Origin of the sequence: Shewanella atlantica (assembly GCF_003966265.1) — a bacterium.
GTDB lineage: Bacteria > Pseudomonadota > Gammaproteobacteria > Enterobacterales > Shewanellaceae > Shewanella > Shewanella atlantica.
Genome location: NZ_RXNV01000001.1, coordinates 1 through 230,686 on the forward strand (window position 1 = coordinate 1; position 230,686 = coordinate 230,686).

176 protein-coding genes, 1 rRNA gene, 3 pseudogenes and 1 other annotated feature (1 of these 181 cut by a window edge) are annotated in these 230,686 nt (G+C 45.8%); of the genes and pseudogenes, 85 read left to right on the forward strand and 95 right to left on the reverse strand.

Annotated features, from left to right (window positions below; genetic code table 11):
- Together EKG39_RS00005 and gmhB are read right to left on the reverse strand one after the other, a co-directional pair.
- Positions 1-110 (reverse strand): 16S ribosomal RNA (locus EKG39_RS00005); the annotation flags it as partial.
- Positions 111-918: 808 nt separating this feature from the next.
- Complete coding sequence (gene gmhB, locus EKG39_RS00010) at positions 919-1,470, reverse strand: D-glycero-beta-D-manno-heptose 1,7-bisphosphate 7-phosphatase (protein ID WP_185817490.1); 552 nt, start codon at positions 1,468-1,470, stop codon at positions 919-921.
- Between the two features lie 310 nt (positions 1,471-1,780).
- Between gmhB and EKG39_RS00015 the strand changes: the two genes are divergently transcribed.
- Complete coding sequence (locus EKG39_RS00015) at positions 1,781-3,094, forward strand: aminopeptidase P N-terminal domain-containing protein (RefSeq protein ID WP_126503055.1); 1,314 nt, start codon at positions 1,781-1,783, stop codon at positions 3,092-3,094.
- A 146-nt stretch (positions 3,095-3,240) separates the two neighbouring features.
- Here EKG39_RS00015 and EKG39_RS00020 read toward each other — a convergent pair whose 3' ends face one another.
- Both EKG39_RS00020 and EKG39_RS00025 read right to left on the reverse strand, forming a co-directional pair.
- The gene (locus tag EKG39_RS00020) at positions 3,241-4,608 is read right to left on the reverse strand and encodes a GAF domain-containing sensor histidine kinase (protein WP_126503056.1); all 1,368 of its coding nucleotides are present in this window, start codon (positions 4,606-4,608) and stop codon (positions 3,241-3,243) included.
- Between the two features lie 9 nt (positions 4,609-4,617).
- Positions 4,618-6,150, reverse strand: a complete 1,533-nt coding sequence (locus tag EKG39_RS00025; protein ID WP_126503057.1) for an HD domain-containing phosphohydrolase — start codon at positions 6,148-6,150, stop codon at positions 4,618-4,620.
- Between the two features lie 351 nt (positions 6,151-6,501).
- Here EKG39_RS00025 and EKG39_RS00030 point away from each other — a divergent pair, with 351 nt between their 5' ends.
- A complete protein-coding gene (locus EKG39_RS00030) occupies positions 6,502-7,740 on the forward strand; it encodes an APC family permease (protein WP_126503058.1) in 1,239 nt (412 codons plus the stop codon).
- 390 nt (positions 7,741-8,130) lie between these two features.
- Here EKG39_RS00030 and EKG39_RS00040 read toward each other — a convergent pair whose 3' ends face one another.
- Positions 8,131-8,490, reverse strand: a complete 360-nt coding sequence (locus EKG39_RS00040; RefSeq protein WP_126503062.1) for a nuclear transport factor 2 family protein — start codon at positions 8,488-8,490, stop codon at positions 8,131-8,133.
- A gap of 119 nt (positions 8,491-8,609) precedes the next feature.
- Entirely contained in the window at positions 8,610-10,352 is a 1,743-nt protein-coding gene (locus tag EKG39_RS00045) for a choline/carnitine O-acyltransferase (protein WP_126504673.1), read from the reverse strand.
- Between the two features lie 956 nt (positions 10,353-11,308).
- On the opposite strand from EKG39_RS00045, the gene EKG39_RS00050 reads away from it, so the two are divergent.
- From EKG39_RS00050 to EKG39_RS00060, 3 genes are all read left to right on the forward strand, one after another.
- Positions 11,309-12,526: a BCCT family transporter gene (locus EKG39_RS00050; protein ID WP_126503064.1), complete on the forward strand. Its 1,218-nt coding sequence runs from the start codon at positions 11,309-11,311 to the stop codon at positions 12,524-12,526.
- A 244-nt stretch (positions 12,527-12,770) separates the two neighbouring features.
- A complete protein-coding gene (locus EKG39_RS00055) occupies positions 12,771-13,253 on the forward strand; it encodes a MarR family winged helix-turn-helix transcriptional regulator (RefSeq protein WP_126503066.1) in 483 nt (160 codons plus the stop codon).
- 382 nt (positions 13,254-13,635) lie between these two features.
- Positions 13,636-15,183 (forward strand): phospholipase D family protein, encoded by a 1,548-nt coding sequence (locus EKG39_RS00060; protein ID WP_185817491.1) that lies wholly within the window; start codon positions 13,636-13,638, stop codon positions 15,181-15,183.
- An 11-nt stretch (positions 15,184-15,194) separates the two neighbouring features.
- Here EKG39_RS00060 and EKG39_RS23860 read toward each other — a convergent pair.
- Positions 15,195-15,320 (reverse strand): annotated as a pseudogene (locus tag EKG39_RS23860) (HD domain-containing protein); the annotation flags it as partial.
- Positions 15,321-15,486: 166 nt separating this feature from the next.
- Here EKG39_RS23860 and EKG39_RS00070 point away from each other — a divergent pair.
- Positions 15,487-16,827 carry an HD domain-containing protein gene (locus EKG39_RS00070; protein WP_126503070.1) on the forward strand — a complete coding sequence of 447 codons (1,341 nt, stop codon included), beginning with the start codon at positions 15,487-15,489 and terminating at the stop codon, positions 16,825-16,827.
- Between the two features lie 154 nt (positions 16,828-16,981).
- On the opposite strand, the gene EKG39_RS00075 is transcribed toward EKG39_RS00070, so the two are convergent.
- Together EKG39_RS00075 and EKG39_RS00080 are read right to left on the reverse strand one after the other, a co-directional pair.
- Positions 16,982-17,326, reverse strand: coding sequence for a DUF5329 family protein (locus tag EKG39_RS00075; protein ID WP_126503072.1), 345 nt, complete (start codon positions 17,324-17,326; stop codon positions 16,982-16,984).
- Positions 17,327-17,720: 394 nt separating this feature from the next.
- The gene (locus tag EKG39_RS00080; RefSeq protein ID WP_126503074.1) at positions 17,721-18,671 is read right to left on the reverse strand and encodes a SphA family protein; all 951 of its coding nucleotides are present in this window, start codon (positions 18,669-18,671) and stop codon (positions 17,721-17,723) included.
- 805 nt (positions 18,672-19,476) lie between these two features.
- Here EKG39_RS00080 and EKG39_RS23540 point away from each other — a divergent pair.
- Positions 19,477-19,827, forward strand: coding sequence for a hypothetical protein (locus EKG39_RS23540; RefSeq protein WP_246028378.1), 351 nt, complete (start codon positions 19,477-19,479; stop codon positions 19,825-19,827).
- Between the two features lie 66 nt (positions 19,828-19,893).
- Complete coding sequence (locus EKG39_RS23545) at positions 19,894-20,301, forward strand: hypothetical protein (protein WP_246028379.1); 408 nt, start codon at positions 19,894-19,896, stop codon at positions 20,299-20,301.
- A gap of 458 nt (positions 20,302-20,759) precedes the next feature.
- Here the strand turns inward: EKG39_RS23545 and EKG39_RS00095 are convergent, their stop codons facing one another.
- From EKG39_RS00095 to EKG39_RS00105, 3 genes are all read right to left on the reverse strand, one after another.
- Positions 20,760-21,095 (reverse strand): hypothetical protein, encoded by a 336-nt coding sequence (locus EKG39_RS00095; RefSeq protein ID WP_126503076.1) that lies wholly within the window; start codon positions 21,093-21,095, stop codon positions 20,760-20,762.
- Between the two features lie 528 nt (positions 21,096-21,623).
- Positions 21,624-22,892, reverse strand: a complete 1,269-nt coding sequence (locus tag EKG39_RS00100; protein WP_126503078.1) for an NAD(P)/FAD-dependent oxidoreductase — start codon at positions 22,890-22,892, stop codon at positions 21,624-21,626.
- A gap of 214 nt (positions 22,893-23,106) precedes the next feature.
- Entirely contained in the window at positions 23,107-24,147 is a 1,041-nt protein-coding gene (locus EKG39_RS00105) for a proline racemase family protein (RefSeq protein ID WP_126503080.1), read from the reverse strand.
- Positions 24,148-24,329: 182 nt separating this feature from the next.
- Here EKG39_RS00105 and dapA point away from each other — a divergent pair, with 182 nt between their 5' ends.
- From dapA to EKG39_RS00130, 5 genes are all read left to right on the forward strand, one after another.
- Entirely contained in the window at positions 24,330-25,244 is a 915-nt protein-coding gene (dapA, locus tag EKG39_RS00110) for a 4-hydroxy-tetrahydrodipicolinate synthase (RefSeq protein WP_126503082.1), read from the forward strand.
- 158 nt (positions 25,245-25,402) lie between these two features.
- Positions 25,403-26,404: a 4-hydroxyproline epimerase gene (locus tag EKG39_RS00115; protein ID WP_126503084.1), complete on the forward strand. Its 1,002-nt coding sequence runs from the start codon at positions 25,403-25,405 to the stop codon at positions 26,402-26,404.
- Positions 26,405-26,457: 53 nt separating this feature from the next.
- Entirely contained in the window at positions 26,458-28,023 is a 1,566-nt protein-coding gene (locus EKG39_RS00120) for an aldehyde dehydrogenase (NADP(+)) (RefSeq protein WP_126503086.1), read from the forward strand.
- A gap of 128 nt (positions 28,024-28,151) precedes the next feature.
- Positions 28,152-28,823 carry a GntR family transcriptional regulator gene (locus tag EKG39_RS00125; protein WP_126503088.1) on the forward strand — a complete coding sequence of 224 codons (672 nt, stop codon included), beginning with the start codon at positions 28,152-28,154 and terminating at the stop codon, positions 28,821-28,823.
- 95 nt (positions 28,824-28,918) lie between these two features.
- Entirely contained in the window at positions 28,919-29,983 is a 1,065-nt protein-coding gene (locus EKG39_RS00130) for a ketoacyl-ACP synthase III (RefSeq protein WP_126503090.1), read from the forward strand.
- Positions 29,984-30,065: 82 nt separating this feature from the next.
- Here the strand turns inward: EKG39_RS00130 and EKG39_RS23285 are convergent, their stop codons facing one another.
- The 4 genes from EKG39_RS23285 to EKG39_RS00150 form a co-directional block, all read right to left on the reverse strand.
- A complete protein-coding gene (locus EKG39_RS23285; RefSeq protein WP_185817492.1) occupies positions 30,066-30,239 on the reverse strand; it encodes a hypothetical protein in 174 nt (57 codons plus the stop codon).
- Positions 30,240-30,846: 607 nt separating this feature from the next.
- The gene (gene pntB, locus EKG39_RS00140; RefSeq protein ID WP_126503092.1) at positions 30,847-32,247 is read right to left on the reverse strand and encodes a Re/Si-specific NAD(P)(+) transhydrogenase subunit beta; all 1,401 of its coding nucleotides are present in this window, start codon (positions 32,245-32,247) and stop codon (positions 30,847-30,849) included.
- Positions 32,248-32,261: 14 nt separating this feature from the next.
- Entirely contained in the window at positions 32,262-33,806 is a 1,545-nt protein-coding gene (locus EKG39_RS00145; protein ID WP_126503094.1) for a Re/Si-specific NAD(P)(+) transhydrogenase subunit alpha, read from the reverse strand.
- A 483-nt stretch (positions 33,807-34,289) separates the two neighbouring features.
- Positions 34,290-34,868 carry a lecithin retinol acyltransferase family protein gene (locus EKG39_RS00150; protein WP_126503096.1) on the reverse strand — a complete coding sequence of 193 codons (579 nt, stop codon included), beginning with the start codon at positions 34,866-34,868 and terminating at the stop codon, positions 34,290-34,292.
- A 196-nt stretch (positions 34,869-35,064) separates the two neighbouring features.
- Between EKG39_RS00150 and EKG39_RS00155 the strand changes: the two genes are divergently transcribed.
- Together EKG39_RS00155 and EKG39_RS00160 are read left to right on the forward strand one after the other, a co-directional pair.
- Complete coding sequence (locus tag EKG39_RS00155) at positions 35,065-35,598, forward strand: heme NO-binding domain-containing protein (RefSeq protein WP_126503098.1); 534 nt, start codon at positions 35,065-35,067, stop codon at positions 35,596-35,598.
- Positions 35,599-35,710: 112 nt separating this feature from the next.
- Positions 35,711-37,462, forward strand: coding sequence for an ATP-binding protein (locus EKG39_RS00160; RefSeq protein WP_126503100.1), 1,752 nt, complete (start codon positions 35,711-35,713; stop codon positions 37,460-37,462).
- Here EKG39_RS00160 and EKG39_RS00165 read toward each other — a convergent pair.
- From EKG39_RS00165 to EKG39_RS00255, 18 genes and pseudogenes are all read right to left on the reverse strand, one after another.
- On the reverse strand, positions 37,454-37,576 hold the full coding sequence (locus tag EKG39_RS00165) for a hypothetical protein (protein WP_425470105.1): 123 nt from the start codon (positions 37,574-37,576) through the stop codon (positions 37,454-37,456). The two genes, EKG39_RS00160 and EKG39_RS00165, sit on opposite strands and share 9 nt — an antisense overlap.
- A 149-nt stretch (positions 37,577-37,725) precedes the next feature.
- Complete coding sequence (locus EKG39_RS00175) at positions 37,726-38,406, reverse strand: exonuclease domain-containing protein (RefSeq protein ID WP_185817520.1); 681 nt, start codon at positions 38,404-38,406, stop codon at positions 37,726-37,728.
- Positions 38,407-38,412: 6 nt separating this feature from the next.
- Positions 38,413-40,257: a DUF294 nucleotidyltransferase-like domain-containing protein gene (locus EKG39_RS00180; RefSeq protein ID WP_126503104.1), complete on the reverse strand. Its 1,845-nt coding sequence runs from the start codon at positions 40,255-40,257 to the stop codon at positions 38,413-38,415.
- 205 nt (positions 40,258-40,462) lie between these two features.
- On the reverse strand, positions 40,463-41,011 hold the full coding sequence (locus EKG39_RS00185; protein ID WP_126503105.1) for a CDP-alcohol phosphatidyltransferase family protein: 549 nt from the start codon (positions 41,009-41,011) through the stop codon (positions 40,463-40,465).
- Positions 41,012-41,225: 214 nt separating this feature from the next.
- Positions 41,226-42,056, reverse strand: a complete 831-nt coding sequence (locus EKG39_RS00190) for a tetratricopeptide repeat protein (protein ID WP_126503107.1) — start codon at positions 42,054-42,056, stop codon at positions 41,226-41,228.
- Between the two features lie 2 nt (positions 42,057-42,058).
- Positions 42,059-45,484, reverse strand: coding sequence for a DNRLRE domain-containing protein (locus EKG39_RS00195; protein ID WP_126503109.1), 3,426 nt, complete (start codon positions 45,482-45,484; stop codon positions 42,059-42,061).
- A gap of 199 nt (positions 45,485-45,683) precedes the next feature.
- Positions 45,684-45,941: pseudogene (locus tag EKG39_RS00200) on the reverse strand (cation acetate symporter); the annotation flags it as partial.
- 100 nt (positions 45,942-46,041) lie between these two features.
- Positions 46,042-46,299, reverse strand: a pseudogene (locus tag EKG39_RS00205) (cation acetate symporter); the annotation flags it as partial.
- A gap of 100 nt (positions 46,300-46,399) precedes the next feature.
- Complete coding sequence (locus EKG39_RS00210; protein WP_126503111.1) at positions 46,400-48,118, reverse strand: sodium:solute symporter family protein; 1,719 nt, start codon at positions 48,116-48,118, stop codon at positions 46,400-46,402.
- Between the two features lie 27 nt (positions 48,119-48,145).
- Positions 48,146-48,412: a DUF4212 domain-containing protein gene (locus EKG39_RS00215; protein WP_012142092.1), complete on the reverse strand. Its 267-nt coding sequence runs from the start codon at positions 48,410-48,412 to the stop codon at positions 48,146-48,148.
- A gap of 686 nt (positions 48,413-49,098) precedes the next feature.
- Positions 49,099-49,527 (reverse strand): Mor transcription activator family protein, encoded by a 429-nt coding sequence (locus tag EKG39_RS00220; protein ID WP_126504675.1) that lies wholly within the window; start codon positions 49,525-49,527, stop codon positions 49,099-49,101.
- Positions 49,528-49,798: 271 nt separating this feature from the next.
- Positions 49,799-50,377, reverse strand: coding sequence for a thiol:disulfide interchange protein DsbA/DsbL (locus EKG39_RS00225; RefSeq protein ID WP_246028407.1), 579 nt, complete (start codon positions 50,375-50,377; stop codon positions 49,799-49,801).
- Positions 50,378-50,475: 98 nt separating this feature from the next.
- Complete coding sequence (locus EKG39_RS00230) at positions 50,476-51,348, reverse strand: Rossmann-fold NAD(P)-binding domain-containing protein (protein WP_126503115.1); 873 nt, start codon at positions 51,346-51,348, stop codon at positions 50,476-50,478.
- 63 nt (positions 51,349-51,411) lie between these two features.
- Positions 51,412-52,620, reverse strand: a complete 1,209-nt coding sequence (locus tag EKG39_RS00235) for an HD-GYP domain-containing protein (protein ID WP_126503117.1) — start codon at positions 52,618-52,620, stop codon at positions 51,412-51,414.
- 698 nt (positions 52,621-53,318) lie between these two features.
- Positions 53,319-53,804: a DUF2919 domain-containing protein gene (locus tag EKG39_RS00240; RefSeq protein ID WP_126503119.1), complete on the reverse strand. Its 486-nt coding sequence runs from the start codon at positions 53,802-53,804 to the stop codon at positions 53,319-53,321.
- A gap of 260 nt (positions 53,805-54,064) precedes the next feature.
- Positions 54,065-56,077, reverse strand: a complete 2,013-nt coding sequence (ligA, locus tag EKG39_RS00245) for an NAD-dependent DNA ligase LigA (RefSeq protein WP_126503121.1) — start codon at positions 56,075-56,077, stop codon at positions 54,065-54,067.
- Between the two features lie 89 nt (positions 56,078-56,166).
- Positions 56,167-57,180: a cell division protein ZipA gene (gene zipA / locus EKG39_RS00250; RefSeq protein WP_126503123.1), complete on the reverse strand. Its 1,014-nt coding sequence runs from the start codon at positions 57,178-57,180 to the stop codon at positions 56,167-56,169.
- 23 nt (positions 57,181-57,203) lie between these two features.
- Positions 57,204-60,614 (reverse strand): chromosome segregation protein SMC, encoded by a 3,411-nt coding sequence (locus EKG39_RS00255; protein WP_126503125.1) that lies wholly within the window; start codon positions 60,612-60,614, stop codon positions 57,204-57,206.
- A 204-nt stretch (positions 60,615-60,818) separates the two neighbouring features.
- Here EKG39_RS00255 and cysZ point away from each other — a divergent pair, with 204 nt between their 5' ends.
- Entirely contained in the window at positions 60,819-61,592 is a 774-nt protein-coding gene (gene cysZ, locus EKG39_RS00260; protein WP_126503127.1) for a sulfate transporter CysZ, read from the forward strand.
- A gap of 158 nt (positions 61,593-61,750) precedes the next feature.
- Here cysZ and EKG39_RS23865 read toward each other — a convergent pair whose 3' ends face one another.
- Complete coding sequence (locus EKG39_RS23865) at positions 61,751-61,948, reverse strand: DUF2798 domain-containing protein (RefSeq protein WP_425470128.1); 198 nt, start codon at positions 61,946-61,948, stop codon at positions 61,751-61,753.
- Between EKG39_RS23865 and EKG39_RS23560 the strand changes: the two genes are divergently transcribed.
- The 5 genes from EKG39_RS23560 (at position 61,869) to EKG39_RS00285 (ending at position 70,403) form a co-directional block, all read left to right on the forward strand.
- A complete protein-coding gene (locus EKG39_RS23560) occupies positions 61,869-62,033 on the forward strand; it encodes a hypothetical protein (RefSeq protein ID WP_246028380.1) in 165 nt (54 codons plus the stop codon). The two genes, EKG39_RS23865 and EKG39_RS23560, sit on opposite strands and share 80 nt — an antisense overlap.
- A 50-nt stretch (positions 62,034-62,083) precedes the next feature.
- On the forward strand, positions 62,084-62,983 hold the full coding sequence (locus tag EKG39_RS00270) for a LysR family transcriptional regulator (protein WP_126503131.1): 900 nt from the start codon (positions 62,084-62,086) through the stop codon (positions 62,981-62,983).
- Positions 62,984-63,410: 427 nt separating this feature from the next.
- Positions 63,411-64,514: an efflux RND transporter periplasmic adaptor subunit gene (locus EKG39_RS00275; protein ID WP_185817493.1), complete on the forward strand. Its 1,104-nt coding sequence runs from the start codon at positions 63,411-63,413 to the stop codon at positions 64,512-64,514.
- Positions 64,514-67,708, forward strand: coding sequence for an efflux RND transporter permease subunit (locus EKG39_RS00280; protein WP_126503135.1), 3,195 nt, complete (start codon positions 64,514-64,516; stop codon positions 67,706-67,708). The genes EKG39_RS00275 and EKG39_RS00280 overlap by 1 nt, the downstream gene beginning before the upstream one ends.
- A gap of 298 nt (positions 67,709-68,006) precedes the next feature.
- A complete protein-coding gene (locus tag EKG39_RS00285) occupies positions 68,007-70,403 on the forward strand; it encodes a carbohydrate binding family 9 domain-containing protein (RefSeq protein WP_246028381.1) in 2,397 nt (798 codons plus the stop codon).
- 163 nt (positions 70,404-70,566) lie between these two features.
- On the opposite strand, the gene EKG39_RS00290 is transcribed toward EKG39_RS00285, so the two are convergent.
- The 4 genes from EKG39_RS00290 to EKG39_RS00300 form a co-directional block, all read right to left on the reverse strand.
- Positions 70,567-71,289 carry a helix-turn-helix transcriptional regulator gene (locus tag EKG39_RS00290; protein ID WP_126503137.1) on the reverse strand — a complete coding sequence of 241 codons (723 nt, stop codon included), beginning with the start codon at positions 71,287-71,289 and terminating at the stop codon, positions 70,567-70,569.
- Positions 71,290-71,363: 74 nt separating this feature from the next.
- On the reverse strand, positions 71,364-71,540 hold the full coding sequence (locus EKG39_RS23290) for a hypothetical protein (RefSeq protein ID WP_185817494.1): 177 nt from the start codon (positions 71,538-71,540) through the stop codon (positions 71,364-71,366).
- A 78-nt stretch (positions 71,541-71,618) separates the two neighbouring features.
- Entirely contained in the window at positions 71,619-71,897 is a 279-nt protein-coding gene (locus EKG39_RS00295) for a tetrachloroethene dehalogenase (RefSeq protein ID WP_185817495.1), read from the reverse strand.
- Positions 71,898-71,909: 12 nt separating this feature from the next.
- Entirely contained in the window at positions 71,910-73,328 is a 1,419-nt protein-coding gene (locus EKG39_RS00300) for a reductive dehalogenase (RefSeq protein ID WP_126503139.1), read from the reverse strand.
- Positions 73,329-74,015: 687 nt separating this feature from the next.
- Between EKG39_RS00300 and EKG39_RS00305 the strand changes: the two genes are divergently transcribed.
- Positions 74,016-74,960 carry a SphA family protein gene (locus tag EKG39_RS00305; RefSeq protein ID WP_246028382.1) on the forward strand — a complete coding sequence of 315 codons (945 nt, stop codon included), beginning with the start codon at positions 74,016-74,018 and terminating at the stop codon, positions 74,958-74,960.
- Positions 74,961-75,075: 115 nt separating this feature from the next.
- On the opposite strand, the gene EKG39_RS00310 is transcribed toward EKG39_RS00305, so the two are convergent.
- Positions 75,076-75,984, reverse strand: coding sequence for a LysR family transcriptional regulator (locus EKG39_RS00310; protein ID WP_126503141.1), 909 nt, complete (start codon positions 75,982-75,984; stop codon positions 75,076-75,078).
- A gap of 554 nt (positions 75,985-76,538) precedes the next feature.
- Between EKG39_RS00310 and EKG39_RS00315 the strand changes: the two genes are divergently transcribed.
- Complete coding sequence (locus EKG39_RS00315) at positions 76,539-77,993, forward strand: hypothetical protein (protein ID WP_126503143.1); 1,455 nt, start codon at positions 76,539-76,541, stop codon at positions 77,991-77,993.
- Between the two features lie 75 nt (positions 77,994-78,068).
- Here the strand turns inward: EKG39_RS00315 and EKG39_RS00320 are convergent, their stop codons facing one another.
- Together EKG39_RS00320 and EKG39_RS23295 are read right to left on the reverse strand one after the other, a co-directional pair.
- Positions 78,069-78,419 (reverse strand): DoxX family protein, encoded by a 351-nt coding sequence (locus EKG39_RS00320; protein ID WP_126503145.1) that lies wholly within the window; start codon positions 78,417-78,419, stop codon positions 78,069-78,071.
- Positions 78,419-78,583: a hypothetical protein gene (locus tag EKG39_RS23295; protein WP_185817496.1), complete on the reverse strand. Its 165-nt coding sequence runs from the start codon at positions 78,581-78,583 to the stop codon at positions 78,419-78,421. The genes EKG39_RS00320 and EKG39_RS23295 overlap by 1 nt, the downstream gene beginning before the upstream one ends.
- Before the next feature lie 98 nt (positions 78,584-78,681).
- On the opposite strand from EKG39_RS23295, the gene EKG39_RS00325 reads away from it, so the two are divergent.
- Complete coding sequence (locus EKG39_RS00325) at positions 78,682-79,596, forward strand: LysR family transcriptional regulator (protein ID WP_126503147.1); 915 nt, start codon at positions 78,682-78,684, stop codon at positions 79,594-79,596.
- A 129-nt stretch (positions 79,597-79,725) separates the two neighbouring features.
- Here EKG39_RS00325 and EKG39_RS00330 read toward each other — a convergent pair whose 3' ends face one another.
- Together EKG39_RS00330 and EKG39_RS00335 are read right to left on the reverse strand one after the other, a co-directional pair.
- Entirely contained in the window at positions 79,726-80,997 is a 1,272-nt protein-coding gene (locus tag EKG39_RS00330; protein WP_126503148.1) for a response regulator, read from the reverse strand.
- A 336-nt stretch (positions 80,998-81,333) separates the two neighbouring features.
- On the reverse strand, positions 81,334-82,578 hold the full coding sequence (locus EKG39_RS00335) for an RDD family protein (protein ID WP_126503150.1): 1,245 nt from the start codon (positions 82,576-82,578) through the stop codon (positions 81,334-81,336).
- A 292-nt stretch (positions 82,579-82,870) separates the two neighbouring features.
- Between EKG39_RS00335 and cysK the strand changes: the two genes are divergently transcribed.
- The gene (gene cysK, locus EKG39_RS00340; protein ID WP_126503152.1) at positions 82,871-83,839 is read left to right on the forward strand and encodes a cysteine synthase A; all 969 of its coding nucleotides are present in this window, start codon (positions 82,871-82,873) and stop codon (positions 83,837-83,839) included.
- A gap of 102 nt (positions 83,840-83,941) precedes the next feature.
- Here the strand turns inward: cysK and EKG39_RS00345 are convergent, their stop codons facing one another.
- Positions 83,942-84,604, reverse strand: a complete 663-nt coding sequence (locus EKG39_RS00345) for a TetR/AcrR family transcriptional regulator (RefSeq protein WP_126503154.1) — start codon at positions 84,602-84,604, stop codon at positions 83,942-83,944.
- A gap of 273 nt (positions 84,605-84,877) precedes the next feature.
- Between EKG39_RS00345 and EKG39_RS00350 the strand changes: the two genes are divergently transcribed.
- From EKG39_RS00350 to EKG39_RS00365, 4 genes are all read left to right on the forward strand, one after another.
- Entirely contained in the window at positions 84,878-85,309 is a 432-nt protein-coding gene (locus tag EKG39_RS00350) for a CBS domain-containing protein (RefSeq protein WP_126503156.1), read from the forward strand.
- Between the two features lie 547 nt (positions 85,310-85,856).
- Complete coding sequence (locus EKG39_RS00355; protein WP_126503158.1) at positions 85,857-86,930, forward strand: methyltransferase; 1,074 nt, start codon at positions 85,857-85,859, stop codon at positions 86,928-86,930.
- A 116-nt stretch (positions 86,931-87,046) separates the two neighbouring features.
- Positions 87,047-88,015: a TDT family transporter gene (locus EKG39_RS00360; RefSeq protein WP_126503159.1), complete on the forward strand. Its 969-nt coding sequence runs from the start codon at positions 87,047-87,049 to the stop codon at positions 88,013-88,015.
- A gap of 572 nt (positions 88,016-88,587) precedes the next feature.
- Positions 88,588-91,203: a TonB-dependent receptor gene (locus EKG39_RS00365; protein ID WP_126503161.1), complete on the forward strand. Its 2,616-nt coding sequence runs from the start codon at positions 88,588-88,590 to the stop codon at positions 91,201-91,203.
- A gap of 589 nt (positions 91,204-91,792) precedes the next feature.
- On the opposite strand, the gene yfcC is transcribed toward EKG39_RS00365, so the two are convergent.
- Complete coding sequence (gene yfcC / locus EKG39_RS00370; protein WP_126503163.1) at positions 91,793-93,334, reverse strand: putative basic amino acid antiporter YfcC; 1,542 nt, start codon at positions 93,332-93,334, stop codon at positions 91,793-91,795.
- Positions 93,335-93,531: 197 nt separating this feature from the next.
- Positions 93,532-94,983 carry a sodium/pantothenate symporter gene (gene panF, locus EKG39_RS00375; RefSeq protein ID WP_126503164.1) on the reverse strand — a complete coding sequence of 484 codons (1,452 nt, stop codon included), beginning with the start codon at positions 94,981-94,983 and terminating at the stop codon, positions 93,532-93,534.
- A gap of 20 nt (positions 94,984-95,003) precedes the next feature.
- Here panF and EKG39_RS23815 point away from each other — a divergent pair, with 20 nt between their 5' ends.
- Both EKG39_RS23815 and EKG39_RS00385 read left to right on the forward strand, forming a co-directional pair.
- Entirely contained in the window at positions 95,004-95,126 is a 123-nt protein-coding gene (locus EKG39_RS23815; protein WP_342775492.1) for a hypothetical protein, read from the forward strand.
- 564 nt (positions 95,127-95,690) lie between these two features.
- A complete protein-coding gene (locus tag EKG39_RS00385; RefSeq protein ID WP_126503168.1) occupies positions 95,691-96,602 on the forward strand; it encodes a LysR family transcriptional regulator in 912 nt (303 codons plus the stop codon).
- 216 nt (positions 96,603-96,818) lie between these two features.
- On the opposite strand, the gene focA is transcribed toward EKG39_RS00385, so the two are convergent.
- Positions 96,819-98,294: a formate transporter FocA gene (gene focA / locus EKG39_RS00390; protein WP_126503170.1), complete on the reverse strand. Its 1,476-nt coding sequence runs from the start codon at positions 98,292-98,294 to the stop codon at positions 96,819-96,821.
- A 933-nt stretch (positions 98,295-99,227) separates the two neighbouring features.
- Between focA and EKG39_RS00395 the strand changes: the two genes are divergently transcribed.
- From EKG39_RS00395 to pflA, 3 genes are all read left to right on the forward strand, one after another.
- Positions 99,228-100,760, forward strand: a complete 1,533-nt coding sequence (locus tag EKG39_RS00395; RefSeq protein ID WP_126503172.1) for a DUF3360 family protein — start codon at positions 99,228-99,230, stop codon at positions 100,758-100,760.
- Between the two features lie 605 nt (positions 100,761-101,365).
- Positions 101,366-103,648: a formate C-acetyltransferase gene (gene pflB, locus EKG39_RS00400; protein WP_126503174.1), complete on the forward strand. Its 2,283-nt coding sequence runs from the start codon at positions 101,366-101,368 to the stop codon at positions 103,646-103,648.
- A 98-nt stretch (positions 103,649-103,746) separates the two neighbouring features.
- Positions 103,747-104,487: a pyruvate formate lyase 1-activating protein gene (gene pflA, locus EKG39_RS00405; protein WP_126503176.1), complete on the forward strand. Its 741-nt coding sequence runs from the start codon at positions 103,747-103,749 to the stop codon at positions 104,485-104,487.
- Positions 104,488-104,532: 45 nt separating this feature from the next.
- Here pflA and yfbV read toward each other — a convergent pair whose 3' ends face one another.
- On the reverse strand, positions 104,533-104,976 hold the full coding sequence (yfbV, locus tag EKG39_RS00410) for a terminus macrodomain insulation protein YfbV (RefSeq protein ID WP_126503178.1): 444 nt from the start codon (positions 104,974-104,976) through the stop codon (positions 104,533-104,535).
- 194 nt (positions 104,977-105,170) lie between these two features.
- On the opposite strand from yfbV, the gene ackA reads away from it, so the two are divergent.
- From ackA to EKG39_RS00435, 4 genes are all read left to right on the forward strand, one after another.
- The gene (gene ackA, locus EKG39_RS00415; RefSeq protein WP_126503180.1) at positions 105,171-106,370 is read left to right on the forward strand and encodes an acetate kinase; all 1,200 of its coding nucleotides are present in this window, start codon (positions 105,171-105,173) and stop codon (positions 106,368-106,370) included.
- Between the two features lie 93 nt (positions 106,371-106,463).
- The gene (gene pta, locus EKG39_RS00420) at positions 106,464-108,605 is read left to right on the forward strand and encodes a phosphate acetyltransferase (RefSeq protein WP_126503181.1); all 2,142 of its coding nucleotides are present in this window, start codon (positions 106,464-106,466) and stop codon (positions 108,603-108,605) included.
- Between the two features lie 408 nt (positions 108,606-109,013).
- The gene (locus EKG39_RS00425) at positions 109,014-109,445 is read left to right on the forward strand and encodes a hypothetical protein (protein WP_126503183.1); all 432 of its coding nucleotides are present in this window, start codon (positions 109,014-109,016) and stop codon (positions 109,443-109,445) included.
- A gap of 582 nt (positions 109,446-110,027) precedes the next feature.
- Positions 110,028-110,252, forward strand: a complete 225-nt coding sequence (locus EKG39_RS00435; RefSeq protein ID WP_126503185.1) for a hypothetical protein — start codon at positions 110,028-110,030, stop codon at positions 110,250-110,252.
- Positions 110,253-110,680: 428 nt separating this feature from the next.
- Here EKG39_RS00435 and EKG39_RS00445 read toward each other — a convergent pair whose 3' ends face one another.
- Positions 110,681-111,589: a class I SAM-dependent methyltransferase gene (locus EKG39_RS00445; protein ID WP_126503187.1), complete on the reverse strand. Its 909-nt coding sequence runs from the start codon at positions 111,587-111,589 to the stop codon at positions 110,681-110,683.
- Positions 111,590-111,633: 44 nt separating this feature from the next.
- Positions 111,634-112,716: an AI-2E family transporter gene (locus EKG39_RS00450; protein WP_126503189.1), complete on the reverse strand. Its 1,083-nt coding sequence runs from the start codon at positions 112,714-112,716 to the stop codon at positions 111,634-111,636.
- Between the two features lie 244 nt (positions 112,717-112,960).
- On the opposite strand from EKG39_RS00450, the gene EKG39_RS00455 reads away from it, so the two are divergent.
- The gene (locus tag EKG39_RS00455; protein WP_126503191.1) at positions 112,961-113,884 is read left to right on the forward strand and encodes a TIGR01777 family oxidoreductase; all 924 of its coding nucleotides are present in this window, start codon (positions 112,961-112,963) and stop codon (positions 113,882-113,884) included.
- A 72-nt stretch (positions 113,885-113,956) separates the two neighbouring features.
- Here EKG39_RS00455 and EKG39_RS00460 read toward each other — a convergent pair whose 3' ends face one another.
- Entirely contained in the window at positions 113,957-116,428 is a 2,472-nt protein-coding gene (locus EKG39_RS00460; RefSeq protein ID WP_126503193.1) for an ABC transporter permease, read from the reverse strand.
- Positions 116,428-117,180 (reverse strand): ABC transporter ATP-binding protein, encoded by a 753-nt coding sequence (locus tag EKG39_RS00465; protein ID WP_126504679.1) that lies wholly within the window; start codon positions 117,178-117,180, stop codon positions 116,428-116,430. Before EKG39_RS00465 ends, EKG39_RS00460 begins: the two co-directional genes overlap by 1 nt.
- Before the next feature lie 16 nt (positions 117,181-117,196).
- On the opposite strand from EKG39_RS00465, the gene EKG39_RS00470 reads away from it, so the two are divergent.
- The 4 genes from EKG39_RS00470 to EKG39_RS00485 all read left to right on the forward strand — a co-directional run bounded on the left by EKG39_RS00470 (position 117,197) and on the right by EKG39_RS00485 (position 123,343).
- Positions 117,197-117,793: an arylesterase gene (locus tag EKG39_RS00470; RefSeq protein WP_012142043.1), complete on the forward strand. Its 597-nt coding sequence runs from the start codon at positions 117,197-117,199 to the stop codon at positions 117,791-117,793.
- Between the two features lie 90 nt (positions 117,794-117,883).
- Positions 117,884-119,002 carry a DUF481 domain-containing protein gene (locus EKG39_RS00475; RefSeq protein WP_126503195.1) on the forward strand — a complete coding sequence of 373 codons (1,119 nt, stop codon included), beginning with the start codon at positions 117,884-117,886 and terminating at the stop codon, positions 119,000-119,002.
- Between the two features lie 358 nt (positions 119,003-119,360).
- Complete coding sequence (locus EKG39_RS00480; RefSeq protein WP_126503197.1) at positions 119,361-122,012, forward strand: parallel beta-helix domain-containing protein; 2,652 nt, start codon at positions 119,361-119,363, stop codon at positions 122,010-122,012.
- A 137-nt stretch (positions 122,013-122,149) separates the two neighbouring features.
- A complete protein-coding gene (locus tag EKG39_RS00485; RefSeq protein WP_126503199.1) occupies positions 122,150-123,343 on the forward strand; it encodes an SO2930 family diheme c-type cytochrome in 1,194 nt (397 codons plus the stop codon).
- A 75-nt stretch (positions 123,344-123,418) separates the two neighbouring features.
- Here EKG39_RS00485 and EKG39_RS00490 read toward each other — a convergent pair whose 3' ends face one another.
- The 3 genes from EKG39_RS00490 to EKG39_RS00500 form a co-directional block, all read right to left on the reverse strand.
- Entirely contained in the window at positions 123,419-124,453 is a 1,035-nt protein-coding gene (locus EKG39_RS00490) for an AraC family transcriptional regulator (protein ID WP_126503201.1), read from the reverse strand.
- A gap of 131 nt (positions 124,454-124,584) precedes the next feature.
- A complete protein-coding gene (gene sohB / locus EKG39_RS00495; protein ID WP_126503203.1) occupies positions 124,585-125,616 on the reverse strand; it encodes a protease SohB in 1,032 nt (343 codons plus the stop codon).
- Between the two features lie 140 nt (positions 125,617-125,756).
- Positions 125,757-128,243 (reverse strand): VolA/Pla-1 family phospholipase, encoded by a 2,487-nt coding sequence (locus EKG39_RS00500; RefSeq protein ID WP_126503205.1) that lies wholly within the window; start codon positions 128,241-128,243, stop codon positions 125,757-125,759.
- A gap of 261 nt (positions 128,244-128,504) precedes the next feature.
- Between EKG39_RS00500 and EKG39_RS00505 the strand changes: the two genes are divergently transcribed.
- A complete protein-coding gene (locus EKG39_RS00505; RefSeq protein WP_126503207.1) occupies positions 128,505-129,242 on the forward strand; it encodes a YciK family oxidoreductase in 738 nt (245 codons plus the stop codon).
- 212 nt (positions 129,243-129,454) lie between these two features.
- Here EKG39_RS00505 and rluB read toward each other — a convergent pair whose 3' ends face one another.
- The 5 genes from rluB to rnm all read right to left on the reverse strand — a co-directional run bounded on the left by rluB (position 129,455) and on the right by rnm (position 133,537).
- Positions 129,455-130,321 (reverse strand): 23S rRNA pseudouridine(2605) synthase RluB, encoded by an 867-nt coding sequence (gene rluB, locus EKG39_RS00510; protein WP_126503209.1) that lies wholly within the window; start codon positions 130,319-130,321, stop codon positions 129,455-129,457.
- Positions 130,314-130,940, reverse strand: a complete 627-nt coding sequence (gene scpB, locus EKG39_RS00515; protein WP_126504680.1) for an SMC-Scp complex subunit ScpB — start codon at positions 130,938-130,940, stop codon at positions 130,314-130,316. The genes rluB and scpB overlap by 8 nt, the downstream gene beginning before the upstream one ends.
- Positions 130,941-130,958: 18 nt before the next feature.
- Complete coding sequence (locus EKG39_RS00520) at positions 130,959-131,747, reverse strand: segregation and condensation protein A (RefSeq protein ID WP_126503211.1); 789 nt, start codon at positions 131,745-131,747, stop codon at positions 130,959-130,961.
- 126 nt (positions 131,748-131,873) lie between these two features.
- On the reverse strand, positions 131,874-132,494 hold the full coding sequence (locus EKG39_RS00525; RefSeq protein WP_126503213.1) for an L-threonylcarbamoyladenylate synthase: 621 nt from the start codon (positions 132,492-132,494) through the stop codon (positions 131,874-131,876).
- A gap of 185 nt (positions 132,495-132,679) precedes the next feature.
- Entirely contained in the window at positions 132,680-133,537 is an 858-nt protein-coding gene (gene rnm / locus EKG39_RS00530; RefSeq protein WP_126503215.1) for an RNase RNM, read from the reverse strand.
- 268 nt (positions 133,538-133,805) lie between these two features.
- Positions 133,806-133,914 (forward strand) — a sequence feature (Trp leader region).
- A 74-nt stretch (positions 133,915-133,988) separates the two neighbouring features.
- On the opposite strand from rnm, the gene EKG39_RS00535 reads away from it, so the two are divergent.
- The 6 genes from EKG39_RS00535 (at position 133,989) to trpA (ending at position 140,835) form a co-directional block, all read left to right on the forward strand.
- The gene (locus tag EKG39_RS00535) at positions 133,989-135,548 is read left to right on the forward strand and encodes an anthranilate synthase component 1 (RefSeq protein ID WP_126503217.1); all 1,560 of its coding nucleotides are present in this window, start codon (positions 133,989-133,991) and stop codon (positions 135,546-135,548) included.
- Positions 135,545-136,150 (forward strand): aminodeoxychorismate/anthranilate synthase component II, encoded by a 606-nt coding sequence (locus EKG39_RS00540; protein ID WP_126503219.1) that lies wholly within the window; start codon positions 135,545-135,547, stop codon positions 136,148-136,150. The genes EKG39_RS00535 and EKG39_RS00540 overlap by 4 nt, the downstream gene beginning before the upstream one ends.
- Positions 136,147-137,205 (forward strand): anthranilate phosphoribosyltransferase, encoded by a 1,059-nt coding sequence (gene trpD / locus EKG39_RS00545; protein ID WP_126503221.1) that lies wholly within the window; start codon positions 136,147-136,149, stop codon positions 137,203-137,205. The genes EKG39_RS00540 and trpD overlap by 4 nt, the downstream gene beginning before the upstream one ends.
- A gap of 2 nt (positions 137,206-137,207) precedes the next feature.
- Positions 137,208-138,641: a bifunctional indole-3-glycerol-phosphate synthase TrpC/phosphoribosylanthranilate isomerase TrpF gene (trpCF, locus tag EKG39_RS00550; RefSeq protein ID WP_126503223.1), complete on the forward strand. Its 1,434-nt coding sequence runs from the start codon at positions 137,208-137,210 to the stop codon at positions 138,639-138,641.
- A gap of 150 nt (positions 138,642-138,791) precedes the next feature.
- Positions 138,792-140,030, forward strand: coding sequence for a tryptophan synthase subunit beta (trpB, locus tag EKG39_RS00555; protein ID WP_126503225.1), 1,239 nt, complete (start codon positions 138,792-138,794; stop codon positions 140,028-140,030).
- Positions 140,017-140,835 carry a tryptophan synthase subunit alpha gene (gene trpA / locus EKG39_RS00560; protein WP_126503227.1) on the forward strand — a complete coding sequence of 273 codons (819 nt, stop codon included), beginning with the start codon at positions 140,017-140,019 and terminating at the stop codon, positions 140,833-140,835. The genes trpB and trpA overlap by 14 nt, the downstream gene beginning before the upstream one ends.
- Positions 140,836-140,906: 71 nt before the next feature.
- Here trpA and EKG39_RS00565 read toward each other — a convergent pair whose 3' ends face one another.
- From EKG39_RS00565 to EKG39_RS00590, 6 genes are all read right to left on the reverse strand, one after another.
- A complete protein-coding gene (locus tag EKG39_RS00565; protein ID WP_126504681.1) occupies positions 140,907-142,112 on the reverse strand; it encodes a cyclic di-GMP phosphodiesterase in 1,206 nt (401 codons plus the stop codon).
- A gap of 302 nt (positions 142,113-142,414) precedes the next feature.
- The gene (locus EKG39_RS00570) at positions 142,415-143,005 is read right to left on the reverse strand and encodes an ATP-binding cassette domain-containing protein (RefSeq protein ID WP_126503229.1); all 591 of its coding nucleotides are present in this window, start codon (positions 143,003-143,005) and stop codon (positions 142,415-142,417) included.
- A complete protein-coding gene (locus tag EKG39_RS00575; RefSeq protein ID WP_246028383.1) occupies positions 142,989-143,705 on the reverse strand; it encodes an ATP-binding cassette domain-containing protein in 717 nt (238 codons plus the stop codon). Before EKG39_RS00575 ends, EKG39_RS00570 begins: the two co-directional genes overlap by 17 nt.
- Positions 143,692-144,522: an ABC transporter permease gene (locus EKG39_RS00580; protein ID WP_126503233.1), complete on the reverse strand. Its 831-nt coding sequence runs from the start codon at positions 144,520-144,522 to the stop codon at positions 143,692-143,694. Before EKG39_RS00580 ends, EKG39_RS00575 begins: the two co-directional genes overlap by 14 nt.
- The gene (locus tag EKG39_RS00585) at positions 144,519-145,511 is read right to left on the reverse strand and encodes an ABC transporter permease (RefSeq protein WP_126503235.1); all 993 of its coding nucleotides are present in this window, start codon (positions 145,509-145,511) and stop codon (positions 144,519-144,521) included. The genes EKG39_RS00580 and EKG39_RS00585 overlap by 4 nt, the downstream gene beginning before the upstream one ends.
- Positions 145,502-147,040, reverse strand: coding sequence for an ABC transporter substrate-binding protein (locus EKG39_RS00590; RefSeq protein ID WP_126503237.1), 1,539 nt, complete (start codon positions 147,038-147,040; stop codon positions 145,502-145,504). The genes EKG39_RS00585 and EKG39_RS00590 overlap by 10 nt, the downstream gene beginning before the upstream one ends.
- 196 nt (positions 147,041-147,236) lie before the next feature.
- Here EKG39_RS00590 and nikR point away from each other — a divergent pair, with 196 nt between their 5' ends.
- From nikR to EKG39_RS00630, 8 genes are all read left to right on the forward strand, one after another.
- Positions 147,237-147,647, forward strand: a complete 411-nt coding sequence (gene nikR / locus EKG39_RS00595; RefSeq protein WP_126503240.1) for a nickel-responsive transcriptional regulator NikR — start codon at positions 147,237-147,239, stop codon at positions 147,645-147,647.
- Positions 147,648-147,872: 225 nt separating this feature from the next.
- Positions 147,873-149,792, forward strand: coding sequence for a TonB-dependent receptor plug domain-containing protein (locus EKG39_RS00600; RefSeq protein WP_126503241.1), 1,920 nt, complete (start codon positions 147,873-147,875; stop codon positions 149,790-149,792).
- Positions 149,793-150,045: 253 nt separating this feature from the next.
- Positions 150,046-152,118 carry an alpha/beta hydrolase family protein gene (locus EKG39_RS00605; protein WP_126503243.1) on the forward strand — a complete coding sequence of 691 codons (2,073 nt, stop codon included), beginning with the start codon at positions 150,046-150,048 and terminating at the stop codon, positions 152,116-152,118.
- Positions 152,119-152,603: 485 nt separating this feature from the next.
- Positions 152,604-154,133: an ExeA family protein gene (locus EKG39_RS00610; RefSeq protein ID WP_126503245.1), complete on the forward strand. Its 1,530-nt coding sequence runs from the start codon at positions 152,604-152,606 to the stop codon at positions 154,131-154,133.
- Positions 154,134-154,261: 128 nt separating this feature from the next.
- Complete coding sequence (locus tag EKG39_RS00615) at positions 154,262-154,813, forward strand: septation protein A (protein ID WP_126503246.1); 552 nt, start codon at positions 154,262-154,264, stop codon at positions 154,811-154,813.
- A gap of 58 nt (positions 154,814-154,871) precedes the next feature.
- Positions 154,872-155,171: a YciI family protein gene (locus EKG39_RS00620; RefSeq protein ID WP_126503248.1), complete on the forward strand. Its 300-nt coding sequence runs from the start codon at positions 154,872-154,874 to the stop codon at positions 155,169-155,171.
- 36 nt (positions 155,172-155,207) lie between these two features.
- Positions 155,208-156,014: an exodeoxyribonuclease III gene (gene xthA / locus EKG39_RS00625; RefSeq protein WP_126503250.1), complete on the forward strand. Its 807-nt coding sequence runs from the start codon at positions 155,208-155,210 to the stop codon at positions 156,012-156,014.
- A gap of 386 nt (positions 156,015-156,400) precedes the next feature.
- Positions 156,401-158,122, forward strand: a complete 1,722-nt coding sequence (locus EKG39_RS00630) for an AMP-binding protein (protein ID WP_126503252.1) — start codon at positions 156,401-156,403, stop codon at positions 158,120-158,122.
- Between the two features lie 38 nt (positions 158,123-158,160).
- Here EKG39_RS00630 and EKG39_RS00635 read toward each other — a convergent pair whose 3' ends face one another.
- Positions 158,161-159,243, reverse strand: a complete 1,083-nt coding sequence (locus EKG39_RS00635; protein ID WP_126503254.1) for an AraC family transcriptional regulator — start codon at positions 159,241-159,243, stop codon at positions 158,161-158,163.
- Between the two features lie 108 nt (positions 159,244-159,351).
- On the opposite strand from EKG39_RS00635, the gene EKG39_RS00640 reads away from it, so the two are divergent.
- On the forward strand, positions 159,352-161,370 hold the full coding sequence (locus EKG39_RS00640) for an NADPH-dependent 2,4-dienoyl-CoA reductase (protein WP_126503256.1): 2,019 nt from the start codon (positions 159,352-159,354) through the stop codon (positions 161,368-161,370).
- Positions 161,371-161,568: 198 nt separating this feature from the next.
- Here the strand turns inward: EKG39_RS00640 and EKG39_RS00645 are convergent, their stop codons facing one another.
- The 3 genes from EKG39_RS00645 to EKG39_RS00655 all read right to left on the reverse strand — a co-directional run bounded on the left by EKG39_RS00645 (position 161,569) and on the right by EKG39_RS00655 (position 164,882).
- The gene (locus EKG39_RS00645; protein WP_126503258.1) at positions 161,569-163,017 is read right to left on the reverse strand and encodes a methyl-accepting chemotaxis protein; all 1,449 of its coding nucleotides are present in this window, start codon (positions 163,015-163,017) and stop codon (positions 161,569-161,571) included.
- A 316-nt stretch (positions 163,018-163,333) separates the two neighbouring features.
- A complete protein-coding gene (locus tag EKG39_RS00650) occupies positions 163,334-163,846 on the reverse strand; it encodes a DUF1097 domain-containing protein (RefSeq protein ID WP_126503260.1) in 513 nt (170 codons plus the stop codon).
- Positions 163,847-164,237: 391 nt separating this feature from the next.
- Positions 164,238-164,882, reverse strand: coding sequence for an MBL fold metallo-hydrolase (locus tag EKG39_RS00655; RefSeq protein ID WP_126503262.1), 645 nt, complete (start codon positions 164,880-164,882; stop codon positions 164,238-164,240).
- A 266-nt stretch (positions 164,883-165,148) separates the two neighbouring features.
- Here EKG39_RS00655 and EKG39_RS00660 point away from each other — a divergent pair, with 266 nt between their 5' ends.
- Positions 165,149-166,438, forward strand: coding sequence for an alpha/beta fold hydrolase (locus EKG39_RS00660; RefSeq protein ID WP_126503264.1), 1,290 nt, complete (start codon positions 165,149-165,151; stop codon positions 166,436-166,438).
- A gap of 728 nt (positions 166,439-167,166) precedes the next feature.
- Here the strand turns inward: EKG39_RS00660 and EKG39_RS00665 are convergent.
- The 3 genes from EKG39_RS00665 to EKG39_RS00675 all read right to left on the reverse strand — a co-directional run bounded on the left by EKG39_RS00665 (position 167,167) and on the right by EKG39_RS00675 (position 168,947).
- Positions 167,167-167,442: a hypothetical protein gene (locus tag EKG39_RS00665; protein ID WP_126503266.1), complete on the reverse strand. Its 276-nt coding sequence runs from the start codon at positions 167,440-167,442 to the stop codon at positions 167,167-167,169.
- A 167-nt stretch (positions 167,443-167,609) separates the two neighbouring features.
- Positions 167,610-168,464 carry a hypothetical protein gene (locus EKG39_RS00670; RefSeq protein ID WP_126503268.1) on the reverse strand — a complete coding sequence of 285 codons (855 nt, stop codon included), beginning with the start codon at positions 168,462-168,464 and terminating at the stop codon, positions 167,610-167,612.
- A 114-nt stretch (positions 168,465-168,578) separates the two neighbouring features.
- Positions 168,579-168,947, reverse strand: a complete 369-nt coding sequence (locus tag EKG39_RS00675) for a hypothetical protein (protein ID WP_148103044.1) — start codon at positions 168,945-168,947, stop codon at positions 168,579-168,581.
- Positions 168,948-169,637: 690 nt separating this feature from the next.
- Between EKG39_RS00675 and EKG39_RS00680 the strand changes: the two genes are divergently transcribed.
- A complete protein-coding gene (locus EKG39_RS00680; protein ID WP_126503272.1) occupies positions 169,638-169,838 on the forward strand; it encodes a DUF4250 family protein in 201 nt (66 codons plus the stop codon).
- Positions 169,839-169,847: 9 nt separating this feature from the next.
- Here the strand turns inward: EKG39_RS00680 and EKG39_RS00685 are convergent, their stop codons facing one another.
- Positions 169,848-171,893: a DNA topoisomerase III gene (locus EKG39_RS00685; protein WP_126504682.1), complete on the reverse strand. Its 2,046-nt coding sequence runs from the start codon at positions 171,891-171,893 to the stop codon at positions 169,848-169,850.
- A 168-nt stretch (positions 171,894-172,061) separates the two neighbouring features.
- Between EKG39_RS00685 and EKG39_RS00690 the strand changes: the two genes are divergently transcribed.
- Complete coding sequence (locus tag EKG39_RS00690) at positions 172,062-172,328, forward strand: hypothetical protein (RefSeq protein WP_126503274.1); 267 nt, start codon at positions 172,062-172,064, stop codon at positions 172,326-172,328.
- A 43-nt stretch (positions 172,329-172,371) separates the two neighbouring features.
- Here EKG39_RS00690 and EKG39_RS00695 read toward each other — a convergent pair whose 3' ends face one another.
- The 9 genes from EKG39_RS00695 to EKG39_RS00735 form a co-directional block, all read right to left on the reverse strand.
- Positions 172,372-172,848, reverse strand: a complete 477-nt coding sequence (locus EKG39_RS00695; RefSeq protein ID WP_126503276.1) for a two pore domain potassium channel family protein — start codon at positions 172,846-172,848, stop codon at positions 172,372-172,374.
- A gap of 232 nt (positions 172,849-173,080) precedes the next feature.
- On the reverse strand, positions 173,081-174,595 hold the full coding sequence (gene purF, locus EKG39_RS00700; protein WP_126503278.1) for an amidophosphoribosyltransferase: 1,515 nt from the start codon (positions 174,593-174,595) through the stop codon (positions 173,081-173,083).
- Positions 174,596-174,696: 101 nt separating this feature from the next.
- Entirely contained in the window at positions 174,697-175,185 is a 489-nt protein-coding gene (locus tag EKG39_RS00705) for a CvpA family protein (RefSeq protein WP_126503280.1), read from the reverse strand.
- A 113-nt stretch (positions 175,186-175,298) separates the two neighbouring features.
- Positions 175,299-175,901, reverse strand: coding sequence for an SPOR domain-containing protein (locus EKG39_RS00710; protein ID WP_126503282.1), 603 nt, complete (start codon positions 175,899-175,901; stop codon positions 175,299-175,301).
- 25 nt (positions 175,902-175,926) lie between these two features.
- Positions 175,927-177,186, reverse strand: coding sequence for a bifunctional tetrahydrofolate synthase/dihydrofolate synthase (gene folC, locus EKG39_RS00715; RefSeq protein WP_126503284.1), 1,260 nt, complete (start codon positions 177,184-177,186; stop codon positions 175,927-175,929).
- Positions 177,187-177,260: 74 nt separating this feature from the next.
- Entirely contained in the window at positions 177,261-178,046 is a 786-nt protein-coding gene (gene truA, locus EKG39_RS00720; protein ID WP_126503286.1) for a tRNA pseudouridine(38-40) synthase TruA, read from the reverse strand.
- A gap of 136 nt (positions 178,047-178,182) precedes the next feature.
- The gene (locus EKG39_RS00725; protein WP_126503288.1) at positions 178,183-181,158 is read right to left on the reverse strand and encodes a FimV/HubP family polar landmark protein; all 2,976 of its coding nucleotides are present in this window, start codon (positions 181,156-181,158) and stop codon (positions 178,183-178,185) included.
- 213 nt (positions 181,159-181,371) lie between these two features.
- The gene (locus EKG39_RS00730; protein WP_126503290.1) at positions 181,372-182,388 is read right to left on the reverse strand and encodes an aspartate-semialdehyde dehydrogenase; all 1,017 of its coding nucleotides are present in this window, start codon (positions 182,386-182,388) and stop codon (positions 181,372-181,374) included.
- A 2-nt stretch (positions 182,389-182,390) separates the two neighbouring features.
- Positions 182,391-183,554 carry a 4-phosphoerythronate dehydrogenase gene (locus EKG39_RS00735; RefSeq protein ID WP_126503292.1) on the reverse strand — a complete coding sequence of 388 codons (1,164 nt, stop codon included), beginning with the start codon at positions 183,552-183,554 and terminating at the stop codon, positions 182,391-182,393.
- Positions 183,555-183,860: 306 nt separating this feature from the next.
- Between EKG39_RS00735 and EKG39_RS00740 the strand changes: the two genes are divergently transcribed.
- Genes EKG39_RS00740 through EKG39_RS00755 form a run of 4 tightly spaced genes read left to right on the forward strand, consistent with a single transcriptional unit; the run spans position 183,861 to position 190,433 of the window.
- Positions 183,861-187,985 carry a response regulator gene (locus EKG39_RS00740; RefSeq protein ID WP_126503294.1) on the forward strand — a complete coding sequence of 1,375 codons (4,125 nt, stop codon included), beginning with the start codon at positions 183,861-183,863 and terminating at the stop codon, positions 187,983-187,985.
- A 1-nt stretch (position 187,986) separates the two neighbouring features.
- Positions 187,987-188,826 carry a CheR family methyltransferase gene (locus EKG39_RS00745; RefSeq protein ID WP_126503296.1) on the forward strand — a complete coding sequence of 280 codons (840 nt, stop codon included), beginning with the start codon at positions 187,987-187,989 and terminating at the stop codon, positions 188,824-188,826.
- Between the two features lie 3 nt (positions 188,827-188,829).
- Positions 188,830-189,411 (forward strand): chemotaxis protein CheB, encoded by a 582-nt coding sequence (locus EKG39_RS00750; RefSeq protein ID WP_126503298.1) that lies wholly within the window; start codon positions 188,830-188,832, stop codon positions 189,409-189,411.
- Complete coding sequence (locus EKG39_RS00755; RefSeq protein ID WP_246028384.1) at positions 189,411-190,433, forward strand: GGDEF domain-containing response regulator; 1,023 nt, start codon at positions 189,411-189,413, stop codon at positions 190,431-190,433. Before EKG39_RS00750 ends, EKG39_RS00755 begins: the two co-directional genes overlap by 1 nt.
- A 369-nt stretch (positions 190,434-190,802) precedes the next feature.
- On the opposite strand, the gene fabB is transcribed toward EKG39_RS00755, so the two are convergent.
- Complete coding sequence (fabB, locus tag EKG39_RS00760; RefSeq protein ID WP_126503302.1) at positions 190,803-192,014, reverse strand: beta-ketoacyl-ACP synthase I; 1,212 nt, start codon at positions 192,012-192,014, stop codon at positions 190,803-190,805.
- A gap of 170 nt (positions 192,015-192,184) precedes the next feature.
- Between fabB and mnmC1 the strand changes: the two genes are divergently transcribed.
- Complete coding sequence (mnmC1, locus tag EKG39_RS00765) at positions 192,185-194,263, forward strand: FAD-dependent 5-carboxymethylaminomethyl-2-thiouridine(34) oxidoreductase MnmC1 (RefSeq protein ID WP_246028385.1); 2,079 nt, start codon at positions 192,185-192,187, stop codon at positions 194,261-194,263.
- Between the two features lie 98 nt (positions 194,264-194,361).
- Here mnmC1 and EKG39_RS00770 read toward each other — a convergent pair whose 3' ends face one another.
- From EKG39_RS00770 to prmB, 6 genes are all read right to left on the reverse strand, one after another.
- Positions 194,362-194,886 (reverse strand): RNA methyltransferase, encoded by a 525-nt coding sequence (locus EKG39_RS00770; protein WP_126503306.1) that lies wholly within the window; start codon positions 194,884-194,886, stop codon positions 194,362-194,364.
- A 16-nt stretch (positions 194,887-194,902) separates the two neighbouring features.
- Entirely contained in the window at positions 194,903-195,172 is a 270-nt protein-coding gene (locus EKG39_RS00775; RefSeq protein ID WP_126503308.1) for a YfcL family protein, read from the reverse strand.
- Between the two features lie 64 nt (positions 195,173-195,236).
- Positions 195,237-196,361 (reverse strand): ATP-NAD kinase family protein, encoded by a 1,125-nt coding sequence (locus EKG39_RS00780; protein ID WP_126503310.1) that lies wholly within the window; start codon positions 196,359-196,361, stop codon positions 195,237-195,239.
- A 71-nt stretch (positions 196,362-196,432) separates the two neighbouring features.
- A complete protein-coding gene (locus tag EKG39_RS00785; RefSeq protein WP_126503312.1) occupies positions 196,433-197,587 on the reverse strand; it encodes an MFS transporter in 1,155 nt (384 codons plus the stop codon).
- 157 nt (positions 197,588-197,744) lie between these two features.
- Entirely contained in the window at positions 197,745-198,839 is a 1,095-nt protein-coding gene (gene aroC / locus EKG39_RS00790) for a chorismate synthase (protein WP_126503314.1), read from the reverse strand.
- Positions 198,840-199,096: 257 nt separating this feature from the next.
- Positions 199,097-200,041: a 50S ribosomal protein L3 N(5)-glutamine methyltransferase gene (gene prmB / locus EKG39_RS00795; RefSeq protein ID WP_126503316.1), complete on the reverse strand. Its 945-nt coding sequence runs from the start codon at positions 200,039-200,041 to the stop codon at positions 199,097-199,099.
- A gap of 178 nt (positions 200,042-200,219) precedes the next feature.
- Here prmB and smrB point away from each other — a divergent pair, with 178 nt between their 5' ends.
- The gene (gene smrB / locus EKG39_RS00800; RefSeq protein WP_126503317.1) at positions 200,220-200,750 is read left to right on the forward strand and encodes an endonuclease SmrB; all 531 of its coding nucleotides are present in this window, start codon (positions 200,220-200,222) and stop codon (positions 200,748-200,750) included.
- Positions 200,751-201,430: 680 nt separating this feature from the next.
- On the opposite strand, the gene sixA is transcribed toward smrB, so the two are convergent.
- The gene (gene sixA, locus EKG39_RS00805; RefSeq protein WP_126504683.1) at positions 201,431-201,901 is read right to left on the reverse strand and encodes a phosphohistidine phosphatase SixA; all 471 of its coding nucleotides are present in this window, start codon (positions 201,899-201,901) and stop codon (positions 201,431-201,433) included.
- A 289-nt stretch (positions 201,902-202,190) separates the two neighbouring features.
- Between sixA and EKG39_RS00810 the strand changes: the two genes are divergently transcribed.
- The 3 genes from EKG39_RS00810 to EKG39_RS00820 all read left to right on the forward strand — a co-directional run bounded on the left by EKG39_RS00810 (position 202,191) and on the right by EKG39_RS00820 (position 210,394).
- On the forward strand, positions 202,191-204,917 hold the full coding sequence (locus tag EKG39_RS00810; RefSeq protein ID WP_246028408.1) for an insulinase family protein: 2,727 nt from the start codon (positions 202,191-202,193) through the stop codon (positions 204,915-204,917).
- Between the two features lie 475 nt (positions 204,918-205,392).
- Entirely contained in the window at positions 205,393-209,682 is a 4,290-nt protein-coding gene (locus EKG39_RS00815; RefSeq protein WP_425470107.1) for an EAL domain-containing protein, read from the forward strand.
- Between the two features lie 142 nt (positions 209,683-209,824).
- Positions 209,825-210,394: a hypothetical protein gene (locus EKG39_RS00820; protein ID WP_126503323.1), complete on the forward strand. Its 570-nt coding sequence runs from the start codon at positions 209,825-209,827 to the stop codon at positions 210,392-210,394.
- Between the two features lie 273 nt (positions 210,395-210,667).
- Here EKG39_RS00820 and EKG39_RS00825 read toward each other — a convergent pair whose 3' ends face one another.
- The 3 genes from EKG39_RS00825 to fadI all read right to left on the reverse strand — a co-directional run bounded on the left by EKG39_RS00825 (position 210,668) and on the right by fadI (position 214,570).
- Positions 210,668-210,892 carry a hypothetical protein gene (locus EKG39_RS00825; RefSeq protein WP_126503325.1) on the reverse strand — a complete coding sequence of 75 codons (225 nt, stop codon included), beginning with the start codon at positions 210,890-210,892 and terminating at the stop codon, positions 210,668-210,670.
- Positions 210,893-211,106: 214 nt separating this feature from the next.
- Complete coding sequence (fadJ, locus tag EKG39_RS00830) at positions 211,107-213,254, reverse strand: fatty acid oxidation complex subunit alpha FadJ (RefSeq protein ID WP_126503327.1); 2,148 nt, start codon at positions 213,252-213,254, stop codon at positions 211,107-211,109.
- A 5-nt stretch (positions 213,255-213,259) separates the two neighbouring features.
- Entirely contained in the window at positions 213,260-214,570 is a 1,311-nt protein-coding gene (gene fadI, locus EKG39_RS00835; protein ID WP_126503329.1) for an acetyl-CoA C-acyltransferase FadI, read from the reverse strand.
- A 421-nt stretch (positions 214,571-214,991) separates the two neighbouring features.
- On the opposite strand from fadI, the gene EKG39_RS00840 reads away from it, so the two are divergent.
- From EKG39_RS00840 to EKG39_RS00910, 14 genes are all read left to right on the forward strand, one after another.
- A complete protein-coding gene (locus EKG39_RS00840; protein WP_126503331.1) occupies positions 214,992-215,948 on the forward strand; it encodes an AAA family ATPase in 957 nt (318 codons plus the stop codon).
- Positions 215,949-216,878, forward strand: a complete 930-nt coding sequence (locus tag EKG39_RS00845; RefSeq protein WP_126503333.1) for a DUF58 domain-containing protein — start codon at positions 215,949-215,951, stop codon at positions 216,876-216,878.
- On the forward strand, positions 216,878-217,393 hold the full coding sequence (locus EKG39_RS00850; RefSeq protein ID WP_126503335.1) for a DUF4381 domain-containing protein: 516 nt from the start codon (positions 216,878-216,880) through the stop codon (positions 217,391-217,393). The genes EKG39_RS00845 and EKG39_RS00850 overlap by 1 nt, the downstream gene beginning before the upstream one ends.
- The gene (locus EKG39_RS00855) at positions 217,387-218,379 is read left to right on the forward strand and encodes a vWA domain-containing protein (RefSeq protein WP_126503337.1); all 993 of its coding nucleotides are present in this window, start codon (positions 217,387-217,389) and stop codon (positions 218,377-218,379) included. The genes EKG39_RS00850 and EKG39_RS00855 overlap by 7 nt, the downstream gene beginning before the upstream one ends.
- Before the next feature lie 2 nt (positions 218,380-218,381).
- Positions 218,382-220,313, forward strand: a complete 1,932-nt coding sequence (locus tag EKG39_RS00860) for a vWA domain-containing protein (RefSeq protein WP_126503339.1) — start codon at positions 218,382-218,384, stop codon at positions 220,311-220,313.
- Between the two features lie 82 nt (positions 220,314-220,395).
- On the forward strand, positions 220,396-222,030 hold the full coding sequence (locus EKG39_RS00865) for a BatD family protein (RefSeq protein WP_126503341.1): 1,635 nt from the start codon (positions 220,396-220,398) through the stop codon (positions 222,028-222,030).
- 106 nt (positions 222,031-222,136) lie between these two features.
- On the forward strand, positions 222,137-222,700 hold the full coding sequence (locus EKG39_RS00870) for a sigma-70 family RNA polymerase sigma factor (RefSeq protein ID WP_126503343.1): 564 nt from the start codon (positions 222,137-222,139) through the stop codon (positions 222,698-222,700).
- Positions 222,693-223,397: a DUF3379 domain-containing protein gene (locus tag EKG39_RS00875; protein WP_126504684.1), complete on the forward strand. Its 705-nt coding sequence runs from the start codon at positions 222,693-222,695 to the stop codon at positions 223,395-223,397. Before EKG39_RS00870 ends, EKG39_RS00875 begins: the two co-directional genes overlap by 8 nt.
- Positions 223,398-223,547: 150 nt before the next feature.
- Positions 223,548-224,999, forward strand: a complete 1,452-nt coding sequence (gene putP / locus EKG39_RS00880) for a sodium/proline symporter PutP (protein ID WP_126503345.1) — start codon at positions 223,548-223,550, stop codon at positions 224,997-224,999.
- 367 nt (positions 225,000-225,366) lie between these two features.
- Positions 225,367-226,689, forward strand: a complete 1,323-nt coding sequence (locus EKG39_RS00885; protein ID WP_126503347.1) for an OmpP1/FadL family transporter — start codon at positions 225,367-225,369, stop codon at positions 226,687-226,689.
- Between the two features lie 132 nt (positions 226,690-226,821).
- Positions 226,822-227,205, forward strand: coding sequence for a VOC family protein (locus tag EKG39_RS00890; RefSeq protein WP_126503349.1), 384 nt, complete (start codon positions 226,822-226,824; stop codon positions 227,203-227,205).
- A 394-nt stretch (positions 227,206-227,599) separates the two neighbouring features.
- Positions 227,600-228,316 (forward strand): SIMPL domain-containing protein, encoded by a 717-nt coding sequence (locus tag EKG39_RS00900; protein WP_126503351.1) that lies wholly within the window; start codon positions 227,600-227,602, stop codon positions 228,314-228,316.
- Positions 228,317-228,474: 158 nt separating this feature from the next.
- The gene (locus tag EKG39_RS00905; protein ID WP_126503353.1) at positions 228,475-229,518 is read left to right on the forward strand and encodes an efflux RND transporter periplasmic adaptor subunit; all 1,044 of its coding nucleotides are present in this window, start codon (positions 228,475-228,477) and stop codon (positions 229,516-229,518) included.
- A 10-nt stretch (positions 229,519-229,528) separates the two neighbouring features.
- Positions 229,529-230,686, forward strand: partial view of an efflux RND transporter permease subunit gene (locus EKG39_RS00910; RefSeq protein WP_126503355.1) — the start only. Its footprint extends 2,142 nt past the window's final position; the window shows 1,158 of its 3,300 coding nt (coding positions 1-1,158); the start codon lies at positions 229,529-229,531; the stop codon falls past the right edge of the window.

Below are 230,686 nucleotides of genomic sequence, written 5' to 3' on the forward strand. Positions count from 1 at the left end.
GTCCGCCGCTCGACAGCAAAGTAGCAAGCTACTTTCTGTTTCCGCTCGACTTGCATGTGTTAGGCCTGCCGCCAGCGTTCAATCTGAGCCATGATCAAACTCTTCAATTAAAGTTTTTTTGTTCTCATCCTATTAGGGATGAAGAACGGCTCAATGAATTATACTGTTTTTCATCAATCACTCTCTAGAAAGAGAATGTTAATGAAGCTACATATTGCTATGTGTCACTCAGTACCTCTTATAAAAGAGATAATCATTGAGAAAATTTTTGACTACTTCGTGAGAAGTAGTTTCGAATAACTCAACACCTGTGAGTGTCCACACAGATTACTTGATAAATTGTTAAAGAGCGTAGCACCAATTTTTCAGATGCTGCCGTTAGACGCTAGGTCATTGGCTTCGGGATGCGTATTCTACGTATTCCCGCTGTTGCGTCAAGTGCTTTTTTAACATTTATCTTTGACTGACTACTTCTTATACAAGACGCACCAACCAAAACATTAAAACAGACTATCTGCTGGATTTCCCTTAATTGAAAACCCTACCTTCACAGCTCGTGCTCACTCATCTTTATCGACTAAAACCAGTGGATAAGCCAGTAAACATCTGCTCTGCCGTGTCAGTGGTTGCGCATTATAGGGAGTTTAGTTCTCAGCGCAAGCGCTTATTTCAAGAATACTATCGAGTGGACAGTAAACAGGCATAACGGTTAATTTTCACATTATATATGCACATTTAAACCGCATTACTGATGTAGAGGGCAAAAGAAGGTTATCTATATAAGTACTAGCTAAGAGCTCGTACTTATATAGGTAGTTTGGAACAGGCAAGCTAAGCTCTAAAGAGTTAACTCACCTATGCCTCAAACGGTACATACATAGAAAGGTTATAGGCCAGCTTTAAGACCAGTCGGTATAACTAGAGGCTTTTTAAATACGCCGGAACATCGGCAATCGAATCGAGTACCACGCTGGCAGCAGCAATGGCTTCTTCGGTCACCGATTTTCCAGTGCGTACTAATATACGCGTCGGGATCCCTGCCGCTTTGGCTGCTAACATATCATCTCGCTTGTCACCGACCATCACCGAATGCTTCAGCTCAATCTTAAGAAACTTGGCCGCGGTCAACATCATTCCCGGCTTTGGTTTGCGACATTCACAGTCCTGCTTATAGTCGCCTAACCCCTTTTCGGCGTGGTGAGGGCAATAATAGATACCGTCGAGCTCCACTCCTTTATCGACAAAGTTCCAATCCATCCACTCGGTCAAGCTGTGAAACTGATCTTCACTATACATACCACGAGCGATCCCGGACTGATTTGTCACTACAGCTAGTTTGTATCCCATCTCTTTCAGGGAGCGACAGGCATCAAATACACCTTCGACATATTCAAAGTCATCGACCTGATGAACATAACCATGATCGACGTTGATGACACCATCTCTATCTAAAAAAACTGCAGGGCTCACGTGTTTAACTCCATAATCAGATATAAAATTATTATCCCATCCATTTGAGTAAATTGCACCGCGAACTTGCCTATTTTCATTATCTTCAATTGAAATGGATAAAATATACAAATATAGTATAGGAAAATATTTAAATTCACCCACAGATAGCTTTATCAAAACCTGCTTTCGTAGCGACTTTGTGCATTTCACTCGTCACAGATACTGTTCGTTACAAGTACTGTGCGTTACAGGCTGAGTTGTAAAGCCAGTGTATTTTAGCCCTACCTTTAAGCGGGTATCATCGGTGATCTCAAAAGAGCCTGTAATTATGACAAATACCTATCAGATAAGAAGAGAAGCACTGTTGAAGCAACTACCGAAGAATAGCTTAGTCATTCTTTGTGGTTATCAACAAAAGGTCAGAAGCAAAAACATTAAGTATCATTTCAGGCAAGATAACGACTTTCTCTATCTAACTGGCTTCGATGAACCAGATGCCGTTGCTATACTCGCTGCCGATAAAGGTGCTGCTTCAGGTGTTAGCTTTACCTTACTATGCCGCCCTAAAGATCCGACCCAAGAGGTCAGCTTTGGTGAACGTGCCGGTATTGAAGGGGCAATTGCAAACTTCCATGCCGATGATGCCTTCGATATCACCGAGCTTAATGAAGTTGTCTTATCAAAAATAGCCGAGCATCAACATATATACATCAGTGATGAACTCAACCGTTTCTCTACTCAGATCGTGGGCTGGCTAGACCACCAAAGAACGACAACCCCTTTTGATACGGTCAAACAGTACCGTAGCCTTACCCCCCTGGCAAAGTACTTACACCCCATGCGCGTCATCAAGAGCGATGAGGAGATCTCTCATATAAAGGCGGCGGTTGCAGCCTCTATCGATGCACATAAAGCAGTTATGCAAGCCTGCAAACCAGGTATCAATGAAGCGCTGTTATCTGCAACCTTCAATTTTACCCTCTCCCAATTCGGCAGTACCGATGTCGCCTACCCCAATATTGTCGCTGCGGGTAACAATGCCTGCTGTCTTCACTATGAGGAAAACTGCTGCACGGCTGAAGACGGACAGATGTTGTTGATCGATGCCGGAGGTGAGTTAAATCATTACGCATCGGATATTACCCGCAGCTATCCGGTCAATGGTAAATTCACCGAAGCGCAGAAACGCATCTATCAATTGGTATTAACCGCACTCGACTCTGCCATCGCAAAAGTACAGCCCGGTACCCGCTGGAACGAACTTTATGAAACCTGTATGGAGGTGATGGCCAAAGGGTTGTTAGAGCTAGGCTTCTTAAGTGGCAGTATCGAAGAGGTAATGGAAAGCCAGAGTTATAAACGTTTCACGGTACATAAGACCGGCCATTGGCTCGGCATGGATGTACACGATGTCGGCCCCTATCATGACAGTGATGGTCAATGGCGGACACTCGAACCCGGCATGGTATTCACTATTGAGCCGGGAATTTATATCCCATTGGACGCCATAGACGTTCCCAAGGATTACCGGGGGATGGGGATTCGTATCGAAGATGATATTCTTGTCACCAAAATTGGTTATGAAAACCTATCGGCTGGTGTACCTCGCACCATAGATGAGATCCAAACTATGATGGCCTGATGTTTTCCAAAAACGGGAGGCTTATCCGATTTACGCCTCCCCCGTTTAACGCCCGTTCCCGTTATAGCCGAACATTATCGAGTCACTATTTCTGGAGCTATTTCCCCGGGCCCATTGCCAGCTGGTGATAAGAACTTCATAAACACTCAACAAGGTGTTGAAACTTGAGGTTCAGAGCGCGATTGCTCGCATATTTGAGAGGTATCGGCCTTGAACCTATAAACCAGATGCAGCCCTCTTTGACTCGGTTTGATTTTTATCGCGCCATGTAGTCGCTGCACAATAAGGTTATATACAATCGACAAACCCAATCCGGTCCCTCCCTGATCCCGAGCCGTTGTATAAAATGGTTCAAAAAGATGTTCACCGCTGTTACCACAAAGCCCTGAACCATTATCGATAAAATCGACCTCAATTTCATCCGCTGCAATCTGACTTATCTGTATGCTAATGATATTGTCCTGCAAACCGTTAAAACCATGAAGTAAGCTGTTATTCACTAGGTTAGTGATAACTTGTGCATGTAAACCCGGTAATGTCTTAATACAGATTTCCTTCGCACACGAAAGGACAACCTTTACATCTTTGGGGCGACATAACGGCTCCAGCGTGGTTAACAGTTGCTGGTAATAGTCTTTAACATTGATTGTTTCTACTTCAAGATAGTGCTGTTCGGCTGCCATCCGTTTAAAAGATTCAATTAATGTTTTAGCCCTTATTAACGTCTCCCCCTGTAGCCGTAATGCCTGATCTGTTTTGCTCAGATAAAGATTCATATCGTCGACTGACAATTGACCTTGGGTAATTTTTTTATCGAGGCGGCTCAACTCAAGCTCCATCATGCTATGAGTGGTGATAGTTAACCCAAGCGGGGTATTAACTTCATGTGCTACGCCGGCAATCAACTTGCCTAACGCCGCCATTTTATCGGCTTCGACCAACTGCTCCTGAGTCCGCCTTAACTGGGTGATCACCTTCGACAGATCTTCAGTACGCTGCTGAACTTTGAGATCTAAGCTATCATTGAGTCTCTGCAATGACCTTTCATACTCTAGTCGCTCCATCTCAGCAGCGGCACGTCCTGAAAAAATTTGGAATAAGGTGATGACAGACTCTTGTTTAATAATAGGTGTCTTGTATAAGGCAACCATGAGCCCCATCACCTTACCTTTGGAATCATGCAATGGCGTCCCTACATAAGCCTCCAATTCCAGATCAATCAAAATTTGGTCGTCAGGATAAAGTGAACACACATCACTGGGAAAACAACAGACACTATTTCCCGCCACATCCGCACAGGGGGTATCGGCTAAAGAGTAGGTAAAATTTTTGGCTAGCTTACCGTTTTCAACATAGGTGATGGTTTCTGACCTATGCTTCCTCTCATCGATTTGGGCAATAAAAGTAAAATCGGCACCAATGACCTGATCAAGCTTTAGCGTCAGCCTTTCAAAGAAGTCCAGGCCATAAGCATTAGATACACCTTCAATTATGTGCTTAACATGCTTTTCCATCAGTATTTCCTAATCAGGGTAGTCTTGTCTTATCTGCATCAAGGCATCGAAATTTTCTATGGCTTTATCCACTAACAGCGGGTCAAATTTTTTGCCTCTCTGCTCCTTGATATATGCCAGGATCTGTTCACGCGACCAAGCATCCTTATAACTCCGGTTAGAACCCAATGCATCGATCACATCGATAATAGACATAATACGAGCTTCAACCGGAATATTCGTATCACTCAGGCCTTCAGGGTAACCACTACCATCCCAATTTTCATGATGATAGCGCGCCAATCTTGAACCTAATCTGGCTACCGGTAAATTTGACTTATCCAACAGCGTACCGCCCACAGCTGCATGGCTCTTCATCAACTCCCACTCACCTGGATTCAAGGTTCCCTGCTTATGCAAAATATTGTCGGGAATGGCCACCTTGCCAATATCGTGCAGTGGTGCAGCCACTTTCAGCGCTTGAACAAATGAATGAGGCAAACCAAGAGAAACGGCAAGCAGTTCGCACATCAAAGAGACACGCTTTACGTGTAAACCCGTCTCTTTACTGCGAGCCTCGATGGCATCGCCAACGATATAGAGCAGTTCGCGCTGGCTCTTATGAGTCTGTTGTTGCTGAACCAAGCTTTCAAGAGTCAGCGCTATGTTAGTGGCGTACATCTCCATCAAGCCCCTCTTAAAGTGTGTCGGGGCATAATCAAACTCGATATAAAGCACACTCGATGCCTCTGCAGAAGCCTGATAGAAACCAATAAAATGTTCCTGATTAAATTTGTTCTCTTTATTCGTAAATGCTTGCCGGATCTTATCGTTTACATTAACGGGGATGCTATCTAAGCTTTGCGGTGTTTCGCCAAATCGACCGGTGCACGCCAAATATGTCTCTTGGCAGTCATCATAAAAATCGGTTTCCTGCCTGACGATGTAAACAGCTGAACTCTCTAACTTCATTAAGGTTAATAAATTATTGAGAGCCGCAGTGGCAAAGTCGGCTAATTGAGTGACTTTCAGGACATTGGTGGATGATGTGATCAAACGCTGAAAAGCATTTTGGCTTTTTAAGATAGTCTTAATATCACGGAAGCCGCGAATACCAGCATAGACCGAAGTGATCATCTTGGTTGCCGTGAGTTCTGTCTTGGCTTTGTAGTCATTGATGTCGTACTGGCTGATCACCTGCTCTTCGGGCGCTAATCCCGCTTGACCGGTGCGTAAGATAATACGGATACTGATGTTTTTTAACTCTTCCCTGATCCAAGTTACTAACTGTAAACCAGCGTCATCACTTTCCATCACGACATCAACAAAGGTCATCGCGAATGAGACATCAGACTCAAGCAGAGACTTAGCTTGTGCCGCAGAATAGGCACTGTGCAATTGAATCTTCCGACCTAAGACCTCTAGATCAGCCAATATCAATCGGGTCACATCATGGACAGCTTGGTCATCATCGACAATGAGAATATGCCAAACCCGCTTTACAGGCTGCCCGTGAACGGCATCAGAAACTTGAGACGCTGGCTGAAAAACAAATTTATTCATAGATATCCATATCGACAATAATGTATAGCAGAATAAACATTTTTTTTGATGTAAGCAAGCTTAGGGGAAGATTCAAAAAATGATCTAGCTTATTGAATTCAATTGAAATAACAAAAATCTAATTAATGATTTTTGAATTTTATTTAGCTGCATTTGAATCACCGGAACTTGAGAGATTTGAAGGAGAAAACACCCAAAATTAAAGTCATAATATGAGCTTTTGTAGATAATACCCTTTTAGCAGACAACTCCCTTAACACCGCAGCCTTGTATTTCCGATTAGTCTCAATGGTTCACAAAGCTGATGTACTACACTAACAGTAGGGTATTGATAAACAGGCACCTGTTCTAATGGATCGTAAACAGACCAGCCCTAATGAGCTCCCCCTGGCCAGGCGTATCGGCCTACCTTTACTGACTTTATATGGTCTTGGGACCATGCTTGGGGCAGGTATCTATGTTCTGGTGGGAAAAGTGGCCGCCAGTGCTGGCATGCTCACACCTCTTGCTTTCATCGTCGCAGCAATCATCGCTTACTTTACCGCCCTGAGTTACTGTGAGTTGGTTGCTCGCTATCCTATGAGCGCCGGAGAGGCTTGTTATGTGGAGCATGGGTTTAACCGAAAAAAATACGGCATTATAGTCGGCTATCTGGTCATTTTTACCGGAATCGTCTCTTCCGCCACCTTAATCAATGGCTTCGTTGGCTACCTGTCCTACTTTATCGATCTCCCCCGCTACATGATCATCATCTTCATGCTCATGTTATTGGGTCTTGTCGCGGCATGGGGAATAGCAGAATCCCTTTGGCTGGCAGCGGTGTTCACACTTATCGAAGTGTTTGGCTTGCTGTTAGTCATTGTTGTAGCCGGAGGTGCTTTACCAAGCTCAATCCCATGGCAGCAGGCCTTTATTCCCGACAATACTCTGGTATGGGGAGGCGTGTTAAGCGGCGCATTTCTGGCTTTCTATGCCTTTATCGGCTTCGAAGATATGGTGAATATTGCTGAAGAGGTTAAAACCCCCAAACAGACCATGCCCAGAGGAATAATACTGGCACTCATCATCGCAAGCCTGCTCTACATTTTGGTGGCATTTGTCGCTGTTTTTTCACTCCCCCAGAGTGAACTAGCCGCCTCAGACGCGCCGCTCAAAGATATACTCGTGCCCCATCACCCGATGGCCGGCCCCCTGATAAGCGTAATTAGCCTGTTCGCTATTCTCAACGGCCTGTTGGCTCAACTGATCATGGCATCCAGAGTGCTATACGGCATGGCATTTCAGGGGCGAGCTCCGGCTTTTCTCGCAACCGTCGGAAAGAGGACACAGACGCCAATCATTGCCACCATCATCACCACCGCAGTGGTGTTGATCTTCTCCCTTTGGCTACCTCTGGTCACATTGGCCAAGACCACCAGCTTTATTATCTTGATCATATTCGCCCTGATTAACCTTTCTCTATGGCGAATTCAGCGAAGAGAACCAGAAATTGAAGGCCATAAGAAAGGCGGCTGGCCGCTCATCGGTACCATACTCTGTCTGTTTCTAATAAGCGTTCAGAGTTATAACCTTCTTATCGGCGCAGGCTGAACACCTCATTTGTTATTGTTATTGTTATTTAAGAGGCGAAAAACAGATGGGCAAAATGTCTGTTTTATTAAAGTGCTTCAGAAATAGTTTTTCAGTAGAAAGTATCGTTCGGGGCTTGGGGGAAATCCCGTCACGACCTCAAATTCCGCAAGTTCCATTAGCTTACGACCAAGCCAGGTTACTCTGGTCTCTGTATCTACCCAAACCACGACTATTAAGACGTTTTTATAGATCGTCCGCTCCGATAATCTTCGAATGAGATCACCATCCTCGCCACGAGCAACGACAGATAAAGGCCTAGATTTTTCACTCACCATATGTTCAAAATTGTATTCCCGGACACCGGCAACAAGCCGAACGAAGACAGTCGTATCTTCTTCATTAATCCACTCAAAATGCACTTTTCCATTGCTCTGTATCTACGAACCAGCGTTCCTCGTAGATTTTATCACCTTCGAACTTGAACAAGACTGACAGTTGAGAGGCTGCAAGCTTATCGGATTTCCACTCAACTATTGAGACCACTTCAGCTTCCCCTTCAATCTGACGAAGATCGGTGATTTCGAAACCTGGCGGAAGGATCTCCCCAAGGCCATCCAACGCAGAACGAAATGCCTGTCGCCCCTCAAGGAGATCGGCTTGTCCCGGCATGATAAATCTCATTTCATCCACATAATCAGCCACTAAAGCATCGAAATCTCCGGCCCCAACCGCTTCCCAACCACCTTGCACTATATCGGCTAAACTCATGACTTTTACCTCCTATATGATTTTGTACTATCTAATTATAGGAGGTGTTCAGGACTCTATCCGTAAGTCCAAAATAGCTGCTCTTAGGAAAGTATATCTGATGCTAGATACTTGATTAGCTAGCTGCTTCGCATCAAATCAGCCATCTCAAGCAGTGACTGCTCGATATAGAGTTGCATCAACTCGAGTTTGTCCTGCATTGCGCTTCGACTCGTCATATTAAAACAGATGGAGTCATTGCGTTTAAAGTAGCGGATCCCATATCCGTCATCAACAATCGGCCCGTATCCCGCCAGTTCAACACCGTAATCTGACGTCGTGCTGGTACAAACCACGCTGTGATTCAGTGTCTGATATCCTTTATCGGTAAATATTTCCGGTAGCGTATCAATTCCAATGTCACGACCAGCCTCTTTATAGCGATATTTTAACGCCAGAAAATGGGAGTATACCCCCTGACCAAATCTGCACTCGTTTGCCCTTTCGATATGCTTGCGAGCTGCTTTAACGAGTGAATCGATTTTAGACTGAGTACTGCAGTTGGCATCGAGTATATTGTGAATAAATGCTGTCGACTCGGGCGAAACGGTATATAAGACATCGATTCGCCCATCGAGAAAGGTTCTGGTCATCACAGCTTCATAGGCACTATAGCACTTTCCATAAAGCTTATATTCAGCCAGCTGCAGTGCCAGTTGAACGAACGCATCGGGGCTCACGCCAAACTGCTTTATCTGATTTTTGCCAAACTGAGTAAAATTTAAAACCCTGGTCTGGGTATTTGCCGTGTGTTGAATAAACGAATCTGCGGCTGTACGAATTGTCTGTTTCAGCGCATCATCTAAATCAAACTCAATTTCGATGACGTTAGGGGAAATGGCCTGCATTGTCTCAACCCAAACGCTCCTTTCATCGAAAGAAATCTTATCAATAGTGTCATAGATATGTGCAATCAGGCGCAGCATCACAGAGCCATCCACCCCAGTATGTTCGAAATTCACCCCGGTCTTACCATTTTGAAAGACGATAAACTGCAGCGACTTGTCAAAGAAACGATCCCTGCCCTCTCCATGAAGTAACTGTTTTGATACATGGGTTATCTCTTCCGGGCTGCTCTCATCCAGACATAAGACAAAAGCCGCTTCTTCGATAACTGTCATCGCTTTTTTATTGTCAGCCGAGATCTGCAGAAGTTCTGCCCGGCTGTCTGCCCAGGCGTCTCGCTGCATTGTGGTTAGCAAACCTAAGTTTTGCCCTTTACCCGGGCTAGTGAGAATGCATTCCAGATCGTATTCAATCGCCGCTGGAGACCTGATACAACCTGTTGTATCGAGAACATCCAGCTTGTATATGCGCATACTATGCATAAGCACAATATGATTTCTGGATGATGAAACTTTAAACTCATCAGTTCCTGACAGTGCAATTCTTATTGAGGAAAAAAGGTTGTTGTACTGATTCATGCAAAGCGGCATCTCTTTCTGCATATCAGCCGTAAGCTCTTTCTTATCAATCAGAGCGATAAAATTGTAAACGCTGGCAATTAACGCAGCTGCAATATTTGCCTGTGAGCAAGCCTCTTCATCAAGCTTACTTTTCAGGTAATAAAATACATTACTGTTAATCACCAGAGGATCTCGTGATTCCAGATAAAGGTTTCGCCAGACGGGCGCAGACCAGCTCGATTGAGGATGTTGATTATTCCATTCAATCAGCTCATTCTGCAGTTTTTCGCCCTCTCCGCCGGACTGCACAAACTGCTCGAGCACCTCAGTGGTCTTCATTGACTCTTCTTGGGTTAATAACGGCTCAGCCCATTCAATGAGTTTACTGCAGGTTATCTTTAAGTCCGGCACAGGCATTACTGGTAACTTGTTTTTACTGCTAAATGTGTTCCCTAACAATCTTTCGACTCCTTCGTACGAAATAGATATTTTCTGGCGAACTCTCACAAATGAACGTTGGCAAATAACTCCAGAAAAAATCACACATAATTTATGTTTGGGTAATAAGCCGGGTTATTGGTAGTCATTCATTGAGCATAGGGCAAAGCTCAACTTATGAGGCTGCCGGCTGCGTCTATACTTATTTCCAATCAGCATAGTCTGCCGCCGAGGAGAAGGTGAGATTCCCTGTCTTTCCTTCCTTGTTTCAATCAATGCAGTTTGAGTGATTTGCTTGGGATAAAACCTACTGTCGAAATCGAATGTTCAACTACCACCCACAAAATAATTACAGTCAAAATAATTTTAGCTGTAATCACTGAGTAATTTTCGTTTCAACAAAAACAACCAAAACCCTGTTCAAACCCTGTAACCCAGCGCTTTTTGACCCGTATAATACGCTTAACTCGCTTCAATTCCAGTCCAGTTGGTTATTACTCAACACTGATCACGTTCGAGTCAACACTTGATAGTTAGAACACTAATCATTAGAATCGTTATTAATTGATCGTTCAATTAATAACGATTCAAGTGGAAATTGAAATAATTTATGCCAATATTTTCGATGAAATGCGTCTGACAACAGCAGCTTATTGATGAATTAAAGCAGGCATGACTGATAGGGACTTCAGACAAAACACTGTCTCCTTTTAAAACTGCCCACAATTACAATTTCAGGGTACGCGGCCAACCTAAACGAAACAGGTGCATGGCCTGCTCAGTCAGGTTCAATCTTTCAGGGTTTAAGTATCGTCATCACGATACTTAAGGGTTGAGGGAAGAAACTGCCTTTTTAAAATGCATAATCGCATTTTCCAACAACAAAACAACAGGTTAACTATGCTTCCCAATAATATCCACCCAGGGGTTAAATAATGACTACTTGGTTATCAATCGGCATTTTATTTACCTTTGCCGCAATAGCGTTTGTTATTTACCGTTGGGGTAATATGAAGTGTATTGGTGTCACTCCGGTACGTAAATTTACCTTCATCGCCATTCTCTTTACCTCAGGCTTAGATGTCGGATTAATCATGTTCCCGTTAACCGAGTTTGCGGGTTATGCCGATTTGGCAACCAGCCCTGAATATGGTTTTAGTAACCCCTTAGCCATCGAATTTGGTTTTTGGGCTTTCTTCATCTGGGCATTCTACTTTTTAACCTGTTTCTACTTTTGTGTAATTGAACCAAGAGTTAAGTTTTTCGAAATTCCGTTAATTAAGTTTATTAACAACTTAGTCATTATCGGCACCTGTGCCTTTACTGCCTACCTGTTACTCACTAACCTGCCCTGGTATTTACCTGACTTAGGTGACGGTGAAACCATTGTTGGCAGCTTCTACTTAATTGTATTTCTGGTGATTGCTGCGGCCGTGTATTCGAGTACAAATATTCGTTACGTCCGAATTTTAAGCCTGAGCAGCAGTTGGTTATTTTTGGGCTTAATCGCATTAATGTGGGCAGGTGCATTTTTATCTGATAACTCGAGTGTTGGTGAATTTTTCACGACTTTCGCTTTATTAGGCGACTACTTCACCAATCTGCATAACTTTATATTACCGATTAATGATTATCATGAATTTTACCTGTTCTGGTGGTTTGCGTGGAGCATCATGATTGGTCAATTTACCGCACGTTTTGTTGGCGGAATGAGAACCTATCAAGTATTAATCGCAATGATGGTATTCCCCTCTATCCCGATCGCTATCTGGTTCAGCGTACTCTATTACTACAGCGCTAACGCCATCTCGACGGCAGGCTTCTATAATCTGGCGATGGTGATCGTTGGTATCACATTTGTCATCAACTCACTCGATTCATTAGTTCGCCTTTATACCGACAACTTAAATCTGACCGTACAACGGTTCGGTAAAGTGCGTTATATCATCGGCAATATTGCTTTATTAAGCGCACTAACGTTGTTGTTTAAATTAGACTTCCTACAAATTCAGTGGGTTGGCGCATTAGCGATAGGGTTAATTTTAGGATGCTTCGGTTATATCCTATTGACTCATTATCAAAAGGTCGTTGAGATTGAGCGCTCACCAAAGGCGAACAAAATAGACTTTACTAAGATTGAACTCGCAAACTGACAAAGGTTTTAGCCGTTGGGTTACTGTTTTTTAAACTGCCGGGTTAATTTAGGCTTTAATCCGGCAGTTGAAGATAGAGGTAAGAGCAGTACTTTCTGCTTCACAACCCTATAGTTTATAAGAAAATTTTGTACATAGACTGAAAAATCAGAATAATGTCAGGCATTATTCTGATTTTTTTAATTTTGCGCATGAGTCTTATGATAATTTCTGTTATTGTACGCAAAAATTCAGGGGGGGAATTATGGAAAAGTACGACCAACTATTAATTTCACTGCGCCGTGTGATTCGAGCCATCAGCATACACTCTCGGCAGTTAAATAAAGAGTCTGGATTGACCGGTCCGCAGTTAATGGTAATGCGCAAAATTGGTGAACTTGACGCGCCGCTTGCAAAGCAGGTTGCTAAAGAGATCACTCTAAGCCCGGCAACTGTTACAACGATTCTCGACAGACTCGAAAGCCGTAACTTAGTCATCAGAACACGCAGTGAAACTGATAAACGCAAAGTGCACTTATCGTTAAGTGAAGCTGGCCAGACGCTATTAGTCGACTCGCCAAGACCACTTCAAGAGCATTTTATTAAACGCTATCAAAACCTTGAAGAGTGGGAACAAAGCCAGTTGCTTTCAGCCGTAGAGCGTATTGCATCTATGATGGATGCCGACGAGCTAGATGCTGCACCAGTATTATTGGTAGGACAAATTCAAGCCGATGAGTCTTTGTAATAGATATTACAAAGACCGTCTACTTATGCTGCGGGTAATACACCCGCTTCAGTGATTAACTGACTTCTACGCCCCACGCTTACCTATAACTGATAAGATTGACCACTATAATGGTCTACCCCACAAAAATAAGCCCTTCGCATACAACGAGATATGCAATGATAGTATGGGCTTCTGTAATATAAAGCTCCAAGCTGACTACGTTTTTCTTGGTGTGGGCAGCAAAAAACCTCTCTATAGCGTTAAATAAAGCCTGCTTAAGGGGTCTTGAACTGACAATCATGAGTGTCTTGTTTATTTATTAGTTTTGTCTTTTAAACCTTGCTTTTGTCACTATTCGTAGCTTAAATAATATTTAACAATAATTTGTAAGGAAATGATTGTGCTTAAAAATATCATCCTCCTGTTACCCATTATCTTTTTATTTTCCTGTGCTAGTCTGCCGGACAATACCAGCAGTAAAAGTTACGCGATGAGTAAATCTCAAGAAAGTCAATTAACAATGGAACTTGATGAGGAACGTAGGCTGCTCGGCTTAAACAATGATGATGCGTTAATGATGCTGCTTGAAGATGGTGTTGATGCTTTTGTAGCTCGAGTTTCCCTGATTAATGCGGCACAAAAGAGCGTCGATCTGCAATATTATCAATATCATTCTGACTTAAGTGGAAGACTATTAACGGCAGCCTTATGGCAGGCTGCTGAGCGAGGGGTGCGCATACGTTTACTTGTAGATGATATGGATTTAGCCGGCAAGGATATTGATATAGCTAAAGTAAATTCTCACCCAAATTTCGAAGTGCGCATTTTCAATCCGTTTCTACGTGACAAAAAGCGCACTCGGCAATTAATTACAGGCTTTGGTTCAGTAACACGTCGAATGCACAACAAAACATTCACGGTAGACAGCAGCATATCCATTTTAGGCGGGCGTAATGTAGGTGACCAATATTATGGCGCGCACTCAGATGTAGCTTTTGGTGATTTAGACATTGCTTTTACAGGCAGCGTTGTACAAGAGGTTCAAACTTCTTTTGACTTATATTGGAACAGTGAAATCACCTACGGCATCAATTTATTAAATGATTACCAACCATCAAAAAATGACGTGCATGAAGTCAGTCAAATTTTAGAGTCCTTTATAGAGGAGCAGAAAAACTCTCAATATGCACGCGCACTACGTAAAAACGACTTATTAAGTTTAGTAAAAAAAAATAAAGTAAATGAATATATAGGTAATGCAGAAGTCTTATATGATGATCCATTAAAAATTGTCTCTTCACGTGAAAAAACTGAATACCACTTAACTCCCAAATTACGCCCTTACGTGGAAAATGCAAAAGATGAAATCGTAATCGTTTCACCTTACTTTGTGCCAGGGGATGAAGGTGTTGCACTATTTGGCGATCTGGTAAAAAAAGGCGTAAAAGTTAGAGTTTTAACCAACTCGATGAAATCTAATGATGTCACCATAGTACACTCTGGATATTCAAAATATCGACAAGAATTATTATCGCTTGGTGTGGAATTATATGAAGTAGACAGTGCCCGTATAGGTATATTAAAAAAATATACAGATGAAGCAGATTCATCAACCGCATCGAAACTCACCTTACATGCGAAGTATTTTGTCATTGACCGCAAAATTACTTTTATTGGGTCAATGAATCTCGACCCTCGTTCACGCAGTGAAAACACAGAAATTGGTGTAATTGCAGAGTCCAAAAAATTAGGTGCCTTTATTGTTGAAGATTTTGACAGTATCGTTAAAGATGGTGCTTTTACACTATCACTTAAAGAAGGTGAGATTATCTGGACTCAAAAGATTGGAGACGAAATAAAGACCTATGACAATGATCCTTACAGCAGTTGGTGGGATCGCTTCAAAAACGGTTTATTGCAATGGTTACCTGTCGAGTCACAACTTTAAGGTATTAACTGTCATGAAGGTAGCATTCTGTCGAGAGGCATGGCGAATGAGGTATCTGAACTTGTTTCTGCCTCGAACTCTTGCCAAAGCTCCATAAGCTTTTCATCTTGATTTTCAAGTAGAAGAGCAACTATACGCCTTGCAACCTTTGGATTTTGTTATTCTTAAGCATGTTTTTCGGGTGAAATCACGCGAGCTGTTTTCTATTCATTCCCGAAATATAAAGACGACATTGGTAATGCAAAGAAGAGAAATACCCCCTAAAATCTACTTATAATGAATTTTATTTGATTAGGTAGAATAATGAAACTGCTAGTCAAGTCAGCGCAACACTTTGCAACCCAAGCTCACACCCAAATAAACCACTTAAGGAAGTATACAAAACAGCCTTATCAAATGCATTTGAAGAGGGTGGCACAAACCGTATCTGAAATAACAGATGACCCAGAGATCATTGCAGCAGCCTGGTTGCATGATACCGTTGAAGATACCCCAGCAACATTTGAAGATATTGAATTAAATTTTGGTTCTCGGGTTGTACAGTTTGTTTTTGATCTGACTGATGTGAGTCGCCCAAGTGATGGCAGTCGTGCCCTACGTAAAGCAATAGACCGCGAACACCTTAGCCAAGCATCCCCTGCAGCCAAAACTATAAAACTTGCAGATTTACTAGATAATTGCGCCGACATTTGTAAACATGATGAACGATTTGGACGAGTGTTTGTTGTTGAAATGCAGCAATTATTGCCTCATTTAGTTGACGGGGATGAACGTCTTTATCGACGGGCTGAGCGCCTTTGCAGTAAGTGGGCTGAAAAATGGTCCATACCTCCTTCTTCCGGGGCTGCATGGGTAGAGCTCCCTGCTCTCCATGCGACGAGAGATCTATTTTCAAATCGTAAATTACAACGGCTGTTTGGTGAAATGTTTAGCGCACGGGATGTTGCTGAATCTCTCCCTTCTTATGACTGGGATATTTCCGAAAATGAATTGTTGCATCTCCTGAACAACAGCGATATTTCTGTAATAGGTTTAAGGAAGTCAGGGTTTGTTTATGGTTATGTTTTGTTGGATGAAACAAACAAAAAGCCAGCATGTCTTAAACGACGTTTTATGGATGCCCAATTAGTTGATATAGATACCCCTTTATTAAATGTTATTGCCACTCTTGTGCATCATCAGTTTTGTTTTGTTAGCAGTATGGGACAGGTGGCAGGTGTTATTTCCAGAAATGATATTCAAAAACCTGCCGTCCGTATGTGGCTCTTTGGTTTAATCACCTTAACCGAACAATATATGGCCGAGCAGATTAAGCTTATTTGGCCTAATGATAAGTGGTTTAAGTTTACAAGCTCAGCTAGGCTGGCGAAAGCCAAAGAACTTAAAGAAGAGCGAGAACGTAGAGGGCAGAAGTGTGACTTGCTTGATTGTGTCCAGTTATCAGATAAAGCCCTTATTCTTATTGAAGACCCAGGTTATATGGAACTATTTGGTTTTAGTTCAAGGCGAGAAGCCAAAACTGCAATTAAAGAAGTAGAGTCTCTACGCAATAATTTAGCTCACGGACAAGATATTATTTCATATGATTGGCCACAAATTATTAGAATGACATCAAGAGTAAATGAAACACTATCTAATCGTTAAGTTAAATATAGTGAATAACAGGGCTACACAACAGTGATATCATCGATGACGTCAATTTTTAAAGTTATTACCAACTGCAAAAATGACTTAAAGGAAGTCATACAAAAAATCATCCATCATTGTACAACCTGTAAATTAAAATAGTTTCCAAGCACTACTTCTGTGCTCCCCTATAAGCCTCCAACTCTGTTAAAAGCCAATCCCGACTTTTTATTGAAGGTTTTTTGCCACAGTGAACTTTATAAAACTTACCAGTCATCTTACTTTTTGTCGCTGAATACTTTATAAAGTCTTCAGTTGACTTAATATCATCGAAAAAATACTCATACTTTTTATTTATATGTTCAGCCGCTTCAGCCCCATTGTGCATAGTACCATTTCTCTCATATTTGCAGTCCGTCGCAGCCACAAAACTCATAAGATGGTCAATTTCATCTTGAGTTGAGGCAAACAGATTTAAAGAAAATATTGATAACATAATGAATAGTAATTTGTTCATCTTCAGCTCTCCATCTAGGCAATCTTAATCCGCAAAGTAGCCACAATGTATTATCGTACTTTAGCGGGCTGTAAATCGTATTATAGTTTGAATGAAGGCAAACAGTTTGGCGTTGTTGATCAAATACTCTTTTTAAACACAGTTTTCCCAAGGGTTTTTGCGGGTTGTGCTGCTTAGTTCCTAACCGAAACTCTTAATCCTATGACCTTAGAATTAGAGCAAGACCAGATCGGTTTCGACGATAAGCTTCATCATATCGGTGATGAATACGTGCATCATTGTTAGTATTGAGAATGTCCTCAAGGCTCCTAAAGCCGAACATTAAGAATATCCGGCTTCTTTAATATTTAGTTATGGTAACTTCGGAATATTCGCATTTTTTCGTTAATAAAAATCAGTTCATCATATAAGTTATGTTGAGCGAATACATTTCACCTTCAAATCGAGACTCTGCGCTGTATTCTTTGGCGTAATTAAACGCAAGGTTCCATTGATTATTGAACCAATACGCAGCCTGTATGCCCACTCCATGCACTTCTGATTTATTCCCGATATCAGTGCCTAAGAGTTGATTCAAGTTGTTGAGGGTGGACGGCAGGTCATCCCTTTGCATTTGCCACTGACTGTAACCACGGATACCGATTTCAAATTGCGCGGTGAGATATTGGCTCCATCCATACTCGATGGTGAGGTGGTCACCCGGAGTCACGTTGGTCTCATCAACTTCGCTGTGAATTTCATAGGTAGCCGCAAGCATCAAGGCTGACGCCTGATCCATCAGGTAATAATATCCGGCAAGTTGGAACTGAGTTGTCCACATATCTAAAGTCACGCCCTCATTACCCACTGGAGCGTATACGCCGATCCCCAGAGTCACGTCGTAATTCTTATTCAACCAGCTAAGCCAAATTGGTTGAATGTACAGGTCACCCAGTCCATGGTCTTCTTCGTCGTCGAAGTCGTTAGACAGGTAAACGGGGTTGAAGTAAAAGCTGTAACGTGCCCCAAGTACTTCCCTGTCCGTCACCCACAAAAACAATGGTGCGATACCGCCAGAGCTAAGTTCGGCATTGATATCTTTACCTGAGCTTGTGACGAGAGTGTCACTTGTATAGTAAAAGTTGTACTGTTCGTATATAAAACCAGCTTGGTCAGGCACCGTAAGGTCACGGATATTGGCAATTGCCGGGGCATAATGGCCAGCACCTACGATTCCATCCGCAAGTGTAGGGCAGGTAAAACCTGCAGCAAGCAGGCCGAGCAGCAGTTTCCATTTATTACTTTGAGAAGCGCGAAGTCCTGCCTTAATTTCTGTTTCTGCAAACGGCATGTTAATTAAGTTCATACTTTTCCCTCTGCGTATTTAAGTGATTATTTTAGTTTAAGCCATAATGAGGAAAGTATTAGCAAATTGAATATTTAAAGAACATTTAATGGTTTCATCGAGCAATGCCTGGCTCTTAAAAAAGGAAATAGATAAATCTTCCCTCCCTGAGCCCCCCTTACACCTATCTTCTGCATTGGCTTTCCACGCACCTGATAGCCCGCATAAACCAAGAAATATCCATTAGCCGTAGGCGGCACTCTTTAACTCACTTTATAAGCAATAATCTATTGATATAATTCAAGCTCCCCCCCTTTAACAAAGTCGTGATAAAGTCCATCACCCTTAAAAAGCTTTTGCCATTGAGTAACCGCTTCGACATCTGACCAAATTCAAACTGACTAACGCTTTTCTTAATGTTGGCATCACTAATCCCTCTCTATAGCTTTAAATGAAGCCTGGTTGAGAGGGCACAAATCGACAATTATGGATGTCTTGGTTATTTATCCTGGTTATTTTATGTTCTTACTTGTTGAAGTCACTTTATGCAGCCATATTTAACTGTCAGGGCTAGACAATACCGAACCACAATCAAAGGTTTTATCTCAGTGAGTCATTTCTTTCAAGGGTATTTAGCTAGCGGACTAAAGCGTTATATTTTTCTTAAAGTGCGTCTTGAGCCTCGTCAATACTAGCAATTAATGTAAATAGACTTGTGTTTGAGGTAGGTTATGAATGGTTGTTCTTTAAATAATAATTGGTACAAATTTATTTTTCTAGTTCGTTAATTTTGTTTTCTAGCTCTTCTTTTGCCACTGAACCTTTAATGAAACCTGAAAATAACAGCTATTTTTCCGTTACTGGTGGTTCAGGTGTCTCACAAGTTAATGAGACAGATAACCGTGAAGATAATCGACAGCATTTACGCTCATTTGATATCCGCTTTGGGCAACACTTTTCACCTAAATGGAGAATAGACTTAGTTCACGCCAATGAAGGCCATCCTTATAATCATCATCGAGACGGTTTTGCCTTGCAAGCAGCTTATGTCTTTGATGCTTTTGAATCATTTCGTCTTGAAGTGGGCACGGGTCCATATCTCTCTTTTGATACTTACAATGATGCCAATGGCGTTGAATTAAACGAGAAACGTTTGGGTCTCATGAATACTGCTTGATTTATCTTCCCCGTTGATTTTCTAGGGGAAAATGGGCATTTAAAATTTCAATGGAATAACTATGTAATGTCAGCAAGACCCAATGCCAATTCATTTTTATTTGGTGTGGGCTTTGATATTGATAATAGTAAGTTTCAATATCAACCCAACCGTAAGTCATTTTTCAATGAAGCATGGCTATCTATTATTAACGCTAAAAATAACCATGGTGGCCCTGACACTACCGTTGGCGCAAGTATTGATGTAGCAAAACGGCTTGATAGTAATATTGCACTATCCGTGGGCTACATTTATGAGGGAGGATATAACGGCGCGACCGATCACCAAGGTTTCTCGGCTCAACTTTGGAAAGTCGTACCGTTAGCCAGTGGTTTTGAAGGTCGTTTAGGGATTGGCGGTTACTTTGCCAATGATAAAGTTGAAGATAAGCATGGTTATGATCTGAAACGATTATTTACTTTCGGAATTAACTAATACCCTGAGTGGGAAGGTTACAATGGACTATATTTAGGTGGCAGCATTACCCGAGTAGCAGACCGCAAAGGTTATGAAGACGATGCAGATTTATTCCGTTTTAGTCTGGGTAAAAAATTCTGAAATGCTGATTGAGTAATCACTTCGACATCTGACCCATTTCGAATTAAGTCACGCTCAATTCGTAACACCACATGCAAGTGATTACTCCACTACCTGTTAATCATGAAGGCATAAGCACAGGCATCAATCGCAAACACAGACGCGAGTATCAATAATCGGACTTCAACCCAATCTCGCCTATGCTCATAAAATTTACCATTACAATAGTCTACCCACATAAGTAAGCCCTTCGTACACAACAGATATGTAGTGATAGTATGGGCGTCTTAGTTATTTTTGGCGGGCATAAGAACCTCCGACTAAAACTCATCATAAAAGCTTAGCCAACCTAGTTATCACTGACCAAAATTACTTTCTTCGGCAAATTTCATTGCCCCTGCGCACAATTCGAACTTTTGCTCTTTAGTTGAGGAGTCGAATTGTTTAATAAAGCGATCTAACTCGGCGCTGGTTTCTGCCGTCATCATCATTTTATCAATACCCGCTTCTCTATGTTTCGTGGCTGCTTGGCCGACTGCAGAGCCTTCGACCAGCATATTGGTTTCGCTGTAAAAGGTGCTGCACATCATTAAGCTGGCCATACCAATCGCCACCTCTGATTCAAGATACTTTGCTGTCGCCGAACCGATAAACAGACAGCTGAAAACACCGGCAAGTATTGCTTTTTTCATTAACTTTATTCCTTTCTATATGGGATTGTTTGCTCTGTTCTTTCGAGCATTATTTGCTAGAAATCGCTTGCTTTAAATAACTACTGATGATGTTAGCACGACCATTTTTTGGGCGTATGTTACCTTGCGCAGACTTGGGTTGAGCGGGGGATATTTTTAGAACAATTCAGATCTAAAAACTCCTGGCAACTCTCTTTTGGATAAAAAACGAGCTCATTTTGAGTCAGAATAGAAATTTGATGAACCTAAACGAATAAGCCACCCGTTTTAAAGCATCGCCGGGCTCGAAAGAGTGTGCCGAATAGTTATCAATCCAACACAAAAACGCCCTTCTCATCGTGCGACTCACACAATGATAAAAGGGCGGATTCTCCAGGCTTGCTTGAGCTAAGTGAGGCGTCCATAGATATACTCGCGACGAGTTACAGCAGTAACGGTACATATTCTCTGAAAGCCTCAGGTTACAATCTAACTATGAGCTTTATTAACTAATTACCTAATCAACGAAGCAACGAAGCAACGAAGCAACTAATCAAACCTATCTATCCTATAGGGGGTCAGGTCGATATCCGTTTGCTTATCTGTCACCTCCTGAGTGAGTAGCTCGGCAGTGATTGCCGACCAGGTCAGTCCCAGATGTTGATGACCGAATGAGAAAAACACATTCGATTGCTTTTTACTGCGCCCCAGTACCGGCAGGCTATCAGGCAACGAGGGGCGAAATCCCATCCAGCGCTCACCGTCGGACGCTGACGCATTACGAAACAGCTCGGGTAACAGAGCTTTACCGTGGGGGAAGAGGCAATCGGCACGAGCATCCACCGGTGGGGCCTTCAACCCGCCAAACTCTACGGTGCCAGCTAAACGGGTGCCGTCAGCCATAGGCGTGATGATGAACTTTCGCTCATAGGAAGTTACCGTACGGGACAGCTTACTCTTGTGCGGCATCATCAGATGATAACCCCGCTCGGTTTCAAGGGGCACGGAATAACCTAATTGTTTGGCAAAAGGTTTTGACCAGGCGCCGGATGCGATAATAAGCCTGTCTGTATGCCTGCTGTTACCGGAATTCATCTCCAGTGCTATGGTCGAGTTGATTTTAGCGGCTTTTATCTGTAATAACTCATCGGTAACAATCTGCCCACCGATCTGTTCGAACTTGGTTTCCAGTGCCAGGCATAATCGATAGGGGTCTTGTGTGTGCCCTACATGAGCAAAATAGAAACCATGGGTAATATTGTCGCTTAAAGAGGGCTCTAATGCTCTCACCTCGTCGCCGCTGAGAAGTTGTAGCTCAACACCCGCATCGACATAGGCTCGAAACTCTTTTTCCACTTCGGCAAGGGGCGTGCCTTCAAATACCAACAGGCCTCCATTGAGGGTCAGCAAGTGCTCACAACCACAGAACTCGGTCAATGATCTCATGGCATCGATAGCACCCAAGTTCAGCGCCTTAATCGCCGCACTATTATGTGCCCTTCGGCCCGGCAGCATATTATGCAAGAAACGCATAAACCATGGCAGTGCCTTGAAAAAGTAGCGGGGCTGGATCCGAAAGGGTCCGAGCGGATCGAGCAACATACCCGGCAGCTTAAGCAGCATAGCCGGATCGGCCAAGGGGAAGGTATGCTCGGTCGCAAAATGTCCCGCGTTGCCCTTAGAAGCCCCGGCGCCAACCCCCTCTTTGTCAATAACGGTCACATTGAAGCCTGCACGCTGTAGCTGTAATGCGGCCGATAGCCCTACTATCCCCGCCCCTATCACGGTCAGAGATCCAAGCCCATTAGTGTTATTCATCTACTTTTCTCCACAGAATATATACCACAGATTCTTCTGCACATTTTTACCGCAGATCCTTGCCACTCTTTAACAAGCAATTTCACGATAACTCCTTCCACTCTCTTTTACCAAGCGCTGTTTGCACTAACGCTTTGTACCCAATCATTCAAATAAGTTTTCAAATAACTAATTCAGATAAGTCATTCAGCTAACGCTTTGCAGAATCATAGTATTAACGCAGCATAAAGCCATCCTGAAACACGTCATTGGGATCGATAAAAAACTGATGACGGCCGGTGATAAACGAGCGCCCGGAGACCTCGGGGATCACCGCCTGTTTGCCATGAAACTCAGATTTTGACAGGGCGCTGACTAACATTCTGCCATCGACAATACTCTCTATCATCAAAGGTGTGTTCAGCTCGACTTCACCTTTAGCGTGCAGTAACGCCACTCTTCCGGCGACGCCGGTACCGGTCGGCGAGCGATCAACCTCACCGTCGGCAAAGATACAGACATGACGTGAATAGGCTTCAGGGTTGGTCACCCTGTTTGATGTAAATATCGTGCCGTAAAGAAAACTTAAATCCTCTTCGAGCGGATGTACTAAAGGATGAGCAGCCATCACGGCCTGCTTAATCCGTCTGCCGACATCGATAAGCTGAGCGACATTATCCTGTGCGCAACTGATCCCGTGGGCATCGGCGTCGACATAAGCATAATAGGCACCACCGAATCCTATGTCGTAACGCACCTCACCAACGCCCTCTACCATCACGCTGCAGTCGAGCGCCTCGGCCCATGAATCTACATTTTGAAAGCTGGCGTGAATTTCCCCCTCAACGTCCCTATGCGCCTTAGCCGTAATAAGGCCTGCCGGTGTATCGATCTTAATGACCCTAACCTCACTACCCAGCTCAATGGTTCCTGTTTCGCACGCCACTTTAACCAGTGCTAGAATGCCATGACCACACATACTGCTGTAACCTTCGTTATGTAAGAAGAGCACACCAAAATCGGCCCCTTGAGTAATTGGTTTTGTGAGCAGCGCACCATACATGTCGGCATGACCTCTGGGTTCATGCATCAATAGCTTTCGGTATCGGTCCAGATGCTCGGTGACATATTGGCGCATTTCCAGGATGTTACTGCCCTTAAGCTCGGGATAGCCGGAGGTAATGATGCGCAGTGGCTCCCCTTCGGTGTGGGCGTCGAGTGTTATGAATTGTTGACATTTTTCGGTGAATTCCGTGGGCAGATGGTTAATCAACATGTCCTACTCCTTCCTTATCTTTTGTATGCAATATATAGTATTTGGCAACCGTAAATATAATTTAAAATGAAATGGGGTTTTCTTTCCGAAAGAATTGTATACAATATACCATAAGTTTTTGGGAGAATCCAAAATTCGACACGAGTTAATCTGTTTATATAAAGTGCAAAGAGGTCTTAAACATGAAAGTAAATTGGCAAGGTGTATTCCCGGCAATCTCAACACAATTTAACGATGATGGTTCTATCAACTATGAATCGAATGCACGCATGCTCGAAGATCTCATTAACGATGGTATCGACGGCATTATTGCGCTGGGGACGATTGGTGAAAATGCCTCTTTGAGTAGTGAAGAGAAGCGTAAATTTATCAAGCATACCGTTGAAACCGTCAATGGTCGTATTCTGGTACTTTCAGGTTGTACTGAAAATACCGCAGAGCAAGCCGCTCAATATGCACAAGATGTCGAAAAGCTTGGGGTAGATGGGCTTATGCTACTTCCGGCCATGGTCTACCGCGGAACAGACCGTGAAGTTGTCGCTCATTATCAATACGTCGCTCGCTCGACTACACTGCCTATCATGATCTACAACAACCCGGTGGGATATGGCGTCGACATAAACCTGGAGATGACGGCAATTCTTGCACATGAGCAGAACATAGTCGCAATTAAAGAGTCGACTACCGATACCCGCCGCCTGACTGAGCTGCAGAGCCGTTTCGGTGAGCGCTTCAACATCTTGTGTGGCGTGGATGATATTGCCCTTGAAAGTATCTTCCTCGGCGCTACGGGTTGGATATCGGGTCTGACTAACGTCTTCCCCCGTGAATCTGTAACACTTTTCAGGCTGGCTCGTGCAGGCCGTATCGAAGAAGCCCGTGAGATCTACCGCTGGTTTATGCCTCTGCTACGCTTAGACACGATTCCGACTCTGGTTCAGTGCATTAAATTTGCAGAGCAAATCGTCGGTCGCGGCAGTGAAAATGTGCGTATGCCACGCATGACCTTAATTGGTGAAGAGCGTGCATACGTTGAAACACTGATGCAAGAAGCGATGGCGAACCGTATCGATCTGGACAAGTACAACCTGGACTAATTCTTAACCTGATAAATATGACAAAATCAGACTAATTAAAAAATAGCCAAAAGCCTGCTCCCCTCATTGATCTCTGGGTGAATAAACAAGATTAATAATCACCCGATTTCAATGCTTACCCTACATTCAGGGGAGAGGCAAAATGGAGTAAGAGTGAGATGTTAAAAGGTACCTTCTTTTGCGTCGATGCTCATACCTGCGGCAACCCGGTTCGTTTGGTCACCAGTGGCCACCCGAACCTTAAGGGTCGCAATATGAGTGAAAAGCGACAAGACTTTCTCAACCACTATGATTGGATCAGAAAGGCGTTAATGTTTGAACCCAGAGGCCACGATATGATGTCGGGGGCTTTTTTGTATCCTCCCTGCAGTGACAATGCCGACGCCTCCATCCTTTTTATCGAAACAAGTGGTTGCCTGCCCATGTGTGGACACGGCACTATCGGCACCATCACCGCCGCTATCGAATCGGGTCTGTTAACGGCCAGAGAGCCGGGCAAACTTGTCATCGATGTTCCCGCGGGTCAGATTAATATCGAGTATCAGCAGACAGGTGAGAAAGTAGACTGGGTCAAGATATATAACGTCCCCGCTTATCTGGCTCACCGCGATGTGATCTTAGATATTCCGGGACTGGGACCGCTTAAAGTCGATGTATCCTACGGTGGTAACTACTATGTCATCGTCGAACCTCAGACAAACTTCCCCGGTTTAAGGCTGTGGTCTGCTGCCGATATTCTTCGCTGGAGCCCCATCGTTCGCCAGGTTGCTGACGAACAGCTCAGCTGTGTTCACCCGGACGACCCTACCGTCAGCGGTGTCTCTCACGTTTTATGGACGGGAAATACTATCAGTGAAGGGTCCGATGGTGCCAATGCCGTGTTCTATGGCGACAAAGCTATCGACCGCTCCCCTTGCGGCACAGGTACCAGTGCCCGACTCGCGCAGCTTTACGCCAAAGGCGAACTCGAGGTCGGCGACCAATACACCCATGAAAGCATCATCGGCAGTCAATTTATCGGCCGGATAGAGGCCGCTACAACTGTAGGTGACTACATAGGCATCATGCCGAGTATTCAGGGCTGGGCCAGGATCACCGGGAAAAATGCCATCACAGTCGATGACAGCGACCCCTACGCATTCGGATTTCAAGTGGTATAGCAGAGCAGCTTTCAGTCAACCCGACTACTCAAACAGAATCATCAGGAACGATTATGACAGACGCAATAAAGAGAAAAATTACCGGACAACATTTTATCGATGGCAAATGGACCGGTCAGGCCGATGCCTTTAACAGCTTCGACCCTGTCAATAACACTAAGCTCGACTGGCAATTTGCCAACGCCTCAGAGGATGAGGTTGCTCAGGCGGCCACAGCGGCGAATGTGGCCTTCACTCAATATCGCTCGAAGAGTCCGACCCAGAGAGCTGATTTTCTAGAGGCGATTGCCGAAGAGATCCAGGCCGATACCGATGCCATCACCACGGCCGCCCATGCCGAAACAGGCCTTCCTATGGCGCGTCTGCAGGGTGAAACCGGCAGAACATGTACTCAACTAAACATGTTCGCCAATCGTCTGCGTGAACCACTCGAGCCACGCTTCGTCGACTTGGCTAACCCGCAGCGCACCCCACTCCCCAAGGCCGATACCCGATTGAGTGTATTACCTCTGGGCCCTGTCGCAGTATTTGGTGCATCAAACTTTCCATTAGCCTTCTCAACCGCCGGTGGCGATACGGCATCAGCCTTAGCTGCGGGTTGCACCGTTGTAGTTAAGGGCCATCCGGCCCATGCAGCGACGAGTGAACTCGTGACGCGTGCCATCGAAAAGGCTGTCGTTCGCTGTGATATGCCACAAGGAGTATTCAGTCTGCTACAGGGTAGTACGCCCCAGGTTTCAACAGCCTTGGTCACCCATAATGCAATTAAGGCGGTCGGCTTTACCGGATCACTGAAAGTGGGCCGCATCTTGTCTGACTTGTGCGCCGCCAGAGCCGAACCGATTCCGTTTTATGGCGAGCTGGGTTCAACCAATCCGCAGTTCCTGTTACCCGGCATCTTGTCTGCTCAGGCCGAGCAATTAGCTACTACACAGGTTCAATCTATGATGATGGGACACGGTCAATTCTGTACCAGCCCCGGCGTTATCGTGGCGCAAAAGGGAGAAGCGCTTAATCGCTATATCGCGACCATGACAGAAAACCTGGCCCCTCTGCCTGCTGCGGCCATGCTGACACCCGGTATCGCGGCCACCTATCAGGCGCAACTCGAATCATTACTCAACAACCCCGCCGTCACCCTGATAGCACAGGGGCAGTCGGCCGAAGCGGCTCACCATACCCGTCCGAGCGCGATTCGAGTTTCGGCTGATGACTACTTAAGAAACAGCGAACTGCAGCAGGAGATCTTCGGTCCATGCGCCATCCTGGTAGAGTGTGAAAACACTGCACAGATACTGCGTATTGCCAACGCTCTGGAGGGCCAGCTAACGGCGACCATTCATGGCAGTGAGCAAGAGTTGGCCGAGCAGCCAGAATTGATTGAAGCTGTCGCCTACAAGGTCGGGCGTATCATCTTCAACCAGATGCCTACTGGAGTCGAGGTGTGTCACTCAATGAACCACGGCGGTCCGTATCCAGCCAGCACCGATAGCCGCAGTACCTCTGTTGGCAGCGATGCCATGAAGCGCTTCGAGCGGCCAATCTGTTATCAGAATATGCCTCAAGCCCTATTACCCGATGAGCTAAAGAGTGATAATCCTAAGGTGATCAGCTTTTAATCTGACTTAAACTCACTTCGCAGGTATCAAAATAGATAAAGGGAACACTGTTTCCCTTTATTTATACTTGCTTTAACGGTAATCTTAGGCGGACTAAATAGAATAACGAATAGATAGAAACGGAAAATATGAGCCGATCTACACCAATTATCCATAAAACGCGCACGCAAGTCGTTGTAGAGGTCCTAAGGGAAAAAATTCTATCTGGTGATATTGCTGCTGGTGAACCCCTTCGTCAAAGTGCTTTAGCCGATGAGCTCAACGTCAGTCGGATCCCCGTCAGAGAAGCCCTATTACAGTTAGAAGCCGAAGGATTAGTCAAATTTGAAGCTCATAAAGGCGCTACTGCCACAGAGTTATCGGTTGAACAAGTCACCGAGCTCTTCGAACTTCGTGCACTTATTGAAACAGACCTTCTGGCAAAGGCTATTCCTAAGCTGGAAGATGAAGATCTGCTAAAGGCAGAAAAAGTACTCGATGAGCTGGAATCTGCATTTAAGCAAGAAGACGCTGTCAGTACCTGGAGTGAACTCAATACTCGCTTCCACACCTGCTTATATAGCCCGGCAGACCACCCTCATACATTGGAAGTGGTTCATGGCCTGAACACAAATTGTGATCGCTATATCCGTTTACAGCTACTCCTTGCTGGCGGAATACCACAAGCAGAACAAGACCATAGAGAGTTACTCAGTCTTTGCAAGAATAAAGATACCGACAAGGCTGTCGAATTGCTACGAGCGCATATTTTACATGCAGCCAAAGCCATTCGTGAACTCGTCGCCCAACAAGTGGCTTAGATCACTGTTGGTTAGCTTACGACTTGCTAAGCTTAATTAATTACGTTTGATAAGGCAGAGCCAAGGTTCTGCCTTTTTATTTGAGAGAATTACAGATGCAGTACGCCACTATCACAGGTTGGGGAAAATGTGTTCCACCAGCAACCCTGACTAACCATGACCTTTCCACTTTTATTGAAACATCTGATGAATGGATAAAACCACGCACAGGCATCAGCCAGCGTCACATCAGCCATGTTGATACCTCTGAGCTCGCATCTGTAGCGGCGCAGCGTGCACTAGCTGCGGCCGGCATCGATGGCAGCGAGTTGGATATGATCATCCTCGCTACCGCAAGTCCGGATACCTTGATCCCGAATATCGCCTCCACGGTACAGGCCAATGTAGGCGCTTCATGTGCTGCTTTTGATATCAATGCCGCCTGTAGTGGTTTCTTATATGGACTTGGTCTGGGTAGTGCTCAAATTAAGAGTGGCCAATGTAAAAAGGTACTGGTTATCGGTGCCGAGCGTCTCTCTTTCTACCTCGATTGGTCACGCCGTGAAACTGCCGTACTTTTCGGTGATGGCGCAGGCGCAGTTGTACTTGAGGCGACAGACGAAGCTATCGGCATTTTAGGCTACGAGCTTAACAACGATCCTGCCGGTCGCGATATCCTCAAAGCAGGCTTCGGTACTGCAATGGACAGATTCAATGCTGCGTCATTAGACTTCTATATTGAGTTCAATGGTCAGGAGATCTTTAAGCGCGCTATCGCAGGCATGGGTAAGCTGAGTAAGAAAGTACTCGAGAAGTGTGACACTTCTAAAGATGATGTTGATTGGGTTATTCCTCATCAGGCGAACGAGCGTATTATCGATACCCTTATCAGCCGTATGAAGATCCCGAAAGAGAAAGCAATTGTCAACATTGCCAACTACGGCAATACGTCGGCGGCAACGATCCCTATCGCCATCTGTGATGCACTTGAGCAAGGTAAGATTAAGCCTGGTCAGACAATACTCTCTTGTGCATTTGGCGCAGGACTTACCTCTGCTGCGGCATTAATTAAGTGGGGCGATAGAGTCACGCCAATTAATGAGAGCGATGCAGAGCTGCCTCCATGCGATAAAACCGGCATCGAGTTAGTCAGTAAGGCTGTAAAGCACTTCTGCGGCTAATTCCTTAGCTCGTAAGCACAATAAAAAACACCAGCCTAAGTGCTGGTGTTTTTATTTAGTGTTTAGGGCTTGTCTGCTGGCGTCAGTTATAACCACGTACGTAGATAGAGGTCACCTCATCACTGCATAGGGTTTCATTGAAAAGGGTCGCCAATACCGGCTCGTCGCTTTTAATCAGCGCACATTGAACAAACTCACCAATCTGATCGATTAAATGGTTGTTCTGATCATTTTTTAAAATATGCTTATTTTCCATGGTATCGCCTCTTCATAAATGAGTTACGCCCTACTGATACCATCTCATTGATTCAACCAGGTTGATATCACACCAATTTAAACATGAACTTAACTAGACAGATCTTAAAAATTCAGTAAAAACTTCGTGAGTTCAATCAGTAACCGGACAAGTGTCGAAGTTCAATTAAACATCAATACTTCTGAGTTTTAAATATAAATATTTAAAACTTTAGTTTTATTCAGCTAAAACTAATCAGAGTAAGTTTGAAAGCTATTTCAGGAGAAGTCCCGCTTTTTATACCAATCAGTATAAGAAAGTGATCTACTCAGAGTTATTTTTGGCAAACTAATTCAAGGCGAATAGATGATTCAATGGTGATCCCTTGTGAAGCTATTCAACGAGGAAGTAGGCAGCCAAAAACACTCCTGAATGGCGAGTTTTAGCGCTTCTTATGCTGCGTTAACGAGCTTAAACCTAGTTAAACTATGTTCTTCACTCGCTGCCTTGCCTCAGAAGCGCTAAACTCTCGCTGAGCGATCACATCTTTATACTGATTGGTATTAGACAAAAAAATGCCAGTCAATCGACTGGCATTCTTATCTCACTGATGCTTATGGATAAAGCATTAGATACTGGCTAAGATCTTAGACACACTGTCTTTAGCATCGCCAAATAGCATTTCCGTGTTGTCTTTAAAGAAGAGCGGGTTCTGTACACCGGCATAACCAGTCGCCATCGAGCGTTTGAAGACAACTACGTTCTCAGCATTCCACACTTCCAGTACCGGCATCCCCGAAATCGGGCTACCAGGCTCTTTCGCTGCAGGGTTAACCGTGTCATTCGCACCAATAACCAGTACCACATCGGTATCGGCGAAATCATCGTTGATCTCGTCCATCTCCATCACGATATCATATGGCAGTTTAGCTTCGGCCAATAACACGTTCATGTGGCCAGGCAAACGGCCCGCAACAGGGTGAATAGCAAATCGGACATTCACACCACGCTGACGCAGTTTCTGAGTGATCTCTGCAACCGGATACTGAGCCTGCGCAACCGCCATACCATAACCAGGGGCAATGATAACGTTACGTGCATTTTTCAGCATATCGGCGACATCATCGGCCTGCACTTCACGGTGCTCGCCCTGATCAGCAACCCGCTCTAGCACTGTGCCACCTTCGGTACCGAAGCCACCTAAGATAACAGAGATAAATGAGCGGTTCATCGCTTTACACATGATGTAAGAGAGGATTGCACCCGAGCTACCCACTAACGCACCGGTAATGATCAACAGATCGTTACCTAGCATGAAACCTGCAGCCGCTGCCGCCCAACCCGAGTAGGAGTTCAACATAGAGACAACCACAGGCATATCCGCGCCGCCAATAGCCGACACTAAGTTATAGCCAAATACGAAGGCTACCAGCGTCATGATAACCAAGGCTCCAATCGCATCGGTTTGCATGTAGTAGGCACCTAAGATAACCGAAACCGCTATCATGCCCAGGTTCAACCAATGTGCACCAGGCAATGCTTTAGGCGCACTGTTTACCAAGCCACGAAGCTTAGCAAACGCCACCACAGAACCGGTAAAGGTTACCGCACCGATAAAGATACCGAGAAACACTTCAACGTCATGAATGGTTTTGGCCACAGGATCGATTTGACCCGTCACTGCATCCATCAAGGCACCGTGATCCAGTGTGCTCGAGAAGCCCACCAAGACGGCCGCCATACCAACAAAACTGTGTAAGATTGCCACCAGCTCAGGCATTTCGGTCATCTCGACTTTCAGTGCTAAACGCACACCGATAGCCGCACCTATGGCCATTGCACCGGTAACAATCCAGCTGTTACCCTCAATTTGAGTACTGGCAAGGGTCGCAACAATCGCGATAACCATACCGATAATACCCAAGATATTACCGCGTTGAGCGGTTTCCTGCTTACTTAAGCCTGCAAGACTGAAGATAAACAGGACTGCAGCAACCAAATAAGCTGCACTTAATAATCCTATAGACATGTTCGTCAATCCCCTTAGTCTTTACGGAACATTTTCAGCATACGCTGAGTGACGGTGAAACCACCGGCAATGTTAATCGAGGCAATGAGTATCGCAATGCCGGACAAGACCAGCACCGCCGTGCTATCACTGTTCATCTGCACCAGGGCACCGACAACGATGATGCCACTGATCGCGTTGGTTACACTCATAAGAGGGGTATGCAGTGAATGGCTCACATTCCAAACTACGTAGTAACCGACGACACATGACAGCACAAATATGCTGAAGTGCTGTAGGAAATCTGCAGGCGCAGAACTAGCAACTAACCCGAACAGGCCGGCTGCAACAGTAGCAATGGCAGGTTTGATCCAAGGGTTCTTTTTCTTCTCGACCACTTCGACCGGTGCTTCCTCAGCTTTAGCTTGAGGTTGCGCACTAACCTGAATTGCAGGTGGCGGGAAAGTTATCTCACCATCTTTAACCGCAGCTACACCACGGATAACCTCATCATCGAAGTTAATCTCATAGTTGCCGTCTTTCTCAGGCACCATTAACTTAAGCAAGTTGACTAAGTTGGTACCGTATAACTGACTCGCTTGCGTAGGCAGGCGGCGTGAAAGCTCTGTATAACCGATAATGGTGACATCGTTGACTACAGCGACTTCACCGGGAACGGTCAGTTCGCAGTTACCGCCATTGGCCGCAGCCAAGTCGACAATGACACTGCCGGGCTTCATTAAGCCAACCATATCTTCGAGGATAAGCTTAGGCGCAGGCTTGCCCGGGATAAGTGCTGTGGTAATGATAATATCGACATCTTTGGCCTGCTCACGGAACAGCGCCATTTCAGCATCGATAAACTCTTTACTCATCACTTTGGCGTAACCATCACCTGAACCCGATTCCTCTTCGAAATCAAGTTCCAGGAATTCGGCACCCATAGAGTTAATTTGCTCTTTCACCTCAGGGCGAGTATCGAAAGCACGAACGATCGCACCTAAGCTACCGGCAGCACCTAATGCTGAAAGACCGGCAACACCGGCACCGATAATCAATACTTTTGCCGGCGGCACTTTACCCGCGGCAGTGATTTGACCGGTAAAGAAGCGACCAAAATGGTTCGCTGCTTCGATGACGGCGCGATAGCCATCAACGTTTGCTAAAGAGCTACGTGCATCGAGAGACTGGGCACGAGAAATACGTGGCACCATGTCCATTGCGAGCAGGTTAATCCCTTTAGCCTTAAACTTTTCCAGTAGCTCTGGGTTCTGGGCTGGCCATACAAAACTTGCAACTGTCGAACCGGCTTTCATTAAATCGGTTTCGTCAACGCCAGTGTCTGCATTAATACCAGGTGCATTGACCTTTAGTACGAGATCAGCTTGAAACGCTTGTTCGAGGCTAACAACCTCTGCACCCGCTTCTTGATACGCTTCATCTTTGAAGTTAGCCGCCTCTCCGGCACCGCTTTGTACCACAACACTGAAGCCTAATTTCTTAAGCTGTATCACAGTGGCTGGTGTCGCGGCTACCCGGCTCTCCTGCGCGAGGATCTCCCTTGGTATTCCGATTTGCATAGTTATTTCCTGGTGTCGATAGTAATGTTTTCAACTGCTGTTACCGATAAACCTAACCCGGTAATACAATTGCTAATATTTATATTTTCATGACCAAAGCAACTAAATAGGGCGAGTCGCTACCGCTAAAAGTGACTAAGCATTCAGCCAAGCGTGTCATAAAACCTATCAACAATACCAAGATATTTGCGTTATGGGTCAATAATTTTCATTTTTTGAGGCTAAGGTCAATTATTTTTAGGTTCAGGTTTGTTAGTGATGCCCTGTCAATCACCATCTGGTCTTACTTATTAACAATTGTTATCGGTTTCATCTACATGGAGTGAGTATTTATTTGGATTTCTCAGGATAAATCGATTAAGACCAAAGTTATTTCTACCCATTGTTCTCAAAATCAGGTTAATCGGAATAGTTTACCTGGCAGTGGAGTTAATTGAGCCAGGTGACGGCAAGGAATATGCCGGAAGGACAAGAAATTCTGGCTCAGACGCGTGCCTCATCCCAGTAAATTTGTTGTTTGAAATGAACGGCCAGACGAAGGTTCAGATCATTAAAGCTTGGCAGAGACTCCTCGAGCCCGGTTAAACATGACCAGACAAAACGATGGCAGTTATTGTCGAACAGATCATATTCCCGATATTGAAAAATGGCAGATTCTGCACGTTCGAGTACACCGGCATCGATGAGTGGTTGGTGATCATGACTGCAGGCGATATAGATCTTGGTCCCGGTTCTGCCCGCCAGAAAGCGGTCTGTCGAGACGGCGCGGATTAAGCCGTTTCCATGAAGCTCAATAAGAATATGGTCGTCGAGCCAGATCCCGGTATGTTCAATCAAGCCAAAGACGAAACAGCAGATAATGGCGCCGGGTTGCGGTGTAACCTGTTTATGACCCGGATGCCACAGACTCGGCTTTAATGCGACATGTTGACCCTCTTCAGGCATAGACGGCGCCTTCCCCATACGGCGCTTATGCTCCAGCTGATGCCGTTTTTCTCGTCTGTCGGCCAGCATCACAGCACCTAAGGTTGCACCGCCAAGCCAGATTAAGGGTAATGCCATATCAGTCACTCCAGCTCACTTCACTTCCCCTGACAGTAAATCTTTAAATGAAGGCTGTGAATGAGAAAAATGTAAGATTTTTTTACCTGACCTTACTCATTGCGGGCCAACGACCCATTTCATCTCATCACCGAAAAATTGATAAAACAAGCGCTATACACTAGCTTTTACAATACAAGTTAATAATAGGAAGACTATGAAAGGCATTATTTTTTCAGAGTTTATCTCACTCGTTGAAGACAAATTTGGTCTTGAGACATGCCAAAGCATGCTGGATGAAAACGAAGATCCCGGTATCTACACCAGTGTGGGAACTTACGATCATCGGGACCTGATAAAACTAATTAACAGCCTAAGCAAGTTAACCGGTATCTCCTGCGCCGATCTGCAACAGGTATACGGCGAGTCGGTGTTCAACCAGCTATTTAAGAGCATGCCTGAACTCGAGGGAAAATATGACAATACTTTCAGCTTTATTAAGAGTGTCGAAGCATCGATTCATATTGAGGTGAAAAAACTCTACCCTCAGGCGAAACCACCCAGGTTTAGTTTCATATCACAATCCGCCTCCGAACTGGTGATGGACTATCATTCTGCACGTTGTTTATCTCATGTCTGCTTCGGTTTGATTAATGGGTGTGCCAACCATTTCAACCAGACTGTCACTATTGACATGGCGCCACTATCCCAAGATAGCTCGGAAGTGCGTTTCACTATCACCTATGTTTAACCGCTCACTCAGCCCTTACTAAAGTCAGGAGTACAAACAACACGATTATTAAGGTTAGGAGTACTAAATTCAAAATTACTAAGGTTAAGAGTTATCAATAGGGTCATTAAGTATGCCGGAAGATGAAAAGGCGGATTTACATAAACAGATAGCACTACTTACCAAAAAGGTGCACAGAGAGCACCAGACCAAGCTCGCGGCTGAAAAGCTGCTGGAAGAGAAGAGTCGTGAGCTTTACCTTGCCCAAAAAATATTAGAAGACAATCTATTCATCATTAAGAACCGTTCAGAGCAGGACATCGCCCTACTGCATTTGAAGACCCATTTAGAATCGGTGCTACTCGACTTCACCCAGATGTTTCTAAAACAGCACCCATCTGGCGAACATCTCCAGCGGTTGGTCGATGAACTGGCCGACATTGAGCACATTCACTCGTGCAGGTTAAACTTAACCGCATCCGACGGCTCACTCATTAATGGCCGGTTTATCGCAGGAGCCCCCACCAGCTGGCAACATGAAACAACACAGGAAAACTTATGTCACTGGAGCGATGAGGGTCATCAACTCAGCGTGTTCATTAAGGGAGGCACCCGGCACCTGGGGGCATTACAGGTCGAATTGAATACTCCAAAACCCTGGCAAGAGACCATAGAAAAGCAGCTACTCCTGTTTTGCGATATGCTCCACTCTGCCTACCAACGTCAGGCACTATTGAATCGCACTCTGGAGGAGAAGCGCAGAGCCGAGTACTCTGAGCGAACAGCAAGAGATTTTGTGGCCATGATAAACCATGAGCTACGCACCCCACTCAGTGGGTTACTGGGCAGCGCGGATCTGATGCGCGATACCCAAATGACGACCCATCAGCAACAGCTGCTTAAGACGATGCACCAATCCGGTGAACTACTGGAGGTGATAATCAATGATCTGCTCGATATCAGTAAGATGAATGCCGGTATGCTCAAAATCATAGATACAAAATTCAGTCCCGAGCAGCTGTGCTCAATGATCCAGAACATATTTACAACTAAGACCGCAGAGTTAGGCCTGGCTTTTGAACTAACATTCGATGAACACATTCCCGCCCGGTTGCTAGGCGATCCGGACCGCATTAAACAGCTCTTTGTAAACCTGATAGGTAATGCAATCAAATTTACCGATCAGGGCAAGATATCGGTAAAGGTCGATTGGGTGCAGGAGATGTTTCATTTTACGATATCGGACTCCGGCTGCGGGATCCCCAAAGATAAACTGGCACACATCTTTGAACCTTTTTTTCAGGTTAACAATGCCAGCAATCGCCCCCATGAAGGCACAGGATTAGGTTTAGCAATCTGTAAACTTCTGGTCGACGAAATGAAGGGAGAGATAAGCCTCGAAAGCAGCGAAGATGAAGGTACACAGTTCTCGGTCAGGCTACCGCTAAAGGCAACAGACGATACGGAAGATGTCACCGAGGATGAAGAGATGGACGTCACTCTGGAGAGGCTGACCGTATTAGTTGTCGAAGACAGTGAAGTGAACCGATTACTTATCTCCATGATGCTCGATAAGCTAAAGATCAAACCCTATCTCGTCAACAACGGTCAGCAAGCCATTAACTTTTTGGCCGATAAACCTGTCGATATAGTGTTGATGGACTGCAGAATGCCTATCGTCGATGGCTTCGAAGCAACCAGGAGACTAAGGCACTCGGGATATCGTCAACCTATCATAGCGCTGACTGCGGGTACCACGACCCTAGAAATCGATAAGTGTTTCGAGAGTGGCATGGATGAGATCATCAATAAACCATACAAGCTGATAGATATCAAAAGGGTGCTGATCAAATGGTATCAAAGAATCAACCAGCCATCAGGATAGGTGACACAGTTCAGCGACGGTCACCTGATGCAAATCTCCTAAAGCGGCAACCTGAGCGAGCAGGAGTTCACCACAGGCTAAGGCATCGACGAGTGCATTATGGGCCGCATACACGGGTAAACCAGAGTCAGGATAGGTGACACAGTTCAGCGACTGTCACCTGGTGCAAATCTCCTAAAGCTGCAACCTGAGCGAGCAGGAGTTCACCACACGCTAATGCATCGACGAGTGCATTATGGGCCGCATACACGGGTAAACCAGAGTCAGGATAGGTGACACAGTTCAGCGACTGTCACCTGGTGCAAATCTCCTAAAGCTGCAACCTGAGCGAGCAGGAGTTCACCACAGGCTAAGGCATCGACCAAAGCGTTGTGAGCAGCATAAACGGGTAAACCATATCGCGCCCGGCATGCCCCCAACCTTAGCGTCCCCTCTTTCAATACATCTTGTTTGCGAAGTAAACGCTTACGTTCAAGGGCCAAGGTATCGATAGCCAGCAACTTTATCGACTCTCCCGTGACCTGCTTAATTGCCACCTGTAAGAAACCTAGATCCAATGGAGAATGATGAGCGACCAACAATTTTCCTCTGGTACGTTCCAGGAACCATTCAATAGCCGAATCGATAGAGACACCCGCTTGTAGCTGATGATCGACGATACCGTGAATGGTTGCACTCTGGCCGACACTGCCGTTTATCTGAATCAACTTCTGTTCGGCGCGACTGAGTTGCAACTGGCCTTTCTCTATAGGAATTAAGCCGATGCTCAGAATCTGATCGCTATTAGGGTCTAAGCCTGTCATTTCAAGATCGACAGCCATCAAAGATGACTCAGAAAAGATCTGACCAACCGCGGGCATTTGAGAGCGATAATACTGTTTAGTCGAGTCCGAACGGCTCAAAAAAGCTCTCCAGCACAGTTGTGAGCGTAAAGCGAAACCCATCACCACCTAAAAGGTCCTCGTAAATTTAAGCTTTATCCCGGCCTGAGCATCATGCACCACCTTAAACGCGTCCCGTAACTGATGGCGAACCAATGATGAAAGGTTCTGTGGTTTAAGATAATTAGACAAGTCTAACGAGTGAGTGTATTGATAGCCTTGATTAGACAGGCGCATATGGGCAATAAATTCATGGGCATCAGCAAGATTCAATGCATCTTTACGATTGATGATGTTGCTCTCCATTAATGCACGAATACGTTTTGCCGTATTCACCTCTTTTATTCCGGCCGACAGCGCATATACCCGGGCGATATCGTTTATCAGCGCATTGCCCTTGTGTTTCAGATCTATTCCCTTCACCTCACGTCCGTCTCGCTCGAGCACAAACTGTTTGAAAAAACCTAACGGTGGCGACTCCTGCAATGAGTTGTTGGTCATTCCGGCAAGGAAAATATCATTGTCTTTAGTCTCCGCTAACACTTTGTCCTGCAGACTATCGAACAGAGAACTCGGCCCGTAGATAGAACGCATATCGAAGAAAATACTCGCATGCATTAACGCCTTAGGCTCCGGGGTATTAACCCACTTATCGAAGCGCTGTTGCCATTGAGTCAGGGTCAGACGCCACTTAGGGTTTTGCGCCATGATGTCGCCGGGGCAATAGATATAACCACATCGGTCCAGGCCGTTACACACCGCCTTGGTCAAGGTTTCAAAATAACCAGCGGCCTCTTCATCAGGTTCATGAGCGAGCAACAAACCATTGTCCTGATCCGAACACGCCGCCTGATCTTGTCGCCCCTGCGAGCCAAATGCCAACCAGCAGAAGGCCATGGGGGCCTCTCCCAGGATCTGTTGATTTAAGACGATAAGTCGCCGTGTCAGGGCATCGGTCACCGAGGTTAGTACCCGACCTATCTCCTCCGCTCTGGCATCCGCGCTGATAAGATTCTGCAACAAGAGCGGGATCTGCTTACTCACAGCGATCAGGCTTTCAAGATCATTTTGCCGCTCTATCTCACCTATCAAAAGCAGAGGTTGTGAGCTTTGACCACGTAAGATGTCGGTGCTGGTCAATACACCAACCGCTCGGTCATCGTCCACTATCGGCAGATGATGAATACTATGCTCACTCATCAGTAGCATGGCTTCAAATACCAGCGAATTTGATGTCAGGGTTTTGGGCTTTGTCGTCATCGCCTGATGCACGGGCAGGCTTCCCTCTAGCCCTTCGGCTAAAACCCGGTTTCTCAAGTCTCTGTCGGTCAAGATCCCACTGAGCTTGTTGTTATCTATCACTAACACAGATGAGACCCGCGCCGAGCGCATTTTTCGGGCGGCTTCGCTGACTGTCGCATTAAAGTCGATAACCAGAGGGTCACCCGACATTAAGGAGCTGACCCGATTGGTGGTTAACTCCTTGGCCTTGAAACGGGTCTGATGACGCAGGCGTTTAGCGAAGGCGCGGTTAAAGAAGCGATCGAACTCCCTGCTCTCTACACGCAGGTAATCGAAAGTATCGGGATCCAGGTGATACACCAGACCATCTTCGAGGATCCGAACCCTGTTACTCACCTTTTCACCGGATAACAGGGAGGGAAAACCGAAGTAATCTCCCTCGCCTAATCTATCCAGTAACTCACCATCATTATCTCTCACCTCAAATGCGCCGCTGCGTACGATATATAACTGAGGGTGACTCTCATCGAGGGGGACAAACGCGGATAATTTACTGTAGTAGCCAACGCTCAGACTTTTACAGCAACGTTCGAGTGTCGCGAGGTCCAGTGTATCAAAAGGCACCTGCGCCTTGATAAACTCGGTAATGGGTTGAAGTTCACTTGCATCCATAGACTGTCACCAGAAAAAGCGGAAGTAGATACTGATAGTAAAACTATACCTAATTCAAAAAGGTACAGGTATTCGACTTATGGAGCAGTTGGAGAGTTTAATGAAAGCAATAAAGATATGAACAGAAAAAGTTCAGCCAAAATATCCCTGAGAACCTCACTTTCTTATACCATAGATATTTCAGCATCTTCAGCCTGAATACGAGTCAGGTTAAGGATTTTTTGCTCCATACATAGAAATAGTGCCCTCCGCTGATGAAGGCCATCGCGATCAGTGACCACATACCCACTTGAAAACTCTGCGGGGTTAGGAAGGGGGAAACCTTATCGGTTAACAGTATTAACGCAAAGGTAATTTGAACGAAGGTACTCGCCTTTCCCCAGATACTAGGGGTCACCTCATAACTGCCAGACTGCCAGTGATAGAGAAGTGCGCCACACACAATCAAGAAATCCCTTATCACGACTACCATGGCCACCCACCATGGCAATATACCCACTATCGCAAAAGAGACATACACACTGACCAGCAGCACCTTATCGGAAATAGGATCGACAATAGCGCCATAACAACTGACGGCATTTAACTTACGTGCCAGGAAGCCATCGACGCCATCACTGAGCCCGGCAATCAATGCAATCCATAACACGGTGCCATAGTCTTCGTTCAAGATCATCAGACAGATGGGAACAGCCAGAATCAGGCGCAATGTCGTCAACATATTTGGAAGCTGCTTGATTACTGAACTGTCCATAACTTATTAACCATCCTGGATTAAGTTTTCCTATCTTTATTATATCCGCTCCGACTCAAAGTGCTCGTTTAAGCGGTTTAACAATAACGTTTTTTCGATTTAACCTTCCCTTGATACAACCTTTCCGCATTGGCTTATTACAATTTTTTAGTCATATAGATGCGGCTCGGTTCGAGAGTCGCTACCGGTAAAAAGAGCGCAACCTAAGACGAAATCAGTATATCAGTTTACCCTCAAGCCGATTTTTCAATGCTTGTACGGCGGGCATAGATTGACGATGAGCAGGCATAGTACTAATTGTGTTCAATCCGTTTTGATATGCCGTTTGTGCGTCACCATAACGCATCAGCCGATGTAATATCTCTCCCTTTCTGAGCTGCCAACGAGGCAGAGCCTCTACATCATCAGGCAAGAGTTCAATGGCCGCGAGGGCTAACTGAGTCTCGCCCAGCTCCTGATAAGTGTCAACCAGGAGATCTATCAAACTGACCATAGGCCCCAGCCTGTCTATCCCGTCATTGAGTCCGTCAATGGCCTTGCTAATCCCCTCGCTTTCTATCGACTTGGCCATCATCGCACGCTCAATAAACTGATCCGGGGTGGGCCTGTTTAACAGGCTCATAAAAATATCCATCTCATCCACGGCTTGTTCGTACTCTTCCAGCGCACTATATGTTCTGGCCAGATTCAGTCTGGCCGACTTATACCTGGGATCTAACTTTATCACCTTAGAGAGCAAGGTTTTCGCCTCATCCGGCATACCTGACTGCAGTCGCATGCGTCCCATGTAAAACCAGATATCCAGGCGTAATTTATCATCATGGGTGTATTTCAGGGCAGTTTGAAAATCACGCCAGGCTAAGTCCCAATGCCGGTTATCACTGTGAAGTTCTCCCCGCTTGAGATACAGGTGCGCATCATTTGTCTGTGAATTGAGCAAGTAATCATAGTGCTGCACACGCAGGTCTACATCTACGTGCGCCACAGATAAACCGGAGCAAGTCAACGTCAGCAATAAGATCACAGCCTTATAGAGTCCCTTCATGACTAAGGCACCGTTACCGACCCCGAGGTCATCACATCATTGAAGCTATCGCCTGCTCGCTCGATGTTGATAACCGTAAAAGTGAAAACATCGCCGCTTTGAGCCGCCACCTTAGATAACTTCAAACTGACGGAACCGTTTGCGCCCGTTGTCCCCGACACCATCGACGTCGAACCATCGGCTAAGGCCCAGTTACCGCTCACCTTGGCTCCAGATGCGACGCTTCCCGAGTCATCAATCACAGATACCTGAGCCGTAATATCATAGTTACGCCCCTTCTTTTTGAGAGAGAGTGAGACATCATCGGCCTGTAATACCGCAGGCGCTGCTATGGTGGTCGTCACCGCGACCTCTTGTGAGAAGGATGACTCTTCGACACCATCGCTGGCCGTTATGACATAGTAATAACTGGTGTCCGCCACCACCGAACTATCGAGATAATTCGTCACGAGCGATTGAACCAGCGGGATATAGCCGCTGCCGGATACGAGCGAACGGTAGATGTTATAGCTGATCGCGTGAGCCACACCTGTCCAGTTGAGCTCAACCTGACTGCCATTGAAACTGGCACTGACACCCGTTGGTGCACTGAGACCATCACAGGCCGTGGCATCGGAGCGAATACAGTCACTGGTTTCAATATTGTCACTGGCGAGATAGGTGTAACCAGTGAGACTCAAGGAGTTAACGGTGAAGATAAATTCACCGCTGCTGTTTTTGCTTGCGTTACCTGAGTTGAAGCTAACCTTGCCCTCATTTGATGTTACGCCGGACACAGATAATGCCGACATACCTGTCCAACTTCCCTGCACCGCTACGTTACCAATGGCTGAGCCCATATTATCGACGACCGAGACCTCTGCCTGTGCCCTGAGCTTTTTTCGGTTCACAGATCCGATGACCATGGCTATCTGCTCGACATATACCGAGGAGACGATGGCGTTTGTGGTGATATCCAACCCGGAGGTCGGCGTAGATTCATTGTTGGCTCCATCGAAAGCGATCACTTTATAGGTATAGCTTGTTGCCGGGGTTAAACCGCCATCATCGAAACTCGTTATCAACGGTGTCCCTACCATCACATCATCGCGAAGTACCTTATAACCGGCCACAGCCACATTATCGGTTGCCGCATCCCAGCTAATTGATGCACTGTCCGTTGTCACTGAACTCATTTGCAGGTTTTCAACCTGACTCGGTGCTTCGCTATCGCCCTCAGGCTCCGGCAGGGAGTAAACCAGTGTTAACTCGGGGTGGAAACTTGTCGACTCACTCGAATAAAAATCGGCACCATCTGAAGCCGAGGAGTGTGCGATGATAAAGCCGTTATTATTCACCGAGCCATCAACCCAGGACTGTACAATAGCAATTCCTGCCTCATTGAGATCAACCGTGAATAGTCCAGTAGAGGGCGAAATGGCAGAGAGAGAAATCGTTCCACGATCGCTCACGCCCTGTCCACCTGCCGACTCCCAGGCCATGCCCGCTCGATACTGCTGCCAGGTCACTTCATCTTCTACCCAAGGGGAGTAAAGTGGAAAAACACCATAACTGCTGCCCGATGGATTAAATACATCTAAGGTTATCGCCGCCGACTCGATAATGGCATCAACGGGGATTTGACTGATATCCCAGCGAAGCAGACTCGAAAGGTCGACACCGCCGCCATCATCGCCATCGATAAACAAACTCGAACTTGCCCCATAGTTGGTACTGGCATTGAGCTCACTGATATAGGCATCACTTGTACCGGCATAACCGGCGCCCGGACTAACGCCCTCTTGAAATGCTATGGTCATAAGGTTGATATAGGTAAATGTTTGCTCCGTATCGGCGGCTATGAGGTTAAGCGAAATATCTTCGATACCATTGATTGTCAACGTATAAAGTTGAGATGCCGTCAGGGCTGAGGTCGTTAAGGTGACTTCGCGCAGATTTGCACTCAATTGCGCCGAGAGCACTTCTGCGCCGTTATCCAGTTGGTAATTCAAACTATTGTTTGCACTCGCCAAGGTGATATTCTCAGAAAAACTGACCGTCAGGCTCGACGCCATAGTCGCCTTAACTGATACCAACTCAGGTGACAGAATATCCTGGCCCTTAGTGATGGTAAATGCATCCTGAACCGCATTGGTGTTATCGATAAAGGTCGCCGTAAGCTCATTGGCTATCACCTCGACAATGACCGAACCCAACCTATTGATTGAGGCATACATGGCCGGATGGTTCAGCGTTCCGCCCGAGATCTTACCCGAACTTCCCGCAACCACATAGACGGCGCCATTATTGGCCTGCTGGACCTGCACCGTTTTCTCATAACTGCCATCCCCGGTTTTCTTACCATCGCCACCATCGAGTTTCATCACCTCACTGAAACTCGATGAACTGCCATAGTGGCTGTCGATAAGGTATGACCGTTCATAGGAGTGGCTGTGGCCTGACAGAACAAGATCGACACCGTAAGACTCGAGGATAGGCAGCGCATTTTCACGCATCTCTATCAAACGAGATTCTGAATCTGAGTTATGAGAGCCTTTAGTGTAGGGCGGGTGATGCCAATAGGCGATGATCCAGGGCTGACTGGTGGCTTCAAGATCGTTAACCAGCCAGGTCAACATGGCACCGTTACTTGCCCTGCTGGTCTCGTAGGAATCCAGGCAGATAAAGTGGATCTGGCCATAATCGAACGAGTAATACGCTTCGGTTCCCGATGCTACGCCTCCCGCTTCGCCGTTAGTCGGCAGGGTAAAAATATCGTAGTAAGGCCCCTCTTGTGAGGCTGAATCAGCGCTTGCCCCATCGTGGTTACCTAATGTTGCCCAGAGCGGAGATTGCTTTAACAGCTCGGGATAAAGCTCGAACACAGCGGCCTGATACTCACTGTCGGTGCCGGTAGAATAGGCATTGTCTCCCAACATGATCCAAAGATCTGTGTACTCACTGCCGGTTCGGGTCCGGTAGGCATCCCGAACGGCCCGGGCATTATTATCCGCGGTGCCTGAGTCACCGATGATCCAAATCCGGGCGAGCTCCGTGTTACCAATGTCAGGTGAGGTATAGAAGAAATGGCTGCTATCGCCGCCGGCAAGAACGCCGCCCGACTCATCGAGCAGGGCGTAATAGTAACGGGTATCGGGCAGTAAACCCGATATCAGGACACTATGGTCCACCCCATCTGCCCCAAACGCACTGGCATTCAAGTCATTAAGCTCAGTACCGTAAATCACATTCGATGGGCTGGATATATCGGTTCGCCACTTAACCGTCATGCTGTGCTGCGTGCCCAGCTGCAGATAGGGACCACGACTCAGGTTCTCCGCCCGCCCTTCAAATGGTGCAATAACAAGCAGAGAGCAGAGTAAACCACTCAAAAAGAGTCTGTTGGTCGAAGACTTACATGATAAGAATGACAGAAATGAACCAGACATAAACACCACCGTACCTTGCGGCTCTTAGCTATAAACACAAGCAAGAGCCATGAGCGATGTGATAAGTATATGCACTAATACCCCGTCGTGCCTGAGCTTGCACCTGCTTATAGATGTGGTATCGGGAGCTGATGAAGCAAAAAAAGAGCGCCGAGGCACTCTTTTTAATCTGACTTTACATCAAACTTTTAATTGAAGATTAATGATCGTGCGCTTCGCCTGACCCTTTAGGGAAACGAATCGACTCAACCATATCGACAACATTCTGTGGTACCGCAGCAGTGACCTTGCTGACCGCAAGGGCGACAACAAAGTTAACTACCATACCCAGCATACCCATGCCCTCCGGAGAGATACCCAAGAACCAGTTATCGGCATTGTTCATTTCAGGGTTAATAAACTTGAAGAACACGATATATGAAGCGGTAAACAACAGACCCGTTACCATACCGGCCATATTGACCCCTTTGTCAGTCTGAAGCTGAAACCCAATGAACAAAAAAGAGCGCCGAGGCGCTCTTTTTAATCTGACTTTACATCAAACTTTTAATTGAAGATTAATGATCGTGCGCTTCGCCTGATCCTTTAGGGAAACGAATCGACTCAACCATATCGACAACATTCTGTGGTACCGCAGCAGTGACCTTGCTGACCGCAAGGGCGACAACAAAGTTAACTACCATACCCAGCATACCCATGCCCTCCGGAGAGATACCCAAGAACCAGTTATCGGCATTGTTCATTTCAGGGTTAATAAACTTGAAGAACACGATATATGAAGCGGTAAACAACAGACCCGTTACCATACCGGCCATATTGACCCCTTTGTCAGTCTGAAGCTGAAACCCAATGAACAAAAAAGAGCGCCGAGGCGCTCTTTTTAATCTGACTTTACATCAAACTTTTAATTGAAGATTAATGATCGTGCGCTTCGCCTGATCCTTTAGGGAAACGAATCGACTCAACCATATCGACAACATTCTGTGGTACCGCAGCAGTGACCTTGCTTACCGCAAAGGCGACAACAAAGTTAACTACCATACCCAGCATACCCATGCCTTCCGGAGAGATACCCAAGAACCAGTTATCGGCGTTATTCATTTCAGGGTTCACGAACTTGAAGAACACAATATATGAAGCGGTAAACAGCAGACCCGTTACCATACCCGCAATAGCACCCTCTTTGTTAATCGTCTTAGAGAAGATACCCATGATGATTGCCGGGAACAGTGACGATGCCGCTAATCCGAATGCAATCGCAACGACCGCCGCAACGAAGCCTGGAGGATTAATACCGAAGTAACCCGCCATCACAATACCTAAGGCTGCCGCGATACGTGCAAACATCAACTCTTTCTTATCTGAGATATCGGGCATTAAGTTCTTCTTCAACAGGTCGTGAGAGACCGACGTTGAGATAACCAGCAACAGACCCGCTGAGGTTGATAGTGCCGCCGCTAAACCACCCGCTGCGACCAATGCGATAACCCAAGCCGGTAAGTTAGCAATTTCAGGCGTTGCTAATACCATGATATCGCGGTCAATCTTCATCTCACTTTCAGCGCCTTTGGCATAATAGATCTTGCCATCGGCATTCTTATCATCCCACTTAATCAGACCAGTCTTTTCCCAGTTCTTAATCCATTCAGGTGCAGTTTCATACGCAACACCAGTTGATTCAGGACCATTAATCGTCTCAATCATATTTACACGAGAGAACGCCGCTAATGCCGGAATTGTGGTGTACATGATAGCGATAAATACCAGTGCCCAACCCGCAGATACACGTGCATCTTTTACCCTAGGCACAGTGAAGAAACGTACGATAACGTGTGGCAAACCAGCTGTACCAAACATCAAGGCACCAGTGATAAAGAACACGTCAATCATGCTCTTAGAGCCTTCGGTATATTGTGAAAAACCAAGTTCGGTCGATAGGCCATCTAACTTGTCGAGCAGATACACGCCTGTCCCGTTACCCGCAGCATCGATAAGCTCAGCACCGAAGCCGACTTGTGGCAGTATGTGACCCGTCATCATGACAGAGATAAATATTGCAGGAACCATGAAAGCGAAAATAAGTACACAATATTGAGCAACTTGGGTGTAGGTAATGCCCTTCATTCCACCCAGAACGGCATAGAAGAAGACCACCGCCATACCGATATAAACACCGGTTTCTACATCAACTTCGAGGAACCTTGAGAATACAACCCCGACACCACGCATCTGACCCGCAATATAGGTAAAGCAGATGAAGATGGCACAAACAACGGCCACGGTACGGGCTGCCTGAGAGTAGTAACGGTCACCGATAAAGTCTGGCACGGTAAACTTACCAAATTTACGCAGGTACGGCGCCATACAAAGGGCCAATAGTACGTAACCGCCAGTCCAACCCATCAGGTAAACTGAACCATCATAACCAACAAACGAGACGATACCCGCCAGTGAAATAAATGACGCCGCCGACATCCAATCTGCCGCTGTCGCCATTCCGTTCATCACAGGGTGAACACCACCACCTGCCACATAAAATTCTTTCGTCGATCCGGCTCTACTCCAAATCGCGATACCAATATATAGGGCAAACGTCACGCCCACGATTAAATAAGTTAATGTTTGTACATCCATCTCACGGCTCCTTTCTTAGGTTGAATGTTAGTCTTCGTGAACATCATATTTTTTGTCTAATGCGTTGGCCTTGGCCACATAGACAAAAATCAGCGCGACGAACACATACATTGCACCCTGCTGCGCGAACCAGAATCCTAATTTGAATCCCATGAAATGAACTTCATTTAGTACATCGACTAATAAGATGCCGCATCCAAATGATACAGCAGCCCAAATTGCTAATAACCCCAGGACTAAACGCAAATTCTCGCGCCAATACCCTTCAGCCTTTTCGTTACTTTCAAAACTCATAGTGACTCCCCTGTGCTGGTTTTTATATTAAAGTCATAGTTAATCTACCAAGCATCGAGGCAACAACAATCGCGACCTTAGTCTAACGTTGGCGGCAACCCAATTAGGTTTACGGGTGAATACCGATAATTAACAGCAGCTTGCAAGTTGACGCCAGCGTCAACTTGCAACAAAAGTACTCAGCGACCTTAGACTAAGGTAGGAGGAAAATTAGAGGATAATGAACAACATTTTGTCGCACGCCGCCTCAAATGAGAAAACTAACCGACATTATTGGGAGTTGAAATGGCTAATAAACTCGTAACTAAAACGGCTTAAGTTCAAGTCAGATTCGGGATTGATTCGGAGATTGGTTCTGAGATTGATGAGAATAATGATTGGAAATATTAGCGACCATTCATCCCCTTTAAAAGTCATTAAAACTTGGGGGGAGATATACACAGTATATCGATGCTCACCACTCGTTCGAACGGAGCATCCCCTAAAACGGGTCTGGCAGGTAGTCTTGGTGCTGCATGGCGGCATACTCTTCATTGCTTCCAAATTCGAGGCTATTCATAATGAGCTTATCTTGGTGAGCTTATCTTGGTGAGTTTTAGTCTAGCCTGTCGGCCAGCGTACCCGACTCGGTTAAGGTACGGTCAGTTCGCTGACCCTGTTTAAATCTTTGTCCATTTTGCGCTATATCAAATTAACCGTCGCTGCTTTCTCGCCACAAACGCGGCTCGCTGTTCGGCAATGATCTGGTTGACTCTTCGCTCGGTAAGCCCATATTCACGAGATAACTGCTCCAGATTATCACCTTCAAACTCGCGCCAGATACGGATATCACGCAGGACGTCTTTGAGGTGTTCGCCGTTGGGGATATAGAGAACACGGTCACCAAGGTAAATGCTTAATGTGGTGGCTAAGGCTTCGCTGATGGCCAGAGCATTGCGTACCTTTTGTCCCTCTAAGGTTACTCGCATCAGCTCACATAGGCTTTGTAGGGACGGTGGCCAGCGCTTGATAAAATCGGAACGCTCATCGGGTTTGAGTGTTTGCAGGGTTTCCAATACTTGTTCCAGCTCAAAAGTACTGCTATGAATTAAATCCGTTTGCTCTTCATGCATCATCTTATTCACAAGATAGCCCTCCGTTGGCTTGAGTTAAATATAGCTCAACAATCTCGTTATGGCTGGCTAGTTGATCAGGCTGTACATATATAGATTGTCCGCGGTCTTTTAGACGCTGAACCTGCACACCTTTCTGCCAGTTTTCACGCTTTCAAGTAACGCAGATACTCTCATGCCGAGCAGGTATCAGGCCTGAAAAATAGCTAAAAAAATGCCCGCAAAAATGCGGGCTTTACTCTTTAAAGTCAGTCGATAGGTAGAGCAGAGAAGCTTACTCTTTGTCTTCCAGCGACGACAGGTAGCTCACCAGTTCGGCCAACTCCTCCGCCGTACGTTGCTTAGACTTTATCAGGTACCGACCATTAACCAGCAAGGATGGTACACCACGAATTCCGGCCAGCTGAGCCTGAGTGTCGTAATTAGAGAGGGCAAGGCTGGCATCAGCCGAACTCATCGCTTTCTCTACCTTGTCGGGACTGACGCCTTGCTGCACAAAGTAATCTCTTAATTGCTCGGGACGGGTAAATGCCCCCTCCTTCTCATGGATACGTTTAAAAATATTGCCATGGACCTGGGGCGTTATTTTAAACTTTTGAGCCAGGTAGTATGCTTCCTGACTTAAGATCCAACTAGGGCGGCCGGCGCCGATGGGCGTTCTGCTAAACTCCACCTTGTCACCGAGGAGCTCAACCGTTTTTTCGAACAGTGGATCCTGGCGATAGCAATGACCGCAGTTATAGGAGAAAAACTCCCTGACGATAGGAGACTTAGCCTCGGGGATCCCTCTTATTTGCACATAGTCGACTCCTTCGACAAAGCCCTGAGCCTCTACCTTGTTGAACATCATCATATTGGCTGCAACGAAAAGCAGTAATGTGGTTAAAGGCCACTTTAAAAAATTCATCGTCTCTTCCTAAGTTAAAACCTGAGTTAATACCTGAGTTCAGGTTAGTTACATTCACAAAGCATAGCTATAGGGTCGTTATAGCGATATTGAAAGCCTAATTCTTTAGAAATTTTAGTGCCGTCGATGCACTTACCTACCTGCCCGATTTGGGACTCATCGCTGAATGTCGGCGCCTCGAGAGATAAGTCTTTGGCCGCCGTCGAATAGAAGGCTTCCCGGGTCGGGTGTTGATTAGCACAAATATTATAACTGGGAGATAACGCCTTGCCCGATAACAGACAAGCCACGGCGCCGATGCAATCGTCTAAATGCACCAAGTTAACCGGTGACTCCCGGCCCGGTAAATTCTCTTTTCCTGCTAAGAAGCGTCCCGGATGCCTCCCCGGCCCCACTAAACCGGCAAAACGAATAATACAGGCGTTATCACACTCGCTAAACAACTTCTCAGCTGCGAGCAACACCTCGCTCGATGGCGAATGCGGCGCGGCATCGCTTTCTGTCACGGGGCATTCCGACGAAGGATAGACCCCGGTAGTGCTGACAAAGATGAGCCTCATGTATTCATGCTGAGCCATCAGCCTTTTGAGGAAGCTCAAACGTTTCAGGTAAGCACCGGGAGATTTTACAATTGCTGGGGGAATATTGATAATGATGGCATCGGTATGAAGCCCTTGATGCAGCATAGCTAATGTCGACTCATCGAACCCAGGCTCAGACTCTCCAATCACACACCCATTGAATTGCTGCTTATCGAGATCCAGGCCAAAGCCTGAAATACCATCATGATTTAACGCTGCAGCCGCTTCCATTGAGCGCTTACTACCGCTAACGATATAACCCTGTTTAATTAATGCCTTTGCCAGCGGTAATCCAAACCATCCACAACCCACAATACTGACCGATTTAATCTTCAAGGTTACTCTATTCCTAATTTTTTATTTAAGATCATATGTTAACGAAAAAAAAGACGAAAATCTTCACTCTTTCGGCACGCCGCTGAAATAGAAACTTATGCCCATATCGGCCTGCAGAGCCCTCATTGCCCCCTCCGATAGCTCTTCAAGCTTTAATACCTTCTCAACGAATACGCCCTCCTGGTTAAGAAAACGCAGCGCCGGCTCGCTGCCATCGGCATTACAGGCCCACACTTGAGGCTGTTTAACCTCTTTAGTGGTCATCATGACCTTACCTACGGTCTGATCAGAAAGCTCTACGATTGTCCCCGGCGGATAGATACCTAAAATCTTAACCAGAACGGAAATCAGTGATTCAGCGTGCTTACCAGCCCTGTTCTTGAACAGGTAACCCAAGGCGACCTGTGGAGAGCGCAGCTCATCGGTCCAAAGCTGCCTGTCATAGTCGTTGGCCAGACTGACTATCTGAGTCACGATGGGAATTTTATTGCCCTTCAAACCATCGGGGAATCCGGTTCCGTCGATAAACTCATGATGGTGCAGAATAATATTTAACACCATCTCAGGATACAGGCCCGTCTTATGGAGCATATCGTAGCCAAAGTTGGGGTGTTGTTTCATGAAGTTAGCTTCATGTTCGGTCAATGGCCCCTTCTTGCGGCGAATAATATCCGGTACCCTAAGCTTACCGATATCATGATAGAGGCAGCCTAGGGCGATATCTCTCATATCCGACTTAGTAAGCTCCATCGCCTTGGCTATCATCAGGGCAACAACCGCTACCGAGATCCCATGTTGGGTAATGCTCGCATCTGTCTCTCCGGCGCTCACCAAGGCAAGAAACGGCGTTTCGACGTCATGCATGTGTTCGAGCAGATCTTCAACCAGAGCAGCCGAGTTCCGATAGGCGCCTTCAGGATCACTCGCAATCTTGCTAAATGATGAGCGGCTCTCGTTGACACATTTAATAAACCTCTGCTGGCTGAGCCTTAATGACTTTCTAACCAGCATCTTATGATCGACTTCAGGCTTAACCTCTTCGACAACTTCGACTTCGGCCTTTTCCTCATCATCGAGAACAACCAAATCTTCGCCCGAAAGCAAGATCACATAGGGGACACCTAAACTCTTGATTAGCTCAATTTGCGCTTCTTCTTTAATTTCGACACGGTTAAACAGGAAAGGATGATTCTTCCAAGAGAGGGGTAATTTGACTGTGATCCCGATCTGTAGCTTATCTAAGGGTAAATGTATCTGCTCGGCTTTAGCCACCAATGCAACTCCTTTCCTGCATCTGAAATCCCGAATTAATCAGGATATCGTTCCCTATTTCTGTCTCAGTATGAGGTTACGAACAGTATCGTTTGTGAAAACCTACTGAAGTTAATGACATAACTATAGAGCATTAGCAAAAAATCTTAAGTAAAAAATATCAATTTTATTACAAATAACCGCTTTTCCTGCCTAAATAGCCCCAGCTATACCCTAAAAATAGTCCATTGTAGCGATCAAGAGAGCACTGATTGTTATGATTTTGTGAGACTGATGTATTTTCACTGCTGACGGGAAAGCTCAAGACTTCCAGCTAACAGCAAGAATATTAGTGAAAACAGGTTGAATACAGATATATGTTATTCCAACTCGAAAGAGGAAAAGTGGCGATTACCCAGAAATAGATATTGAATACAATATACCACACATATATAGTTAACTTGTTCTTTGATGAGGCATTGCACCCCGTCGATGCCTCTTTGAAGAGTGTTGCTGTCAATTGTCCTTTATTATTAAAAAGGCCACCTACCGCTAAAGTCAGGTGTTTAATTTAATAATTTTGATTGAAATCCTGGATCGAGATACAAGTTCGTTGTCTGTATTACATGATTCTTTGGCGCTGCATTTTGCAGCGCCTTTTTTATCTCACCTTCCGCTGACAGACATTCACTAAACCCACCTAAGCCGCATTAAAAGCGTTAAACCTTACCCGGAAACCCCTCCTCTCTGGGCCAATCGGCGAAGTAATAACTCAGCCTTTTCGACTTGAACAGATAGATCAAACTCCAGAAAAGCAGTAGCGCATCTAAGCCCATGCTCCAGTTATAGAGGTAGTGGGAATTAATCGTTCGCTCAATTAATAAACCTGCATCGATAGCTAACAAGAGCAACAGCACCCATTTCAACTGCCCGAACAACGGCCTCAACCAGAGCGGGGAGCGTTTACGCTCGGCAATGACAACGCCATAAACCAGTAAGGCACCAAACCCGGCTACCAAAGCCATGATGAAATCACTTTTTTGAGGGTAAAACAACGCTACCAGTGCGGCGCGATCGCTGGATTGCGTCAATGACGCGATGAAGATACACCAGCCACGCGCAAGGTAGACCAATATCAGGTAAAGATAGAGGGGAGGTTTGATATGCCCTTTGTCATCGAGCCAGGTGATATTGCTAAAATTCACGAAGTTGCCTTAAATTACCTTTCTACACAGTGATATGGAGCCATAAAAAGATAATTCAATGCTAATATTCAAACTTGGTAAATTGATGGGGCCTTTCCGACTAACATTCCTTGTTTACTCTGGTGCTAATTCAAACTGTTTTAAGCGCTCGGTTTCCGCCTTTATCAATTGAAACAATGCATCGGGATGACATTAATCGGCATCCCGACTTACTTTACTTACATCTTAGGACTTATACTTCAGGACTCACACCTAAGGTACTATTCGCCACTCAACACGGCTAACAGACCATCTTCATCGAGTACCTTAACGCCCAGATCCTGAGCCTTAGTCAATTTAGAGCCTGCCGCCTCTCCCGCCACTAAGCAATCGGTATTCTTAGAGACACTACCGGCAACTTTAGCACCCAGGGCCTGTAACTGAGCTTTAGCATCGTTACGATTTAGCTTAGTTAAGGTACCGGTCAATACCCAGGTCTGCCCCTTCAGAGAGAGCGCGTCCTCAGACACCTCTTCGATCTCCGGCCAGTTAACCCCCGCTTGGATCAGGTTATCTACCACCTCGAGGTTGTGAGGCTGGGCAAAAAAGTAGGTCAGGTGCTGGGCAACAATCGCCCCGACGTCATCCACCTTTATAAACTCTTGTGCATCGGCAGACTTTAACTTATCAAGGTTTTTAAAATAGTTAGCCAGGTTGGCCGCTGTCGCTTCACCCACTTCTCGGATCCCCAAGCCATACAGGAACCGGGCAAATGTGGTTTGCTTAGCGTCTTCGATAGCAGCGACAAGTTTAGTGGCAGACTTCATGCCCATTCTGTCTAGCATGGTCATCGCAGAGGCGGTTAATCTGAAGAGATCGGCAGGACTCGCCACCAGCTCTTTATCGATAAGCTGTTCAACCACTTTATCACCCATGCCATCGATGTTGAGGGCCTTACGGGATGCAAAATGTTTAATGGCTTCTTTACGTTGCGCCTCACAGAACAGACCGCCGGTACATCTAGCGACAGCTTCTCCCTCGGTGCGTTCAACCATGCTGTCACACACAGGGCAGGTCTGAGGAAACAGGATATCACTTGCGCTGTCCGGACGCTTCTCGGCCACGATAGCCACAATTTGAGGGATCACATCTCCGGCGCGTCGGACTATCACGGTATCGCCTACTTTCACACCGAGTCTGGCAATCTCATCGGCATTATGCAGCGTCGCATTTGACACAGTCACGCCACCGACAAACACAGGTTTGAGCCTGGCTACGGGTGTCACCGCGCCGGTTCGTCCAACCTGAAAATCGACGCCTTCGAGCAGGGTCATCTCCTCCTGCGCCGGGAACTTAAATGCCGTTGCCCATCTGGGCGCTTTCGCCACGAAGCCCAACTGCAGCTGATGCTCAATGCTATCGACCTTAATCACCACACCGTCAATTTCATATTCCAGCGCATCACGGCGCTCGAGAATATCGGCATAATAATCGAGTACAGTTTTGACATCACCGCACTGTTTAACTTCGCTGCTCACCGGGAAACCCCAGGACTTAAGCTGCATCAACTGCTCATAATGCCCTTTGCCTAATGGCCAGCTCTCGGGTTCGACAACGCCCAGAGCGTAGGCATAGAAGCCAAGTGCACGGCTGGCAGCTATCTTACTGTCCAGCTGACGCAGGCTACCGGCGGCGGCATTACGCGGGTTAACAAATAGCTTCTCACCCTTAGCTCTGGCTCTGTCGTTGAGTGAGTCAAAGGCCTTTTTCGGCATGATCACTTCGCCTCTGACTTCGAGCAGAGGTGGGAAGTTGCTGCCACGTAACTTAAGCGGAATAGAGCGGATGGTACGCACGTTTTCGGTAATATCTTCACCGACACTACCATCGCCTCGGGTCGCAGCACGCTCATAGACGCCGTCACGATAGAGAATACTCACCGCTAAACCATCGAGTTTAGGCTCACAGCAAAACGTCGGCGTTTCACTGGTCTTATCGCTGATACGTTTATAGAAGGCATCAAACTCATCTTCGCTGAAGACGTTATCCAGACTCAGCATAGGTTTAAGGTGAGTTATCTGATCAAACTTAGCTAACGCCACGCCGCCGACTCTCTGTGTCGGTGAGTCCGGCAGACAAAGCTCAGGGTTTTCTGCTTCAAGCTGCTTTAATCGGTTGATTAAACGATCGTATTCAGCATCCGGTACACTGGGTGCATCATCGACATAGTAGCGGTAGTTGTGCTCATTGAGCACTGAGGTCAGTTGTTTAATCTCTTCTTGAATAGCGTGCATCTTGTTATATCCGAATAAACATGAGAAAGGCCGCGAAGGCGGCCTTTTATAAATAGGTCTTTAATTTTATTGCCTAATAAAATCGGCGGTTAAGAATTCTGTGTGCGAATACGCTGCAGATAGTTTTGTTTAGTGTTTTCACACCAGGCAACACGACCACCATCGAGAAGCTGACCACCCAGGTCATCGGCCAATTGGTGAGCAGAATTCAACATGATAGAGAAATTCATCAAGGGATCTCCATGACAAGGCAGAGTCATAAATAATACGACGCCTTCGGTTGTGAACTGTTCCATATCATCAAGGTTAAACACACCGGGTTTAACCATATTTGCCAATGAAAATAGTGTCTTGCCGGTACCGGCATTATCTTCATGACGATGGAAGATACTCATATCACCAAACTTAAAGTTAAGAGACAATAGAGAGGGCAGCAGTTCTGCACCATTAAGCTCTTCGCCTTCGGCCGCGACCACGTGTAATACCAGTACATCTTGTGGCTCGGGCAAGGTTTCAGGCTCTTGGGCAATAACCTCAGGCTCTGAGATAGACTCTGACACAGGTTCTGCTACTTTAATTGCAGGCTCAGGAGAAGGCTCTGACTCAGGAACACTGGCCTCAAACAATGAACTTTGGCTGGGCGCAGCTTGTTGCCCCAGTCCCAACTCCATCTGATTGATCTCCTCTTGCTGCACGTCGGCAGACAACACAGGTTCCTGTCTCTGACGAGACACTCTCTGTTTAGGCTGATCAGACAGAGAAAAATCATCACTGGTCTCAGCAACAACCTCATCTTCACGAACAGGGCTCTCCATCACTTCCTCAGAAGTCAGAGTCGGCTCTTTCGGCGCAAAAGCGATTTCATCTTCATCGCGTTCGTCATCAGAAATGGGAGACCCTTTTCTTACTCTCACCTGGCCAATACCGTCGGCATCGAATCCCTGGGAGTCTCGAGTCGCAGCCTGATCTTTATAGAAGCCCGTCATGGGGCTCTCTTTTAATGATTTAGGTTGTTGTTTTCTAATGGACCAAAAACCATGCACAAGTACCGCGATAATTGCAATCGCACCTAACACAAACAATACCAGTTGCAAATTTTCCATTGGTTACCCTGTCTTTCCTATGGTTAAACAGCGTCGGCTAGTGCCACCGCTTCATCAATATCTACAGCAACTATGCGTGAAACACCCGGCTCATGCATAGTGACTCCTATCAGTTGGTCAGCCAATTCCATGGTGATCTTGTTATGACTGATATATATAAATTGCACACTTTGAGACATCTCTTTGACCAGCCGACAGAATCTGTCGACGTTAGCATCATCTAAAGGTGCATCGACCTCATCCAACATACAAAAAGGCGCAGGATTCAGTCTGAAAATCGCAAATACCAATGATAAAGCGGTTAACGCTTTTTCTCCACCGGAAAGAAGATGAATAGTGCTATTCTTTTTACCCGGTGGCCTCGCCATAATCGTCACTCCGGTCTCGAGTAAGTCATCATGGGTCAACGCCAGATGTGCACTGCCTCCGCCAAATACTTTTGGAAAGAGTACACCTAAGTCCTGGTTCACTTTATCAAAGGTCTCTTTAAAACGACTCTTTGTCTCTCTGTCTATCTTACGAATCGCCTCTTCGAGGCTGGTCAGTGCAGAAGTGAGATCCGCATCCTGGCTATCTAAATATGACTTTCGCTCACTTTGCTGCTCATATTCCTCGATAGCGGCTAAGTTGATCGCCCCAAGGTGAGTAATACGGGCACGTATTCGCTCTAACTCTCTTTGGCGGGCCTGCGAACTCTTATTCATATCTAAAGACAGTTTAACTTCATCGAGCTTAATCTCTTGCTCATTAAGCTGCATCAATTGGCTGTCTGCCTGACCTTTTAAACCTTCGCGACGTAACTTTAACGTGCTGATAGACTGAGTCAAGTGTTCTATCTTGCCAAGCTGTTGTTTTTTCGTTAATCCTGCGCTATCACTCGCTTCTTGCAGCCGGGTTTGCTCTTGACGCAGTGTCGACAGCTCGGTCTGCTGCAGTTCCTGCTTCGCCAAGGCTTTTGCAAGCTGTTCATTTAACGCACTAAGTTGTCCATCTTCATTGTCAGCATCTTGCTTCGCCAACTGGTTTTCAAGTGCCTGCTTGGCTGAAGTCAGCTCTTCGATACGGGCTTGTTGTTGACTGATAGACTGGGCGTTGAGGGCGATTTTAGTCTTTAATGCCTGCATCACAGAGTTTGACTCATTGAGTTTTGACTGCTGCGAAGCACCCTGCTCTTTTAACGCTTTTATCTGTTCGGCTTTCAGCTGAAGTTGCAGTACTGAATGGTTTTGTTCAGTTTCTGCCGCCTGCAGCTGAGCCAAACCGGCTTCCACTTTTTTACTGAGGGTCGTTTGGGTGCTAAACAGCTCGTCGAGATCCCGTTTATATTGCTGACACTCAAGCTTCAGTCGCTGACTTCTCGCCTCACACTCCTGCGCCCTATGTTTCGCGGCACTTATCTGCGAACTTAAACCCGCAATGGTTAGCCTCAATTGCTGCAGATGTTCATTACCCGATTGCAGCGACAACTTCAAAGGTTCAATAGTGGCGTGTAGCTCATGGCTATGTGATAACAGGTCGCTCAACAGGGCCTCGGAATCGGTAATACTTAACTCAAGTGCATCCTGCTCCCGCTTTAACTGCACCAGAGAACCTGAATCCGTCCCCTTTCTAATCACAAATCCTTTGCCCAGCAGGTAACCGTCGGCGGTGGCGATACGCTCATTATCACCTAACGCTGAGAGCATTGGCTTAGCGGCATCGATACTCTCCGCCCACAGAACATTAGATAGCCAAGGTGATAGATTGGCACTGCAGCTGACAACCGACCAGGTTTGCTGCTCCCATGGGCTAAACCCTTCACGGCCCGCTTCGACGCCGGCCGGAGTCTTAAGCAGTCCATCAAACAGAAGTTCGACGGCTTTCTCCCAACCGGGTTTCACTTCGAGTAGCTGCCACAGGGCTTTTTCGCCCTCGAGTTCGGTCTCATCCGGCAGTAGCTTAGCAACCAGGGCTAAACGGCCCTTCTCTTCGGCGAGAGACTGATTCAGGGCTTCCTGTTTGGCTCTGAGTTTAGCTTGTTCTTGGGTCGCCGAGGTGAGTCTCAATTCTGACTCTTCATTGATCTCTTGCTGAAGATCCGCCTCGGTCACCAACTCCTCGAGTTTTGATGCCTGCACCTGATGGTCTTGACCAAATTGCTCGGCTTCAACTTCTGCGCTCTGTTTTCGGTTGTCTTCTATCTGCTGCTTCTTCTGCTCAACCATCACCTCAAGGTGATTCAGCTTTGAGCGTGAAACCTCATGCTCTAACCGATAACCCGAGACCTGCTCTTTGTGCAGGTTTAAAGATGTTGAAAGCCGCTCCCCTTCGCCTTCGAGCTCATTGAGACGAGCCGTTAAATCATTCGATGATGAGGCCAGACTGTCGACTAAGGGAGTTTGATTTTCAAACTCTAAGCTCAAGGCACCCTTTAAGGTCTCGTCCGACCTCAATTGGGCATTATGGTTATCGAGTTTAGTCACGATCGCCGAGATACGTTGATCGATATGGGCGTCCTGCTGCTGCCTGTGCTTGAGATCTTGCTCGAGTTTTCCTATCTGGTTACCGCATTGGTAAAAATCTTCTACCCGCTTCTGCTCTTCACACTCTAATTCCACCAGTTGCACACTCAACTGGGTTAGCGTTAGTTCACACTTTTCTTTTTCTGCATCAAGCTCGGCCTTATTCAGTTCAAGCTTGTTAACCTCCAGGGTTAACTTTTCGGTTTGATTGGTTAACTCGATATAACGACTGACAGAAAGCTCAGAGTCCAGTGTTCGCTCAGATTGTTTCAACTCGCGATATTGCTTGGCCGCGCTTGCCTGCTCAGCCAACTTCTCCAACTGACGCCCTAACTCGGTGCGAATATCGCCCAGTCTCTCCAGGTTCTCTCTGGTGTGACGGATCCGGTTTTCGGTCTCCCGCCGCCGCTCTTTATAGCGGGAGATCCCTGCCGCCTCCTCGATAAATACTCTCAGCTCCTGAGGTTTAGACTCAATAAGACGAGAGATGGTCCCCTGCTCGATAATCGCGTAGCTTCGAGGCCCCAGGCCCGTCCCCATAAAGAGATCGGTAATATCTTTGCGGCGGCACTTCTGACCGTTGAGAAAATAGGAGGAGTCGCCATCACGCGTCACCTGACGCTTAACCGAGATCTCCTGATAGCTGGCATATTGCCCGGTAAGGCGACCATTCTGGTTCTCAAAAAAGAGCTCGACACCGGCGACCGATACGGGTCTTCGGGCACTGGAGCCGTTGAAGATAACATCGGCCATGGAGTCGCCACGCAGATGTTTAGCCGAGCTTTCACCCAGCACCCAACGCACGGCATCGATGACATTAGATTTACCACAACCATTGGGACCAATGATCGCGCTTAGCGGGTTAAGAAAAGGGATCTTAGTTGAATCGACAAACGACTTAAATCCAGCAAGTTTTATCTGTTTGAGTCTCATGGTGCCAGTTAGGTCGTTTTCAGCAAATGCATTTTGCCGAACAGAGCTTATTTAGAGTTGATTTTCTGGGGCTACTTTACCAAAGCGGGCAGTATTTTGTAACGTTTTTATTCCCCATTGTTTTATATATCTCTTGTCATCGGAAACCGAGTGGAACACAATTCAGATAGTTTTTTCTTATGCCTAATATAGACGTGTCTACTTATGAATCAAACAGCTAAAACATCCCGTAAGAGTGGGATGGACTACTTTCTCTTCGGATTTAGCCTGATAAAACGCAAAGGGCTGAGAAGTTTTGTGTTTATTCCATTGATGGTGAACCTGCTGCTGTTCTCCGGCGTTATCTATTTCGCCATCGGCCAGCTGGAAAATGCCTTCGGATGGATTTCGGCCCAGCTCCCCGATTACCTGAGTTGGCTCAACTTCATCCTATGGCCATTAGCCGTCATCACATTGTTGGTGGTGCTGTCGTTTATCTTCAGCTCGGTGATGAACTGGATAGCCGCCCCCTTTAACGGCCTGCTCGCCGAAAAAGTGGAGCAATACCTGACGGGCAAGGACCTCAACACCGGCACCACCGCCGACCTGATAAAAGATCTGCCACGGATATTCGGCCGGGAATGGAAAAAGCTTAAATACTATCTGCCCAGAGCCATCATCTGTCTTATCCTGTTCTGGGTCCCACTGCTGGGTCAAACCGCAGCCCCGGTTATCTGGTTCCTATTCAGCGCCTGGATGATGGCCATTCAATATTGTGATTACCCCTTCGATAACCACAAGGTGCCCTTCTCTGACATGAAGTTTGCCCTCAATCAGACCAAAGGCACCAGCTTTACCTTCGGCGCCTCTGTCACCCTGTTTTCGATGATTCCGATAGTTAACTTTATCGTCATGCCGGTCGCCATTTGCGGCGCCACGGCCATGTGGGTAGATAAATACCGAGAAGCATACAAGCACCCGGAGATCGCGCCGGAGTAACGTCTGCGGCTGACCTTGTTATTGGTTCCATCAGGCAGATTCAGCTAGCAGGCGATACTAATTCAGGCTTCTACGATGCAGCGTTCGGCGTTGCCGTTTAGTCAGACCTGACTATCAATAACAATTTAGCTAGGTTCAATGATTGTCACAGCGACTATCTACCCCAGGTCATTGTCCTTAGCTAAGATTTGTTCCCCCGGCCTACATAACCATGCTGTAAAAGTTCGGATCTGTGGAAGAACAGTTAAATTAAGACACAGCGCAAATGGCCAGGCAATGACAAAGCTATGCGCCCAAACGGGTGGCCACTCTGCACTAAACCCCATTTTATACCCGGATATCAATCCGGACATCATAGTCGCCATCGTTAAGGATGACAGAAAAGTTGTTAACCAAAACTCTTTCTTCCCCATACTCATATCACCTATTGAATCAAGATAGGAAAAGTGTAAACATAATCATAAATGCAAACAATGCAGAAGAATTGAACCATGAGTTCCATATTTGGAAGTATCGACGATCTATATTTATTCTGTAAGGTGGTTGAGCAAGGCTCACTTCAGAAAGCAGCTGAGGTACTGAACTTACCAAAATCAACAGTTTCCAGACGTCTTACAGCATTGGAAACTCGACTCGGCTTAAGATTGCTGGAAAAAGATGGGCGGGAATTAGCACCAACTGAGGTAGGTAAACTTGCTTTCGAAAGCCTCAGTAGTGGTATTGAGATGCTTGAATCAGGTATTGAAAGTCTTAACGAGCAAACCAGCCAGGTGTTTGGTCGCGTTAAGTTATCCATTCCACATAGCTTTTATCACTCCTTTGTTGCAACGACTATCGACAAATACCTTAAGGCTTATCCCAAAGTTCAACTCGATCTGATATTGAACGACGATCAGGCAAGACCTGAAACGGATCGTGATTTACTCATAACTTTCGACATAGAAAGTATGGATGAGATGATCGCGAGGCCGATATTCACCTCAAAACATGGTTTCTTTGCCAGTCAAGAATATGCTGAACAATGTGGTAAGATCTCCACGCCATCTGACTTAGTGGCACTCGATTGGGTTGCCATAGATAAAAAAAACAAATTACCTTTTTTCCACAATGGTCAACTGTGCGAAGAACATTATATTAAACCCAGGCTGGTAGTAAACGATATGCGGGCTGTAGTCGATGCTGTAAGCCGTGGTTTAGGTGTCGCTTCATTGCCTCACAAACATGCTAAAGAAGCATCAAACTTAGTGCAGTTACTCCCTGAGTACCATCGAAGTGATCGTCAATCATTTCTGGTTTACAAAGCTAGAAAGTACCAACCCAACGCCGTTCGCGTGCTGATTAATGCCTTGCTTGAAGAGAACGAGGGCTGGAACCATCGACACAAAAAATGAAACAAGCAGCCATACAGGGATATCTCGATAAGCCCCCCCCAAGGCTTTCTCTATTATTCATGAAGTGTAAAGAAAGCCTGCTAGGTTTATCTATACTTCAGGTCGCACTCTCATAGATACAGAACCCAAGACTCAACAATTGTTCCACACACAATAACCTCTCCCTACCCAGCTTTGTTAAAGGCACTGCAAGCCATCACGTGAGGAGCTTTACCTCACGGGAACGTTTTCGACATTCATTTCACAACCCACAGGTTAACCTCGTCACCAATAGATGGAAATCTACCACTTTCCCCATGTGCTGGATTCTCCAAGAACAAGAATTAATGAAGATGACAGGTAAAAACCGATGACAAGCAACTGTAACGCAAACGCCAATAACCTACTGAAAAGGGGTAAATTATTTCATAATAACAGACAAAATTTCATGCCAGTTGTTCTTATCTCTATCGCCTCCATGGTCTCTTTCATCATCCATGCAACAGCCCCAACCCCTGCAGTAAGACCTGATGCAAGGCAAGCCATTAATGTCAATACCATGCAGGTCGATGAGCAAATGTTTACGCCAAGTTATAAAGCTTACGGCACTGTGATTGCGAAAAACACTCTGACACTGACAGCTCAGGTTGACGGCCAACTTACCTACCTTGCAAGAAATGTCATCCAAGGTGGACGGTTAGGTGTAGGTGAAAATATCTTTCAACAAGATACGTCAGATTTACAGGCCGTATTAGCACAGCGACAAGCTGAAGTAGAAATTGCTACGGCTAGGCTAGCTTTAGAGTTAGGTGAGCAGCGCATCGCAGAAAAAGACTACCAAATGATGTTGAAAGACTTTGAAGAAAATGAGTGGCAATTAGATCTGGAACTACTCCTGCGAAAACCTCAATTGAGTCAGGCAAAAGCTCAACTCGATATTGCTCATAATGCACTGGATATTGCAAAAAAGGAACTCAGCCGCGCTCAATGGTTAAGTGATAAGCACTATTTTGTTGAATCAAAACAGGTCTCCCAAGGAGACTACCTGATAAAAGGCGATGAGATTGCAAAACTTGTAGAGCTCAACCAACTCAGAGTCCCAATTTATTTACCTAGGGAGCTCGCCTCTGATGTACAAGTCGGCCAGAAAGTCTCACTCTATCAACCCGACACCAAGCGGGCTGTTAACGCACACATCAGTCATATATTTCCAATGCTGGATAACAAAATACACCTTCAAAAAGTATTCGCCGAATATACTCCTTCCCCGGGTGATCCTAGCTCGCTCATTATCGGCGACTTCGTAGAAGCACAACTCTTGTTTCCTCCAATAGCTAATACGCTTAGGGTGCCACTGTCTGCAATAGATAGCGATCATATATGGCTGGTGAGTGCCAATAAGACTCTCAAAAAAAAGCCCGTCAGTATTCTATTTCAAGATGAATCAACTGCTGTGATCCACAATGTATTATCTGACAATGAACAGCTTATAACCAATAAGATGCACTCACCACAAGCTAACCTAAATGTTCACCTTGTGGAGGCTATCTGATGGAAAAGTCTACCGCCCCTTCCCCTTGTGATACAAACACGCAGTCGGGCTCGATTTTCAACCGCCTCATCGGTTGGATGATAGATAATCCGATTGCGGTAAATTTATTTACCGTCGCAATTCTGGTATTAGGGGTCTACTCCTTTACAAGCATAAAACAGGAAACTTCGCCATCGTTCAAAGTCGATGAAATTGAGATCAGAGCCAATTTCCCAGGAGCAACACCAAAAGAGATAGAGCAAGGCATAGTAATGCCTATAGAGCATAGCCTCACCGAAAATACCAACATAGACCGTATATCGGCCACGGCAGTAGAAGGATCGGCCAGGCTCGTGCTTACATTAAATGACGGGGTCAACGCCAATAGCGTTATCGCAGAGGTAAAAAACGATCTCGACGCGATCAATAGCTTCCCCTCAAGTATGGAACCACTGCAAATATCCTTAGTAGAGGAGCTCGATTCACTAGTTGAATTCGGACTGTATGGTAATTTACCTGAGACCGCACTCAGACAAGAAGCTACACGGCTTAAAACCGAGCTCCTCAACCAGTTTGATATAGCAAGAATAGCGCTTGCAGGAGTAAGAGACACTGAAGTTATCATCGAAATAACCCAAGATAGCCTCTACCAATATCAATTAACCTTACCGGAAGTCACCCAGAGAATAGCAGCAGAGGTGACAGATATTTCGGCTGGCAGTATCAGTACCAATGCTGGTGATATTCTTATCCGCACTCTGGGTAGAAAAGAGCAAATTGCCCATTTTCGTAATATCATTATTAATTCCAAATCTGATGGTGCCGAGATCAAATTAGGTGATATAGCCGATATTAGTTATGGCTTTTCTCAGCAAGAGGCCCCTTTTCTAGTAAATGGCCAACCTGGGATCATGCTGGTCGTTTACCAAAGTGACACTTCCAAGCCGATACAGCTCAGTGGTGCAATACAAGATTTCATTAAGCAGTACCAAAGTTCACTGCCTGTAGGCGCTAACCTAACGGTGCTCGATGACCAAGCACAATCCTTTCAAACCCGTATTGACCTGCTATTAAATAACGGCTTAATCGGAATGATTTTGGTCATTATCGCACTGTCTCTTTTTCTGGATATGCGATTAGCATTTTGGGTTTGCCTTGGGATCCCAATTGCCATCATAGGCTCACTCGCATTTATGCCGATGCTTAGCATTCCACTTAATATGGTCACCCTGTTTGCATTCATTATTACCCTGGGGATCTTGGTCGATGATGCAGTGATTGTGGCAGAAAATATCTATCAAAAATTTCAGGATGGTACCGCAATAGAAGCCGCACTAAAGCAAGGTGCAGCAGAGATGGCCGTACCAGTGTGCTTTTCTGTCGCCACAAATATTATTGCCTTTGTCCCCCTGCTATTTGTACCGGGCGAATTAGGTGTAATGTATAAACCGATGACTTTACTGATCTTCGCAATCTTTACCGTCTCCTTAATCGAGGCCCTGTTTATATTACCTTATCACCTGAAGCAACTTGGGAACCCCAGAAAAATGGGGCGCTTGGGGCAAATACAACAGAAAAGTTTTAACGCATTTGAATCACTTAGGGAGATACATTTCAATAAGATGCTTAGAACAAGTTTGCGCCACCCCTGGAGCATTCTGGCTATCTTTGTCTCAGTCACCCTTGTCACTTTTAGTTGGGTGAATTCAGGCAGGGTCGACTCAGGCTTTGTTCCCAAGGTTGAATCTCAGCGTATCGATGCAGAAGTCGAGTTTCCTGCCGGCACAGCATTGGTTGATAAAAAACGTACCATGGGACTAATTGAAGCAGCAGGCATTCGTGCTTTCGCCCGCCTCAGGGAACCTAATAGCTATAAGCACATAATGATGTCAATTCACGCCAACTCAGCATCAACCACTTTCCAAATTGTGGAAGATACCCAACGTAGCTATACAGCCAGGCAGTTTGTTGATACCTGGCGCAGTGAAATCGGTGAGCTTGCCGGAACTAAATCACTTTTCTTCGATTACGAAGTTGGGCCCGGTGGCGGTAAAGAGTTATCAATAGAGCTTGCAGCCAATGACAGTGAAATGCTAAAACAGGCGACATTTGAACTGATGAAAAAGCTGCAGCAAATTGAGGGAGTGACCGACATTGATAGTGGCCTTATCGATGCTCAGCGTGAATATACCCTAAGCGTCACCCCAAGAGGCAGCATGATGGGCTTTAACAGTGACAGTTTGGGTGAACTGGTTCGCAATAGTTTTTATGGAGAAGAGGTCAACAGACAGATTCAAAATAGCGAAGAGTTAAAGATCCGGGTCATGCGCCACCGTAATGAGCAATTTAAAGCTAACGCCTTAGGAGACCTACTCATTACGTCACCAAGTGGCGAGCAAGTACTGCTCAAACAAGTTGCTGATATAATACCTATTTTATCTGCCAGTCGAATAGACAGGATTGACGGTATCGAACAGGTAGAAGTGAGTGCAAGCTTTATTCGCAGCAAGGCAAATGTAGCCTTGATCACTACCCAAATATCGGACTCGATATTACCTGCTTTAATGCAAAAATACCCCGGTGTAAATGCAGAATTAGGTGGCAGTGCACGTACAGAGAGAAAAGTGAGTGCTCAGCTAATGACAGGCATTATACTTGCCTTATTTATCGTATTTTCATTCTTAGCCATATATTTCAAAAGTATGCTTGATGCCATATTAATACTGAGCGTGATCCCTCTGTGTTTAGCGGCTGCCATGCTTGGACACATCATATTAAGCCATAGTTTTAGTGTAATGAGCCTATTTGGCATGATCGCTTTATCAGGTTTGGTGTTAAACGGTTCATTTGTACTTCTTTTGGAAATAAAAAAACACTTGTGTAGCAGAGTCGATATTGAAACGGCGATCATTAACAGTACTATAAGCCGATTCAGGCCTGTGGTTATTACAGCACTTACAACCACTGTAGGGCTAGCACCTATGCTGTTTGAAACATCAACCCAAGCCCAATACCTTATTCCAATGGTCATAAGCCTTAGCTTCGGCACGCTTTTCTCGATAGCGACTATTCTCGTTTTTGCCCCGGCACTGTTTCTTATTTCTGAACGCTGGCACGTGCGATATAGCTCCAAATCAAACGCTTCAGTAATTGAAACTCTAAAAACAGCTGACACTTTATTAATCAATAGAATTTCAACATCAACTGCGAGCTAGCAACTATTTAATCTATTAAACGTGTTAACTAACTAATGATTTCCAGCTGGCACGTTTAATGGTTATAAGTAATACATAGGTTCAATATTTTGCACTTGCCTGAATATCCCTTTCCCCCTCATATCCACGGCGCTTATCTTAAGCTAGTGCTAAATTAATACCTATACCTTTAGACAGCTAAAATTAAACAGCCTTAATCCGAAGGCAGATAACATTTGTAACAAATTCGACTCGCCACCAGCACTACCTTTCTGTCACAATTCACACACAAAAATAACAATAAGAATTTAGCAGTATAATGAAATTCAGCCCTATAAAATTCAAGCTACCCTTTACCACACAATTGTCGAGCCTGTTACTGGCTAGCGCTATCGGCGCTCTCTCGACTTTATCCTCTTTTTCCACTTTTGCAGGCAGTAGTCATCAATTTAGTCTCAGCATTCCAACACTCGAAGGCGGTGCGACTATCGACGGCCAGCTCGATGAGGTGCAGTGGCAAAACGCCGCCATAGCCGAGCTTAAATATGAGACCAGTCCGGGAGAGAATATCGTCGCTCCTGTAGGAACAACGGCTAAGATCTTCTCCACCGGTGAGAGCCTGTTTATCTCTTTTGTTGCCAGCGATCCCGATTCCAGCATCGATGACGATATTATCCGCGCTAATCTCAACGACAGGGACGATACCTGGGGCGACGATTTGGTGGGGATTAAGCTCGATACCTTCAATGACTCCAGGCTGGCTTATCAATTCTTCGTTAACCCCTACGGCGTGCAGACAGACTCCATAGAAAATGAACTCACCGGTGATGAAAGCGACGCCTGGGATGGGATATGGTACACCAGTGCCCGCAAGACAGCGCAAGGTTATCAGGTCGAGATAGAGCTGCCACTGCGGCTGTTTAACTTCGACAGCCAGTTATCACAGCAGACCTGGGGAGTCGAGTTTATCCGCTTCTATCCCAGAGATCAGGTCCGCAGGTTATCGACCCATCAGATAGACAGAAATAACAGTTGCCAGCTCTGCCAGCTCGGTACGGCGACGGGACTTGAGGGCCTAAAGCCCAGTCAGGACCTGCAGTTAACCCCCTCTTTGGTGTTTAATCGAAACAGTCAGCGCGATGCAGAGCCCGGCGCTGATTGGGACAATGACAACTCGGTCGAACCCGGATTGGATATTCGCTGGGGTATCACCCCCAGCACCCTGCTCAGCGCCACCATCAATCCAGACTTTTCCCAGGTTGAAGCCGATGCAGGGCAGCTGGATATCAACAGTACCTTTGCGCTGTTTTACCCTGAGAAGCGCGCCTTCTTTCTGGATAATAAAGACTATTTCGACACTCAGCTGCAGCTACTACATACAAGAAATATCGTCTCACCCGACTATGGTCTGAAACTCACCAGCAAGGTCGATAATCATACCTTCGCGGTGATGGCGAGCAATGACACCAAAACCAACTTTCTGGTTCCGGGTAACCTAAGCTCGGATATCGCCAGTCTCGATGAGGAGAGCATTAATCTTGCCGGCCGATATCGCGCCGATATCAATGATGAACTCTCTATTGGTACCTTAGTCACGGCTAAGCGAAGCGAGCAATATCATAACTACCTCGCCAGCGGCGATCTTAAATATCAGCCTACACCTCAGGACACCTTCACGGCGCAATACGTGTTCTCTGCGACCCAGTATCCTGATGAGCTCTACAGAGAGTTCTGCTCGGGCAGTGATTGTCTGCCGGACAGCAACTGTGAACTCTCAGACTGTGGCATCAATGAGCGGGTGTTGCGCACCAAGCGAGATGATGAACTTCAAGACAGTTTTTACCATCTCAAGTACAAACATGAGCGCCGCAGCTGGTATGCGTTTACTCAGTATGAATCGGCGGGTGATGACTTCAGGGCCGATTTAGGTTTTATCAGTAAGGTAGACGTCAACAAGCTGGTTGCCGGTGGCGGCTATACCTGGTACCCGCAGGACTCATCGATTAGCCGCGTCGAACTGGGCGGCGATTGGGATATCAGCCATAACCAGGCCGGAGAACTGCTGGAGCAGGAGCTGGAAGCTAAAGTCGAATTTGAAGGTTCGATGCAAAGCTACACCGCTTTTGGGATCGTGACCAGAGAGCGTGTGGGCAGGCGGCACGATAGCTCACAGCTTGCCATCGACGGCAATACCCAGCTATTTGATGAAACCAAAGGCTGGGGTTACAGTAAGATCATCCCAAGTAGAGCCCTGACTCTGGATCTGGATCTCAGCTACGGCGATAACATAGACTTTGCCAATGATCAGTTGGGAACAGAGCTGTTCGTTAATCCGGGAGTTGAGTGGAAGCTATCAGATTCGGTATCGCTGGATGTGTCGCATATCTACCGTTCGCTTGATGTCGATGATGGTCGACTCTTCACCGCCAACCTGAGTGATCTGCGCCTGAACTGGCATATTAATCTGCGTAACTTTATCCGCATCTCCAGTATCTACACCCATATCGAGCGCGATCCCTCGCTCTACCTCTATGGCTCACCGGATGCAAAGGAGCAGCAACTGGGCAATGAGGTGCTGTATGGATATAAACTCAATCCCCAGAGTGTATTTTACTTAGGTTATTCAGACGGTTTAAACCGTGATGATGAGATCGATGCATTAACCCGCACCGAGCAGACCTACTTTATGAAGTTAAGTTACGCCTGGTTATTGTAACGCTTGTCAATAAAGCAGCCTTGAGCGATAAAAACTGTCTTGAGCGATAAAACAGCCATGAGCTATATAACAGCCTTGGGCGATAACGCTTCGCCCAGCAATTTCGGAATAGCTTCGGTGTGATTTCGGAACATAGCCGGGAAGTTTCAAGGCTGTTTCTTCTTCAAACTAAGCGGCACTGCCCGGCTCTATAAATGAGTTGGGCTATCGTTCTTGCCCCCAACACCTGTTTTAGCAGGCCGATGTGATAGTCAACGCCCCGCATCGTCAGCTTAAGCTTCTGTGACACATCTTCCCTGTCCTCCCCCGCCGCGAGATAACTCAATACCATGGCCGAAACCGGGGTCACTATATTGTAATCCACTAAGGGATTAATCTTGTCACCATAGTTGATGACGATATTCATCTGCAGCTCCGTCAGGTGTTTTTCAATATCCTCCAGCCGCTCCTGCAGCGCCTCAAGTTGTTCCCGGCTGTCCAGCAACAACATAAAGCGTCCCGACAACTTAGGGGAGAAACGACAAGGTACAGAGATAGTCACCAGGCTCACCACGCCGGATTGTTCGATGAAAAGCTGTAACCTTGATGGCATCTTGCTTGTGGGCCAGATATAGACAGGCCGGGAAAATAGCCGGGAGACCTCATCGGTCATCTTGGTATAGTAGATTACCTTCTTGCGCCATAAACGGAGAGCCTTGGGTGAACTTGCAAATAGCTGCCTGCGTTTTTCAAACAGCTTCATCATTCTACTGCCGTCTTTTATGCGGCAGCGCCAGTCATCCGGGCTGTTGATATCGTAGCAATAGCAGATATCACCCACGCCAAGATAATCCCGGCTTTGTCTAAGCAGATCGGTTAATCCATGTTCCAGTGATACCTGAAGCATAAGCCCCCCTTAACAGCGAATGGTGATGAACTGAATCGATGACGACGCGATAAAAAGTCGTTGTGTATAAAGAATTAGCCGAGCAAGAACTGCCGAATAACATGGCCTGTGATTACGATAACCGAGATCAGAAGCAGCGTGGTGACCATCAGCAGCTTGATACTGCTATTACCTTTCCCGGAAGCTCGTCGACCCGTATCTTGTTCAGGGTCTGGCATCGGCTTTGGTGCTATCAGAGGATGATTAGTCATAAAATACCTCTTTAAAAACGGTCGATTAGCTTTACCCATTAAGGCGGCCAAGTTGCTTATGGCCGCCAACGTTTAACACTAGGCTTTTTTATTTGGCAAAATAAACTTCTGCCAGCTCATAACCAGTAATATCAGCGCCGGAAGGCCAAATGAGATCAAGCCCATTGCACCCGATTGCGGCTCCCCCTCGGCAAACGAGCCCCAGGACCAACCTATGCATATCCAGGCGAAACCAAACGCAGCGAATAAGCCCAAATTTGCTTTCCAATCGAGTTGGTAGCGACCCAGCAGGCTGACGTAAGCCCATATGGCAGCCATCGTACCCATGCCCATCAAGTACCACATTAAACCCATCATTTGCTTTCTTCCTTAGGTGAAATCACCGCTAAATCCACTCTGCCAATATTTCTTAACCGCCTTCTCATCGTTGACATTACCGTAACCGAACAGGATATCGGCCTGAGTCATCATGGCGTGCACGGTGCCGCCGGTGAAGGTGTTGGACGCGTCGATCAGTCTGTGATGCCAGAAATCCGGCTTGTTCCATGGACAGGCTGCCAAGCAGACACCGCAGTCACCACCATTTTCGGACCAGAACTTCAGACACTTCTTGGGATCGCTATAGAACTTACGCACCCCTTTGTTAACATCCCAGGTGTAAAGGGGATCCTCACTGCCGGGATAGGTCGGGCCCGTTGAAGGTTTATCGTCCATGCAGATGGCGCCGGACGGACAGGCTTCGCCACAACGTTTACAGTTTTCACAGAAAGACATGATGCCAAAATCACGTGGCTTGTCGTAAGCGGCTTCATCGAGCTCAAGTTCGGTATAGACCTTACAGATACGCACACGCGGGCCAAGGTTGGGGGCCACTATGGTACCGTTGCGTGCGCCCTCCCCTAAACCTGCAGCAATGGCATAGGCCACCGAGTTACCCATGTCGTTGGTCGCCCCTACGGCCTGGAAGCCCAGCTCTTTCATAAACTTAGCCATAGAACCGGCTAATACACCTATGTTGCTGTAACCCATGGCAGCCGTTGAGGACTGTGGGATCATCGGAGCACAAGCCGTTGCCTCGTAATCCATTCCCACCAGCATGACGATCACGCTCTTAGGCTTAAAAGGAAAGTCCTCTTCCCAGCTCAAGGTCTCTTCTGTGAGCGGGTTATAGAGTGGGTTGTAATCCCAGCGGGGATCGTGACGACACACACCGACCCGTACCGCACCGAAGTTTTTGGCAGCGGTCTTAATGGCGCAGACCTTCTCTACAGAGTCTTTAAAGGGATATTGGTGCCCATGAACGTCGGACTGATCCCAGGTCAGTACTCCCTGATTTGGCACTCCGGCCTGAGATAGAGGGGCCAAATTCATCAAGGTAAACCAAGAAGCGGTTTCCAATGCGTAATCGAGCTGAGTGTAACCCAACTTATCATTGTCGTAGCGTTCGTGAGCCGTCAGGAAATGGTGAAATGCATCAGTCATGCTCATGGGTTTTTCACCCGCCTGGATAGGACCCGCAGACTCCTGGCCGAAATTAAGGTTACGCTCAGGATGCTTTGCCTGTAACGCCGGACTGATACAATAGGTCTGATTTACATTGCGCTGATCCATGGGCTTAAAGTCAGGGCTCACTTCACAGGGAAACGCCTCCAGCTCGACGCCTTCCATCTTATGTTTCAGCCAACTGCCAGCTCCGGCCACGACCCCCACACCGGCGACAGTCCCGGCACCAATTTTTAATAACTGACGCCGACTCTCGTCGACCTCTTGCTTCTCTTGTTCGCTCATGTTTATTCCTACATCTTTGGGTGTTGGTGGAAACCAAAACGGTAAATGTTGAAATAAATTCTATACAGACCACACCTTCTAAAATAGCGATATATTCGAGAAGAACCTTTGCAAAAACTGCAAAATAGAATTTCCATTTGCATGACACTCTTCACACATATAGGTAACAACGAGACGGGGAATAACAAAATATTGGTAAAACAGTAATAGTTTTTGGCAGTTTCATTAATGTAAATGACAAAGAAGCCAACTTAAACTGCAATATCAAAGAACAAATTAATTAAATTAGGGAGTGGTAAATTGACCATCAAAAAATGAGAGAGTATCGTCAGTTTCGATCGAACAAATAGTTAACCATGATTATTATCGTTCTGAAAAATGAGCAACATGAACAAACAATAACAATGTGTAACCCACTGATTATAGAGGAGCGCCACCAGAATAGCATTACAACACAATTGAATCGTACATAACCTTATTCATATAAGGACAAACAGTTTAACTCTTAATTGCAATAACACATCAATTGCAATCGAATTGTCACACTCAATGTTTCACTTATAATATATAAGTTAAAAAGAAAATAACCCACTATGAATAAATATATAGATTAACAGTTTAGCCACCTTATAAACCCATAAGAAAAACACTAATAAAAATATGAACAAATAAATAATCGGAGATTTTATGAATAAAATAAATAACACCAAAATAAAGAGCCTGATGTTATATATGGCCGGTATATCGGGCCTGTTATTAAACAGCGTCACGGCTGTCGCTGCCACCTCGGGCTCACACTATCCCATGGGGGGGGAAGGCGTCGCAGCCGCCACCCTGCCACCACCCGGTATGCATTACCGTATGTACAACACCTGGTATAGCGCCGATACTCTGACAAATAATAGTGGTGACGATACGGGTCTGGATTTTGATCTGAGCGCCTATGCCCAGGTACACAGATTTGTGCATATGACAGAGAAAACAATCCTGGGCGCTAACTGGGGCTATAACGTTCTCATACCTATGGTGAGTAAAGATATCTCGATAAAACCCGTAGGTGTCGATGCCGATACCTCATTCGCTTTAGGAGATGTGATCCTCGAACCCTTGGTACTTAACTGGCCGAGGGAGCGTTTTGACGCAGTTATGGCACTGGCAGTCATTGCTCCCACCGGCGATTACGACGTTCATGACGCCGCCTCGCCCGGCTACGGGTACTGGACTGGTATGTTGACCGCCGGCGGCACTTATTATCTGGACTCAGAGAAATCATGGACATTCAGTGCACTGACCCGCACCTTAGTGCACACAGAGCAGGATGATACTGATGTGCGACCTGGCGCCGAATTTACTATCGAGGGAGGGATAGGCAAGCAGCTGGAATTCAACCACACCTGGTTAGTGCGTCCCGGTATCACCTACTGTGCCACATGGCAGATCAGCGATGACAGCCAGGATGGTCCGGGCACTCTCGCCAGTGAACGCAAACAGGCTTACGGCATAGGTGGTGAGATCAACCTATTCTATCTGCCATGGCTACTGCAAGGTAATTTGCGCTATGTACATGAGTTCGGTGCCAAGAATACTACAGAAGGCTCATCGGCAGTCTTTACCCTGACCAAGTCTTTCTAAAGAGAGCCTTCTAACGACAGCTTTTTAACGAAGGGATTCCTCTATGACATCAGCCTTCAATGGCTGGTGTCATTTTACAGTTTCAAGAGTTCAATATAGGTTAAACCCCAGATCATCAAAGCTGATTTTGTTCCATCTGAGCACACTCATGCTGGAAGAAGTCCAGCGCTAACCGTACTCTGTGGGGCAGGTACTGGCGACAGGAATAGAGTCCCCAGGTGCTGATATCGGTGGAATATTGGCCGTCAAACAGTAACTGCAAGCGGCCGGATTTTAGATACTCACGGCACATCACAGGCGGTACCCAGGCAACACCGAGTCCATCAACCGCAGCCGAGATACACAGTTCATTCATCTCCGACTCCAAGGGCCCCTCGACCTCTAACTTATGAATCTGCTCACCATCGCTCCATAGCCAGATGTTTCCCCCCAGGCCGCCTTTAGGAGAGAGCAAGCAAGGGTAGTCCGCCAGCTGTTCTGGATGAGTCAACTCAGGGTGTTTAGCGATGAAGTCCGGGCTGGCAACGAAGTAACGCCTCAAAGTTAGCAGTTTACGTCCCACCATAGAGCTGTCCGGTGGTGACTCATGGCTGACATACAACACCAGATCCGCCTGTATATCCATCGGATTTTGCATACTCTGATAAGAGATAAATTTCAACTTAAGTTCTGGGAAACGTTGATGAAACTGTCCCAGCGCCCTTCTACAGGTCAGATTGATAAAATCTAAAGGGGCGGCAATGATAATTTCACCCTGGGGTTCTACCTGTAGCTGGCCAACACTCAACTGCAGCGCCTCGACTTCACCTAAAATACGCGAACTTCTCTCCAGAAAATCCACACCAGCTTCGGTCAGTGTCAGGCTTCGCGTAGTACGATCCACCAAACGGGTACCGAGGAATTGTTCTAGTTGAGAGATATTACGACTTATTTTGGAAACAGGAATACTCAGGGCTCTCGATGCCGCACTCAAGCTTTGATATTCGATAACCTTATTAAATAATGCAAGATCTTCGGTTTTCATGGCGACAGTTGATTTACCTGTTATAAATTTATTTAGCTATTATCACCATATGTGACCAGAAATAATATGACCTGACTCAGGCTTTACCCTATTGAAAATATCATTAGGCCAATAACCGGATTTAAGTCACAGGAGCGTGAGACCAATAACAGAAGTCTAAGGCTGAACACTGATTTAAACAGTGCTCTGGAAACAAATTCTGAGCAAGTAGCGTAAAAAATTTATTCATAGAAACAACAAGCACTATTTTTATGAAGCCCTACAGCTTCTTCGACGAACAAAAAACACTTGAATTAGCCAAAAAGTGATTACCTACAGGTGAGATCCGACAAAAATTATATTACCAGTAACAACAAGCACCACCATCTATATATCTTATGACTCACCAACATTATCGACAGACAGCATTATTGATGACGAACTATAAATGACGCTCGAACAAGACCAATACAGATGAATAAACACTAAGCATGGTCTACTTATTCAAAGTTGACATTAAGTTGAATATATAAGAAGTTACACCATAAATTAATGGTTACAAGGATGCATACCAAATGATAAAAACCAGAATCATTCCTTATTTATCCCTTTACCTTACTCTACCGCTTTCTTTTCCAATATTGGCTACCACAGCCCCCTTGGCGACAATCTCAGATTATAAACCGAATTGTATAACACAAACCTTTGCGTCCATTAGGTTAGATGCCAGCAGCACAAACTACGATGCCCTGCAGAAACCAGAGCAGAGCGAAGCCTTTTCAGACGCATTAACGCATCTGCGCCAACTTGCTACTGAGCAGGGAGCAGATACCCTGCTACTTACCAATGTGACTAACCATATACTCAACTTCACTAAGGAAAATACAAGGCCTGGCCCGTCGGATGGGAGAGTGATTAAGGAAACGAGTTTACAAACCCACCTCGAGGCGCAGGCTTTTATCGTCTGTAAGGCCGATAAGACCCTATCGAATATTCGTGCCCCCTTCAGCTCCGATGGCTATAAGGTCAGAACTATTGAGTACAAGTTTACCCTACAAATCCCAAAAACAGAGTCCGCAGCAACACTTGCTCAAGCTATCACTCTACCTTCTGACACTGTCTCCATCGAAGAGGGAGTTTACGGAATAAAACCGGGAATGAGCGCTTCACAAACATCGGAAAGACTGGGGCCTCCCAGCATTGAGATTCAGCTCAAAAACAAAGAGGTTGCCAGGGGATATGGTCGAAGCCTTTGGTTTATATTCAGTGGGGATAGACTCACGCAGATCACCTCCGACTTAAAACTACTCAGTGGCTATGGTCGTAATATGATTGCTTTTAGAGACGGTTTTGACGATACCCCGTGGAAAATATCAGGAGTAGTTGAACATAAAAGTCCTTTCGAAGAGGTCAAACAGGCCCTGGAAACACAAATCACGGCAGAAAAAAATGATGTGTTGCTTATCGAGAAAGATAAGCAACGCCTGAGTCTTCAATTCGAAACTTTTCACCCAAATAGCGCGTCCAACCCCGAGCTGTTATTTACCAATTTCAACCTCGCGTTTATGGAGACACCTAAGACTACCAACCAAGCGTTAGCGCCAGCTGAATTGACTCAACCGCAAAAACAGTGGCTGTATAACCATCTGAATATCGAGCGTAAAAACCGGCCTACCCTAGACGAAGTGATAGCCGCGATCCCTTCGATTAATAAGCTCAATATCTCCAACCATGATGAACAGTGGTGGCTGGCGGGTAACTTTATCCAGTTACATTTTTCTGAACAGCGACTTCAAAAAATCAAGGTCAGTGAATCAATATTTGCAAGACAGAGCGAAGAATCACTGTTAAATACCGTAGAGAAGTTAGGACTGCCTAAAGATAAACAGAGCCTGTTACATGAGTACGGTGACGCCATCGATAATTTCGATAGTGTCGACATTGAGCGTGACACCTTCACACTGCTGGCTACATTCGACTCAGATGAAGAAACAGCTGAAACTTTTGAGTTAGAGATAGACTATTATTGATAAATCAGCCATTTAGTGTGCTGCATGCCTATGGCTGAGACGGAGAGATGTCTAATCAAACTTAATTAATGACACTCACCAGCTTAAAAAGATAACGACGCCAGACAGTATCAGAGTGACCATTGCCGGAACACCATCTTTCCAGGTATCAAAACGCAGATGAAAAAAGATGGCTCCCAGAGATGTCGAAAATAACAATGCAGCCCCCAGTACTCCTGGTGTGCTGCCCTGAAACCAGATGCTTGTCGCCCCAAGCAGCTCGACAACTCCGACCAAGGCCATGATCTGCCGATTTAATCCGTAAGAGTGAAAAAACTCAAGCTGCTTCTCGAAGATCATCTTCTGCCAGCCAAGCAGTTTGATTGAGCCTGCGAAGAGGAAAAAAGCCGAGAGAACACCGATAATCACTGTCACTAAGATATCCATTATTGAGCCTCCTGAATGCGGCCCTGTAGAGCAACAAAGGCTGCCGAACTTGCTTGATGTTCTCCGTTGAGGCAACGCATCGGGGCACAAGCTGTCAGCTCCTTTTGTGTAACTGGTACTGCTATACCCAATCCACTATTGGTGCCTGTGATTAACATATTCATATTGCTCTTTCTACTCTTGATGGGGAAATGTATTGGGGGTTGAAAAAAGCTTAACTTACGCACATTATTATTTAAAATGATTACGCCTAATATGCATTATGAATGAAATTAATTTATTGAAGGTCGATCTCAATCTACTGAAATCTTTACGCGCACTTATCGAAGAGCGTCATGTCGGACGCGCTGCAGAAAAAATGAATGTCACTCAGTCTGCAATGAGCCACACGCTGGCCAGACTCAGAGGAGTATTTGACGATCCGCTTTTTATCAGAAACGCCAAAGGGTTAGAGCCTACAACACGGGCCATTGAACTCTCAGGCAAGCTAAGGTTCATACTCAGCGAGATAGATAACTTACTTGCCCCCAAAACATTTGATTTTTCACAAGTCCACGCCCATTTTCGTGTTCAGACCCACGATTTTATCCTTGCATCTTATCTTTCTAAGGCATTTAAAAAAATCAATAAGGAAGCCCCTAATATTCTAATTGATATAAAAATATTAGATAAAACAGCCTATGAGAAGTTGGATAATGACGAGCTGGAGATGATTATCGGTGCAGGCCTACAGGCCAAGCCCAGGTTTATGCAAAAACGTCTTATGGATGAGAATTTAGTCTGTTTACTCGATAAAGCTAACCCGGTACTGAAAAGCTGGACGACCGAAGCCATTTTTCGTTTCCCTCACATCAAGACCAGCCTACTCGACGAGCTGGACGACCCGGTTAGTCAATATGGAAAAGCAATGGGCTTGCCTAAACGTAAGCTAGGCTTCTTAACCGAGACCCTCAATTTACAACTGCCATTGCTGCCGGGCTCTAATTTAATTGCATTCTTACCCGAGTCTATCGCCAAACAAGGGAGTCAGCTCTATGGCTTGGAAGTAAAGGAGTGTCCATTTACTCTACCTGACCTCACCATTCGCGGAATGTGGCATGAAAGGCATCAAAACGATCCTCTTCATCAATGGGTCCGTGAAAAGATCGATGATGCATTCAACGATTCCACTTCATGAATGCCCTTAATGAAAGCCATTTATTGAATACCTAGGCGCTCGGAAAGTAGAAACCTTTATCTGACGGCAGAACGACAGACGTACCGACGCTCGCCTTGGTAAAGGCGAGCTGAAATGATTTTACCGTCCCTACTCATGCTCAGACTCGATACAGATCAAGTTGCGACCAGCGGCTTTGGCATCATACAGCGCTTTGTCGGCGCGCTGGATAAGGGTATCTAAATTTTCTTCACTTCCCAGGCTCTCATCATCGCTTAGGGATGCGATTCCGGCGCTGAAGGTAATCGCCAACTCTCCCCTACTGGTTGAAATTGGAGTGCTTTCAAGTTGCGAGCGAAACTTATCCATTAAGGCAAAAGACTTCACCTCATTAAGCCCTCTGAATGCGACAATAAACTCCTCGCCGCCAAAGCGGGAAACGGTAAAGTGTTGACCGAATGAACGTTTTAACCGTGCGGCGAACTCCACTAAAACCTCGTCACCCACATCATGACCATAAGTGTCATTCACTTCCTTAAACAGATCGATATCGAGCAGAGCCAGCGTCAAGGCTCCCTTTCTTTGTTTTTTCAGTATGATCAGCTCTTCATACTGATTAAAGAAATAGCGACGGTTGTACACTCCGGTCAGATAATCGAGGTTTGCCTGATCCCAGAGTTTACGGATCATATCCAATGAATCTAAGGTGTTGAGTACACGGCAGTGAAACTCTTCATGCACAAATGGCTTCTGCAGGAAGTCATTTGCCCCATTTTTAATGAAGCGGGCCGACAGACTCTCGTCATCGTCACTGGACAAACCAATAATGGCTAACTCCTCTCGACTGAATTTCTCTCTGACCTTTAAAATAAGACCAAATCCATCCAGGCCCGGCATATTGTAATCCGTGATCAAGAGTTGAATATCCGGCTGTTTTTGTAGGACCTCCCAGGCAGAATTTCCATCATCTGCCTCTACTACCTGATACAGATGCTGTTCGAGTAAGCTTCTGACAAATTTGCGACTTACGACAGAATCATCGGCGACCAACACCTTGACAGCTTGATTACGCTGCAGTCTATCCACCAGCCTCACCACATATTCATAGCTGAAACGGTTTTCTTTTAAAATATAATCGACGATACCCAGCTGTAACAAACGCTTACGTTGCTCAGCATCTAAACTTCCTGTGAGCACTATGCAAGGGATCTGCTTAGAGAGAACTAACTTAACGATCTCGCCTTCCTTTGCATCGGGCAGGTTTAGATCGGTAATCGCTACAAAGTACTCTTTTTGTTCTAACAGTTGTTTAGCACTGGCCAGATCTTCTGCGAAATCCACATCGCAGCCCAGCTCCTGAGCAATAAGATGCTGTAAAATACGGGACACAACTTTACTGTCCTCAACCACTAAAATACGCAATCAATTCTCCTAACTATTACTATGTCCAGATATCAACGAAATTCCTTCACAGGATCTTTGATGCGACAAGGACACTTTCCCTCTTGATGCAAAGAGGATTACTATCAAAACTCTGGCTATCACTCATGCCTATAATGATAGTAAAATTTGGCCATCAGGTAATAACGTAATAATGATTAAATTCCCCTATTTAGGATCCGGTGATAGGACCCGATGACTTACTCAAATTTTTCTACAGCGCTATCTGAATAATATTCCCGACAACGAACTATTAACAATAGAGTGAATATTTGCAATCGACAACATCTGCGGGATTAAGCGCATAGTAACAGCTCGTCACATAGCAGGATCCGCTTTTTCTTTGGTAAATAATGGTTCTATATAGGAAAGTGTCACCATCGACTCATCCTTTTCCTTGGTAAGATCGACCACTACGGTCGCAGAGATCTTATCTTGTATAGCCTGCCTGTTGGCATCCCAATAGATCTGCAAGAAACCCAACAGGCCGGTAGCAAAACCAGCACCATAGCCACCATATCGCCCGAAAGCGTCCCATAGGGAAAGCCCTGTACCATCGAGTTGGATCACCCGAATACGGAATAACTTCTTGCCTAAGGTTTGCCCGTCGAACCAGGCGGTGAACACGGTAAAATAAAATGCTGCCCAGCCAAACCCTAAACCAAGATCATTTAAAATACCTTTAGCCCAGGAGATGAGACTGTACTCTCCGCCGCCATCTTCTTCCTCAAGCTGTTCGAGATGTGACTTCTCCACCTCGGTCTGTTCAGCTGTGCCGACCGATGGGTGGGTTAACGACTCTATAGACCGGGTTTGCTCGGTTGATACTGGCTCCTCGTCTATGAGAGCTTGCTCAGATTCACCCGAATGATTCCCGTTAACTTCACCCTTTTGTTGAGCAGCTTCTTGTTGGACGCCTTGTTCAACACTTGATTCAACATATGGCTCGACTTCTTGTTTGACTTCTTTTTTAATAGTCTGCTCCGGATAGGCTTGGCTGATATCACGCTGCAATTGTGCTTTCTCATCATGGGTTAGCGCCAACTCCTTGATAGCACCGATGAGTATCGCCTTCTGCTCCGCTTCAGCCAGATTGGTCTGTTTAAGTACCTTAATTAATGAACCTAACTCTGTTTGCGCACAAGTGATTTCTTCACACATGCTGAATTGGATGATTTCGGGCAGGTAACCTAGCACCTCGCCAACGGAGGGAGCCGTTATATAACTTTCTGACTCCTGAGTTTCTCCATCAGCTCCGGTAGAAACCAGATTCTCAAACGTCACCCACAGCATCATCACAAACATCGACAGGTACAATCCCCACTTCAACACCTTGCCAATTTCATAGCTTTTTCTCTGTATCAGTAGGGTTAGCCCCACCAGCAGGATAAACACCCAACCCGCCTGCTCAGCCAGGACTGAGATAAGTAATCCATCGACGGCCATAGCCATTCCACGTTTAAGTGGAGAGGCAAGTGGGGTATAGAGAACCTGAGGAGCGATCTCGAATGCGAAGGGAGTCACCATTGTTTTTGGATCTGTCTCTTTGATCGTCTTAGTCATATCAAGCCATTATCTTTTTTTTAATTATTAACAGGTTTATTTACAGACGGAACTACTAACGGTTTTATCCAAAATACTCTATATTCAATTATTAAGCTTTAGGCACATATTTGCGTCAGAATAGTGCTTACAGACAAGAGGTTAACACTTTTGTCACATCCTTAATCCATGGTTTGTTAATAAAAATGAATTCATTAATAACTAAATGGAATAACGAAGAACAAACAATCACTTCTAAAGCCGCTAAAGGCGATTATTATTTACTTACTAAATTGATTGGAGCAAGCAAGCCATGAGCAACATTTTCGAAGATAATTCTTATACCATTGGTAACACCCCTCTTGTTCGTCTAAAGCGCGTTAGTAAAGGTAATGTTTTAGCCAAAGTTGAAGCCAGAAACCCAAGTTTTAGCGTCAAGTGCCGTATCGGTGCCAATATGATTTGGGATGCAGAGAAAAAAGGCCTGCTTACTCCAGACAGAGAGCTAATTGAGCCAACATCCGGTAATACCGGTATCGCCCTGGCTTATGTCGCTGCAGCACGTGGTTACAAGCTAACACTCACCATGCCAAATACCATGAGCCTCGAGCGTCGTAAGCTTCTAAAAGCACTCGGTGCCAACCTGGTACTGACCGAAGGTGCTAAGGGGATGAAAGGCGCTATCGATAAAGCGGAAGAGATCCGTCAATCGGCACCGGAGAAGTATCTGCTTCTACAACAGTTCGATAATCCTGCTAACCCTGAAATCCATGAAAAGACAACAGGACCAGAGATTTGGAACGATACCGACGGTGAAGTAGATGTGGTTGTCGCAGGTGTTGGTACAGGTGGCACGATCACAGGCGTCAGTCGTTACATAAAGAATGCTCAAGGCAAAGCCATCACATCGGTTGCGGTAGAGCCTGCAGACTCGCCGGTAATTCAACAGACATTGTCTGGCCAAGCCCTTCAGCCCGGACCTCACAAAATACAGGGGATCGGTGCAGGATTTATCCCTGGTAACCTGGATCTCGAGATGATTGATCGCGTCGAGGCCGTGACAAATGAAGAGTCTATCGAAATGGCTCAACGCATCATGAAAGAAGAAGGCATTCTGGTTGGTATCTCATCGGGTGCAGCCGTTGTGGCAGCCAACAGAATTGCAGAGTTACCAGAGTTTGAAGGAAAGAATATCGTTGTGATTCTTCCTTCGGCAGCAGAGCGTTATCTCTCTTCAGTACTTTTCCAGGGTGAATTCAGCGACGCTGAGAATATTCAGTAACCCATAGGGTGACTATCTAGTAGCATTATAAAAACCCGAATCAGATTCGGGTTTTTCTTTTTTCGTCTAATTTTTGTAGCTTTAGCTCAAGTCTGCTCAGACTTAAATAGAATGGACAATATTGTGCAACGTCGAAGCCACAACTTGCTCTAATTCAGTATCGTTTGCCTCATCACACTCAATGAGAACGTATTTATATTCCAGGTATTTTATCAAGGCTAATAGTTGATGTGCATCGGCATTGGAGTTCGTCGACCCTAGGAGTTCGAAGAAACGCCCAATCGTAGACAGAAAAGAATCGTCTAAGCGTTTAATGGCATCGGCTAATTGAGTATTTCTCAACGCCTCCTCATGAAAGGCAGCCTCTAATATGCGATTATCACGATGAGAGATCTGCTCACGAATATGCTCACTGATAAACTGGGCTAAATTGCTAACCAGTAATTCACTGTGCTTATCTTCTTTTGCCAACCCATCGATCTCTTTAAGTAACTCAAAACTGCGGCTTTCAAGCCCCTCATTCATCCATAATGTCTTTTCGGCAAAGAATGTTAACGAATCACTGATCAGATCTTTAATATCTTTAAAATAGTATGTTGTCGATGCTAATGGAACATCTGCCTCCTTGGCTACGGCACGATGACGTACACCACGGATCCCCTCCCTCACGATCAACCTTAAGGTTGCTTCAAGTATGACTAATCGTCTGGCTTCTCCATCACTTCGGCTCGTCTGCCGTCCAACATAGGTCAATGGGTGAGTCATAATTAATCCTTTTCGCCGATTGCGTTAACATGTGGCTTCTCCCCCGGTCCACCACAACATCTTTAACAAAATGTAACACTATTATATCCATAAACATGCCTTTTGATTTCATTAGTTTTCGTTTTTTATCCAACAAATGAATAAATCCCGTCTAATCTTATAAATGAAAGCCTAAATAATTAAATGAGTGACATCAATAATCTAAGGTACTGAGCGCAGAAGATGACTGTGGTATGCCGAACAATTATGTGAATATCATTCAAGGAGTGGAATATGGAATCGATAAAAATTTCAGATTACATGAACAGGCGCCCCGTTATTTTTACCGCCAACATGCCGATTGCACAGGCAGTTGAACTATTTTTACAGGCAGGCCAGATTGGCGGTCCCGTTGTAGATGAAAACAAGCATGTGATAGGTTTTATATCTGAGCAGGATTGCCTGATTAAGATGCTGGAAGCCACCTACCTGAATGAAAACCATTATACAGTAAGTGATGTCATGCATGGCGATCCCCTTACCGCACGCCCTGAGGGCTCTGTATTCGATCTTGCCCAAATCATGACCGATGCCAAACCAAAAATCTTCCCGGTTATTGACGACAATGAGCAACTCATAGGCATTATCACCCGCTCAGATGTGCTCAGAGCCATAGATGATCAACTCAAGGCTATGTATAAACAGGGCCACGAACGCTTGGTGTAACCCGTGTAAATTAGGGGAAACTACCGGAATTGCTCTTTGCCACCTAGAGAGGACGAGAAGATCCGCACTGACGCATCTATAAGCAATAAACAGAGCCTCGAGCATCTGGTGTACCCCATGTAAGTTGAGAGAAACTATCCACATAGAACAATCATATTGAAAACTTGCCGGAGGAACTTTCATCACTTTAAAATGAAAGTTCCAGCTTTTCATATATGTAAACCATTGCCCATTCCCCCTTATCGCCAGCCTCTGGAAAGAAGAGCCGTAGGTGAAATAGGCTAAAGGCTCACAAGTTTGAAAAATTACTCCCGTTTCAATGCAAATCTAGCTATTATTTTATTTCATCATGCTATCTTATGCGCGGCTTCCTCATTTGTAGAATTCAATCCGGCTCTTATGACTGGCTTTCCTCTATCGAGATAGTTAGAACCATTAGAAGCCTATGACTATAGACACGGACTCATCACTGAACTTTCATTTTGCAGGGGGTTAGATCTAATCCAGATCTCCTCTACTTATTACCTGGAACGAGCTCAAAATTAATATGTCTTTTTACCAATCCCCGTTAGATGTCACCGCCTTCGATGCAAAGTTTGAAGCACAAAAGATTGCCTTCGCTCCAATCAGCTTTCAAGTTGCCCGCTGCTTACTTAAATTTGGAATACTCGCTCACATCGATGAGGCCGGCGATGAGGGCCGCTCACTTGAGGCTATAGTGGAGAGGAGTCAGCTATCTGAATATGCCTGCAGTGTGCTATTGGATATGGGACTGAGCATGAGACTAATCTGGCAAAATGACACTCATTTCATATTAGATAAGATTGGCCATTTTTTGCTGCAAGATGATATGGCGAAGGTCAACTTAAACTTCGTCCACGATGTCTGCTATCAAGGGCTATTTGAACTTGAGTCTTCATTAAAAGAAGGTAAGCCAAACGGGCTAAAGGTATTCGGTGATTGGGAAACCATCTACCCTACATTAAGTGAGCTACCACAGCAGGTTAAAAAAAGTTGGTTTGAGTTTGACCACTACTATTCAGATCACGCCTTTGGCCAGTTATTACCGCTTATTTTTAAGAGCCAACCTAAACATATTGTCGATGTCGGCGGTAATACAGGTAAGTGGGCATTAGCCTGTACAAGTTACGATCCGGATGTATCTGTAACTATTATGGACCTACCGGGACAACTAAAAGTCGCGCTGAAAAATGCCGAGGAGAAAGGTGTAGGAAACAGAGTTGCGGGATACCGCTGTGACTTGCTAGATGAAGAACAGGCATTCTTCGATTCCGGCGATCTCTATTGGATGAGCCAATTCTTAGACTGCTTCTCTAAAACTCAGATCCTGAGCATCCTCAAACGTACGGCTCAAAGCATGACTGCCAATAGTGAACTGTGCATCCTGGAAACCTACTGGGATCGTCAGCCCTTCGAAGCCGGCGCATTTTGTGTCAATGCAACCTCAATCTATTTTACTGCTATGGCGAATGGAAACAGCCGAATGTATCACTCAAAGGATATGTTAAGCCTTATCTCACAGGCGGGCCTATTTGTAGATGAAGATATCGATGACATAGGTCTGGGCCATACCCTGCTGCGCTGTAAATTAAAACCTTAGCTCTTTCAAGATAGAAGGTTAAATTATATTTACCCAGTGCTTAAATAGAATCAAATTTTATCAACCTCTCTATCCCCTTAACATAAGTGCATAAACTCACTTTAAGGGGAATAGGGATGAAAGCCACTATAACCAAACTCTCAAATCACGTATCTCGTTTACCTACACCTATGGCTGGACTGGCTCTGGCTATCGCCAGTCTCGGCTGGGCATGGGACAGTATGCTGCCCAATATGGATAACCGCGGACAGATGATTGGTGCCGTCCTAGCAAGCGTGTTACTCATGTCTCTGGTGCTAAAATTTGTTATTCACCCAAGGATATTAAAAGATGAACTGTCTCATCCGGTAGTAGGAAGTGTGATCCCAACATTCGCCATGGGACTCATGGTTGTATCTAATGCTTTGGGACAATACTTGCCTGCACAGGGGCGTTATCTATGGCTATTCGCTATCATGATTCATATCCTGTTCTTAGCCATGTTTATCTTCTACCGAGCTATAGATTTCAAGTTGGAACATATGGTACCGAGCTGGTTTGTACCTCCTATCGGTATCATAGTCGCTGCGGTTAGTTTTCCCGGGAGTCAGTATGAATGGGTCGCAAACGCAACACTTAACTTCGGTATGGTCTGTTACCTCATCATGTTGCCTGTCATGTTGTGCAGACTCATCTTTTGTGCACCAATCAGCGATGCTGCCAAACCAACAATTGCTATTATGGCCGCACCTGCAAGTTTATCTTTAGCCGGCTACTTAACCATTAACAGTGATCCATCAATCGTTGTCGTCGCACTGTTACTGAGCATTGCGGTATTGATGACCTGCGTCATCTATCTGGCTTTCTTTCATCTGATGAGGCTCCCTTTTTCACCGGGCTATGCCGCTTTCACATTCCCAATGGTCATAGGTGCAACCGCCTTAATTAAAGCGGCTCATTGGTTAGTTCAAAGCTTCGGAGAGAGTCAATTTACAGATTTAATCGAACAAACCGCAAAGGGAGAGTTACTTATATCAACGGCTGTAGTCTTATATGTTGTATATAGATACTTGTTACATTACAGACCTACGGCGCTAAAAGCTTAACACGCGTATAACGACACATTAAGGAAACAAATTCATAGCATTTTAGTTGGTTAAGTATCCATTGAAATTATAAACGGTCATTTAATCGCTTACATATCAACCAACAAAGAAAATACACTTTTAAATACAACACCCGATCAAGTTCACAAATAACGTGTATTTGTTTCATTGAGGCATTTATTTTAAATTTAATTGTTAATAAGCCTGTTAATAAAACACTATTAATTAACAGCTTTATCTTTTGTAAATCAACGTAAATAATATAAACCTGGTGCAAGAATTGCTCAAGCCAACCAAAACCCCAGCATAAGTCATTGATTAACCTTTTGTTAACCATGACAATTGTTAACTATTTTAACTTAAAATGTTGCAACACTGGTTTCAACCCTCTAACTTTGATGTGTATCCCCTTTATTGCAGATGTTAGTTTTGTGTGCTTATATCTCTCCCTTAGTAATACTTTCCAATAGTTATTAACATGTGTAAAAACTATTACAGTATCTGCTAAATAAAAATAAACAATTGAACATCTAATAATTAAAAACCGATGTAAGTGTCAGGGAGAAAACAAAATGTTGCCGAATTCTAAATTGGCTAAAGCTGTACGTTTTGCACTAATAACTGGGGCAGCTACTGCCGCACTAAGTGCACCAGCAGTATATGCCGCAATTGATGATGAAAAAGTAGAGCGTATTCAAGTTACAGGTTCACGTATTAAACGTACCGATATGGAAGGTTCTTCACCTGTAACAACAATTACTGCTGCAGATATGGAAAAAACGGGTGAAATGTCCGTTGCCGATGTGCTACGTCGCAGCAATTTAAATACATTCGGTTCTTATTCAGAATCATCAGGCAGCTCATGGCAGAGTCAGTCTAATATCTCTCTACGTGGAGCCGGTGCAGACCGAACTCTAGTACTGCTTAACGGTAAGCGTATGCCAGGCTCGCCAACTATGGGTGGCACAGCAGTAAACCTTAACACCATTCCAACCGCAGCTATCGAACGTATCGAAGTACTTTCTGATGGTGCATCTGCAGTCTATGGTTCAGATGCCGTAGCTGGTGTTGTAAACATCATCCTTAAGAAAGATTTTGAAGGACTAGAAGTATCTGGTACCGCTAGTAGCCCTGAGCAAGATGGTGGTGAAGAATGGAAAACTCACGTCATTGGTGGAACAAGCAGCGACAAGGGTAGCCTAACTTTCTCATTCGAGCACCAGAATCGTGAAATTATCTACCAGAGAGATCGCTGGTTCTCAAGTTCAACCAATATCATGGCAGATAAGTACTCCGATACAACAGGTGTATCAGCTTACGCGCGTAACTTCCTTGACATGACTACTTATGCATTTGACCCAATGGCCGCTTGTGATAATGACAAGATGGTTGGTGGTGGTCACGTGTACGACTACGGTGACGGCGATTACATCTGTGGTTATGACTACACCTCAGAAGCGGCTGACCACGCAGCAAGAAAATATACTGCCGGTTATGTTACTGCCGAGTATGAAATTTCTGATGAAATCATGTTTGAAGGTCAAGGTTTATTCTCTCGTAACGAGACATTTGGTCGTTATGCACCAGCCGCAGGTTGGTTTAATGTAGATGCTGGCCAGGTTGATATTCAAAATTACGTTGACGGTGTTAACACAGGTACTAGCAAGAATGAAAATGCTGGCCGTGTATACTACCGCTTTACTGACGTCGGTACCCGCGACTCAAAAACTGTTGATTACAGCACAGACATCCAGGTTGGATTAGTCGGTGAGCACGATGATTTTGGCTGGGATTTCACCTACCACTATAACCTTGCTGAAAACAGTAACTTCGGTAAAGGTTACATCCACCGCCCAACCGTTGAGGCCCTTGTTAAGAGTGGAGAGTTCAACTTCGGTCCAGAAGGTAATAATGCTGACGTAGTGGCAGCTATCAGCCATGACACGCTAAAGCAAGACACAATGGAATTCCAAAGTGTAAATGCTGGTGTTAACTTTGAAGCCATCGATCTTCCTGCTGGTCTTGTAGGCTGGTACTTTGGTACTGAGTTTAGCCAGTACAAGTATGAAGCTAACGTAGATGCTGAATCTGCTGCTGGTGAAGTTATCGGTTCATCTGGTAACGGTTCATCTGGTGACCGTGATGTATTTGCGGTATTCGGTGAAAGTATTATCCCAGTAACAGAAGATTTAGAGTTAAACCTTGCTTTCCGTTTCGATGATTATTCAGATTTCGGCTCAGCAACGACTCCAAAAGTTGCTCTGCGTTATCAGTTAATTGAAGATCTTGTTCTACGTGCATCTTGGGGTCAGGGTTTCCGTGCTCCATCACTGTCTAACTTGTATGCCGCAGACTCATTCAGTGCCGATACAGCAACTGATTATCACTACTGTGAGCAGCAAGGAACACCTGTTGCAGAATGTTCGGCTAAACAGTATGACGTTACTCGTACTGCAAACTCTGAGCTACAGCCTGAAACTTCAGACTTCTATAACTTAGGTGCCATCTGGAATATTACAGATAACTTCAGTTCAAAAGTTGAGTACTACAACCTAAGCATCGATGATGTGATCACATTCGTCTCACTTTCATCTCTACTGAAAGAAGAGCAGAGTGTTGGCTACGGCAACTTAGCCTTGGGTGAAATCAAACGTGCGGGCGATAATCCAAACGGAAAACTACTGTCGGCCACTACGCCACAAGTTAACGGTAATGGTTTCGATACTTCGGGTATTGATTTCAACCTAACATACACAGGGCTAGAGACTGCCGCTGGTGACTTTGGTTCTACTTTCGACCTTACTTACGTTATCTCATACGATGATGAAGAGTACTTCGATGGCCCGGTAAACAATCAAGTTGGCCGTAATGGTATGCCTGAGTATCGTTTCACTTGGGTAATTGACTGGTCATATGGTGATCACTCTGCTTCATTGCTGACTCAATACATCGATGGTCAAGCTGAAAAAACAGATCCAAATACTTATGAGCTGATTGGTAGCCTTCCGTCACAAACTACATTTGACGCAAGCTACACTTACATGGCTTCTTGGAATGGTAAGTTTACCTTCGGTGTTCGTAACATCACTAACGAAGATCCAGTATTAGACTCTGACTTAGAGTATGATTCTTCACTTTATAATCTATATGGACGTACTTACACAGCGTCTTACACACAAAGATTCTAAACTGATATAAATAGCAAAAGCCCAGGATTTCCTGGGCTTTTTTTTGCCTGTTGCATTTCGTTCTGAGATACGTTGTCCATAAAAACCAAACGACAGTGACAATATATAAACTCAGTAACTAGCTCTTATATTATCTATGTTAAAGAGAGTAAAAAGCGAATTGACAGGAATGTTCCAATCTCAAATCCGCAGTTGTTACTGTACCCAAATAGCACTTTCCTCTTCCCTTAATAACTACCGCTTTCAAAAGAAATCTCACCTATTTTTATAAACAAAAGTCTGTACAGTTCAGCAGTTATAGCCCTATACGACTCTTCACAGAGGAAAACAGGCTTTCGCTCCGATGCGTTCTTGTAATAAAAAACGGCATCGTAAGATACCGTTTTTTTATTCAAAAATATTAGGCTTAAACCCACATCCTCAACGCACTATCTATACCAATCGGAATTGACTAAACCCGATATAATGTGCCGCCACAAGCACCACACCAGAAACAACAAACAGGGCTAACATCACCCTCTGTCGCCTTCGAACTTAAAACTTAAAACTTAAAACTTAAAACTTAAAACTTAAAACTTAAAACTTAAAACTAACTAAAACCCATGAAGTGCGCCGTCACAACCACCACACTGGATACGACAAACAGCGCTAACATGAAGCGCCAGATAAACTTAAGCCAATCCCCCCAATCGACCCTGCAGACACCTAAGGTGGCCATGAGTGACGCCGATGTCGGCACCAACACATTGGTGAAACCATCCCCCAATTGAAATGCCAACACGGCGACCTGTCTTGTCACGCCGACGATATCGGCAAGAGGCGCCATCAAGGGCATGGTCAAAGCCGCCTGGCCCGAGCCCGAGGTCACGAAGAAGTTGAACACAGCCTGAAACAGCAACATAAACCAGGCTGACAGAGCATCTGGCAGGTGACCGATAACATTACCGGCACTGTTTAAAATGGTATTAAGCACACTATTTTCACTCGGGCCGCCGCCTCCGAGCAGGATCAATATTCCCGAAGCACAGCCGACTAAAACGGCCGGTTCAAGCATAGTCGCGGCGCCCTGTTTGAAGCTGACCGCCACCTGATTAACCGTCAAACCATTGAGTTTAAACAAGACACCTATTACGCCGATCACAATACCCATGGTAAAAAACTGACTGGCAATTTCAGGAATAAACCAAGCTTGGGCTACAACGCCCCAGATAACCCAAACAACGGTAGCAACTATGGTGAATAGCACCAAAAAGTCACCCAGGTTAAAACGACTATCTAAACTGGCTTTACTCTGGTTTTCGCGAAAAAAAGCATCGCTGTGATAACTGTATGAACGCTCGGGTGTCAGTCTGATTTTATTGGCATAACGCATGGTAAAAATCAGCCCCATCAGGGTAAACCCAGCCCACATAATGACTCTCATTCCAGAACCGGAAAGTACCGGCACACCGGCGATCCCCTGAGCAATTGCGACACTGAAGGGGTTCATCCAGGAGCTGGCAAATCCTATCTGAGTGGCGACATAGGTCACCATCACAGTCGTGATACCGTCGTATCCCAGCCGTATCATCAGCGGGCAGATGATGATGGCGAATGCGATAGCCTCCTCTCCCATGCCGAATACGGCACCACCGAGAGAGAAGAGAATAAAGATTGCCGGAATAAACAGCATCTCATTGCCGCGTGTTTTATCGATAAGCCTCAGGATGCCGTTATCTATGGTACCTGTTGCCATCACGACCCCAAAGGAGCCGCCTATCACTAACATAAACATGATAACGCCGATGGCGCTGCCCCACTTGGAACCGGACACTAACCCTTCGAAGGCAAAGTTAAAGAAACCCGTCCCTCCTCCGCCTTCAAAAAGAGCAACTGGTGCCAGCTTAGGCTCGCCAGCTTCATTTAAGGCGTATGAAAAAGAGGTAGGATCGATAACACTGCGGCTTTTCTCTACGCCATCGGCGATATAGCTGACATCCTGGGTTTGAAACGATCCGGTCGGAACAACATAGGTGAGCAGTGCGGCAGCCAGTGCCACAAAAAAGATGATAACCAGTGTATCCGGCATCTGCCATCGAGCAGCGTCGGTTAGCGTGTTATCGTGAGAAGATGTTGAAGCAGATGTGTCCATGGTGGGCCCATTGTTATTATTATCTGGTCGCAAATATAAACTAATTTGCTGTGGGTTCACAGCCTAAAGCAAGCAATTAGCCAGACCTGTCGACCGCCGATGAGCTCCAGCATAGAGATACTGAATATAGAGGATACAAGATCCCCGAATACCTATGTACAGGGGGATGGAATGAAAGAGTATTAAGCCGATTGGTATTAGTTTACGGTTTGCACAAATAGCTTACGGCGGATTAGCACTGATAATCTATGTGACAACAGCATAATCACGAGGGATACCAACAGGGCCGGGACAATGGGGTGAACACCCCAGATAAACAGAGGATTAAACTGAAAGGCTAAGTAACTGATTAAACCGGAAACCATAGACATGAGTGCACTATGACCTTCTAACTCCTTGAAGAAAACGCCGGCAATAATAGGCCAGAGAAAAACCGCCTGCAGCGCACCGAACGCAGCCAGATTGATCCAGACTATCATCTGTGGGGGCTTGATTGCCCAGTAGGTGGCAATAGCCGTAATAATCAACATCGCAACGCGCGTTAGCAAAACTTGTTTAGCAGGCGGCATTTCAGGACGTATCCTGACGATTCCATCCCTCACAATACTCACAGCAGACTGGAGTAACATCGAATCGACAGAAGACATGACTGCGGCGATGGGTGCGGCCAATAGCACACTCGCCCAAAACGGATGCATTAAACCAGAAATTAATGTTGGCATGATCTCATCGGGCACGGTTAAATCGGGATAAAGCGCTCTACCCAACACGCCGCACACATGAGGAATGAATGTCATCAAAAAACAGATTATCGTCCCCCACACCATCCCTCTCTTTAGTGAAGCTTTATCTTTTACCGCCAACAAACGCACCAGCGTATGGGGTAAGCCCATGGTACCAAAACAGATAAGCACCCAAAATGACAACATCATGGGCCATCCCAGATAATCATTTTCCCCGTGAGGGCTCAGCATATCAGGAGACTGTTTACTTACCTCGCCCATCAACTCAGGTAAAGAGCCCTGGCTCAATACAACCGTCAACAACACGATTAAACCAAGTAACATGATCATTCCCTGAAGCGCATCAGTGATGACCACTGCCCTGAAGCCTCCCGTCAAGGTATAAGCCAGCACAGTGATAACAAATAATCCCAAGCCCAGCTCATAGCTGATACCACTAACCCCGGAGAACATTCTGGCTCCGCCGATAAATTGCACCGAGATCATAGCCACGAAACCTACAACCAGGCTAATTATGGCCAGCCAACTTAACCAGCGATTCTTATAACGATCATCGAGCCATTCAATTAACGTCGAATGCTGTTTCTTCCGCTGACTTAAAAACTTGGGCCCAAGCACGCCTAGGGTCAGAATCGCAACCGGAACCTGAATAAGGGCTAACCACACCCAGCCTAACCCCATTTTATAGGCGGCTCCCGGGCCTCCGATAAATGAGCTGGCACTGGTATAAGTGGCGACTAAAGTGAGTGCTAACATCGGGCCGTTGAGAAACTGCCCCCCGATAAAGAACCGTTTCGCCCTGTCCTGATACAGAGCGCCAGAGGTTTTAGCACCCGCTGCGCTCCACCAACGAGTCACGATGAGGCTCGAGATCAGATAGATAAATACCGGCAATAGGTTAATCATCAATTTTGCCTACGAGGTTGATGAGCAAAATGATCAGCGTCAATGGCGCACCGATGCAAGACAGCCAGAACCAAAGAGGCACGCCATACCAGATTGCATTGGCATCAAATACCAGCGGACCTGCACACCATAAAATGAAATAGAAAAAGGTTAAGATTAACGCAGCTTTGGAAAGTGAAAACATAATGAAAACAGGAAATAATACAGATTGACGATTCTAGTCAAAACAGGATATTCAGGCCAGTCCTAATCACCATAATTGAGAGGGGTCTCCTTATGAGATTCAGACATGAGAAGGGGCATCGAAAGAGTGTACGATAATTAGCACAATTTACCTGCCCGACAATTTTTTTGCTCAACTTATACTAATCGATATGAATCCATAACAGTGATGTGCTCTTTACATCTGACTTTTCAGTGAGCACTCATTATCAAAAAGGCGAATACCTCTTCGCGGAGTTATTTAGAAATTGTTTAAACTTAGTTTTTATTGATAAGCTGAGGAAAAATTAAGATAAATTTAATATTTAACCTCACCAAGCCACGTACAAGTCTAAAAAGAGTGAACCCTCTCTAACTTCTGTAACCGCGCCACCAAGTTTGCTTGTGAAGCCATGAAACAGGCTCTAGAATCAAGACTCAACAATATCAATTTTATTGATAGTTTCATTTTATAAAAATTTCATATAGGAAAGCCAACTCAGCAGATGAAGTATTCACTCAAGCAAATCAGCGTTTTTGATGCCGTAGCCAGCTTAGAGAGCGTTAGTGCCGCCGCCAGAAAACTATCAATGACACAGTCTGCCGTGAGTATGTCGCTGGGGCAGCTGGAAAATTTGCTCGGTCGACCACTTTTTATCCGTCAGGGAAATAGACTGACATTGAGTCACTGGGGAAACTGGCTGCGCCCTAAGGCAAGGCGCTTGCTTCAAGATGCACAACAAATCGAATTAGGCCTTCATGAACAACACCTTATAAGCGGCAGATTCCGATTATGTTCGAGCCAGACAGCGGCAGAGCACCTTTTGCCGGAGCTTATCAGTAGAATTGATACGGATTTCCCAGAACTTCGAATCGATTTAACGGTAGAAAATACCGAAAATGTCGTCGAAGGCCTGTTAAATTATGAGTTCGACCTGGGGATCATCGAAGGCCGTAATGACGACAGCCGGCTGCATCAGGAGCAGTGGATAGACGATCATCTCGTTGTTATCGCGTCACCCCACCATCCTTATGCCAAATATGAAAGCACGAGTCTGTCTCAACTTGAACAGGCAAAGTGGGTATTACGTGAACAAGGTGCCGGAACACGGCGAATTTTTGAGGGTGCCATTCATGGTGTCATCGAAAAGCTCAATGTATGGAAGGAGTATGAGCATGTGCCGTTATTAAAGGCGCTGGTGAAAAACGGATTATACCTGAGCAGCCTCCCATTCCTGGATGTAGAGAAAGATGTGGCTAACGGCGACTTAGTTATCCTAGCTACTCCTCAATTAAATATGCAGCGTCACCTCTCTTTTGTCTGGCGCAATGACTCCGGCGAAAATCCGCTACGTGACTGCCTTATCACCGAGGCACGCCGTTTGAGTCGAAGCCGACAGATTAGAAATCAGGGGTAAAGCACTCAGTGATCTATGCCCACACGCATCTTATATCTTGAGATAGCTGTTGAGCTAGCTGTTGAAATGAAAGTGGTGCCAGATTTAGTGAATAACGAACTGGTGATGCTATCGACCGATTAGAAGTCAAAGCAAAAAAAAAGGGCTGCCTATCGATTAGGCAGCCCTTCGTTCCAGAGAAAATCAGTTACTTCAGTTACATCTTATATCAGTTCATTACATCTTATAGATGTCGCACACCTTCTGTGCAATCGCTTCACGTGTAATAACGCCGCAAAGCACTCCTTTGTCTACTACCGGAAATACACTGGGCTTACTGGCGGAGGCAAAGCGCAGGCGCTCTTCATAACTCTTATAGGTATTACCCGTTAAGATCCCACTGTCGTTAACAGGGAAAAGTTTACTGCGGTCGACCACCATCAACTCAATCAATTCAGATACCGAATCCTGAGGCGATACCGTTAACACTTCCGTTTGCATCAGGTCACTCACCTTATCGGACACCCCTCTGGCAAACTCTTCAGACCATAGGCGACGAAGTAGGTCCTGCTGCGATACGAAACCAAGCAGGCGCTGCTTATCATCTAATACCGCTGCATTGCGACTCTTTTCATCAGTAAGTTGCTTTAAACCAGCATAAACGGATAACTCAGGTGAGATTGTCATTGGTTTAGGATCCATCAGGTCTTGCACACGTAGTTTTTGAATTGTTTTAGGCATTTTTGGTTGTTCTCCAGAACTAGAAACGGAATATAGATGTGTAGGGCTATTAAGTTGCGTAAGGCATTTAGCAAGAGGTTGTTGCTCAGGTTTAGCAGCATGCTCAATTAACCAATAACCTAAACCGACAAACGCCCCTCCGCCGACAATGTTCCCTAAAGTCACGGGAATAAGGTTATTAAAAATAAAGTGTTTGATTGTTAAATCAGAATACTGTCCAGCCGTGACTCCCAATGAAGCGAAGAACTCAGGGGATGCTAAATGTTGAATCGAGATCCCGAGCGGCACCATGAACAGGTTGGCAATACTATGTTCGAATCCACTGCTGACAAACATGGCTACGGGTAGCATGAGAAGTATGGCTTTCGTCAGGGCGTCACGGCTGGCAAATGTCATCCAAACCCCGAGACAAACCAACATGTTACAAAGCACTCCCAGCACAAAAGCCTGTAACCAGCCGTGATGTAATTTATGTTGTGCTATGTTCAATGCATTTAGGCCCCAACGGCCTCCATCGAGTTCATACATGCGAGCCGACATAATGAGTGCAAGCATCAACAAGGCGCCCAGGAGGTTCCCCAGATAGACTCTCAGCCAACATTTAAGCAACTCGCTGGTAGACACTTGCTTCTGCGCCCAGGCCACACTACTCAATACGGTGCTGGTAAACAGCTCTCCACCACAGATCACCACAAGCATTAAGCCCAGACTAAACGCCAAGCCGCCAACCAATCTGACCATTCCCCAAGGACTTGTGCTGCTGCCCGTAGTCACTGTGATATAAAAAACAAAGGCTAAAGCGATGAAAGCACCAGCAAAGGCTGCAAGTCCAAACGACTGCCACACCGCCTTGACGACTTTTGACTGACCGTAGGTCTCTGCCTGTTGGTAGAGAGATAGCATTGGCTTCTTGTTCTCAACACCATTGGCTGTAACAAGGGGGATCGCGCTTACTTTTTGTTGAGACGTCATTTACACACCTGCCCGTGTAAATATTAGTGAGTAGTACTTCCTAACTGGCATAGATCTCTCCTGTTAAATCATTAACCTGCTGTGTAGGGCTAAAACGTTAACGTGAACAGAGAATGAATAAAATTTGATTATTATGATAAGCAGCATCAGTTAAATTGATGATTGAGATTAAATGTTTCAACTTGTTAAAGCTTCACTCTCTGAAGCAAAGACCTTAAGGTAATGATTATTAACCAGTTTATATAGCGCCATTCAATCGCAACTCAACCGCTCTTTTTTTAAGCAGGCCAAACTAACGACGAGCCTGCAAGCCCAGAACTCATCTGAAACAAGCTCAATTGATGGGTTATAAGTTGTTTTGATGGAAAAAGTAGGTGTGCAGTAAATCGTTGAAATATTGAAAATTTAATGACATATCCAGCCGGAAGAGCTAAAGAGTTTTGAGTAAGATCACAACTTACACCCGCTTTTCATAGCCCAACATCACACTTCAGGTACGCATAGTGATCAAGCACAGGGAAACACACCAAAAACCATAGACTTCACAAACTTCAGCCCTGTGTGAACCTGCAATAAGCAATATGCATGCCTAAGCGATGATTATTTAGCGATCACTATATAAGTTGTTAAGTGGGTCCCAATTAGCCTAATCGACTGATTCAAGATTATTGATACTTAATGATGCCCCCGAACAGGTGTGTTAATATCTATGAGGTAAATTGGTCTTACCAATTTAACAGGTTTGTAAGGGACTATAACTGTATGGAAGATAAATTCGAGGGGCATTCGTGTTTATCTCACATTGCAGATGAGTAAACTATGTCGATAAGTCAACTACACTTAATCCGACTGCTTAAGTTCACTCTCAAGGATCACTCAAAGTTGTCATCACATCAGATGAATCACTATGTTCTTCTCGGAGAATGAGAAACTATGTCAGAAACAGTGAAAAACGAAGAAACAGAAGCCTCAAATCAGACCTATAAAGAGCTTCATCGCCCAGCTTCAGAGTTTGAAACTCGTGAAGAGTATCTGGACCACGAACTAAAGATCATGAAACCCAAACGCTGGGGATTAAACCTTCCGGGACGAGATTTCCGTTTTGAATGGGAAGATCTGGTACCAGCTATAGCCGGTACAATCGGCATTACCGTGATGTATTCGGCTGTAATGGCTGCCTGGGCCGCCGGCCTCACGGAAAAATGGGACCACATCAATCTGGGCGCTGAATTTGCGATTCAAGTTGTACGAGTCGAAATGCTGATCCCTGCATTACTGTTCTGTATCATCAGTTCGGGATTTATCAACCCCAGAGCTAACTTAGCCGGTAACCACGGTCCGATGATCCCACTTATCGGTGCCATCGCACTAGCCGGAGCTCATCCGCTGGCTTTAGCCATTTTACTGGGTATCTTTGGACTCCTGCTCAGTTACGTTAAAGGTGGCTCACGACTGGTGAACCTGACCAGTAGTGGGGTAGCAGGCGGTTTGCTGGTCTTCCTGGGCTTTATGGGCGCCAAGAGCCAGATAACTTCTCTATTCGACTGGGCCGGGAGCTTGCAATCTAAACATGCACTCGATTACAGCCTGGGTTATGTAGCATTCTTTATTTTACTCGTTAACGTCATTCTTTATGCTTATCTTGCAAAAGTAGGTAAACGTTGGTTGGCCATTCCTTTATGTTCGATTGCCGCTATTGCGCTAGCATTCGGTCTGGGGGCTGGACTGGATCTACAATTTGTGACCGAGCCTGGTATCCCTAACCTTAACCCGGTTTACTGGTGGGGTTCGACCGAACAAGGCTGGCAACTAGGTTTGCCTAATATGGCTCACTTTATTGCATCACTGCCATTTGCCATTCTGGCCGTGGCCATGTGGTCTCCGGATTTCCTTGGACATCGAATTTTCCAGGAGCTTAACTACCCTAAAGGCACTGACAAAGTACTCATGGACGTCGATGACACAATGACAACCTGTTCACTGCGTCAAATTGTAGGTACAGCTGTAGGTGGCGGTAACATCACCTCTTCATGGGGTACTTACATGATCCCGGCAGCTATCGCTAAGCGTCCAATTCCTGCTGGCGCCATCTTACTCGGTTTACTGTGTATTATCGTTGCTGTAGTAGGCTACCCAATGGATGTCACTGTATGGCGTCCGGTTATGTCTATCGCCCTTCTGGTTGGTGTTTTCCTGCCACTTCTTGAAGCAGGCATGCAGATGGTTAAAGACACTCAAAACAGCCAGGCGGCTGGTATCTGTATCTTTGCCGCATTTGTTGCTAACCCGGTACTGGCTTGGGCATTGACCATGTTATTGGATAATAACGGTCTAATCGGTGACAAAGAGAGAGCCAAAACCCTCTCATTAACCGACCGCTTAATCATCCCCGGCCTTGCCTTCACTATCTGTCTTATTGCAATGCTTGCGGTAGGTATGATTAAAGGAATACCTGCTTTCCTATAACACTTTTGGAAAAGCTTCGGGCGATGATGAATTCCTTCATCATCGTCCTTTTTCTCTTCTATAATTAATATCAGTTTTAGTGATAGTGACGATAAGTGTTCGTTATTTCATCACACACAAAATAGCCAATTTTTTACCAATTCACTCTCTGATTCGAACAGGCAAGGGTCAGAAATCGAACTTTCTGGGGGGTAGGTAGAATTGATTTGCTATGTGATCAGCTTAATAACTGACATTAACTCTGTATGCAAACCCTAACTTGAGCAAAAACTGCTGCCCAGCTAACACTTTTTGAATTAACTGACCAAAACTCGGCCTATTTAAGATGCGGCGAATGTTTGCGTATGTTAATATTACCCTGGTTAATTGGTCTTACCAATTATCTGATAGCCGAAATTCTTTACTAATGACGAGTGTCATCTTAACGGTTATCAACAATCAGATTCTTCCGAAGCTAACAACTTCGGAAAACAGTTCCCATCATCAGGGCGACACCATGAGGGGAGCTTTTTTAAGACTTAGCTATTGGTATATCGCTACCCTTGCTTTTAAAGCTTAAAGTCGATAGCCAATAACCTCTATCTCAACGAGAAGGTATTTGTACGATGACCGAAAAAACTGAACAGTTTGCCAATGCATGGGCAGGTTTCGCTTCTGGCGATTGGAAAACTGAAGTCAACGTTCGTGACTTTATTCAAGCCAACTACACTCCATATGAGGGTGACGAAGCATTCCTAGCTGAAGCAACTCCAGCGACCACCAAGCTTTGGGATAAAGTGATGGTTGGTATCAAGCAGGAAAACAGCACTCACGCTCCTGTTGATTTCGATACAAAGAAAGTATCAACAATTACATCACACGAAGCGGGTTACATCGAGCAAGATCTTGAAACCATCGTCGGCTTGCAAACTGAAGCGCCATTAAAGCGCGCTATGCTTCCAAATGGCGGCATTCGTATGGTTGAAGGTTCTTGTAAAGCCTACGGCCGTGAACTGGACTCAGATGTTAAATACGTCTATTCAGAACTACGTAAGACTCATAACCAAGGTGTATTCGATATTTACACACCTGAAATCATGCGTTGTCGTAAGTCTGGTGTATTGACAGGTTTACCTGATGCTTATGGCCGTGGTCGTATCATCGGTGATTACCGTCGTATCGCCCTTTACGGTATCGATTACCTGATGGCCGATAAGTTCGCTCAATTTGGCTCACTTCAACCTGGCTTCGAAGCCGGTGAAGACTTGTCTTCAACTATGCAACTTCGTGAAGAGATTGCAGAGCAACATCGTGCACTAGGTCAGATGAAACAGATGGCAGCCAGCTATGGTTTCGACATCTCTAAGCCTGCAACTAACGCACAAGAAGCGATTCAGTGGACTTACTTCGGTTATTTAGCTGCAGTTAAGAGCCAAAATGGCGCAGCCATGTCTCTTGGTCGTACTTCAAGCTTCCTCGATATCTTCATCGAACGTGACCTTAAAAATGGCACACTAACCGAAGAACAAGCTCAGGAGATGGTTGACCATTTCGTGATGAAGTTACGTATGGTTCGTTTCCTGCGTACGCCTGAATACGATGAGTTATTCTCTGGTGACCCAATCTGGGCAACAGAATCTATCGCTGGTATGGGTGTTGACGGACGTACTCTGGTTACTAAGTCCAGCTTCCGTTTCTTGCACACTCTATACAACATGGGTGCAAGCCCAGAGCCAAACATCACAGTATTGTGGTCAGAGAAGCTACCATTACCATTTAAAAAGTACTGTGCAAAGGTCTCTATCGACACTAGTTCAATTCAATACGAAAATGATGATTTGATGCGTCCTGACTTCGAGTCAGATGACTATGCAATCGCATGTTGTGTTAGCCCTATGGTTGTAGGTCAGCACATGCAATTCTTCGGTGCTCGAGCTAACCTGGCAAAAACTATGCTTTACGCCATCAACGGCGGCATAGATGAAAAACTTAAGACTCAGATCGGTCCTAAGTTCGATGCTATCACATCTGAAGTTTTAGAATTCGATGATGTTATGGGTCGCCTCGACACCATGATGGATTGGTTAGCAACACAATATGTGACTGCGCTTAACTCTATCCACTACATGCACGACAAGTACTCTTATGAAGCAGCCCTAATGGCACTTCATGACCGTGACGTTCGTCGTACTATGGCTTGTGGTATTGCCGGTCTGTCTATTGCTGCCGATTCACTTTCAGCAATCAAGTTCGCAACCGTTAAACCTGTCCGTGACGAAAACGGTATCGCTGTCGATTTCGACATCGAAGGTGATTACCCTAAATTCGGTAACAACGATGCACGCGTCGATGACTTAGCTACAGAGCTTGTAGAGCGCTTTATGGCTAAGATCCGTAACATGAAGATGTACCGCAACGCGATACCTACTCAGTCAATTCTAACCATCACCTCTAACGTGGTTTATGGTAAGAAGACTGGTACTACACCAGACGGTCGTCCAGCTGGTGCACCATTTGCTCCGGGTGCTAACCCTATGCATGGTCGCGATGAGAAAGGTGCGGTTGCTTCATTAACTTCTGTTGCTAAACTACCATTTGCTCACGCTCAAGATGGTATCTCTTACACTTTCTCTATCGTACCGAATGCGTTAGGTAAAGATGAGAACGGACGTCGCGCTAACTTAGCAGCTCTTATGGACGGTTACTTCGCTCATAATGACAGCCGCGAAGGTGGTCAACACCTCAACGTTAACGTTATGAACCGTGAAATGCTTGAAGATGCAGTGGTTAATCCAGATAAGTACCCACAGCTTACTATTCGAGTATCAGGCTATGCAGTTCGCTTCAATGCATTGACTCCTGAGCAGCAGCAAGACGTTATCACTCGTACCTTTACTCAAGGTATGTAATACCCGATATCTTTATAGATTAAAGGTAAATATTTAACGTGATTAAAGTGGGCTGTACGATAATTTAGTACAGCCCAATTTATAAAGAAGGAATCACAATGACAGTAAAAGGTCGGATCCACTCTCTGGAATCCTTTGGTACCGTAGATGGTCCAGGCATAAGGTTCATCACTTTTATGCAGGGATGTTTGATGCGTTGTCAGTACTGTCACAATAGAGATACATGGGACCTTCACGGTGGCCGTGAAATTGAAGTAGATGAGTTGATGACACAGATTATCAGCTATCGACCATTTCTCGAAGCCAGTGGTGGCGGTGTCACAGCAAGTGGTGGTGAAGCCATATTACAAGCTGAATTTGTCTCTTCCCTTTTCGAAGCCTGTAAGAAAGAGGGCATTCATACCTGTCTTGATACTAACGGCTTTGTCAGAAAGTACACCCCGATAATCGATGAGCTTCTCGATAACACAGATCTTGTGTTACTCGACATAAAACATATCGATGATAAAAGACATATCGACCTAACTAAGGTCAGCAATCACCGCACCCTGCAATTTGCAGAATATCTAAGCAAACGACAACAAAAAACCTGGGTACGTTATGTCGTTGTTGGCGGTTTTACCGATGATATCCCCTCAGCCAAAAGACTAGCAGAGTTCATCAAGCCAATGAAAAATGTGGAGAAAGTAGAACTTCTACCCTACCACGAACTCGGAAAGCACAAATGGGAAGCTATGGGTGAAGAGTATGAGCTTAACGACATATCTCCTCCCAGCAGTGAAACGATGGAAAACATTAAACAAGTATTTATCGATGCAGGCATAAATGCCATTTACTAAATGTTTTAGATAAAAATGTTGTCGAGGGATCACCAACTATAATAATTAAAGTTCTTCCCAATAATGTTCATCTAAACGTTCGAAAGCCGACTTTAAAATTAGCGCCATGTCGAGATAACACGCTCTCGGCCCCAGGGGACGACACTGGATCCCCATGTTCGTTAATTTAGTCGTCAACTGATCGCACCAATCGAGCAAGGTTAACGGCAAAGGATGGCGAGCACGCCAACCAAGCCAGAGCAAACCTTGAATTGGCAGGCTGATAAAAAATAGCGCGATAGTGATAGCTTGGGGCAAAAATGCCCAGCCATGAATATAGAGCTGACTCGATGCGGCTAACAGAGCAAGAAGTGGCATCAAGGGTACGGCTATCTGGGTAGCGCGAATAACGCGATACTCAGGAAAGTAGAAACTAAGTTGTCTGACCATAGGCCAAGTCTTCATATATTGACGACCTTCGCCCAGAGTTTTGAAAACTTTAATGCTCAATTTTACACCTAATTTATTGGGATACTGCTTTTACCATAGCACAAGCTGCAATAGAGCCCCAAGGCCTTGTAGCTGCTAAGTAGGTAGTTCCCAGCTCTGGTATCAGAGCATTTCTAGCGACTTCGACAATAATTGTCAATGAAGTCATTGTTGATCAGTGGCTTTAAGCTCACTACATTGCAAAAGGTTTAAACATGTCAAACAAACTGGTATTGGTACTTAACTGCGGTAGCTCGTCATTAAAATTTGCGATTATCGACGCCCTTACAGGTGATGACCAGATCTCGGGTCTTGCCGAATGCTTCGGTCTGGAAGACTCTCGTATCAAATGGAAAGTCGATGGCAAGAAACAGGAAGCGAGCTTAGGTGCATTCACCGCTCATCGTGAAGCCGTTGAATATATCGTTAACGACATTTTGGGTGCACATCCACAAATTGCCGCAAAAATTCAAGCGATCGGTCACCGTATCGTTCACGGCGGCGAGAAATACACTCAATCGGTCATCATCGATGAATCAGTGATTCACGGCATCGAAGAAAGTGCAGTATTCGCACCTCTTCACAACCCTGCTCACCTAATTGGTATCCGTGCGTCTCAGGCTTCATTCCCAGAACTTCCACAGGTCGCTGTGTTCGATACTGCGTTCCATCAATCTATGCCGGAAAAAGCCTTTATCTATGCCCTTCCTTACAAACTGTACCGCGAACATGGCATACGCCGTTACGGCGCTCATGGTACAAGCCATCTGTTTGTTAGCCGCGAAGCGGCTAAAGCACTGGGCAAAGAAGCCGCTGACACTAATGTCATCTGTGCTCACTTAGGCAACGGTGCATCGGTTACTGCAATCAAAGGCGGAAAGAGTGTCGATACCTCTATGGGTCTAACACCTCTTGAAGGTTTGGTTATGGGTACCCGTTGTGGTGACATGGACCCATCTATCGTCTATCACCTTATCCATAAACTAGGCTACACAGCCGATGAAGTAAATAACCTGATGAACAAGCAAAGTGGTCTGTTAGGTATATCAGAACTCACTAACGATTGCCGTGGCATCGAAGAGGGATATCAGAACGGTCATAAAGGTGCAACATTAGCACTAGAGATCTTCTGCTACCGTCTCGCTAAATATATCGCTTCTTACACTGTACCACTCGGCCGCCTAGATGCGCTTGTGTTTACTGGCGGTATCGGTGAAAACTCAGATCTTATCCGAGAGAAAGTGCTGAATTTACTTGAAATCTTTAACTTTGAAGTCGATGCCGATCGTAACAAAGCGGCACGTTTCGGTAGTGAAGGTCAAATCACCACCGACAATGGCCCAATTGCTATGGTAATCCCAACTAACGAAGAGTGGGTTATCGCAGAAGACGCTATGAGTCTTCTGAGCAAGTAGAGTAAAGAATATGTCGGCCATCGACTGAATGGCCGACAGCAAACAGTTAGGCGTATCAAAGATACGCCTTCAAAGCGTCACAAAGAGGTTTTTATGTCTCGCAACATTATGTTAATTCCTATCGGCACGGGTGTCGGTCTAACTTCTATCAGTTTGGGACTCGTTCGTGCTTTTGAACATCACGGCGTTAAAGTTCGTTTTTTCAAGCCTATTGCACAGCAACGTCCACATGATACCGGGCCAGAGCGTTCGACCACTATCTTAAGTAAGTCACCCACAGTTAACCCACTTGAACCATTTGAGATGGCACATGCTGAGAGTTTAATTCGTGGTGATCAAACCGATACCCTGATGGAGCAGATCATTGCTCGTGTCACTGAATGTGCAGATGAAAGCGAGACGCTTGTCGTAGAGGGACTGGTCCAAACCAGAAACCACCCTTTCTCAAGTGAGATAAACTACGCCATTGCCAAGGCACTCGATGCGGATATCATTTTTGTCGCAACACCTGGTAATGAAAGTGCAACTGCACTGATGCACCGTCTTGAAATTGCTCACAATTCATGGGGCGGAAGCAAGAACAAACGTATTATCGGCGCGATTGTAAATAAGATTGGTGCACCGGTAGATAACGAAGGTCGCGCTCGTCCTGATCTATCTGAAGTATTTGATCATGCAGATATTCAGCGCCCAGATGCAGCGAGTATGTTCCAACTTCCTGGAAAGAGCTCACTTCGTATTCTTGGTAGCGTACCTTACAACTTAGATCTTGTTGCCCCACGTGCATCGGATCTGGCTAAGCACCTTAGTGCAAAAATCATCAACGCCGGCGAAATGAACACACGTCGCCTGCGTAAAGTGACTTTCTGTGCCCGTAGCATTCCAAATATGGTCACCCATATTAAGACAGATTCACTGCTCGTGACCTCCGGCGACCGTTCAGATGTCATCGTATCGGCCTGTCTTGCAGCCATGAACGGCGTTAAAGTTGGCGCACTATTGCTGACAGGAAGTTATGAGCCTGAGCCTGAGATCATGGCTCTATGTGAACAAGCCTTCGAAACGGGTCTGCCTGTATTCTTAATCGATACCAACACATGGCAAACGTCGCTTAATATCCAACGTTTCGACCATGAAGTTCCTGTCGATGATGCCGTACGTATCGAAGAGGTTCAGGAGTACGTAGCCAGTCACATTGACCAAAACTGGATTGCTACCGTCACTAAGAACTCACCTCGAGAGCACCGTTTATCACCACCGGCATTCAGATATAAACTAACTGAATTGGCACGTGAAGCCCGTAAAACAGTCGTATTACCGGAAGGTCATGACCCACGTACGATTGAAGCAGCCAGTATCTGTTCTGACCGTGGTATCGCTAAATGTGTATTACTAGGTAATAGAGAAGAGATTGAACGTATTGCTGTACGTCAGGGTGTTGTGTTGGGTGAAGGCGTTGAGATCATCGACCCGTCATCGGCACGTGAACGCTATGTAGAGCCAATGCTTGAACTGCGTCGCCATAAAGGGCTGACCGAAGTCGTTGCACGCGAGCAGCTCGAAGACAACATGGTACTGGGTACTATGATGTTGGCTCAAAGTGAAGTCGACGGTATTGTATCTGGCGCGGTTAACACGACTGCTCATACAATCCGCCCGCCGCTTCAGTTAATTAAAACGGCACCGGGTTCAAGCTTAGTCTCATCAATCTTCTTTATGTTGATGCCAGATCAGGTTCTTATCTATGGTGACTGTGCGATTAACCCGGATCCAAATGCTGAACAGTTGGCCGATATTGCTATCCAGTCTGCCGAATCTGCCGCAGCCTTCGGTATCGAACCTAAAGTTGCCATGATCAGTTACTCTACCGGTAGTTCAGGTACAGGCTCTGATGTGGATAAGGTACGTGAAGCTACCCGTATAGCCAAAGAGAAACGTCCGGATCTTATTATCGATGGACCGCTACAGTATGACGCAGCAGTCATGCCAAATGTGGCTCAATCTAAAGCACCTAACAGCCCTGTAGCAGGTCAAGCGACAGTATTTGTATTCCCAGACTTGAATACAGGTAATACGACGTATAAAGCTGTTCAACGAAGCGCTGACCTTATTAGTATTGGTCCAATGCTTCAAGGTATGCGTAAACCGGTCAATGACCTCTCTCGTGGTGCCTTGGTTGACGATATTGTCTATACCATAGCGCTCACAGCGATTCAGGCATCTCAAGAGCAATAAAGGCCAGCCTTTATTGGCAGAGAGCCAGACACAAAGCCAATTTCTATCCATCCATGAGAAATTGGCATAAATGTTCCAGACATAAAAAAGCCTGTCATTGACAGGCTTTTTTTTGCGCTAAAATAGTTCAAACCTTAATGGATGCTGAATGAAACACCCAAACAGGTGAATCCGTCACTTTTTAACCAGAGATTTAAACACCTTAAAATCAAAGAGTTAAAAGTTATGCATCTAGTCTTCAACATAGTTGTCCACAGATTTTGTGGATAACCGGTAAAAGTTATTCATTCAGATATGCCTTATTTATCGAGCTAGGTCAAGCATTATAAAATATTTTTACACCTAACCTTACTTGCCAATTCAAATAACAATAGCGATACTGGCTCAAACACATCCCTTGATAGACATATGAGAATAATCGCCCTACTCTGCTTAACTTTTCTTTTCGGCTGTAGCCCTGACTCTTCTAATAGCGAGTCCAAACGAACCCCGGAAGATGTCTCTCTCGGTTTTTTTAATGCTATCTATGTCGATCGTGATGTCGACAAAGCGCTGCAGTTTGTAGATGATCCGATGAAGAAAGTGTTAGCGCATTATCATATTGCTGCATCTGTTCAGCGCCATGTTCTTAACTTGTCCATGACTGAAGTTCAGATGGAGATCGAAGAGATTGACATCGATTTTTTCAGAAAGTTTACCGATGACGTCACCGTTATCGTCAAAATGCAAGGTTTGAAGGGAGGAGAGCCCTGGATAGACGATAGAACCATCAGACTCCACAAGAAGGGGACTAAGTGGGAGATTATCGAGATCTTGCCTGAAAAGGGTAATCTACACTAATCATTCGGTGTAAGCTCATCACCTCTACAAAAGAGATCATAGTTGAAAGGTCAAAAAAAATAGCAACCTAAGGTTGCTATTTTTATCTCAGCCGAGGCTGAACTAACTCTTGAATTGTTGGATTAATCCTTAATCCAAAAACGCTTCTTCATCCATTTCCAGAGGCAAAGATTCGATCACTTCATCTTGTACTTGATAGTATGCGCCTTCGTATTCTTGAATTTCCATAACAACTCCGAATTACTTTTGTAGGGTCTGAGGCATGTCATTTCTTCGATGACACTTTCCTGAGTAGGAAGAGATAGACATTCCACCAACTTCTTGAAGCAAATTATATCAGGCATTTTGCAGGAATTACACAAAACTTTCAGTTTAGTTCGTAAAAAAGCCCTAAACCACATCAAAACAAGCAATAGCAAGCGTTAAAACTGAAAGTCTTTCAGTTTTTTATATGATTGCGGACTAAAAACAGTTTTTTTAACTTCCAAAAGTTCTAGGCTCACCGATTAAAACTGCTAAGACTTAAGGATACCTATCAAAAAAGTCGTTTAATTGCCAGGCATGATATTGGAGGTACTGACTATGAATGCGCTTGTAGAATTTGAGGCACAGAGGCTGACGGATCTGTTTAATCAAGGGGACACCCTGAACATCTACATGTTTATGGATATGATGAACATGCCCATAGATGTTCAGGACAGACTCTTCACAGAAATATCCTCTCTGAGAAATATCGATAAAGGTAAAATTGAAAACATCATAGAGTCACATGGGCAATCCATTATGGATGAGCGACTCAACTACTAATACCAATCGGTATAAGAAAGTGGTCAACTCAGAGTTATTTTTGGCTGCATAATTCAAGGCGAATGAGTGAGGGAATGGTGATCCCTTTTGAACTCATTCAACACGGAAGTAGGCAGCAAAAAACACTCCTGAAAGGCGAGTTTTAGCACTTGTGATACGGCGTTAACGAGCTTAAACGTAGAATAACTATGTTCCTCACTCGTTGCGAGCAACATGGATGTTGCAAATGTCATTTATGCAGGAGCAATTAATGACCTTGCCTCACAAGCGCTAAACTCTCGCTGAATGACCACACCTTTATACCGATTGGTATATACCGACAACCTCTCGCTTTATTATGGCTTGCCATTAACCCTAAAACGAAAATCGCCTGCATTTAAAAATTACAGGCGATATCGAGAGCAAATGTATAAAGCAAGGGGAAAAATTTAGGCTAACTTATACCTAAGCACCTTCAGCGCCTTATTCCTGTCGATGTCTGCAAAAATGGCAGGATTTTCCAGCTGCTCAACGAACACTAAAGTAGGGCTGAACTCTTCCACTTGCAGCTTCAGATACTCAATGCTTAACTCGGGAGCATTAAGGCATAACAGTATCTCTCCGTCCGAGGTCAATAACTCAGGCGCTCGCTTCAGTAGTCGAGAGTAATCTTTAGTTGCAACGAAGCTGCCCTTTTGATTACTCGGTGGATCGGCAATTATCATCTCATAGGGTCCGAGCTTGGTCAGCTTGCCCCATGACTTAAAAATATCATGACCAAGAAAACGGGCTCCCGCCGGAAAATCGTTTAACAGATGGTTCTGCTTGCCTATCGACAAAGCTCCCTTGCTCATATCGATATTGACGACACTGTCGGCGCCGCCTTGCAACGCTGCGACAGAGAAGCCACAGGTATAGGAGAACAGATTAAGCACCTTCTTATCCCGCGAATGCTCCCTCACCCACTGTCGACCATTTTTCATATCGAGAAACAATCCGTGATTTTGGCCTCTCAAAAGGTGGATATAAAATTCAGCACCGTTTTCTTTTACCTTATGCTTCTCGGGTACGCTACCAGCTACCAGCTCGGTAAGCGTCTGCCCACCACTTCGGTATTGAAAGACAAGGTTGAGTTCCTCTTCACCTCTTAGTGCCTGCCAACGTTGCTTAATAGTATCTACCGACAATGCCAACTCATCGGCTTCCAGGGGCTTGAAACTGGTCAGCAGTAATACTGGGGGGAACCAGTCGAGGCACAAGTGTTCGGCTCCGGGATAGAGCCCACCACGGCCATGGAACAGACGATTGGCCTCTTCACCAAACGCTACCTTATTCACTTCATCAAAAAATAACTGCATTACACTCACTTTTCACTCATAAAATCTGGATAGATTAAAGGCTGCTAAGCAGCCTCGGAACTGTCTTTTTCATCTTCGGGGGCTGACGCCCTTACATCATCCACATCATCGGCTAACAGTATCGCCAACCAGCTGCCTCCCTTGCTGGATTCCAATGCTATTTTCACGATCATGGTCAGTGGCACCGACAACAACATGCCTACAGAGCCCAGTAACCAACCCCAAAATATCAATGACAGAAATACGACCAGTGTCGAAAGGCCTAAACCTTTTCCCATATACTTTGGCTCAACTACGTTACCCATGACCGTATTGGTACCCAGATAGAGCAATGCAGTCCCGCCAGCGGCGGCTGGGCCTAATTGAATAAATGCCAACATTACCGAAGGGATCGCAGCGATAATTGAACCGATATTGGGAATATAGTTAAACAGGAAAGCGACCACGCCCCATAAAAGTGCATAATCTACACCAATAATGGCTAACCCCGTGCCGATAATAACGCCAGTCGCTAAACTGACTAAGGTTTTAATCACCATATATTGATTCACTGAATGCAGAAACCTGTCAATTTGTTGCATTCTCATGTCTGGATCATCCAGCGCAAAATGCAATTTCTTGGGCAAGGTTTCAGATTCAAACAACATGAATACGACGGTAAGAATAATTAAAAAAAGATTTGCCATCACACTGCCGACACCAGATAACATGTTGGTCGTCATAGACAGGGCAATGCCAGGATCGAAATAAGCTAAAATCTGCTCTTTGGTGATGATGATATTAAAGGTACGTAGTTTACCGGTGATCCAACCAAACTGCTCAACGAGCTGATCCCGATAGTGGGGAAGTTGAGTTGAAAACTCATTGATAGAACTACCGACAATCTGAGCCAGCCAAAGCCCCATCATTACAATAAACACCATCATTAACATAACCGCTAATGCCCTTGGCACCTTCAGTCTGGTTAAACCTCCAATCATCGGGTTACAGATCACGGCGATGAAGGCTGACAAAACAAAAGGAACCACTATAGGGCTCGCTGCCTTTATCCCGGCCAATATCACGACAACGAAAGCCATGATCGCAAATCCCTTATAAGCGACAGACTGGGTATCAATTCTCGGCATTTTATAAAATCCTTCTTGATGAACTAATATATTGATAGGTTCTGTAGCAACGAATAACCTGAGACTCTAAATTATCCCATGATAACGTAAATAAACATCAAATTAGTTAAAATAGCGTCATATTGAATCAAAAAATGAGCCATTTTAATCTGCTCGAGCCTACGATGTTGGAGCAACTTCAGTTTTCATCAGTTTTTTGAGTCATAATTGTACTAGATCCACCTTTTAACTATCTGGGCATACTATGAATATTTTAATAACCGGAGCAAGTGGTTTTATCGGCCATCAACTCGTCAGAGCATTAGAAAGTAAGCACCAGCTAAGCCTACTTTCAAGGCACCCAGCCCGGGCCAGAGAGAAGTTAGGTAGCCAACATCAATATCTGGCATCCCTCGATAGTTTATCTTCTCTGGATGAATTTGATGCAGTGATTAATTTAGCCGGTGAACCCATAGCGGGTAAACGATGGAGCATTGAACAAAAACAGCTGATCTGTGATAGTCGATGGAATATCACCGCACGTTTATCTGAGCTTATAGCCCGGAGTCAAACCCCGCCTTGGGCCTTCATCAGCGCCTCTGCTATCGGACGTTACGGCCAACAGGGCCCAATTCCCATCGATGAGAGCTATTTTGACGATTCCAAGTCATCCCTGAGCAATGATATTGAATTTACTCAAACCGTTTGCCGGAAATGGGAGAGTTCAGCCTTAAGCGCACAATCCGATAATACGCGGGTCTGCATCGTCGCAATAGGCTTAGTGCTTGGTTTAAGTGGAGGAGCGCTGCCAAAGATGTTACCGGCATTTAAGCTGGGCTTAGGCGGCCCTATCGCCTCAGGCGAGCAAGGGATGAGTTGGATCCACCAGCAAGATCTTATCTCGCTATTTGTCTATTTACTCGAGCATGGTGAATGTCGTGGCGTCTACAACGCCACCTCCCCCAACCCGGTTAGCAACAAGGATTTCTCGACCAGTCTGGGGTCAGCCTTATCCCGACCGGCAATAATTCCTATGCCATCCTTTGTGCTCAATCTCGTACTCGGCGAGATGGCGGAGTTACTGACTCAGGGCCAGTATGTTATTCCTAAACGGGCTCTGGATGATGGTTTCAGCTTTAAATATTCAAAACTAGACGATGCATTTTCAGAGATCTTCTCCCGTAAATAACTCCCCACACAAAAGAGGCTGTCTCTATGAGACAGCCTCTTATCAACACAGCGTACAGCTAATACAATGACCTTACCCGGCTTTTAGCAAGTCTGCACAGGATTTGCTAAGCAGTTGCCTGCAACGCCAGACGCCTAATAAGGCAACGGTCAATGCGCCACACACAGGCGCTATTCCCCACCAAGGCCAATGCATATAGACATTCAACTCAAACACCTGAGTCTTAAGCAGGTAGAGTGTAAACTCGGCAACGATCACCGCCAGAAAACCCGCAACGGTTCCCAGTAACGCAAACTCCAGCCCCGTGGCCATTCTCAGTAGCCAACCCGATGCGCCAAAGGTTCTCAGCACGGCAAGCTCCCTCTGCCTGGTGGCCATTCCTGCCTCAGTTTGGGCTATCATGACCAAACTACTGGCCAGTACCACTAGCACTAATACCAGCGTCAGTGACAAAGAAACCTGATCTACGATCTGCCTGAGCTGTTTAATCATAGTACCGACATCGATAATAGAGACCGTGGGGAACTGTTTAATAATTTCGAGTATTATCCCCTGTTTATTCTCTTCCAGATGAAAGCTTGCCATCGAGGTATGAGAAAATGACGCCAGGGAAGCATGAGTAAAAATCATGAAAAAATTGGGCTGCAGTGTCTCCCAATGAACCGCTCGCAAACTCCCCACATTCACGACTAACCTTTGGTTATCAATAACGTAAGTCAAACTATCGCCAATCTTGATACCTAAGCGTTCGGCAACACCTGACTCAACCGAAACATCGCTCTCATTTAGATTGAACTCACCCTCGAGGATCTCATTATTGGGTGGCAAGGAGTCTCGCCAGGTAAGGTTTAATTCACGAGAGATCCCTAATCGGCCCTTAGCACCTGCTTTTTCCTGTTCGGCCGAAATAAGCTTCTCACCGTTGATCTCGGTTAACCTCCCCCTGATAACGGGATAAATATCGGTTGTCTTTACCGTATTGGCTTTCAGGTAATTACCCAGTTCAGCCTCTTCATCGGGAGAGATGTTAACTAAGAAATAATTGGGCGCATTTTCGGGCAACTGGTTTTGCCATTCACTGAGCAAGTCTTGCCTTAACGCCAGGATAGTCAATAACAGCACAAGTGCACTACTGAAGCCGACGAGTTGAACCGCATTCTGTTTAGCACGACGCCTAAGCCCGGCCAAGGCCAGCTGCAAAGGATTGGTCGTTTTCATCCCTATGCTATGGCCGGCACGGATCATCAAGAAGCCGAGTATACTCAATAACACGCCCAGCAAGAGCACTCCGGCAACCACAGTCAAAGTCAATGGCAGGCTTTTCGAGTAAAGATAGCCTAACAGAGCCATAGCACCAAGGCTAAGAAGCAAGTGCAACCACATTCCCAGCTGTAACCCCTCAAGTTGTCGTTGCAGTACCCGCAATGGCGGGATAGAGAGCAGGCGCATCAGAGGGTAAGCTGAAAACATAAACGCACTGATAAAACCTGTCGCCAAGCCTAACAATATCGGACGAATATAGGGCGGTGAGTAAGCCGCTATCTCTTCGGGGAGGAAGGAGGTAATAAGGCCATCCAGTGCAAAGCCCCCCATCAGGCCCAGAATTACGCCAAACAGGGTCACTAACAGCAGGTGCGTACCGAACAAAACTCGGATCTGTCTGGCCGATGCTCCAAAGGTTTTCAACATGGCCACGACATCATAGTGGCGATGACAATAGCGCTGTGCCGCAATACCAATGGCGGCACAAGCCAATGCTATACCTAACAAACTTGCCAATAGCAAAAATCGCTCGGCGCGTTTCACCGCATCCGCGATGGGAGATTCACCTGATTGTACATCGACCCAACGTTGACTGGAGGTCAGCTTAGGCTTTATATATGACTCAAACTGCTTTAATTGAGACGCGTCGCCAGAAAATTGAGCCAAATATGTCACCCTGCTTCCAGGCTGTATAACCCCGGTAGCTGCAACGTCTTCCAGCCTGATAAGCACGACCGGTGACGAGGCAAACGGGTTAAAACCTGCGTCGGGCAGACGGGATATCTCCTCACTGAGCGTAAACTGCTTATTGCCCAGCTCCAGCGATTCGGGATAAGCCAGTAATCCGCCCAGACGGGTTTCAAACCACAACTGACCGGAACCGGGTAGACCAGTCTGATCGCCTGAGTGAGTCACTGAATCAGAATTAAGCTCAATTTTGCCTTTGAGCGGATACCCCTCTCCCACGGCCCTTACTGTTACGAGCTGAAACTTATCCTCTGCAAACACCATGGAGTTAAACTGCATGCTCGATACATGTGCTAGCCCCAACTCCTCTGCTTTTGCAATAAATGACTCATCAATCTTAACCGGAGAGTTAATGATCCTGTCCGCAGCGATAAACTTTGAGGCCTGCCCATTAATAGCAATCTGTAACCTTTCGCTGACTCTGGCTAAGCCGGTTACGGATAACACGGCTAATGTGATTGCTAAAACGATTAATAGTAGCTGTCCTTGCAGTAGTTCCCGCTTAAATAGCCTCCAGGCTAAGCTTATCTCCATTAGCTCGCCTCCACACTAGCCAGATGACTCTGTGCCGGATTATTCGATAAAGTCTTGTCCTTATCAGGCTCACCTTCAGATTCGGTTATCACGCCGGTATCCATTAACAGCTGACGCTGGCATCGCTTGGCTAATATCAGATCATGGGTGACTAACACTAAAGTTGTCTCACTCTCTCTGTTTAGCTCGAACAACATGTCAGCGACCTTTTCACTATTTACCGCATCTAAATTTCCGGTCGGCTCATCGGCAAATAATACCTTCGGCTCGCATATAAAGGCTCTGGCAATGGCGACTCTTTGCTGTTCACCACCCGACAGTTGATTAGGGAAATGCGTGAGTCGATGGCTTAACCCGACTCTTTCTAACATGGCCTCGGCTTTCTCTTTTGCCTGATGGATACCTGCAAGCTCGGCAGGAAGCATCACGTTTTCCAGCGCATTGAGAGTATCGACCAACATGAAAGACTGAAAAATAAAGCTGACCTTTTGCTTTCTTAAAGCCGCCTTCTTCTCCTCATCCAAAGACTGTAAAGCAACACCATCTAGTATGATCTCTCCACTGGTCGGAGAGTCCAGGGCGGCGAGTAATCCAAGCAAGGTCGACTTGCCCGAGCCTGATGGCCCGAGTATCGCAATACTTTGCCCCTGCTTGACATCCATATTAATGCCGTTGAGGATAGTAAGTTCTCCCTCTTGGGTAGCCACTGACTTAACGAGATTGTTTACTGTGATAGCACTGACTTCTGACATAAAACCCTTCTCTTCCATGCTTAAATCTGCTCTGGGCCTGTTTACCCTGGCGACTGTTTTCTTTTGCACTCAATTATCTGCTGCCCCTATATTAATCCTAGGTGATAGCCTTAGTGCAAGTTATGGTGTCGATGAAGATAAGGGGTGGGTGAACCTTTTAAGAGCTAAACTCCCCGAACATGAGATAATAAATGGCTCGGTCAGCGGTGAAACAACCGCGGGCGGATTGCGTAGACTGCCCGCTCTGCTTGAGTCTGCCAAGCCCGAGTTAATATTAATTGAGCTGGGTGGGAATGACGGATTGCGTGGTTTTACTCCTCAGCAACTGAAAGAAAATCTTACAAAAATAATTACTCTCTCTCAGGCTAAAGATGTCGAAGTGCTCCTGTCTGAGATTATGGTCCCACCAAACTATGGCCCCAGATACGCTTCAATGTTCTCACAGGTGTATAAAGATCTGGCGAACGAACATGAGATCACCCTACTGCCGTTTTTCATGACTCAGATAGCAACAAAACCGGAGTTGATGCAACGAGATGGCATACACCCAAATGCTGAGGCTCAAGGCGATATCGCAGAGTTTATCCTTCCTTGGGTTAAAAATGCACTTTAAGTACAAAACACTATCCATTTGCTTTATAAAGAGTTATCGATAAAATATTGGCAACAAGATTTGAATGATGAACATTCCGGAAAAGGACTCATGAATAATAAGGCAAAAAAGACCATATTATCTAATATGACGTTAGGACTAAGTCTGGCCATAATGTTTACAGCCCAGGCGCAGACTCATATTGCCGAGGCTCCCGTTTCTGACAGGCTTGCTCCGGCCCAACTTCTTCCTCCCGCCGACTCATCCTTCGACTGGCTCCAGCTCACATCCTTCGAACTGCTTAAGGGGGAAATTAAAAACCTTTATGACGATAAGTTAGAATTTGAAAGTGATGAGCTAGATACTGTTTTTGTCGACTGGGAAGACGTTAAGGTACTGCAAAGTCATGATCTTATCAGTGTAGGTTTTACAGATCTAAGTACCAAAACAGGCCTCTTGCGACTTCAAAATGGTAAGGTCTATATCGATGGGGAAGAGTTTGATCGCAGTAAAGTCATGACGCTAATCGCTGGCGAGCAAACTGAATCAAACTATTGGTCGAGTAAAATTTCACTCGGTGCGAACCTGCGCTCAGGAAATACTGACCAGGTCGACTTTAGCGCGATTGCCAATGCACATCGCCGTACAACCGAATCACGCTTTAACCTCGATTACTTAGGCAACTACTCAAAGTCTGAGGGTCTCAATAATATCAATAATCATCGTCTGAACGCCTATTTCGATTGGTACATTTCAAAGCAGTTCTACTTGCGCCCGATATTTGCCGAAATATATCTGGATCCGATAAAAAACATTCAATATAAGAATACGCTCGGTTTCGGTCTGGGTTACGACATTGTGGACACGCCGAAATCAAACTGGAGCCTCACAGGTGGTCCTGCATATACCTTTACCAAGTTCGACAATGTCGCCATCGATGAAAGTGAGGACGATGGCAGTACCGCATTAGTGGTAGATACGGCATTTGATACAGAAATAACCGATGATATCGATTTCAATACCCTTTATAGAGTTCAATACGGTAATGAGAAATCAGGTGGCTACACGCACCACGCCCTTGCAGGTATCTCCATTGAACTCACCGATATGTTTGATCTCGATCTCTCTCTGGTCTGGGATCACACCAACAAGCCTCAAATAGACTCTAGTGGCGCTATACCTAAACAAAACGATTATCAATTCATCGTAGGCTTCGGTATCGATATCTGACCGACGCTACAATCATGAACTGAAAAACCGACCGGCCCGGAACTCCACGGGCTTAAAAATCTCAAAGCCAAAAATATTAAGCCTGCTGATTAAGAGTAACCTGATACCAATCGGTATAACAGCCGTCACTCCCTCAATTTCCTATCAAAAATAATTAAATTAATCAAATTTCAACCACTGTTTACCTTTGCATCTTTCTTATTGATTTATAAGAACAATACACCAACCTCGCGTTTTAATATTCGAAAGCATCAAATGAAGCAATTATGTTACAGGCTTGTTGGCCGGATTTCACATTGCATATATAGTACGTCAGTGCAATCTAAGAAGGGAATAATAAAAATAAGCAGGAGACGCTATGTTTAACAAGAAACCATCATGGTTATTGCCCTCTCTCGTGGCCAGTGCCGTTGCCTTAAGTATCGCCGGCTGTTCATCGGATGACGACGAGCCGATCATCGAAGACGAAACCGACACGGTTGCCCCTATACCCGAGCCGGGACCCAGTTTCCCCGAAGGGGCTATCATGATCCCCGATGGGGAGGATCTCACACTACGGATCCAGGAAGCACTGATAAACGCTCAGAGTAATGATGTCATTGTCTTGCCTAAAGGCAATTTCAAGATAGCTTCTACGCTGCTCTTCGATGGCGATGTGGATGGCGATGGAACTCTGGCAAAAAATATCACCATCATGGGATACGGTATGAATGAGACCGTATTAGACTTTTCAGAATCTGTCACGGGTGATGGTATTTTTGTTCAGAACGCCGTCAACGTCATCATTCAAGACCTCTCGGTCAATGAAGCCAAAAACAACGGTATAAAACTCAAAAATACTAACGGTATCATTCTTCGTCGTCTCGCTACCGTTTGGGAAGGTGAACTCGATGAAGGGAATGGCGCTTACGGCCTCTATCCTGTCGAGTGTGAAAATATCTTAATTGAAGATACTTATGTCCGGGGTAGTGCCGATGCCGGTATCTACGTGGGGCAATCTCAGTATATTGTCGTACGCCGCAATATCGCGAAAGAAAATGTGGCCGGAATTGAAATTGAAAACTCGAAATATGCCGACGTATACGATAACGAAGCGATGGGAAATACCGGTGGTATTTTAGTATTCGATTTGCCAATCAACAACCATAGATATGGCTCAAGTGTTCGAATTTTTAACAACAAAGTTTACGATAACAACACCAAAAACTTTGCCAATGCCTCGGCTAACCCAGCCGGTGTACATATCGTTCCGCCGGGTACCGGCATGATCATTTTATCTACCGATGATGTTGAGATCTTCAATAACGAGATCACCAATCACGACACCATGGGCGTAGCAATAACCAGCTTCTTCATTGCTGAACCGGATATGGGGTCCTTCGTTGCTAACTACGGTCAACCCGGTCAACCTATTGAAGATGGTTGGAGACCTACGCCGCGTAACATCTACCTCCACGATAACGTCATTACCGACTATGGTAAGAAACCCAATGGTTACCTTATCGACGATATCATTAAAGCTTACCTCTTCACCCACGGAAAATTCCCGGGCGTACTCTATGATGGCTTAGGTGAAATGCTATCAAATAACGGCACCGCCGCTTACCTGGGCTTGCAGGAAACTCCATTCGCCGAGGATGGCAGTGATAATGTCTGTTCCAGCGACAATGGGGATGTCTCATTTGGCCGACTTTACGCTAACAACAATACGGATATGAGTATCGCAGATGTCTTGTATGAGCCGACTCAGTCCGACATCATGAAATGTGCTCAGGTGAGCTTACCGGTTCACACGGTCACATTTGGCGATGAGATCTTCGGCTGTGGCGTCGATGACGAGGTAGAAGGTTGTGACGGCGGTAATCTTATCGGAGGTGGTGGCAGCATAGGTGAAGGCGAAGGTGGTCTGGTCGGAGATGGTGACTTAGCCTTGTGTGAAACCAGTGGTGACAACGTCAACTGGCCGGCACTGCTGGGCGCAAACTGTCCAAGCCTTTCCGACTACAACCTGTTTGCCGATGCATCAAACCCAACGGTTGGCGCAAACTCAGGTGGCCTGCCATACGATATGAACACCCAGTTGTTTACCGATTATGCCAGTAAATATCGTTTCGTATTCGTGCCCGAAGGTAAGACGGCAAACTATTCGGCAGAAGAGAGTATGGACTTCCCTGTCGGAACCGTGATCACCAAAACCTTCGCTTTACCCGCAGATACGAGTCAACGGGGTATAGAAAACGAAGATATGATCGAAACTCGATTATTGATCCGCCGTTCGACGGGCTGGACAGCACTGCCTTACATCTTTAATTCTGAAAAATCCGATGCGGTATTGGCCAAAGCGGGTGCGATTCAGGGTAAACAGGTGACTCATAACGGTGAAACCTTTGACTTTGATTATGTCGTTCCAAGCATGAATCAATGTAAGCAATGTCATCAGTTTAAAGCCGATGCCGATAGCCCGGCGGTATTTGTTCCTATCGGTCCTAAGGCTCGTTATCTGAATAAAGATCACACCTATGCCGATGGTACAATGAACCAGTTACTGAAATGGCAGGCTGCGGGGATCCTTAAGGGCGTCCCCGATATCGCCACCATAGACACGGTTCCCACATTCTCAGATGGCGATGAAGCTCAGTTAAGTTCAATGACAGATGAGATGCTGATGAAGACCGCCAAAGGTTATCTTGATATCAACTGTGCCCATTGTCATCGCCCCGAAGGTAATGCCTCTAACACAGGGCTCAAACTCGAGTACTTCAGGGACTACAGCGAAGATGAAGGATTCTCTCATGGTACCTGTAAGTCGCCGGTCGCTTATGGTGGTGGTTCTCTGAGTTATGACGTCGTACCTACGGCGCCCGATCGCTCAATCCTTCACTTCAGGATGGAAACAGTGCTCCCGGGTGACCGTATGCCTGAAATTGGTCGAAGTCTGGCTCATGCAGAGGGTGTTGACCTCATTCATGAATGGATAAAACGCCTGCCTATGGCAAGCTGTTCACAATAAGCGTTTCACAATAGGCTTATAGCAACAAAAAGGCCGGTTTACCCGGCCTTTTTTATTCCTCTCTCTAGTCGTTTACTGCTTATGCTCTCTTTTATTGAGCCTACATCACAAGGCTCTTAGCTCTTCATAGGTGAAGTATGCAAAAACTAATCATTTTACTCTTAGCTCTCTTCCTCATATCGGCGTGCGGTGGTTCAGAAGCAGAGACAGATCCCGGTGTTGAAAGTATTGAGTCGCCCTCGGTCGATACGTCACCACAGCCCGAGACTCCGGTAACGCCAGCATCGCTGTGCGAACAGACAACAAGCAGCATCAACTGGGAAGCACTGATGAATGAGGATTGTGACGACTTAGCCCAATATGGACTCTTTGTCGATCCCCAGACACCAAGCTCAGATCCTGTAGCCCCCGGCATGCCCTACCACCTTTCGACTCAACTTTTCACTAATTATGCCAGCAAGTATAGGTTCATCTTTATACCCGAAGGGAAGCAGGCCACTTTTCATCCCACCGACACCTTTCAATTTCCTATCGGGACAATATTAACAAAAACCTTTTCAATGCCTTTCGATACTCAAGTCACCAACCCGGAAAATGAAGTACTTATTGAAACACGTTTATTGATCCACAGGGAGTCAGGTTGGACAACACTCCCCTACCTCTGGCAAAACGGTGAGGCCAGTTTAATACAAGCGGGAGCCGACATTCCTCATACGTTAAACCATCAGGGACAGGTCGAACGCTTCGATTATCACGTTCCGAGCCGAGCCGAGTGTAAAATTTGTCATCAGGTCAACATAGATAGCACCAGTAATATCAGTCCTATTGGCCTTAAGGCTCATTTGTTGAACCACGACATTGACTTTAATGGCACTACAGTCAATCAATTACAGATGTGGCAGAACCAATCACGCTTAACCGGCCTACCGCAGCTCGATGAGATAGCCCACGCACCGCCACTGTCTGATACGGATGAAAGTCTCACTCAGCGGGTAAAAGGATATATCGATATCAACTGTGCCCATTGTCACCGAGCCGAAGGGTTTGCGAGTATTTCCGGACTGAGACTCGGTTTTCATATCGATCATACCAGCTATCAATATGGGATCTGTAAGCAACCACCGGGCTGGGATGGAGGCCCTAAAGGTTTATCTTACGACATAGTCCCCGGAGATGGTGAACATTCGATTTTACTCTATAGACAAGAATTGAACTCCGCAAAAGACAGGATGCCTCCCATAGGTAGAAGTTTGGTTCACACCGAAGCCATCGAACTGATAAAACAGTGGATAGACTCACTTTCCCCCACCATAGGCAATTGTCAGGCATAAATTAGAGAGCAGCTGCAACGTAAGCATGAAACCAAGGCTGTGGTTCTATCGCAGCCTAAGATTAATCCTATGTGGCTAGCTCTGGTCGGCTTTCTTCTCATTTAAACGCAGGAAATGCCCCGGAGGATGTCCAAGCCAGTGTTTAAAGCTCTGCCTGAAGTGACTCACATCGCCGAACCCCATGATCTCGGCGATATCTTCAATACTCTTCTCTTCGGATAAGATCAAACCGATAGCGGCTTGACAGCGAACCTGATCGACTAACTTCTGATAGCTCGTCCCGGCCTGTGAAATCTTACGTCTCAATGTCCTGTCGCTGATATTTTGATGTATCGCCATCTGCTCCATGTTGGGACAATCAGGAAAGGTTTGCCTTAAGAGCTCGAGCAGAGATTCAATATAGGACGTTTGTTTCACCGATTCCTTATTGATCATTCGCTGGTTAAATTGATAGGTAACGGGAAGGGACAGATAACGATGATCGATTGTCCATTCATTAAATTCGGCGCCAAATTCAATCTCGGCCCCTGTGACCGACGAGAGGTAATCCGCATTGCGCGCTTTTTCTGCCAGGGTAATTTTATCGAATAAAATTGGCTGTCCCGCAAGTCCACTCCCTACGGTCGCCAAACCGCAGACACTATGCTGGAACTGACATGAATAGCGCTTTGGGTCAATCTTGCCGGTATTTAACCAGCGGATCCTTAGCTTCCCGCCCTCATTGCTGACCAAGGTATCGGTAAAGCTCCCCACTCGCTCGGGATGAGAGACCACAAACTGCAGACACTCGCCAATGGTTTTACACTCGGTAAAGAAGCTGAGTAAGAAGTCCAAATCATCTACAGAATATTGGCAACCCACTTTGGCTCCGATTTCGGGGTCTTGAGTATATTGCTGCAGAAACGCCATCGCGAAGTCCGCTTGCCAGACATAGATGAGTTGCAGGTGTTCCAGCTCTTTTATGCCGACACCTATCTGTGAGCACAGTCTCTGTGCTACCTCCTCACCTTGATGCTTTTGCAGGTACCTGAGCAAATTCCGTAATTGATAGGCCGGATAAGATTGATCTCCTACCATCATATTGGGCTTATAACTTTGAGCAAACTTCATTAAGCACCTTTTTTATTATTGTTATCTATTTTGTATAAGAAATGCCTCAATAATAAAAGTGTTTTTTCTCTATTCACCCAATCAGATACAAAAAAGCCTGCAAAATGCAGGCTTATTAGAATCAATTTAAATTAATTCAGTGGCTGATTCTTCTCTGCCATTTTATTGAAGATGGCATTGAAAGATAACGATGCACCATGTGCGATCTTATCAGCAAATTTCTTCTTTAACTGGTAACGAACCTTGATAACGGTTCTCTCTAATGCCAGTTTCATCACCACATCATCACTGGTTGCAATCTCATCAATAAGACCTAAGTCTATCGCTTGCTGACCATACCAATGTTCGCCTGTAGCTACCTTGGCCAGATCGAGCTCCGGACGGTATTGGGCAATAAAGGATTTAAATAGTTTATGGGTCTCCTCAAGCTCCTCTTGGAACTTAGCACGACCTTCATCCGTATTCTCACCAAAAAGGGTTAATGTGCGCTTGAAGTCACCGGCTGTATGCTGCTCATAATCGATATCATGTTTTTTCATCAGACGATTAAAGTTAGGTACCTGAGCCACCACACCGATAGAGCCAACAATGGCAAATGGGGCCGCATAGATTTTATTGGCGACACACGCCATCATATAACCGCCACTGGCTGCGACCTTATCGACACAGATAGTCAAAGGCAGCTCGGCTTGGCGAAGACGGTCGAGCTGGCTCGAAGCTAAACCATAACCGTGAACCATGCCGCCGCCACTCTCAACATTGACGATGACTTCATCACCTGGCTCTGCTATCGCAATGATGGCGCTGATCTCTTCTCTCAGTGATGCGACTTCAGATGCATCGATACTGCCTTTAAAATCGACGACAAACACACGAGGCTCAATCACCTCCTCTTTTTGATTCTTCTGCGCCTTCTCTTTAGCTTTCTCATCAGCCTTGAGTTGCTTCTCATAGGCTTTAAACTGCTTTTTACTGAGTAGCTCCTCTTTAAGATCGTGCTTGAGTGTCTTGAGCTCCTCTGAGACATTCGTCATTCTCAGCTCGCCCTTCTCACTCTTTTGCTTAACGGCTGATGCCAGCACGACAATCACAACGGCAATAATCGACAAAACAACAGTGATTGCCTTGGCAAAAAACAATCCATATTCGTACAAAAATTCCAAAATAGGCTCCGGCTTAATATATTTTTGTTTCTATCAAAAAATTAGGGCTATTCTAACAGCCCTAACCTTAATAACAAATTAACCAATAAAAAACCCGGCTATTGCCGGGTTTTTTATATCGTCCAATGAGTTAAGTTAAATTAACCTGCCGGAACGGCGCAAGGTTGAATCACGCTCTTATCCTGAACCAGGATAGTTGCATCTCCCTTGCCTGCTGTCGAGGCAAAGGTAGCCACCTGTTGCTGCATCTCAACTGTCGCAGCCGCCGAACCTTCAGGTCCTTCAGGGCTGATAATCGAGCTGTGATGACCCTTAGTGAATCGTACTGCACCAGAGCCCGCAGTTGTAGTATCGATGCACTCAAGGCCAAGATTCGCAATCAAGGGCTCAGTACCCGCAGTCGGGAAGCCTTCGACACTGTTTGGCAATACCTGATCAGGCAGATGCTGATCGCCATCCCCCACGACTTCGATTAAGTGAATAGGTAAACCGGTAGCTTTCAACACGGCTGCATGGTTGATTGGATCGGCACTATCGACCGCCGTCTGAACCGCGAAGGCAAAGGTCGGTAGAAATTCAGCATAAACGGCCTGTACAAGCGCCGCGTACTCAGGAGTGTCCGGCTCGTAACCTGCTGTATTAGCTTCATCGACTAATGCCTGGAAAGTATCACTGGCCGTCACATTCTCAAACAACATAGGACCGAAGGTTGCAGAGCCGATAAAGGTACCAGCCAATCCACCGGTTGGTGCCACCAGCGATGCCGCATTAAGCTTATAGACATAGCTTAAGTCGGCGCCGGAATCGGGATGAGTTAAACCGGAACTCGCATAGGTCGCGAAATCGGTACCGACAATGCCGGCAAGGCTCAAGCCCTGTGCACTCATTTTAGTGATATCAAATATCTGAGGCATCTGAGCCTGGGCAAGACCACCTGCAAGGCCGGTTAATGACGCTCTCAAGGCCAGATGATCCAATGTTGCCTGACGGAAATTATCACGCACACTCAAGGTGCTTTCGATATTGATAAAAACTAATGGGTTTCCGTTCTTAAATGCATCAGGTTGACCTATCACGGCGCCATAGGATGGATCAGAAGATGAAACTTCATATATTCCGTCACCGTTAGCATCGAACGAACGTGCGCCATGGAGAGGCATATCGATTGCGATTGTAGCAACCCCCATTGCGGCGTAGGTTCCCGCATAGGCTAAAGCCGTTTCTTTACCACTACCCAAGCCATGCATGGCAAGGTTCGTTGGCCAGCCCGCGACTGGAGGCGTAAAGGGCAAACCTTGAGCGGCATAGAAGCCTGCAAGGCGCTCAGCATTTGGTATAGAGATTAAAACAGGTACGGTCTCGGCGCCGGTAGGTTGTGGGATAGGGTTAAACTTGGTCAGATGCTTAGCCTTATCCGCCGCAGTACCATCATCAAGTAACCAGGTCTTACCGGCCAGAAGCGCCGGATTTGCGATTCCTTCCGCCGGATCAATGTCATAAGCCATTGCTTGAGCGCCATAAGTCTGTTGACTCATGGTACCCGATTCAAGTGCCAGCAATACCGAAACCGGACTATCGCCAAGGGCCTTCCATGAACCGTCGATACCGGCGCACATAACAGAATTACAAGTTCCATAGGTAGGCAGAGTCGCCTGTGCGGTATACACATCGGCTAAGCTCGATACCACATAGGCAGCGCCATCGGCAGGAGTCAAACCAGCGGCCTGGGCCACTGTGATCCCAAGAGGATGCTGAACTGGCACAGAAATAGAGGGTGCAAACGGGTTACCCGGCGTCGGGTCGACCATAAGCAGTTTAGAGGTCTCATATACATCTGCTACCGACTGAGTGGTAAACAGGCCTGAGTAACTGATAGTCGCAGAGTCCACACCGTGAGCGGCCGACATACCTTTTTCGTAACTATTAACTAATGTTTGCAGCATTAGCTGATCGGGAGTTTCGAGGGGTTTAGTCTCAATATCTAATTTAAGCAGTAAATATGTGCCTGATGGCGCGATGCTGCGACCTTCGGAGTCTTGTATCAGATCGGTCGTTGCATAGATATATGACTGATTTGGCTTGAGGGGCTTAAGCGGCACTATGGCTATCGTGTTTCCCGATCCCTTAGAGACAAAATCGACGCCGAATTGAAGTTCAGCACCCACCTTACAAGCGGAAACCGAAGGTGCGGCTTTACACTCAGGATCCATAGATAGCGGGCCACCGACAGTCGCCTCAAACACTCTTACCGCACCGGGTTGAAATACCGAAGCAACATCTAAAGATAATACGGTGCCATCATGATCGGTTGCCGGGTCGACGTTAATAGAGATAGGTGCAGTGGTAGACCAGCCATCGAGTGCGCCAAGTGCCATAGAGGGGTCGGTATAATCACTCGACCCATCGGCTTGTTCACCCGGAATGTTAATGGTGCCATCGAGTGTGCCACTAAAGAGGAGATCGTTTGGCAAGGGAACATCACCAACAGCTGGATCAGGATTAAATAAAATATGAGACTCAGGGATCAGAGGCTCAACCTTATCCGTGAGTTCGTCGACACTATCTTCACTACATCCTGTAAGCCCAAGCGCAGATGCAATAGCAACACCCAAAAGGAGTCTTTTCATCTTTTTTCCCCAAATCTTGTTGTAATAATTTTATTTTCAGCAAAAAATTGGTCACAATAGTCGAAATGTATGACCAAAGAGGACTTTTCTAAGTCCTTACCTAAGCTAAAGTTAACGTAAAAATATTGAGTTAGCTACAATTTTGTCACATTCGACCAACGAATAGACGAACAATAATTAATCATTTGTTTAAAACAAGTGTTCATCACATCAGTGACTCTAGAGGTGGCGGGCTTTTCCGTCGATAGGAAATATTGACTCATGTTGGAATATCAAGCTGCAAAAGATCTACTTATTAACAAAACGATACTCGTTACAGGCGCGGGTGACGGCATTGGGCGCGCTGCTGCGATCAGTTTTGCAGAGCATGGCGCCACGGTAATACTTCTTGGTAAGACAGTTAAGAAACTCGAAGCAGTATACGACGAAATTGAGCAGGCGGGTTACCCGAAACCAGCGATCGTCCCCTTGGATCTGAAAGGCGCTACCGAGCAGAACTACTTGGATATGGCGCAAACTATTGAAGAGCAATTTGGTCACCTGGACGGCTTGCTGCATAACGCAAGCATGTTGGGTGTTTTAGGTCCATTCGAGCATATCAATATGGACTCAGTCAACGAAGTCATGCAGGTCAATGTGATTGCCGAGATAATGATGACTAAAGCGCTGCTACCTGTGATGAAAAAGGCGCCGCAGGCATCTCTGGTATTTACCTCCAGTGGTGTGGGTAGACAAGGCCGAGCATTCTGGGGCGAGTACGCCATCTCTAAATTTGCTACCGAAGGCATGATGCAATCCATCGCCCATGAATATGATGGTTCCAACCTGCGAGTTAACAGCATTAATCCAGGTGCGACTCGTACAGCGATGCGAGCCAACGCATACCCAGCTGAAAACCCACAGACACTGAAAACCGCAGAAGAGATCATGGCCACCTATCTGTATCTGATGGGCAATGACTCTGTTGGCGTCAACGGACAGCAGCTTAACGCACAATAAATGCTTGTTGCCGAAACTACTGGCATCAACTTGCCCTGAACACATTATCTGTTCAGGGCACAAACTATTCTAGCCGCAAAATACCCGCCTCCATCCTTTGCCAGTCATCTTAGGATGACAGGGTGCAGACAAATAGCTCATAGTAAATAACAGGTACAAAAAAAGCCGCATCAGCGGCCTTTCATAGGTAGAACAAACACATCGCGGTTAACTTAACTGCGTTGACGAGTATTCTTACCAGCAGTAGCTTTATGCTTATGTACTGCACGTTTAATCTTAGCGCTCTTCACCTTAGCACGCGCGACGCTATGCTTATCGGTACCCATCAAGGTGCGATTTTCGTTCTCCATACCTGCGGTTTTTCTCAAGTAATTGACCTGTTCCAGCGTCAACTCAATCCAACCACCACGAGGCAGTGATTTAGGCAACTCGATACTACCGTAGCGGATACGAATAAGGCGGCTGACTTGTACTTCTTGAGATTCCCATAAACGACGAACTTCGCGATTACGTCCTTCAGAAAGCGTCACGTGCCACCACTTGTTCATCCCCTCACCACCGGCAGCTTTGACTTTATCAAAGTTTGCAGGACCATCTTCGAGGGTAACTCCCATACGAAGGTGTTGGATACAGGCATCATTCACTTCACCGAAGGTACGCACGGCGTATTCACGCTCAACTTCATTCGATGGGTGCATCAAACGGTTTGCCAACTCACCGTCAGAGGTAAACAGCAATAAGCCAGAGGTATTGATATCCAATCGACCCACTGCAACCCAACGTGAATCACGAGTTTTAGGCAGGCGGTCGAAAACTGTTGGACGACCTTCAGGGTCTTTACGACTACAGATCTCACCTTCCGGTTTATGATAAGCAATCACCCGGCAAACGATATCTTCTTCGGACTTAATTGAGATAGCACGGCCATCAATACGAACTTTCGCATCGGCTTCTATTCTGTCACCAAGACTGGCGATTTCACCATCTATACTAATTCGACCTGCAGCAATCCATGCCTCCATCTCACGACGGGAGCCATGGCCTGCACGGGCCAAGACTTTCTGCAATTTTTCACTCATTAGTAGACTCTTCTATGTTTTGTGTATCTTCAGGCCCAACCTCTTCTTGTGTTTTCTCGAGAGAATTCACATCAGAAAATAGGGCCGCTAGTGACTCAGTATCCGTCAGCGGTGGTAAGTCCGCTATGGTATCTAAGCCAAAGTAGGCTAAAAATTCTGTCGTAGTCGCATAAAGCGCGGGTCTTCCCGGCACCTCTTTATGCCCCACCATTCTTATCCACTGCCTGTCGGCTAAACTTTTTATGGTATGACTACTCACCGCCACACCACGAACAAACTCTATATCGCCACGTGTCACAGGTTGGCGATAGGCTATCACTGCCAAGGTTTCCAATGTTGCACGTGTGTACTTAGGCGCCTTTTCCTGCCATAAGGGTTGAAGAAAAGGACTCAGGGATTCAATCGATTGAAATCGATATCCCCCCGCTACGCTCACTAACTCTATGCCTCTACCTTGGTAGTCTTGCTGCAACTCTTCAATTGCTAATTTAATCTTAGCTCTTGATACATTAAAGTTGACTAAAACCGTCTCTTTCAAACTTTTAATCGAGACCGATTTACCCATAACAAATAGGCTCGCCTCGATAAGTTGTTTAAGCTGATCCGGATTTATCTGCAGCTGTTTTTTCTGACTCAATCAATACGCCTTAACATATATGGTTGAAAATGGTTCACTCTGCCTTAAGTCGACTAAAAGCTCTTTTATCAACTCCATCAAAGCCAAAAAGCTCACAACGACACCACTTCTCCCCTCATTGACATCAAACAGCGCTTCAAACGGGAGGTACTCCTCACCATCAAGCATGGCTAATATTTGACTCATCCGCTCTCGCGTAGACAACACCTCACGCTTCACATGATGATGCTCAGTCGCTTCGATCCTTTTCAGAACAGAACCAAAAGCTCGGGCAATATCGGTCAAAGACACTTGAGGCGGCAGTAATACCGGTTTGATATTATCTGCAGGTGTCGCTTTAGCCTGAAACACATCTCTTTCGAGACGAGGGAGGTCATCCAACCGTTCCTGTGCTTCCTTGATGACTTCATAGGCCTTTAGCTGACGTATCAACTGAGCCCGGGGGTCTTCTTCATCCTCATCTTCTAATTCCGGCCTTGGTAACAATAATCGAGACTTAATCTCGGCTAAGGTTGCAGCCATCACTAAATAATCGGCAGCCAGTTCAACCCTGCTACCCTGAAGAAGATTAATATATTCTAAATATTGCTCGGTCACAGGCCAGATAGGAAGTTCAACCACATCTAGCTTCTGTTTGCGGATCAGATATAAGAGAAGATCTAAGGGGCCTTCGAAAGACTCAAGAAAAACTTCAAGCGCTTCAGGCGGTATAAATAGATCCGCCGGTAATTGCTTTACCGGCTCACCTCTGACAATAGCCAAGGGTAAACTTTTTTGAGTCCCTTGCATCCACTGTCCTCGGCGTATCAATAATTCATATAGGCTAACCCGGATTAAACCACGCAGATTCTGCGTTATGGCTCCAAATCCGCGAAAGCGCGCGATTATACCTTGTTAGGCAGGTAATGCACAGCCTTATATAAAGGGAGTCACATCCCCGGCACCCTCACGCAGCACCTCAATATCCCCTTCGGACATATCAATAACTGTGGTGGGCTTCTCTCCTAAATAACCACCATGAATGATCACATCCACCTGATGCTCCAATATATCGCGAATATGTTCAGGATCCGATTCGGTAAACTCTTCCCCGGGCAAGATAAGACTGGTCGACATCAGAGGGGCATCTAACGCCTCCAGTAGCGCGAGGGCAATAACATTGTCAGGCACCCTGATCCCGATAGTTTTCTTCTTGGGATTTTGCAGGCGCTTAGGTACTTCCTTACTGGCCTTAAAAATAAACGTATAAGGACCCGGGGTATTCTGCTTCAGCACCCGATAGGCTTGATTATCGACTCTGGCATAGGTCGCCAGTTCAGATTGGTCACGGCACATAAGAGAAAAATTATGATCGTTATCAATCTGACGGATGCGTGCAATTTTGCTCATTGCATCCTTCTCACCCAATAAACAGCCCAGCGCATAGCCAGAGTCTGTAGGATAAACTATGACGCCACCATTTTTAATGGCATTCACCGCTTGATTAATTAATCGCGCCTGCGGGTTCTCTTCATGTACGTAAAAAAACTGACTCATCTCACTTCCATCCAATTATCCATTTGGCAAGCTCTACACAAAGAGCTGCATTTAGCCGGGAGCCTCTGCGGTCCACAGAATTCAGGCTCTCCTTGGGCTGTTTATTTTCTCATCATTAACATAAAAAACACTAGGTTGCCTGCTCAAATGAGCAATATTATAACGAGTAATGACATCCAATAATGTTAAGCTTTTACCCAATTATCCATTTGCCAAACCCAATTGACACCTTTAGGTTGGAACATATTTTTTCCCAACTCAGTCCAGCTACCGGGAAAGTGGAAATCACTCCCAAGAGAGGCGAACAATTCATTTTTAAGGCTTAGTGCAATCAGGTTGTTTCTATCTTCCAGCGTTTGCTGACTGACCACCACCTCCATGGCGTCACCATGGGCCTCTTTAAACTCCCTAACCAAACGTTTAACCCACTTAGCCGAGAGTTTATAGCCACTGGGGTGTGCCAAGACAGCAACGCCACCGGCGCGGTGAATGATCTCAATAGCCGTAGCCATATCCGACCAATTATTGGGCACATACCCTGTTTTCCCACGAGCTAAATATTTCTTAAACACATTAGCCATACTGGTGGCATAACCCTTTTCGGCTAGCCATCGAGCGTAATGGCCACGACTCAATGCCGCATCGCCCGCTAAAGCCTTAGCTCCTTCATAAGCGCCTTCTATACCCGCTTTGCCAAGCCGCGCTCCAATCTCTTTCGCTCTCAGCTCACGCAGATTACGTTGATTTTTCAAAAAATCATCGAGTTGAATATCTTCAAGGTTAACATTAAGGCCCACAACATGGATGTCATGGTTATGCCAACGGGTAGAGATCTCAACACCATTGATTAACTTCAGAGGGGTTTCATGACGCGTGTTATAGCTATGCGCTTCGGCTAAACCTGCAATGGTATCGTGATCGGTGATTGCAAACATCTCGACACCATTACCAATAGCTCTTTCGATTAACTCAGAAGGAGTCAGTTGCCCATCGGACGCTGTCGTGTGGCTGTGAAGATCCGCCAATAAAATTTCATCTGTCATTAGCTTATTCTACTTGAGTTTATTACCAAAAGGGGAATAAACATGACTAATCACTTAATTCACTCCCATCTATCCCCAATAAGGCAATAATCTCAATGATAATCATGAATTCTGATCAAAAATGTAAAAATTAACAATATTCAATTGACAGGGTTCACCCGCAAATGCTTTTATATAACCACTTGAGAGACAATCGCTCTCTTTAAGTATTAATTTTACATGATCTTATTGAAGGGTTCGAATGAACACATTTTCACAAGCACAAAGCATTAATTGGTGGTGGCACTTCCCAACTTAGCGGGTGGTGTGAAACTCTGTGCTCATGTAAAAGAGACAAGATTCAACAAGAAGCCCGCATAGATTGCGGGCTTTTTTGTACATGAAATTTAGTACCAAGATTAGCTAAGCAGCCTCTAATGCGATAAAAAACTATTAAAAAGCGAGAGACCAGATGAAGATAGCTCAAGTAAAGACGAGTAAAGAGAGGATCACCTATCATGCCGATCCCCTCCGCTTGTATCAGCATCTTACCCAAGACGCACCACATACTATGCTGCTCGAATCGGCAGAGATAGATAGCAAAGACCATCTTAAAAGCATTGTGATGACACACGCTGCCATGATGATCCGTTGCGATAGTTATCGACTGACCTTCACCGCCTTGAGCGAAAATGGTGTTGAGCTTCTTAGCGGCATTCAACACTTCTTCCATGGGGCAGAGTCGCACTTAGAGGCAGGCATATTAACCCTAACCCTGAGTAAAGAGGCCGCTCAACTCGATGAAGATGCCAGACTAAAATCCACCTCTCCTCTCGATGGTCTCAGGGCATTAATCAAAGAGATAGATTGCGGCGACACCCCCGCTTTTGAAGACCTGTTCTTAGGAGGTGTACTGGCCTATGATCTCATCGATACCGTAGAGCCGCTTCCTCAGGTTCCTCAAGGTGATAACACCTGCCCCGATTATCTGTTTTATCTCGCTGAAACACTCATTTTAATCGATCATCAACAGCAACAAGCCGACATCGTCACCCATCAATTCAACGCAGTTGAACAGCTCCCCTCTTCACAATATTCCACTGTGCTGGAGCAAAGAGTACAATCGCTGCAAACGATGTCATTACAAGAGAGCAAGATTGATGAATTAATCACCCTGGATGCACAGACCCAGGTCAACATCAGCGATGAATCATTTAAAGCAACGGTTAATGAGCTGAAATCGCACATTGTCGCCGGCGACATTTTTCAGGTAGTGCCGTCACGCAGCTTTAGCCTCCCCTGCCCCAGCACAATAGGGGCATATCGCGCGCTGAGACAAACCAACCCAAGTCCCTATATGTTCTATTTCAGGGGTGAGGACTTCACCCTGTTCGGCGCTTCTCCGGAAAGCGCGCTCAAATATGAGGCTCAAACCAATCAAGTGGAGATCTACCCTATTGCCGGGACCCGAAAACGCGGGAAAACGGCCGATGGCGAGATAGATTTCGATCTGGACAGCCGTATAGAGTTAGAGCTTCGCCTGGACAAGAAAGAGTTATCGGAGCACCTCATGCTGGTCGACTTGGCGCGCAATGATGTGGCCAGGATCAGTCAAAGTGGCTCACGTAAAGTGGCCGAGCTGTTAAAGGTCGACCGTTACTCTCATGTCATGCATTTAGTCAGTCGCGTTACCGGCCAACTTAGACACGATCTCGATGCGCTACACGCCTATCAGGCCTGCATGAACATGGGCACACTGACCGGCGCGCCGAAAGTAAGTGCAGCACAGTTGATCCGCGGCGCCGAAAAAGCGCGCCGTGGCAGCTATGGCGGAGCCGTTGGCTACGTTAACGGTCTGGGAGATATGGATACCTGTATCGTCATCCGCTCTGCATTTGTCAAAGATGGTACTGCCTACATTCAGGCAGGAGCCGGCGTCGTATTTGACTCCGACCCACAAGCAGAAGCCGATGAAACCCGTCAAAAAGCGCAGGCCGTTATATCAGCAATCAAACTAGGAGGCGGACAATGAAACTATACTTACTCGATAACTTCGACTCGTTCACCTATAACCTGGTCGACCAATTCAGAAGCCTGGGCTTTGAGGTTGTCATCTACCGTAACGATGTCGATGCAGACTTTATTGCAGGCAAAATTCTCAGCGAAGCAGATAGGGCCGCACTTGTGCTATCCCCCGGACCTGGAGCCCCACATGAAGCGGGTTGCCTGATGGAGCTGGTAGCAAAAGTTGCAGGTAAAGTCCCAATGTTAGGTATCTGCCTGGGCCATCAGGCGATGATTGAACATTTCGGTGGCAAGGTCGAACGCGCGCCACAGGTTGTTCACGGTAAAGCAAGTCCGACATATCATCGAAATGAGGGGGTATTTCAAGGTCTACCATCTCCGCTACCCGTCGCTCGCTATCACAGCCTAGTCGCGACTCAAGTTCCTGACTGCCTCGATGTGATCGCAACAACGGAAGATATGCCCATGGCCATCTCCCATCGACAATACAAAGCGGTCGGTTTTCAGTTCCATCCGGAATCGATACTCACCACCCTTGGCAGTCAGCTGCTGATCCAAACGCTTAATTATCTAACTTGCACTGAAGCAAAAGAGGGAGCCGACGCATGAGCGACAGCACAGATTTACAACCACTCATCGACAAATTGTATCGAGGTGAGAGTGTCTCACGCAGCGAAGCCAAGCAACTGTTCAGCTGCATTATTAATGGTGATATGAGCGAAGCGGCAATGGCAGGCATGTTAGTCGCCATGAAAATGCGCGGCGAAACCATAGATGAGATCTCCGGCGCAGCAGATGCGCTTATATCGGCGGCAAAGGCATTCCCAAGTCCAAGTGAAACGACTCGAAAACAGGGAATCGTCGATATTGTCGGTACCGGAGGCGATGGCCATAACACCATCAATATCTCCACAACGGCAGCCTTCGTTGCAGCCGCATCCGGTGCGAAAGTGGCTAAACATGGCAATCGTAGTGTCTCGAGTAAATCAGGTTCATCTGATCTGCTGGCACAATTTGGTATCGACCTTACCATGGCGCCACAGACCGCCCGCGATTGCTTAGATGAACTCGGTCTCTGCTTCCTGTTCGCACCTCATTACCACGGCGGGGTTCGCCACGCGGTTCCCGTCAGACAGGCACTCAAAACCCGCACCCTGTTCAATGTCCTGGGGCCACTCATCAACCCCGCCCATCCGGACTACATACTGCTCGGCGTTTACAGCGAGGAGTTGGTTCAACCTATTGCAGAAGTACTCAAAGCGCTGGGCATGAAACGCGCCATGGTCGTGCATGGCAGTGGACTGGACGAAGTCGCAGTCCATGGCAATACTTCAGTCTGTGAGCTCACAGACGGCAAGCTGGTACATTACACTTTAACGCCAGAGATACTAGGCGTGCCCAAGGCCAAACTGAAAGAGTTAGAGGGCGGAACACCCGAAGAAAATGCCGAGTTCACCCGCGCAATCTTACAGGGTCAAGGTCAGACGCCGCATACCAACGCGGTCGCGGTTAATGCGGGCTGCGCACTGTACATTTCAGGCGTGTGTGATAGCGTCAAATCGGGTACGTCACTGGCACTGGACACGATAGCCGGCACCAAGGCCTATACACTTCTTGAGCGGCTTGCCAGTGCAAGCGCTAACCAAGCAAAAGTCGGAGCATAACCGTGAGCAGTTCATCCACAACAAAAGAAAGTAACGTGCTAACCAAAATTGTTGATACCAAAGCGGCACACATGGAAGCACTGAAATTACGTTTTCCGGAAGCGATGCTCGAGCCAAAGATCTCCGACCGTAGCCTGTACGAAGCCCTGAAAGCCCCCAATGCCAGATTTATTTTCGAGTGTAAGAAGGCCAGCCCTTCCAAGGGACTCATTCGTGAAAACTTCGACGTCGAAGCGATAGCCGATGTCTACAACGAATATGCCGCCGGGATCTCCGTACTTACCGACGAGAAATTTTTTCAGGGTGATATGGATTATATCCCCAAGGTACGCGCCCGCGTTAAACAGCCAATCTTGTGTAAAGACTTCTTCATCGATACCTATCAGGTTAAGCTCGCCGCACATCAGGGTGCAGATGCCATCTTGTTGATGCTGTCCGTACTCGATGACGAGCAATATCGCATATTGGCCGCTGAGGCCGAAAAATACCAGCTGGATATGCTCACCGAGGTGAGTAACGAGCAGGAACTTGAACGCGCTATCGCCCTGAATGCGGCGATAATCGGCATCAACAATCGAAATTTGCGCGACCTTTCAACTGATTTAGCCACCACCGAAGCTTTGGCGCCCCACATCCCTGCCGACAGAGTCGTCATCAGCGAATCAGGCATCTACAATCAGGCGCAGGTCCGTCGTTTGAGTCCCCTGGTCGATGGCTTCTTAGTGGGCAGCTCTTTGATGGCCGAAGAGGATCTGGATCTTGCCTGCCGCACCCTCACCCTGGGCCATAATAAAGTGTGCGGTCTGACACGTAGCGAAGATATCCAAGCCGTTGCAAACTCGGGGGCTGTCTATGGCGGTTTGATTTTCTACCCAAAATCTCCCCGTGGAATTAGCCTTGAGCGCGCCACCGAGCTCCTCGAGCACCACAGAGCCACCGGACCCGGACTTAATTTCGTTGGTGTCTTCGTTAATGAACAGCCGCAAACCATCGCCAAGATAGCAAACCAGCTCAATCTCTTTGCCGTACAACTCCATGGTGGAGAGTCTGAATATGAGATCGACCAGGTCAGAGCAGCACTGAGCAGCATGACCTGTAATGCACAGATCTGGAAGGCGGTCGCCGTCAATGCCGATGTGGAGAACCAAAGCACAATCACGGTGCCCGCAAACGTGGACCGGGTATTGTTCGACAGTAAGAGCAGTAAATCCGGTGTATCACAGTTTGGCGGCACCGGCCTGACCTTCAACTGGCAGCAGGCACTACCGAATAAACAAGCGGCCATGTTAGCCGGTGGCTTAAGTGCGGAGCTGGCGTTAGAGGCGAGTCAACAAGGCTTTTATGGACTGGACTTTAACTCCGGACTGGAAAGCGCACCGGGCATTAAAGATCACGAAAAAATAGCGACAGCGTTTAGTGCTCTGAGACAGTATTAACATCTGACAGTACTAATATCAAAAATAGAATTTTAAACAGAATTTTTAACTTTAGAAATTATGGTCAACATTAGCTCAAGGAATTGGACTCGACATCAAGGTCGAGTCCAATAACCAGAGGTATTTTGAACCGAAATTAGGAATTATATTATGACCAAGCTCGACCCCTACTTCGGCGAATACGGTGGCATGTATGTCCCGCAGATATTGATGCCGGCCCTCAAGCAACTCGAGACCGCCTTTGTCGAGGCTCAAGAGGATGAAACGTTTAAAGCCGAGTTTAGTGATCTGCTAAAAAATTATGCAGGCCGCCCAACCGCACTGACGCTCACGCGTAATTTGAGCCCGAACCCTCTGGTCAAAATCTACCTAAAACGCGAAGACCTGCTTCACGGCGGCGCACACAAGACCAATCAGGTTTTAGGTCAGGCCCTACTTGCGAAACGTATGGGGAAAAAAGAGATCATTGCCGAAACCGGCGCCGGGCAACACGGTGTAGCCACCGCCCTCGCTTGTGCACTTTTAGACCTGAAATGTAAAGTCTATATGGGCGCAAAAGATGTCGAACGTCAGTCACCTAACGTATTTAGAATGAAGCTTATGGGCGCCGAAGTGATCCCTGTCACCTCGGGTTCTGCTACGTTAAAAGATGCCTGCAATGAAGCGATGCGTGACTGGTCCGGCAGCTACGATAAAGCCCACTACCTATTAGGTACAGCGGCAGGTCCTCACCCGTTCCCGACTATCGTACGCGAATTTCAACGTATGATTGGTGAAGAGACCAAGAGGCAGATTTTAGAGCGTGAAGGCAGATTGCCCGATGCGGTTATCGCCTGTGTTGGTGGAGGTTCAAACGCTATCGGTATGTTTGCGGACTTTATCGAAGAGGAGTCAGTTAAGCTTATCGGTGTTGAACCTGCGGGACTCGGCATCGATACTCCTATGCATGGCGCGCCACTCAAACACGGTAAGACCGGGATCTTTTTCGGTATGAAGGCTCCACTGATGCAAGACGGCGAAGGACAGATCGAAGAGTCCTACTCGATATCTGCCGGCCTCGATTTCCCTTCAGTTGGCCCACAGCATGCGCATCTCGCTGCCACTGGCCGGGCGACCTACGAGTCCGCAACCGATCAAGAGGCATTAGAGGCCTTCCAGTTACTGGCTCGCAGCGAAGGGATAATTCCGGCGCTCGAATCGGCCCATGCTTTGGCCTACGCTATCAAGTTGGCAAAAGAGGCAACGAAAGAGACCTTGCTTGTGGTTAACCTATCGGGCCGCGGCGACAAAGATATCTTTACCGTCGCTGACATCCTGGAAAAACAAGAAGTTGAGAAGCAAGATACTGGTATAGAAGGTAACAAGGAGAGCGGCGATGACCGAATCTAAACAAGCAGGCCGTTATCAGGCAGCGTTTGCCGCACTAAAAGCTAAGAATCAAGGCGCATTTGTTCCCTTTGTCACCTTAGGCGATCCAAGCCCTGAACTGTCATTGAAGATTATCGATACCTTAGTAGAAAACGGCGCCGATGCACTCGAGCTGGGCTTCCCGTTTTCAGACCCTTTAGCCGATGGTCCCGTCATTCAAGGCGCAAATCTACGCGCACTCGATGCAGGTACGACTCCGACGCAATGCTTCGACATGCTTAATGCCATTAGGGCTAAATATCCGGATCTCCCCATTGGCCTGCTGTTATACGCCAACTTAGTGTACGCCAACGGTGTCGATGCCTTTTATGCAAGAGCCAATGCTGCCGGTGTCGACTCGGTATTGATCGCCGACGTGCCTGTTGAAGAGGCCGAGCCATTTATCTTGTCGGCTAAAAAGCATGGCATTGCACCTATCTTTATCGCACCGCCTAATGCAGACAGTGAAACCCTTAAACTTGTCAGTGAAAAAGGTGAAGGTTATACCTACCTCCTGTCCCGTGCGGGCGTTACCGGTACCGAATCTAAGGCAGGAATGCCCATAAGTGATATTCTGAATCGCTTAAAAGAGTTCGATGGCGCGCCGCCACTGCTTGGTTTCGGTATTGCCGAACCTGCTCAGGTGAAGGATGCCATACAGGCTGGCGCCGCAGGTGCAATATCCGGCTCGGCCGTGGTCAAAATTATCGAAGCGAACAAAGATGATGAAAAAGCCCTGTTAGCTAAGCTGGCTGAATTCACCCGTAATATGAAGGCGGCTACCTAGTTAACTCTGGTTGTTCCGGCAAAAAAATAGCGCCTTTTTGGCGCTATTTTTTCTTCTATGTATGAATGAATTTAACCCTCTTTGGCCAGGTACGCGATGATCTGATCCATATCGAGATCGTAATCATCGGCCGTGACACACTTAACGATTAACTCTTCCGTAGTCGAGGCTAGATCGATATCTTTATCGACTTCAAAATGGTTGGGGTGCAAACAGTAAAATGGCTTCACTCTCGGCCGGATAGGATCTTCAAGGTTATGGCTCTCGACGATGGCCAGTCTGTTCGAGTCTAACTCCACCAATGCACCCACCGGGTAAACACCCATGCACTTGATAAAATGATCGACCAACTCATCATCTAACTCATTGTTCTTTGCCAACGCGCGTAAAATATTGAACGCCTTCACCTGTGGATACCCCTGCTTATAACAACGGTTCGAGGTCAAGGCATCGAAAATATCGCAGATAGAGATCATACGCCCATAGATTGAAATATCGATGGCTGAAACACCATTAGGATAACCGCCACCATTGAGCTTTTCATGATGAAGCCTCGCCACTTCCAGGCTCAGCTCACTGATCTCCGGCGTTCTTTCTATGGTATCGATAGAGTGTTGAGCGTGGGATTTCATCACCTCAAATTCATCATCGGTCAGCTTTCCCGGTTTATTTAAGATGTTATCGGGGATCATGATCTTACCGACATCATGCAGAAAGCCTCCCACCGCTAGCTTTCTCACTGTCTCCTTTTCAATTTTGAGATAAAAACCGAAGATGGTGATGAGTACGGATACAGCCACTGAGTGTTCAAGCAGATACTCATCTTTATGGCGAATATTGATGACACAGGCAAGTGCGTCCGGATTATCGAAGATAAGATCGATAGATTCATCGGTGATGTCGCTCACTGGCCCCAAATCCAGAGGACAGCCATTTTGAGCATCGTGAAACAGTTGTTTTTGAATATCCTTAGATCTGTCGAACACTCGCTTGGCCTTAATCACTTCTTGCTGAAAACGCTGATCTGACCAACTGGATTTATGTCTGAGAACTTGGCGCTGGGAGGGAGCGGTACTCGGTTTATCGATTTTAGCCATCACCTTGGTCTTGCTGGTGTCGATGAGGACTTTTTCTATTCCTTTTCTTTTTAATCCATCGATGATGCCCTCACTCTCAAGCCAGTGAGCCTTGACCAGATGAAACTTTTCTTTCGGCCAGGTAATTTCCAGGACATACATGCCAACACGGACTTTGGAGATATCCCGCTCAACAATCATAAATCGAAGCTCCATTTCACCATCATCATTGTCCAACCTCAAACAAAGCCAAAATAAAGGACCGGTCCATATCAGTATGGTTCAAAAAACCAACAAAATTCAAGTAATCGATTATACGTCATTCAAAATTTGAGAACTTGCCCGATAATATACCCGCTGGCATATAGCACTCCCTTTGGCAGGAAACCTTGGGAAGGAGTCTTGGAAGGAAGCGATGGAAAGAAATCATGAAAAGAAGCGTTGCAGAAGACAGCGCCAACCATGACATTGTTTGGGAGTTTAACTCTAGTTCAGAACTCTGGTTATGCAGTCCAATGAAGCACGTCATCACAGACCAGGTTGAGTAGATCTTCATCGTGGGAGATAACCAGCAGGCCAAGTTTGCGTCTATAGGCCTCCTCATCCAAAGCCTGCCAGATCTGTTGCTGAGTGATCATGTCCAGGTGCGCGGTTATCTCGTCGCAAATCAAGTACTCGGTAGATGGGATCAAAGCACGAACCAAATTTACCCGCTGCAACTGTCCTCCTGAGATCTGCGAAGGACGCCTGTTCAACCAGCCAGGTTCGACCCCGTAAAGGTCGAGCAACACCATAAAGCCATCACCTCTCCAACTCTCTCGCAGTGATTGCTTAATCGTCAGGCGAGGATTGAAAGCAAACTCACTCTGCTGAATAGCCCACTGCACCGGATTAGCGCTCCCTTTGGCAAAGTCCGGCAAGGTTAATTCGCCCTGGCTCAGAGGCTCAATACCAGCAAGCACCTTAGCAAGCGAAGATTTTCCAAGGCCACTGGGTCCGAATAATCCCAATCTTTGGCCCGGTGAAAGTGTGAGGTCGGGAAAACGAATTTGAGTGTTACCATATTCTAAACCGGCGTTACGCAACTGCAGCATCTGTTCTCCTCCAGTTACCGGGTATGGCCTGCCAAAGCGCATAGGTATAAGGTGCACACAGCCCCTTGAGTATCTTATCCGGGGTCGTTTTTTCCACTAATCGCCCCTCTTTTAACACCAAGATATCATCGGCCACCGTCAACAGGTGCTTAAGGTTATGGCTGATCACCAGTATCCCCCGGCGCTCCTCGGATGCAAGCCTTGCCAGATACTCATAGAGTTCAGTCGCGCTGGAAGTATCCAAGCCACAACAGGGTTCATCGGCAACAACAAAGTCAGTCTGCTGCCAGGTAGCTTGGGCCAACAGTGCCTTTTTCGCCATCCCTCCGGAGAGCTGATGGGGGTAACAGGCGGCGATCTTGCGGCTAATATTCACTGTCTGTAACTGAGAAACTCTATTATCCGCCCCCGGAGATATACGCCTCATTAACTGTGAGATAACCCTGCGCAGCGGGTCCAGCACACTTGCCGACTGCGCCGACATGGCGACCCGTTGACCTTGGGGTAAACTCACCTCCCCCGAAAGCGTGAATCCCCGCGGTACACTCCCGAGCAGAGCTTGCGCTAACAGACTTTTACCACTGCCACTGGCACCGATAACTCCGGTTAATTGACCCGCAGTCAGCTCGAAACTCAGTGGTGACAGTAAATTCATCTCTTTCGAGTAGATCGATAACTCATTAACCTTAAGCAAACTCACCTCCCGACACATGGGTTTGAGGGCCTCTACGCAGCGCTGTAATTAACGCATTGGCGATATAAGATAAGATAAGCAGGCTGATTAACAATAATCCCCCCGGGCATAAGGCTAACCACCAATGCCCGGTAAGAAGATATTGACTAGCCTGGGATAGCAAAGCCCCCATAGAAGGGTTTACCGGATCGAGACCGAAGCCTAAAAAGGTCAGCGCTGCCATATGAGTTAATGCATGGGGAAACAGTAACACGCCCCCCACCAACCACTGCGGAATAACATGGGGCAACATGTGACGCCTTATCACCGTCAAGGGGGATTGACCGAACTGTTTCGCCAATTGAAAATAGGGAGCGTTGGCAATGGCCTGCATCTCGAAACGCAGCAGCCTAGTCAGTCTGGGCCAGTGGCTCAAGGCTATGGCCATGATTAAGCCATGTTGTGCTCCTCCAAAGGCCAACGCCAGAAGGATCAGCAACAGGAGATGTGGCAAAGACATAAACACATCCACCAACAGATCCACACACCAACGAGCGGCGCAGTTGACCTGAGCGAGCATGGCTAGCAGCAAGGCGATAGAGCAACTTAACGCCACAGCAAGCCCTCCGGTATAGAAGCTGGCCAGCAATGCCTTAAGGCTACGACTGAAGAGATCTCGTCCTAGCCAGTCGGTACCAAACAGGTGATTGAGTGACGGCGGCAAGTTTTTATCAAGCAGAGAGAGTTCAGCTCCCGAAGATGGCCACAAACCAGCCAAAACAATCAAGGCTAACAGGCACAGTGACAGAGTAAGAACTGTTGGCTGAGCAAAGGCTTTTCTCATCTTTTATCTCCGGCCAACAGAGACTTAGAGAGGCCGTTAGCACTCAGGTTACCAACGAAGACTAAAATCGCCGATATCAAGGTGCAGCCCATCAACAACGCCGTATCATTGGCCAGGCCGGCTTTCACCAGCGTCGAACCTAATCCGGGGAAATTAAACACCGTCTCGGCCAGAATAGAGCCACCAAATAACTCGGCAAAACCGGCAAAGTGCAGCACGATGGCAGGCAATAAACTGTTTTTGATCACGTGATAACTCAATACTGAGGCTTTGCTGTCCCCATGAAGCCGTGAATATTCCACAAAATCACTATCGAGCACATCGATCACTTTTTCCCGTGTATGCAGCACAATCGGTGCCATATGCACAAGAGCCAAGGTCAATACCGGAAGTAGGAGATGATAAGCCATGCTCAACAGGCTTTGTTCGCTAAACTGCATCCCGAGAGGCGCTGCGCAGCACACAGGCGTCAAACTCAATGCCACAGAAAATAAGCTGATTAATAGCATGCCTAACCAAAATGAGGGGATACACGCCACTAACCAGGCACAGTTACGGATAATTTTATCGAGCCAACGCCCCTGGTAGAAGCCAGCCAACAGCCCTAATGCATAGCCAAAGATCAATGAAGCAAGCCAACTCAAGCCGATAAGCAACAAAGAGATAGGAAGGCGTTCCTTAATAATATCGAACACACTCTGTTGATAGAGAGGTGAAAATCCCAAGTTTCCCTGGACAAGCTCACACAACCAATGCCACATGCGTTGAGCCACAGATTGATCCAGGCCTAACGAGGAGACTAACGCCGCCTTCTGCTCAACGGAGATCCCGAAAAGGTTACCATTCAAATAGCTATTTATGGGATCCAGCGGTGACCATGCCAGTAGCAGATAGGCTAAGAGGATAACTAACACCAGCTGCAATGCCAATCTTAAGCCTGTCGCCAGCATTGATGGATACCTGATGGAAAATGGGGAGCTTACTGACATGTCCAGCGCCAGTCACTGATGTTATTGGCGAGTGGCCACCCATGACCGTGGGGCTCAATTCCTGGATGACCGAGATCCAGACAGCGGTTTGCGGCATACAGATGGCGAAGGTTCACCAACCAGGTCCAGGGGAGATCCTGACGGATAAGTTCCTGAGCCTGTCGCCAATACGGCAGTGACTCCTCCCAGGAGGCTGCGTGCCGGGCACCGTCGAGAACGGCATCTAACTCGGCATTAGCGTAATAACCCGCGTTGTAATAGTCCCGCCCCCGATATTGACTGTGATGCACAAATCTCACTTCACTGGCCGAATGGCTACCGAAGCCAAATAACACAGGTTGGTTATGCATATGCTTATAGATGTTCTCCCAACTGTCACCTTTCGGGCGTATCTCAATACCTAAGGGCTTAACCATCTGCGCTACCGTTAAGGCCAGCTGTTCGCGAATACTGTCACCGGCAAGGTAGTAGAGTGTCATGCTCGCCCTAAGTCCCTGCTTTTGACGTACGCTATCGATAAGCTTCCAGCCTGATTGCTCCAGTAGTGCTATCGCCTCAGTCAGCTGCTTGTCATGAGGCTTCTGTATAGGGATCTCAGCTGGCCCCCAGGGTAAACCGTCGGCAATTGAATATGCCACTGTTGCGTGACCATCGAGCAACTGATCCACGAGAACATCGCGATCTATCACCTTATCTATGGCCTGACGGATAGCCAGCTGGGCTGTGACATCATTTCCTATATCAGCCGTTTGAACATTCTGCATGGGCCAGGAGATCCCACGGTTATCAACCGACTCTATGCTCCAGAGTTTAAAGCCGGCAGGCAAAGCTTGAGCGTAGCGCGGCGCTATAGCCGCCAGATCCAGTTGGCCGGCCACTAAGCGCGAATATCGGCTGTCCTCATCGCTAAATACTATGAGTAGTTTTTCAAAAAATGGCTTCTGTCCGTAATAATAGGGATTTACTTTAACAATTAACTGTTGCCCCCTATCCCAACGTACCAGTTCAAATGGCCCGGTGCCAACCGGCATTTGACCATAACCTGAATTATAAGAGTGAGCGGGTACGATTCCCAGATTAATAAAATTGTCAATAAAGTTAATGTCTGGATTTTTTAATTCAAATGATAGTGAATCATTGGAGGTAATAATGACTTTAGACAAGTTAGTTAAGTCATGAACAGTTGCAGCACCTTTTGCAGTGTCGAATGTGAATTTAATATCTTCAGCCGTTAACTGAGTTCCATCACTAAATAACACTCCATCTCTTAATTTAATATCCCAGTTCAATTTATCTTTAGATAAAGTCCAGGATAAAGCTAAATCAGGGGCTAATTCTAATTTACTACCCCGTTTTATTAGCGAAGACTGAAATAGAGGGTCATTATACTTACCCCAACCATAAATCGGGTCAAATCCACTATCCGGTTCGGCGCCTAAAGCTATGGTTAATGTATTAGGCTGAGCACTAGCTGAATTAACAAAAACTAAAGTATAAAACAGACTGATAATAACAAGTAATGTTCTCACCTATGATGCTCACCTTTGAAAAACGATGAGTAATACTACTTTCAGATTCGTAACACCACAACTGTTCAACTCCTCTTAAGGACTTATTTATCAAGATAAAACGAGCATACTTGACAGAGATCACAGTTCAATTAATGCATTGGTACAATATGTATAGGATACTAGCTCTACATTAGCATTTAAGTATCTATCGATTATGTCCGACGAAACTATTCGCTTTACCGTATCCCTGCCAGAGTCATTGTTTAAAGAGATTGAGTTAGATCAACAAGAGCGTGGTTACCAGTCTCGATCCGAGTATATCCGGGATCTGTTCAGAGATCGGATCGTCGATAAACAGTGGAATATCAGCAAGGAAGATGTAGTTGGCGTACTCACCTTAGTGTTCGATCACCACCAACGCGGACTGTCAGAGAAACTCATCGAGATCCAGCATAATCATCTGGTGCATGTACTTTGCAGCACACATGTACATGTGGATCACCATAACTGTTTAGAGACCATCATCATCAAGGGCCAGGCATCTGAGGTCAACTTGCTGGTTAACCAAATCTCCGCGCTTAAGGGAGTCAAGGTTGCTCGTCTAAGCCGAGCCGGAATTGTATAAGCCATTATTACTTCCTGAATAAGCTTATGCTAAAGGTGGCACTTATTTATATAGTGCCGCCTTTTATTTTATTTACACCACCCCAGTAATACTTTTGTAATTTTTTTCACATCAAACGTCTCAATAATGATCTGGCGCAATTTTGTCACCATTAAAATATCTATAATCCGCAAGAAAAATATTATCAAACTGCATCCAACGTACAAACAGATTAAAGGGATTATAATGTCTAAATTAAAAATCAGTTATGCAATAACTCTACTCTTATTATCTAACTATGTTATTGCCGATGATGAAATAGAAAGAATATCGGTTCATGGAATTGAATATCAAACAGAAGGGACTTATAACAATGTCGCTCTTGGTAGTGACGTGACAATTATAAGTCAGGAGATGATTGTTCAAGCCGGTAGTGTCGACATTAATAAGATTTTAACTCAGTTTGTACCAGGGCTTTTTGCTAATGGCCGGGCGGGTCGTCACACCGATACCGATTACTCTTTGCAGGGCAGCCGTCCGAAAGATATTCTCTGGCTGATTGATGGTAACAGGCTAAACAACCGTCTCTATGGATCGACCTATACAGACACGATAAACCCCATGATGATCGAGCGTATTGAGGTTATCAAAGGGGGACAAGCAGCCATCTACGGATCCGATGCCATCGCAGGTGTTATCAACATTATAACTAAGCAATACCAAGGCCATGATCAGGGAGAGATCTCTTTATCTGCAGATTCATTGCCAAGCTATGATGCCGGCGGCTTCGTCAATGCTGAAGTAGGCGACTTTCAATACACCATCAGCGCGAGTACCAGTCAATCTGAAGGATATCAACTCTGGGCCGATGAAGAGTACTCACCGACAGCCGCGTTAGATAAAGAGCGTGGCTATCAGATGAATAACTTCAGCGGAAAACTTCGCTGGCAGCCCAACGAAAATAATAGTGTCAGCATATTTACCCAACTTAACAAGGGAAAGCTAGAGCGTCCGCTGGCTTACAATGCAATCTTAAGCGAGAACGACAGAGAGCAGCAACTCTCCTACCTCGACTGGCAATATCAAGCCAGTGAACACCTGCTGCTACAAACCAAGGTTCATTATCAAGAGTGGGACTCTCATTACAGTGAAATAACTAAGGATAAACAAGGAAATACAGAAGTTGCATATTGGAATTCATACTGGGGTTTTACCGACATGGGAGCAACAATATCGGCAAATTACCTTACCGATACAGGATCGCAGCTCCTCACGGGTGTTGAGTTTCAGCAGTATGATGGCGCCGATGAGGTGATGGAATTTGTCGCTGAAAAAGACGACAACTATGCTGCATTTATCCAATACCAGCCGACATTAAATGCACTGCCCGATACAGCTCTCTCCCTGGGTGCAAGATTCAACCGAATTTCAAACAGTGACCAACACTGGGTAGGCTCATTAGGTATTACCCATGTGTTGAACCAACAATGGCAGCTGAGAGGGTCTATCGCTAATGGGTACCGCCAACCCACGGCTGAAGAGTCACAATCGCAAGTCGGCACCTTAGGTAATCCGGAACTCGAATCTGAAACGAGTAAGAACATTAACCTGGGAGTCACCTTTCAGGGAGAAACCCATATCACTTTCGATGCTTTTTGGCGGAATATCGATAACCTGATTGAAGCTACCGATCTCGGCAATGCGGTCTGGCAATACAATAATGTGGCAGGAGATGTCACCAGCTTTGGCGCAGATTTTCATCTTGTCACTAACTTTACCGAAAATCTGGAGTTTGAATTTAGTGCGGGCTATGCCAATGCAGAGCGCCAGGATACCGGTGAGCAGATCTCACGAGTACCTGAGTTCACCGGATTTAGTATGCTTAATTATCACACATCAGATGAACTTAACTTCTGGCTCAGCGGAAAGTATGTAGGGAAATTCCTGGATTACGGGCTAACCGCTGGCGACTATGTTATCGCGAGTCTGGGTGCCCAATATTGGTTAACCTCAGATCTTAATCAGCAAATCTCATTCACCATAGATAACCTTTTCGATAGTGAAGTGACTCAGAGTATCTTCAAGCACGGCCACCGCGCCGAGTACCCTATCGCATCACAGGGTGCCCCCCGCACACTACAGGTTCAATATCGCTATCTGTTCTAGTTCCATTTCAGGCCTTGCCGGGTAACCGGCAGGGCAAACAGACCTGAACCTGCCAGGACTCGATTAGGGGGATCTGTTTATTGCACCGATTGCTATTAGTGCAGCACTCCCTTACCCATAACAAATTTTTCATTACCAAGATTCGCTATCTTTGTATGAGATTTGTTTTTGTTTTGTATCGATTGCCCCTATAATCCCCGACCAGATCAAGATGACCACATTAAAAATAAAGATAACTGGAGTCATTATTTAAATGAACAAGATAAAACATGCCAAACATGCTTTAGCTATTGCCGTCGGCCTGCTGAGCTTTTCGGCTTCAGCAAGCGAAGCTATAACGGCTGAAGAGTTGGCAACCTTGCAACAGGTGGCTCAGGTACAAGTCAGCCCTGACGGTGACAGCGTAGCATTTACCCGTTCGGTGCCGAGAAAACTTTATCAGGACAAAGATGGCTTGAATTGGGGCGAGCTATATATTGTCGACGATAAAGGCGTTGAGCGTCCTTACATCACTGGCGAAGTGAATATCAAACAGATCCAATGGTCAAACGACGGTACTTTGATCTATTTTCTTGCCAAGATGGGTGATGATGAATTCGTCAACCTATATCAGATCCCATTCAATGGCGGCCAGGCCCTTAAGACCATGGCGCTCGATGGTACCGATATCGGACACTTCTCTCTGAGTGAAAATAATAAGCAGATCGCTCTTTTGGCCATGCCAGCCAAAGAGAAGTCTGAGAAGAAACTTAAGGAGCTGGGTTTTAAGGCTGAGATCTACGAGGAAAACTTAAAAAACAAACAACTGTTTGTTGTCGACCTCGCCATTACCGACAAGCCGCTAAAACCAAAGGCATGGGAGATAGAAGATTATGTCTCGGACATGCATTGGTCTCCTAAGGGAGAAACGCTGTTAATCAAGACTCAACCAACGGCTCTGATCGACGATAAGTACATGAAATCTAAGTGGCAGATAGTCGATATCGCCACTCAAAAAACCGTAACGACCTTTATTACCGAAGGAAAGTTAGGCGCAGCCGAGTTTTCCCATGACGGTAAATATATCGCCATTCATGGCGCCGAAGATAAGCACGACCCGGCAACGGGACGTCTGTTTATGGGCAATGTTAAAACCGGTGAAGTGACCGATTGGTTGCCAGAGTTCAAGGGCCATGTAGCCGATTTTGAGTGGGCTAACGATGAAAACACGCTGTATTTAATCGCGAATGTAGATACTCAGTCGGTAGTCACCACCATCAAGCCCGGTAAAACAAAATACAAAGAGGTAGTTAAGGGCGGTAAATTCATCGCCGGCAAACTGAGTATCTCAGATTCCGATGCAACGGTTGTCTTAAAGGGCAATACTGCCGAGCATCCAAACGAAGTGTTTATGCTGCGTGGCAATAAACATAAGCAGACTCGTCTTACCCACTCAAATGCCTGGTTAGGCGATAAGCGTTTTGCAAAACAAGAGTCTATTGAGTTCAAGGCGCGTGATGGTGTAGATATCGGTGGTGTATTGATCTACCCATTGGATCACAAGGAAGGCCAACGTTACCCTCTTATCATGTCGGTACACGGCGGTCCAGAGAGCCATGACAAAGATGGTTGGGTCACCAACTACTCGCGTCCGGGTCAGATGGCGGCCGCTCAAGGCTATGCCGTCTTCTATCCCAACTATCGCGGCAGTACAGGTAAAGGAGTCGACTATTCTAAACTTGGACAAAACGATTATGCGGGTAAAGAGTTCGATGATTTAGTGGACTTTAAAGAGCACTTAGTCGAAATGGGCTTAGTCGATAGCAAGAAAGTGGGTATTACCGGCGGCTCTTACGGCGGTTATGCTTCGGCATGGGCAGCAACAAAACTGACCAAGCATTTCGCCGCAAGTGTGATGTTTGTAGGTGTGACAAATCAGCTTTCAAAGTTTGGTACTACAGATATCTCTAACGAGATGCACTTAGTACATGCCCGTTCATATCCTTGGGACAAGTGGCAGTGGTACCTTGAGCGCAGTCCTATCTACTGGGCGGGTCAATCAGAAACACCACTGCTTATCATGCATGGTAAAGATGATCCCCGCGTTCATCCGGCTCAATCTATGGAGCTGTACCGTTACATGAAAGTTCAGGGGAAAGATGTACGTCTGGTTTATTACCCGGGTGAAGGTCACGGTAACAAGAAAGTCGCCGCTCAGTATGATTACAACCTGCGACTGATGCGCTGGATGGATCACTACCTGAAAAATGATGGTAAAGAGATGCCTGACTACAAGCTTGATCATGAAGCCAGATTAGAGCAGATCACCAAGGCTGACGCAGAGTAATACCGCTAGAGAGTCACAATGTTGTTAAGGCCTGATAGTTTTGCCGCTTTCAGGCCTTTTTATTTTAAACCAATAGCATTCAATTCAAGGCTTTGACCTTTCCCCTTATCTGCCCTTCACTTGCTAAAACTCAAAATGCCGCTTATGCTTTTAACGTCTAAAAAGAGCTTGATAACCCCTTAAATTTATAAAAGACTTTACCTTTACAACGGACGTTGAAGGCTACCGATATTCATAACTGACGCTGAGGGCTCTACATTAACAACTGGCGCTGAGAGCTGTTTACCTTTGTAAAAGACGTTGATGACTCTCTACCTTTATAAAAAGACGTTGATGACTCTACATTAACAACTTGCGCTGAGGGCTCTCTACCTTTAAAAAAGACGCTGAAGGCTCTCTACCTTTATAAAAAGACGCTGAAGGCTCTACATTTACAACGGACGTTGAAGACTCTTTACCTATATAAAAAGACGTTGAGGACTCTTATGTTTCAAGCGTTTTACCGACTCAATGATAATCCTTTTTCGAACAACGTTTCTTCGAAAAACCTGTTTCTCAGTGAGCATCACAGAGAGGCCCTGACCTGCTTGAATTACGGTTTAAATGAAACCGGCGGATTCGTACTGTTAACCGGTGTGGAGGGTGCCGGCAAAACAAGCGTGGTAAACGCTTTTCTCAATAAAGTGTCGACGACACACGACGCAGCCTTGATAACTAACCCTTCAATTACCGAACTAGAGTTACTCGCAACTATATGTAATAAGCTGAATATTCCATATAGAGATGCATCCAGCGTCAAGTGCTTTACCGACCTTATCTGCCAATTTTTGCTCAATAATGATGCTCAAGGCCGTAGCACCTTGCTTATCATAGACGAAGCACAACATCTCAGCACCTCAGTACTGGAACAACTCAGGCTACTGACAAACTTAGAGACTGACACAAAAAAATTACTCCAGTTGATTTTGGTTGGTAGACCCGAGTTAATTCAGATGTTGAAACAAGATGATCTTAGACAAGTTTCACAAAGGATCACCGCCAGGTATCACATCCCTTCGCTTTCCCAATCAGAGACCTGTGCGTATATCGAGCATCATCTAAGGGTGGCTGGCCATCACGACCCGCTGTTTGCTCCTGCAGCCTTGAAGGCAGTACATAGATACAGTGGAGGGCGGCCCTCTTTGATTAACCAGCTCTGTGAGCAAGCTTTGATGATTGGCCATGCTCAATCAAAAACCACCATAGATTCAAATATTATCTCTACTGCCGTCAGTCAAACCCCTGCAATAAAAATAAAGCCACGCGATGACCGCTCACTTTTCATTACGCTTACCGCTATGGCGGCCTCAACCATCGCGGTGTTATTGACCCTTACGCTGACATTAACCTATAGCGTTCCAAACAAGCCAACTGACAGAGTAGAAAAAAAGGTTATGACACAAACCGCTGTGATGGCGAAACAAAATCCCCCGCAACCCTTGGCATTGGATAGAGATGTTCACTCAGAGCGGAAACAACAAGACTCCATAGCAGCGCATAACTCCCTGACTCCCCAAGCGTTATCTGATAAAGCACCAGGTTCTGTCGAGGACAATAATGGCGACACGATTAACGGTGGCGATGGGCTCTCCGAGCTGGAAGAAACGCCGTTCACCGAACCTGAAACTGAGCACGCTCTTATAGAGCTATCCCCTGAAATTGGTGCTGGTGCTAAAGCTTTATCAAACATCGACAGCAATCAATCGAACGTGCCTCTGGTCCAAGATGAACAGAACTGGTATGTACTGCAGATCTACGCCGGGCGCACCCGCCCCGATGACTTAAGCAGGTTTCGATGTGAAAACATTAATTTACTCATCAGACATCACAATGAAACCTATTACCTCACCTCGCAACACCTAAGCTTAAAGCAGGCTAAACAGACGAAACAGTTAATGACGGACAGATGCCAAATCGATACCTGGATAAAACCCCTCCCGAAGAGCTGGCAAGCACTTGTAGCCTCTCAGAACTAGGCATATCCCACCTATGTTTCATCGCTGATACGTGGCCGCACTGGCAACTGAGCAATGACGTTTATCAAACCGGGCTTGCGTGTTACACTCGGCCTCACTTTTTGAATACTTAATTTATTAAAACTCCTATGAAACAACTGCTCGATTTTCTGCCGTTAGTGATTTTCTTTGCCGTCTATAAGTTATTCGATATCTATGCTGCCAGCGGTGCATTAATTGCCGCCACTGCCCTGCAGTTGATAGTGACCTACCTGCTTTACAAAAAAATAGAGAAGATGCACCTCATCACCTTCGTTATGGTGACAGTTTTCGGTACCCTCACCCTTGTCTTTCATGATGATGCATTTATCAAGTGGAAAGTCACCGTCGTCTATGCCCTATTCGCCATTGCCCTTGCCGTCAGTCAACTGATCAACAAGCCAATTCTCAAGAGTATGCTTGGCAAAGAGTTAGTGGTTGAAGACAGAATTTGGGCTCATGTCACCTGGTACTGGGTATCTTTCTTTGTTGCTTGTGCCCTGGTTAATATCTATGTGGCATTTAGTCTGCCACAAGAGGTTTGGGTCAACTTTAAGGTCTTCGGCTTAACGGCTCTTACCTTAGTCAATACGGTTATTACCGTGATTTACCTCTATAAAAATATGCCTGAAGAACATAAGAAAGAGTTAAATAATAAGTAAGGGTAAGCCCCTTAACATCAATAATTTCGCGCCGGAACAGATAAAAGGAACGATAACCATGTGGTATATGATCTCCTCTCAAGATGTTGAGAACAGTTTAGAAAAGCGTTTAAGCGCGCGACCTGAGCATTTGGCTCGTTTGCAACTGCTTGCCGATGAAGGACGCCTTTTAGTCGCCGGGCCTCACCCAGCTGTCGATAATGAAAATCCGGGGGAAGCTGGCTTTACCGGTTCTTTAGTCGTCGCCGATTTTGCATCACTCGAAGATGCTCAGACATGGGCCGATCAGGACCCCTATATTGCGGCTGGCGTGTATGAGAAGGTTATCGTTAAGCCATTTAAACGTGTATTGCCGTAAGGTGAGTTTAGGAATAGATATCAGGAACTTTGATTGATGAAAATCATCTCTTTTAATATCAATGGTATTCGCGCCAGGTTACACCAACTACAGGCGCTGATTGATAGCCACCAGCCTGATGTGATCGGCTTGCAGGAAACTAAGGCCCATGACGACGTATTCCCGGTAGAAGATGTCGAAGCTATGGGTTACAAGGTGCACTATCATGGCGGCAAGGCCCATTACGGTGTCGCCATGTTATCTAAACTTGAGCCTGTAAAAGTACAAAAAGGGTTTCCAACCGACGATGATGAGGCGCAACGCCGCATGATCATGGGGACATTCACCCAGGAAAATGGTCGACCGTTGACGGTATTAAATGGCTACTTCCCTCAAGGCGATAATGTCAGCCATGAGACTAAGTACCCGGCAAAACGCAAGTTCTATAAAGATCTGATGGTGTATCTTAACGAACACCACACCCCGGATGAAGATATCGCCGTCATAGGTGACATCAACATCTCACCGGTGGATCTCGATATCGGCATCGGAGCGCCCAATGCCAAACGCTGGCTAAAAACCGGCAAGTGCAGTTTTCAACCCGAAGAGCGTGAATGGCTGAAGACATTGATGGACTGGGGTCTGGTAGACACCTTCCGTGAACTTCACCCGGATCGCAGCGAACGCTACTCCTGGTTTGATTATCGCAGCAAAGGCTTCGTTGACAACCGTGGACTACGAATCGACGTCGTATTAGCAACTAAGTCACTGGCAGAACGTCTGGTCGAGTCCGATGTAGATTACGAGCTTAGAGGCATAGAAAAGCCTTCCGACCATGCCCCGATCTGGAGCACGTTCAAGTAAGAATATTTTCATACCGAATGAAACATCTGTGGGGGTTTATAGCCAGTTTCAATCACTGGCTATAGCCCCTCTCTTTTATACATCCAGCCTTAATCTTATTCCCTCAAATATCAATCAACTCACTTAAAAGCAGCTGGTTAACCAACACCCCTAATCATCACCAAATATTGGGTTTCCCGCAGAAACAGTAGCATTCAGTCACTTGATTAAAACGCCCGTTTGTTTGGGGTACTAATTTGTTATCTTGAGTCACTTCTCATCACTTCTCATCACTTTCAATTTAAGTGATAGTCATCATATAAAAATAGATTTTCGAGACGAACATCACAAGCAAGCGTGTTCGTTGAGTCAAGAATAACAAGCTGATGAAGAGCTGAGAGGGAAATATGGAAGCATCTTTTTGGGATGGTAAGCGCGCTTCAGGAATTAAAGATGAAATTAATTTCAATGAATACAGCTCGGCAGTTCAGGCCATCGAGGAAGCATTTATAAAATATGCTGACAGGCCGGCATTTACCAGCTTAGGCCATACATTAACCTTTCAAGAGATTGACGCATACAGCGCCGCTTTTGCTCATTATCTGCAAAACCATACCTCATTAATCCCGGGTGATGCCATCGCTATTCAGATGCTCAACACCTTGCAATACCCTATTGCCGTATACGGTGCGCTCAGAGCTGGCCTCAGAATCGTCAATACCAACCCCCTATATACCGAGCGGGAGATGATCCACCAGTTTAACGACTCGGGGGCAAAGGCTCTGCTCTGTATGGATATTTTTGCAAAATCGGTGGAAAATATTCAAGAACAGACGAATCTGGAGCTGGTCATGGTTGCCAGCCTTGCCGATATGCTACCCGGCGTGAAACGAGTGTTAATCAACTCGACCGTCAAACATATCAAGAAGATGGTCCCCAAATATCATCTGCCTGAAGCCATCTCTTTCAGAAAAGCACTCAAACTGTGTAAGGGTAAAGGCTTTACTCCGGCTCACCTTGCAAACCCGGATGACACCATCGTCTTACAATACACCGGCGGGACCACAGGCGTTGCAAAGAGCGCCGAGCTCACCAATGCCAACATCATTGCCAACATGCTGCAAGCAGGCTCTGTAGTGGGTCAAACCGATGAACAAGGTAACCCTCTTATAGAAGATAATAAACAGTCGATCATGGTCGCCCCCCTGCCGCTCTACCATATTTACTCATTTACCGTACATATGATGGCGTTCTTCCGCTTAGGTGAACATAGCGTACTGATCGCCAATCCCAGAGACACTGAGACCTTTATCAAGGCGATGAAGCCATTTAAGATCACCGGACTTATGGGGCTCAACACCCTTTTTGTATCCCTGATGGAGAGTCCGAACTTTAAAGAGTTGGATTTCAGTGAACTGATTTTTACCCTATCGGGCGGAACGGCACTGATCGACGATACAGCCAACAGATGGAAAGCGATCACCGGGGTCGGTATTTCAGAGGCTTATGGCTTAACCGAGTGTTCTCCTGCTGTATGTATGAACCCGATTAACGGCCTGGAACGACAAGGGACTGTAGGTCAGGCCCTGCAGGGAACAGCGCTGAAATGCATTAATGCTATCGGTGAAGAAGTTGCAATAGGAGAACGAGGTGAGCTCTGTATTAAGGGGCCTCAGGTAATGAAGGGCTACTGGAATCGTCCTAAGGCAACGAGAGAGTCATTCACCGAAGACGGTGAATGGTTACTCACCGGAGATATTGCCATCATAGATGATGATGGTTATGTGAGTATTGTCGACCGCGTTAAAGATATGATCATTGTCTCGGGATTTAATGTCTTTCCAAATGAAATTGAGGCCGTTGTGGCCACCCATCCGGATGTGATCAATTGTGCAGCTATAGGTGTTCCGGATCCTAAACGTGGCGAAATCGTCAAACTCTATGTTGTGACAAACAATAACGCCAGCCTGAACGGCGATGAGATCAAGGACTTCTGCCAGGACAAACTGACAGCTTATAAAATCCCACGCCTTTATGAATTCAGGACTGAACTACCTATGTCCCCCGTAGGTAAGATATTACGCAGAAAACTAAAGGATGAGACCGAGCCGGTTAAGATGACGGCTTAACTCATCAAACTATAAGACATACATCGAATGAGTCTCGGTTAATCTTTCGATGTATGTCGTGATCTGAACCCTCCCGGCGCTTCTCCGGTCCAGCGTTTAAATGCACGTTGAAAAGCGGTGGGAGAGCCAAACCCCAACAGGTAGGCTATCTCGCCTAACGTCAGTGCGGTGTCGCGCACATAGGAGATAGACAGATCTCGGCGGGTCTCATTGAGTGTCTTTTGAAAACTTCCCCCTTCATCGACCAACTTACGCCTCACCGTCCACGGGGCCATATTAAGCTGCCCGGATACCTGCTCCAGAGTCGGTGTAGTGCCGTCAAGCAAGGGCCCGATAGCGCGGCTGACCTTCTCATGAAAACTCAAGCCTAAGCGAGCCTTCTCAAGATCTTCATCGGCTCCTCGTCTTAACAACTCAAATGTCGGCCCACTGCGATTCAAGCAGGGCCAACTCAAGGCCTGTGCATTTAACACCAGAAAATTATCAGCTTGTTCGAAGAGGACTTCGCAATTGAAATATTCGGCATATTTATCCGCATAAGCTGGCGCCGGGAACTCAAAACAGACCTTAGCAACCGCATCTTCCCGACCACAAAGCGCTTTAATGACGCTATGCCACCCCGATAAGACCGAGTCGACGACAAAATGATTGTATTCATTATAGGGGTTGATGGAGTAAAACATTAACACGCCCTGACCATCTTCGACGCCGTAATCGCGGCACAGCTCCCGGCTCCTCCCCTGCTCCATACCGAAAGAGTGACTGACATAGAACTGAGATTGCCCTCTGGAGTTATACTTGTTGAGCAACTCATAGGTGCTAATTTGTTCACAAGCTTGCTTCAGGTTTTGCGCCGACAATGCGAGCAGACCTGCAATACCTAAATTCGTCGGCGTCGTCACCTCCCCCATCACCAATCCAAACCAGGGAGCGCAGCTTTTAGTAATGCAGTCATGACCGATACGCATAAATTTTGGAATGGTCACTCTGGCATCTGGTGAAGAGAGTGCGGCCTGATTGATGGAGTATTTAGCCAGGATATCACCGACATCAATATCCAGGTGTTCCATCGCCTTAATCACAATTTCAATATATGAAACAGAAATATCACCTAACTTCATTGGATAGCCCTATGCAAATTACAATCATCAATTTGTAACACTTGGTCATTGGCCAATCCTATCATTCGCTCTATCTTTAACCAAACAATAATTATCAGGTATTACACGATGAGCAAACCCTATCCCCATTTAATGGAGCCATTAGACTTAGGCTTTAGAACAATCAAAAACCGTGGTTTGATGGGCTCGATGCACACCAATTTAGAGGAGGCACCGGGCGGCTTTGAACGCATGGCCGCCTACTACGCCAGACGTGCAGCTGGCGGGATAGGCATGATAGTCACGGGAGGGTTTGCACCTAACGTCGAAGGTGGTGGCATGCCGAATGCGGCCATGATCGCCACCGATGAAGATATCAACAAACACAGGTTAATCACCGAGGCCGTACACAAAGAAGATGGGGTGATCTGCCTGCAGATATTGCATACCGGCCGCTACGCCTATCAGCCTCAGTTAGTCAGCTGCTCACCCATACAGGCACCGATAAATCCATTTGTACCAAAGGAGCTCGATGAAGCCGGAATTGAGAAACAGATCCAGGACTTCGTCACCTGTGCGCTGAACGCTCAGGTTGCCGGTTATGATGGCGTCGAGATAATGGGCTCAGAAGGATACTTCATTAACCAGTTTATCTGTAAGCGTACCAATCACAGAACCGATCGTTGGGGCGGCAGTTATCAAAATCGTATTCGTTTGGCATTGGAGATAGTACGAAGAACCCGAGAGGCCGTCGGCAAGGAGTTTATCATCATCTATCGTCTCTCCATGCTGGATCTGGTGGAGGATGGCAGTACATGGCAGGAAGTCGTTGAGCTGGCCAAAGGGATAGAAGCGGTCGGTGCCACCATCATTAACACAGGCATAGGCTGGCATGAGGCCAGAGTTCCGACAATTGCAACCAGCGTCCCCCGCGGCGCCTTTGCCGAGATAACCAAGCGGATGAAGAAGGAGGTGACGATCCCTTTATGTACCACCAACAGGATCAACACCCCCGAAGTCGCTGAAGATATTTTGGCGCAAGGTAATGCCGATATTATCTCGATGGCTCGCCCTATGTTGGCCGATCCCGATTTTATGCTAAAAGCCGGGGCGGACAGGGCCGATGAAATCAATACCTGTATCGGTTGTAATCAGGCTTGTTTAGATCATATCTTCCAGATGAAATTGGTCTCCTGCCTGGTTAACCCCCAAGCCTGTCATGAAACGAAATTGATCATCGAACCCGCCACAGAGCTCAAAACTATCGCCGTGGTGGGTGCGGGGCCAGCCGGACTCGCAGCGGCAACCACCGCCGCCAGACGTGGTCATAGCGTCACCCTCTTCGAAGCCGATGATAAAATCGGGGGACAATTCAACATCGCCAAGCAGGTACCGGGGAAAGAGGAGTTCAGTGAAACACTAAGATATTTCCAAAAACAGATAACACTTACCGGCGTTAACCTTAAGCTCAATACAAAGGCTGAGCCGGAAAACTTAACCGGTTTCGATGAAGTGATTCTCGCAACCGGGATCACTCCTCGTCAACTGGATATCCCCGGAATCGACGACCCCAGAGTGATGACCTACTTAGACGTATTGAAGTATAAAAGAAAAGTAGGAAAACGAGTCGCCATTATCGGGGCCGGCGGCATAGGTTTCGATGTGGGTGAGTACCTGTCCCATCAGGGGCAATCGTCGAGCCTGAATAAAGAAAGCTACATGAAAGAGTGGGGAGTCGACCTTACGGTTTCAACGCCGGGTGGTCTGATACAGCCTCAAGGTGAGCCCTCCCCCCGTGAGATATTCCTGATCCAACGTAAAAAGACAAAAGTTGGCGATGGTTTAGGTAAAAGCACAGGCTGGATCCATCGTACCGTATTGAAAAATAAAGGGGTGAAAATGATCAAGGGTGCCCACTACGACAAAATTGATGAGCAAGGACTGCATATCACTGTCGATGGTGAGACTCAGATTTTAGCGGTAGATAATATCGTTATCTGCGCCGGACAAGACTCGCACAGAGCACTGCACTCACGCTTAATCGCCGAAAACATCGAGGTGACCCTGATAGGCGGCGCCGATATCGCATCTGAGCTTGATGCCAAACGCGCCATTAAACAAGGTACAGAGGTTGCCGCGGCACTTTAATACGGGCTAATCACTGTCATTCAAAATAAAAAGCCCCTTGTTCACAAGAAACAAGGGGCTTTTTATGTCTGGAACATTTATGCCAATTTCCCATGGGTCAAAGATGCTTCAAGCATCAAATGACATTTACTCCGTCCTTGGAGGTCATAGGATGAAATAGGCGTTTGTACTCGCTAGACTAGTTAACAAACAGGCCGATTAAGCTAACCTGTATTGTCCCAGGATAGACTCTAACTCTACAGAAGATTGGCTAAGCTCGGAGGCCAAGGCGACTGAACGCTGAGCTGTTTGCTTAATCGTATCCGATTGTTCACGAATATCATTAAGCTGAGTTGCAATATCTCTGGCAGAAACACTCTGCTCTTCCGCCGATGCCGCTATCTGAGAGCTCATATCGAACACATCATTGGTGGAGTTGGCCATAGAGTCCACATCTTCACCGACAGAGACTATCGCATTACGACCCTGATCGGCCTGTTCAACAATTTCATGGGTAACCGTCGATAACGTCGATGAGCCGCTCTGCAATCCTTCAATCATAGATTGAATTTCTACGGTGGCCTGCTGAGTACGTCCCGCTAAGGTTCTTACCTCATCGGCAACCACGGCAAACCCTCTGCCCTGTTCACCGGCTCTGGCAGCCTCAATCGCCGCATTGAGCGCAAGCAAGTTGGTCTGTTCAGATATCCCATTAATGGTTGTTACTACAGCGCCAATCTCAGATGCATTTTGAGAGAGCTGTGAAACCGACTCTGATGCAGAATCAATCTTATTCACTAAGGTTGAAATACGCGCAACGGCCTCGGAGATCTGTTTCTTACTCACTTCCGCCTGATTGGAGTTATCTTTTGTTTGGTCTGAAGTATTGGCCGCATTACGCGACACCTCTTCGATAGCGGCTGTCATCTGATCCATAGCCACTGCGACCGTATCGAGGAACTGATGCTGGAAACCAATCAACTCATCGCTCTGTTTGGCTTGCTGATTAAACTCATCGGCCGCCTGAGCAAGAGTGCCTGCGTTATTTCCTATCGCCGTTACCATCTCACTCATATTATCGGCGCTGCGGTCTATCTCTTTGGCGATCATACTGAAGTCATCGACACCAAAAAAATTGAGACGCTGGGACAGATCGCCGTCAGCCAGACGTTTTATGGCGATATACATATCCCATAAACCGCCACCGAGTGAGGTCGAGGTCCAATAGCTTAGCTGGAAAAGCGGTAGTAACCCTATCAGAGCAACCCACAGCATCATGCTCGCATCCGATAGAGCCTGCTCTTCCCACTTCTTCACATTGATGCTTAATTGAAGAGATTGTCCTCCCACCGGCGCAGCCACCGTCACCTGTTCACCTTGACGAGAAGCCTTCATCTGACCACCGAGGCGCAAGCCTTGTCGGTCAGCGAATGTACTCAAATCATTGCCACTCAGGTTTTGACTCGCCGCCACTTTAGCAAAGCTATCGACCATTGCCTGTGCTCTTGCCTGAGAGCTGTCTGCAGCATTTTGCTTAGCATAATTTAAATTAACCAAGGCTATGCTTGTGGTAATTAGGGCGACTAATAAACAAAGCACAAAAAACTTGCCGTTCAGGCTGAGCTTGATCATCAGCGCATCAATTTTTCTAAATTCAATCTGTTTCATATTCATTACCAACGCGATTATCTTAAGAGAAGATAAGAGCAAAGATCCTCTGCAGTTACCCAGATCGACATTAACAGTCTATTTTAGATATTTCAGTTGTTAAACCAGTCGGCATATAGAGGTGATCATCAAGTGATGAGGTTAGCACTAAGGCTCGCCTTTCAGGAGTTTTTTCCGGCAGCCAGCTTCAGCGTTTAATTTGCTTGAGAGGGAACACTATCTCTTCCCTCTTTCGCCTTGAATTAAACAGCCAGATGCTCTCCGAATGGATCACTTTCTAATGTCGATTGGTATTAAGTATAATACCAATACAAAATTATTCTGTCGTTGTACCAGAACTGGTTGTCGCGGCAGAGCTTGTATCTCTAATCTCAAGCCATTTCAGTTTGATAGTGATGAGTTGTGAGGTTAGCAATGTCATGCTGTAACCTAATAATGCACCAAGAATTAACGCGGGCAGGATATTCGCCAGATCGGCGCCCATGGCAAAGGTTGTACAACAACCGATAAATGCCCCGGGAATAAAAGAGAGTTTTTGATAACTTGCTTGTAGACACATCGCAGAAGTTGCAATGCCGGTAAACAGATACCCCATTAAAGGTGTATCAAAATAACCACTACCAGTGATGATCAACCAAGCCCAGAATACACCTGACAGATTGGTACACCAGGTAACGACTACCCCTTGGAAGTTAGCCTTAGGTTGTGCGAAATAGGTACTGCAACCTAAAAAGCCAATCCAGGTAACCAGATGAAATGTGTCTGCTACACCACACCAGACGGCTGCAAGTAATCCTGCCGATATGGCAACTTGCCAACGATTTTCCATGTATGACCCCTCATTACATTGGAATATTATTTTTAGTTAAATTACTCCCTTTTCGTTAACAAAAATAGGATCTAGGCCATATTTTTGGAATTTGTGGTTAAAAAACCTGCTATTTATTTAAAAATAATTTTTTATGTAGTAAAAGTACCAACAAATGCACAACTATAAATGGCTATTGGTTAGTGATTTAATACATTCAGCCCGGTTAAGTTATCGCTGTTTAATCGCGACAGGAAAAATATCTATTACCTGTGAAAGGGGTAAACACATTCCAGAACAAGACAAAACAACAAAAAAGCCACAACACATAAGTTATGACTTTTTCTCTATATCACTCGAATACGCAATGAGCTAAAAGCAAACGGTATACCACTTGCGTCAGCTAAGTTGTTTAATAGAAAAGCTGATCCGCAACGAAGGGATTTTGATCCCTTTCATTGCCAAAGGTAGAAATTGGACCATGACCCGGCACAAATTCAACCTCTCGACCTAAAGGCCAAAGCTTTTTCGTGATCGAATCGATAAGATCCTGGTGGCTCGAACGAGGAAAGTCTGTTCGGCCAACGGAACCATGAAACAGTACATCCCCAACCCACGCCCTCTTATCGGTTTCAGAGTAAAAAACCACGTGACCGGGTGTGTGACCAGGGCAATGAATGACCTTTAATGCCTGCTCGCCTACAGTCACACTTGCACCATCTTCAAGGTACTCACCGGGTACAAGAACCTCACAGGCCGGGAAACCAAAATCGCTGCTCTGATCCGGTAGGGTTTCGAGTAGAAAGCTATCATCCTTGTGTGGGCCCAAGATCGAAATACCCAGGTGATCGGCAAGACGCTTTGCGGCCCCTACATGGTCGATATGTCCATGGGTAAGTAGTACTTTTTCGACTGTGACGCCCAGCTTTTTCACTTCGGCTAAGATACGTTCCAGATCGCCACCGGGATCGATAACCGCTGCTTTCATCGTGTTGTTACACCAGATAAGGCTGCAATTTTGCTGGTACGGAGTAACGGGAATAATCTGATACTTCATTGATTCATGCCTGCACTTATTAATCATTGAGGTTACGCTTCTGCCAAGGAGTTCGTTTAGCTCAGATAGTTATTTCGTTTTGCTAAAGTATTAAGATTGCATCGGCTAAAAGTAAAGGTTACGTCAACTACATCGATTTCTCTAATAACTCTTCACAAAAGTTTGAACTGAGATGACCTCAGCCATAAAAACTCACATTTGTTCTTAGCCCATTTTTGTATACAATCCCATCTAATAAACTAATAACAACAACGCTCAAGGCCTACATGAAACCAGACTTAACCTTCGCAGGCTTAACCGCCATCAAGCATACATTTACACTGCCTCTCGATTATGCTGAGCCTGGTGACAAACAGATCCAGGTATTCGCCAGAGAGCTTTCAAGCCCGGAAAACCAAGGGAAATGCCTCCCATTTATCGTCTTCTTTCAAGGGGGCCCCGGCTTTGGCGCGGTGCGCCCTGCCGCAAATGGAGGTTGGATAAAGCGAGCGCTTAAAGAGTATAGAGTGCTGCTCTTAGATCAACGCGGTACCGGCCTTTCAAGTCCTGTAAACCATATCAGCCTGGCCCATTTGAATTCGGAGCAGCAAGCCGAATATCTGACGCATTTCAGGGCCGACAATATCATTCGAGATGCAGAAGCGATTCGTGAAAAACTCTGCCCGGGTGAAAAATGGAGCATCTTAGGCCAGAGTTTCGGCGGCTTCTGCGTACTAAAATACCTAAACGATGCCCAATCGGGCCTGAGCGAGGCGTACATTACTGGTGGGCTCCCCTCACTGACACGCCATGCCGACGAGGTCTACCGGGCGACGTACAAGCGGGTACTAGCCAAGAACGAAGATTTTTTCACACGTTTCAGCGATGCCCAGCAGCTGGTGAGCCAACTGGCACAGCATATCAGTAACAATGAGGTCCGAATTGCCACCGGCGAGCGACTCTCGGTCGAGATGTTACAATTGTTGGGGATCAATATCGGCATGGAACAAGGGCCTGAATCTGTCTATTATCTGCTCGAGCAAGCCCTGATAGAGACCGAGGCGGGCACTGTGGTCAATCCGCTGTTTTTGGCTCACTTCTGCCAACTGTTGGACTTTAACACTAACCCCATCTTCGCCCTGCTTCACGAAAGCATCTACTGCCAGCAGTCGGCATCGAACTGGTCGGCTCAACGAATTCGGGCGCAGTATGATGAGTTTAATTACAGCGCCGATAAACCTTTCCTGTTTACCGGAGAGATGGTCTACCCTTGGTTTTTCGAGCAGTTCACTAACCTCAAACCGCTCAAGCATGCCGCAAACCTTCTGTCGACCAAAGAAGATTGGAGCGAGCTCTACGATCTCGAAACACTAGCTAACAACTCGGTGCCTGTCGCCGCCGCTATCTATAGCGAAGATATGTTCGTCGAGATGAACTACTCTCTGGAAACGGCCAAACATGTAGGTAAGCTAAAATATTGGCTCACATCTGAGTACGAGCATAACGGCATACGCATGGATGGCGAGCATATTCTCGACAGGCTAATCGCCCTCAATCGTGGAGAACAGTTGCGATAGCTTATCGAATCTAAGGTCTTAACCATTACATAGGCTTCAAAGACCGGACATTTCCCATATCTATATGAGTTAGATGTGGGGAATGCTATCAACGTCATCAGCCTCATCTGCACCCGATTCCCCGTCTCTTCGAATTAAGCTTGACTCTTTAAGACTCTTACAGAAAAAATGTTTACTTGTCAGGTAACAAGTTTCAAATACCTTTTTAGGTTGGGTTCATTAATCTGGTTTGGTCTTGGGCCTACTCGTGGGGAAACCATAGTCCTATTTGTACTAATTGCTTGCAGCAGGTGCCATATATGGATATATCAATGTCGTGGTCACATGGTCAGAGATGTTCCCTACATCTCAAGACATTTCCCATATCCCTATGGGGCAGATGTGAAAGAACGACCTGATGTGTAAACACTTCTGTGACACGCTATGAATATGTCCCTATACGCTCTGCGACATCATCCCTGATGTCGAAGGTCACAGCCGCGTTTACACCTGAGTCTGGTTTCGAGAAAGGGGTCTCTTCGATTTCAAATCTTCTGTTGTAACTGATTTTTGGACAGAAACGGGTTAATTCTTAGGCTCTAATGCATGAGCTCTTGGTTAGGTAAGCTATTGAAATTGTATGCGTTAACGCTTGGCATAAGGTGCGCCAACGCATTACTTACAAAACCAATTACACTTCAAACCAAAACCGGCGAGTGTTCAGCGTCACCTTAATGCCTTTGTTATAGCTATTCTTCGCCTTCCCAACCCAGAATGACAAATATAGAATTCGCCGTGTCATATAGGTTATGAAGACTAGCAATAAAGACTGCGATCAACCCAGATTCCAGCAACGGTTTTACATATAGGTTAGATGCAATAACAGGCTTACTTCCAAGCAGCACCAAGAAAATAATTGCCAAGACTATAAATACAAGTTGTTCAATGATAGAGAGCTTAAGCTGTCCTAGCGTAGCCGAAAAGTTGCCCCCGTGACGCTCAATAATCTCTCGTAGTTTCGTCATTACGACACTACCAGTTGTCGTGTTGATTGCGAGTAGTGCAATCAACAACGTGATTAAGTTATTTGTTAAAAAAGACACTAGAAAGTCGGACTCAATCAGGCTACACAAAAAGCGAGTTAGAACGCCCAAAACAATGAATAGCGAGCAACTTTTCAAGTAATCAATGATCATGGCCTCAAAAACCCTAATAACGTTTCTAGCGATTGTGCGTTTATGTTTTCGACTGTCAATTCATCAAGTTCCACTGTTCTGTTGGTTTTTTGAGTATGAATGGACCGCTTAAACCCGTTAATTTTTAATGATATATCCCCGCCCCCCTCAGAGGCATACTCAACGATACCATCAATAACTTCGTTGTCATCTCTAATTTCAAGAGCCGCATCATCTGCTGCATTGAGCTCTAAACATGTTCGATGAGAATTGGTATCTAAGTTGATTTGCTTTAAATCAACCTTTAGGCACTTGGATATATTCGCCATGTTAGGAGAAATGAGTTCAAACTTAACAGATGTAATCTTACCTCTATGCTTACTGACCAAGTCCCAAAACTCCTTTTCATCGAAGAGCTCTTTTACGTGCATCGTAAGTTGTAACCTTTTGAGATACTCTTTGAGTGAGTTAGTGATAATATTGGCTACTATGCGAGAGCTAGAAAAGGCTTTTAGGTTTTTCGATATAGCAATAAACTGACAATCTGGAGCGTTATTCAAAATAACGGTCACATGGGGCCAGTTTTCAATTCGTTCTTTGTCGAAGTTTTCATTTTCCCTCTCAATAGAGCGCTGAACTCCAAGTTTAAAAGCAAACCAATCGCCATCTTTCAGAACTACTTTTTGATGTAAAATGTTTCCTTTACTAACAAGTTTTGGAAAGTTTGATAAAACTTCATAGAACAGAATGTTCTTTTGCTCTTTTAGCTGTTCAACTGACAAAATACTTCTATACATATCAGGCTGAACTTCCTGAGTAATCGGAAGTAGTTGATACCTGTATAAGTCAAAAGACATGTTCTTATATTTCATTATTATCCTTCAGAGCCAAAAAATAGCTATAACGCCCACATTTGGGGCAACCGAAACATAGTGTAGGTTGTCCCACCCGCGATAGCGGCGACAACATGTGCTTGTTATGCATTTCTACTCCCCCAGTAATCCAATGCACTCTCGATACGCAGCAATAGTGGAGGATAAGCTTACATGCGTGACTTTGGGCTGACTTTCGCCTAACTCGAAGCTAATTTCTAAATCAGGGCCAATGATCTTAAATCTCGCAGAAACATCATCAGTCGTAGGTCCAAGAGCTAAGGCAATGTAACCTGCAGGAATACTTCCCGATTCCAGTATCGATAGCTCCTGCCGAAGCGATTCAAGGAATTGAGGCACATAAACCGAATTATCGAAATAGGTAACTAGGCTTCCAGATAACCATATATCTACAACCTGTATATCTGTATCTTTTGCCTCGCCAATAACGAAGCAAAACTCATTCTTATTGCCAATTTCCATGTCAGCCTGCATAACAGCTTGTTCAGTTAGGTAAAGCTATCATCTACAACCCATTGCTGCAAAAGGATTATTTGTATCTTGTGAAGAATAAACCCTCACAACTGTCGGTAAAAAGGTACGTGGGGGATTATGAGATCTGCACAACACTTTACTAAAACTCACAACAAGCTGATATTTAACGGATAAAGTCTAATCGAAGAGAGAACTTTTTTGAAAATAACCCAGAGCAGATGCGGCAGCGGACGTTGATGGCATGGCAAGGTTTCACAAGGTGAAACTCTCCGAGCGAGAGATTGGGGATATCGAACTGGCAGTTAAACAGGGAGGTTGTTTACCATCGTCGAGCCTACAGGGCCCATTTTGTTCCATACAAAACTAGGCATTCCCTCCATCCATGGAGGTCAGATGTGCTTGCGGCGTTTCGCTGAAGTATCTGCACATAAGCTCACCGCAGGTGATAAATAGCCATGAAGGTACGACCTTCAAGCAAACTACTCAATACCAACTCAGCCAGAAGCCAAATAAAAAAATGTAATCAGGCTTCATTCGAAGGCTAACATCTTCTCACTATAAATCTGCTTATCACACGATGAGATGATGGAAATATCAGCGAATTGATCTCATAGTTAACTGATAGAGGCGCGTGATATGTCGGCCACAAATGTAATAGTTACCTAGGGGAGATGCAGCATGATCAATATTCCGAATTTAGAACACCTGCCAGCGGAGATCCTCGTCGGCATCGCCAACGAACATCTCAGACTCAACTGTCGGGACAGGCAGTCTCTGTTCTATGATCTCGACATCCCCAGCACCGTACTGGAACAGAAGCTCAGCGACTCGGGCTTTGAGTACGATATTCTGGCGAACCAATATCGCTCGATAAAATAGGCTTAGCCCTTAGCCCTTAGCCTGAGGCTTGGAACTCGCCCGCTTCTTTGTCGCAGTGCCACGAGAAGCCGTAGCCGTAGCCGTTGTCGACTTTTTGCGGCTACTGCCTGGCGACTTACTGTAGCGCTTCTTCTTAAAACTGTTAGCCGGCGCCTTTACCCCTTGTAGCGCCGAAGGCAACTGCGAGCCGGCTTGGGTAATGAGCTCAGACAGAGAGCTGATGAGTGGCGACATGAAACTTAAATACTTAGCTTCCTTTCGACTGATGGCGTCTAAGTTACTCTCCCATAACGCCGTCATATCGGGCGTGGTCGCACTCATAGGCAGGCTATTTATCAAACCTTGGCCCACTTCTGTAGAGAGAATCGACTTTCCCTGTCTCGACAGAAAACTTCTTTTAAACAACAGCTCAATAATCCCCGCGCGGGTCGCTTCTGTCCCAAGACCATCTGTGTCTTTAAGAATTTTTCGGATCTCAGGGTCGGTAACATAGCGACTGATCCCCGTCATAGCACTTAACAGAGTCGCATCGGTAAAGTGTTTAGGGGCCTGGGTGTGTTTCTCCACAAGTTCACCTGTACCCGAGTGAAGCTGCTGACCTTTAATTAAGGGCGGTAGAACCTGACTCGAGTCTTCATCATCGCCACTGCTATCGTTACTGCCAAAACCAGTCGACTTTTGCTTGTCACTGTTTCTAGCAAACAGTTGCTTCCAACCCAGCGACCTCTCCTGCTTCGCCTTGGTCTTAAAGCTCCCGCCCTCAATCAAGACATGCACCTCAGTTTCACTATAGAGATATGGGGGGTAAAACTGCGCCAGATATTGACGGGCAACCTGCAGGTAGATCTGTCTTTCACGGGCTCCCAGTTGCGACAGGTTAGCCGTTTTTTCGGTTGGAATGATCGCGTGGTGAGCGTCGACCTTCTTATCATTCCACGCCTTGGATTTTATCTTGGTATCGGGGGCTGTCATGCCCTCTAACAACTCCGCGGCACCGGAAGTTACTGCAGCAACGACACGAGGCGCTTGCTGAAACTGCTCGACAGGCAGATAGCGACTGTCTGATCTGGGGTAGGTGATCAACTTATGCCGTTCATAGAGTGTCTGACAGGTATCGAGCACCTCTTTCGCGCTCATACCAAAGCGTTTGGCAGCATCGATCTGTAGTGATGACAGGCTATAGGGCAGAGGCGCATTCTGTTTCTTATCTTTTGCCAGTACTTGGGTAACTTCGGCACTCTTATCCGTAATACGGCCAACAACGTTTTGTGCTAAGCCTTTCGAGAGCACTCTTCCCTCTTCGTCCATGTAAGGCTGACATGCCTCACTGGGCTGCCATTTGGCCTTAAACGCCTCCCTGTTTTCTGTTTCCAGATTGGCCAACACCTCAAAGAAGGGCTTAGAGACAAAGTTCGCGATCTCTTCATCACGCCTGACTACCAGCCCAAGCAGCGGCGTCTGCACCCTTCCTACCGACAGTACGCCCTGATAACCCACCTTGCGCCCCTGAAGAGTGTAGGCGCGAGTCATGTTCATACCATAGAGCCAGTCGGCGCGGGAGCGAGCCAAGGCTGAAGTCGACAGGGGAATAAACTCCCGATTACTGCGCATCTGTTCTAATGCACGTTTGACCGCCTGCGGATTCAGATCGCTGATAAGCAGACGCTGCGTGTTATTGAGCTTATCGCCTTTGACCCCAAGGTGAGCAATCACTTCATCGACCAGTAGTTGTCCTTCTCTGTCGGGATCGCCGGCGTTAACGAGTTGCGAGGCTTTTTTCACCAGGCCCCTGAGCACCGTGAGCTGCGAGCGGGTCTTAGTCTTAGGTTTCATCTTCCATTGCTGCGGAATGATGGGCAAGTGTTCAAATTTCCAGGACTTAAACAGAGGGTCGTAATGATCGGGTTCGGCTTGTTCCAGCAAATGGCCAATACACCATGAGACACAATCACCATTGGCGGCCATGATATGACCATCACCTTTCTTATGAGGCTTAGGCAGTACATCGGCAATGGCACGGCCAAGGGAGGGTTTTTCGGCAATATAGAGGATCATCTGACGAGAGGCACCAAACACTGTATAAATTACCAGTAACTTTAGCCTAAACTCCTGTTTGCTGCAATCTTTCTATTACGGCCACCACTAACCACTTTGTAAATTTAGTTGAGAACCATTCTCATTTAAGTGTAAGGTTCTGCAATTAATACCCGCTAAGGAAGACAGATGTTAGCTACCACAGACCAAACCGGCAGTCGTTTAGACAAGATATTGCTGTATCATTTTCTCATGGTGACGGCACTGGCATTACTTATCACCCCGTTTATTACCCAAGATAAAACCTTCGGCTTGATGCTACTGATCTCTATGCAGATATCCCTCACCTGTATCAGCAGCTTAATCGGACTTAATATGGAACACAGGCTTAACAGAGGTGCTGCAACCTTGCTATTTAGTGCCTGGATGTTGGTCTGGCTGGTACATCTAATTTAGCCAATAGCTTGCTAGTTAAACAGGCCGACATCAGTGTAAACAACTAGCTAGCCTGTTTTTGTTTAATGTGTTCGACATGCATAATCAATCCGTCAACGGTCTCTTTCAACAGATCGAGTTCATCGATAGACAGATCATTGAGTTGCTCGAGATTATACTCTATCGTGTCGATGATCTGTTTATGGGGCCCCTGCATTGGTCTCATGAAATAGGCGGTAACCGTCGCGACTATGGTGCCAAAGAACAACATGGAACCTATGACTATCCAGAGCCCACCGATTAAATGAGCAGCACCGGAGACAGGAGCATCGGCTATTCCCGCCGTGGAAAATGCTGCGATCCCCCAATAAAGCGCATCGCCATAAGTTTGTATTGACGAGTTTTCGACACTTGACTCAAAAAAGTACAAACCGGCAGAAAATAACAACCATAAAGAAATTAACAGCGCCAACATCTCCACAAAAGGGGTATGAATAGAGATATCTTTGATAAAACGCGTCGAACGTTTGGTTTTTTTCATAAGTGACACCATCAGAAATGAACGAGTAGATTCACCTATAACTCTAGGAGTTCAATAAATTTTCACCACCATATATGTCAAAGATAGAGACAAAATGTTTGTCGTATCCATAACTGCAAACATCATGAAACATTAAAAAAGCCAGCTTCTGTTAAGAAAGCTGGCTTTACTATCTCATCTAGTTTCACTTCACCATCAGCTAAGCTAGGGGCGATGGTGGCCCTTCATCCGATTAGGGATGGCAGACGTTGTGAAGCTCTAAGTTAGTGCCGATATCTTTGCTGCGATTCGCCTTAGCATCATCGTTACGTAACTGAGTGATATGGTCCAGATAATTCTGATCCACATCATTGGTAATGTAATTACCGTCAAAAACAGAGGTCTCAAAACGTTTGATCTCAGGATTTTCCATACGAACGGCTTCGACTAAGTCTTCCAGATCCTGGAAAATCATGCCATCGGCACCGATCATCTTGCTGATCTCATCTACGTCACGACCGTGAGCAATCAACTCGGCGGTGGTTGGCATGTCGATGCCATAGACGTTAGGGAAGCGGATCTCAGGGGCCGCCGAGGCGAAATAAACCTTATTAGCACCCGCTTCACGCGCCATCTCGATGATCTGCTCAGATGTCGTACCACGCACCACTGAATCATCGACAAGGAGTACGTTCTTGCCCTTAAACTCTACGCCAATGGCATTGAGTTTACGGCGAACAGACTTCTTACGCTCCTGTTGGCCCGGCATGATAAAGGTCCGACCGATATAACGGTTCTTAACGAAGCCTTGACGATAAGGCAGGTCCAGATTTCGGGCAATTTCTAAGGCGGTATCACAAGAGGTTTCCGGAATAGGGATAACCACATCGATGTCGTGGTCTTCCCATTCTTTCTTAATCTTTTCGCCAAGCATAGAGCCCATGTTGACGCGACTGCCATAGACAGAGACCTTATCTATGGTCGAATCCGGACGAGCAAAGTAAACAAACTCAAACAGACAAGGTGCGTAGCTTGGCGACTCGGCACATTGACGGGTAAATAACTGGCCATCGAGAGTGATATAGATAGCTTCACCCGGTGCCACATCACGCATCAACTCGAAACCTACGGCATCGAGTGCAACACTTTCAGAGGCAACCATATACTCGGTACCACTTTCAGTTTCATGCTTGCCCAACACGAGTGGGCGAATGCCAAACGGGTCACGAAAAGCAACCAGGCCCTGACCTACGATAATGGCTGCAACAGCATAGGCGCCACGAGTCAATGAGTGAACGTTAGCAATAGCATCAAACACTTCATCTTCAGATAAAACCTGACTATCGCTGTGCTGCAGTTCATCGGCTAACAGATTCAATAACACTTCAGAATCCGATGTCGTGTTGATATGGCGGCGCTGTTTAACCAACCTCTCTTGCAACTCAAGAGTATTAGTTAAATTACCATTGTGAGCTAATGAGATACCAAATGGTGAGTTAACATAAAAGGGTTGAGCTTCTGATGCACTAGAGCTACCGGCAGTTGGGTAACGGACGTGTCCGATCCCCGTATTACCCTGCAGACGTTGCATATGTTTAGCTTCGAATACGTCTTTTACCAGACCATTGGCTTTACGTAATCTAAACGCACTACCATCAACAGTCACGATACCAGCAGCATCTTGTCCGCGATGCTGGAGTACAGTTAATGCATCATAGATAGGCTGATTAACCGATGTTCGGCCAACTATTCCGACGATACCACACATGGGTAGGCTTCCTCATTGTAAGATGTTCTGATAATTATAATCTTGAGTTACTAAAAGCCTTACAGAGCGCTGGAAGTAACATGATAATGCTTATATGCATTTTATATTTTGGGTACAAAGCTAGACGTGTTTTCTATGTAGTCAAAAAACCACTGAATAACGACGCCAAATTCGGGCACGAGTTGTGAACTCTGCCACCAATCTGTATTGGGTGCTCCAGTAAAAGCATCCATAAAAAAGAGTAAAGCACTCACAATTAAGGCACCTCTTAAGGCACCAAAGCAGAGTCCGAGAACCCTATCCGTTCCCGATAAACCTGTTTTATCGACTAATTGACCGATAAGATAATTCACCAAGGCACCAAGAATTAAAGTCGCGACAAAAAGAATCGCTATAGCGACACCATTGCGGAGCATTTCATCTTGCATTTGGGTTAGGTATACAGCGAGGTCCTGATAAAACTGACTCGCAACGAAAAAAGCGGCAAACCAAACCACGAGAGACATGGCTTCTTTTGCAAAGCCGCGAAGCAGACTAATTAAAGTCGATACTCCGATAACGGCGATTATGGCGTAATCAATCCAAACCATTGAAAAGGTGATCCAGCAGAAGGTTTAAGACGGCGCGATCTTACCAGAGACGGAGCACATTCTCACCCCATTGATGAGAATATATTGTTTGCGTCTCTGATTTCAGATTTTGCTTAAGAAGCCGTTGGGTCGTAGTCGACAATACGGCCTTTCAATTTTGTCAGCTTTTCAATACCTGATTGAAGAGACTGCAATTTTGATTTCGAGACCTCCGGTCCGACAAACACCTTAGTGAGCTTGCCATCTATCGGTGATGCAGGAAGTGTATAGGCATTGAAGCCTTTGCCTCTCAACTGCTTTACCAGCCCTTTAACATTTGCCGCATTATTGAAGCTACCCAGTTGCAAGGTATAGGCAGATGAAGGTTTAACGACGGGTTTACTCTCGGTTTTTGTAACGACTTTTGGCTCTGCTTTTGCCACTGGCTTAGACTCAGCTGGCTTATCCATTTGTTTATCAGCCCCAGCTGTGACAGATTCGGCTGGAGTAGACTCAACACCAGATGACTCAAATCCTTTCTCTTTTTCACTCAGATCTAACGCCACTAAGGCTTCATCTGGCAGAGAGGCAGCTTCGACCTCCGGCCTGAGTGGAATTTCAGAGAATTGCTCCACCTGGTGCTCTTTCTTACCATCTAAAATATCGGGCAGAAAAATGACACCTAAGGCAACCAGCACTATGATACCAACAAGACGGTTCTGAAAATGACTAGACAACTTTCTATCCTTAAAACCAAAGTAATTAATTGATTATACAGTCTTTAAATTCTGCAACAGTATAAAATGAGCCAAAGACAATGACCAGGTCCTCATCACTCACCTCTGATGATATCGCCTGCCAGGCTAAATCTACACTCTCGTATGTATGCGCATCAATCTGACTCGTTAATGCTGCTCTCAATGTCTCGGCCGAAGCACTTCGTTCGGTTTTCAGCCTGGTAAACGACCAATGATCGACTCGGGGAGCGAGTATCTGAATCACTTCAGTGCAATCTTTGTCTTTTAGCATGCCACATAACGCGAATAAACGCTTAGGTTTATACGCTTCGAGGCGGCTCGCCAGATAGCGTGCTGCATGGGGATTATGGGCAACGTCGAGCAAAATCAAAGGGGCCTGACTGACAGTCTCTAATCGACCACCGAGTCTCGCCTCTCCTATCGCCTTTTTAATGAGCTCAACCGACAACTCCGGCCAGCCATGCTCAATAACCGCCAAGGCAGTCGCTGCATTAGGTAGCGGTAACTGAGGCAGAGGGATCCCATCGAGTGACAGCCTCTGTCCATTAAATTTCCAGGTCTGAGAGCAAGCGTCAACCTGGTAAGTAAATGCTTGGTTAACTCTGTAGATATTTGCCCCAACCTCTTGTGCTACATCGAAAATTGAATCGGGCATGTCGGGCTCACCGACAATGGCCGGTCTTGAGTTACGGAAAATCCCCGCCTTCTCACGGCCAACCAATTCTCGAGTGTCCCCGAGGTATTCCTGATGATCGATATCGATCGACGTCACCACACAAATATCGGCATCGATAATATTGGTCGCATCTAAACGGCCACCTAATCCTACCTCCAGCAAGATAACATCAGGTGCCACAGATTTGAAAATATAGAGGCCAGCCAGAGTCGCAAATTCGAAGAAACTCAAAGAGATCTCATCTCGGGCATGATTGATAGCTTGGAAGGCTTCAATCAATGCCGAATCGGCAGCATCATCACCATTAATACGAACTCGTTCGTTATAGTGGAGCATATGTGGCGAGCTGTAGACGCCAACACTTAAACCCGCACCGAGTAAGATCTGTTCGATGAAGGCACAAGTGGTCCCCTTACCGTTGGTGCCGGCAACGGTTATCACTTGAGTGTCCGGCAGGTTCCGTAATCCCAGACGATCGGCCACCTCAGATACACGAGTCAACCCCATCTCAATTTCTGTAGGATGGATAGCTAAAAGGTAATCTAACCAGTTATCTAAACTTGCATCTTTAGCAGGAGCTTCAGCCATAAATTTATCGTTCTTAATTCATTATTAAAAATAGCACCACGAAGTGGATCGAGTAGAGATACTAGGCTGCTCTATTAATCCAACATAAACAGAGGGCCCAAGGCATGCTTAGGTAGCTCGTAGCGCTCAGGATACGTGACATCGACCATATATAACCCATTAGGTTTGGCCGTTGGTGCCGCCTTGCTTCTATCTTTTAAAGCCAGCAGTTCGGTGATCCACTCGGGAGCTTGATTACCCTGGCCAATCTCTAACAGTGTACCGACGATATTACGCACCATATGGTGAAGGAAAGCATTTGCCTTAATATCGACACAGATATACATGCCTTGGCGGGTAACATTCACTTCGTGAACATGCCTGAAAGGCGTCTTAGATTGACAATGAAGTGCCCTGAAACTGGTAAAGTCGTGCTCTCCGACAAACAGCTGTGCAGCCTGATGCATGATATCGGCATCGAGATTGCCACGATAATGACTCACGCCCGAGCGCAATATGCCGGGCCGAAACTCATAGTTATAGATCATATATCGGTAGCGTCTCGCCGTCGCCGAGAAGCGCGCATGAAATTCATCATCGACCACCTTTACCCACTTAACGGCTATATCATCGGGCAGATTAACATTGACGCCTAAGGTCCAGGCCGTATCTTTACGTATCGCATTCGTTTCAAAGTGAACCACCTGGCCGGTGGCATGGACGCCGGAGTCTGTTCTTCCAGCACAGTGAACCGTAATAGGCTCATTGGCAATCTTAGATAGGGCTCGCTCTAACTGAGCTTGTACTGAGTCAACTTCAACCTGTCGCTGCCAGCCAAAATACTGACGGCCATCATATTCGATACCTAACGCTACTCGCATACAACCTCTTTGAACATTTTAACCATCGACCCGAAAATCGAGCCAACCTAACCTAGTTTGGGCGCTGGATTCTAGCATATTGTCCCATAATAAAAAACGGCGCTTAGCGCGCCGTTTTTAGAAAAAGTGAGACAAGTTAATCTAAGGTTTTGATCAAGCCTTCGGCTTCACTCTGTTGCCTTTCGTTACCGTCCTGTTGAACTTCTTTAAGCAGGGCTTTAGCGCTATCGGTATCGTCAATTTCAATGTAGGCGCGAGCTAAATCTAACTTAGCATTGACCGAGTTTTCCTCATCATCGACATCGACCATAGAAGCGTTACCCATCAGACTATCCAGCTCGCCCATATCAACATCGAGTTCTTTATATTGATCCGTTTCGACGACTTCTTCATCGGCTTCATTGAGTAAACGATCAATATCGATAAAGCCATTGTCACTTTGGAAGCTGGTAAGGTCATGCTCCGCAACTTCTACCGCAGGAGACGCCGTTTTCTCTTTGGCGTCGAGCGCAGCCAAGGCTTCATCGACGGTTAGCTTCTCTTCAACCCCATCTGACACTAACTCTAGTTCTTCACTTACATCGGGGCTGACCTTTTCAGGCGAATCGATAAGCTCATCGTCGCTTGATATTGGACTGTCACCTTTGCCATCAAAATCGGCTAACGAGCCATCCCACTCTAAGCTGTTATCATCAACCTTCTTACTGCCTTTAAGATCAGCAAACATGCCGCTGCCTCCCTTCGAAGCAACCGGGTCCGCTTTTGATTTATTATCTACTGACTCTAAATCGGCTAATAGTGCATCGAGTGCTTCATCTTTACCCGCAGTGGCAGTAGCATCGGCTTCGTTCCCGCTTTGAGTGCTATCATCAACCAACTCAGGTGCAATATCAGAGTCGATATCCTCCCGGCTCATATCGAAATCAGCCAGTAAGGAGTCCAGCTCATCTTCATCCGCCTTTTCATCCGAGATAGCGTCGGCAGGCTTTGATTCAGGGGCAGGTTCTGATTCAGGCTCGGCTTCAGTCTGAGGAGCATCGAAGCTGGCCAATAGTGAGTCCAAGTCCTCTTCGCTGACAGTTTCATCCGCACTACTTTCGTCACCCTCTAACTCGGCCGCGATATCGTCGGTTAGCTTAGGTTCAGTTTCAGGCTCGGCTTCAGTCTGAGGTGTATCGAAGCTGGCCAGTAGTGAGTCCAAGTCCTCCTCGCTGACAGTTTCATCCGCACTACTTTCGTCACCCTCTAACTCGGCAGCGATCTCGTCGGTTAGCTCAGGTTCAGTTTCAGGCTCGGCTTCAGTCTGAGGAGCATCGAAGCTGGCAAGTAGTGAGTCCAAGTCCTCTTCGCTGACAGTTTCATCCGCACTACTTTCGTCACCCTCTAACTCGGCCGCGATCTCTTCGGTTAACTTAGGTTCAGTTTCAGGCTCGGCTTCAGTCTGAGGTGTATCGAAGCTGGCAAGTAGTGAGTCCAAGTCCTCTTCGCTGACAGTTTCATTCGCACTATCGGCCTCTAATTCGGCCGCAATCTCATCACTCAGATCCGGCTCGGTACCCAATTCGGTTTCATCCACATCTGGCTCATCTTGAGAGGCATCGAAACCGGCAAGTAACGAGTCCAAATCCTCTTCACTGACAACTTCATCGGCATTTTCAGCCTCTAACTCAGCAGCAATTTCATCGGAGAGGTCGGTTTCAACTTCAGCCGCCGGTTCGTCAAAGTCTGCTAATAAAGAATCCAGATCATCTGCAGATACGATTTCGCTATTACTTTCCGCTACACTCTCAACCGGTGCAGGCTCCTCATCTAAACCGGCGAGCAGTGAGTCTAAATCATCCTCATCTGCACTCGCATCGGCATTGGGCTCCTCATCATCCTGCTCTCCCATCGCCTCAGCCCAAAGGTCATCTAACGACTGTCCCTCCTCTTCAACGGCTTCCGCTTCAAGATCTTGCTCCTTGGTGGCAGATTCACCTGAATCGACGAACATATCTTGATCCGTAGACATATCCACCTCGGGCTGTAACTCACTGGAGTCAATATTCATCAAGGAATCTATCGACTCCTCTTCATCGGTATCGAGATGTACCGCCATGGCCTCTAGATCATCGGGGGCTTCCAGGTTTTCTGGTGCAGGTATTGGCTGTGGAGCAGCAGATTCTGAGTCTTGCCCCTCTTTATCTTCTTTACTCTCACCTTCATTGCGACGACGCTTGAGGAATAACCAGAACAGGAGCAGTACTAAGAGTGCAGGAATTGCGGCACCTAGGATCAACAGCAATGGGTTCCCCATTAGGTTACGCCAAAGATCTGAGTCCTCTGCGGGCTCAGGTTGCTGCAGAGCGGCAACTTGTTCCTTCAGCATCTGAACTTCGGCATTTAGCGACTCATTTTGCTGCTTACTTATCTGAAGCTGCTCCTCTAAAATCGCGATCTGCTCATTTAGCTCATCGATTTTACTTTGCAGTGAATCAGTATCCCGACTACCAAGACTTAACTGGTCTTCGGCTCTGGCTAACTCATCGGTCAGCTGTAACGCCTTAGCTTCAGCAGCCTCAAGTTTAGCGGTCAAGGCGTCGAGATCTGCGGTATCGGCAGTGACAGGCGTAGTCGTTGACGAAGTGGCCGTTTCGGTAACGGGCTTAGTTACACTCGGGGGAGTTTCGGGGAGAGTTACCGGCTTAGGTTGAGAAGAAGTTGTTGGTGTGGAGGTCGCCTTTCTCCAGCCTTTATCATCGCGGGCGGCGCGCTCCTTTGCCATGCTCTTAGGGATCGCTAACATCACCGCTTTAGACGGGATGAGTAGTATCATCCCTCTCTCTAAACTGTTGTAGTTGGCGTTTGAAAATGCATGGGGATTGGCATCAAAAATTGCTGCCATAACCTGATAGATATCGACACTATTATCAGGCCTGACTTTCTGCGCAATACTCCAGAAGGTGTCGGAGGAGCGAGTCGGTCCATATTGCCGGTTCGTTTCCCTCACCTCGCCATCGGGACCCGTGATCTTCAAAGGATCTGCGGCATGGGCCAGATTTAGCGGGTTAGCAGTAAAAACGAGTAGAGCTGAGGCCATCAGACCGACGAGATACGAAGTGCGAAAGTTCATTAATTCTTCCCTTTCAAGCGCAGTGGTGCTGCCTTTAAACAGCATAGCTTTAGGCATTTGTATTTATTGAGATTACTATAAACCAGAAATCACAGGTCTGCTACTGTTCACAATTCAAAAACAAGTGCTAAAACAAAAAAAGCCTGCAATATGCAGGCTTTTTAGTCTAAATAGCTCGATTTCTGTATAAATCAGCGCTACATCGAGCCGGGGTCAGTAATAATCGCGGATTAACACTTCGGCAATCTGAATGCTGTTAAGTGCTGCACCTTTCCTAATGTTATCAGAGACAACCCATAAATTAATGCCATTATCATGGGAGATATCTTTACGAACGCGGCCCACAAAAACAGGATCGGTTCCGGCGGCATCGGTCACAACCGTTGGATACTCTTCATCGGATTCAAATAGCTCTACACCGGCAGCCCCTCGTAACACAGCCTTAACATCTTCAGCGTCAACAGGCTGAAGTGTCTCAAGGTGAACCGCTTCAGAATGACCGTGGAAAACAGGGACACGTACCGCAGTCGGGTTAACGACAATATTGTCATCACCGAAGATTTTCTGCGTTTCCCAGACCATCTTCATCTCTTCTTTGGTGTAACCGTTATCCATAAACTTATCGATCTGCGGCAGGGCGTTAAACGCAATCTGCTTTGGATAAGCTTTTGGCTCTACCGGCAAGCCTTGAAGTAACTTGGCACACTGACTCGCCAACTCTTCGATAGCTTGTTTACCCGAACCCGATACCGACTGATAGGTCGCAACGTTGATTCGAGAGATCCCATAGGCATCATAAATAGGCTTAAGCGCAACCAACATCTGAATAGTCGAGCAGTTAGGGTTAGCGATGATATTTCTGTTACGGAAATCTGCAATCGCCTCCGGATTAACTTCTGGTATCACTAACGGAATATCGATGTCATATCTGAAGTGGGAGGTATTATCGATAACAACACAGCCATTTTCGGCTGCTATCGGCGCCCATTTAGCCGATACATCACCACCTGCAGAGAAGAAACCTATCTGTGCTTGAGACCAGTCAAAGGTATCAACATCAAGAATTTCTACCTGTTTACCGTGGAAGGTGACCGTATCACCAGCACTACGGCTACTGGCTAGAGGGTATAAATTTGCAACGGGGAAATTGCGCTCTTCGAGGATCTCGATCATTGTTTGACCGACTGCGCCCGATGCACCTAAAACGACAACATTAAATTCTTGTGACATAATTACCGACCAACTCCTGAAAACCCTAATTTGAACAACCAATCTACATCAGATTGCCCCGCAGTTGCTAGCTTTAACGCACTAAATTCACGTCTATGCTTGTGATTTTTTCTCATAAGGTCAAACCCATTGTTATTAGCGGAATTTTCAAGCGGTTTTATTGAAGAATCATCAAGCATAGTTTGCCGAAACAACTCATCGTCGTCGCGAAGGTCATAGACAAAACGGGACAGTTGAAGCAATGCCTTCTCTGAGGGGAGTTCATCCAATGACACCTGCTGTGACCAAAGCGCAGGCAACAAAGATGTCATCGACTTATCTGCATCAAGACCCAGCACCGCCATCAATTTTTGATATAACATATAAGTGCCACGTGCCTTCCCTTCCAGACTATAACCCGCAATATGAGGCGTCGCTAACTCGACATAGGGCACCAGCTCAAGCATAGGGTCGGGTTCACCTTCCCATACATCAAGTACGAGTTTGATATCCGGCCTCCGGCGCTTAACCTTTATCAGGGCGCGGTTATCAATAACCTCCCCTCTGCAGCAGTTAAGCAGCCATACATCAGGCATTAAACTTTGCAGCCTCTGCTCATCAAACAGATACCAGGTCTTATGTGCACCATCTTTAGTCAGAGGGACATGTAAGCTAATGACATTGGCTCTGGCGATTAACTCCTCCAGGGAGACAAACTCACGCGGATCGTCTGCTTCGATGAGTGGATCGTTCAGCAGCACCTCGACACCATAGGCCTCGAGACACTTAGCCACCGCCGAGCCGGTATTGCCCGCACCGACAATTCCCACGACCTTGCCTTTTAGCTTGGTACCGAAACGTTTGGCCAGTTCCAGCATGGCAATAAAGGCAAACTCACCCACCGCAGTGGCATTACACCCCGGCGCGTTGGTGAAGGGGATTCCTTTACTGGCAAGGTAGTTCTGGTCGATATGATCTGTGCCTATGGTGGCACTCCCGACAAACTTAAGCCCTGTATTGAGTGACAGCAGTGCCTGATCAACCTTAGTCACCGAACGAACCAGCAAGACATCGGCATCTTTAATCTGCTGCGGGGTTAATGTGCGGCCATTAACGGCTTCTATAGTCCCTAGATCACCAAAGAGCTGTTCCACATAAGGCATATTTTCATCGGCAAGGATCTTCATAATGGTTCCTAAAAATGACCCGAATAAGTGAGAAGGCGCATTCTATCAAATATGGCCGCAGCTTGAGAATGAAGCTGGCTACATTTTCTGTATTGCATTATTTTAATTTGAGCCTGATTGCTGGATCTCTTTTCCCATTTTTATCTATCAAATTTAATCAGCATGTTTTTTGAATTTATGTTTAATTCGTTATTTTGATTTAAAAAACAGATTAAGATCAAAGTTATCTTGTTAAGGAGTTGAGTAAGTTCGCGGCTTAGTAGAAAGTAACATTAATAAAAACTTATGCTCTACTCAGGTGTGTTAATGTTCAAATTCGCAGACATTCGTCTTCGTCCAAAAATGCTCGGATTGTTACTTGTATTTGGTATTTTACCTATGATTGCAGTGGCAATTCATAGCAGTCGGTTAAGCTCAGAGGCACTGATTGAAAAATCATATCAAGGACTCAGTTCAATACAATCATTGAGGATCTCGGCAATTGATGATTTTTTCCGCGAACGCTTATCTGGGTTAGATACATTAGCTCACACAGGAGAGCTGAGTGAATTTATAGAACAGGTGAGCAGTGATCACGAAATATTACCCTCAGTGATTGCGTCCCGCTACGACACCTTCTTTACCTCCTTTTTAGACGATTATGGTTACGATGATCTGGTTATTCTCGAGCCTGAATCGGGAGAGTTGCTTTATTCATTGATGAATAGAAACAGAGTTGGGATCAAGCTCAGTCAATATACTGGTGATCCGGCCCTCAGGCGAGCTTGGTCAAAAACAGTTAACAGCCGCAAACCCACTTTTTCTGACTTTGGTGTATCAAATGGCAATGAGGACTTGAAGCGTCAGCAAAATGCTTACTTATCCAGCCCTATTTGGAACGCTAATGGAGAAATAGCCGCCGTCATTGCAGTGAGAGTTTTACCCGGCTTAGTCAACAACATTGTCAATTCTCGTGTTGGTATGGGGGAAACGGGTGAGTCATACATTATTGGATTAGATAACCGGGATAGCCAGATAGAGTTACGCAGTGATATCACTACAATGGGCAATGGCAACTATAACGTAGGTTATAGATTTGAAAAGGACTTAGATTACTGGATTGATGCAATAGCGGCGGGCATCAGTGGGGGGAAAGATACCTACATTGATAGTTCCGGCAATCCCGTTTTGGTCGTTTTTAACCAACTCAATGTACCAGGGTATCAATGGTATCTCATTTCAAAAATCAATGAAGATGAAGTAACCCGCCCTATTACATCGCTTTACCAGGCGGTTGTCCTGGCGACTATAGCATTGATTTTTTTAGTGATATTTGTAGCCGTTAAATTTTCTCGTTCGGTCACAGAGCCACTTATTGAATCGATGAAGTTTGCCAAAGATATCTCTGCTGGCACCTTAAGTTCAAAATTGACCTTACAACGTAAAGATGAACTTGGTGATCTTGGTATTGCCTTAAATGGTATGGCCGTACAACTGCGTGAGCTTGATTGGATCAAGTCAGGTAAAGAAGGGTTAGATGATAAATTACGTGGTGACATTGAGCTATCAGAACTCTCCAGCTTATTTATTAATTTCTTTACTAAACATATGGGTTGTCAGCTAGGGGCCTTATACCTATTTGAAGAGGAAAAATTACACCTCAGAGCCAGTTATTGCTTTACCGACAGACAAGGCAATTTCAACCAACTTGAACTTGGGGAAGGCATGGTAGGACAAGCAGCATTAGAACAGGAGACCATTATATTCTCTGACATGACTCATGCTGCCCCCACATTAAACTATGGCGTTGGAGAGACAAGCTTAAAGAGCTTTATGTCGGTTCCCTTAATTGTGGATGGTCATCTCGTTGGCGTAGTGCTACTTGGCTCAACGGCACCTTTTACATCACTGCAAAAGCAATTTGTAAAGGATGTCATTAATAGTGCGGCCATACTTTTTGATGCTGCAAATGCTCGCTTAGTCATTCGTACATTATTAGAACAAGCGCAAAAACAACAAGAGAACCTAAGTAAAGCCAATGATGGCTTGAAAGAATCTGAACAAGCATTGCAAAACCAACAAGAAGAGTTACGAGTCACCAATGAGGAGCTGGAAGAGCAAACTAAGGTGCTTAAAGAGTCAGAAGCTGAGCTACAAGCTCAACAGGAAGAACTTCGCGTTACTAACGAAGAGCTGGAAGAGCGAACTAAAGCACTGGAAGAGCAGCAAGTTGAGATGCAGGGGAAAAATGATCAACTGCATTTAGCTCAAAATGTCGTGGAAGAAAAAGCGAAAGAGTTAGCAAGCGCAAGTAAGTACAAGTCTGAATTTTTAGCGAATATGTCCCATGAACTGAGGACCCCACTCAACAGTATTCTCATTTTATCCCAACTACTTGCCGGTAACAAAGCCGGCAACTTAAATGATAAACAGATTGAATCAGCCAAAGCCATTAACTCCTCAGGTTCTGATCTACTATCGCTGATTAATGAAGTTTTGGATCTGTCCAAGGTTGAAGCGGGTAAAGTCGAACTGCAAATTGAAGATGTGAGCTTCCAAGAGATAGAGCAAGATATTAATCGCTTATACAAAGATATCGCTGTTGAGAAAGGACTGGATTTCGATATTGCTCTTGCAGCCGATCTGCCGGATGCAATCAAAACCGACTCGTTGCGATTACAACAAATCTTGCGCAATCTACTAACCAATGCGTTTAAGTTTACCCATGAAGGCGCAGTAACTCTTAGCATTACCCAGCCAACAAATGAAGTTGCTGCACGCATGCAACAGCCTAAACAATCTTTAGTCGCCTTTACGGTAAAAGATGACGGAATAGGAATTAAAAAAGAGAAGCAATTAGGCATCTTCCAGGCGTTTCAGCAGGCGGACGGCAGCACGAGTCGAAAATATGGTGGCACAGGTCTGGGTTTATCGATATCTAAAGAGCTTACTCATCTATTAGGTGGGACTATCTTACTGAAAAGCGACGAAGGCAAAGGTTGTGCATTTACCGTTGTACTGCCTTTTGAATACCAACCCAAAGATATAGAAGCCGATAATAGCATTTTGGGTTTTCCGGTCATGGAAAAAAGCACACCAGAATCAGAAGAGCTGCCCCCAAAAAATATCCAAGCTACAAAAGATGCCGATATTGACACTAATAAACAGGCAGAAAACACAGATCTGCAGCTAATATCCCAAGCGGCTGCAATCCCTAGTGTAAAGCTAAACGTAAAAGACGAAAGTTATATCGATGACGATAGGTTATCGATTGCCGCCGAAGATCAAACCTTGCTGATCATTGAAGATGATCGCGCCTTTGCCGGTGTGATGCGTGATTTTGGCAGAGAAAGAGGCTTTAAATGTATTGTCGCTGAAACAGGCGAAACAGGATTACATTTCGCCGATTACTATAAACCTAGTGCAATTATTTTAGATATTGGGCTACCCGGCATCGATGGTTGGACAGTGATGGAGCGCTTAAAAGAGAACTCAGAGTTACGCCATATACCAGTGCACTTCATGTCGGCGAGCGATGATAATCTCGATGCAATGAGAATGGGGGCAATTGGATATCTAACTAAGCCGGTAGACCTGAATAAACTTAATAAAACGTTTGGCGATATTGAAGAGATCATCGCTAAGTCAGTTAAGAAATTACTGATTGTCGAAGATGACGAAATTCAAAGGGAGAGTATTCGCCAGTTACTGGGTGAAGGTGATATTCACATTGTCGGCGTGGCGACGGGAAAACAAGCACTACAAGAGCTGGAGACAAATCGATACGACTGTATGATCTTAGATTTAGGCCTTGAAGATCTATCCGGGTTTGAGTTGCTCGACAAGATACGGCGCAGTGACTCTGCAGCCAGAGTACCAATCATCGTCTATACAGGTCGCGAGTTAACGATAGACGAAGAGAAAGAGCTTAGCCGCTATGCCGAGAGCATCATAATTAAAGGGGTTAAGTCACCGGAGCGCTTACTTGATGAATCAGCACTCTTTTTACATCGGGTCGAGTCTCGTCTACCGGCAGAGCAACGGGGAATGTTAAAAGCGGTACATGATAAAGAAACCGTCTTGGCCGGTAAGAAAGTGTTGTTAGTCGATGATGATATGCGCAATGTTTTTGCGTTATCAAGCATTTTAGAAGACAAAGGTATTGAAATCGTCGTTGGTCGCGATGGCCTGGAAAGTATCGAAAAACTGGACCAAAACCCGGATATAGCCCTCATCTTAATGGACATAATGATGCCAAAAATGGATGGCTATGATGCAATGAAAGAGATCCGTAAAAAACGTAAATATAAGAAACTACCTATTATAGCTCTGACAGCTAAAGCGATGAAAGGCGACCGAAGTAAGTGTATTGAGGCTGGAGCCAGTGATTATTTAGCTAAACCGGTCGATACAGATAAATTACTGTCTATGTTACGAGTGTGGTTGTACTGATATGTTTGAAGAGAACAAAACAGAAAACGAGTATTTAGAAATCCAACTCTTGCTAGAAGCGATTTACCGTAAATATGGTTATGATTTTAGAGAATATTCTGTAGCACATACCCGTAGAAGGCTAGAATACAGGCGAGCCCGGGAAGGGATGACAAATTACTCATCCATGCAGCATAAGGTGATACATGAGCCTGCTTTTTTTGAGCAGCTGTTGTTGGACTTATCCATTAACGTCACTGAGATGTTTCGTGACCCTTGGTTTTATCAAAAAGTCAGAGAATTAGTTTTCCCTCACTTACAAACTTATCCATTCGTAAAAGTGTGGCATGCAGGCTGCTCGGCAGGACAAGAAGTATATTCGATGGCGATTATGCTTGAAGAGGCCTTAATGCGGGAGCGTACACAGTTATACGCAACTGACTTTAATGAGGCCATATTAGAAAAAGCCAAAAATGGGATTTATCCCATGGATGTGGTGCGCCAATATACGACCAATTACCAGGCGGCAAATGGCGCAACATCATTTTCAGACTATTACACTGCCGATTACGATAGCGTCATTATAAAATCGCAATTAAAAGAGAAAATTTTATTCTCACCTCATAATCTGGCAACCGATGGGGTTTTTGGCGAGATGCACTTAATATTTTGTCGCAATGTGCTGATCTATTTTAACCGTGAATTACAAAATAGAGTCTTTAATCTATTTTATGAGAGCCTGGTTCCCGGTGGTTTTCTGTGTTTGGGCTCTAAAGAAAGTCTACGATTTTCTGATGTTGCATCTAAATTTGAATTAGTTTCAGAAAGAGAAAAGATTTACCGGAAAAAAAGAGAGGGATAACTGATGAACTGTAATGGTACACATTATCGAGCAGTAGTGATTGGTGCGTCCGCAGGAGGCTTGGCTGCCGTTGAGACGGTACTTAAAGAGCTTAAAACATCATTTTGTTTACCCATTCTTTTAGTGCAGCATATTAGCCCACATACACAAAGTTATTTAGCGACTCACTTTGAAGACAAGTGTGCTTTAAAGGTTAAAGAAGCTGATGATAAAGAGCCTATCAAGCGAGGTTATTTTTATATTGCGCCACCCAATTATCATCTATTGGTTGAATATGATGGTTGCGTTGCACTATCCATTGATCCTCCGGTGAACTTTTCAAGGCCATCCATTGATGTGTTATTTGAAAGTGCAGCAGATTATTTTGGCAAGGAACTAATCGGTATTGTACTTACCGGGGCCAATTCTGATGGCGCTTTAGGGCTGAAAAAGATCAAAGAGCGTGGTGGCTTAACGGTTGTACAAACCATTGAAACTTCAGAAGCACCAGCTATGCCAGCTGCTGCAATACAGACGGCTTGTGTTGATCATATTCTTCCTCTGGAAGAGATCGGCGAATTTTTAAATGAAATATGCGAATGCTAATGAAAAGTAACAACCCAAATATATTGATTGTCGATGATAAGCTCGAAAACCTCATAACATTAGAGCGGTTACTTGAGCACTTTGATGTGGATTTGATAAGAGCGTCTTCTGGTAAAGAGGCATTGGCACACTTATTAGATAATGACTTTGCGTTAGTGCTACTGGACGTGAAAATGCCTGATATGGATGGTTACGAAGTCGCCGAATTGATGCGGGGGAACAGTAGAACTAAACAAATTCCTATTATTTTCGTGACTGCAGAATCCAGGGGCGATGCGCTGATATTCAAAGGGTACGAAGCCGGTGCAGTGGATTATTTATTGAAGCCACTTAATGCGAGTATTTTTCGTAGTAAGGTTGGTGTTTTTGTTGATTTATTCAATCAAAAACATGCACTTAAACTTAAAACGTTAGAGTTTGATCAGAAACTAGCCGAATTGGAAGAACTACAGCAGCAGTTGGAAGAAACCAATGAACAGCTTCTCATGTTGTCTACAACAGATGGGTTAACGAGTTTATATAACCGCCGTAAATTTGATGATATTTATTTAGAAGAATGGCAACGAGCATCACGGTCACAAAACCCTATTTCTCTGGTAATGTTAGATATAGATCATTTTAAACTCTATAACGACACCTATGGTCACCACAAGGGTGATGATTGTCTGCGTACTATTGCAAGTGCGCTACAAGCGATGGATATACGTCATTTAGATAAAATAGCAAGAATTGGCGGTGAAGAGTTCGCAGTAATATTACCGGATACCGATGGCGATGGCGCAATGTTGGTTGCAGAGCGTGCTCGCCTCGCTATTGAGAATTTGAATATTCCCCACGAGACACAGTTTAACAAGGTCACTGCAAGTTTCGGCGTTAGCTCTATAATACCAAAGCGTGAAATAACCCCAAAATTCCTGATGAAAGCCGTAGATGAAGCTTTGTATGAATCGAAGAAAAGAGGCCGAAACGGCTCGACATTAAAGCTGCTGAAACATGGAGAAGAGGAGTCCTTAGCCATGTAAAGTGGCGCATCGATTGCGTATCATAAAAAGATGTAGACTTTGTTTGAAACCACCGCAGGTATTTTACCTACTTGTTATCCGACAAATAGGTAGCTCTTACTACGAGATAGCCAGACACAAAGTCAATTTATCCCCATCCCTAGACTCTTTCTACGAGAGGGGACATAACTGTTTATTACAAGAAGGCCAGACACAAAGTCAATTTTTAGCTATCCATGCAAAATAGACATAAGTGTTCCAGACACAAAGTCAATTTGGAGCTATCCATGCAAAATAGACATAAGTGTTCCAGACACAAAAAAGGGAGCCTAAGCTCCCTCTCTACGCCGCATCAGCGGCTAACCACTTTGCACAACTCTTAAATACAAATTACTTGTACTTTTTCATGACCAGAGTGGCGTTGGTGCCACCGAAACCAAAACTGTTGCTCATCACAGTGTTCAGGTCAGCTTCACGGTATTCAGTCACAACTGGCATACCTTCGGCTTTCTCATCAAGGTTATCGATGTTGATGCTAGGTGCGATGAAGTTATTCTCCATCATGATCAGGCTATAGATAGCCTCATGCGCTCCTGCAGCACCTAATGCGTGACCAGTCAGAGACTTAGTCGATGCGATAGCCGGCAGGTTATCACCGAAGGTTTCACGCAGCGCTTCAAGCTCACGCATATCACCAACAGGAGTCGATGTACCATGAGTGTTGATGTAATCAACCGGCGTGTCGACATCGGCTAGCGCCATCTGCATACAGCGCACAGCACCTTCACCCGATGGAGCAACCATGTCATAGCCATCTGATGATGCGCCATAACCAACAACTTCGGCGTAAATTTTAGCACCACGTGCCAGGGCATGCTCAAGCTCTTCGACGACAACGATTCCGCCGCCACCAGAGATAACGAAACCATCACGGTCCGCATCATAAGTACGTGACGCCTTTTCAGGTGTGTCATTGTACTTAGTCGACAATGCGCCCATGGCATCGAAGCCCATAGTCAGGGTCCAATCGACCTCTTCAGAACCACCGGCAAAGACCATATCCTGCTTACCCATCTGGATAAGCTCGACCGCATGGCCGATACAGTGAGCACTGGTTGCACAGGCTGAACTGATTGAGTAGTTCATACCCTTGATTTTAAACGGTGTGGCTAAGCAAGCACTCGATGTGCTCGACATGATACGCGGCACGATATAAGGACCTACGCGTTTAACACCCTTTTCACGCAGCGTATCGGCAGCTTGTACCTGATTAGCCGATGACGCGCCACCTGTACCGGCGATAATGCCAACACGAGGATCTGAGTACTGCTCTTCGGTTAAGCCGGCATCTTCGATGGCTTCAGCCATAGCGATATAGGCATAAGCCGCCGCATTACCCATAAAGCGCAGTGCCTTACGGTCAATATGTTCTTTAGGATCCAGTTTGATGTCGCCCCAGACATGGCTGCGAAGCTTCATTTCCTCAAACTGATCTGAATGAGTAATACCACTGCGGCCAGCTTTTAGTGACTCAGTGACTTCTTGCTTGTTGTTACCAATACTTGAAACTACGCCAAGTCCGGTGATCACGACTCTTTTCATTATTCCTATCCATTTTGTACATTTAGTACGTCTAGTACCAATTTGCTGCCGCTATAATATCGCTTTTAATGCAATTAAGTGGTCAGCTTTCCATAAAGACGGGTAAAATAATGCCTAATATGAGACATAGAGTAAATTCATTGACTGAAGAACGTGAAGAAAATATGCAAATGAGTAAGTTGACTGGTCATTTATCCTCAATTTTCACCCTTTTACCCGCAAAAAACGATGCCAGCCAGACACTCACGTTAGGTCAATTAGGCTTAGCTTCTCCTAAGCTGCTGCTCTTATTATGGCAATATTCACGAAAAACTCTTCCTTCAAGAGCCGTAAATCTGAAAATTTTCGAAGAGAACTTCGATGCATTGGCCGATTTCAACCGACAACTGGGTGCTCTCGCCTCTCAAGATTCAACACCTGAGTCTGGTGTAGGCCAAGGAGCCATGTTATCGACCCTGATCCGAATGGATATCCTTGCAATCGAGGGATGTCAGCGACTGATCCTCGATGATGGCCGATTCATAGTTGATATTTACTTAGGAGACACTCTCGGTCAGCTTAAGAGCATCTTAGCGATAGCAGACACAGTTCATGGGACAAATGATTCGTCACTAATCACCCATTGGAACATCACAGATAAGGTTAGAGCCAGCACTCTTAATGAGGCGATGTTCTGGCAGATAGCCAAAATAAGTCGCGATGAGGCAACGGTCTCCTTCACCGCTTCCGATAGAAAAAACACCAGACAGATGACGGCTCAGGTACAAAGCGTCGGCCTACGGCTCTTAGCTGAGGTCAAGCAACAAACAGTAGCAGAGGCTAAGCAGCAAGCTGACAGTGAGTGTCAAAATAAAAGGCGTGATGCTATCCCACTGCAAGAGCGGCGGGCGCTAAGGCATGCTCAATCAGACCAACTTCAGTACTGCCCTGTTACCGCGGCAAATAATAGTGACGGTGACGGTGAAGGTGTAATAGCCATTATCGGCGGCGGCGTTGCCAGCACACATCTGGCGCTCTCGCTTGCTCAGCGAAATAAAAAGGTACGAATTTTTTGTAGCGACGCCAACTTTGCTCAGCAGGCGTCCGGTAACAAACAAGGCGCCGTCTACCCACTTCTTACGCCAGACAACGGTCATCTGAGTCACTACTTTCAGCAGGGGTACCTGTTTAGTCGCCGCCGCCTGCAGGAGCTGGTCGATGATAAGTTTAATGTCTCATATGATTTTTGCGGCGTACTGCAGACCGGTTTCGATATCCGCAGCAGTGCTCGTCTGGACAAGATTATTAACGGGCAAGCCTGGAATGAGAAGATGGCTTACCCCATAGATGCTGCCTCGGCCACACAAATGGCGGGAATCGATATCGATAAAGCAGGGATCTTTTACCCGCTGGGTGGCTGGATATGTCCTCACGAATTTACCCAAGCCGCATTCGATAAGGCGGCTCGGCTCAGCGATGTTACCGTAGAATTTAACGCCGACATTACACGCATCGAGCAAAAAGAGGGACTCTGGTACCTGTACAAGCGCGTTAATGTTAAGCACACTTGCTCTGCAGATAGTGAGACGCCAGAAGGTTCAGAAGAGCTTGAAATTGGTCCCTTTGCCAATCTGGTACTGGCCAATGGCCAGGGACTCACCCAGTTTAAGCAGAGCGAAAAGCTCCCCGCTACCGGATTTCGCGGACAGGTCAGCCATATCCCGTCACGAAACGAGCTGACTAAATTGAGCACGGTGCTTTGCTCCCACGGTTATCTGACCCCGGGCAGTAATAACTTCCACTGTACCGGTGCCAGCTACGTAAAAAATCCGAAGAGCCTCGATTACAGCGCGACAGAGCAAGTGGAAAACCTGCATAAAATCAAGCATAGCTATGTCGATAAGCCCTGGACCGAAGATGTGGATATTACCGGGCACAGTGCCCGAGTCGGCGTGCGTATGGTAACCCGGGATCATGCGCCTATGATGGGGTGTGCCCCCGATACCGACGTGATACAAGCCCAATATGAACAACATCAACATACCAAGGCGAGCATTAAGTTCTGGAAGGAGACGCCCGCTCCGACGCATAAGGGCTTATTTATTCTCGGAGGATTAGGTTCAAGGGGTATCACATCAGGCCCCTTGGCAGCAGAGGCGCTGGCGGCACAACTATGTGGTGAGATAATACCACTGAGCATCTCTATGCTTGAAATGCTTAACCCTAACCGTTTTTGGATGAGGAAGCTGATTAAAGGCAAAGCGCTCTGATCTCATCGGGTTTCTCTATGAACCATAAAAAACCCGGCAAATTTGCCGGGTTTTCTTTATATCTCAAGTCTTATTTCTTAACTCTTACTTCCTAGCTCTTATTTCCTAACTCTGACTCGATTATTAGTATCACGGCTCTCTCTGATCAGGTCGTCATTGGCTATGGTTTGAGTCGACTTAGCTAGTCTGTCATACAGCAAGACATTGACCGATGCGGCTAGATTCATGCAGCCGACGGTTGGCACGTAAACGACGGCGTCGGCTTTATTGATCACCTGCTGACTAATGGTGCCATCCTCGGGTCCGAAGACATAGATAGCCTTATCGGGATGTTCAAAATCAGGAAGAGGGATCGCGCCTTCAACCAGATCGACACAAATAATCTTTACGTCGTCATGGCAAGCGTCTACAAGGGACTCAACTCCCGTCAATGAGATCTGCTGGCTCGCACCTTTAGTATCGGTATTATATTGCGCATTACCATTGCTCGCGGCCAATGGGTAACGTTTACCGGTGAAGAATACGGAATCGACACGGTAACAACCCGCAGCACGCATGATCCCACCTACATTGGTCGGACTCTTGGGGTTAACTAAACCGATACTGACATAACTTTGTTTCATTTTACTACTCAAACGATTAAGTCCTGATGACTTTACTTAGCTCTGACCAGGCATCTTCTACCAGTGAATAATCTCTGTCATCTAACTCTTCTCTGGCCAGGACCAGACAGGCTTGCATCTTTTCATTAAGGGCATCGAAACCCTGATCGTCTTCAACTTCCAACTGAGACAAGACAACCGCAAAATGTCCCTGAAGATAACCGCTGGCAAAAAGTGCATCATCATCACCCTGCTCAACGATGCTTGAGATCCAATTTTCTGTCGCCAGCTCATACTTCTCTAACATACCCACTCCACTCATTTAGTGTAATTTTGATTTGAAACAAATTTGTTCTTTGGTCAGTTGCGACTCAATCTAAATCCGGATTCGCGACCTGGTACATCACATAATCATGGTAGCCTGTGATAACCCGATAGTAGCCACATAACTCCCGATCCAATTCAGGGTCGCCACTATCCACAATTAATGGCCGACCTTCAAGTGCTTTTAGCTTAGTTTTTGTAGCCAGAATAATAATATTGTCTTTTCCAATCCGTTTAATCAATTGCGGTGACAACTGTTGATTGCCTCTTCCCAGGATATGCCCCTGGCCACCGATAAGAGTGATCACTAACTTAGTCGGTAACTCATCTGTCATTTCAATGAGTTGCGCAGCTGTAAGATCTGAACCCTGAAGCTGATAAGATTGAACAAGATCGACGCCCAGCAAGGTATTATCCAAATTAAGTTCGCCCATCACCGCTGCGACCGTGCTGCCAGATCCCATGATAAAAAGCTCCTCATCCATGCTCTCTATCACTTCGGCAGCTATATCGGCAAGCACGAGTTCATTACTCTCGATGCCTCCCATCTTAACAGCCTGTATATATCTGGGCTCGGCAGGCACCAGCATTTCACCAAAGCGGCGCGCCTTAACCTTCCCTTCACGAAAAGCAACCTCGTCGATATCCATCACATCGGCATCCATCAGGCTCACAAGCTCGCCTTCAAGCAACATCTTAACCACCATACCCGACGCATGAGGAGTGATGCCATAGACACCCGAATGGATTTTGACACCGGCTGGCACACCGAGCACAGGCATATTGTCATGAGCTACAGCAAACACATCACGCGCCGTCCCATCGCCACCGGCAAATAGGAGAAGATCTAATGTTTCGTCGAGTAAGACCTTAACCACGGACTGTGTATCTTCAGCCTGAGTTTCATCACCCACCTCATGCACGACTCGAACATCAAAGCCCATCTCCAGCGCTAAGGCTTCGCCCATCGGACCCGAGGCTGTGATAATTTCAACCTTATCCCGGTAAGGTAAAATCACCTCAAGGGCCTGCTGCATACGCAGATGAGCCTTAGGCTTGGCTCCCTTAGCCAGCGCCTCTTTAGCAACACCGTCGCTGCCTTTAAGCGCAACGCTACCACCCAGACCTGCTAAAGGGTTAATTATCAAACCTAAACGAAACCGACTTGTCATGACTTATCCTTGTACAAATATTTAATAGCTCGCACTCAGTTTCAGCGACCTCTTCTCACGTGCAACATGATTTAATGTTTCTTTTGGGGGATAAGAAAGATTGCCAGCATGGCGAGGAATGCACAAACCGCCGCAGCAACCCAGGCCAATGAAGCACCACTGCCATCGCCCCAGATCATACCACAGAGCCAGGTCCCCATGGCCCCACCGACACCAAAGCTTAAGCTGGCATACAGCGCCTGACCTTTACTGCGATGGCTGATATCGAAGTATCCATGCACAAATTGAATGGAGGCAGCATGGACTAAGCCAAACGTAAACGCATGCAAGAGCTGACTCACACCCAGCAATAGAAAGTTATCGACGCAATATGCCATCAATAACCAACGAACGCCGGTGAAGCCTAGGCTGATGATCAATAGTCTGTTTACCCCGAAACGCCCCAGTAATCTGGGTGCCAGCATAAACATGAGAATTTCGGCCAACACACCGAACGCGACATAGATCCCCGCGATAGCCTCGCTATAACCGGACTGCTTCAGATAGAGTACGAAGAAGCCATAAAAGGGTCCGGCACTCATCTGTAACAAGACGGCGGATACAAGAAACCAGAATATGGCACGATCAATTTTCAGTTTTGGCTTTTCGGCCCGATGTTTTACCACCACCCTGTCTGACGGCAGAGGTAAGGCGCTTATCAGTAAGCCAACAAACAGCAGCATACCTATATAAGGTAAAATCTCGGTTCCCCATAGGCTGATAGCAAAACCGACACTGACAACAAACACCAGGTAACCTAAGCTGCCAAAGCTGCGAATGGAGCCATAACGCGCGGTGTTCTCGCCTAAGGTTTCCAGCGTTATCACCTCAAGCTGGGCTAAAATGGCGTTCCAGAAAAAAGTGTAAATGCTGAGGCTGATGGCTAAGTAGGTAAAACTGCCATCATGAAAAAAACTCAAATAACTGACGGCTGCGGCTGCGGCCCCCCACTTGACCAGCTGAGAACGCATGCCCGTTTTATCCGCCACCATGGCCCAAATATTCGGCGCTATGATACGAGTGGCCATTAAGATAGCCAGCAAGAAGCCTATCTCCTGAGGATTAAAACCACGGTTCTCAAAGAAGACACCAAGGTATGGCACCATTACGCCGAGAATGGCAAAAAAGAAGAAATAACAGGCGCTGATCCAACGCAACTGCACGCTAACTTGAGATGACTGATTCATTGATCTTATTCTAAATGTAGGGGCGACAGTATTTTACTGCCCAAAGCGATAAACGTTAAGCTTTATCAAAAACATTTATGTATAAAAAAGGCGCAAAATGCGCCTTTAATCTAAAGAATTACTCTTAATATAATAGAGCAGATGAACTCAAACAGAGTTAGCGCATGCCTATCGCCGGAGTCTGACTATTTACGTCCATATTCTGCGCTCTGTGTCTCAGAAGATGATCCATTAATACAATCGCCAGCATGGCCTCGGCGATAGGTACCGCGCGTATACCAACGCAAGGATCGTGGCGGCCTTTAGTCACAACTTCGGCGACATCGCCTTGAGCTGTCATACTTTCACCCGGAATACTGATACTCGAGGTTGGCTTCATCGCAATGTGGGCAACAATAGGCTGACCTGAAGATATTCCACCTAGAATTCCGCCGGCATGGTTAGATGCAAAACCTTCAGGTGACATCAGATCTCTGTGCTCAGACCCCTTTTGATTGACGACTTCGAAACCATCACCAATCTCGACACCCTTTACGGCATTAATCCCCATCAAGGCATGAGCAATTTCGGCGTCGAGCCTATCGAAAACAGGCTCGCCCAGCCCAACGGGAACACCCGTTGCGACCACACTGACTTTCGCTCCGATAGAATCGCCACTTTTCTTGAGGTCGCGCATATATTCATCGAGGGCATCTAATTTTGATGCATCCGGAAAGAAGAAGGCATTTTGTTCAATCTGAGTAAAATCGATAGTCTCAGCCTTTATCGGGCCTAATTGAGACAGGTAGCCATTTATCTCGATGCCGTGAACTTGTTTGAGATATTTCTTTGCCACAGCGCCGGCAGCCACACGCATCGCAGTTTCACGAGCCGATGAACGTCCGCCTCCTCGATAATCACGAAGGCCATACTTTTGCTGATAGGTATAATCGGCGTGTCCCGGACGGAAGAGATCCTTAATATTCGAATAGTCTTTGCTGCGCTGATCGGTATTTTCGATCATTAAGCCGATAGAGGTGCCTGTGGTTTTACCCTCGAAAATACCCGAGAGTACACGTACTTCGTCCGGCTCGCGCCTTGCGGTCGTATAACGTGAAGTTCCAGGACGTCGACGGTCAAGATCGTGCTGCATATCGGCCTCATTGAGCTCGAGTCCGGGAGGGCATCCATCAATTATGCACCCTAATGCTTTTCCGTGGCTTTCACCAAATGTTGTTACCACAAAATTCTGACCAATACTGTTTCCGGACATCCGCTTTCTTCACCTTTAGCTAGTTATGAAAATACTCTAAATTTAATACACCATCCGAGATTAGCCCATATGAGACTGGAATTACAGATATAAAAAAAGCTAACTTATGCGTTAGCTTTTTTTATCACCGTTAATATACCCATTGGTATAAATATCCGGGCTATTTAGCGTGCTTAATTCAAGGCGCATCTAGCTGCCGCTGAATCATCGCCTTTTTATGAGACCTGTTTTACGAACTCATTCTATAAGGCTGGGTATTATTCACTATCTTTATAGATGGCGAAAAGTGATTCATTTTCAATTAGCTGATCACGAGTCAACACAAACACACCGTCTCCGCCATGTTCGAAGCTTACCCAAGTGAAGGGAACGTCAGGGAATTGCTCGATGAGGTGCACCATAGAATTACCAACTTCAACCACCAGTAACCCCTCTTCGGTCAAATAGTCGCTGGCATTAGCCAAAATCCGTTTTGTCAGATCCAATCCATCTCTGCCAGAAGCTAAACCTAGCTCCGGCTCATGATGGAACTCATCGGGCATATCACCGATATCTTCGGCGTCCACATAGGGTGGGTTCGATACGATAAGGTCATAATGAGGTCCCTTAGGTATCGCAGAGAAAATATCAGATTCCATTGGGAAGACTCTGTCCATCACCCCTAAAGATTCTACGTTTATTTGAGCAACCTCAAGGGCATCGGTACTAATATCTAATGCGTCGACCTCAGCCTCGTCAAACTCATAAGCACAGGCGATAGCGATACATGCACTGCCCGTGCACAGATCGAGTACGCGGTTTACCGGCTTATTATATAACCAAGGGCTGAAACGGTTCGCTATCATCTCTGCAATAGGAGAACGAGGAACCAGAACGCGCTCATCGACGTAGAACTCCAGTCCTGCGAACATAGCTTTGTTAGTCAGGTAAGGGACGGGTAAACGTTCACGGACTCGGCGAATGATTAGCTCTACAATCTTATGCTTTTCTGAGCTGGTAAGGTTTGAATGTATAACTTGCTGCCCAATCTCTTCAGGCAAATGTAGGGCATGAAAGACCAGCGCAATCGCTTCATCCCACGCATTATCGGTTCCATGACCATAATAAATATTGGCATCGTTAAAACGACTCACAGCCCAGCGCAGCATGTCACCAATAGTACGCAGTTCAGTCACAGCTTCATCTACAAAAATCTTATCCAAAACTCACTCCAGCATGATAATTCCGCCTCATTGTAACTGAACTCTATTCATATGGCATCGGATTCAATAAAATAGAGGGAGAATCACTATGATTTGAATCTTAGTTAGTTACGAATCGTTGCTTAATCAAGCACAGCTACGACGTTCAAATCGACACTCCAGACCAGTAAATTGAGATATGAAGAAGAAAAATAACACCGAAGATCAAGAGCTGTTTTCGACGTTAACTGAAGGGATCAAACCCTTAAAGCAGGATAAACGTCATTTTCGTGTGCCTTCAAAAGATAAAAAACAGATAGAAGATAAAGAGCAAAAGCTGCATGCAGACAGTTATTTTTCAGATACTTACCAACCTCACCTTCCCGATGAAGGCGCCATGCGCTGGAGTCGAGATGATGTAGACAGCTTTGAGGTAAAACGGTTACGCCGAGGCGATTATCAGCCGGATCTGTTACTCGATCTTCATGGTATGCGCCAATCAGAAGCCAAGCTTGAGCTGGCAGCATTGATCCAGGCATGCATAAGACAACAATGCCATTGCTGCTGCGTGATGCATGGACATGGCACAGGAATCCTGAAGCAAAATATTCCCATGTGGTTAGCCCAACACCCTCATGTGATGGCCTTTCATAAAGCCCCTAAAGAATGGGGTGGCGATGCGGCGCTTTTGGTACTTATTGATATCGGCGATGTGCCTTACAGAAGGTAGAAAATCTCGCTCAAGTAAGAGCTGAGACATTATAAATGAAAATTTCTATTTTTCGTCATTCTGAACTTGTTTCAAAATCCAGTTTGAGTAAAGGCTAAGTAGTTAATCTCTGGTCGATGATATTGCATACACCATTTGACGTTTCCTCTACTGACCCATAGGGACATGGGAAATGTCTTTGAAGCGTAGGGAACGCTTAAGACCATGGAGGTCTACCCAACGGGTTCCATACCAGTTCAGGCATTTCCTCCACTGACCCATAGGGATATGGGAAATGTCTTTGAAGCGTAGGGAACGTTTAAGACCATGGAGGTCTACCCAACTGGTTCCATACCAGTTCAGGCATTTCCTCCACTGACCCATAGGGACATGGGAAATGTCTTTGAAGCGTAGGGAACGCTTAAGACCATGGAGGTCTACCCAACTGATTCCATACCAGTTCAGGCATTTCCTCCACTGACCCATAGGGACATGGGAAATGTCTTTGAAGCGTAGGGAACGTTTAAGACCATGGAGGTCTACCCAACTGGTTCCATACCAGTTCAGGCATTTCCTCCATCCATGGAGGTCAGATCCCGGCTAAAGCTCGGCCGGGATGACAAAGGAAACTCATAGCTCGTAGCGCCAAAACATTCGCGGCTAAAGCCGCTCCTACATCACGCGTAGCTCGTAGCTCAAGACTAACTGACTGTGTGCGGATTATGTTGCCAAACTAATGAAGCCTGCTCAGCATGCTTATCGATTAAGGTAATACCTGACGTCGCAAACAGAGGCGGTTCTGTTCCCGCCACTAACTCGCTGACCATATAACCCAGCAGCGGCATGTGAGCAATCACTAACACTTTATCAGCCTTATACTGCTCGGCATAAGCTAAAGTGAGATCGGCCGCAGTACTTGGATCGCCTGAGGGAACTAACTCATCAAGCACTAGCCACTTCCTGGGTTCAGGAAAGTGTTTACTGACTTCCTGCCAGCTCTGTTGAGCTCTTAAATAGGGGCTAACCAACACCAGGTCGAACTCCACCACAGTTCTCGCCAACCAGTTACTCATCAGTGAGGTGTGGTAACGCCCGGTCTCAGTAAGTACCCGCTCTCTGTCTGAATGAGCAAGATAACTAGCTTCACCATGTCGCATTAAAAATAGCTGCATACTACTCTCGCTACTCATTTTTCTTATCTCTTTATACGCCAATTGTAGCCTTAAACACAGTTAGGACAAACCAAAAAGAAGTTATTAATTAGTCGAATAGACGAAGAGTTATTTGCCAAAGCCAGATAAGGAGACCAATATATAATATCTATAACGAGAATTTTGGTATAAGAATAACCTTTCTCGTGAGTGAAATAGTAATCGCTAACATAGTCGGAGCGTCTAGTTGCCAGAATCTTTGCAAATTATAAAAAGCCCTAATGATCATCGCCGATATCAGTACCTGGTGATGAAAAATGGTTTATCTGTTTTATTAGTCGAAGATGGGCAAGCCAGCCAGGCTGCCGCATCTATGGCTGTAAATGTCGGCCACTTTGATGACCCCGTCTCCAGGCCAGGAATGGCACACTTTCTCGAGCACATGCTTTTTCTGGGTACGGAAAAGTTCCCACAGTCCGGCGAATACCACGCCTTTATAAATCAACATGGCGGCAGCAATAACGCATGGACGGGAACAGAGCAAACTAACTTCTTCTTTTGTATTAATTCAGATGTATTCGAAGAGTCACTCGATCGCTTTAGCCAATTTTTTATCTCTCCTCTGTTTAGCAAGGAGCTAGTCGATCGTGAACGTCATGCCATCGAGTCCGAATTCAGCCTGAAACTCAAAGATGATATTCGCCGCACGTATCAGGTACAGAAAGAGACCGTCAACCCAGCTCACCCTTTTTCAAAATTTTCAGTAGGAAATTTAGAGACCTTAGGTGGGGATGAATCGATCTTAAGAGAAGAGTTAATCAACTTTTATCAGTCTCATTACAGTGCTAACTTGATGACTCTATGTCTCGTTGCGCCATCTTCTCTGGCCGACTTAGAGACATTGGCGAATACCTACTTTAGCGACATTGAGAATCATCACCTCATAAAAGCGCACCCTGAAGTCCCCATATATCAAGCCGAGCAACTAGAGTCACAAATAAATATAATTCCAATTAAGGAACAAAAAAGGGTCGCCTTGACCTTTAGCCTGCCCGCTATCGATCCTTTCTATAAGCACAAACCTTTGACCTTTATCAGTCACCTGCTGGGTTACGAAGGCAATGGCAGCTTACTCTCTTACCTTAAAGATAATGATTTAGCTGTGAATTTATCAGCTGGCGGTGGGGTCAACGGCTACAATTTCAAAGATTATAACATCAGCATTCAACTCACAGAGAAAGGGGTCGCTAACCTGGATACAGTTATTGAATGCGCCTTTGAATATATTGAACTTATCAAAACACAAGGGATGCAGGAGTGGCGCTATAAGGAGCGGGCCAACCTGTTAAAGCTGGCATTTAAGTATCAGGAACAGATTAAAACGCTGGATCTGGCCAGCCACCTCAGCATCAATATGCACCATTACGATGTTGAAGACCTTCTTTTCGGTGATTACAAGATGGAGAGTCTCAACGCTCCACAGACTCTAAGCTTGTTAAATATGATGACACCATCGAACCTGCGCGTTCAACTTATCTCTTCAGAACTTGATACCGAACGTCAGGCAGCCTGGTACCACACTCCTTACCAGATAAAGCCCATCAACCCGGAGAAGATAAAACACTGGAGTCATCTCCCGATAAGGCCTGAGCTAAAATTGCCTGACGCCAACCCGTTTATTATCGAAGACTCAATTCCCAGAGCCGATAAAAGTCAAAGTAGCGTCCCCGTTATCGTCGCTCAGGAAAAGGGTTACCGAATCTGGCATAGAAAAGATGATGAATTCAACGTGCCTAAGGGACACTTATATCTATCACTCGATTCAGTGCAGGCTGCTTCTTCACCTAGAAATGCAGCGTTAACACGCCTGTATGTCGAGATGCTGCTCGACTACCTAACCGAATTTACCTATCAAGCCGAAGTTGCCGGGCTCAGCTATAATATTTATCCACACCAGGGCGGGATCACACTGCACCTCACCGGTTTTACCGGCAAACAAGAGGTGCTACTCGCCCTTCTGATTGAAAAAGCCAGGGAACGAAATTTCACTCAAGGTCGGTTTAATCTGATTAAACGACAAATTTTAAGGAGTTGGTATAACCAGACGAGAGCAAAACCTATCTCTCAAATATTTACCAGCCTCACGGTTACCTTACAGAAACGCAGTTATGAACCATCACGCATGGCAGAAGAGCTGGAGGGGATCACACTAGAGGAGTTGCACGAACATGTCAGAAGCTTCTACGGAAAGATCCATCTCGAAGGCTTGGTTTATGGTGATTGGCTGGAAAGTGAAGCTCAATCTTTAGGTAAGCGCTTAGATCACGTTCTATCCCTTGTCTCCTCTCCGAGCAGAGAATCAGAGCGTGAGCTGGTTAACCTGGCGGGTCACGGGACTATGATGCGTGAACTGGATGTCTCCCATCAGGACAGTAGCATCATAGTCTACTATCAGGCCGATGCCGCTTCTGCAGATCAGATGGCTCTGTTCAGTTTGTTAAACCACACCATGTCCTCGACCTTCTTCCATGAACTGCGCACAAAGAAGCAGCTGGGTTACATGGTGGGTACAGGGTATCTACCGCTAAACAGATACCCGGGCATGATCTTCTATATTCAGTCACCAACAAAAGGTCCAAGACAGCTTTTAGAAGCTATTGACGAATTCATTGCAGATTTTAACTATGCCGTAATGCAGATAACCAACGAGCAATGGGAAGTGACCAAGCAAGGACTGATCAACCAAGTTATGGAACATGATCCTAACCTAAAGACTCGCGGACAGAGGTATTGGTCAAGCATAGGTAACAAAGACTATCAATTTACCCAAAGGGAAATTGTCGTCAAAGAGGTTGCTAAATTAACTCGATCTGACTTAATCAAATTTATGATGAAAAAGATGCGAACTAAGCACTGCGACAGGCTCCTTTTGTTCACAACTGGCGAAAGTCACGGAAACCAGGAACCCTTAACCTCAGATAATATGATCACAGATCTACGTACTTTTAAGCTAAATGCTGACAAGTTTAGTTATTAACCGAACCTATATAAAGTGAACAGTAACAGTAACAGTAACAGTAACAGTAACAGTTAAGTAAGCAGCTATTGATTTAAGTGAAATGGATAAGCAGTGTCTATCAGCAAGCACTGCTTATCCTCTCTACCATGCAGTCAATCATGATGTCCGATGGCATCAACAAGGCCCTTAGCAAGAGCCCTTAACATAAGTCTTTGTACCGGAATAAAAGGCATATAAAATATAAGATTATCAAAGGGGCAAGGAAATCAGTCAAAAGCACTAAAAATATGACTTCACGCCTCAATTTTACGAGGTATAAGGGATAGTTTCAGAACAATATCTGAGGGTAAAACGGAAATAGTAATAATTATCCGCTGCCAAATAGCCTTCAAGTTTTGACAAACTGTTCACTTTCTGAAAAAGTGAGGTTAAACATCTGTTGCCTATGCATTACAGGCTAATAATCCAACTAAAAAAGATGCCTAACTCTCTTATGAAAATGATCATCACTCTCCTACTGACCCTCTGCATTTTTGGTCAGGTACAAGCGGTGGAGCCTACAACTGAAACCCAACAGGTGTCTATCCTACTTAATGCTGAATACTATGGTGTTCCAGAAGGGTTATCCCAGAGCACTGTTACCTCTATTGTTGAAGATAAAGACGGTTACGTATGGATAGGTACCGTTAATGGCTTAAATCGATTTGACGGTTCCAGATTCAAGCATTACTTTGCAAATGATGAAAGAAAAAGCGGTTTACCCAGTTCTTTCATTAGAAGCTTAACTATAGATAAATCTGGAAACTTACTTGTAGGTACAGATAAAGGGCTTGTTTTTTTAGATAAATCACAAGATAAATTCAAGCCTTTGATAAAAGACTCATTAATAAACACCCTTCCGATTTGGTCAATTTCAAATAATGACAATGATATTGTCATTGGGACCGACAAAGAAATAATAATTTTTTATAGCGATAAAAAATCAACTTCAGCGCCCATAACACATGAGTACTTTGATGGAATAAAGAGCGTCATAACTAATAATGACGCTTATATAATACGAAATTACAATGGAAGAGTTATTGAATACAGTGACAAAGCCAGAGTATTAAGTAACCACTCGACGAACATTTTAAAAAATAAAAACGAAACCCTCATAAATTCAACAGATGGGATTTTTAAATCATCAAATGGAGTTTTAACTGAGGTAACAAAAACAAACTACGACAGTTTATTTTCATCTGACAACACCCTATACGGAATTAAAAATAAAGAGGTGTTTGAATTAGGAAGTGATTTCACTCCTAAAAGTTTAGGCAAATTAAAAAATGATGACTACATACTAGAAAAACCATTAATCTCAGTAGGTATTGACAGTCTGTACATATCAACAAATATGGGGCTAATCCAAGTAAGAAATAGGTCAAATCTCATTCAACACCACTCATTAGAGCAGCACAACGTGTGGTCACTTAATGAAGAAAATCAAAATCTTCTTACTATTGCAAGCGGCTCAAACTTGATTTCTGTTTATAATAAGAAGCTGAATATCATAAAAAAGTATGATAGTGGCATTGTGGGTGCCAAATCCATCCTGACATTCGATGGATATCTATATGTGGGTAGCACTGATGGTTTAATTACGATTAACTTACAAACTGGTGCCACAGAAAAAATCAGCTCTGATAAATTTTCTATTCTAAGATTAAACAAATATAACAATACCATAATAGGTGGCACCATCGATGGTTATATATCAACAATAACTCCAGAAACAAAATCAGCTTCGAGCTTAAAATTAATTGATAATGGAAACCCAATATTTGATATATCAATATCTGAGAGTGCTGTCTATGTATCAAGTCAGGGAGGATTGTTCCAACTCAGAGATGGGCAGGTGACAAACATATACGCAGAAGATATGGTGTTTAGCGTTAACAACTACAACTCTAAAGTTCTATTTGGAACAAGAAAGTCATTGTTATCACTTAACAAAAAAAACAAAGAAATAAAGACTGTATACACTAATAACAAAGCAATATTTTCCATTTCAACATTCGAAGATAAAATTGCAGCCTCATCGCTAAACGAAGTAATATACATTCAAAATAACAAACTTTCCGTTCTAGACTACTCTTCAGGAAGCCAAGAGGAATACAATACTCAATCGGCATTATTTTGGAATGAAAACTTTATTCTAGGTGGCATAAATGGAATAAGTTTATTGAATACAGCAAGAGTTGAACGTTTTATTCACAGCATTATTCCACCTAAAGTAACTATCGAAGATTTACTAATATTCAATATTCCAAGAATAGTAAATGATGGAGTTTTGAAACAGCCAATTTCTATCTCCGATGAAATTTCACTCAAATATTCAGACTACCCTTTTACATTTAAGTTTGGCTCTCCTGGAAAAGCGGAAAACGAATTAGAGTTTTTCTACCAAATGGAAGGACTATCCGACTCTTGGATTGCTGCTAAAGGCATAAATACTGCTACATATACTAACCTATCTCCTGGTGAATACACCTTCAACGTCTATGCTACAGATCCTTTACGGGGAAAACCTGGCGAAATTAAACATTTAAATGTCTTAATAACTCCACCTTGGTGGTTATCCTCACAGGCTAAGTTTATCTATTTCATGTTAACTTTGATTATCACAGGTGCGATAGTTAAGGCAGTGCTCCGCCGTCGTGAAGTTCAAAATCAGATAGTCAAATCAGAAGAGCGACTAAAGTTGTCATTGTGGGGCAGCGGCGACGAAATGTGGGACTGGGATATTGAAACCGGTCAGATATACCGCTCTAACATCTGGGGCTCACTCGAATTCCCGAGAGACGGACAACGCTCAGGCGAAAATGGTGAAGAGAGTAATATCCACCCTATGGATCAGGAACGCGTCAGCAGTGCACTGAATAACCATTTTTACGGCAAAACCGATCATTTCGAAGCCGCCTACCGGGTAAAAGGCAAATCCGATGAGTGGGTATGGATCTTAGATAGAGCCAAAATTGTCGAACGCGATGAGAAAGACAATGCAGTTCGAATGACGGGAACGATTAAGAATATTAATAACTTTAAGCATGCCGAGGAGCAACTCAGGTTATTCGAGCGAGCAATAGCCAACATATCCGAAGGTATGTTCATCCTTGATAGCAACTTCTTTTTTGTTGAGGTCAACGAGGCCTGCTGTGAACTGTCTATGACATCGAGAGATCAATTTATCGGTAAACAGCTTAACTTCGATCGCTACCCCGAAAGTTATTCAGATCAGATCCGCTCTATTCTTCATCAACAGGGAAGTTGGAGTAATGAAGTTGAATCGGCAAAAGGTGATGGCAGCAGCTTTTTGATGGAGCTAACAGTCGATGCTATCTATGATGAGCTAGGCCAACTATCCCATTATGTCGGTGTCTTCTCTGATATTTCCAGGCGTAAACAGCAAGAGGAGGAGCTGAGAAAGCTGACCAATAACGACTTGTTGACTAACTTGCCCAATCGCTCCAGCCTTATGGTGACCTTAGGCAACCTAGTCAAGCGTGATACTCACCATACATTGATGGTGCTGGACTTAGATAATTTCAAGAAGATCAATGACTCCTTAGGCCACCAGGTCGGTGATGAACTGCTAATTAAAGTGGCTAAACGAATCGAAGATACCGTCCCCTACCATACGAGTATCTATCGCTTGGGCGGAGATGAGTTTGCCATCTTAGTCGATAATAACCCGGATATCGGCTCCAGCGCAGTTATCGCCAACAAGGTTATCGATGCTTTTGTAAGCCCGTTTGAACTAACCTCTGACAAGGTAGTTGTAGGCTTAAGTATAGGCATCGTACTTTATCCTGAAGACGATCAAAATGAGCAAGCCTTGCTGCGTAAGGCCGATATTGCCATGTACCACGCCAAGTCTGGCGGAGGTAATCGCTATCAATTCTATTCAGAATCACTGAACCGTAACGCCATTCGACAGCTAGAAGTTGAAAACCTGATCCGTGAAGGCTTGCGTGATGATTTGTTTGAAGTCTATTACCAGCCCAAAATTGACCTTAAGTCCGGAAAAATGGCAGGCATGGAGGCATTAGTGCGCCTAAACCATCCGGAGCAAGGACTTATCCCACCTAGTGACTTCATTCCTCTGGCCGAAGAGAATGGTTTAATCGTTGAAATTGGTGACTTAGTGATGAGGAAAGCCTGCTTTGCGGCACAAAAATGGCGGAGTCAAGGAATCTTCGATGGACGCGTTGCCGTCAATTTATCTTCATATCAGTTCGCTCTTCCCGACCTTCAACAGCGAATAGAGTCAATTTTACGTCTAACTCAGCTGCCCGCAGCCAATTTAGAGCTGGAAATTACCGAAGGGACCGTCATAAAACAGCCGGAAAAGGCTATTAAGGTGATGCAGCAGCTCGCTAAGATGGGAGTCAGCCTAGCCTTAGATGATTTTGGTACAGGTTACTCTTCACTCTCTTACCTTAAACGCTTCCCCATCCATACGCTGAAGATAGATAAAGCCTTTGTCGATGATATCGACAAATCAGACAGAGACTTAAAGATGGTCGATTCGATCATCACCATCGCACACAACATGGGGCTGTCGGTTGTCGGTGAGGGGGTCGAAGACGCTTCACAGCTAAGCATATTAAAAGCACTGAAATGTGAGGAGATACAAGGGTTTATATTCAGCAAAGCTGTAACTGAATCCCAGTTTACCACGCTGTTACACAAAGAATTTATCGAGCCTGACTTAATACAGAAGAGCTCGAAAGCAGTATAAACCAACATTTAATCAGCAAAAAACGCGAAGGAAACAAAAACTGGCATAACAACTGCAACATCTCTCTCAAGTGTCAAAAAAAATGACATACCTACTAACTTGGTACATCACGTGGATGCCCCAAAACTTGAGAGAAGAGAAAATGATTAAAGTATTAGCGACGACTATTGCACTTGTATTATCAACATCTACAGTGGCATCAGAGCAACACGCAACGGACTCTAATTCACAACTTCTTTCAGCAGCACCACACATTAAGTTCAAGCCTGTTGAACTCGCCGCTGCACCACATATCAAATTCAAACCTGCTGAACTTGCCGCTGCACCACATATCAAATTCAAACCTGTTGAACTTGCCGCTGCGCCACATATTAAATTCAAACCTGTTGAACTTGCCGCTGCGCCACATATTAAATTCAAACCTGTTGAACTTGCCGCTGCGCCACATATTAAATTCAAACCTGTTGAACTTGCCGCTGCGCCACATATCAAATTCAAACCTGTTGAACTTGCCGCTGCGCCACATATCAAATTCAAACCTGTTGAACTCGCCGCTGCGCCACATATCAAATTCAAACCTGTTGAACTTGCCGCTGCGCCACATATCAAATTCAAACCTGTTGAACTTGCCGCTGCGCCACATATCAAATTCAAACCTGTTGAACTCGCCGCTGCACCACACATCAAATTCATCAACTCAGAAATTGCTTAAGGTCTAAGGAGAATTATTATGTTTGATTCAATCAAGAAAGCACTAGGCCTGACTCAAAAGCCAGAGCGTAAAAAAGTTCAGTTACCTGAAGGGTTAGAACATCTTGAAGTCATTTCTGCGAAGGTTTGGTGGAATTAAGTTAGACCTATCATATACAGAAAAAAAGGAGCCCATAGGCTCCTTTTTATTGACTCAATTTTAACACCAGCCTCTTACCTCTTACTCTATCCCATCTCATTTTAGATGATTATAAGGTAGCAGGAGTACAGGGCCTTATAGCCTAATCGTGCTTGCTCTTTTGCCAGCGGCACGCTTCATTGCAAACCGCTTATGGGTATTGAATAGTGGATAGCCCACCGGGCCCAGGATAAGTCCTATCAAAGTCCAGCGCTTCACTCCCAGGCCAGAGCGAAAAGCTAAGTTCCCCATCACAACACCAGAGATCAGCAATACACCTGCTACAACCAAAACAGCCTCATTGATACTGAAAAATATCACTTATCTACAACCTCTTCGAAAACAGCAACGAAACACTAAAAACTCAGAGCGATTACCTAAAATGCCGTGTCTCATGGATAATATGCGAACGGTATTGTACAGAATCACCCAATTAATACGAACAATAAACAGGCAGTACATTTCCTTCCGGACAAAAAAATGCGGCATTATGTTGCCGCATTGTTAACAAACTCTATTAGCCCGAGCCTGTCATTTATTCAAAAAAGGTCTGTCCATTTTCAGCCATCTCTTTTAAACGAGCACAAGGCATGAACCTATCACCATATTGAGCTTGATAGCTTTCCAATTCCGCCACCAGCTCAGCGACTCCCATCGAGTCAATATAATGGAATGGACCACCCAGGAATGGCGGGAAACCAATTCCAAAGATAGCACCAATATCACCATCACGTGGTGAGGCAATAATCCCCTCCTCCAGGCAGCGAACGGCTTCATTGAGCATCTGCACGACACAACGTTTAGCGACATCTTGAGAGTCTTTATTACTGTCCGTTGATGAAGGGGTTAAGCCCAGCACGGCATAGACAGACTCATCAACCAGCTTCGCCTTCTTTTTAAATTTCTGCTTAGCCTTGCTGCCATACAGGTAAAAACCTTTACCATTCTTACGACCTTTTCGATCGTCTGCCAGCAACTTATCGAAGGCTGCAGGAGCTTTAAAGCGTTCACCAAGCTCTGACTCTAAGATGGGAGAAATTTTAGCTCCGACATCGATTCCAACTTCATCGAGTAGCGTCATAGGTCCGACAGGGAAACCAAATTTAACTAGCGCCTTGTCTAAGTGTTCTACACTCTGCCCTTCCAGCAGCAGTTGTGCAGCTTCGTTCATATACAAGGCTAATATACGGTTGACATAGAACCCTGCCCCATCTTGAACCACTATAGGCGTCTTCCCCTGTTTACGGGCAAAGGCGACGGTTGTGGCAATCGTTTCGGCAGAGGTCTTCTCATGGGCGATAACCTCAACCAATGGCATCTTCTCAACCGGAGAGAAATAGTGTAACCCGATAACATTTTCAGGACGGCTGGCAGCCTCGGCTATCTGAGAGATTGGCAGTGATGAGGTGTTAGATGCAAAAATGGTATTTTCACCACATTCACGTTCCACATCTTTAACCATCTGATGCTTCAATTTCAGATCTTCAAATACAGCTTCAACGACGATATCGGCATCTTTAATGCCTTTATACTCTGTCGTTGTTGTCATCAGAGACATTAAATTATCTCTTACTGCAGGTGTCATATGACGGCGCTTAACGCCCTTATCTAATAGCTTATAAGCATAAGAAAGTGCATTACTCAGCCCCTGCTCACTAATATCCTTAACTCGAGCGGGTATTTTAGCTTTGGTCGTCGTCACAGACGCAATACCGCCGCCCATAAGTCCGCCCCCTAGCACCATAGCCTTATGAACTTCCCTTGGCTCAACATCACCGGCGCCGGTCTCTTTCTTCATCTCTGTGGTGCCGAAGAAGATGCTTCGCAGCGCTTCCGATTCTTTAGATACGACCAGATCGGCAAAGTGGTTAGCCTCAACCTCCAACCCCTTGGTTAGCCCCTTGGCCATACCTTGACGAACACAATCAATAATTTTTGCCGGAGCCGGATAGTTACCGTGAGTTTTCTTCTCGACCTGCTTACCGGCTTGGTCGAAGATAATGTTACGGCCGGGAGGTGTACCCTCAAGCAAGCGAGTCACTAATGACTTTTTCACTTTTTTAGGCGCACGTTTTCCCTTAAGAGCCATAGCTACCGCAGTCTCAAGTAAAATTGACTCGGGAACTGCGTCGTCGACTAAGCCCATTTTAACCGCCTGCTTAGGACGAAGTTGCTTACCCGTTAACATCATATCCAGAGCGGTGGTGATCCCCACTAATCGCGGTAACCTTTGCGTTCCACCACCACCGGGGAGTAGTCCGAGTTGCACCTCAGGTACGCCCATCATGGTCTTGCTATTTAAGCTACATACCCGTTGATGACAGGCTAATGCCAGCTCGAGTCCACCGCCGAGACACGCGCCATTGATGGCAGCTATGACCGGAATTTTCAAACCTTCCAGCTCGTTAAATACTACATGTCCCTGTTGCGACAATAGCTTAGCATCGGCCGCCGTTTTACAGGCATCCAGCATAGAGATATCGGCACCGGCAACGAAAGAGTCTTTCTTTCCTGAGATAAGTACCAGCCCTTTGATGCTGTTATCGGCTTTTATCTCTGCCAATACTTGATTAATTTCAGGGCCAAACTCGGCGCGCAAGGTGTTCATTGTCTCGCCAGGCACATCCATTGTCAGTATGGCGATACCATCTTCACGACGCGCTAAATTAAAGGTCTTTTCCATGACTGTTACTCCACTTCAACTATCATTGCTGCGCCTAAACCGCCTGCTGCACAGGCCGTCGTGAGTCCGGTACCACCACCGCGGCGTTTAAGCTCTCTACACACCTGAGTGATTAATCTGGTTCCTGTTGCCGCGAATGGATGTCCATAAGCGAGTGAGCCGCCCAGCACGTTAAACTTGCTCATGTCTATCTCACCTATTGCACGATTACGACCTAATTTTTCGGCAGCAAACTTCTTCGAGCCAAACATCTGCATATTAGCAAGCGTTTGAGCAGCGAAGGCTTCATGCATCTCGATCAACGTCAGATCTTCAAGCTCCATTCCGGCGCGTTGCAGTGCCAATGGCGTCGCATAAGAGGGACCCATTAACATATCTTCCCAAACATCGATGGCACTAAATGCGTAGCTTTTAATGTAACCGATAGGATCGTAACCTAGTGCCTTAGCACGGCTTTCACTCATCAAGAGTACTGCCGACGCTCCATCGGTGAGTGGCGTACTGGTCGCGGCGGTCACTGTGCCGTGTTTACGGTCGAACGCAGGTCTCAGTTTGGCGTAAGATTCTATCGATGAGTTTTCACGAATATTGTTATCGCGATCGATAAAGTTTTTATAAGGGGGAACGTGCGCCGCCATCACCTCATCAGTCAGATGACCCGAATTCCATGTCTCAGTTGCCAGCGAGTGTGAGCGATGGGCCAACGCATCTTGGTCGGCGCGGCTTATATTGTATGTTTTCGCCATCTGCTCGGCGGTTTGTCCCATAGAGAGACCCGTGGAGAATTCGGCAACAGCAGGAGGTACAGGCAACAGATCTTTTAGGCCTAACCGACGGAAAATTGCCAGTTTTTGCCCAAATGAGCGGGCTTTATTGAGATCGACCAGGGCATGAGCCAATTTCTTTGAAACGCCAATAGGTAAAACCGAAGATGAATCGGCGCCACCTGCAATACCAATTTCAATATTACCGGTCATGATGGACTCGGCAACATTCACCGTCGATTGAAAACTGGTCGCACAGGCTCGGGTAACACTGTAGGCGTCTGTAGCGACATCCATTCCGGTGCCTAATACAATTTCACGAGCAATATTGGGGGCGGCAGGCATCTGGATGACTTGACCGTAAACCAGTTGTTCAATCTGTTTAGGGTCCAATTCAGAACGAGATAGCATTTCATTAACGACCATCTTGCCCATATCTAACGCCGATACACCATGAAACGCCGTGGCTTGTTTTGCAAAAGGGGTTCTTAATCCCGTTACAATTGCAATACGATCGCCCTTGGCATTCGTTACCTGTTGTCTATCACTCATTTGTCACCCTCTTATTATACGCCTCGCTCACTTTAGCGAGAGACGATATTATTTCCTTTGTAGATACCTGCCATTAATCAGTCCGACTGTACCTCTAATAACAGGTCTGACCATTAAAGTGTGATCTGATTCTAACTTCTTACGACTGAGTTTTAAACACTTGTTTGGTTTTTAGTCAAAATAAATCCAAAAAACTCTTTGTGAACAATGTTTAATGAAGAATATTTTGATTTTTTTATTGATAACTATGCATATTATCAGGCACTAATTAGCCTTAACATTCAATAGAGAACTGAATTAAGCGTAATTAAAGGGCTAAATTCTCACCTGAGATGGGAATTGGCACTAGCCAAACCCTATTGGAATTTTTTACCATATCTATGGTCTATACAAAACTAATCTAAATTAACCGAGTAGCATCATGCCTTTGAGTCGATTTCACGCATTACGCGAATACCTGAACAAGGTCATTTTAGGACAACCCGTCCTGACCGAAAACCTGCTAATAGCCTTGATTGCGGATGGACATTTACTCGTAGAGGGACCGCCGGGTCTTGCTAAAACCCGTGCAGTCAAAGCCCTGTGTGACGGTGTCGAAGGTGATTTTCATCGTATTCAATTTACTCCCGATCTTTTGCCGGCCGACCTCACAGGTACCGATATCTATCGTGCCCAAACGGCAACATTTGAATTTGAGGCTGGCCCGATTTTTCATAATCTGATCCTGGCAGATGAGATCAACCGCGCTCCGGCAAAAGTGCAATCGGCACTGCTGGAAGCCATGGCCGAAGGCCAGGTTACCGTAGGCAAAAACAGTTATCCTTTACCTGAGCTGTTTCTCGTTATGGCTACCCAGAACCCATTAGAGAATGAGGGAACCTACCCTCTGCCTGAAGCACAACTCGACAGATTCTTAATGCACTTAAACCTGGATTATCCCAGTGCAGAAACCGAGTTCGAGATCATGCGGATGTCACGTAAAGAGGCATTGAAACAAGAAGCCCCTTCTGTCGAACCCATTATTCAAAAAGATATATTTGAAGCACGTGAAGAATCTCTCGAGATCTATCTTGCTGAGCCACTGGAAAACTATATCGTCGATATCGTTATGGCGACTCGTCAACCCGAACGATACAGCGATGACTTGGCTAAATGGCTCGAGTATGGCGTAAGCCCGCGAGCGACACTGTCACTGGAGCGATGTGCCCGAGCGCGCGCCTGGCTGAATGAGCGAGACTTTGTTTCGCCCGAAGATATTCAGGCGGTTGCGCCTAACGTACTAAGGCACAGGCTGCTGTTGAGCTATCAAGCCCAAGCCGAAGGCGTGAGTCGCGATCAGGTCATTAGTCATATCCTTTCTCAAGTAGCGGTACCTTAAATGGCAGAGATAGTCCTGCCTCTTTTTGCCGATGGTGTAAACCTCACTCAAAAAGAGCTTTTAGCGTGCCAAAATCTGGCCAGAGCACTTCCCGAGAAGCGTTCCAAGGCTCGTGCAAGTCTCTCCGGCCACAGAGCGAGCTTAATTAAAGGCCGCGGTATGGAGTTTGCTGAGGTGCGCCACTATCAAGCCGGTGATGATGTCCGCACCATCGACTGGCGAGTGACGGCCAGAACGGGGAAGGCCCACACTAAGTTATTTGTTGAAGAGAGAGAGCGGCCGATTTTAATCCTGCTCGATCTCAGTCACAGCCTCTATTTTGGCTCAAGCTTACTGCTTCAGTCCGTTCAGGCGGCGCACTTAGCCACCACCTTAGGCTGGAGTGCCATTTTTCATGGTGACAGATTAGGTGCATTAATAGCGACAGAGCAGGAGCATCTTGAGTTAAAACCGAGAAGTCGTCAGCAAGGGATCTTACAGTTGATCTCAGGTATCGAATCCCTGCATAAGAGACAACTAAGCCAGATATCTGAACACCAAAGTGAACCCGAACATATGTTCAAGGCATGTCAGCGATTAAGGCGTATAGCGAAACCCGGGTCTCTAATCTGGATCATCAGCGATGGCAGTAATTTTAATGACGCCTGTCTCGCGCCGTTATCTGATCTTAAACGTCATTGCGATATGGGGGCATTCTTAATCACCGACCCACTCAGGCAAGGAACCCTTGCATTGCCAAAGCAGTTCCAGTTACCGGTCAAAGAGGGAAATAAGGAGCTCACACTCAATCGTGCCGGCTATGATGCCTGGTTAACAAAACAGCTCGACTCTCAAAAGCAATTTACACAGATGATGCAAAAGCTGAATGTTCAAACCCGAATTTTAGATGCGGGAGATACACTAAATAATCAAATCGGGGCATTGAGGTGATGGAAGCAAAAACAAACCCAGCCTTAGCGTCCCTGAAAGATATTCAGACACCTGAAGTCATTACCTCTTGGCCGATAGCTTATGGCTATTGGATATTACTCACGCTGATAATAGTGACAATTGCTGCCATTTACTATTTGGTCAAACGTCAACGTCGCGACTCTGCCCCCAAGCGAATCGTGATTGCCGCTCTCAAAGAGCTGGATCCAAACCATCAAGCGTTATCTTCACAGGTTAATACCCTGATAAAACGAGCTGCGATGAGCTATCTGCCCCGAGAACAAGTCGCAGGACTCGAAGGTCAGGCGTGGTATCGTTGGATGAATACTCAAGTTAAACTGCCTGACCCGCAACTGCAGCAGTTGCTCGAAAAACGTTATCAACGGGAAGGTTTAGCCAGTGGTGAAGGCCCGAAGCTTAAGACCTTAGCTCACCAATGGCTGAAAGAGGCACTACCTATCAAAGTAAACCCGGTCAAAAGTTCCCAACCGAATGGCGAGGAGAGCAGATGCTAACGCTTGCATGGGCATGGCTTTTATTACTGCTGCCGCTACCGCTGATATTTCGTAAAAAGCAGCAGGAGGTGGAGATCAGCGGACACCTGCATCTGCCAGGGGTCGCACAAAGCGGCAGCCAACAGATAGAACAACAAACCAGATCACGAAAAATGCATTGGCTTGTTTGGATATTGCTTGTCATCGCCGTCGCGCGTCCATTATGGATGGGTGAACCGATAGAACTTCCGAGTAAAGGGCGCGACTTGATGATGGCAGTCGATCTCTCCGGCAGTATGCAGATTGAAGACATGGTGCTCGATGGAAAAACGGTCGACCGTTTCACGATGATCCAGGCCGTTGTCAGCGACTTTATCGAACGACGCAAGGGCGACAAACTAGGTCTAATTCTTTTTGCCGATCATGCCTATCTGCAAGCACCTCTCACTCAAGACCGACGCTCTGTGGCGCAGTTTTTAAAAGAGGCACAAATAGGGCTGGTCGGTAAGCAGACAGCCATAGGTGAAGCTATCGCCTTAGCCGTAAAACGATTCGATATGGTCGATGAAAGTAACCGCATATTAGTGTTGCTCACCGACGGTTCCAACAACTCAGGCTCCATCTCGCCGGAGCAAGCCGCAGCCATCGCGGCCAAAAGAGGGGTTAAGATCTACTCCATCGGTGTCGGTGCCGAAGTGATGGAGAGACGAACCCTGTTTGGAAAAGAGCGAGTAAATCCCTCGATGGATCTCGACGAAACCCAGCTCACCGCGCTGGCACAAACAACTGGTGGTCTCTATTTTCGAGCCCGAAATGCACAGGAGCTGGAATCGATATATCAAGAGATCGATAAGCTTGAACCTATCAGTCGGGATCAACTCAGTTACCGACCTCAATCGGAGCTTTTTTACCTGCCGCTTGCTGCAGCCTTGATGCTCAGTACCTTGATGGCCCTTTTGCAGCTCTCATTCTTTAAACGACTCAGCATCCGATGGGGTAAAAGCTAAACATGTTACATTTCTTACGCCCGGAATGGTTCCTTGCCCTGCTACCACTCGTGCTAATCATGTGGCTTTTGTGGCGAACTGAACAGGCAAACTCGACCTGGAATCGTTACATTTCTCCGCATCTGGCGACATTACTGGTAACAAAAACAAAAGAGCTGAAGCGCCCCTCACTCCCGTATCTGGCTGTTAGCTGGTTGGTCGCGGTTTTTGCTCTTTCCGGCCCCGCTTTTACCCAACAATCACTCCCGGTCTTTGAAGCGGCTCAGGGACGAGTTATCGTCATGGATATGTCACTGTCGATGTTCGCGACGGACCAATCACCTAACAGACTTTCTCAGGCTAAATTCAAGGCAACCGATCTTATCGGTGAACTGACAGAGGGTGAGACAGGGCTCGTCGCCTATGCGGGGGATGCGTACACCATCAGTCCACTAACCCGTGACAGATCAACCTTACTCAACCTCTTACCCACCCTCTCCCCGGATATTATGCCGTCGAGAGGCTCAAACATAATCAGCGCATTAGAGCAAAGCAAAAACCTGCTGGCTCAGGGTGGCCACATTCGCGGCGATATCATACTGCTATCGGACGGCGTATCCCCAAGACAGCTCAATGAAGCCAAAAAAGTGCTTAAAGGCACCCAATACCGACTCGGGATCTTAGCATTTGGCAGCGAGCAAGGGTCTCCTATCCGATTACCCGATGGGCAGTTACTTCGTGATAATGCTGATCAGGTGGTGGTTGCGAAAACTAACTATGTACAACTCAATGAACTCGCTCAAGGAGCCGATGGCATACTTGTACCCTATCGCACCGATGGTCAAGATCTAGAGCAATTTCTTACCTGGCTTTCCACTACAGGAGAGACTAAGGCAACGGAGTTCGATGGTGAGATCTGGCAAGATGCCGGCCCATTCATTGCCTTATTACTGCTAATTCCGGTTTTGTTAAGTTTCAGATACGGGTTAGTTTGCGCCACATTAATCTGCATTGTCTATCAACCAACCCCAGCCCTTGCTTCAGGTTGGGATGATGTATGGCAAACTAAAAATCAACAGGGCATGGAGGCCTATCATGCTCAGCAATATCAAAATGCATCTGAGAAATTCAATGATCCGCAATGGCAAGCGAGTTCGCACTACAAGGCGGGCGATTATGATGAAGCCTTAGCCCTATTCGAACAAGATGAAAGCGCGACGGGCCTTTATAATCAAGGGAATACCTTGATGCAACAGGGTAAATATGACGAGGCAATCCAGAGATATGAGAGTGCCGTTAAGAAGAACCCTGAACTCAAAGATGCACAAGAGAACCTGGAGTTAGCTAAAAAGTTAGAAGAACAGAAGAAAAACCAATCGGAACAACAGGAAAATTCTGAGCAGGGAGACCCGTCCGATCAAGATGAAAACTCAGACAAAGAGAAAGGCTCTGATAAGGGGGATGGCTCTGAGCAGGAGAACAAATCCGGGCAAGATGAAAACTCAGAACAGGGTGGTGCTCAGCAAGATAGTAGCACTGATCAAAACGAGCAGTCAGATCAAGAGCAACAAACTTCAGACGCCTCTTCTCAGGAGAAGAGTAACGAGTCTGAAATGCAGGCCGATCCCGACGAGAGAGAGTCAGAAAAACCTCAAGGTGAAGAGGCTCAACAATCACCTGACTCAATAGATAAAAACGATGACAGCTCTGAAGCAGAGCAAACTAAAACTGCACAAGCCCAAGCGGATATGGGTGAAGAAGGTCAAGAGCAAAATGTAGATAAAACGGAGGCTGCTCAGCAGGTGCAAACTCAGGATGAACTGCCACCTGAGATGGAGCGTGCATTACGTGCTTTAGCCGATGACCCCCAAGTTTTGCTTCGTAACAAAATGCAGCTGGAATATCAGAAACGCCGCAGACAAGGCATGGTTTCTCAGGAGCAAGAGCAATGGTAGATATGCTCATACGGCAATGTCTTGTCACATCGGTATATCAAAACAGCTTTAAGCAAAATTTTTCTTTAAAGGATCAAGAATCGTGGTAATACGACAACTCTTTATTGCGGCACTATTAACGCTGTCGTTCTCATTCCCAAGTTTTGCCATCAGCAAAATTGAAACCTCTGTGGATAGAAATCCTGCTGTAGAAGGTGAATACCTGGTTCTGACGATAAATGCCGATGACGACATCAGCACAGGAAAGCTCGATACTTCAGCGCTACTACATGATTTTATCGTAGGCAGAACCAGTGTGAGTCGCAGTACACAGATCGTCAATTTCGATTCAAAGAAACTCACCCGCTGGCAGGTACTACTGGCACCAAAGCGTTCCGGTAACATTCTCATTCCGCCCTTCACCATCGATGGAGTAAGCTCAGAGCCGATTAGTTTAAGCGTCGTTCCCGCCGGCAGCCAAACGCAGCAGATGCAAAGCCTGTTCGTTCGAACCAGTTTATCGACCGAGGAAGCCTATGTCGGCCAGCTAATCACCTATAAGGTTAAGCTCTTTCTGGCAGTAGACCTGCAGCGTGGAGTATTGAGCGCACCAGCGATAGATGGCGCGCAGATTAAGCAACTTGGCGAAGATGTAGATACCACTGAAATCGTCAATGGACGTCGTTACAGAGTCATAGAGAGAACCTATGGCATCATCGCCGACCAGCCCGGTGAGTTAACCATCGAAGGGGCTAATTTCTCAGGTGACGTTGTCGTTCAGTCGTCGAGACGAGGCGGCATGTTTTCTTTCAATGAAAGTAAACCCATGCAAGCCAAAGCCACAAAATCTATCATCTTGATCAATCCGATCCCTGTTGAATTTGTTGGTGATTGGTTAGTCTCAGATCTTGTTGCATTAAACGAAGACTGGACACAAGAAGACAGCTACGAGCTTGGCTCTCCAATCACTCGAACCATTACACTTTTAGCGGTGAATACCGACGAAACAAGCTTGCCGGAACTCGACATAAAGGTTCCGAGCGAGCTTAAAACCTATCCGGAAAAGGCACAAAGACAGTCTTTTGTCCGGGATAAAAAGATTGTCTCTCAACTGACACAGACCTTAGCCATAGTCCCGACTAAGGCCGGTAGTTACACACTGCCTGAGATTAGCGTTCCATGGTGGAACCCGCATACAAAACAGCAAGAGGTCGCTAAACTCCCAGCAAGAACAATTGTTATCATCGGCAGTGATAATGTCGAAAATGAGTTACCGCTCATCTCAGCCGAGACCCATGGTTCGACAAGTTCAGGTATCTGGCCCTGGTCGACACTGTTTTTTGCTCTACTTTGGTTGGTGACACTGCTTCTCTGGCGCCGGGCACTTTCACACAATTCACCTGCCGGTAATGAGCGTTTACCGGCTTCGACTGTGCAGCCTAAGCAATCGAGTAGCTATGAACGCATCGTACAGGCCTGTGAAGAGGAGAATGCAGGTAAAGCACTCTCTTCTCTTCAAACCTATTTCTGTGAGCAATATGCCCAAACCATGACCTTGAATGAGATATCCCAGTTATCTCCCGCTCTGCATAGCGTGATTGCAGCACTGCAAGCGAGCGCTTTTAGCCGGGAAAAAACCAATCTCGATTATCGAACTGTCTTAGCATCAGTAAAGTCGGCCCCCACAATATCGACAAAACCGGAGAGTTCGCCTCTGGTTGAACTCAATCCCCGGTAGTTTTTCTTTATCCAGGTATGGCAAGAAGTTAACTTGTTATTAACTTCTTGCCATTCATCTCCAGCAGGTTAAGCTAGCGAGTATTGTTGGATCACAGATTTAAGAAATGTTTAGTCGCTCGCGAAATAAAAAGTCTAGTTCCACGGTCAATTCAGACATGCTTAGTAAACAAAGACGATACGATAGCCTTGTCAGGGCACTTCACGCAGACATATTCCGTTACGCCTACTGGCTTTGCGGCGATAAACATGTCGCGGAAGATATCACTCAAGAAACCTTCCTTAGGGCATGGCGCTCACTCGAGTCTTTAAAAGATGATAAGGCGGCTAAAGCCTGGCTTATCACCATTTTGAGGAGAGAGAATGCCCGTCGATTTGAGCGCAAGCAATTCAATTACTCAGATGTAGAGCAGGAGCATCTTGAAGATGTGTTCTCAAGCAGTTCTGAAGATCAGGCTGAACAACACTTAATTCGTAGACAGATTGCCAAATTAGAACTCGAGTATCGCGAACCTTTACTGTTACAGATTATTGGTGGTTTTAGTGGCGAAGAGATTGCGGGTATTTTAGATCTAAACCGAAATACCGTAATGACCAGACTCTTTCGCGCAAGAAATCAACTTAAAGATGTTATCGAACAACCCCAAGCAAGAGGTCAATCCAATGGATGAGCTTAAATTTAGACGACAGGCCTATGGAGAGCCAAACTGTCAAGATGAGGATTTTCTCACAGCAATGCACGATTCCCCCGAGCGTGAGTCCTTTCTCAACGATCTGAAAAAGCTCGATAGCAAACTTGAGCGGGCATTAAAGGTCGATGTACCGGAAGATCTGTCAGCCAAATTACTCTTGAATCAGCAGCTTCATCAACACCAGGCTCAACGTCGTAAATCCGGGTTTACGCTCGCTCTGGTGGCCTCTGTCGCATTTATTGCCGGGATCAGTTTCACTCTCTTAAGAATGGGCCCGGTTGATTTGGGTGAGCACGCCCTTGCCCATGTCTATCATGAAGCAATGGCACTTAAGGTCGATGACAATGTTGGTTTCGACGAAGTTAACTTCCAACTCGCTTCGATGGGAACGTTAGGTAACGCAAAATTCACCAAGCAGCCCGGTAAAGTCTATTACAGTACTGATTGCGATTTTCAGGGTGTGAAAAGCTTACATCTGGTGATGCAAGGCGAACAGGGTAAAGTCACCCTGTTTATCGTTCCGCTTGAAGATCGCATGGTTTTAGATGAAGCTTTTGCAGACAATAATTATATCGGCAAAGGCTTTGCCACCGATAAGGCCTACATGCTACTGGTTGGTGAAGATACCGCAGACCTGGGCTACGTAAAGGAAGAAATTAAGCAAACCTTCATTTAACTTATTCAATTATATACCGATCACTCTGCGGCGATAGCTATCGCTGCAGAGTCAAACATTCATCACATTCCTCAACAATATTGAGCTTCGTGTCGAACATCTGCTAGCATAGCCCCTCACAATTCCAGAAAAAGCAAGAATGGCATAAGCATGAGCATTGAATTACCGATTTTAATCACTTTTATCGGCTACCTCGCCCTAATGATGGGAATAGGACTCTGGGCCTATAAAGCAACCGACTCTGTAGACGACTACATCCTTGGTGGCAGAGGCATGGGCCCTGCGGTAACAGCACTGAGTGTCGGCGCCTCAGACATGTCTGGCTGGTTATTACTGGGCCTACCCGGTGCCGTTTATCTTGGTGGACTCGGTGAAGCTTGGATTGGAATAGGCTTAGTGTTCGGAGCATGGTTAAACTGGCTCTTTGTCGCTAAACGGCTGCGAATTTATACCGAATTTACCGATAACGCCCTAACACTGCCCGACTTTTTCGAAAAGCGCTTCGAAGATACAAAAGGCCTGCTAAAACTCGTATCGGCGGTGACCATCTTAGTATTCTTCACCTTTTATGCTTCTTCAGGCATGGTTGGCGGCGCTATCTTGTTCGAGAAAGTATTCGGTTTAGATTACACGCTGGCCCTAATTATAGGCTCGACTATCATAGTAGCTTACACCTTTGTCGGTGGTTTCTTTGCCGTAAGTTGGACTGACTTTTTTCAAGGCTGTTTGATGTTAGTGGCACTACTTATCGTGCCTGTGGCAATCTTCAGTCAGCCGGAGACACAAAATGGCATCGACACATTAGATCCTGCCATGTTGTCGTTATTTCATGAAAATACAACGTTAATCGGCCTGGTATCCTTATTGGCCTGGGGACTCGGTTATTTCGGCCAACCACATATTCTCTCTCGCTTTATGGCTATCGGCAGTGCTGAGGATATTCCGGTATCTCGTCGTATCGCCATGAGTTGGATGATAGTCGCACTTTTCGGAGCCCTGGCAACGGGACTCGCCGGAACCCTGTATTTTGCCAATGAGCCTTTAGCTAATCCTGAAACGGTATTTATTCATCTTGCCCACGCCGCCTTCAATCCTTGGATTGGCGGTCTGCTTATTGCGGCGATTCTGTCGGCCATCATGAGCACCATCGACTCACAACTTCTTGTCTGCTCCAGTGTTATCACCGAAGACTTTTATAAGAAGTGGTTACGACCCGAGGCGACAAGCAAAGAGTTGATGTTAGTCGGCCGTATCGGGGTGTTAGCCATTGCCGTTATCGCTGGTATCGTAGCCCTTAACCCTGAAAGCAGTGTACTTGGACTTGTGAGTTATGCCTGGGCAGGCTTTGGTGCCGCATTTGGCCCAGTAGTCCTATTGTCCCTCTTCTGGAAAGCGTATAGCCGTGACGGCGCCGTGGCAACGATTGTAGTTGGCGCATTAACCGTTGTCATTTGGAAGCAGTTATCAGGCGGGATTTTCGATCTGTATGAGATCCTACCAGGATTTGTATTTGCGACACTTTCCGGTGTTATTGTTAGTAAAATATCGGCACCATCAGACACCGTCAGTGAACAGTTTAGAGTATTTACTTCAAAACTATAAACAGTAAAAATAAGGGTTTCAGAGCAGCACAAACATAAATAGCGTACACGTGTACGCTATTTATTTGGCTTTTTTTAGTTTTTATTTTCCGAGTTATTTTACATTATATTAACCTAGGCTCGAATACGCTTAATCCCTTAACCTTCCTGTAGATAGGGGCTTGAGCCCTGCATTCATATACAGGCGTTCAATCCCCAAATCCCTCACTCTTCATATTAACATTTTGGTAACCAAAAACGTCTTCTGGTCGGAGTTGTTGGCAGACAAATGCATCCCTAAGATGCACTGGTCTAATAAGTGGATCCTGCAGCTAACTCATTTTAGTTGGTCATAAAAAGCGGGACCGTAAAATAAAGAGAAGATAAAGATGAAGTACTTCAACAAGACTATTTTGGCCGTTGCTGTGACACTTGCGAGTTCACAAGCTATGGCAGCAGGATTCCAACTTAACAGTCAATCAGCAACCGGACTCGGCCGCGCGTTTGCCGGTGATGCTGTTATCGCTGATAACGCATCGGTGCTATCACGTAACCCAGCAGCAATGGCTCTGTTTGATGAAAAATCATTGTCAGTTGGTGTTGCATATGCCGACTTAGACGTGAACGTCTCTGACGTATCGATTCCATTGGGGAATTACGGTAACGCAGATGACGTAGCTGAAAACAAACTTATTCCTAACTTTTACTATATCCAACCGATTAACGACAAATGGGCATTTGGTGTCGCAGGGTTTAGTAATTTTGGTACAGGTACAGATTTAACCGGCCTCGCCAACAGCAATCCAAAAGCAGCTGATGGTTCAATCGTGCCTGCACCTGCCCCGGTTGATCTGTTAGGTAATACAGAAATTATTACCATGAATTTCAATGCTAGCTTATCTTACCGTTTCAATGATCATTTCAGTGTTGGGGCTGGAGTAGACATCATTTACGGTGAAGGTAACTTAAGCCGTGAAGGAAACCTTCCGTTCGGTGAAAATGGAAGCATGGTGCCGGTTTCTTTAGTTGATGTAGAAGCTGATGGTGTTGCATTTGGTGGCATTATTGGTGCTGTTTACGAATTTAATGCCGACCATCGTTTAGGCATGAGCTACCGCTTTAGCCCAGAATTTAAAGCTACTGGCGATGTCAACATGACTCAACCAGGTGTAGGTGCTATAGCATTTGATGAAATTAACATCCCAATGCCAGATATATTTCAAGTTGCCGGTTTTCACCAGCTCACTGAAAAATTTGCCTTACATTACACCGCTCAGCTAACGACATGGGGCGACTTCCATGAAATTACTGTTACTGACGGTCAACTGGCAAATGGAACACCTGTCGGCGATGCAGTACTTAAGCAATATGCATGGGATGACTCTTGGCTATTCAGTGTCGGTGGTACATACACTATCAATGAAAAGTGGAAAGTGCGTGCAGGTTACATGCATGATCAGGGCGTTGTGGGCGATGTCAGTTCACTGTCTATTCCTGACTCAGACCGTAACTGGTACACAGCTGGTGTAAGTTATGGCCTTAGCACACAATCGACTATCGATATGGGCGTTGCTTTTGTCCGTGGTGAAGATGTTCATGTTACCGAGCATAGCTCTGTGATAGAAGCTATCCCAGGTTTGTCTGGCGATGTAACTGCATATACTCGTTCAGATGCCGTGTACTATTCAGTACAATATAGCTATCAGTTCTAAAAATTTGCTTTAACTAAGCTTGTTACGACAATACCAATCGGTATTATAAGCCGCACTCACAGTGCGGCTTTTTTGTACTTTTACAAAATGTTTCCTACAGTTAGAGTTACAACACATTGAATATGAACCTTCATGGCAAAAGTCATCGGATTGGGTGGCATCTTCTTTAAGAGTGCAGATCCCAAAGCATTAGCAGATTGGTATAAAGAGCACCTTCAACTTCCGGTTGAACCCTGGGGCGGTGCGGCATTTTACTTAGACAACCTCTCATCCTTTTCCCGTAGCGGTTACAGCGTCTGGTCGCCGATAGAAAATGGCAATGATTATTTATCTCCTTCTGATAAGCATTTCATGTTTAACCTCATTGTCGACGATCTCGATGGTGCCCTCAATCAAGTCCAACGAGGTGGCGCCGAGGTGATCAGTGTCACCGAAGACTCTGAGTTTGGCAGATTTGGGTGGTTTATCGATCCTGACGGCAATAAAGTGGAGCTTTGGCAACCTCAAATAGCCTGATTGTACAGATCGATATAATCATAGATTTCAAGGATAAAAAGTAATACCAATCGGCATAAAGATGTGATCGCTCAGCGAGAATTTAGCGCTTCAGAGGCAAGGTCATTAATTGCTCCTGCATAAATGACATTTGCAACATCCATGTTGCTCGCAACGAGTGAAGAACATAGTTATTCTACGTTTAAGCTCGTTAACACAGCATCAGAGGCGCTAAAACTCGCCTTTCAGGAGTGTTTTTGGCTGCCTACTTCAGCGTTGAATGGCTTCAGAAGGGAACACCATTCCCTCATCCATTCGCCTTGAATTTGTTTGCCAAAAAAGCTCTGAGTAGATCACTTTCTTATACCGATTGGTATAAGATATCGAGACTATTCTGTTATCTCGGTGAAAAACCATGCAAAAAAATTCTCAGGTCGCGGCATTTATATTAGGTGGATTTCTCTGTCTGGGTCTCATTCTCCTTGGTAATAGCATAGGTCAGAGTCTGATCCAGATGAAATCCATGGAGCGTACCGTCACGGTAAAGGGGTTGGCCGAGCAGGAAGTTAAAGCCAATATCGCCATCTGGCCGATACGCTTTACCGAAGTCGATAACGATCTCAACTCTCTCTATCAGACAGTGCAAGATAAGACAGATAAAGTGGTGCTTTTCCTGACAAAGCAAGGGTTTACACCCGATGAAATTTCAACTTCCCTTCCCTCTATTGAAGACAGACAAGCTCAGGGTTATGTCGACCCTAATGTTAAATTTCGCTACGCCGCTAAGGTCACAATATCGCTCTACACCAAGCGAGTTGAGCTGTTCTTGACAAGCCGTAAGCATCTGCTGGATTTGGCCAAAGATGGCATTGCTATATCTAATCAAGACTACAACAGCCGGACCGAGTTTCTGTTTACAGAACTCAACCGGGTGAAACCAGAGATGGTACAGGCCGCCACTCAAAATGCCCGTAAGGTGGCTGACAAGTTTGCCAAAGATTCCAATTCAACATTAGGAAAAATTAAGAAGGCTTCCCAAGGTCAATTTAGTATCACAGATCGAGACAGCAATACCCCTCACATAAAGAAAGTACGTGTAGTCTCGACATTAACCTACTATTTAGGTGACTGACCCAACTCTAGGTGACTGAGCCAAGTTAGCCGAATTAAGGAGTCAATGACTCCTTTTTTATTCCCCCCCCTATCAATCGTATTTTTCTAATTTAATAGTTGCATCATAAAACCCCATCCATTAGAATAATCTTATGAACTTTCATTGGTGAGCTTATTATGCGTATTCAACAGACTAAATCTATTTTCCCAGCCCTTTTCCCGGCTCTTTACATTGCCCTCTCATTAATGAGTGCTCATCTATACGCTGCATCAATTGAAACCACCACCTTAATTGAGACCAAGGAAACGAAATGGATAGAACTGGATTCAAAACTTGAAGCCGTGAAAGCCGCAACGGTTTCGGCGCAAACTTCCGGTCGCATAATAAAACTCAATTACGATGTAAATGATATTGTCTCCGAGGGGGCCTCATTACTGGAGATCACCAGTAAAGAACAAGGCGCAGAGCTGGCTGCTGCCGAAGCCGATTATGCCAGAGCGATAGCCCAAAATAATGAGGCGCAACTACAAAGGCGTCGGTATGAAGCCCTGTTTCCTAAAGGAGCCATATCACAAGGCGCTATGGATGAAGCCATTGCCAATGCAGAATCTACACAAGAGGCGGTTAGAGGTGCAAATGCCCGCATAACCCAAGCCACAGAATCACTCAAATATACGGTAGTCAATGCGCCATTTTCAGGCATCGTCACTAAAAGGCACGTGGAGCAAGGCGAAACAGTGAGTCCCGGACAAGCGCTTTTCTCCGGTTTTTCCATGTCGCAGATGCGCGCCATCACCCACGTACCACAGCGATATATTGACGCATTGAAGCAGCTACCTAAATTTCAGATCATCCTCAATGATGGTCGTCAGTTTAGCTCCAACTCTCTCACTATTTTCTCATTTGCCGATCCCCAGAGTCACAGTTACAAGGTAAGAATAAACCTCCCCGAAAATGAGCCTAATCTGATGCCGGGAATGTGGGCTAAAGCCAGATTCAGTGCTGGTAGCCGCTCGAGTATTCTTATCCCGACTTCAGCCCTGCTTAAACAAAATGAGCTCAGTGCCGTATACCTCAAACAGGGGGATGACTTTGTACTCAGTCAAGTCCGCCTGGGAAATTACCAGGATAAAGAGGTCGAAGTCTTGGCAGGATTAACCTCCGGAGATGTGATTGCTATCGACGCGTACCAAGCACTCCAAAATCATCAGGCAAAATAGAGAGGTCAAGATGAACGAACCCCAAAACACGACTTTGCCTGAATCAAATACACCCAACTCAAAATTAGGAATATCGGGTAGGATTGCGGCAGCATTTCAGCTCAGTGCCATTACGCCACTGCTGGCAATACTTGGCTTACTACTGGGTTTATTTGCCGTCATAGTGACGCCAAAAGAGGAAGAGCCTCAGATAGATGTAACCTTTGCCGATGTCTTTATCCCCTTCCCCGGTGCGACACCGGCTCAGGTTGAAAGCTTAGTCACGCTCCCGGCTGAGCAGGTGATCTCAGAGATAAAAGGAATAGATACACTCTACTCATTTTCGCAACCTGACGGCGCACTGATCATCGCAATTTTTGAAGTTGGGATCCCACGTAATGAAGCGATAGTGAAGCTCTATAATCAGATCTACTCTAACCTCGATAAACTCCCATCGGGTGCCGGGGTAGGCGAGCCACTCATCAAGCCTCGCGGAATCGATGATGTCCCCATTGTCAGCTTAACGCTATGGTCAAAACAGGCGGCCGTTTCAGCAGAACAATTGACCCATGTTGCTCATGGACTGGAAACAGAGCTCAAGCGTATTCCCGGCACGCGTGAAGTCTATACCTTAGGCTCACACGAACTCGTGCTTAATGTTCGAATCGATCCGATGAAGATGAACTATTACGGGCTCACCTATGACGCAATAGCCCAGAGCCTTAAATCGAATAACCATATCTCCATGCCCGCCTCTCTTGTACAGGGCAACCAGGAGATAAAGGTTCAAGCCGGTCAATTTCTGCAATCCGCAGATGATGTTAAACAGCTCGTCATCTCAGTTTACCAAGACATAGACGGGCAAAGTGCCCCTGTCTACCTTAGTGATGTTGCCCAGATAACATTAAAAGCGGATATTCCGGTTAAAAGTGTCTGGTATGGCGATAAAAATGACATATACCCTGCTGTAACGCTGGCAATAGGTAAACAGCCTGGTGAAAATGCCGTCGATATCGCCAATCAAATTTTACAACGTATCGAACAGGTTAAAAATGTTCTGGTTCCTGACAATGTTGAGGTCACGGTATCCAGAAACTATGGTGAAACGGCGGGGAATAAAGCCAACACACTTATCTTCAAGTTGATATTTGCGACTTCAGCTGTCGTGCTCTTAGTCTTATTCACTATG

What these genes read in the sequence shown, in the direction of transcription:
- pflB (WP_126503174.1), top strand. Translation starts at nt 101,366, where the DNA reads ATGACCGAAAAAACTGAACAGTTTGCCAATGCATGGGCAGGTTTCGCT.
- EKG39_RS00025 (WP_126503057.1), bottom strand. Translation starts at nt 6,150, where the DNA reads ATGAATAAATTTGTTTTTCAGCCAGCGTCTCAAGTTTCTGATGCCGTT.
- EKG39_RS00455 (WP_126503191.1), top strand. Translation starts at nt 112,961, where the DNA reads ATGAATATTTTAATAACCGGAGCAAGTGGTTTTATCGGCCATCAACTC.
- EKG39_RS00345 (WP_126503154.1), bottom strand. Translation starts at nt 84,604, where the DNA reads ATGACTCACCCATTGACCTATGTTGGACGGCAGACGAGCCGAAGTGAT.
- EKG39_RS00775 (WP_126503308.1), bottom strand. Translation starts at nt 195,172, where the DNA reads ATGTTAGAGAAGTATGAGCTGGCGACAGAAAATTGGATCTCAAGCATC.
- EKG39_RS00490 (WP_126503201.1), bottom strand. Translation starts at nt 124,453, where the DNA reads ATGAAGTTTGCTCAAAGTTATAAGCCCAATATGATGGTAGGAGATCAA.
- EKG39_RS00280 (WP_126503135.1), top strand. Translation starts at nt 64,514, where the DNA reads ATGGAAAAGTCTACCGCCCCTTCCCCTTGTGATACAAACACGCAGTCG.
- EKG39_RS00475 (WP_126503195.1), top strand. Translation starts at nt 117,884, where the DNA reads ATGAATAATAAGGCAAAAAAGACCATATTATCTAATATGACGTTAGGA.
- EKG39_RS00570 (WP_126503229.1), bottom strand. Translation starts at nt 143,005, where the DNA reads ATGCTGCAGTTGCGTAACGCCGGTTTAGAATATGGTAACACTCAAATT.
- EKG39_RS00040 (WP_126503062.1), bottom strand. Translation starts at nt 8,490, where the DNA reads ATGAGTTTAGCCGATATAGTGCAAGGTGGTTGGGAAGCGGTTGGGGCC.
- EKG39_RS00145 (WP_126503094.1), bottom strand. Translation starts at nt 33,806, where the DNA reads ATGCAAATCGGAATACCAAGGGAGATCCTCGCGCAGGAGAGCCGGGTA.
- EKG39_RS00365 (WP_126503161.1), top strand. Translation starts at nt 88,588, where the DNA reads ATGTTGCCGAATTCTAAATTGGCTAAAGCTGTACGTTTTGCACTAATA.
- focA (WP_126503170.1), bottom strand. Translation starts at nt 98,294, where the DNA reads ATGACGTCTCAACAAAAAGTAAGCGCGATCCCCCTTGTTACAGCCAAT.
- fadJ (WP_126503327.1), bottom strand. Translation starts at nt 213,254, where the DNA reads ATGGAAAAGACCTTTAATTTAGCGCGTCGTGAAGATGGTATCGCCATA.
- EKG39_RS00750 (WP_126503298.1), top strand. Translation starts at nt 188,830, where the DNA reads ATGAACTGTAATGGTACACATTATCGAGCAGTAGTGATTGGTGCGTCC.
- EKG39_RS00325 (WP_126503147.1), top strand. Translation starts at nt 78,682, where the DNA reads ATGAATGAAATTAATTTATTGAAGGTCGATCTCAATCTACTGAAATCT.
- fabB (WP_126503302.1), bottom strand. Translation starts at nt 192,014, where the DNA reads ATGAAAAGAGTCGTGATCACCGGACTTGGCGTAGTTTCAAGTATTGGT.
- EKG39_RS00770 (WP_126503306.1), bottom strand. Translation starts at nt 194,886, where the DNA reads ATGAAACAAAGTTATGTCAGTATCGGTTTAGTTAACCCCAAGAGTCCG.
- EKG39_RS00295 (WP_185817495.1), bottom strand. Translation starts at nt 71,897, where the DNA reads ATGATGGGTTTAATGTGGTACTTGATGGGCATGGGTACGATGGCTGCC.
- cysZ (WP_126503127.1), top strand. Translation starts at nt 60,819, where the DNA reads ATGAATCAAACAGCTAAAACATCCCGTAAGAGTGGGATGGACTACTTT.
- EKG39_RS00655 (WP_126503262.1), bottom strand. Translation starts at nt 164,882, where the DNA reads ATGAAGTATCAGATTATTCCCGTTACTCCGTACCAGCAAAATTGCAGC.
- EKG39_RS00445 (WP_126503187.1), bottom strand. Translation starts at nt 111,589, where the DNA reads ATGCAGTTATTTTTTGATGAAGTGAATAAGGTAGCGTTTGGTGAAGAG.
- purF (WP_126503278.1), bottom strand. Translation starts at nt 174,595, where the DNA reads ATGTGTGGTATCGTCGGAATAGTTGGCCGAACATCGGTTAATCAGCCT.
- EKG39_RS00275 (WP_185817493.1), top strand. Translation starts at nt 63,411, where the DNA reads ATGCCAGTTGTTCTTATCTCTATCGCCTCCATGGTCTCTTTCATCATC.
- EKG39_RS00860 (WP_126503339.1), top strand. Translation starts at nt 218,382, where the DNA reads ATGTTACATTTCTTACGCCCGGAATGGTTCCTTGCCCTGCTACCACTC.
- pntB (WP_126503092.1), bottom strand. Translation starts at nt 32,247, where the DNA reads ATGTCTATAGGATTATTAAGTGCAGCTTATTTGGTTGCTGCAGTCCTG.
- nikR (WP_126503240.1), top strand. Translation starts at nt 147,237, where the DNA reads ATGTCCGACGAAACTATTCGCTTTACCGTATCCCTGCCAGAGTCATTG.
- EKG39_RS00665 (WP_126503266.1), bottom strand. Translation starts at nt 167,442, where the DNA reads ATGACGAAACTACGAGAGATTATTGAGCGTCACGGGGGCAACTTTTCG.
- EKG39_RS00210 (WP_126503111.1), bottom strand. Translation starts at nt 48,118, where the DNA reads ATGGATGTACAAACATTAACTTATTTAATCGTGGGCGTGACGTTTGCC.
- EKG39_RS00875 (WP_126504684.1), top strand. Translation starts at nt 222,693, where the DNA reads ATGGATGAGCTTAAATTTAGACGACAGGCCTATGGAGAGCCAAACTGT.
- EKG39_RS23865 (WP_425470128.1), bottom strand. Translation starts at nt 61,948, where the DNA reads ATGATGTCCGGATTGATATCCGGGTATAAAATGGGGTTTAGTGCAGAG.
- EKG39_RS00540 (WP_126503219.1), top strand. Translation starts at nt 135,545, where the DNA reads ATGAAACTATACTTACTCGATAACTTCGACTCGTTCACCTATAACCTG.
- EKG39_RS00070 (WP_126503070.1), top strand. Translation starts at nt 15,487, where the DNA reads ATGAAACTGCTAGTCAAGTCAGCGCAACACTTTGCAACCCAAGCTCAC.
- EKG39_RS00225 (WP_246028407.1), bottom strand. Translation starts at nt 50,377, where the DNA reads ATGATGATGTTCAACAAGGTAGAGGCTCAGGGCTTTGTCGAAGGAGTC.
- EKG39_RS00855 (WP_126503337.1), top strand. Translation starts at nt 217,387, where the DNA reads ATGCTAACGCTTGCATGGGCATGGCTTTTATTACTGCTGCCGCTACCG.
- sixA (WP_126504683.1), bottom strand. Translation starts at nt 201,901, where the DNA reads ATGCAGCTATTTTTAATGCGACATGGTGAAGCTAGTTATCTTGCTCAT.
- EKG39_RS00305 (WP_246028382.1), top strand. Translation starts at nt 74,016, where the DNA reads ATGAATAAAATAAATAACACCAAAATAAAGAGCCTGATGTTATATATG.
- EKG39_RS00600 (WP_126503241.1), top strand. Translation starts at nt 147,873, where the DNA reads ATGTCTAAATTAAAAATCAGTTATGCAATAACTCTACTCTTATTATCT.
- EKG39_RS00780 (WP_126503310.1), bottom strand. Translation starts at nt 196,361, where the DNA reads ATGACAAGTCGGTTTCGTTTAGGTTTGATAATTAACCCTTTAGCAGGT.
- EKG39_RS00485 (WP_126503199.1), top strand. Translation starts at nt 122,150, where the DNA reads ATGCAAAAACTAATCATTTTACTCTTAGCTCTCTTCCTCATATCGGCG.
- EKG39_RS00450 (WP_126503189.1), bottom strand. Translation starts at nt 112,716, where the DNA reads ATGCCGAGAATTGATACCCAGTCTGTCGCTTATAAGGGATTTGCGATC.
- EKG39_RS00850 (WP_126503335.1), top strand. Translation starts at nt 216,878, where the DNA reads ATGGAAGCAAAAACAAACCCAGCCTTAGCGTCCCTGAAAGATATTCAG.
- EKG39_RS00285 (WP_246028381.1), top strand. Translation starts at nt 68,007, where the DNA reads ATGAAATTCAGCCCTATAAAATTCAAGCTACCCTTTACCACACAATTG.
- ligA (WP_126503121.1), bottom strand. Translation starts at nt 56,077, where the DNA reads ATGCACGCTATTCAAGAAGAGATTAAACAACTGACCTCAGTGCTCAAT.
- EKG39_RS00885 (WP_126503347.1), top strand. Translation starts at nt 225,367, where the DNA reads ATGAAGTACTTCAACAAGACTATTTTGGCCGTTGCTGTGACACTTGCG.
- EKG39_RS00905 (WP_126503353.1), top strand. Translation starts at nt 228,475, where the DNA reads ATGCGTATTCAACAGACTAAATCTATTTTCCCAGCCCTTTTCCCGGCT.
- EKG39_RS00505 (WP_126503207.1), top strand. Translation starts at nt 128,505, where the DNA reads ATGTTGGAATATCAAGCTGCAAAAGATCTACTTATTAACAAAACGATA.
- EKG39_RS00385 (WP_126503168.1), top strand. Translation starts at nt 95,691, where the DNA reads ATGAAGTATTCACTCAAGCAAATCAGCGTTTTTGATGCCGTAGCCAGC.
- EKG39_RS00150 (WP_126503096.1), bottom strand. Translation starts at nt 34,868, where the DNA reads ATGGCATTACCCTTAATCTGGCTTGGCGGTGCAACCTTAGGTGCTGTG.
- EKG39_RS00175 (WP_185817520.1), bottom strand. Translation starts at nt 38,406, where the DNA reads ATGGGTTTCGCTTTACGCTCACAACTGTGCTGGAGAGCTTTTTTGAGC.
- EKG39_RS00100 (WP_126503078.1), bottom strand. Translation starts at nt 22,892, where the DNA reads ATGAATAACACTAATGGGCTTGGATCTCTGACCGTGATAGGGGCGGGG.
- EKG39_RS00270 (WP_126503131.1), top strand. Translation starts at nt 62,084, where the DNA reads ATGAGTTCCATATTTGGAAGTATCGACGATCTATATTTATTCTGTAAG.
- EKG39_RS00160 (WP_126503100.1), top strand. Translation starts at nt 35,711, where the DNA reads ATGCCGGAAGATGAAAAGGCGGATTTACATAAACAGATAGCACTACTT.
- EKG39_RS00020 (WP_126503056.1), bottom strand. Translation starts at nt 4,608, where the DNA reads ATGGAAAAGCATGTTAAGCACATAATTGAAGGTGTATCTAATGCTTAT.
- EKG39_RS00890 (WP_126503349.1), top strand. Translation starts at nt 226,822, where the DNA reads ATGGCAAAAGTCATCGGATTGGGTGGCATCTTCTTTAAGAGTGCAGAT.
- truA (WP_126503286.1), bottom strand. Translation starts at nt 178,046, where the DNA reads ATGCGAGTAGCGTTAGGTATCGAATATGATGGCCGTCAGTATTTTGGC.
- EKG39_RS00810 (WP_246028408.1), top strand. Translation starts at nt 202,191, where the DNA reads ATGAAAAATGGTTTATCTGTTTTATTAGTCGAAGATGGGCAAGCCAGC.
- aroC (WP_126503314.1), bottom strand. Translation starts at nt 198,839, where the DNA reads ATGTCCGGAAACAGTATTGGTCAGAATTTTGTGGTAACAACATTTGGT.
- EKG39_RS00815 (WP_425470107.1), top strand. Translation starts at nt 205,393, where the DNA reads ATGAAAATGATCATCACTCTCCTACTGACCCTCTGCATTTTTGGTCAG.
- EKG39_RS00870 (WP_126503343.1), top strand. Translation starts at nt 222,137, where the DNA reads ATGTTTAGTCGCTCGCGAAATAAAAAGTCTAGTTCCACGGTCAATTCA.
- EKG39_RS00315 (WP_126503143.1), top strand. Translation starts at nt 76,539, where the DNA reads ATGATAAAAACCAGAATCATTCCTTATTTATCCCTTTACCTTACTCTA.
- EKG39_RS00635 (WP_126503254.1), bottom strand. Translation starts at nt 159,243, where the DNA reads ATGAAGTTAGGTGATATTTCTGTTTCATATATTGAAATTGTGATTAAG.
- EKG39_RS00130 (WP_126503090.1), top strand. Translation starts at nt 28,919, where the DNA reads ATGCAGTACGCCACTATCACAGGTTGGGGAAAATGTGTTCCACCAGCA.
- EKG39_RS00645 (WP_126503258.1), bottom strand. Translation starts at nt 163,017, where the DNA reads ATGAAACAGATTGAATTTAGAAAAATTGATGCGCTGATGATCAAGCTC.
- EKG39_RS00095 (WP_126503076.1), bottom strand. Translation starts at nt 21,095, where the DNA reads ATGAAAAAAGCAATACTTGCCGGTGTTTTCAGCTGTCTGTTTATCGGT.
- EKG39_RS00190 (WP_126503107.1), bottom strand. Translation starts at nt 42,056, where the DNA reads ATGAAGGGACTCTATAAGGCTGTGATCTTATTGCTGACGTTGACTTGC.
- EKG39_RS00185 (WP_126503105.1), bottom strand. Translation starts at nt 41,011, where the DNA reads ATGGACAGTTCAGTAATCAAGCAGCTTCCAAATATGTTGACGACATTG.
- EKG39_RS00425 (WP_126503183.1), top strand. Translation starts at nt 109,014, where the DNA reads ATGAGAATAATCGCCCTACTCTGCTTAACTTTTCTTTTCGGCTGTAGC.
- trpD (WP_126503221.1), top strand. Translation starts at nt 136,147, where the DNA reads ATGAGCGACAGCACAGATTTACAACCACTCATCGACAAATTGTATCGA.
- EKG39_RS23290 (WP_185817494.1), bottom strand. Translation starts at nt 71,540, where the DNA reads ATGACTAATCATCCTCTGATAGCACCAAAGCCGATGCCAGACCCTGAA.
- EKG39_RS00535 (WP_126503217.1), top strand. Translation starts at nt 133,989, where the DNA reads ATGAAGATAGCTCAAGTAAAGACGAGTAAAGAGAGGATCACCTATCAT.
- EKG39_RS00310 (WP_126503141.1), bottom strand. Translation starts at nt 75,984, where the DNA reads ATGAAAACCGAAGATCTTGCATTATTTAATAAGGTTATCGAATATCAA.
- yfcC (WP_126503163.1), bottom strand. Translation starts at nt 93,334, where the DNA reads ATGGACACATCTGCTTCAACATCTTCTCACGATAACACGCTAACCGAC.
- EKG39_RS00300 (WP_126503139.1), bottom strand. Translation starts at nt 73,328, where the DNA reads ATGAGCGAACAAGAGAAGCAAGAGGTCGACGAGAGTCGGCGTCAGTTA.
- EKG39_RS00845 (WP_126503333.1), top strand. Translation starts at nt 215,949, where the DNA reads ATGGCAGAGATAGTCCTGCCTCTTTTTGCCGATGGTGTAAACCTCACT.
- EKG39_RS00195 (WP_126503109.1), bottom strand. Translation starts at nt 45,484, where the DNA reads ATGTCTGGTTCATTTCTGTCATTCTTATCATGTAAGTCTTCGACCAAC.
- EKG39_RS00255 (WP_126503125.1), bottom strand. Translation starts at nt 60,614, where the DNA reads ATGAGACTCAAACAGATAAAACTTGCTGGATTTAAGTCGTTTGTCGAT.
- EKG39_RS00520 (WP_126503211.1), bottom strand. Translation starts at nt 131,747, where the DNA reads ATGCAAGGGACTCAAAAAAGTTTACCCTTGGCTATTGTCAGAGGTGAG.
- EKG39_RS00480 (WP_126503197.1), top strand. Translation starts at nt 119,361, where the DNA reads ATGTTTAACAAGAAACCATCATGGTTATTGCCCTCTCTCGTGGCCAGT.
- EKG39_RS23295 (WP_185817496.1), bottom strand. Translation starts at nt 78,583, where the DNA reads ATGAATATGTTAATCACAGGCACCAATAGTGGATTGGGTATAGCAGTA.
- EKG39_RS00620 (WP_126503248.1), top strand. Translation starts at nt 154,872, where the DNA reads ATGTGGTATATGATCTCCTCTCAAGATGTTGAGAACAGTTTAGAAAAG.
- EKG39_RS00290 (WP_126503137.1), bottom strand. Translation starts at nt 71,289, where the DNA reads ATGCTTCAGGTATCACTGGAACATGGATTAACCGATCTGCTTAGACAA.
- EKG39_RS00155 (WP_126503098.1), top strand. Translation starts at nt 35,065, where the DNA reads ATGAAAGGCATTATTTTTTCAGAGTTTATCTCACTCGTTGAAGACAAA.
- EKG39_RS00030 (WP_126503058.1), top strand. Translation starts at nt 6,502, where the DNA reads ATGGATCGTAAACAGACCAGCCCTAATGAGCTCCCCCTGGCCAGGCGT.
- EKG39_RS23560 (WP_246028380.1), top strand. Translation starts at nt 61,869, where the DNA reads ATGACAAAGCTATGCGCCCAAACGGGTGGCCACTCTGCACTAAACCCC.
- EKG39_RS00435 (WP_126503185.1), top strand. Translation starts at nt 110,028, where the DNA reads ATGAATGCGCTTGTAGAATTTGAGGCACAGAGGCTGACGGATCTGTTT.
- EKG39_RS00045 (WP_126504673.1), bottom strand. Translation starts at nt 10,352, where the DNA reads ATGCCTGTGCCGGACTTAAAGATAACCTGCAGTAAACTCATTGAATGG.
- EKG39_RS00050 (WP_126503064.1), top strand. Translation starts at nt 11,309, where the DNA reads ATGACTACTTGGTTATCAATCGGCATTTTATTTACCTTTGCCGCAATA.
- xthA (WP_126503250.1), top strand. Translation starts at nt 155,208, where the DNA reads ATGAAAATCATCTCTTTTAATATCAATGGTATTCGCGCCAGGTTACAC.
- EKG39_RS00820 (WP_126503323.1), top strand. Translation starts at nt 209,825, where the DNA reads ATGATTAAAGTATTAGCGACGACTATTGCACTTGTATTATCAACATCT.
- EKG39_RS23540 (WP_246028378.1), top strand. Translation starts at nt 19,477, where the DNA reads ATGAAACCTGAAAATAACAGCTATTTTTCCGTTACTGGTGGTTCAGGT.
- EKG39_RS00745 (WP_126503296.1), top strand. Translation starts at nt 187,987, where the DNA reads ATGTTTGAAGAGAACAAAACAGAAAACGAGTATTTAGAAATCCAACTC.
- EKG39_RS00580 (WP_126503233.1), bottom strand. Translation starts at nt 144,522, where the DNA reads ATGAGAAAAGCCTTTGCTCAGCCAACAGTTCTTACTCTGTCACTGTGC.
- cysK (WP_126503152.1), top strand. Translation starts at nt 82,871, where the DNA reads ATGAGCAACATTTTCGAAGATAATTCTTATACCATTGGTAACACCCCT.
- EKG39_RS00350 (WP_126503156.1), top strand. Translation starts at nt 84,878, where the DNA reads ATGGAATCGATAAAAATTTCAGATTACATGAACAGGCGCCCCGTTATT.
- dapA (WP_126503082.1), top strand. Translation starts at nt 24,330, where the DNA reads ATGAAAGTAAATTGGCAAGGTGTATTCCCGGCAATCTCAACACAATTT.
- EKG39_RS00360 (WP_126503159.1), top strand. Translation starts at nt 87,047, where the DNA reads ATGAAAGCCACTATAACCAAACTCTCAAATCACGTATCTCGTTTACCT.
- fadI (WP_126503329.1), bottom strand. Translation starts at nt 214,570, where the DNA reads ATGAGTGATAGACAACAGGTAACGAATGCCAAGGGCGATCGTATTGCA.
- EKG39_RS00335 (WP_126503150.1), bottom strand. Translation starts at nt 82,578, where the DNA reads ATGACTAAGACGATCAAAGAGACAGATCCAAAAACAATGGTGACTCCC.
- trpB (WP_126503225.1), top strand. Translation starts at nt 138,792, where the DNA reads ATGACCAAGCTCGACCCCTACTTCGGCGAATACGGTGGCATGTATGTC.
- EKG39_RS00660 (WP_126503264.1), top strand. Translation starts at nt 165,149, where the DNA reads ATGAAACCAGACTTAACCTTCGCAGGCTTAACCGCCATCAAGCATACA.
- EKG39_RS00675 (WP_148103044.1), bottom strand. Translation starts at nt 168,947, where the DNA reads ATGGAAATTGGCAATAAGAATGAGTTTTGCTTCGTTATTGGCGAGGCA.
- EKG39_RS00055 (WP_126503066.1), top strand. Translation starts at nt 12,771, where the DNA reads ATGGAAAAGTACGACCAACTATTAATTTCACTGCGCCGTGTGATTCGA.
- EKG39_RS00395 (WP_126503172.1), top strand. Translation starts at nt 99,228, where the DNA reads ATGTCAGAAACAGTGAAAAACGAAGAAACAGAAGCCTCAAATCAGACC.
- EKG39_RS00785 (WP_126503312.1), bottom strand. Translation starts at nt 197,587, where the DNA reads ATGAATCAGTCATCTCAAGTTAGCGTGCAGTTGCGTTGGATCAGCGCC.
- EKG39_RS00355 (WP_126503158.1), top strand. Translation starts at nt 85,857, where the DNA reads ATGTCTTTTTACCAATCCCCGTTAGATGTCACCGCCTTCGATGCAAAG.
- EKG39_RS00080 (WP_126503074.1), bottom strand. Translation starts at nt 18,671, where the DNA reads ATGAACTTAATTAACATGCCGTTTGCAGAAACAGAAATTAAGGCAGGA.
- EKG39_RS00755 (WP_246028384.1), top strand. Translation starts at nt 189,411, where the DNA reads ATGAAAAGTAACAACCCAAATATATTGATTGTCGATGATAAGCTCGAA.
- trpA (WP_126503227.1), top strand. Translation starts at nt 140,017, where the DNA reads ATGACCGAATCTAAACAAGCAGGCCGTTATCAGGCAGCGTTTGCCGCA.
- EKG39_RS00500 (WP_126503205.1), bottom strand. Translation starts at nt 128,243, where the DNA reads ATGAAAAGACTCCTTTTGGGTGTTGCTATTGCATCTGCGCTTGGGCTT.
- EKG39_RS00685 (WP_126504682.1), bottom strand. Translation starts at nt 171,893, where the DNA reads ATGATCCTCTATATTGCCGAAAAACCCTCCCTTGGCCGTGCCATTGCC.
- folC (WP_126503284.1), bottom strand. Translation starts at nt 177,186, where the DNA reads ATGGCTGAAGCTCCTGCTAAAGATGCAAGTTTAGATAACTGGTTAGAT.
- EKG39_RS00730 (WP_126503290.1), bottom strand. Translation starts at nt 182,388, where the DNA reads ATGTCACAAGAATTTAATGTTGTCGTTTTAGGTGCATCGGGCGCAGTC.
- EKG39_RS00695 (WP_126503276.1), bottom strand. Translation starts at nt 172,848, where the DNA reads ATGAAAAAAACCAAACGTTCGACGCGTTTTATCAAAGATATCTCTATT.
- EKG39_RS00705 (WP_126503280.1), bottom strand. Translation starts at nt 175,185, where the DNA reads ATGGTTTGGATTGATTACGCCATAATCGCCGTTATCGGAGTATCGACT.
- EKG39_RS00670 (WP_126503268.1), bottom strand. Translation starts at nt 168,464, where the DNA reads ATGAAATATAAGAACATGTCTTTTGACTTATACAGGTATCAACTACTT.
- EKG39_RS00605 (WP_126503243.1), top strand. Translation starts at nt 150,046, where the DNA reads ATGAACAAGATAAAACATGCCAAACATGCTTTAGCTATTGCCGTCGGC.
- mnmC1 (WP_246028385.1), top strand. Translation starts at nt 192,185, where the DNA reads ATGAGTAAGTTGACTGGTCATTTATCCTCAATTTTCACCCTTTTACCC.
- rnm (WP_126503215.1), bottom strand. Translation starts at nt 133,537, where the DNA reads ATGACAGATGAAATTTTATTGGCGGATCTTCACAGCCACACGACAGCG.
- EKG39_RS00690 (WP_126503274.1), top strand. Translation starts at nt 172,062, where the DNA reads ATGTTAGCTACCACAGACCAAACCGGCAGTCGTTTAGACAAGATATTG.
- EKG39_RS23815 (WP_342775492.1), top strand. Translation starts at nt 95,004, where the DNA reads ATGAGCAAAATGATCAGCGTCAATGGCGCACCGATGCAAGACAGCCAG.
- EKG39_RS00220 (WP_126504675.1), bottom strand. Translation starts at nt 49,527, where the DNA reads ATGATGCATGAAGAGCAAACGGATTTAATTCATAGCAGTACTTTTGAG.
- EKG39_RS00725 (WP_126503288.1), bottom strand. Translation starts at nt 181,158, where the DNA reads ATGAACTTTCGCACTTCGTATCTCGTCGGTCTGATGGCCTCAGCTCTA.
- EKG39_RS00105 (WP_126503080.1), bottom strand. Translation starts at nt 24,147, where the DNA reads ATGTTGATTAACCATCTGCCCACGGAATTCACCGAAAAATGTCAACAA.
- EKG39_RS00630 (WP_126503252.1), top strand. Translation starts at nt 156,401, where the DNA reads ATGGAAGCATCTTTTTGGGATGGTAAGCGCGCTTCAGGAATTAAAGAT.
- EKG39_RS00565 (WP_126504681.1), bottom strand. Translation starts at nt 142,112, where the DNA reads ATGATTGTTGAGCGGGATATCTCCAAAGTCCGTGTTGGCATGTATGTC.
- EKG39_RS00075 (WP_126503072.1), bottom strand. Translation starts at nt 17,326, where the DNA reads ATGAACAAATTACTATTCATTATGTTATCAATATTTTCTTTAAATCTG.
- EKG39_RS00460 (WP_126503193.1), bottom strand. Translation starts at nt 116,428, where the DNA reads ATGGAGATAAGCTTAGCCTGGAGGCTATTTAAGCGGGAACTACTGCAA.
- EKG39_RS00735 (WP_126503292.1), bottom strand. Translation starts at nt 183,554, where the DNA reads ATGAAGATCCTTGCCGATGAAAATATGCCTTATGTGGAACAGCTCTTT.
- EKG39_RS00015 (WP_126503055.1), top strand. Translation starts at nt 1,781, where the DNA reads ATGACAAATACCTATCAGATAAGAAGAGAAGCACTGTTGAAGCAACTA.
- pta (WP_126503181.1), top strand. Translation starts at nt 106,464, where the DNA reads ATGTCTCGCAACATTATGTTAATTCCTATCGGCACGGGTGTCGGTCTA.
- EKG39_RS00465 (WP_126504679.1), bottom strand. Translation starts at nt 117,180, where the DNA reads ATGTCAGAAGTCAGTGCTATCACAGTAAACAATCTCGTTAAGTCAGTG.
- EKG39_RS23285 (WP_185817492.1), bottom strand. Translation starts at nt 30,239, where the DNA reads ATGGAAAATAAGCATATTTTAAAAAATGATCAGAACAACCATTTAATC.
- EKG39_RS00215 (WP_012142092.1), bottom strand. Translation starts at nt 48,412, where the DNA reads ATGAGTTTTGAAAGTAACGAAAAGGCTGAAGGGTATTGGCGCGAGAAT.
- EKG39_RS23545 (WP_246028379.1), top strand. Translation starts at nt 19,894, where the DNA reads ATGTCAGCAAGACCCAATGCCAATTCATTTTTATTTGGTGTGGGCTTT.
- EKG39_RS00740 (WP_126503294.1), top strand. Translation starts at nt 183,861, where the DNA reads ATGTTCAAATTCGCAGACATTCGTCTTCGTCCAAAAATGCTCGGATTG.
- EKG39_RS00115 (WP_126503084.1), top strand. Translation starts at nt 25,403, where the DNA reads ATGTTAAAAGGTACCTTCTTTTGCGTCGATGCTCATACCTGCGGCAAC.
- panF (WP_126503164.1), bottom strand. Translation starts at nt 94,983, where the DNA reads ATGATTAACCTATTGCCGGTATTTATCTATCTGATCTCGAGCCTCATC.
- pflA (WP_126503176.1), top strand. Translation starts at nt 103,747, where the DNA reads ATGACAGTAAAAGGTCGGATCCACTCTCTGGAATCCTTTGGTACCGTA.
- EKG39_RS00610 (WP_126503245.1), top strand. Translation starts at nt 152,604, where the DNA reads ATGTTTCAAGCGTTTTACCGACTCAATGATAATCCTTTTTCGAACAAC.
- EKG39_RS00650 (WP_126503260.1), bottom strand. Translation starts at nt 163,846, where the DNA reads ATGGAAAATCGTTGGCAAGTTGCCATATCGGCAGGATTACTTGCAGCC.
- EKG39_RS00680 (WP_126503272.1), top strand. Translation starts at nt 169,638, where the DNA reads ATGATCAATATTCCGAATTTAGAACACCTGCCAGCGGAGATCCTCGTC.
- EKG39_RS00585 (WP_126503235.1), bottom strand. Translation starts at nt 145,511, where the DNA reads ATGTCAGTAAGCTCCCCATTTTCCATCAGGTATCCATCAATGCTGGCG.
- EKG39_RS00640 (WP_126503256.1), top strand. Translation starts at nt 159,352, where the DNA reads ATGAGCAAACCCTATCCCCATTTAATGGAGCCATTAGACTTAGGCTTT.
- EKG39_RS00120 (WP_126503086.1), top strand. Translation starts at nt 26,458, where the DNA reads ATGACAGACGCAATAAAGAGAAAAATTACCGGACAACATTTTATCGAT.
- EKG39_RS00615 (WP_126503246.1), top strand. Translation starts at nt 154,262, where the DNA reads ATGAAACAACTGCTCGATTTTCTGCCGTTAGTGATTTTCTTTGCCGTC.
- smrB (WP_126503317.1), top strand. Translation starts at nt 200,220, where the DNA reads ATGAAGAAGAAAAATAACACCGAAGATCAAGAGCTGTTTTCGACGTTA.
- zipA (WP_126503123.1), bottom strand. Translation starts at nt 57,180, where the DNA reads ATGGAAAATTTGCAACTGGTATTGTTTGTGTTAGGTGCGATTGCAATT.
- EKG39_RS00320 (WP_126503145.1), bottom strand. Translation starts at nt 78,419, where the DNA reads ATGGATATCTTAGTGACAGTGATTATCGGTGTTCTCTCGGCTTTTTTC.
- EKG39_RS00125 (WP_126503088.1), top strand. Translation starts at nt 28,152, where the DNA reads ATGAGCCGATCTACACCAATTATCCATAAAACGCGCACGCAAGTCGTT.
- EKG39_RS00470 (WP_012142043.1), top strand. Translation starts at nt 117,197, where the DNA reads ATGCTTAAATCTGCTCTGGGCCTGTTTACCCTGGCGACTGTTTTCTTT.
- EKG39_RS00840 (WP_126503331.1), top strand. Translation starts at nt 214,992, where the DNA reads ATGCCTTTGAGTCGATTTCACGCATTACGCGAATACCTGAACAAGGTC.
- EKG39_RS00525 (WP_126503213.1), bottom strand. Translation starts at nt 132,494, where the DNA reads ATGAGTCAGTTTTTTTACGTACATGAAGAGAACCCGCAGGCGCGATTA.
- putP (WP_126503345.1), top strand. Translation starts at nt 223,548, where the DNA reads ATGAGCATTGAATTACCGATTTTAATCACTTTTATCGGCTACCTCGCC.
- EKG39_RS00900 (WP_126503351.1), top strand. Translation starts at nt 227,600, where the DNA reads ATGCAAAAAAATTCTCAGGTCGCGGCATTTATATTAGGTGGATTTCTC.
- ackA (WP_126503180.1), top strand. Translation starts at nt 105,171, where the DNA reads ATGTCAAACAAACTGGTATTGGTACTTAACTGCGGTAGCTCGTCATTA.
- rluB (WP_126503209.1), bottom strand. Translation starts at nt 130,321, where the DNA reads ATGAGTGAAAAATTGCAGAAAGTCTTGGCCCGTGCAGGCCATGGCTCC.
- EKG39_RS00180 (WP_126503104.1), bottom strand. Translation starts at nt 40,257, where the DNA reads ATGGATGCAAGTGAACTTCAACCCATTACCGAGTTTATCAAGGCGCAG.